This window comes from Pseudomonas sp. WS 5412 (assembly GCF_012985615.1).
Lineage (GTDB): Bacteria > Pseudomonadota > Gammaproteobacteria > Pseudomonadales > Pseudomonadaceae > Aquipseudomonas > Aquipseudomonas shahriarae.
Window position 1 is genome coordinate 169,741 of sequence record NZ_JAARMB010000003.1, and the last position, 230,686, is coordinate 400,426.

General features: G+C 60.7%; 201 protein-coding genes, 2 tRNA genes, 1 other RNA gene and 5 pseudogenes (2 of these 209 running past the window's edge). 114 read left to right on the forward strand and 95 right to left on the reverse strand.

From position 1 onward, the window contains the following. The 6 genes from HBR94_RS05825 to HBR94_RS05850 all read left to right on the forward strand — a co-directional run. On the forward strand, positions 1–793 hold the 3' portion of the coding sequence (locus HBR94_RS05825; protein WP_115128648.1) for an SDR family oxidoreductase. It extends 17 nt beyond the left edge of the window; the window shows 793 of its 810 coding nt (coding positions 18–810); the start codon falls outside the window, past its left edge; its stop codon occupies positions 791–793. Then, on the forward strand, positions 790–1,434 hold the full coding sequence (locus tag HBR94_RS05830) for a tetratricopeptide repeat protein (RefSeq protein ID WP_057438584.1): 645 nt from the start codon (positions 790–792) through the stop codon (positions 1,432–1,434). The genes HBR94_RS05825 and HBR94_RS05830 overlap by 4 nt, the downstream gene beginning before the upstream one ends. 11 nt (positions 1,435–1,445) lie before the next feature. Continuing rightward, a complete protein-coding gene (locus HBR94_RS05835) occupies positions 1,446–2,108 on the forward strand; it encodes a response regulator (protein ID WP_057438583.1) in 663 nt (220 codons plus the stop codon). Continuing rightward, positions 2,105–3,472: an ATP-binding protein gene (locus HBR94_RS05840; RefSeq protein ID WP_057438582.1), complete on the forward strand. Its 1,368-nt coding sequence runs from the start codon at positions 2,105–2,107 to the stop codon at positions 3,470–3,472. The genes HBR94_RS05835 and HBR94_RS05840 overlap by 4 nt, the downstream gene beginning before the upstream one ends. A gap of 92 nt (positions 3,473–3,564) precedes the next feature. Continuing rightward, complete coding sequence (locus HBR94_RS05845) at positions 3,565–3,732, forward strand: DUF2986 domain-containing protein (protein ID WP_169960220.1); 168 nt, start codon at positions 3,565–3,567, stop codon at positions 3,730–3,732. A gap of 68 nt (positions 3,733–3,800) precedes the next feature. After that, positions 3,801–4,427, forward strand: a complete 627-nt coding sequence (locus HBR94_RS05850) for a glutathione S-transferase (RefSeq protein ID WP_057438581.1) — start codon at positions 3,801–3,803, stop codon at positions 4,425–4,427. 259 nt (positions 4,428–4,686) lie between these two features. Here the strand turns inward: HBR94_RS05850 and HBR94_RS05855 are convergent, their stop codons facing one another. After that, on the reverse strand, positions 4,687–5,877 hold the full coding sequence (locus HBR94_RS05855; protein ID WP_170044367.1) for a hypothetical protein: 1,191 nt from the start codon (positions 5,875–5,877) through the stop codon (positions 4,687–4,689). A gap of 37 nt (positions 5,878–5,914) precedes the next feature. Then, entirely contained in the window at positions 5,915–6,562 is a 648-nt protein-coding gene (locus tag HBR94_RS05860; RefSeq protein WP_170044368.1) for a hypothetical protein, read from the reverse strand. A 347-nt stretch (positions 6,563–6,909) separates the two neighbouring features. Between HBR94_RS05860 and HBR94_RS05865 the strand changes: the two genes are divergently transcribed. Continuing rightward, entirely contained in the window at positions 6,910–7,530 is a 621-nt protein-coding gene (locus tag HBR94_RS05865) for a LysE family translocator (protein ID WP_115128650.1), read from the forward strand. A 46-nt stretch (positions 7,531–7,576) separates the two neighbouring features. Here HBR94_RS05865 and HBR94_RS05870 read toward each other — a convergent pair whose 3' ends face one another. Continuing rightward, positions 7,577–7,876, reverse strand: coding sequence for a DUF3144 domain-containing protein (locus HBR94_RS05870; protein ID WP_057438578.1), 300 nt, complete (start codon positions 7,874–7,876; stop codon positions 7,577–7,579). A 57-nt stretch (positions 7,877–7,933) separates the two neighbouring features. Continuing rightward, entirely contained in the window at positions 7,934–8,644 is a 711-nt protein-coding gene (locus HBR94_RS05875; RefSeq protein ID WP_115128651.1) for a tRNA (adenine(22)-N(1))-methyltransferase TrmK, read from the reverse strand. On the opposite strand from HBR94_RS05875, the gene HBR94_RS05880 reads away from it, so the two are divergent. The 5 genes from HBR94_RS05880 to HBR94_RS05900 all read left to right on the forward strand — a co-directional run bounded on the left by HBR94_RS05880 (position 8,636) and on the right by HBR94_RS05900 (position 14,745). Further along, entirely contained in the window at positions 8,636–8,878 is a 243-nt protein-coding gene (locus tag HBR94_RS05880) for a hypothetical protein (RefSeq protein WP_170044369.1), read from the forward strand. The genes HBR94_RS05875 and HBR94_RS05880 overlap by 9 nt on opposite strands. Positions 8,879–8,894: 16 nt before the next feature. Then, positions 8,895–9,389 carry a redox-sensitive transcriptional activator SoxR gene (gene soxR, locus HBR94_RS05885; RefSeq protein ID WP_057960200.1) on the forward strand — a complete coding sequence of 165 codons (495 nt, stop codon included), beginning with the start codon at positions 8,895–8,897 and terminating at the stop codon, positions 9,387–9,389. Positions 9,390–10,506: 1,117 nt separating this feature from the next. After that, entirely contained in the window at positions 10,507–11,805 is a 1,299-nt protein-coding gene (locus tag HBR94_RS05890) for an MFS transporter (protein WP_057438575.1), read from the forward strand. Positions 11,806–11,879: 74 nt separating this feature from the next. Beyond that, positions 11,880–12,773, forward strand: a complete 894-nt coding sequence (locus HBR94_RS05895; protein ID WP_115128652.1) for a bestrophin family ion channel — start codon at positions 11,880–11,882, stop codon at positions 12,771–12,773. Between the two features lie 112 nt (positions 12,774–12,885). Continuing rightward, positions 12,886–14,745 carry a DUF3857 and transglutaminase domain-containing protein gene (locus tag HBR94_RS05900; protein ID WP_170044370.1) on the forward strand — a complete coding sequence of 620 codons (1,860 nt, stop codon included), beginning with the start codon at positions 12,886–12,888 and terminating at the stop codon, positions 14,743–14,745. A gap of 9 nt (positions 14,746–14,754) precedes the next feature. Here HBR94_RS05900 and HBR94_RS05905 read toward each other — a convergent pair whose 3' ends face one another. The 4 genes and pseudogenes from HBR94_RS05905 to HBR94_RS05920 form a co-directional block, all read right to left on the reverse strand. Then, the gene (locus HBR94_RS05905) at positions 14,755–15,861 is read right to left on the reverse strand and encodes an agmatine deiminase family protein (protein ID WP_057438574.1); all 1,107 of its coding nucleotides are present in this window, start codon (positions 15,859–15,861) and stop codon (positions 14,755–14,757) included. A 20-nt stretch (positions 15,862–15,881) separates the two neighbouring features. Next, positions 15,882–16,967, reverse strand: a complete 1,086-nt coding sequence (locus HBR94_RS05910; RefSeq protein ID WP_170044371.1) for an extracellular solute-binding protein — start codon at positions 16,965–16,967, stop codon at positions 15,882–15,884. 1 nt (position 16,968) lies between these two features. Continuing rightward, positions 16,969–17,878 (reverse strand): annotated as a pseudogene (gene aguB, locus HBR94_RS05915) (N-carbamoylputrescine amidase). Between the two features lie 4 nt (positions 17,879–17,882). Continuing rightward, entirely contained in the window at positions 17,883–18,935 is a 1,053-nt protein-coding gene (locus HBR94_RS05920) for an agmatine deiminase family protein (protein ID WP_115128655.1), read from the reverse strand. 135 nt (positions 18,936–19,070) lie between these two features. Between HBR94_RS05920 and HBR94_RS05925 the strand changes: the two genes are divergently transcribed. Further along, complete coding sequence (locus tag HBR94_RS05925) at positions 19,071–19,943, forward strand: LysR substrate-binding domain-containing protein (RefSeq protein WP_057438570.1); 873 nt, start codon at positions 19,071–19,073, stop codon at positions 19,941–19,943. Next, positions 19,936–20,508: a G/U mismatch-specific DNA glycosylase gene (gene mug, locus HBR94_RS05930; protein WP_170044372.1), complete on the forward strand. Its 573-nt coding sequence runs from the start codon at positions 19,936–19,938 to the stop codon at positions 20,506–20,508. The genes HBR94_RS05925 and mug overlap by 8 nt, the downstream gene beginning before the upstream one ends. Here mug and HBR94_RS05935 read toward each other — a convergent pair. Then, positions 20,424–20,918 (reverse strand): hypothetical protein, encoded by a 495-nt coding sequence (locus HBR94_RS05935; protein ID WP_057438569.1) that lies wholly within the window; start codon positions 20,916–20,918, stop codon positions 20,424–20,426. The two genes, mug and HBR94_RS05935, sit on opposite strands and share 85 nt — an antisense overlap. A gap of 133 nt (positions 20,919–21,051) precedes the next feature. On the opposite strand from HBR94_RS05935, the gene HBR94_RS05940 reads away from it, so the two are divergent. The 6 genes from HBR94_RS05940 to HBR94_RS05965 all read left to right on the forward strand — a co-directional run bounded on the left by HBR94_RS05940 (position 21,052) and on the right by HBR94_RS05965 (position 27,183). After that, positions 21,052–21,127 (forward strand) — tRNA-Asn (locus tag HBR94_RS05940). A gap of 408 nt (positions 21,128–21,535) precedes the next feature. Then, positions 21,536–22,033, forward strand: a complete 498-nt coding sequence (locus HBR94_RS05945) for an RNA polymerase sigma factor (protein WP_225923810.1) — start codon at positions 21,536–21,538, stop codon at positions 22,031–22,033. 5 nt (positions 22,034–22,038) lie between these two features. Then, on the forward strand, positions 22,039–22,974 hold the full coding sequence (locus tag HBR94_RS05950; RefSeq protein WP_170044373.1) for a FecR family protein: 936 nt from the start codon (positions 22,039–22,041) through the stop codon (positions 22,972–22,974). A 145-nt stretch (positions 22,975–23,119) separates the two neighbouring features. Next, positions 23,120–25,456, forward strand: coding sequence for a TonB-dependent receptor (locus HBR94_RS05955; protein WP_262383365.1), 2,337 nt, complete (start codon positions 23,120–23,122; stop codon positions 25,454–25,456). A gap of 209 nt (positions 25,457–25,665) precedes the next feature. Continuing rightward, a complete protein-coding gene (locus HBR94_RS05960) occupies positions 25,666–26,289 on the forward strand; it encodes a hypothetical protein (RefSeq protein WP_120733667.1) in 624 nt (207 codons plus the stop codon). Positions 26,290–26,430: 141 nt separating this feature from the next. Beyond that, a complete protein-coding gene (locus HBR94_RS05965; RefSeq protein ID WP_057438562.1) occupies positions 26,431–27,183 on the forward strand; it encodes an alpha/beta fold hydrolase in 753 nt (250 codons plus the stop codon). Between the two features lie 134 nt (positions 27,184–27,317). Here HBR94_RS05965 and HBR94_RS05970 read toward each other — a convergent pair whose 3' ends face one another. Next, positions 27,318–28,829 (reverse strand): nucleobase:cation symporter-2 family protein, encoded by a 1,512-nt coding sequence (locus HBR94_RS05970; protein ID WP_057438561.1) that lies wholly within the window; start codon positions 28,827–28,829, stop codon positions 27,318–27,320. 172 nt (positions 28,830–29,001) lie between these two features. Here HBR94_RS05970 and HBR94_RS05975 point away from each other — a divergent pair, with 172 nt between their 5' ends. Next, a complete protein-coding gene (locus HBR94_RS05975) occupies positions 29,002–29,952 on the forward strand; it encodes a LysR family transcriptional regulator (protein ID WP_170044375.1) in 951 nt (316 codons plus the stop codon). Between the two features lie 143 nt (positions 29,953–30,095). Beyond that, complete coding sequence (locus HBR94_RS05980) at positions 30,096–30,929, forward strand: nucleoside-binding protein (RefSeq protein ID WP_120733672.1); 834 nt, start codon at positions 30,096–30,098, stop codon at positions 30,927–30,929. Between the two features lies 1 nt (position 30,930). Here HBR94_RS05980 and punC read toward each other — a convergent pair whose 3' ends face one another. Beyond that, positions 30,931–32,115 (reverse strand): purine nucleoside transporter PunC, encoded by a 1,185-nt coding sequence (gene punC / locus HBR94_RS05985; protein ID WP_057438558.1) that lies wholly within the window; start codon positions 32,113–32,115, stop codon positions 30,931–30,933. Between the two features lie 122 nt (positions 32,116–32,237). On the opposite strand from punC, the gene punR reads away from it, so the two are divergent. Beyond that, positions 32,238–33,155, forward strand: a complete 918-nt coding sequence (gene punR, locus HBR94_RS05990) for a DNA-binding transcriptional activator PunR (RefSeq protein WP_057438557.1) — start codon at positions 32,238–32,240, stop codon at positions 33,153–33,155. Here the strand turns inward: punR and HBR94_RS05995 are convergent. Continuing rightward, entirely contained in the window at positions 33,147–34,313 is a 1,167-nt protein-coding gene (locus HBR94_RS05995) for an aspartate aminotransferase family protein (RefSeq protein WP_128592933.1), read from the reverse strand. The genes punR and HBR94_RS05995 overlap by 9 nt on opposite strands. A gap of 98 nt (positions 34,314–34,411) precedes the next feature. Between HBR94_RS05995 and HBR94_RS06000 the strand changes: the two genes are divergently transcribed. Next, on the forward strand, positions 34,412–35,317 hold the full coding sequence (locus tag HBR94_RS06000) for a LysR family transcriptional regulator (protein WP_057438556.1): 906 nt from the start codon (positions 34,412–34,414) through the stop codon (positions 35,315–35,317). On the opposite strand, the gene HBR94_RS06005 is transcribed toward HBR94_RS06000, so the two are convergent. Beyond that, complete coding sequence (locus HBR94_RS06005; protein ID WP_169960247.1) at positions 35,314–35,937, reverse strand: HAD family phosphatase; 624 nt, start codon at positions 35,935–35,937, stop codon at positions 35,314–35,316. The genes HBR94_RS06000 and HBR94_RS06005 overlap by 4 nt on opposite strands. A gap of 186 nt (positions 35,938–36,123) precedes the next feature. Then, positions 36,124–37,317 carry an enoyl-ACP reductase FabV gene (gene fabV / locus HBR94_RS06010; RefSeq protein ID WP_169960248.1) on the reverse strand — a complete coding sequence of 398 codons (1,194 nt, stop codon included), beginning with the start codon at positions 37,315–37,317 and terminating at the stop codon, positions 36,124–36,126. A gap of 328 nt (positions 37,318–37,645) precedes the next feature. On the opposite strand from fabV, the gene ppnN reads away from it, so the two are divergent. The 4 genes from ppnN to HBR94_RS06030 all read left to right on the forward strand — a co-directional run bounded on the left by ppnN (position 37,646) and on the right by HBR94_RS06030 (position 40,292). After that, complete coding sequence (gene ppnN, locus HBR94_RS06015) at positions 37,646–39,019, forward strand: nucleotide 5'-monophosphate nucleosidase PpnN (protein WP_169960249.1); 1,374 nt, start codon at positions 37,646–37,648, stop codon at positions 39,017–39,019. 176 nt (positions 39,020–39,195) lie between these two features. Beyond that, positions 39,196–39,453: an AbrB/MazE/SpoVT family DNA-binding domain-containing protein gene (locus HBR94_RS06020; protein WP_057438553.1), complete on the forward strand. Its 258-nt coding sequence runs from the start codon at positions 39,196–39,198 to the stop codon at positions 39,451–39,453. Next, positions 39,450–39,845: a type II toxin-antitoxin system VapC family toxin gene (locus tag HBR94_RS06025; RefSeq protein WP_170044376.1), complete on the forward strand. Its 396-nt coding sequence runs from the start codon at positions 39,450–39,452 to the stop codon at positions 39,843–39,845. Before HBR94_RS06020 ends, HBR94_RS06025 begins: the two co-directional genes overlap by 4 nt. A gap of 72 nt (positions 39,846–39,917) precedes the next feature. Further along, positions 39,918–40,292, forward strand: a complete 375-nt coding sequence (locus HBR94_RS06030; protein ID WP_170044377.1) for a hypothetical protein — start codon at positions 39,918–39,920, stop codon at positions 40,290–40,292. 312 nt (positions 40,293–40,604) lie between these two features. Here HBR94_RS06030 and mqo read toward each other — a convergent pair whose 3' ends face one another. Continuing rightward, positions 40,605–42,251: a malate dehydrogenase (quinone) gene (mqo, locus tag HBR94_RS06035; RefSeq protein WP_170044378.1), complete on the reverse strand. Its 1,647-nt coding sequence runs from the start codon at positions 42,249–42,251 to the stop codon at positions 40,605–40,607. 506 nt (positions 42,252–42,757) lie between these two features. On the opposite strand from mqo, the gene HBR94_RS06040 reads away from it, so the two are divergent. Next, positions 42,758–43,306, forward strand: coding sequence for a cytochrome b (locus HBR94_RS06040; protein ID WP_057438550.1), 549 nt, complete (start codon positions 42,758–42,760; stop codon positions 43,304–43,306). 175 nt (positions 43,307–43,481) lie between these two features. Here the strand turns inward: HBR94_RS06040 and HBR94_RS28935 are convergent. The 6 genes and pseudogenes from HBR94_RS28935 to HBR94_RS28575 all read right to left on the reverse strand — a co-directional run. Then, a pseudogene (locus tag HBR94_RS28935) lies at positions 43,482–43,696 on the reverse strand (IS5/IS1182 family transposase); the annotation flags it as partial. 131 nt (positions 43,697–43,827) lie between these two features. Further along, positions 43,828–44,126, reverse strand: a pseudogene (locus tag HBR94_RS28570) (arginase); the annotation flags it as partial. Positions 44,127–44,185: 59 nt separating this feature from the next. Further along, a complete protein-coding gene (gene gltS, locus HBR94_RS06045; protein WP_170044379.1) occupies positions 44,186–45,394 on the reverse strand; it encodes a sodium/glutamate symporter in 1,209 nt (402 codons plus the stop codon). 58 nt (positions 45,395–45,452) lie between these two features. After that, entirely contained in the window at positions 45,453–46,391 is a 939-nt protein-coding gene (gene hutG / locus HBR94_RS06050) for a formimidoylglutamase (protein ID WP_170044380.1), read from the reverse strand. A 20-nt stretch (positions 46,392–46,411) separates the two neighbouring features. Next, complete coding sequence (locus HBR94_RS06055) at positions 46,412–47,137, reverse strand: IclR family transcriptional regulator (protein ID WP_057438547.1); 726 nt, start codon at positions 47,135–47,137, stop codon at positions 46,412–46,414. A gap of 93 nt (positions 47,138–47,230) precedes the next feature. Continuing rightward, positions 47,231–47,326: pseudogene (locus HBR94_RS28575) on the reverse strand (disulfide bond formation protein DsbA); the annotation flags it as partial. A 118-nt stretch (positions 47,327–47,444) separates the two neighbouring features. On the opposite strand from HBR94_RS28575, the gene dusA reads away from it, so the two are divergent. Further along, the gene (gene dusA / locus HBR94_RS06060; RefSeq protein WP_170044381.1) at positions 47,445–48,440 is read left to right on the forward strand and encodes a tRNA dihydrouridine(20/20a) synthase DusA; all 996 of its coding nucleotides are present in this window, start codon (positions 47,445–47,447) and stop codon (positions 48,438–48,440) included. Positions 48,441–48,669: 229 nt separating this feature from the next. Further along, positions 48,670–49,596: a transaldolase gene (gene tal, locus HBR94_RS06065; RefSeq protein ID WP_057438541.1), complete on the forward strand. Its 927-nt coding sequence runs from the start codon at positions 48,670–48,672 to the stop codon at positions 49,594–49,596. 130 nt (positions 49,597–49,726) lie between these two features. Here tal and rssC read toward each other — a convergent pair whose 3' ends face one another. Both rssC and rssB read right to left on the reverse strand, forming a co-directional pair. Then, the gene (gene rssC, locus HBR94_RS06070; RefSeq protein ID WP_029293846.1) at positions 49,727–50,209 is read right to left on the reverse strand and encodes an anti-sigma factor antagonist RssC; all 483 of its coding nucleotides are present in this window, start codon (positions 50,207–50,209) and stop codon (positions 49,727–49,729) included. Further along, positions 50,209–51,390: a two-component system response regulator RssB gene (gene rssB / locus HBR94_RS06075; RefSeq protein ID WP_032863287.1), complete on the reverse strand. Its 1,182-nt coding sequence runs from the start codon at positions 51,388–51,390 to the stop codon at positions 50,209–50,211. Before rssB ends, rssC begins: the two co-directional genes overlap by 1 nt. 277 nt (positions 51,391–51,667) lie before the next feature. Between rssB and HBR94_RS06080 the strand changes: the two genes are divergently transcribed. Next, positions 51,668–51,964 (forward strand): PilZ domain-containing protein, encoded by a 297-nt coding sequence (locus tag HBR94_RS06080; RefSeq protein ID WP_032863288.1) that lies wholly within the window; start codon positions 51,668–51,670, stop codon positions 51,962–51,964. A gap of 59 nt (positions 51,965–52,023) precedes the next feature. Here the strand turns inward: HBR94_RS06080 and HBR94_RS06085 are convergent, their stop codons facing one another. Next, positions 52,024–52,710, reverse strand: coding sequence for a VacJ family lipoprotein (locus tag HBR94_RS06085; protein ID WP_057438540.1), 687 nt, complete (start codon positions 52,708–52,710; stop codon positions 52,024–52,026). 196 nt (positions 52,711–52,906) lie between these two features. On the opposite strand from HBR94_RS06085, the gene HBR94_RS06090 reads away from it, so the two are divergent. Together HBR94_RS06090 and HBR94_RS06095 are read left to right on the forward strand one after the other, a co-directional pair. Continuing rightward, a complete protein-coding gene (locus HBR94_RS06090) occupies positions 52,907–53,518 on the forward strand; it encodes a hypothetical protein (RefSeq protein ID WP_057438539.1) in 612 nt (203 codons plus the stop codon). Positions 53,519–53,628: 110 nt separating this feature from the next. Further along, positions 53,629–53,895 (forward strand): DUF4404 family protein, encoded by a 267-nt coding sequence (locus HBR94_RS06095; protein WP_057438538.1) that lies wholly within the window; start codon positions 53,629–53,631, stop codon positions 53,893–53,895. A 136-nt stretch (positions 53,896–54,031) separates the two neighbouring features. Here HBR94_RS06095 and queF read toward each other — a convergent pair whose 3' ends face one another. Further along, positions 54,032–54,862: an NADPH-dependent 7-cyano-7-deazaguanine reductase QueF gene (gene queF, locus HBR94_RS06100; RefSeq protein WP_057438537.1), complete on the reverse strand. Its 831-nt coding sequence runs from the start codon at positions 54,860–54,862 to the stop codon at positions 54,032–54,034. A 67-nt stretch (positions 54,863–54,929) separates the two neighbouring features. Beyond that, positions 54,930–55,454, reverse strand: coding sequence for a cupredoxin family protein (locus tag HBR94_RS06105; RefSeq protein ID WP_057438536.1), 525 nt, complete (start codon positions 55,452–55,454; stop codon positions 54,930–54,932). A 156-nt stretch (positions 55,455–55,610) separates the two neighbouring features. Between HBR94_RS06105 and HBR94_RS06110 the strand changes: the two genes are divergently transcribed. Next, on the forward strand, positions 55,611–56,291 hold the full coding sequence (locus HBR94_RS06110) for a heavy metal response regulator transcription factor (protein ID WP_169960497.1): 681 nt from the start codon (positions 55,611–55,613) through the stop codon (positions 56,289–56,291). Beyond that, a complete protein-coding gene (locus HBR94_RS06115; RefSeq protein ID WP_120733791.1) occupies positions 56,288–57,652 on the forward strand; it encodes a heavy metal sensor histidine kinase in 1,365 nt (454 codons plus the stop codon). The genes HBR94_RS06110 and HBR94_RS06115 overlap by 4 nt, the downstream gene beginning before the upstream one ends. 105 nt (positions 57,653–57,757) lie before the next feature. Here HBR94_RS06115 and HBR94_RS06120 read toward each other — a convergent pair whose 3' ends face one another. The 3 genes from HBR94_RS06120 to HBR94_RS06130 are packed head-to-tail and all read right to left on the reverse strand — an operon-like array spanning position 57,758 to position 61,002. Then, positions 57,758–59,002: a lipoprotein-releasing ABC transporter permease subunit gene (locus HBR94_RS06120; protein WP_057438534.1), complete on the reverse strand. Its 1,245-nt coding sequence runs from the start codon at positions 59,000–59,002 to the stop codon at positions 57,758–57,760. Between the two features lie 58 nt (positions 59,003–59,060). After that, positions 59,061–59,744 carry a lipoprotein-releasing ABC transporter ATP-binding protein LolD gene (gene lolD, locus HBR94_RS06125; RefSeq protein WP_019818240.1) on the reverse strand — a complete coding sequence of 228 codons (684 nt, stop codon included), beginning with the start codon at positions 59,742–59,744 and terminating at the stop codon, positions 59,061–59,063. A 7-nt stretch (positions 59,745–59,751) separates the two neighbouring features. Further along, positions 59,752–61,002, reverse strand: coding sequence for a lipoprotein-releasing ABC transporter permease subunit (locus tag HBR94_RS06130; protein ID WP_057438533.1), 1,251 nt, complete (start codon positions 61,000–61,002; stop codon positions 59,752–59,754). A 94-nt stretch (positions 61,003–61,096) separates the two neighbouring features. Here HBR94_RS06130 and HBR94_RS06135 point away from each other — a divergent pair, with 94 nt between their 5' ends. After that, positions 61,097–61,681, forward strand: coding sequence for a PilZ domain-containing protein (locus HBR94_RS06135; protein WP_170044382.1), 585 nt, complete (start codon positions 61,097–61,099; stop codon positions 61,679–61,681). 43 nt (positions 61,682–61,724) lie between these two features. After that, positions 61,725–62,447: a glycerophosphodiester phosphodiesterase gene (locus HBR94_RS06140; RefSeq protein ID WP_170044383.1), complete on the forward strand. Its 723-nt coding sequence runs from the start codon at positions 61,725–61,727 to the stop codon at positions 62,445–62,447. A 42-nt stretch (positions 62,448–62,489) separates the two neighbouring features. Here the strand turns inward: HBR94_RS06140 and sthA are convergent, their stop codons facing one another. Further along, positions 62,490–63,884, reverse strand: coding sequence for a Si-specific NAD(P)(+) transhydrogenase (sthA, locus tag HBR94_RS06145; protein ID WP_057438530.1), 1,395 nt, complete (start codon positions 63,882–63,884; stop codon positions 62,490–62,492). A gap of 190 nt (positions 63,885–64,074) precedes the next feature. Continuing rightward, positions 64,075–65,088, reverse strand: a complete 1,014-nt coding sequence (locus tag HBR94_RS06150; RefSeq protein ID WP_170044384.1) for an FAD:protein FMN transferase — start codon at positions 65,086–65,088, stop codon at positions 64,075–64,077. 263 nt (positions 65,089–65,351) lie between these two features. Between HBR94_RS06150 and HBR94_RS06155 the strand changes: the two genes are divergently transcribed. Then, on the forward strand, positions 65,352–66,650 hold the full coding sequence (locus tag HBR94_RS06155; protein WP_057960295.1) for an MFS transporter: 1,299 nt from the start codon (positions 65,352–65,354) through the stop codon (positions 66,648–66,650). 176 nt (positions 66,651–66,826) lie between these two features. Here HBR94_RS06155 and HBR94_RS06160 read toward each other — a convergent pair whose 3' ends face one another. Next, the gene (locus HBR94_RS06160; protein WP_115128680.1) at positions 66,827–68,290 is read right to left on the reverse strand and encodes a glyceraldehyde-3-phosphate dehydrogenase; all 1,464 of its coding nucleotides are present in this window, start codon (positions 68,288–68,290) and stop codon (positions 66,827–66,829) included. A gap of 338 nt (positions 68,291–68,628) precedes the next feature. On the opposite strand from HBR94_RS06160, the gene mfd reads away from it, so the two are divergent. From mfd to HBR94_RS06175, 3 genes are read left to right on the forward strand one after another with little or no spacing between them, the layout of a single operon-like run. After that, positions 68,629–72,078, forward strand: a complete 3,450-nt coding sequence (mfd, locus tag HBR94_RS06165; protein ID WP_057960297.1) for a transcription-repair coupling factor — start codon at positions 68,629–68,631, stop codon at positions 72,076–72,078. A 10-nt stretch (positions 72,079–72,088) separates the two neighbouring features. Beyond that, positions 72,089–72,658: a CsiV family protein gene (locus HBR94_RS06170; protein WP_057438527.1), complete on the forward strand. Its 570-nt coding sequence runs from the start codon at positions 72,089–72,091 to the stop codon at positions 72,656–72,658. A 9-nt stretch (positions 72,659–72,667) separates the two neighbouring features. After that, positions 72,668–75,361 (forward strand): DEAD/DEAH box helicase, encoded by a 2,694-nt coding sequence (locus tag HBR94_RS06175; RefSeq protein WP_170044385.1) that lies wholly within the window; start codon positions 72,668–72,670, stop codon positions 75,359–75,361. A 528-nt stretch (positions 75,362–75,889) separates the two neighbouring features. On the opposite strand, the gene nagZ is transcribed toward HBR94_RS06175, so the two are convergent. Next, positions 75,890–76,900 carry a beta-N-acetylhexosaminidase gene (gene nagZ / locus HBR94_RS06180; RefSeq protein WP_057438525.1) on the reverse strand — a complete coding sequence of 337 codons (1,011 nt, stop codon included), beginning with the start codon at positions 76,898–76,900 and terminating at the stop codon, positions 75,890–75,892. Between the two features lie 140 nt (positions 76,901–77,040). Then, positions 77,041–77,748, reverse strand: a complete 708-nt coding sequence (locus HBR94_RS06185; RefSeq protein ID WP_057438524.1) for a TetR/AcrR family transcriptional regulator — start codon at positions 77,746–77,748, stop codon at positions 77,041–77,043. 263 nt (positions 77,749–78,011) lie between these two features. Between HBR94_RS06185 and lexA the strand changes: the two genes are divergently transcribed. Both lexA and sulA read left to right on the forward strand, forming a co-directional pair. After that, positions 78,012–78,620 carry a transcriptional repressor LexA gene (gene lexA / locus HBR94_RS06190; RefSeq protein WP_029300096.1) on the forward strand — a complete coding sequence of 203 codons (609 nt, stop codon included), beginning with the start codon at positions 78,012–78,014 and terminating at the stop codon, positions 78,618–78,620. Between the two features lie 10 nt (positions 78,621–78,630). Continuing rightward, positions 78,631–79,110: an SOS-induced cell division inhibitor SulA gene (gene sulA, locus HBR94_RS06195; RefSeq protein WP_057438523.1), complete on the forward strand. Its 480-nt coding sequence runs from the start codon at positions 78,631–78,633 to the stop codon at positions 79,108–79,110. 150 nt (positions 79,111–79,260) lie between these two features. On the opposite strand, the gene HBR94_RS06200 is transcribed toward sulA, so the two are convergent. The 6 genes from HBR94_RS06200 to fadB form a co-directional block, all read right to left on the reverse strand. Continuing rightward, complete coding sequence (locus HBR94_RS06200) at positions 79,261–79,494, reverse strand: hypothetical protein (RefSeq protein WP_026136850.1); 234 nt, start codon at positions 79,492–79,494, stop codon at positions 79,261–79,263. A 122-nt stretch (positions 79,495–79,616) separates the two neighbouring features. Then, complete coding sequence (locus HBR94_RS06205; RefSeq protein WP_170044386.1) at positions 79,617–80,138, reverse strand: DUF6586 family protein; 522 nt, start codon at positions 80,136–80,138, stop codon at positions 79,617–79,619. Between the two features lie 129 nt (positions 80,139–80,267). Next, on the reverse strand, positions 80,268–82,889 hold the full coding sequence (gene topA, locus HBR94_RS06210) for a type I DNA topoisomerase (RefSeq protein WP_057438521.1): 2,622 nt from the start codon (positions 82,887–82,889) through the stop codon (positions 80,268–80,270). A 114-nt stretch (positions 82,890–83,003) separates the two neighbouring features. Then, a complete protein-coding gene (locus HBR94_RS06215) occupies positions 83,004–83,240 on the reverse strand; it encodes a DUF1653 domain-containing protein (protein ID WP_029300088.1) in 237 nt (78 codons plus the stop codon). 95 nt (positions 83,241–83,335) lie between these two features. Then, the gene (gene fadA, locus HBR94_RS06220) at positions 83,336–84,511 is read right to left on the reverse strand and encodes an acetyl-CoA C-acyltransferase FadA (protein WP_005786153.1); all 1,176 of its coding nucleotides are present in this window, start codon (positions 84,509–84,511) and stop codon (positions 83,336–83,338) included. Between the two features lie 29 nt (positions 84,512–84,540). Beyond that, positions 84,541–86,688, reverse strand: coding sequence for a fatty acid oxidation complex subunit alpha FadB (gene fadB, locus HBR94_RS06225; RefSeq protein ID WP_057438519.1), 2,148 nt, complete (start codon positions 86,686–86,688; stop codon positions 84,541–84,543). Positions 86,689–86,705: 17 nt separating this feature from the next. Here fadB and HBR94_RS06230 point away from each other — a divergent pair, with 17 nt between their 5' ends. Beyond that, on the forward strand, positions 86,706–87,047 hold the full coding sequence (locus HBR94_RS06230) for a hypothetical protein (RefSeq protein WP_170044387.1): 342 nt from the start codon (positions 86,706–86,708) through the stop codon (positions 87,045–87,047). 105 nt (positions 87,048–87,152) lie between these two features. Here the strand turns inward: HBR94_RS06230 and HBR94_RS06235 are convergent, their stop codons facing one another. Beyond that, positions 87,153–87,590, reverse strand: a complete 438-nt coding sequence (locus HBR94_RS06235) for a hypothetical protein (protein WP_057438518.1) — start codon at positions 87,588–87,590, stop codon at positions 87,153–87,155. Positions 87,591–87,685: 95 nt separating this feature from the next. Here HBR94_RS06235 and HBR94_RS06240 point away from each other — a divergent pair, with 95 nt between their 5' ends. Next, positions 87,686–88,123, forward strand: coding sequence for a universal stress protein (locus tag HBR94_RS06240; protein WP_057438517.1), 438 nt, complete (start codon positions 87,686–87,688; stop codon positions 88,121–88,123). 178 nt (positions 88,124–88,301) lie between these two features. Here the strand turns inward: HBR94_RS06240 and HBR94_RS06245 are convergent, their stop codons facing one another. Next, a complete protein-coding gene (locus HBR94_RS06245; RefSeq protein ID WP_057960300.1) occupies positions 88,302–90,218 on the reverse strand; it encodes an ATP-binding cassette domain-containing protein in 1,917 nt (638 codons plus the stop codon). A gap of 212 nt (positions 90,219–90,430) precedes the next feature. On the opposite strand from HBR94_RS06245, the gene HBR94_RS06250 reads away from it, so the two are divergent. Then, on the forward strand, positions 90,431–92,359 hold the full coding sequence (locus HBR94_RS06250) for a transglycosylase SLT domain-containing protein (protein WP_170044388.1): 1,929 nt from the start codon (positions 90,431–90,433) through the stop codon (positions 92,357–92,359). Between the two features lie 63 nt (positions 92,360–92,422). Here the strand turns inward: HBR94_RS06250 and HBR94_RS06255 are convergent, their stop codons facing one another. After that, a complete protein-coding gene (locus tag HBR94_RS06255) occupies positions 92,423–94,198 on the reverse strand; it encodes an ABC transporter transmembrane domain-containing protein (RefSeq protein ID WP_164844806.1) in 1,776 nt (591 codons plus the stop codon). Positions 94,199–94,443: 245 nt separating this feature from the next. Between HBR94_RS06255 and HBR94_RS06260 the strand changes: the two genes are divergently transcribed. Continuing rightward, positions 94,444–94,617, forward strand: a complete 174-nt coding sequence (locus tag HBR94_RS06260) for a PA1571 family protein (RefSeq protein WP_032863322.1) — start codon at positions 94,444–94,446, stop codon at positions 94,615–94,617. Between the two features lie 63 nt (positions 94,618–94,680). Here the strand turns inward: HBR94_RS06260 and pdxB are convergent, their stop codons facing one another. Continuing rightward, a complete protein-coding gene (gene pdxB / locus HBR94_RS06265; RefSeq protein ID WP_170044389.1) occupies positions 94,681–95,823 on the reverse strand; it encodes a 4-phosphoerythronate dehydrogenase PdxB in 1,143 nt (380 codons plus the stop codon). 142 nt (positions 95,824–95,965) lie between these two features. On the opposite strand from pdxB, the gene HBR94_RS06270 reads away from it, so the two are divergent. Then, the gene (locus HBR94_RS06270; RefSeq protein WP_057438638.1) at positions 95,966–97,351 is read left to right on the forward strand and encodes an MATE family efflux transporter; all 1,386 of its coding nucleotides are present in this window, start codon (positions 95,966–95,968) and stop codon (positions 97,349–97,351) included. Here HBR94_RS06270 and tusA read toward each other — a convergent pair. Further along, positions 97,348–97,599, reverse strand: coding sequence for a sulfurtransferase TusA (gene tusA, locus HBR94_RS06275; RefSeq protein WP_057438513.1), 252 nt, complete (start codon positions 97,597–97,599; stop codon positions 97,348–97,350). The two genes, HBR94_RS06270 and tusA, sit on opposite strands and share 4 nt — an antisense overlap. A 23-nt stretch (positions 97,600–97,622) precedes the next feature. Further along, a complete protein-coding gene (rlmM, locus tag HBR94_RS06280) occupies positions 97,623–98,696 on the reverse strand; it encodes a 23S rRNA (cytidine(2498)-2'-O)-methyltransferase RlmM (RefSeq protein WP_029300064.1) in 1,074 nt (357 codons plus the stop codon). Between the two features lie 190 nt (positions 98,697–98,886). Between rlmM and acnA the strand changes: the two genes are divergently transcribed. The 9 genes from acnA (at position 98,887) to HBR94_RS06325 (ending at position 113,676) form a co-directional block, all read left to right on the forward strand. Next, complete coding sequence (gene acnA / locus HBR94_RS06285; RefSeq protein ID WP_115128687.1) at positions 98,887–101,628, forward strand: aconitate hydratase AcnA; 2,742 nt, start codon at positions 98,887–98,889, stop codon at positions 101,626–101,628. A gap of 149 nt (positions 101,629–101,777) precedes the next feature. Beyond that, positions 101,778–102,569, forward strand: a complete 792-nt coding sequence (locus tag HBR94_RS06290; RefSeq protein ID WP_115128688.1) for a CPBP family intramembrane glutamic endopeptidase — start codon at positions 101,778–101,780, stop codon at positions 102,567–102,569. 219 nt (positions 102,570–102,788) lie between these two features. Further along, positions 102,789–103,928, forward strand: coding sequence for a UDP-N-acetylglucosamine 2-epimerase (non-hydrolyzing) (wecB, locus tag HBR94_RS06295; RefSeq protein WP_057444914.1), 1,140 nt, complete (start codon positions 102,789–102,791; stop codon positions 103,926–103,928). Beyond that, the gene (gene wecC, locus HBR94_RS06300; RefSeq protein WP_115128689.1) at positions 103,925–105,187 is read left to right on the forward strand and encodes a UDP-N-acetyl-D-mannosamine dehydrogenase; all 1,263 of its coding nucleotides are present in this window, start codon (positions 103,925–103,927) and stop codon (positions 105,185–105,187) included. The genes wecB and wecC overlap by 4 nt, the downstream gene beginning before the upstream one ends. A 22-nt stretch (positions 105,188–105,209) precedes the next feature. Next, positions 105,210–108,881: a glycosyltransferase gene (locus HBR94_RS06305; protein WP_262383366.1), complete on the forward strand. Its 3,672-nt coding sequence runs from the start codon at positions 105,210–105,212 to the stop codon at positions 108,879–108,881. Then, positions 108,805–109,617, forward strand: a complete 813-nt coding sequence (locus HBR94_RS06310; protein ID WP_169960510.1) for a hypothetical protein — start codon at positions 108,805–108,807, stop codon at positions 109,615–109,617. The genes HBR94_RS06305 and HBR94_RS06310 overlap by 77 nt, the downstream gene beginning before the upstream one ends. Before the next feature lie 31 nt (positions 109,618–109,648). After that, on the forward strand, positions 109,649–110,857 hold the full coding sequence (locus HBR94_RS06315) for a glycosyltransferase family 4 protein (protein ID WP_346342837.1): 1,209 nt from the start codon (positions 109,649–109,651) through the stop codon (positions 110,855–110,857). Beyond that, positions 110,854–112,026 carry a glycosyltransferase family 4 protein gene (locus HBR94_RS06320; protein ID WP_170044391.1) on the forward strand — a complete coding sequence of 391 codons (1,173 nt, stop codon included), beginning with the start codon at positions 110,854–110,856 and terminating at the stop codon, positions 112,024–112,026. The genes HBR94_RS06315 and HBR94_RS06320 overlap by 4 nt, the downstream gene beginning before the upstream one ends. 84 nt (positions 112,027–112,110) lie before the next feature. After that, positions 112,111–113,676, forward strand: a complete 1,566-nt coding sequence (locus tag HBR94_RS06325) for a PAS domain-containing methyl-accepting chemotaxis protein (protein WP_057960312.1) — start codon at positions 112,111–112,113, stop codon at positions 113,674–113,676. A 103-nt stretch (positions 113,677–113,779) separates the two neighbouring features. Here HBR94_RS06325 and HBR94_RS06330 read toward each other — a convergent pair whose 3' ends face one another. Then, entirely contained in the window at positions 113,780–114,472 is a 693-nt protein-coding gene (locus HBR94_RS06330; protein ID WP_057439483.1) for an alpha/beta family hydrolase, read from the reverse strand. A 79-nt stretch (positions 114,473–114,551) separates the two neighbouring features. Here HBR94_RS06330 and ccoN (HBR94_RS06335) point away from each other — a divergent pair, with 79 nt between their 5' ends. The 16 genes from ccoN (HBR94_RS06335) to hemN all read left to right on the forward strand — a co-directional run bounded on the left by ccoN (HBR94_RS06335) (position 114,552) and on the right by hemN (position 129,425). Further along, a complete protein-coding gene (gene ccoN / locus HBR94_RS06335) occupies positions 114,552–115,976 on the forward strand; it encodes a cytochrome-c oxidase, cbb3-type subunit I (protein WP_029300057.1) in 1,425 nt (474 codons plus the stop codon). 10 nt (positions 115,977–115,986) lie between these two features. Next, the gene (gene ccoO, locus HBR94_RS06340) at positions 115,987–116,595 is read left to right on the forward strand and encodes a cytochrome-c oxidase, cbb3-type subunit II (RefSeq protein ID WP_029300055.1); all 609 of its coding nucleotides are present in this window, start codon (positions 115,987–115,989) and stop codon (positions 116,593–116,595) included. Positions 116,596–116,598: 3 nt separating this feature from the next. Beyond that, complete coding sequence (locus HBR94_RS06345; protein ID WP_057439484.1) at positions 116,599–116,817, forward strand: cbb3-type cytochrome c oxidase subunit 3; 219 nt, start codon at positions 116,599–116,601, stop codon at positions 116,815–116,817. Further along, entirely contained in the window at positions 116,814–117,737 is a 924-nt protein-coding gene (gene ccoP / locus HBR94_RS06350; RefSeq protein WP_057439485.1) for a cytochrome-c oxidase, cbb3-type subunit III, read from the forward strand. Before HBR94_RS06345 ends, ccoP (HBR94_RS06350) begins: the two co-directional genes overlap by 4 nt. A gap of 523 nt (positions 117,738–118,260) precedes the next feature. Next, a complete protein-coding gene (gene ccoN, locus HBR94_RS06355) occupies positions 118,261–119,703 on the forward strand; it encodes a cytochrome-c oxidase, cbb3-type subunit I (RefSeq protein ID WP_057439486.1) in 1,443 nt (480 codons plus the stop codon). Next, positions 119,703–120,311, forward strand: coding sequence for a cytochrome-c oxidase, cbb3-type subunit II (gene ccoO / locus HBR94_RS06360; protein WP_057439487.1), 609 nt, complete (start codon positions 119,703–119,705; stop codon positions 120,309–120,311). The genes ccoN (HBR94_RS06355) and ccoO (HBR94_RS06360) overlap by 1 nt, the downstream gene beginning before the upstream one ends. Positions 120,312–120,316: 5 nt before the next feature. Next, positions 120,317–120,502 (forward strand): CcoQ/FixQ family Cbb3-type cytochrome c oxidase assembly chaperone, encoded by a 186-nt coding sequence (locus HBR94_RS06365; protein ID WP_003175465.1) that lies wholly within the window; start codon positions 120,317–120,319, stop codon positions 120,500–120,502. After that, positions 120,499–121,482 (forward strand): cytochrome-c oxidase, cbb3-type subunit III, encoded by a 984-nt coding sequence (gene ccoP / locus HBR94_RS06370; protein ID WP_170044392.1) that lies wholly within the window; start codon positions 120,499–120,501, stop codon positions 121,480–121,482. Before HBR94_RS06365 ends, ccoP (HBR94_RS06370) begins: the two co-directional genes overlap by 4 nt. Before the next feature lie 143 nt (positions 121,483–121,625). After that, complete coding sequence (locus HBR94_RS06375) at positions 121,626–121,880, forward strand: type II toxin-antitoxin system Phd/YefM family antitoxin (RefSeq protein ID WP_170044393.1); 255 nt, start codon at positions 121,626–121,628, stop codon at positions 121,878–121,880. Continuing rightward, positions 121,880–122,290, forward strand: a complete 411-nt coding sequence (locus HBR94_RS06380) for a type II toxin-antitoxin system VapC family toxin (protein ID WP_057960316.1) — start codon at positions 121,880–121,882, stop codon at positions 122,288–122,290. Before HBR94_RS06375 ends, HBR94_RS06380 begins: the two co-directional genes overlap by 1 nt. 207 nt (positions 122,291–122,497) lie before the next feature. Then, complete coding sequence (gene ccoG, locus HBR94_RS06385) at positions 122,498–123,913, forward strand: cytochrome c oxidase accessory protein CcoG (RefSeq protein ID WP_170044394.1); 1,416 nt, start codon at positions 122,498–122,500, stop codon at positions 123,911–123,913. A gap of 14 nt (positions 123,914–123,927) precedes the next feature. After that, positions 123,928–124,467, forward strand: a complete 540-nt coding sequence (locus tag HBR94_RS06390) for a FixH family protein (RefSeq protein ID WP_057960318.1) — start codon at positions 123,928–123,930, stop codon at positions 124,465–124,467. A gap of 96 nt (positions 124,468–124,563) precedes the next feature. Continuing rightward, positions 124,564–127,014 carry a heavy metal translocating P-type ATPase gene (locus HBR94_RS06395; protein WP_170044395.1) on the forward strand — a complete coding sequence of 817 codons (2,451 nt, stop codon included), beginning with the start codon at positions 124,564–124,566 and terminating at the stop codon, positions 127,012–127,014. 22 nt (positions 127,015–127,036) lie between these two features. After that, complete coding sequence (gene ccoS, locus HBR94_RS06400; RefSeq protein ID WP_057960320.1) at positions 127,037–127,264, forward strand: cbb3-type cytochrome oxidase assembly protein CcoS; 228 nt, start codon at positions 127,037–127,039, stop codon at positions 127,262–127,264. Then, entirely contained in the window at positions 127,257–127,940 is a 684-nt protein-coding gene (locus HBR94_RS06405) for a sulfite exporter TauE/SafE family protein (RefSeq protein WP_170044396.1), read from the forward strand. The genes ccoS and HBR94_RS06405 overlap by 8 nt, the downstream gene beginning before the upstream one ends. 102 nt (positions 127,941–128,042) lie before the next feature. Further along, positions 128,043–129,425: an oxygen-independent coproporphyrinogen III oxidase gene (hemN, locus tag HBR94_RS06410; RefSeq protein ID WP_170044397.1), complete on the forward strand. Its 1,383-nt coding sequence runs from the start codon at positions 128,043–128,045 to the stop codon at positions 129,423–129,425. A gap of 6 nt (positions 129,426–129,431) precedes the next feature. Here the strand turns inward: hemN and HBR94_RS06415 are convergent, their stop codons facing one another. Further along, entirely contained in the window at positions 129,432–129,902 is a 471-nt protein-coding gene (locus HBR94_RS06415) for a hypothetical protein (protein WP_057439494.1), read from the reverse strand. Positions 129,903–130,056: 154 nt separating this feature from the next. Between HBR94_RS06415 and fnr the strand changes: the two genes are divergently transcribed. Both fnr and HBR94_RS06425 read left to right on the forward strand, forming a co-directional pair. After that, the gene (fnr, locus tag HBR94_RS06420) at positions 130,057–130,791 is read left to right on the forward strand and encodes a fumarate/nitrate reduction transcriptional regulator Fnr (RefSeq protein WP_032863348.1); all 735 of its coding nucleotides are present in this window, start codon (positions 130,057–130,059) and stop codon (positions 130,789–130,791) included. A 90-nt stretch (positions 130,792–130,881) separates the two neighbouring features. Then, entirely contained in the window at positions 130,882–131,430 is a 549-nt protein-coding gene (locus tag HBR94_RS06425; RefSeq protein ID WP_057439496.1) for an adenine phosphoribosyltransferase, read from the forward strand. 82 nt (positions 131,431–131,512) lie between these two features. Here HBR94_RS06425 and HBR94_RS06430 read toward each other — a convergent pair whose 3' ends face one another. From HBR94_RS06430 to dnaX, 5 genes are all read right to left on the reverse strand, one after another. Then, entirely contained in the window at positions 131,513–132,661 is a 1,149-nt protein-coding gene (locus HBR94_RS06430) for an acyl-CoA dehydrogenase family protein (protein WP_057439497.1), read from the reverse strand. Positions 132,662–132,849: 188 nt separating this feature from the next. Next, positions 132,850–133,452: a recombination mediator RecR gene (gene recR / locus HBR94_RS06435; protein WP_057439498.1), complete on the reverse strand. Its 603-nt coding sequence runs from the start codon at positions 133,450–133,452 to the stop codon at positions 132,850–132,852. Positions 133,453–133,510: 58 nt separating this feature from the next. Then, positions 133,511–134,536 (reverse strand): NADP-dependent oxidoreductase, encoded by a 1,026-nt coding sequence (locus tag HBR94_RS06440; protein ID WP_057439499.1) that lies wholly within the window; start codon positions 134,534–134,536, stop codon positions 133,511–133,513. Positions 134,537–134,677: 141 nt separating this feature from the next. Further along, on the reverse strand, positions 134,678–135,016 hold the full coding sequence (locus tag HBR94_RS06445) for a YbaB/EbfC family nucleoid-associated protein (protein ID WP_057439500.1): 339 nt from the start codon (positions 135,014–135,016) through the stop codon (positions 134,678–134,680). A 66-nt stretch (positions 135,017–135,082) separates the two neighbouring features. Then, the gene (gene dnaX, locus HBR94_RS06450; RefSeq protein WP_169960516.1) at positions 135,083–137,134 is read right to left on the reverse strand and encodes a DNA polymerase III subunit gamma/tau; all 2,052 of its coding nucleotides are present in this window, start codon (positions 137,132–137,134) and stop codon (positions 135,083–135,085) included. A 134-nt stretch (positions 137,135–137,268) separates the two neighbouring features. On the opposite strand from dnaX, the gene HBR94_RS06455 reads away from it, so the two are divergent. Then, positions 137,269–138,036 (forward strand): transporter substrate-binding domain-containing protein, encoded by a 768-nt coding sequence (locus tag HBR94_RS06455; RefSeq protein ID WP_170044398.1) that lies wholly within the window; start codon positions 137,269–137,271, stop codon positions 138,034–138,036. Here the strand turns inward: HBR94_RS06455 and HBR94_RS06460 are convergent. Both HBR94_RS06460 and HBR94_RS06465 read right to left on the reverse strand, forming a co-directional pair. Next, complete coding sequence (locus tag HBR94_RS06460; protein ID WP_169960518.1) at positions 138,015–139,706, reverse strand: EAL domain-containing protein; 1,692 nt, start codon at positions 139,704–139,706, stop codon at positions 138,015–138,017. The two genes, HBR94_RS06455 and HBR94_RS06460, sit on opposite strands and share 22 nt — an antisense overlap. Positions 139,707–139,724: 18 nt before the next feature. Next, positions 139,725–141,290 carry a PAS domain-containing methyl-accepting chemotaxis protein gene (locus tag HBR94_RS06465; RefSeq protein WP_169960519.1) on the reverse strand — a complete coding sequence of 522 codons (1,566 nt, stop codon included), beginning with the start codon at positions 141,288–141,290 and terminating at the stop codon, positions 139,725–139,727. Between the two features lie 458 nt (positions 141,291–141,748). Between HBR94_RS06465 and HBR94_RS06470 the strand changes: the two genes are divergently transcribed. Next, entirely contained in the window at positions 141,749–142,063 is a 315-nt protein-coding gene (locus HBR94_RS06470; RefSeq protein ID WP_029298195.1) for a helix-turn-helix transcriptional regulator, read from the forward strand. A 190-nt stretch (positions 142,064–142,253) separates the two neighbouring features. Further along, positions 142,254–143,156 (forward strand): DUF2167 domain-containing protein, encoded by a 903-nt coding sequence (locus HBR94_RS06475; protein WP_170044399.1) that lies wholly within the window; start codon positions 142,254–142,256, stop codon positions 143,154–143,156. A 147-nt stretch (positions 143,157–143,303) separates the two neighbouring features. Here the strand turns inward: HBR94_RS06475 and ffs are convergent. From ffs to HBR94_RS06505, 6 genes are all read right to left on the reverse strand, one after another. Then, an RNA gene (ffs, locus tag HBR94_RS06480) (signal recognition particle sRNA small type) lies at positions 143,304–143,400 on the reverse strand. A gap of 144 nt (positions 143,401–143,544) precedes the next feature. Further along, a complete protein-coding gene (locus tag HBR94_RS06485; protein WP_170044400.1) occupies positions 143,545–144,711 on the reverse strand; it encodes a putative zinc-binding metallopeptidase in 1,167 nt (388 codons plus the stop codon). A 155-nt stretch (positions 144,712–144,866) separates the two neighbouring features. Continuing rightward, positions 144,867–147,224, reverse strand: a complete 2,358-nt coding sequence (ligA, locus tag HBR94_RS06490) for an NAD-dependent DNA ligase LigA (RefSeq protein ID WP_170044401.1) — start codon at positions 147,222–147,224, stop codon at positions 144,867–144,869. A gap of 88 nt (positions 147,225–147,312) precedes the next feature. Further along, on the reverse strand, positions 147,313–148,176 hold the full coding sequence (gene zipA / locus HBR94_RS06495) for a cell division protein ZipA (RefSeq protein ID WP_170044402.1): 864 nt from the start codon (positions 148,174–148,176) through the stop codon (positions 147,313–147,315). A gap of 253 nt (positions 148,177–148,429) precedes the next feature. Continuing rightward, positions 148,430–151,918 (reverse strand): chromosome segregation protein SMC, encoded by a 3,489-nt coding sequence (smc, locus tag HBR94_RS06500; RefSeq protein WP_170044403.1) that lies wholly within the window; start codon positions 151,916–151,918, stop codon positions 148,430–148,432. Between the two features lie 2 nt (positions 151,919–151,920). Further along, complete coding sequence (locus tag HBR94_RS06505; protein WP_057439508.1) at positions 151,921–152,580, reverse strand: GntR family transcriptional regulator; 660 nt, start codon at positions 152,578–152,580, stop codon at positions 151,921–151,923. 267 nt (positions 152,581–152,847) lie between these two features. On the opposite strand from HBR94_RS06505, the gene xdhA reads away from it, so the two are divergent. The 4 genes from xdhA to guaD all read left to right on the forward strand — a co-directional run bounded on the left by xdhA (position 152,848) and on the right by guaD (position 158,958). Then, a complete protein-coding gene (gene xdhA, locus HBR94_RS06510) occupies positions 152,848–154,296 on the forward strand; it encodes a xanthine dehydrogenase small subunit (RefSeq protein ID WP_170044404.1) in 1,449 nt (482 codons plus the stop codon). Continuing rightward, a complete protein-coding gene (gene xdhB / locus HBR94_RS06515; RefSeq protein WP_057439510.1) occupies positions 154,289–156,688 on the forward strand; it encodes a xanthine dehydrogenase molybdopterin binding subunit in 2,400 nt (799 codons plus the stop codon). The genes xdhA and xdhB overlap by 8 nt, the downstream gene beginning before the upstream one ends. Before the next feature lie 115 nt (positions 156,689–156,803). After that, positions 156,804–157,646 (forward strand): xanthine dehydrogenase accessory protein XdhC, encoded by an 843-nt coding sequence (xdhC, locus tag HBR94_RS06520; protein WP_170044405.1) that lies wholly within the window; start codon positions 156,804–156,806, stop codon positions 157,644–157,646. A gap of 7 nt (positions 157,647–157,653) precedes the next feature. Then, positions 157,654–158,958, forward strand: coding sequence for a guanine deaminase (gene guaD, locus HBR94_RS06525; RefSeq protein WP_057439512.1), 1,305 nt, complete (start codon positions 157,654–157,656; stop codon positions 158,956–158,958). A gap of 243 nt (positions 158,959–159,201) precedes the next feature. On the opposite strand, the gene HBR94_RS06530 is transcribed toward guaD, so the two are convergent. Then, on the reverse strand, positions 159,202–159,966 hold the full coding sequence (locus HBR94_RS06530) for a GntR family transcriptional regulator (protein ID WP_057439513.1): 765 nt from the start codon (positions 159,964–159,966) through the stop codon (positions 159,202–159,204). 219 nt (positions 159,967–160,185) lie between these two features. Between HBR94_RS06530 and HBR94_RS06535 the strand changes: the two genes are divergently transcribed. Further along, the gene (locus tag HBR94_RS06535; protein WP_057439514.1) at positions 160,186–161,376 is read left to right on the forward strand and encodes a benzoate/H(+) symporter BenE family transporter; all 1,191 of its coding nucleotides are present in this window, start codon (positions 160,186–160,188) and stop codon (positions 161,374–161,376) included. A gap of 53 nt (positions 161,377–161,429) precedes the next feature. On the opposite strand, the gene HBR94_RS06540 is transcribed toward HBR94_RS06535, so the two are convergent. Beyond that, positions 161,430–161,774, reverse strand: a complete 345-nt coding sequence (locus HBR94_RS06540) for a YggL family protein (protein WP_057444922.1) — start codon at positions 161,772–161,774, stop codon at positions 161,430–161,432. A gap of 237 nt (positions 161,775–162,011) precedes the next feature. On the opposite strand from HBR94_RS06540, the gene dacB reads away from it, so the two are divergent. Next, positions 162,012–163,472 (forward strand): D-alanyl-D-alanine carboxypeptidase/D-alanyl-D-alanine-endopeptidase, encoded by a 1,461-nt coding sequence (gene dacB / locus HBR94_RS06545; RefSeq protein ID WP_115128706.1) that lies wholly within the window; start codon positions 162,012–162,014, stop codon positions 163,470–163,472. Between the two features lie 147 nt (positions 163,473–163,619). On the opposite strand, the gene HBR94_RS06550 is transcribed toward dacB, so the two are convergent. Together HBR94_RS06550 and rlmKL are read right to left on the reverse strand one after the other, a co-directional pair. Beyond that, positions 163,620–166,019 (reverse strand): GGDEF domain-containing protein, encoded by a 2,400-nt coding sequence (locus HBR94_RS06550; RefSeq protein ID WP_170044406.1) that lies wholly within the window; start codon positions 166,017–166,019, stop codon positions 163,620–163,622. Between the two features lie 135 nt (positions 166,020–166,154). Continuing rightward, positions 166,155–168,425, reverse strand: coding sequence for a bifunctional 23S rRNA (guanine(2069)-N(7))-methyltransferase RlmK/23S rRNA (guanine(2445)-N(2))-methyltransferase RlmL (gene rlmKL / locus HBR94_RS06555; RefSeq protein WP_057439518.1), 2,271 nt, complete (start codon positions 168,423–168,425; stop codon positions 166,155–166,157). A 534-nt stretch (positions 168,426–168,959) separates the two neighbouring features. Here rlmKL and HBR94_RS06560 point away from each other — a divergent pair. Then, positions 168,960–169,175, forward strand: a complete 216-nt coding sequence (locus HBR94_RS06560; protein ID WP_002553055.1) for a ribosome modulation factor — start codon at positions 168,960–168,962, stop codon at positions 169,173–169,175. 139 nt (positions 169,176–169,314) lie between these two features. Here HBR94_RS06560 and HBR94_RS06565 read toward each other — a convergent pair whose 3' ends face one another. The 4 genes from HBR94_RS06565 to HBR94_RS28940 all read right to left on the reverse strand — a co-directional run bounded on the left by HBR94_RS06565 (position 169,315) and on the right by HBR94_RS28940 (position 172,402). Then, complete coding sequence (locus HBR94_RS06565; protein WP_057960337.1) at positions 169,315–170,364, reverse strand: quinone-dependent dihydroorotate dehydrogenase; 1,050 nt, start codon at positions 170,362–170,364, stop codon at positions 169,315–169,317. Positions 170,365–170,454: 90 nt separating this feature from the next. Beyond that, positions 170,455–170,919, reverse strand: coding sequence for a transglycosylase SLT domain-containing protein (locus HBR94_RS06570; RefSeq protein WP_170044407.1), 465 nt, complete (start codon positions 170,917–170,919; stop codon positions 170,455–170,457). Then, positions 170,916–171,338, reverse strand: a complete 423-nt coding sequence (locus tag HBR94_RS06575) for a winged helix-turn-helix domain-containing protein (protein WP_170044408.1) — start codon at positions 171,336–171,338, stop codon at positions 170,916–170,918. The genes HBR94_RS06570 and HBR94_RS06575 overlap by 4 nt, the downstream gene beginning before the upstream one ends. 194 nt (positions 171,339–171,532) lie before the next feature. Next, positions 171,533–172,402: a secretin N-terminal domain-containing protein gene (locus tag HBR94_RS28940; RefSeq protein ID WP_262152992.1), complete on the reverse strand. Its 870-nt coding sequence runs from the start codon at positions 172,400–172,402 to the stop codon at positions 171,533–171,535. A 246-nt stretch (positions 172,403–172,648) separates the two neighbouring features. On the opposite strand from HBR94_RS28940, the gene HBR94_RS06585 reads away from it, so the two are divergent. From HBR94_RS06585 to cobA, 8 genes are all read left to right on the forward strand, one after another. Then, positions 172,649–173,875, forward strand: a complete 1,227-nt coding sequence (locus HBR94_RS06585; RefSeq protein WP_170044410.1) for a CmpA/NrtA family ABC transporter substrate-binding protein — start codon at positions 172,649–172,651, stop codon at positions 173,873–173,875. Positions 173,876–173,888: 13 nt separating this feature from the next. Further along, positions 173,889–174,464 carry an ANTAR domain-containing protein gene (locus HBR94_RS06590; RefSeq protein ID WP_170044411.1) on the forward strand — a complete coding sequence of 192 codons (576 nt, stop codon included), beginning with the start codon at positions 173,889–173,891 and terminating at the stop codon, positions 174,462–174,464. 246 nt (positions 174,465–174,710) lie between these two features. Next, positions 174,711–175,922, forward strand: a complete 1,212-nt coding sequence (locus HBR94_RS06595; RefSeq protein WP_057960340.1) for a nitrate/nitrite transporter — start codon at positions 174,711–174,713, stop codon at positions 175,920–175,922. After that, positions 175,922–177,589 (forward strand): bifunctional protein-serine/threonine kinase/phosphatase, encoded by a 1,668-nt coding sequence (locus HBR94_RS06600; RefSeq protein ID WP_170044412.1) that lies wholly within the window; start codon positions 175,922–175,924, stop codon positions 177,587–177,589. The genes HBR94_RS06595 and HBR94_RS06600 overlap by 1 nt, the downstream gene beginning before the upstream one ends. A gap of 272 nt (positions 177,590–177,861) precedes the next feature. Further along, positions 177,862–180,315 carry a nitrite reductase large subunit NirB gene (nirB, locus tag HBR94_RS06605; RefSeq protein ID WP_120733858.1) on the forward strand — a complete coding sequence of 818 codons (2,454 nt, stop codon included), beginning with the start codon at positions 177,862–177,864 and terminating at the stop codon, positions 180,313–180,315. Next, on the forward strand, positions 180,312–180,629 hold the full coding sequence (nirD, locus tag HBR94_RS06610; protein ID WP_057439522.1) for a nitrite reductase small subunit NirD: 318 nt from the start codon (positions 180,312–180,314) through the stop codon (positions 180,627–180,629). The genes nirB and nirD overlap by 4 nt, the downstream gene beginning before the upstream one ends. Then, positions 180,629–183,337, forward strand: coding sequence for a nitrate reductase (locus tag HBR94_RS06615; RefSeq protein WP_170044413.1), 2,709 nt, complete (start codon positions 180,629–180,631; stop codon positions 183,335–183,337). Before nirD ends, HBR94_RS06615 begins: the two co-directional genes overlap by 1 nt. An 11-nt stretch (positions 183,338–183,348) precedes the next feature. Further along, positions 183,349–184,086, forward strand: a complete 738-nt coding sequence (gene cobA, locus HBR94_RS06620) for a uroporphyrinogen-III C-methyltransferase (protein ID WP_170044414.1) — start codon at positions 183,349–183,351, stop codon at positions 184,084–184,086. Between the two features lie 60 nt (positions 184,087–184,146). Here cobA and HBR94_RS06625 read toward each other — a convergent pair whose 3' ends face one another. The 8 genes from HBR94_RS06625 to ppsA all read right to left on the reverse strand — a co-directional run bounded on the left by HBR94_RS06625 (position 184,147) and on the right by ppsA (position 192,274). Continuing rightward, complete coding sequence (locus HBR94_RS06625) at positions 184,147–185,127, reverse strand: OmpA family protein (protein ID WP_057444927.1); 981 nt, start codon at positions 185,125–185,127, stop codon at positions 184,147–184,149. Positions 185,128–185,234: 107 nt separating this feature from the next. Then, on the reverse strand, positions 185,235–185,825 hold the full coding sequence (sigX, locus tag HBR94_RS06630; RefSeq protein WP_057439524.1) for an RNA polymerase sigma factor SigX: 591 nt from the start codon (positions 185,823–185,825) through the stop codon (positions 185,235–185,237). Between the two features lie 86 nt (positions 185,826–185,911). Further along, positions 185,912–186,736 carry a mechanosensitive ion channel domain-containing protein gene (locus HBR94_RS06635; RefSeq protein ID WP_057439525.1) on the reverse strand — a complete coding sequence of 275 codons (825 nt, stop codon included), beginning with the start codon at positions 186,734–186,736 and terminating at the stop codon, positions 185,912–185,914. Between the two features lie 2 nt (positions 186,737–186,738). Further along, complete coding sequence (locus tag HBR94_RS06640; RefSeq protein WP_038442312.1) at positions 186,739–186,984, reverse strand: hypothetical protein; 246 nt, start codon at positions 186,982–186,984, stop codon at positions 186,739–186,741. Positions 186,985–187,069: 85 nt separating this feature from the next. After that, on the reverse strand, positions 187,070–188,065 hold the full coding sequence (locus HBR94_RS06645) for a zinc transporter ZntB (RefSeq protein ID WP_170044415.1): 996 nt from the start codon (positions 188,063–188,065) through the stop codon (positions 187,070–187,072). A gap of 23 nt (positions 188,066–188,088) precedes the next feature. Beyond that, positions 188,089–188,580 (reverse strand): ribonuclease E activity regulator RraA, encoded by a 492-nt coding sequence (gene rraA, locus HBR94_RS06650; protein WP_029298280.1) that lies wholly within the window; start codon positions 188,578–188,580, stop codon positions 188,089–188,091. A 229-nt stretch (positions 188,581–188,809) separates the two neighbouring features. Beyond that, positions 188,810–189,799, reverse strand: a complete 990-nt coding sequence (locus HBR94_RS06655) for an alpha/beta fold hydrolase (protein WP_057960344.1) — start codon at positions 189,797–189,799, stop codon at positions 188,810–188,812. Positions 189,800–189,898: 99 nt separating this feature from the next. After that, on the reverse strand, positions 189,899–192,274 hold the full coding sequence (ppsA, locus tag HBR94_RS06660; RefSeq protein ID WP_029298284.1) for a phosphoenolpyruvate synthase: 2,376 nt from the start codon (positions 192,272–192,274) through the stop codon (positions 189,899–189,901). A 178-nt stretch (positions 192,275–192,452) separates the two neighbouring features. Between ppsA and HBR94_RS06665 the strand changes: the two genes are divergently transcribed. After that, entirely contained in the window at positions 192,453–193,271 is an 819-nt protein-coding gene (locus HBR94_RS06665; RefSeq protein WP_032863389.1) for a pyruvate, water dikinase regulatory protein, read from the forward strand. A gap of 140 nt (positions 193,272–193,411) precedes the next feature. Here the strand turns inward: HBR94_RS06665 and HBR94_RS06670 are convergent, their stop codons facing one another. After that, entirely contained in the window at positions 193,412–194,800 is a 1,389-nt protein-coding gene (locus HBR94_RS06670; protein ID WP_269835577.1) for a PLP-dependent aminotransferase family protein, read from the reverse strand. 196 nt (positions 194,801–194,996) lie between these two features. On the opposite strand from HBR94_RS06670, the gene HBR94_RS06675 reads away from it, so the two are divergent. Genes HBR94_RS06675 through HBR94_RS06695 form a run of 5 tightly spaced genes read left to right on the forward strand, consistent with a single transcriptional unit; the run spans position 194,997 to position 200,466 of the window. Continuing rightward, positions 194,997–195,890: an EamA family transporter gene (locus tag HBR94_RS06675; protein ID WP_162947804.1), complete on the forward strand. Its 894-nt coding sequence runs from the start codon at positions 194,997–194,999 to the stop codon at positions 195,888–195,890. A gap of 26 nt (positions 195,891–195,916) precedes the next feature. Beyond that, complete coding sequence (gene moeB, locus HBR94_RS06680; RefSeq protein ID WP_057439530.1) at positions 195,917–197,779, forward strand: molybdopterin-synthase adenylyltransferase MoeB; 1,863 nt, start codon at positions 195,917–195,919, stop codon at positions 197,777–197,779. Positions 197,780–197,804: 25 nt separating this feature from the next. Further along, a complete protein-coding gene (locus HBR94_RS06685; RefSeq protein ID WP_057439531.1) occupies positions 197,805–198,719 on the forward strand; it encodes a PLP-dependent cysteine synthase family protein in 915 nt (304 codons plus the stop codon). Positions 198,720–198,742: 23 nt separating this feature from the next. Then, complete coding sequence (locus HBR94_RS06690) at positions 198,743–199,735, forward strand: serine O-acetyltransferase (protein WP_057960345.1); 993 nt, start codon at positions 198,743–198,745, stop codon at positions 199,733–199,735. A 2-nt stretch (positions 199,736–199,737) separates the two neighbouring features. Further along, entirely contained in the window at positions 199,738–200,466 is a 729-nt protein-coding gene (locus tag HBR94_RS06695) for an alanyl-tRNA editing protein (RefSeq protein ID WP_170044416.1), read from the forward strand. Positions 200,467–200,519: 53 nt separating this feature from the next. On the opposite strand, the gene HBR94_RS06700 is transcribed toward HBR94_RS06695, so the two are convergent. The 7 genes from HBR94_RS06700 to HBR94_RS06730 form a co-directional block, all read right to left on the reverse strand. Next, positions 200,520–201,437, reverse strand: coding sequence for a hypothetical protein (locus HBR94_RS06700; RefSeq protein ID WP_170044417.1), 918 nt, complete (start codon positions 201,435–201,437; stop codon positions 200,520–200,522). Between the two features lie 170 nt (positions 201,438–201,607). Further along, positions 201,608–203,092, reverse strand: a complete 1,485-nt coding sequence (prpD, locus tag HBR94_RS06705; protein WP_170044418.1) for a 2-methylcitrate dehydratase — start codon at positions 203,090–203,092, stop codon at positions 201,608–201,610. A gap of 236 nt (positions 203,093–203,328) precedes the next feature. Then, entirely contained in the window at positions 203,329–204,519 is a 1,191-nt protein-coding gene (prpF, locus tag HBR94_RS06710) for a 2-methylaconitate cis-trans isomerase PrpF (RefSeq protein WP_170044419.1), read from the reverse strand. 11 nt (positions 204,520–204,530) lie between these two features. After that, complete coding sequence (gene acnD, locus HBR94_RS06715; protein ID WP_057960350.1) at positions 204,531–207,125, reverse strand: Fe/S-dependent 2-methylisocitrate dehydratase AcnD; 2,595 nt, start codon at positions 207,123–207,125, stop codon at positions 204,531–204,533. Positions 207,126–207,327: 202 nt separating this feature from the next. After that, complete coding sequence (prpC, locus tag HBR94_RS06720) at positions 207,328–208,455, reverse strand: 2-methylcitrate synthase (protein WP_057439535.1); 1,128 nt, start codon at positions 208,453–208,455, stop codon at positions 207,328–207,330. A gap of 41 nt (positions 208,456–208,496) precedes the next feature. Next, complete coding sequence (prpB, locus tag HBR94_RS06725; RefSeq protein ID WP_029298299.1) at positions 208,497–209,390, reverse strand: methylisocitrate lyase; 894 nt, start codon at positions 209,388–209,390, stop codon at positions 208,497–208,499. Beyond that, positions 209,387–210,097, reverse strand: a complete 711-nt coding sequence (locus HBR94_RS06730; protein WP_057439536.1) for a GntR family transcriptional regulator — start codon at positions 210,095–210,097, stop codon at positions 209,387–209,389. Before HBR94_RS06730 ends, prpB begins: the two co-directional genes overlap by 4 nt. A gap of 273 nt (positions 210,098–210,370) precedes the next feature. Between HBR94_RS06730 and HBR94_RS06735 the strand changes: the two genes are divergently transcribed. The 6 genes and pseudogenes from HBR94_RS06735 to HBR94_RS06760 all read left to right on the forward strand — a co-directional run bounded on the left by HBR94_RS06735 (position 210,371) and on the right by HBR94_RS06760 (position 215,655). Continuing rightward, entirely contained in the window at positions 210,371–210,907 is a 537-nt protein-coding gene (locus tag HBR94_RS06735) for an ATP-dependent zinc protease (RefSeq protein WP_057960351.1), read from the forward strand. A 5-nt stretch (positions 210,908–210,912) separates the two neighbouring features. After that, a complete protein-coding gene (locus HBR94_RS06740; protein WP_038442341.1) occupies positions 210,913–212,445 on the forward strand; it encodes an inactive transglutaminase family protein in 1,533 nt (510 codons plus the stop codon). Then, positions 212,445–213,431, forward strand: coding sequence for an alpha-L-glutamate ligase-like protein (locus HBR94_RS06745; protein ID WP_057960353.1), 987 nt, complete (start codon positions 212,445–212,447; stop codon positions 213,429–213,431). The genes HBR94_RS06740 and HBR94_RS06745 overlap by 1 nt, the downstream gene beginning before the upstream one ends. A 110-nt stretch (positions 213,432–213,541) precedes the next feature. Beyond that, positions 213,542–214,885 (forward strand): aminodeoxychorismate synthase component I, encoded by a 1,344-nt coding sequence (gene pabB / locus HBR94_RS06750; RefSeq protein ID WP_170044420.1) that lies wholly within the window; start codon positions 213,542–213,544, stop codon positions 214,883–214,885. 251 nt (positions 214,886–215,136) lie between these two features. After that, positions 215,137–215,437 (forward strand): annotated as a pseudogene (locus tag HBR94_RS06755) (type II toxin-antitoxin system HigB family toxin). Then, the gene (locus tag HBR94_RS06760) at positions 215,437–215,655 is read left to right on the forward strand and encodes a hypothetical protein (RefSeq protein ID WP_115128727.1); all 219 of its coding nucleotides are present in this window, start codon (positions 215,437–215,439) and stop codon (positions 215,653–215,655) included. Before HBR94_RS06755 ends, HBR94_RS06760 begins: the two are co-directional and overlap by 1 nt. A gap of 131 nt (positions 215,656–215,786) precedes the next feature. On the opposite strand, the gene thrH is transcribed toward HBR94_RS06760, so the two are convergent. Beyond that, on the reverse strand, positions 215,787–216,404 hold the full coding sequence (gene thrH, locus HBR94_RS06765) for a bifunctional phosphoserine phosphatase/homoserine phosphotransferase ThrH (RefSeq protein ID WP_057439541.1): 618 nt from the start codon (positions 216,402–216,404) through the stop codon (positions 215,787–215,789). Positions 216,405–216,558: 154 nt separating this feature from the next. On the opposite strand from thrH, the gene HBR94_RS06770 reads away from it, so the two are divergent. The 3 genes from HBR94_RS06770 to HBR94_RS06780 all read left to right on the forward strand — a co-directional run bounded on the left by HBR94_RS06770 (position 216,559) and on the right by HBR94_RS06780 (position 220,065). Then, on the forward strand, positions 216,559–217,293 hold the full coding sequence (locus tag HBR94_RS06770; RefSeq protein WP_057960355.1) for a phosphoadenylyl-sulfate reductase: 735 nt from the start codon (positions 216,559–216,561) through the stop codon (positions 217,291–217,293). Between the two features lie 498 nt (positions 217,294–217,791). Further along, positions 217,792–219,321: an NCS1 family nucleobase:cation symporter-1 gene (locus tag HBR94_RS06775; protein WP_170044421.1), complete on the forward strand. Its 1,530-nt coding sequence runs from the start codon at positions 217,792–217,794 to the stop codon at positions 219,319–219,321. 15 nt (positions 219,322–219,336) lie between these two features. Next, positions 219,337–220,065: an aspartate/glutamate racemase family protein gene (locus HBR94_RS06780; RefSeq protein ID WP_057960357.1), complete on the forward strand. Its 729-nt coding sequence runs from the start codon at positions 219,337–219,339 to the stop codon at positions 220,063–220,065. Between the two features lie 14 nt (positions 220,066–220,079). Here HBR94_RS06780 and HBR94_RS06785 read toward each other — a convergent pair whose 3' ends face one another. Both HBR94_RS06785 and HBR94_RS06790 read right to left on the reverse strand, forming a co-directional pair. Beyond that, positions 220,080–220,544, reverse strand: coding sequence for an anti-virulence regulator CigR family protein (locus tag HBR94_RS06785; RefSeq protein WP_057439544.1), 465 nt, complete (start codon positions 220,542–220,544; stop codon positions 220,080–220,082). Between the two features lie 79 nt (positions 220,545–220,623). Next, positions 220,624–221,547, reverse strand: coding sequence for a LysR family transcriptional regulator (locus HBR94_RS06790; protein WP_170044422.1), 924 nt, complete (start codon positions 221,545–221,547; stop codon positions 220,624–220,626). Between the two features lie 127 nt (positions 221,548–221,674). Between HBR94_RS06790 and HBR94_RS06795 the strand changes: the two genes are divergently transcribed. Next, positions 221,675–222,421, forward strand: coding sequence for a 3-oxoacyl-ACP reductase family protein (locus HBR94_RS06795; RefSeq protein ID WP_128592846.1), 747 nt, complete (start codon positions 221,675–221,677; stop codon positions 222,419–222,421). 40 nt (positions 222,422–222,461) lie between these two features. Here the strand turns inward: HBR94_RS06795 and HBR94_RS06800 are convergent, their stop codons facing one another. Next, positions 222,462–223,151: an HAD-IA family hydrolase gene (locus HBR94_RS06800; protein WP_057439545.1), complete on the reverse strand. Its 690-nt coding sequence runs from the start codon at positions 223,149–223,151 to the stop codon at positions 222,462–222,464. 143 nt (positions 223,152–223,294) lie between these two features. On the opposite strand from HBR94_RS06800, the gene HBR94_RS06805 reads away from it, so the two are divergent. Further along, positions 223,295–223,666, forward strand: coding sequence for a DUF2784 domain-containing protein (locus tag HBR94_RS06805; protein WP_057439546.1), 372 nt, complete (start codon positions 223,295–223,297; stop codon positions 223,664–223,666). A 10-nt stretch (positions 223,667–223,676) separates the two neighbouring features. On the opposite strand, the gene HBR94_RS06810 is transcribed toward HBR94_RS06805, so the two are convergent. The 4 genes from HBR94_RS06810 to HBR94_RS06825 all read right to left on the reverse strand — a co-directional run bounded on the left by HBR94_RS06810 (position 223,677) and on the right by HBR94_RS06825 (position 226,280). Then, positions 223,677–224,699, reverse strand: a complete 1,023-nt coding sequence (locus HBR94_RS06810; RefSeq protein ID WP_170044423.1) for an alpha/beta fold hydrolase — start codon at positions 224,697–224,699, stop codon at positions 223,677–223,679. A 393-nt stretch (positions 224,700–225,092) separates the two neighbouring features. Further along, complete coding sequence (locus HBR94_RS06815) at positions 225,093–225,326, reverse strand: hypothetical protein (protein ID WP_170044424.1); 234 nt, start codon at positions 225,324–225,326, stop codon at positions 225,093–225,095. Positions 225,327–225,407: 81 nt separating this feature from the next. Further along, positions 225,408–225,938, reverse strand: coding sequence for a hypothetical protein (locus tag HBR94_RS06820; protein ID WP_170044425.1), 531 nt, complete (start codon positions 225,936–225,938; stop codon positions 225,408–225,410). Positions 225,939–226,190: 252 nt separating this feature from the next. After that, a tRNA-Ser gene (locus tag HBR94_RS06825) sits at positions 226,191–226,280 on the reverse strand. A 333-nt stretch (positions 226,281–226,613) separates the two neighbouring features. On the opposite strand from HBR94_RS06825, the gene HBR94_RS06830 reads away from it, so the two are divergent. The 3 genes from HBR94_RS06830 to HBR94_RS06840 all read left to right on the forward strand — a co-directional run bounded on the left by HBR94_RS06830 (position 226,614) and on the right by HBR94_RS06840 (position 229,412). Next, positions 226,614–227,303: a crotonase/enoyl-CoA hydratase family protein gene (locus HBR94_RS06830; RefSeq protein ID WP_170044426.1), complete on the forward strand. Its 690-nt coding sequence runs from the start codon at positions 226,614–226,616 to the stop codon at positions 227,301–227,303. A 335-nt stretch (positions 227,304–227,638) separates the two neighbouring features. Next, the gene (locus HBR94_RS06835) at positions 227,639–228,361 is read left to right on the forward strand and encodes a 1-acylglycerol-3-phosphate O-acyltransferase (protein WP_170044427.1); all 723 of its coding nucleotides are present in this window, start codon (positions 227,639–227,641) and stop codon (positions 228,359–228,361) included. A 79-nt stretch (positions 228,362–228,440) separates the two neighbouring features. Beyond that, positions 228,441–229,412, forward strand: coding sequence for a magnesium and cobalt transport protein CorA (locus HBR94_RS06840; protein WP_115128735.1), 972 nt, complete (start codon positions 228,441–228,443; stop codon positions 229,410–229,412). Between the two features lie 24 nt (positions 229,413–229,436). Here the strand turns inward: HBR94_RS06840 and HBR94_RS06845 are convergent, their stop codons facing one another. Both HBR94_RS06845 and HBR94_RS06850 read right to left on the reverse strand, forming a co-directional pair. After that, positions 229,437–230,159: an amidotransferase gene (locus HBR94_RS06845; RefSeq protein WP_057439578.1), complete on the reverse strand. Its 723-nt coding sequence runs from the start codon at positions 230,157–230,159 to the stop codon at positions 229,437–229,439. 97 nt (positions 230,160–230,256) lie between these two features. Next, positions 230,257–230,686 carry the final stretch of a 3-hydroxyacyl-CoA dehydrogenase NAD-binding domain-containing protein gene (locus tag HBR94_RS06850; RefSeq protein ID WP_169989626.1) on the reverse strand. The gene runs 1,715 nt beyond the window's last position, so only the last 430 of its 2,145 coding nucleotides appear in the window; its start codon lies beyond the right edge, outside the window — the gene reads right to left on this strand; it ends in the stop codon at positions 230,257–230,259.

The following is a 230,686-nucleotide window of genomic DNA, read 5'->3' on the forward strand; positions in this document are numbered from 1 at the left end:
TCGCGTGGTCTTGACCGGCGCCAGCGGCGGCATTGGCGCGGCGATTGCTGACGCACTGTGCGCCAACGGCGCCCAGGTGCTGGCCGTCGCCCGCCACCGCGAGTCGTTGGCGCCGCTGCTCGAGCGCTATCCACAGCAGGTGTTCTGGATTGGCGCCGACCTGACGTTCCTGGCAGACCGTCGCAAGGTGCTGACCGCTGCGCAGGCAATGGGCGGTATCAACCTGCTGATCAACGCCGCCGGGGTCAATCACTTCGCCATGCTGGAGCAGCTCGAGGACAGCGATATCAACGCCATGCTGGCAGTCAACATCAGCGCGCCTATCTGCCTGACCAAAATCCTGCTGCCACTGCTCAAGCAAGCCAGCAGCGCGATGGTCGTCAACGTTGGCTCCACCTATGGCTCGATTGGCTACCCCGGCTACGCCAGCTACTGCGCAAGCAAATTTGCCTTGCGTGGATTTTCCGAAGCCTTGCGCCGTGAGCTGTCAGACACCCGCGTGGGTGTGTTGTATGTCGCGCCACGCGCCACCAGCACCCCCATGAACAGTCCGGCCGCGCAGGCGCTCAACGACGCCCTCAACGCGAATGTCGACGACCCTCAAACCGTGGCCTCGGCCGTGATCCGCGCCATTGCCGGTGACCATCGCGAGTTGTACCTGGGCTGGCCGGAACGGTTTTTTGTACGCCTCAACAGTCTGCTGCCCAACCTGATTGACCGAAGCTTGCGCAAGCACCTACCCCTGATCCGTCGCCTGAGCCAAAAGACTGACAACGAGGACCTCAATCCATGAAAAACACTCTCTGCTTGCTATTACTCGGCGCGTTGAGCCCAGCCGTCTGGGCCCTGGACGCCGCTGACCAGCAACGCCTCAACGACATCCAGCAGCGCTGGGCGCATATTCAATACGAATTACCCGCCGACCAGCGCGCGGCGAAGTTCGAGCAACTCGCCACCCAAGCCAGCGCGTTTACCCAGGATCGCCAATCCGTCGCCGAGGCCTGGATCTGGTCCGGTATCGTCACCAGCAGTTGGGCTGGCGCCCAGGGTGGGCTCGGCGCGTTGAGCAAGGTCAAGGAGGCGAAGATCGACCTGGAAAAAGCCCTCTCCCTGGACCCCAAAGCCTTGCAAGGCTCGGCCTACACCAGCCTCGCCGCGCTGTATGATCGGGTACCGGGCTGGCCTATTGGTTTTGGCGATTCGGACAAAGCACAACAATTGCTCGAGCAAGCATTGCAACTGAACCCAGACGGCATTGATAGTCTGTACTTCTGGGGCGATCACCTTTACCGTCAAAAACGCTACCCCCAAGCCAGACAGGCGCTACAAAAAGCCCTGCAGGCAGCCCCGAGGCCAGGCCGTGAAACCGCTGACGCCGGGCGCCGCACGGAAATCGAAGCGTTACTGCAGCAAGTGAACCAGAAACTCGACTGACAGGAGTCCGTGTGCGCTTACTACTGATCGAGGATGACATGGGCCTGGGCGAAGGTATTCACCAGGCCCTCACGCGCGAGGGCTACACCGTCGACTGGTTGCAGGACGGCAGCAGCGGCTTGCACGCACTGCTCAGCGAAACGTTTGATCTGGCCGTGCTCGACCTCGGTCTGCCACGAATGGACGGGCTCGACGTCCTGCGTCGCCTGCGTGACAGTGGCTCCAACCTGCCGGTCCTGATCCTCACGGCCCGGGACGCCACCGAGGACCGTATCGCCGGCCTGGATGCCGGAGCGGATGACTACCTGATAAAACCGTTCGCCCTCGCAGAACTCAAAGCCCGGATACGGGCCTTGTTGCGACGCAGCGCTGGCCGGGCCCAGATGGTGATTGAGCACGCGGGCATCAGCCTGAACCCCGGTACCCAGCAAGTCAGCTATCTGGGCGAGCCCGTGGCCTTGACCCCCAAGGAGTATCAGTTACTCCATGAACTGCTTTCCCCTCCTGGCCGGGTCATGACCCGCGATCAACTGATGCAGATACTCTACGGCTGGAGCGAGGAGGCGGAAAGCAACACGCTGGAAGTGCATATCCATCATCTGCGCAAGAAGTTTTCCAGCCAGTTGATCCGAACGATCCGCGGTGTCGGCTATCTGGTGGACGAACGCCCATGACCTCCATTCGCCAGCGCACGCTCACCTTGATTCTTGGCCTGCTGTTCCTCGGTCTACTGATCATGACCGCCGTCAACCTGCATGACAGCAATCATGAAATTGACGAGGTCTACGACGCCCAACTGGCGCAAAACGCGCGTCTGTTGCAAGGCGTGATGCGCATGCCAATGGCCAGTAAGGAGCAAGCAGAGCTGTACCAGGCGTTCAATCAAGCGCTGGGGCTTGCCGTGCCTAAGGTCGATGGCCATCCGTATGAAAGCAAGATCGCGTTCCAGGTCTGGAACTCGGACGGCACGTTGCTGGTTCACACCGCCAGCGCACCCGCGTTTACCTCACCACCGAGCAAGGCCGGTTTCAGCGCCATCACGGACGTCAACAACCGAGCATGGCGCGCGTTTGTCTTGGAGGATGCGCAATATAATTTGAAGATTTGGGTGGGCGAGCGTGACGACGTGCGTGACGATCTGGTGAATCGGATTGTCCGCCATACGGTGTTGCCCAATCTGATTGGCTGCGTGCTGCTTGCCGCAGTGATATGGCTGGCGATTGGCTGGGGTTTGAAACCCCTGGTAAACATGGCGCAGACCCTGCGCGCGCGGCATCCAGGTTCGCTTGAGCCCTTGCACTTGAATCCATTGCCCACTGAACTGGAGCCCATGCAGGCCGCCCTTAACCGCGTGCTCGCACAAATCCAGGAGGTCATGGGACGCGAGCGGCGTTTTATCGCCGACGCCGCCCATGAGATGCGCACACCGTTGGCGGTGCTTAAAGTTCACGCAGAAAACCTGAAGGACGCCGCTAGCGAGGATGATCGACGCGCGTCCCTTGAGCACCTCATGGCAGGTGTCGACCGTACCACCCGACTGGTCAATCAACTGCTGACCATGGCCCGTATTGAACCCCGCACCTCCGCCCTTGAAGCGCCAAAAACAGATCTGGTGGCGACAGTCCGGGACAGTCTGGTGCAGATGACACCCTGGCTCTTGAGCAAGGAACTTGAGCTGGTGTTCGACCCTGTCGACGAAGTCGGCCTGGTCAAAGTCGACACCGGGATCATCCAGATTGCCTTGAACAATTTGGTGAGCAATGCGGCAAACTTTTCCCCGCCTGGAGGGCTCATCACCGTCGGGCTGGCCAAACACCACGATCACTACGAGTTGAGTGTCGAAGACCAGGGGCCGGGCATTGATGAAGCAGAACGTGATCGACTGTTTGAGCGCTTCTACAGCCGTGGCAATGACCACGGCGCAGGCCTGGGCCTGACCATCGTGCAATCCATCGCAAATCGCCTGGGTGGACAGGTCCGCTTGGAAAACCGGCCATCGGGTGGTTTACGGGCAACCTTTGAGTTTGCCCGGCTTTAGGTCGGTGCATGCCCGTAAAAGCATTTGGCCAAGCCCACTCGCCCGACTGCTGAGCTGATATCATCGAAAGATCAACGCGCCGAGTAAACCGCATGAACCGTCGTAAAAAGATCAATCAGTTATTAAAAGCCAACGCCAAAAAGGCCAGTGCCAAACTGGCCCCCAAAAGCAAAGACAAGTACATCAGCAAGGCCGACCGCTTGAAGCTGGAAGCGCAGCCACCTCAGGACCCGACCATTTCCCCTGACACGCCCAACTGATTCAGGGCACTCTACGCCGGCGCAACAGTCTGCTATCAGACACCCACACTCACCCGGCGGAGCTTCCCATGATGATTGTTCACCACCTCAACAACTCACGTTCGCAGCGCATTCTCTGGCTGCTCGAAGAACTCGGCCTGCCCTACGCGCTCAAGCGCTACCAGCGCGACCCAAAAACCAACCTCGCACCACCAGAGCTCAAGGCGATCAACGCGCTGGGCAAATCGCCGGTGCTTGAAGATGGCAGCCGCGTGGTGATCGAGTCCGGCGCCATTGTCGACTACCTGATCCGCCGCCACGGCCAGGGTCGCCTGCAACCCGACCCGGCCACGGCCGCCTACGACACCTACGTGCAATGGCTGCACTTTGCCGAAGGCTCGGCCATGCTGCCGCTGATGCTCAACCTGTACGTCGGTCGCCTGGGTGATGCCGGTGCGCCGTTGCATCCGCGGATCGAGTCGGAACTGGCCAACTACCTGGGTTACCTGAACGACGCCCTGGCGCAGTCACCGTACCTGCTGGGTGAGGAATTGAGCGGTGCGGATATCCAGATGAGCTTCATTGGCGAAATCGCCAAGGCCCAGGGCAAGCTGCCGGCGTACCCAAACCTCGCGGCGTGGGTCCAGCGGTTCCAAGCCCGGCCGGCCTATCGCAAGGCGCTGGAACAGGGTGGGGAATACGCGTTTGCCCAGTAAATCACCGGGCATTTGACTGCCCTTCCAAAGCCGGCATAATTGCCGGCTTTTTTCGGGATGTCCCCATGCCGGCAGGTGGCATACTTTCTAGATGGATTGCCCCGGCCATTGAATGTTCGCCTTGAGTAACGAAGTCTGAACGTAGGACCAGTCGCCTTTCGCTCTCTGAATAAACACCATCCTGCCAGTACTTCCCTCGCAGAGTACACTCCAACATCCCGGCGTAAGTATATGGAAATAGCCTCCTCCAACGAGGCATTTACAATTTCTTAACAACATGAATCTTATTTGGATAGCCTGCAATATCTGAATTTATAATTCCGCCCTCAACAAAAACATTCATATACGGCCCCGTATAGGTGATATTTGTTATCAGGCGACCTTTCGCCCCACCAAAAATCAAATAATTTCCGACAGCGATAGAAACCCTATTACTTACCGTGTTTGCAATGACAAGACCTGAAAAGGCTGTGGATATTCCTTTTTTCCAGTTCGCATCTGAAAGATCGGCTGCCAAAATACTATCCGAAGCAAGCCGCACTTCGGTGCGTTTCCACACGCCTCCTTCCTTATCAAACCTTACGGCATATTCCCCCTCCTTCCAGACTAAAGCACTTAGATACTCAGGGAGATCTACAAATGGCACGCTTGCTGTCAAATGCACACTCGCGCATGAATCTACTGCATCATCCTTAACGACGAGATCAGAGCTAGACTCATAAATACCTCGATGAAACAACAGATTTGCATAAGCTCGGACACGCGTGTTCGACGATAAGACAGCACAATCAATATCGACTTCCTTGAGTACAAGCACTTTAAGATCTTGGTTTTCAGCATCCATTGCAGACCAGGCTGAATAACGCTCGTTGTAAACCTTGTATGAATAAAATCCGTACACTGCTGAAGCCAGGATAAGAGCGAGTAAAACGCTACGCCATTTAGTATCTAGCCAAGCAAAATAAAAGGACAGAATCATCGCTATGGGCAGTAACATCTTTAAACGATCGAAAGAAAACTCCTGTGCATGCTGAAGCATTACCAAATTTTCTATCAGCGGTACGCTGGCCGCCACCAGCAGGCTCCAGAACACTGCGAGGCGCACATCTTTTTTAGCCGAAAAAAACGCAACAACAGGGAAAAACACAGCAACGACAAGTAAAAACAGGCCATATGAAAGCGCGTAACCTTCAAACAGGCTATAGAGGCTACCTGTTGAGGTGTTTCTTGCAAAAAAGCGCGCTATGAATGAATTGATTGACGATTCGAATCCCGTCACTACCCCATAATGCACAATCGTCAATATGCCAGCAAAAAAAGTCGCTATGAAAACCTTGACTGCAAGCGCCTTCGAAAAGGGTACTTTCAATCTATCAAACAGCAGGATGAAAAATATCCCAGCATTAAAAACATAACCTGTCCATTCTGTGGAAGCTCCCCAAAATGCCAAGCCAACTAAAATCCACCCATAAACACGTGACGCTCGTTCATTCTCCGAATGATAGGTACTTAAAAAAAACGAATAACGAAAGTACTAAAATTATCTGATAAAAACTATGAACCCAATAAAGCACGCCATGCGAAAGGAGCGCTTCACGACTAAAGATCGCCACCGCCGCCCCGACCACCCCACCCGAGACAGCAGACCACTTTCTGAACCCGCAAAAAAATAACAACTGACTGAGCCAAGTATAGATAATCAATGCACTCAGAGCACCAATCACAAAATTAAATTTTGCCAAATTCTCCAGAGAAAACTCAATATTCAACGCACTAAATGTAAAATATGGAGCCAAAAATCCGCTCGAGGCAAAGCTCGTATAAACATAGTCTCCTGTACTGGTCGGTATTGTTGCCCCCCAAGGAATATTTTTATCCAGAGTGCCACCCAATGAAACTGTCGGCAAAAACCAATGATTCACAATTGGAGACTCTTTAAGTGCGCTCATGGTCAAAATCACATGATAGCTGGCCTCCATATTCGGTGCGGGCGGAACTTTTTCAAAATCACCAACCCGGATAAAAAATGACACCACCAACATTAACAAAACAACTAGTACGCCAGGAATGTAGCACTCCCGATACAATTTTCTAGACATAATACAAATCCCTAACAACCGCTTAATGATTTCCATATGAAAATCAGCATTGACTTTCTAATAGATAGTTTTTCCCGACTTGGAATCAATGTATAAACATAAAATAACCCTGCGGCCCCCTCCTTGTTAAACAGGTGTCATAATAGCAAGGTGCCACCGATAAAACATGCGTCTATACATGACTTTCAAAATTTTGCTCACTGGGCTGACGCCGGGACCAAACGAGGCATGGCAACTACGGGCATTCATTTGCAAGCTGGTTAAGTGACTACGGTTCGGCGTTATCGAGGCTCTGTGCTCATAGACGGGCGAAAGCGCCCTGCCGGGCATCTAGCTGCGTGATAGCATCTATCCAAACACAACATTGTGTAGGCACTTGCCCCATGTCCATCGCCGATAATCTGCTCGCCTTTACCCTCGCCGCCACCCTCCTGACCCTCACTCCCGGGCTCGACACCGCGCTGGTGTTGCGTACCTCGACGGTGGAAGGCAAGCAGCAGGCATTGCGTGCGGCATTGGGTATCAATGCGGGCTGTTTCTTATGGGGGGCGGCGGTGGCCTTTGGTTTGGGTGCGTTGATCGCGGTGTCGGAGGTGGCCTTCAACCTCTTGAAGTACTGCGGCGCCGCTTATCTGGCCTGGCTGGGCCTGAATATGCTACTGCGCCCACGCACCTCCCTGACGGTCGGTGAGGCTCATGCCCAACCCGGCACCCGCTGGTTCTTGAAAGGCATGCTGGGCAATGTGCTCAATCCCAAGATCGGGATTTTCTATGTGTCGTTCCTGCCGCAGTTCATTCCCCAGGGCCATTCGTTGATCGCCTGGACATTCGGCCTGGTGAGCATCCATGTGGTGCTCGGCATGGCGTGGTCGTTGACCCTGATCGGCGCCACCCAGCCACTGGCCGCAGTGCTGCGCCGGGGCAAGGTGATCACCTGGATGGACCGCAGCACCGGCCTGCTTTTTGTGCTGTTCGCGGCCCGCCTGGCATTGAGCAAACGCTAGTCAGGGCTTCGACGAAGATCAAGGTGGGCGCTGTCGAGTACCCGGATCACTGTGGCTTCGGGGCTGTCATGTACTGGCTGAAGTTGTTGATGTGATCATCCAGATTGTCTTCCAGCATCATCCGGTACTGCTCACAGAAGTACTTCAACATCGCTTCCCGCGCCTCGGCCATTTCCGCGCCGGACTTGAAGTTGCGCGCACTGGCCCAGGCGTTGAAACGGGTGGTGCCGAACATCATCGAGGCACTGACCTGGCCCAGGTTCTCGAGGGTTTTCAATTGCTCGTTCGACAGTTCGATATGCGCGTCGGCGCGGTCGTAGAAGGCTTGGTCGGTAGCGTCTGGCATGGTGGAACACCTGGGTTGGATAAATGAGTCATTGAAACATTTGCGGCAGGCAAGACCCTAGACCGAGTTCGTCGCCTCCAGCAACTGTGTGATCCAGCGCACCTCTTGCGCCAGTTCCTGCACTTTCTGTTCGGGCAACGCTTGTCGGGCCTGGGCCAACTGATCCAGGGTGCGTTGCTTGTAGCGCAGCAGGCGTTGCCATTTGGCCAGGAACGCCGGGCTGCGGGCCTGCATCTGCAGGGGGCCGAAGTACAGCTGCTCGGCGCTGTAGCTCACCGGCCCGCTGCGCTCGGCGACGATGATTTCGTAGTCGAAGCGGTTTTCCCGTAGCAGCTCCTCGCAGAGGATGCGATAGCCGTTGTCCATCAGCCACAGGCGCAGCGGTTGTTCGCCGCCGTTGGGTTGCAGGATCAGGCGTTCCCGGCCGCTCAGATGCGCCTTGCCGCGCTCGAGGATATCGCGGATGGTCTCGCCGCCCATGCCGCAGATGCTGACCGCGTCGAGCAGGTCGGCCGGTTCGATAGCCGCCAGGCCATCGGCCAGGCGCACGTGGATGTGCAGTTCGTGGCTGTTGTCGCACACCGTGCGCTGGGCGGCGCGGAACGGCGTCAACGCCACCTCGCCGGCCACTGCCGCGACAATCGCGCCACGGTTCATCAACGCCACCGGCAGGTAGGCGTGATCCGAGCCGATATCAGCCAGGCGCGCGCCGGCCGGTACCTGGGCCGCCACGCGCTCCAGGCGCTTGGACAATGTGTTGTGGTTCAACTGGTGTTCCTTTTCGCGGCACTTTTGCCCTCAGTGCGGGCGCGCATGATGCGCGGTGCGCGCCGCAGGGTAAAGCGCCGCCGTCGGCGCCCGCCAGGCGAGCGCCTTGTACAGGCCCACGGCATTGCCATAGGACACGGCCTGCGCCTGGGCAATGGCCTGGCGCAGGCTGAGCAGCTCGCGCAGAAAGCGGTTGCAGCAAAGATCGGGCAGGACTATAAAACCTCAACTTAACTTGAGGGCAACCCCCATGGCAGCAGAAAAGAACCCGGACGGTGTGCGCTCCCTCACCATCGGCGAAGTGGCCAAGCGCAGTGGCGTACCCATCTCCACCCTGCACTTCTACGAGTCCAAGGGCTTGATCGCCAGCACCCGCAACGCCGGCAACCAGCGGCGCTTCCCATCGCTGGTGCTGCGCAGCATTGCGATTATCAAAGTGGCGCAACGCACCGGCATTCCGCTGGAAGAGATCAAACGCGCCATGGGCCGCTATCCGCCGAACAGCAAATTGACGGCCGCGCAATGGGGAGAAATGTCCTCGGCCTGGCGCGACAACCTCAACGAACGTATCCGAACCCTGGAAGCCCTGCGCGACAGCCTGGACAACTGCATTGGCTGCGGCTGCCTGTCGCTCAACGACTGCCCGTTGCGCAACCCCGGCGATACCTTGAGCCAGGAAGGACCGGGGCCGAGAATCCTCGAACGCGCCGCTGCCGCATCTGAAATGCAATCCTCCAAACCCTGAAGATCAAGATGGAAACTGTCGCGCCTTGGCGAGGCTGCGATGGCGGCGGTATTGCTGGGGTTGATGTTGGCTGAACTACCGCTATCGCAGGCAAGCCAGCTCCCACCTTGGATCTTCAGCACATTGAGTACCGTATGCATCCTGCGGTGACAGCTGAAATGCAATCCTCCACCCGCTGAAGATCGAGGTGGGAGCTGTCGAGCCCCGGCGAGGCTGCGATGGCGGCGGCATTGCTGGGATTGATGTTGGCTGACCCACCGCTATCGCAGGCAAGCCAGCTCCCACATTGGATCCTCAGTACATTGAGTACCGTATGCATCCTGCGGTGGTAGTGAAATGCAATCTTCCAACCCCTGAAGATCGAGGTGGGAGCTGTCGAGCCCCAGCGAGGCTGCGATGGCGGCGGCATTGCTGGGATTGATGTTGGCTGACCCACCGCTATCGCAGGCAAGCCAGCTCCCACATTGGATCCTCAGTACATTGAGTACCGTATGCATCCTGCGGTGGTAGTGAAATGCAATCTTCCAACCCCTGAAGATCGAGGTGGGAGCTGTCGAGCCCCAGCGAGGCTGCGATGGCGGCGGCATTGCTGGGGTTGATGTTGGCTGAACTACCGCTATCGCAGGCAAGCCAGCTCCCACCTTGGATCTTCAGCACATTGAGCACCGTATGCATCCTGCGGTGGCAGCTGAAATGCAATCTTCCAAACCCTGAAGATCGAGGTGGGAGCTGTCGAGCCCCAGCGAGGCTGCGATGGCGGCGGTATTGCTGGGATTGATGTTGGTTGACCCACCGCTATCGCAGGCAAGCCAACTCCCATCTTGGATCTTCAGCACATTGAGCATCGTATGCATCCTGCGGTGGCAGCTGAAATGCAATCCTCCACCCCTTGAAGATCGAGGTGGGAGCTGTCGAGCCCCAGCGAGGCTGCGATGGCGGCGGCATTGCTGGGATTGATGTCGGCTGACCCGCCGCTATCGCTGGCAAGCCCCCCACATTGGATCTTCATTGCCTTGGCAGGTCGGTGCTGACTACGCCGATGACACTTTTGAAGTAAGCCGCCCCGGGCACTTTCCTGATAATCGAACGATTACTGACGAAATGCCGAGGCCCCGCCATGACGCGTGCATCCACCGAACAGGTCCCGCCGCAAACCCTGAGAAAAGTCATCGTCGCCGCCGGTATCGGCAACTTTGTCGAGTGGTTCGACTTCGCCGTGTATGGCTTTCTCGCCACCACCATCGCCCAGCAGTTTTTCCCCAGTGGCGATGCCAGTGCGGCGTTGCTCAAGACCTTCGCGGTGTTTGCCGTGGCCTTTGCCTTTCGGCCTCTGGGCGGAATTTTCTTTGGCATGCTGGGCGATCGCATCGGCCGCAAGCGCACTCTGGCGATGACGATTTTGCTGATGGCCGGGGCCACGACCCTGATCGGCCTGCTGCCCACGTATGCCGCGATTGGCGTCACGGCGCCGATCCTGTTGTCGCTGATCCGTTGCGCCCAGGGCTTCTCCGCCGGCGGTGAATACGCCGGCGCCTGCGCCTACCTGATGGAGCACGCGCCCAGCGATAAACGGGCGTGGTATGGCAGCTTTATCCCGGTATCGACCTTTGCCGCCTTTGCCTCGGCGGCGGTGGTGGCCTATGCGCTGGAGGCTTCGCTGTCGGCCGAAGCCATGGGCAGCTGGGGCTGGCGCCTGCCATTCCTGATCGCTGCACCGCTGGGCCTGGTGGGCCTGTACCTGCGCTGGCGGCTGGATGAAACCCCGGCGTTCCAGGCGGTCGAGCAGGAGCACGCGGTGGCCCACTCGCCGCTCAAGGAAACCCTGCGCAACCATGGCGCGGCAATCTGCTGCCTGGGCGCTTTTGTGTCGCTGACGGCGCTGTCGTTTTATATGTTCACCACCTACTTTGCCACGTACCTGCAGGTGGCCGGTGGTTTGAGCCGGGCGACGGCGTTGCTGGTGTCGCTGATTGCGCTGATCTTCGCTGCGGCAATATGCCCGCTGGCCGGCTGGTATTCCGACCGGGTCGGGCGGCGCGTCACAGTAATGACCGCCTGCGGGCTGTTGATGGGGGTGGTATACCCCTCGTTCCTGATGGCCAGTTCCGGCTCGTTCGCCGCGTCCATCATCGGCGTGATGCTGCTGGCGGTGGGCGCGGTATTGTGCGGCGTGGTCACGGCCGCCCTGCTCTCGGAGACCTTCCCGACCCGCACGCGCTACACCGCCTCGGCGATCACCTACAACATGGCCTACACGATCTTCGGCGGCACCGCGCCGCTGGTGGCGACCTGGTTGATCAGCACCACCGGTAGCAACCTGTCACCGGCGTTTTACCTGATTGCCGTGGCCTTGCTCGCGCTGGCCGGCGGCCTGGCCTTGCCGGAGACCTCGCGCATTTCCCTGCACGACGCATAAGGCGCGAACCTTTCTTGCGCAAACACCGTCCGAGCTAGGGCATCGATGCTTTTCGCCCGCTCGGAGGTTTGTGTTTGAAAGCTGCCATCGTCAAAAAGTACCGCCTGATTATCAAGACCATGGGCTATGTCGGCTGGGCACTGTTCTGGCTGCTGCTGTGGGATATTGCGGTCACCGTGGACTTCATGCTGTTCCTCAACGCCAAGATCAACCTGCCGCTGATGCCCCTGACGCTGCTCGGTTCGGCGCTGGTGGTGCTGATCAGCTTTCGTAACACCAGCGCCTATAACCGCTGGTGGGAAGCGCGCACGCTGTGGGGCGCGATGGTCAATAACTCACGCAGCTTTGCGCGGCAGGTGCTGACGTTGCTGGATGACCCCGACAACGAGGTCAATCCGATCAAGTCGACCTTGCTGCGCCGCCACGTGGCCTATGTGAATTGCCTGGCGTCGCACCTGCGGGGCGAGCCGTGCCCGGAGGAAGTGCGGGCATTTATTCCTGGGGATGAGTTCGCGCGCAACGGCGCTACCAACAACTTTGCCAACGATATCCTCACCGGCTCCGCGGCCCTGCTGGCCCGCGAATACAAGGCCGGGCGCCTGGACAGCATTCGCCTGGCGCGGCTGGAATCAACCATGGTCGATCTGTCCAACAGCCAGGGCGGCATGGAGCGCATCGCCAACACACCACTGCCCTACCCCTATGTGTATTTCCCCCGGCTGTTTATTTCGCTGTTCTGCCTGATCGTGCCAGTGGGGCTGGTGGAGTCCCTGGGCTGGTTCACCCCACTGGCATCGACGGTGGTGGGTTTTATGCTGCTGGCCATCGAACGCATCGGCACCGACCTGCAAAGCCCGTTTCGCTCCAGCGAGCACCAGATCCAGACAGAGGCCATCTGCGAATCCATCGAGAAAAACCTGCAGTCGATGCAGCGGGATTCGTTGGGGGATGTTCGCAGGGGCCATTAAAAAGCCTGCATTTTTCGAGCGCATAGATAATAATGAGTCGCATTAAACATTTCGTTTATCACAGTGCGCTCTTCCCCGCAGAGTGAGCGTCGCATTAATCAGAAGGATCTCTATGCAAAGCTTTTACCTGCACTCGATGCGCCTGCTGGGCGCACTTTTTTTGCTTGCCTGTACGCTAAGTGCCCAAGCCGCCACCGATGAAACCGACCATTCGGCCACCTTCGAAAAAAACCACCAGTCGTACGTGATCAATGCCGATGGCAGCTTTGTCCAGATGGTTGAGTTGGTCACGCGGATCAATGAAGAGCGAGCGATCAAAGACAACGCACAGCGTTCGCTGAGCTACAACCGCTCCCTGGAAAACCTCGAGGTGCTTGAAGCCTTCACCCAAAAGCCCGACGGCCGCAAGGTGAAGGTGGGCGCCGAGCAGATCAAGGAACAACAGGAGACCGCCTCTTCCGAGGCGCCGATGTTCCAGGACTCGCGGGTCAAAGTGGTGATATTTCCAGAGGTAGCGGTCGGTGACCGGCTGGTCCTGCGCTACCAGCGCCAGCGCACCACTGCCCTGTTCCCGCAGCAGTTCGAAGACTTCTACGTGCCGGACTTCTACGATGCCGAGCAGTTGAGCCTGAGCTACGACTTGCCAGCCGACAAGCCGCTGTTCGTCGATGCCCGGGGCTTCAAGGCCAGCACCCCGGCCGCGGCTGCCGGGCGCAAGGTGTACCGTTGGGACTACGTACCACAGGAAAAGGCGCGCATGGAAACCGGCGCCGTGTCCTACGTCGATTACGGCCAATTCCTCGCGGTCTCGACGTTCGCCAGCTACAAGGACTTTGCCCAGGCCTATGAGACCAGGGCCCAGGTCGAAGTGACGCCGGCCATTGCCGCCTTGGCCAAGCAACTTACGGCCAACCTGAGCACCCCGCGCAGCAAAGCCCTGGCCCTGAGCGACTGGGTGCGTAAGAACATTCGTTATGTAGCGGTGTATGTCGGCGCAGGCGGCGTAGTACCGCACCCGGCCCAGGCCGTGCTGGACAACCGCTATGGCGACTGCAAGGACCATGTGGCCCTGCTGGAAGCCATGCTGCGCGCGGTAGCGATCGAGAGCTCGCCGGTGCTGGTCAACCTGGGTAACAGCTACACCCTGGCCAAAGTGCCCACCCTGGGTGTGCTCAACCACGCGATCACTTATGTGCCGGCCCTGGATCTGTACCTGGACTCCACCGCCACAGCCATTGCCGCGGGCTACCTGCCGATCCCGGTGCTGGGCAAGCCAGTACTGTTGACGCAGTCCGGCGAAATGGCCAAGACCCCGGCCGCGCAAACCGGCAAGGTCACCAACGACCTGCTGTTCAAGGTCGACAGCAACGGCGCGGCGGACTTTGTGCATGCCACCACCGTGGAAGGCTGGGGCTCAGAGTTCAATCGCTACCTGCTCAATGCAATGAAACCGGCTGACCGCGACTCGATGATCCGCAACGTCCTCGGCTGGTACGGGCAAACGGGCCAGGGCACGTTCAAAAGCGACTCCTTGCAGGATGAAGTCAACCCGTTCAAGAACACCCTTGAAGGGCGCACCGACAACCTGGTCAACCTGCCAGGCCCGACCGGCGTGCCGGCGCTCAGCAGCCTGGTCGGCGGCATTGCACAGAACGTGTTTGCCTTCGCCTCGGAAAAAGACCGCACCCAAGAGTTCGGTTGCCTCTCGGGAGAAACCCAGGAGCAGGCCCGTTTCGAGTTCCCCAAGGAAGTCACCGTCCTCGCCGTGCCCAAGCCACAGTCCCTGCAACAGGCCGGTTTTGACTACCAGGCCACCTACGCCAAGGAAGGCAACACGGTGCTGATTACCCGCCACTTCAAGTTCGCCCATGCCAATACCGTGTGCAGCCCCGAGGACTTCAAGGCGATGAAGCCGGTGATCGAAAGCATGGTCAACGACCTGAAGAGCCAGATCATCGTGCAGACGCTGTAACTCCCAAGGTCATGCCGGCTGGTGACTGGTCACGCAGTGAATGCCACCACCGCCGGCTGCAATCGCGTCGATATCCAGTTGCACCACCTTGCGCCCCGGATAGAGCCTGGACAGCAAGTCAAAGGCCTTGCGGTCGGCGACTTTGTCGCCAAACTGCGGCGCAATCACTGCGCCGTTGATCACGAAGTAGTTGATGTAGCCGGCGGCATAGTCCGGGTTATCCCGACTGAACCGGTTGCGACGCGGGTTCAGCGGTGGCGACACGGTGTGTATTTGCAGCGGCCGGCCATCGGCATCGCTAGCCTGCTTGAGCATGTCCAAGTGGGCCAACGTCACCTGGTGGTCGTAGGATTCAGGGTCAGTGTCCAGGTTGGCGATGACCACGCCCGGCGAGACAAAGCGTGCGTAAAAGTCGACATGGGCGTCGGTAATGTCCTTGCCCTTGATACCCGGCAACCAGATGATCTTGCGCAAGCCCAGTCGGCTCTTCAGCTCAGCCTCGACGTCGGCCTTGCTCCAGCCGGGGTTGCGGTTGGCATTGATCCAGCTGCTTTCGGTCATGATCCCGGTGCCATGGCCATCCACTTCGATGGCACCGCCCTCGCCCACCAGTTCGCTGCGGATGTAAGTTGCGCCTGCCAGCTCGGCAACGTGAGCCGCCAGTTCGGCATCGTCGGCGTGCTGCTGCTTGTTACCCCAGCCGTTGAAGTTGAAGTCCACTGCGCCCAACTGGCCATTGTCATCCACGACAAAGTTGGCGCTGGTGTCACGCATCCAGATGTCATCCAGCTCGGCGTGTACGAAGGTGATGTTACGGGTGCCGCATTTTTCTTCGGCCAGCTCACGCTCATCTTCGCGGCAGAACACCGTGACCGGTTCGTACTCGGCAATCGTACGAGCGATACGGCCCAGGGCGTCCTGCACAGCGGGGGTGAAGTCCTGGTGAATCGCCTCCTGGGCGCCAAAGGCGATAAAGGCGCGCTGGTGTTTCTCGCCCTCATCGGGCATGAACCAGCGGCCTTGGACCGCCGCGTAGACGGGCAGCCCCATGGACGCGGCGGCGCCCAGGCCGGCCACCACCGCGGCCTGTTGGATGAATTGGCGACGTGTGCTCATGTGCACCTCTGGGTTGACCGTCATTGACCGATGGCCGTCTTGAACTTAGTCCAAACCCGCATGCGTGCGCGCATATCGGCCTGGGGAATATCCTGCCCGGCCACCAGTCGTTTGAAGGTGGCGTCGTCCGGGTAAATGTCCGGGTTGTTGCCCATGGCCGGATCGACGCTGGCGCGGGCCTTGGCATTGGCCGTGGGGTAGCCGGTGAAATTGCTGATGGCCGCCATGTTCTCTGGGCGCATGACAAAGTTGATAAACGCGTAGGCGTATTCCGGATGCCGTGCATCCACGGGGATGGCCATGGTGTCCATCCACACCGTCGTGCCCTCGCGGGGGATGTGGTATTGGAAGCGCGCCTTTTTACCCGCCGCATCCGCCGCCCGCTGCGCCTGGGTCATGTCGCCGCTGTAGCCCAGGGACAGGCACAGGTTGCCATTGACCAGGTCAGTCACCGGTTGCGACTGAAACTTGCGGATATACGGCCGCAGTTTGAGCAACAGGGCGCTGGCCGCAGCCAGGTCCTCGGGCTTGGCACTGCGCGGTTCGCGCCCCAGGTAGATCAGCGCCACGGCCAGTACTTCGTCGGGCGAGTCGATCAGCGAGATGCCGCAATCGGCAAATTGGCGAGCCAGTTCCGGCTTGAATAACAGGTCCAGGCTATTGACCGGCGCATTCGGCATGCGCTGTAGGATTTGCTCTGCGTTATAGGTCAGGCCAATCGTGCCCCAGGTATAGGGCACTGTGGCCTGATTGGACGCGCGGTAATGGCTGCGCAGTTGTTGCAGGCCCGGCTCGATATCCTCCAGCGCCTCAAGTTTTGCCGGATCCAGTGGCTGCAGGCTGCCGGCGCGCATCAAGCGCTCGCCCACCGTATCGCCCGGGAAGATCAGGTCATAACCACTGCCACCGGCCATCAGCTTGGCCTCCAGCGTTTCGCTGCCATCCATCACGTCATAGATCACCTGGATCCCGGTTTCGGCAGTAAAGCGCGCCAGGGTGTCCTCGGCAAAATAGTCGGCCCAGTTGTACAGGCGCAGGATCTTTTCATCGGCCTGTACCGTCGGGATGACGATGCTCAGGGCCAGGGTGCAGTGGATCAGCTTCATGTCATACCCCTTGGGTCTGCCAGCGTGGATGCAGGTGGCGACCGTCCTGGGTCAGTAAACCGCCATACATGTCAGGGCGGCGGTCGCGGTAGATGCCCCAGGTCAGGCGTTCTTCGGCCATGGCCGCCAGGTCCAGGCACTGGAGCAGCACACCGCTGCTGGCGCGGTCGGCCTCGGCCAGCAACGCGCCTTTGTGGTTGCAGATAAATGACGAGCCGTAGAACTCCATCTGCAAGGTTGAGTCGCTGCTCGCCACTTCCCGACCCACACGATTGGCCGCCACCACCGGCAGCAGATTGGCAGCGGCATGCCCGCGCATGGTCATCTGCCAGTGATCACGGGAGTCCAGGCTGGCACAACCCGGTTCGGAGCCGATGGCAGTGGGAAACAGCAACACCTCGGCGCCCAGCAACGCCAGGCAACGCGCGGTCTCGGGGGAACCACTGGTCCCAGCAGATGCCCACGCCGAGGCGGCCGAACGCGGTGTCCCAGACCTTGAAGCCGGTGTCGCCGGGGCTGAAGTATTCCTTCTCTTGATAGCCAATAGCGTTGGGGATATGGGTCTTGCGATATACCCCCAGCAGTTGCCCGTCGGCATCGGCCACACTCAGTGAATTGAAGTAGGCGTTGCCGGCCTTTTCGAACCAGCTCAGCGGCAGCACTACTCCCAACTCCCTGGCCAGCGCGGCGAAGCGCTTGAGCACCGCGCTGTGGCGGTACTCTTCAGCCAAGGCCAGGTGCTTGTGTTGTTGTTCGATGCAAAAATACGGCGTGGCGAACAGCTCTTGCAGCAGGATGACCTGCGCGCCCTGGGCCGCCGCTTCACGCACCCGTTGTTCGGCCTGATCAAGGTTGTGTTGCAGGTTCCAGGTGCAGGGCATCTGGGTGGTGGCAATGGTCAGCTGGCGCATGGCATCACTCCTTTACCGGCCAGGCTGGCTGCTGCTGGGTGATGCAATGCACACCGCCGCCGCCATGGGCCAGGTGGTTGATGCGCACCGGCACCACCACACGATCCGGAAATACCTGGGCCAGCACATCGGCAGCCACCTGGTCCGCCGCGATGCCATAGGCGGGCATGATGATCGCGCCGTTGGCAATATAGAAGTTGGTGTAGGAGGCGCAAAACACCTCGGCGTCGGCATCCACCGCCTCGCTGGCCTCAAAGAGTTCGATCAACTCGAACCGGCGGCCCTTGGCATCGGTGGCCAATTCCAGGGCGCGGCGGTTTTCCCGTGCGACCTCGGCGTACACCGAACCCTGGTCGTGCGTGGCATCTACCAGCAGCACGCCGGGGCGGGCAAAGGCGCACACGCCATCGACATGGCCATCGGTCACATCCCCGGTGACATGCTGCGGGTCGCCTGGCAACCAGATGGTTTTTGTCACCCCAAGCCAGCGCGCAAAGATCGCCTCCATTTCGGCCTTGCTCATGCCCGGGTTGCGATTGGGGTTGAGCAACACCGACTCGGTGGTGATCAACGTGCCCTCACCGTCCACATGAATCGCCCCGCCTTCATTGCTCAACGGCGTGCCAAAGCACGGCAGGCCCAAGTGGTTGAGGGTGCGCCGAGCGAGGCTTTCATCCAGGTCATAGGCTGACTTGCCGCCCCACGCGTTAAAACGCCAGCTCACACCGGCCAAGCCCAATTGCGGGTGGCCAATAAAGCTGGGGCCGGAGTCGCGGCACCAACTGTCGTTGACCGCCAGCGCGATCAGTTCAATGTTGGGGCCGCACAGGGCTTTGGCCGTGTCGAGTGCAGAAGGGTCAACCACCAGCTTCACCGGCTCAAACCGCGCGATGGCATTGGCGACCCGGGCAAAATCCGCCTGCACCTGGGCCAGCGTTACGCGCCATCCCGACTCCCAGAGCGCCTGGTTATGGGGCCAGACCATCCAGGTCGCAGCATGCCTGGCCCATTCCGCCGGCATCCTCCAGCCGCTGTGTGGCATCTCGTTCTGCAGCATGACAACCCCCTTCTGAGTTAAGCCTTTGTGTTCACCAAAAACGGCGTACACGCTATGGGGATCCATGCTACGTTTGGCCAAACCGCCAAACAAACGATGGATTTTGCAGATAAATGATTAGAAAAACTTATCAGCATGCTTAAACACTGGCCGCCCCTGGGGGCACTGCGCGGCTTTGAAGCGGCGGCGCGGCTGGGCAGTTTTCACAAGGCTGCCAACGAACTGCACCTGACCCAATCGGCCATCAGCCAGCAGATCCGTAGCCTGGAAGCGTACCTGGAACAGCCGCTGTTCTTTCGCAACGGGCGCAGCGTCGCCCTGACCGATGCCGGCCATGATTTCCTCAGCACCACCCAGGCCCTGTTGCAGCAGTTGTCCGTGGGTGTGCGCCGGCTGGGGCAGTACCGCAAGGCCAATCAACTGGTGCTCAACACCACCCCAGCCTTTGCTCGCCACTGGCTGCTGCCGCGCCTGGCCGACTTCCGCCGGCACCACCCGGACGTGGATTTGTGGCTGTTCAGCACCGACGAAGTACCCGACATGGCCACCCAGACCATCGACCTCGCCGTGCGCGATGACATCAGCGCCCAGGCCGAGTGCAGCTTCAAAGTGCTGCATACCGACCGCCTGTATCCCGCCGCCCACCCCAGCGTACTGGCCCTGCCCCGCGAGCAACGCACCACCCTGCATGGCGAGCGGGAAATGGATTGGAGCCATTGGGCGGTGGAAGCCGGGATTGATGTCGGCCAGCAGGACCAGGGGCTGAATTTTTCCGACCCCGGCCTGCTGCTGGACGCGGCCTGCGGTGGCCTGGGGATCGCACTGGTCAGCCAGTTACTGAGCCAGCACGCACGCGAAAATGGCCTGCTGCACCCCTTGGTCGACGCCACCATTCGCGGCCCCAACTGGGCCTTGCTGACCCACCGCGACAGCGAAAGCGACCCACTGGCGCGCAGCTTCAGCCAGTGGTTACTGGACAACCTGGCACAGGGTGCCGCACATGAGTGAAGGACTGGAGGACATCCTGGCCGAGCGCTTGGCGGTGATTTTTTGCGGGATCAATCCGGGCCTGCTGGCGGCCGCTCAGGGCCATCACTTTGCCGGGCGTGGCAACCGCTTCTGGCGCACCTTGCACCTGGCCGGGTTCACTGCGCATCAAGTGCTACCTGAGGATGACCGGACGCTGCTGCAGTACCACTGCGGGCTGACGACCGTCGTGGAACGGCCAACGGCGCGGGCCGATCAATTGTCGCGGGATGAATTCAAGGCGGCGGCCGACGGGTTTGAACTCAAGATCCGCCGTTATGCACCGCGCTATGTGGCGTTCCTGGGCAAGGCGGGTTATTGCGCGCTGTCGGGGCTGCGCGAGGTGGCGTGGGGGCTGCAACCGCAGACACTGGGGGATGCTGCCGTGTGGGTACTGCCCAATCCCAGCGGGCGGAATCTGGCATTTACGTTGGAGCAATTGGTGCAGGCGTATGGGCAGCTCTATTTGGCAGCATTCCCTGGAAGCCGCGCTGCTTGCGCCCGTTCAGATAGCGGCATGCTGGGTGGCAGCAACGACAGCACATAAGCCATGCGCGACGCACTCCCCAGGTTCACGATCAATGTGAACGGCGAGTCGCTGAACTCAAACACCAGATTAAAGGTGCCATAAGCACTGCGCACATCCACCCGCGACACATCGCACAACGGCCGTTGCTTCTGACGTAAAACCCGGTAAATCATCTGCTGGCCATCAAGACGAAATACCGGGTTGAGGCTGTTGGTGGCCAACGCCACCCAAGGCACCCTGCGCAACCCGACAAAACTGGCCAATACCGGAATCGCCTTGCCATCAATGCCAGTACCGGGGGCATAGGCAGGAGCTGCCGACTTGGGTTTGCGCAGCTTCTTGAACAGCCAGTACATGAACCAAAACGACAGCCCCTGACCGATAACCACCACCGCGCCGAAGGCTAAATCCAACCAACTGATATTCATGGTTTTTCCTTAAACGCCCAATATCCATAGCATTTCGGCGAAGAGTAAAACGTTTCCACACCCTGCCACGCACAGGCTGAAAATCATACAAAACGTTTGACTTATCCTTTTCAATCAGTAAGATACGCCGCATTCCGCGATAGCTCAGTTGGTAGAGCAAATGACTGTTAATCATTGGGTCCCTGGTTCGAGTCCAGGTCGTGGAGCCATCTCTCAACCGGGTCACTGAAATCGGTGATGTAGGTATAGCGTAATCAACAGGCCGTCTCTAAATTGCACTTCAGAGACCAGCGCCACGAATATCGCAACAGCACTCTCAACCACAGTCGCAACCAATCTAGGCGCTTTCTGCGCTGAATCCGATCTTCGCCCCCTCGTCATTGATCTTGATCACCAGCCTTCGCTGTCGTCGTTTTATGCCTTAACGCATGAGGCATCTGGCGGCGCTTACGAGCTGATCGCCAACGCAGCCCGATCATCTGCCTCACCTGCATCCCCAAGCCACCACTCTCAGTAGCCGGCCACTCAAATGGCAGCCCCAAAAAAACATTGTTAATACGAAACGTTATCATTAAAGTGCATGACTTTCCGCTGCGTGACCCCTGCCAATGTCGAGCATGACCACCGACGAGCTTGAGCTGGCCTTCCGGGCCCATGCCAGCGAGTTGCGTTCGTTTCTTCATCGCCAGTTGCGAAATCCTGAGGCTGCGGCCGATCTGACTCAGGAAACCTACCTCCGCCTGCTCCGTCAGCCGCCGCGCAAGCCGGTGCTCAATCTTCGCGGTTTTATCTTTAAGATTGCTCGAAACTTGGCCATTGATCATGCACGCAGCAGGCAAACCCGAGAGCACCTCGACGAAGGCATGGGCTATCTTTACGAAGTGACAGGTGAAAGCCCGGCGCTGTTCGATGTCGTGGTTGCACAACAAGATCTCGCGGCAATGGCCCACGCCCTGCACCGTTTACCTGCCCAGTGCCAGCAAATATTTACGTTGTGTCGGCTACAAAACCTGCCCCACAAAGAAGTGGCTTTGCAACTGCAAGTCTCGACCAGTACGGTTGAAAAACAATTAGCCATTGCGCTCGGCTTTCTCAGCCAATGCCTACAACGATAGCCGGTATGCACGATCAACCCGACACCACCCCGTCCGTTACCGAGGTTCAGCGCACTGCCCATGCATGGGTGATTCGCCTCACCTCAGGTTCGGCGCTGCCCTCTGATCGGGCAGAGGCACGGGCGTGGTGCGAACAGGCACCGGAGCATCAGCGGGCTTTTGTCGAGGCGCGGCGGGTGTGGTGTTTAAGTGCGTATCTGGCCGAGCCTCCTGCTGCAGTACGGCCGTCTTCGCGGCGAATATGGGCGATGGGCATCGCGGCGTCGTTGGTGCTCGGTCTTGGCGTGGCGTGGATGCAACGCATGGCATTGGATGCGGACTATTACACCGGCACCGGTGAGCGTCGACAGGTCGTCCTTGCTGATGGTTCGCACATCACCCTGAATGCCAACAGCGCTGTCGATGTGAATCTCACGGGCGATGGGCGGCGCATTACCCTGCGCAAGGGCGAGGCCCTGTTCAATGTAACGCCGGACCCGCAGCGCCCCTTCAGTGTGCAGGCTGGTGCCTTCAACGCAACGGCCCTGGGTACGATCTACGCAGTGCGCCGTGAGGGCGAACACGTTGATGTCACGGTGCGCCGCGGCCGTGTGGCCGTCACCGACGGACCTGACACGCTGACGCTGGGCGTAGGCGAGACCGTTGCCGGACGTGCCGACGGCCTGGGCGCCAAGCAGCGCGTGGATGTCGACAAGAGTCTGGCATGGGAGCAGGGTCGCTTGGTATTTGAGCTGACACCACTGGCGCAGGTGTTGGAGCAGGTCGAACGCTATCGGCCGGGAATTTTCATAATACGAGACCCGCGTCTGGGCGCGCTCAAGGTCAGCGGCACCTTTCAACTCGATCATTTGGACGAGGGCTTGGCCACGTTGGAGAAGGTCTTCCCACTCAAAATCGAGCGCTACACGAACTACCTGCTGGTGGTTTCACCCAAAACTTAACTATTTTTACGGTTATGGGCGTGTCGCCCGTCTTCCCTCCCTATAGCGATAATGATTCGTATTAGGGAGAGCTCCGATGCACCATCCGTTACCTAAAGGTTTGCGAGTCAAATCTTTGTCCGTAACCCCACTGACAATGCTGTGCATGCTGATATCCAGCCTGGCGGTTGCCGACCCCCACTCATTCGATATCGCACCGCAACCCCTGGCAGGCGCACTGAACCGCCTGGCCGCTCAAAGCGGTTTACAGGTGATATTCGATGGCACGTTGGTATTGGGCAAGCACAGCCCTGGGGTCGTCGGTTCCAAAGAACCAGAGGCCGCATTGGCTGAACTGCTGCAAGGCAGCGGCTTGACCTGGCGGGCTACCGGTGGGAATAGCTTGATGCTGGAGAAAGCCTCTGAATCGAGCGGCCCCCTGCAATTGGGGGCAACGGCAATCGTCGGTCAGGAACTGGGCGAAATGACCGAGAACACCGGTTCCTACACCACCGGGGCCATGCAGACTGCCACCAAGCTGCCCTTGACCTTGCGCGAAACACCGCAGTCGGTCAGCGTGGTCACGCGCAAGCGCATGGACGACAAGGCCATGACCAGCATCAGCGATGTCGCCAAAAGTGCGCCGGGGATTTTTCTCAATAACTCCGGCGGGGCTGGCCGGCCGACGTTCAGTGCGCGCGGCTTCGACATCGACAACATCATGTACGACGGTTTTCCCACCAGCTTCCTGACCTACCTGCCCAGCGGGGAAGCCAACCTGGCCATGTATGACCGGGTCGAGATCGTTCGTGGCGCCAGCGGACTGGCCCAGGGCGCGGGCAACCCTGCTGGCGCCATCAACCTGGTGCGCAAGCGCCCGACCCATAAATTCCAGGCCACGCTCACCGGCAGTGCCGGCAGTTGGGATGATTACTCCGGCACCCTGGATGTCGGCGGCCCACTCAATGAAAACGGCACACTGCGCGCCCGTACCGTGGTCTCGCGGCAAGACGCCAAAAGCTTCCGAGACTCGGTGGAGAGTGATGCCGATCTGTTCTATGGCGTGGTCGACGCCGACCTGAGCGATGACTCCACCCTGACACTCGGGGCCTACCGGCAGAAGAACCACACCAACTACATTTGGGGCGGATTGCCCATGGCACGTGGCGGCGGTCATCTGGGGCTGCCACGCGACACCTTCCTGGGGCATGACTGGGAATACTCGGACAATCGCACCACTGGCTATTTCGCGACCCTGGAGCAAGGCTTGGCCAACGATTGGAAGCTGCGCCTGGCAGCCATGCAGTCCAAAACCGACACCGACGTGCTGGCCTCTTCGGTGTGGGATTACAATCGCCACTATCTATGGACAGAAGCCATGGAGCAGAAGGAGACCGGCTACGACCTGGCACTCAGCGGCCCCTTCCAGATGCTCGGCCAAGAGCATGACCTGACGGTCGGCCTCAGTCGGCGCGAGCTGGATTATCGTTCCGGTAAGGCCTGGAGCGCGTTCATCGACAAGGGCAGCAATCCCTTCGAGTGGGACCCTCGGGGTCACGCCAAACCCGATTACGTCAGGGGCGACAACGGCCTGCCAGAGACCACCACTCAAGACAGTTTCTATGCCAGCACCCGCCTGCGTTTGACCGAGCCACTGTCGCTGATTCTCGGCAGCCGCCTGGACTGGTACGCGTTCGAAGACAGCGCCAACAGTGAAGGCAATTACAAGGTTACGCGTAATCTGACCCGCTACGCCGGGCTGCTCTACGATCTGGACGCCAATCACTCGGTCTATGTCAGCTACACCGATATCTTCAAGCCCCAGAGCAACAAAGGCCTCGACCGAAAAGTGATCGCACCGATAGTGGGCGAGAACTACGAAGTGGGCATCAAGGGCGAATATTTTGATGGCGCGCTGAACGCCAGCATGGCGGTTTTCCAGGTCGATCAGAAGAATCGCGCCCAGGACCTGCCCGATTTCAAAGGCTGCGGTTCGGGCCCCGCCAGTGAATGCTCTGAGGCTGCCGGCCTGGTGCGCAGCAAGGGCATTGACCTGGAAATCCAGGGCGCCCTGACCGACGATTTGCAATTGTCCGCCGGTTACACCTACACCCAGACGAAATACGTCAACGACGCCAACGCCGCCCGCGAGGGCGAGGACTTCGACCGCGCTAAACCGCGCCAACTGTTCAAGCTGTCGACAATCTACAGCCTGCCCGGTGAGCTGCAGCGCTGGCGCGTTGGCGGTGATGTCTACCAGCAGAGCCGCATCCGCACCTCGGGCGGTACCGGCGCCACTGCCTGGAAAAACCAGCAGGGCTCGTACACGGTGGTCGGCCTAGTGGCAGGGTACAAGGCCAGCGAGCAACTGGACCTGCAACTCAACCTCAACAACCTGTTTGACCGCACCTACTACAGCAGCGTAGCCAATGGCGGCTATACCCCGTACGACATCTACGGCGACCCCCGTAATGTGAAACTGACCGCCCGCTACAGCTTCTAAACAGCCGTTTGTCGCCAGATCCAGGGAAGGATCCGGCCGTGGCCCGGCCGGTATAAAAACGCTTGTGACCTCATCCTCCGGGGGGGCATCAATGCCCTGTCTGTATATTCGAGTTCAGGTCGTGAGCCCCACGCCAGCAGCAGCCTGCAGACATGCAGGTTTTTTTGCCCGAGATTTATCTTGCAACCCTCCCGACAGGACGTCGCCCCGTGAAAAAGAAGCATGACCATCCCCTTTTCAAACCCCGTCGCCCCACCACTGCCCTGACACCGAAAAAGCCCCGGTTCTCCTCCGGCACAGTCCTCTCGCTGGCGGCCGTGGTGATTTCCATTGCCGCCGCGTCGATTTCCTTCTGGCAGTTGGACTTGATGCGTGAGCACAACCGGCTGTCTGTCAGGCCGTATCTGATGGTCACCCCCCACCTGACCGCAGAAAAAGCAGGCCTGTATCTTTCCAACGAAGGTATCGGGCCCGGCATCATCACCTCATTCAAAATCCGGGTGGGTGGCGAACAATTCGACGGTCTGGGTGACAGCCGTTGGCCAGCCGTGTTGAAAAAAGCCCGGCTAAAACCCGAGTGCTTCTCCAAAGGCTGGCCCACCGAGGGTGCGGCTGTCAGGCCCGGCAATGAGATAGCCATCCTATCGCCGACCAAGAGCACACTATTTGGGGGCTATTGCCTGTTTCAACTCAGTCTTTTCCTGCAAGAGAATGAAGTGTTTGCCGATATGGAATATGAATCGCTCTATAAGGAGCGCTTTACCTTTTCGGCCCCTGTGACGATCAATGAAGCGATGGATATAGGCGCCCTGAGCAAACTGCTGTCCGACTGACAGCACTGTTAGCGGGCCTGTCGATGAACACCCGCCAGGGCCTTGCCGACTCGCCACGAAAACCTAGCCGTTTTGCCAGTTACTTAAACGTTTTGTTCAAACTATCGTGTACCCGACCAATTTTTGATGGCAGGGCCGGAAATGGAATTCATCGAACAGACCCGCCAAGGCTATGCAGCCTTTCGCGGTTACCAGACGTGGTATCGCGTGACCGGCAACCTCGACAGCGGCAAGGCCCCACTGGTCATCCTCCACGGAGGCCCCGGCGGTACCCATGACTATCTGGAAGCCTTCAAGGACGTGGCAGCCAGTGGGCATGCGGTGATTCACTATGACCAACTGGGCAATGGCCACTCCACCCACCTGCCCCACCAGCCCGCAGATTTCTGGACGCTTGAGCTGTTTCTCGAAGAGCTGGACAACCTGCTCGACCATCTGCACATCCACAACCATTACGCGATTCTCGGGCACGCCTGGGGCGGCAGACTCGGCAGTGAACACGCGATTCGCCAACCCCGGGGCCTGTGCGCCTTTATCGCTGCCAACCTGGCGGCCGGCTTCGATGACCAGCCCCTGTGCCGGATCAACCCGTGGCCCGAAGAAGTGGCACGCACCTTCGCGCAGATGGCGGCCGACCCTACGGTGTACAACGCCTTGCATGGCCCCCTCGACATTGGCCGGTTGTCGCAGATCAAGGTGCCGACCCTGGTGATTTCCGGGCGCCACGACCAGGCCGCTTCCTTGGAATTCAAAGCGTTCCTCGATGAAATCGGCGATGTGCGCGGAGCGCTGTTTGAAGACTCCAGCCATATGCCCCATGTGGAGGAGCGCCAGCCGTGCATGGGCACAGTGGTTAAATTTTTGGATGAGGTGTGCTCGCCAACGGTCTTCTAAACACCACAAATCCAATGTGGGAGCGGGCTTGCCCGCGATGGCGGAGTGTCAGTCAAATAGTGATCAACTGACCCACCGCTATCGCGGGCAAGCCCGCTCCCACACAAGCTCGCCACATTCAGTTTTTTGTGGCGTTACACCTCGCTGGTTTCAGCCCGCCCCGCCACCGTCGCTTTCTGCGGTGATGCATCCACCACCGGGATCTCCTTGCCCTCGGCATCAAACAATTTGCCCTTGCTGAAGTAGTCCCCATCCCGCAGTGCCGCCACATCCTGGAAGCACAGGCTGCGCTCGGTGCCGGCGACGAACACCGATTGCTGGTCCGAGTTGCCGGCTGTGAAGTGGTTGAACGCCAGGTTCAACAGGATCGCCATGATCGCCGAGGAGCTGATCCCCGAGTGGAAGATGGTCGCAAACCAGCTGGGGAACTGATCGTAGAAGCTCGGCGCAGCGATGGGGATCATGCCGAAACCGATGGAGGTGGCAACAATGATCAGGTTCATGTTGTTACGGTAATCGACCTTGGACAGCGTGCGGATCCCACTGGCCGCCACGGTGCCGAACAATACGATCCCGGCGCCGCCCAGCACCGAGGTGGGCACTGCCGCAATCACCCGGCCCATAAAGGGCAGCAGGCCAAGGATCACCAGGAACAGACCACCCGTGGCCACCACATAGCGGCTCTTGACCCCGGTCACCGCCACCAGGCCAACGTTCTGTGCGAAGGCGCTTTGGGTGAACGAACCGAAGATCGGCGCAAACATGCTCGACAGCATATCGGCACGCAGGCCGTTGCCCAGGCGCTTGGAGTCAACCTTGGTGTCGATGATCTCGCCCACCGCCAGAATATCCGCCGAGGTTTCCACCAGGGTCACCATGACCACGATGCACATGGACAGGATCGCGGCTACATGGAAGGTCGGCATGCCGAAGTGGAACGGCGTGGGGAAGCCGATCATCGGGCCCTGGGTCACGGTGGAGAAGTCCGCCATGCCGAGGAATACCGCGATCAATGTGCCAAACACCATCGCCAGCAGGATCGACAGGCGCGAGATGGTGGCGCTGCCCACCTTGCTCAGCAACAGCACCAGCACCAGGGTGATGGCCGCCAGGCCGATGTTCGGCATGCTGCCAAAGTCAGCGGCGCGGCTGTTACCGCCCATGGCCCAACGCGCGGCGACCGGCATCAGCGTCAGGCCGATGGTGGTAATCACGATTCCGGTCACCAGCGGCGGGAAGAACTTGGTAATTCGCGAGAATATCGGGGTGATCAGCAACCCGATCAGCGACGCGGCCATCACCGCGCCCAGGATCGCCGGCACACCGCCTGCGCCGTCGCTGCCGACAATCGCCACCATGGTCGCCACACCGGCAAACGACACCCCTTGCACCAAGGGCAACTGACAGCCAAAAAACGGCAGGCCCAGGGTTTGCAACAGCGTGGCCAGGCCACCGGCAAACAGCGACGCGGCGATCAACAGGCCAATATCGGCGGGGGATAACCCGGCTGCCTGGCCGACGATCAACGGCACGGCCACGATGCCGCCATACATGGTCAGTACATGCTGCAGGCCGTAAGCCATGTTGGCAGCGACGCCAAGATTCTCATCTTCTGGCCGTTGCGGTGACGCCTTCGGGATAGTCATGGTGAGGGGTTCTCTGTTTTTGTTGTGCGCTCACTGTATGCAATAGAAAGATTGGATGTCCATAGAGTTGTATACAATCATTTCCACAAGATGCCCGCTATCGACGTTACAAAAATCCATTCAGCCGCCCTGCCCAAAGGCCTGAAGCCGTGCCCACAAGGACCTGAAAAAAATGCTCAACCGCACGCTGCGTATCCACTCTGCGGCCATTTGCTACTTCGATATGGTCCGCCGCTGCCATTCGATCCGCGAAGCCGCGCGCCGGCTAAACGTGGCCTCGTCGGCAGTGAACCGGCAGATTCTCAAACTCGAAGACGAAGTCGGCGCGGTCCTGTTCGAGCGCCTGCCCGGTGGGCTGCGCCTGACTGCGGCCGGGGAAATCCTGACCCTCCATGTGACCCTGGTGTTGCAGGATGTGGAGCGGGTGCGCGGCGAACTGGAAGGCCTGAACCAGGTACAGACCGGGCATGTAGAGATCGCCACGGTGGAAGGCGCGACAGTGGAGTTGCTGCCCGCCGTGCTCAAACGCATGCGCCAGCGCTACCCGGCGGTGACCATCGGTGTGACCGTGCAGGGCTCACAATCCATTCCGGCTGCGGTGATCAATGGCCAGGCAGACCTGGGGCTGGCCTTTGCCCTGCCGCGCAGCGCGGAAACCACGCAACTGTGTGTCGGCCATTTCCGCCTCGGGGCATTGGTAGCGCCGGGGCATCCACTGGCTTCCCATGCCAGCGTCAGCTACACCCTGTGCGCCGAGCACGGGGTGATCCAGGCCAACAGCGAGCTGTCGATCCATCACCTGATCGCCCCGCTGCACAAGCGCTCGTCGGCCGCGCACAAGCCCTTGCTGCAAAGCAATTCCATGGAACTGGCGCGGCAGTTGGCGCGCCAGCAGTTGGGGGTGGCGTTCCAGACGCGCATCGGGATCGAGGCCGATTTGGCCAGGGGTGAGTTGCTGCACATTCCCTTGAGCGACCAGGGCGGGATGTTCAGCGACCTGGGGCTGTATGCGCGCAAAGGCCGGGATTTGCCCACGGCGGTCGAGTCGATGGCCCACCTGATCAGCGAGGAAATCGCTTTGCGTGAACGCGAAGAATTGCCCTGTACACCGCGTATTTCCTGACCTTCAGGCCAGCTTCAGTGCTGCCGATTCGGCAGCAGCCCAGTCGATATTCTGTTCTTTGAGCATCACGGCGGTTGTGTCGATACTGCGCCCGGCGGCCCCTGCACGGCTGCCACGAGCCAAACGCCAAAGGAACTAAAACAATGAAAAAGGCACTGCACGGCGCAACCGTATTACTCACACTCCTCGGCGGCGGGGAGGCTGTCGCGGTGGAATGGATGAACAACAGCGTAGGATTTCGCTACGGACAACAGTTCACCAATCCGAACAACCCCGACGAATTCAGCAAGCGCATCTACAGCTTCACCCATGCCAGTGGTTACCAGTACGGCAGCAACTTCCTCAACCTCGACGTCTTCCTGTCCGACAGCCGTGACCCGCGCAAGGGCACCGATCACGGCGGCAGCGAGGTGTATGCGGTCTACCGCCATCAGTTGTATGCGTCACGGGTCTTCGACAGGCCGCTGGGCACCGGGCTGATCAAGGATTACGCGCTGACCCTGGGGTTCGATGCCAACCGCAACAACAACCTGGCATCCGCGAAAAAACGCGCCCTGGTGATCGGGCCGACCGTGAAGTTCAATACGGTCGGGGTGCTGGACCTGAGCCTGATGTACTACAAGGAAAACAACCATTCCGGCATCCCCGGTGCGAAGGATCCGAACCACACCTTCGACGACACCTACATGCTCAACCTGACCTGGATGCGCCCATTCGAACTCGGCAACCATGGCGCGAAGTTCCAGGGCTTTATCAACCATGTCGGTGACAAAGGCCATGACTACAACAGTCGCGACACCGCCGCAGAAACCCTGATGCGCACCGCGCTGATGGTCGCGGTACGGCCGGGCAAAAGCGTCAAGCCCAACCTGTACCTGGGGGTAGGCTACGAATACTGGCATAACAAGTTCGGGGTCGATGGCGGCCGTGGCAGCCGCACCTCGACACCGACATTGAATATGGAAGTGACCTTCTAGGCTAGGCCGGCGCCATCTGCGACTCATCCGCCTTGGTCCGCGCCAGCCAGTAACCCAGCACCGCCAGCGGCGCGGTCGCCAGCATCACGATCACCGTGACCAGCAACGGCTGCTCCAGCAAGGATGACACCAGCAGGCTGGCGACAAAGCACAAGCCCAGTTGCAGGGTGTTTTGCAGGGCGGCGGCCTTGCCGGAGTTTTCCGAAAACGGCATCAGCGCATTCGCCACCACAATCGGATAGCTGGCGCCGTTGACCAGGGCCATCAGGCAGAACGGAATCAGCAAGGTGGTCAACGTCGGAACCGTCAAGGTCGCGACCAGATACAACGCCACCATGCTCACGCAATAGGCCACCAGCAACCACGGCAACAGGAGTTTGCCCTGGAACCGTTGCAGGGCACTGCGGCAGCTGTAGCCGCCCACCAGAAACGCCAGGGTCGGCAGCACATAACTCAGGCCGATGTCATTGGGGCTGTAGCCCATGCCACCGAGAATAAACGGCGAGGCCGTGAGCCAGGCGAAGAAGCTGGCGGAGCACGCGGCGAATATCATCACATTGCCGGTAAACACCCGCGACTTGAACAATTGCCCGTAACCCAGCCGCGACTGTTCGCCATCAGTGGCCAGGCGCTTGGGCATCGGCTTGAGGAACAGAGTCGGCAACAGCAGTAACAGCGAGACGGCCAGCAACACGGCAAAGATCGCCTGCCAGCCCCAGTGATTCAACACCACCGCCCCCAACAACGGTGCCAGCGCCGGTGACAGGGACATTAGCGGCATGATACTGGCAAACACTCGGTGCGCCTTGTCGGCCGGGTACCGGTCAATCACCAGCGCCTGCCAACTGACTGCGGCGCTGCACACCCCAATCGACTGTACAAAACGCAACGCCAGCAGTTGCGGCGCGGTCTCGACCCAAAACATCCCCAGGCAGCCGAGCACAAACAGGCTCAGGCCGGCCAGCAGGATCGGCTTGCGCCCCAGGCGGTCCGACAGCGGCCCCCAGAGCAGTTGCCCCACGGCAAAACCGGCGAGGAAGATACTCAAGCTGGCCCCCACCGCACCGGGGGAAATTTGCAGGTGTTCGCCCATGGCGCCGAACGCGGGCAAGTACATATCCATGGCCAGATAACCGAGCATGCTCAGCCCCGCCAGGTACCAGGTAAAACCAAAAGAATTTTTCATTGAAGCCTTGTAAGTACTGCCATCAAACAATTTGCTGACTGGCGCCTATTATGAAGCTGGTAGTTGCCCTGTGAAGCGATAATAATTGGACGCTCTTATCAATATTTTTGAAGGCAACCCCCATGTGGTCCGAATACTCCCTGGATGTGGTGGACGCCGTGGCCCGTCACGGTAGCTTCAGCGCTGCCGCCCAGGAACTGCACCGCGTACCCTCGGCCATCAGCTACACCGTGCGGCAAATCGAGGAATGGCTGGCAGTGCCGCTGTTTATCCGCCGCCACCGCGATGTAGAACTGACTCCCGCCGGTCGCCTGTTTATCGACGAAGCCCGTGGCGTGATGAAAACCATGCTCGGTACCCGCCGGCTGTGCCAGCAGGTGGCCAATGGCTGGAGCGGCCAGCTGAAGGTGGCGGTGGACTCCATCGTCAAACAGCAGCGTTGCCGGCAACTGGTGCTGGACTTCTATCGCCAGTTCCCGGAAGTGGAGTTGCTGCTGGAGTACGAGGTGTACAACGGGGTGTGGGACGCCCTGGCGGACGAGCGCACCGATATCGTGATCGGCGCCACCAGCGCGGTGCCGGTGGCCAGCCACTTCACATTTCGTGATATGGGCTTGTTGAACTGGCTGTGCGTGGTCAGCGCCCGGCATCCGTTGGCCCAGCTCGACGGTTTGCTCAGTGACGATCAACTGCGACCCTTTGCGTCGCTGTGCATGACCGACACTTCGCGCAACCTGCCCAAGCGCGACACCTGGACCCTGGATAACCAGCGGCGCCTGGTGGTCCCCAACTGGGCATCGGCCATGGATTGCCTGCAGGACGGGTTGTGCGTCGGCATGGTGCCGGCGCACCTGGTGCAGCCATTGATCGACAGCGGTGAACTGGCGGCCCTGCAACTGTCCCGGCCCTTCCCGGCCAGCCCGTCCTGCGTGGCCTGGGCGCAGAACAAACTGTCACCCGCCATGGCCTGGCTCCTGGACTACCTGGGGGATAGCCAGACGCTGAACCAGGAGTGGCTGAACGGACCCGCTTCACAGTAACCGAGCGATGGCCCGCACAATCATCTCCACTTCCTTGCTGTCCAGGGTCAGGGGCGGCAGCAGGCGAATGACCTTGCCCCGCGTAACGTTGAGCAACAACCCCTGCTCCCGTGCGGCCCGTTCGGCCAGGTCGCGCTGCGGCGTGGCCAGTTCAATGCCGATCATCAGGCCACGACCACGGATCGCCAGCACCTGCGGATGCTCACTCAATTCCACTCGCAGCCGCGCCAGCAGCCGCTCGCCCTGGCGTGCGGCGTTCTCCAGCAAACCTTGTTCCTCGATGATATCCAGCACCGTGCAGCCCACCCGGCACGCCAGCGGGTTACCGCCAAAGGTGCTGCCATGGCTGCCTGGGGTGAAGAGCTTGGCCACCGAGGCACGGGCCAGGCAGGCGCCAATCGGAATGCCGTTGCCCAAGCCTTTGGCCAGGGTCATGACGTCCGGGACAATCCCCTCCTGCTGGAAGGCAAACCAGGTGCCGGTACGGCCAATGCCGGTCTGGATCTCATCGAGCATCAATAACCAACCGTGCTGGCTGCAGTGGGCGCGCAAGGCTTTCAGATAGCCCGGCGGGGCCAGTTGCACGCCACTTTCACCCTGGATCGGCTCCAGCAATACCGCGACTATCCGGGCGCCAAACTCACGGGTCACTGCGTCCAATGCCGTCAGGTCGCCAAAGCCGACCTTGATGAAATCCCCCGGCAAACGCTGGAACCCCAGGCGCACCGATGGCCCGTCACTGGCGGCCATGGTGCCCAGGGTGCGGCCGTGGAAGGCGTTCTCCATGACCACCACCAGCGGCTGCTCGATGCCTTTTTTCCAACCGTGCAGGCGCGCCAGTTTCAACGCGGTTTCATTGGCCTCGGCGCCAGAATTGTTGAAAAACGCCTGATCCAGGCCGGATAGCCGGGCCAAACGTTGGGCCAGCCTTTGCTGCCAGTCGATGCCGTACAAGTTGGAGGTATGCAACAGCAACCCGGCTTGCTCGCTGATTGCCGTCACCAGCCGCGGGTGGGAGTGACCGACATTGGTCACGGCAACCCCGGCCACCGCGTCAAGGTATTCACGGCCTTGCTGGTCCCACAGGCGGGTGCCCAAGCCACGGGCAAAGCTCAGGGCCAGAGGTTGATAGGTGGTCATCAGGCAAGCGGCGGTCATGGCATCGGGCTCCATCAAGGTCATGGCCTTAGTATCGTTAGCCACTCAAGCTGGATAAACTGCGCACACCTGCAATGACTTTAAATCAGGACTTGATAATGGACCTGTTCCAGGCAATGAGCGTCTACGTCAAAGTGGTAGAAACCGGCAGCATGACCGCAGCCGCCCAGGTCTGCGGCCTGTCTACGACCATGGTCGGCAACCACCTGCGCGCCCTGGAACAACGCCTCGGCGTCAGCCTGCTCAAGCGCACGACCCGCAAGCAAAGCCTGACCGAGTTCGGCGGCCTGTATTACCAGCGCTGCCTGGAAGTCCTGGGGCTGGTGGCCAACTCCGAGCAATTGGCGGAACAGGTCCACCGCGAAGCGCCCCAAGGGTTGCTGCGCATCACCGCACCGCCCGCGTTCGGGGCCGAGCGCCTGGCACCGGCGCTCAGTGAGTTTTCCCGCCGCTACCCGCTGATCCAGCTGTACGTGGTGTTGAGCAATCAAACGATGGACCTGATCGACAGTGGCTTCGACGTCGCGATCCGCCTGGGTGAGCTGCAACCTTCGAGCCTGATCGCCCGGCCCTTGCAGGACTACACCATGACCCTGTGCGCATCGCCGGATTATCTGGCGCGCCGGGGTACACCCCAGCAACCCATGGACTTGCAGAACCACGACTGCCTGGCGTTCGCCTACCCATCGACCGATGACTGGCGCAACGCCGACAAGCTCTGGCGCCTACGGGGGGCCGAGGGTGAAGTCGAAGTCGCCGTGTCCGGGCCCATGACCATCAACAGCTCCCAGGCCCTGCAGCGCGCGGCCGTCGAAGGCATGGGCATCGTGATGCTACCCGACGCCCTGGTGGCCGCCGACCTGCTGGCGGGCCGACTGGTGGCGCTACTGCCAGGTTATCAGTCACCTTCGCGCTCCATGCACCTTCTATATGCACAGGACCGCTACCGCCTGCCCAAGCTGCGGGCCTTCGTCGACTTCGTGATCGAACAATGGGCGCGTTAGAAATTCACCCCCAGGGCCTTCAGCTCACCGCGGGTCTGCTCGGGTGATACATGATGAATACCCCGCCAGCCCACAGCACTGGCAGCGTGGGCGTTTTCAGCCACATCGTCGATAAACACCAGTTCTTCGGGGCGGATATCCGGCAAATGGGCGCGCACCTGGTCAAGGCTGGCGCGGTAGATCGCAGGGTCGGGCTTGATCAGCTTTACCTCGCCGGACACCACGATATTGCGAAAGTACTTCAGGAAGGGGTAGTTGGCACGAGCATAGGGGAAGGTTTCAGCGGACCAGTTGGTCAAGCCGAACAGCGGCACTTTAGCCTCATGCAGGTCTTCAAGAATCGCTACGCCGTCGGCGAGCGGGCCGCGCAGCATTTCATGCCAGCGGTCGTAGTAGGCCCGGATCAGGGCCTCATGTTGCGGGTGTTCGGCGATCAGGCTGTGGGTGGCTTCAGCCAGGGTGCGCCCAGCGTCCTGTTCGGTGTTCCAGGCCTGGGTACAGATGTTCTCGAGGAACCATTGGCGCTCCTCGTCACCGGTAATCAGTTTGCGGTACAGATGCTGCGGGCTCCAATCAAACAGAACACCGCCGAAATCAAAAACTACTGCACGAATCGTCATGAAGATCCTCCGTTAGCCGAGTGTGGTCACTGGAACACCCAGCATGAAGCAAATGTGGGAGCTGTCGAGCCCCGGCGAGGCTGCGATAGCGGCGGCACTGCAACATTATGTTGCCTGAACCACCGCTATCGCAGCCTCGCCGGGGCTCGACAGCTCCCACAAGGGTTTCGCTTCGTTTGTTAGAGCTTAAGCCTGAACCAGACCTTCAATCTTCACGGTCGGATTGACGTCCGCGTCGTAATCCACGCCATCAATCTCGAAACCGAACAGGCGCAGGAACTCTGCCTTGTAGCCGGCAAAATCGCTGATTTCGTTGACGTTGTCATCGGTCACCTGGTTCCACAGCGCCGCCACGGAGTCCTGGACTTTCGGTTCCAGCTCCGCCAGGTCGGCACGCAGGCGGCCATCGGCGTCAAGCTTCGGCTCGCTGCCGTACAGGCTGTCCTTGAACAGACCGTAGACCTGCTCGATGCAGCCTTCGTGGGTGCCCTGCTCTTTCATCACCTTGAACAGCAGCGACAGGTACAACGGCATGATCGGGATCGCCGAACTGGCCTGGGTAACCACGGCCTTGAGCACCGAGACGCGGGCATCGCCCTTAAGTGCGGCGAGGTTGTCGCGCAGGGTCAGGACTTTCTTGTCGAGGTCTTTCTTGGCCTCGCCGATGGAGCCGTTCCAGTAAATATCCTGGGTCAGTTTTTCGCCCAGGTAGGTGAACGCGGTGGTCTTGGCGCCTTCGGCCAGCACGTCGGCGTCACGCAGGGCGTCGATCCACAGCTGCCAGTCTTCGCCGCCCATCACTTTGACGGTGCCGTCGATTTCTTCCTGGGTCGCCGGCTCCAGGGTGGTGTCGACCACAACGCCCTTGTCGGTGTTGATCCCGCGCAGGGTCACAGCCTTGCCGATCGGCTTGAGGGTGGAGTTGTGCACCACGCCCTGCGGGTCAGTACGGCGCGGCGCGGCCAGGCTGTAGACCACCAGGTCGATCTTGCCCAGGTCTTTCTTGATGGTTTCGATGGTCAGGCGCTTGATCTCGTCAGAGAACGCATCGCCATTGATGCTCTTGGCGTACAGGCCTTTTTCGGCGGCAAACTTGTGGAAAGCGGCGCTGTTGTACCAGCCGGCAGAGCTGAGCTTGCCTTCTTCGCCTTCTTTTTCAAAAAACACGCCAAGGGTGTCGGCGCCACAACCAAACGCGGCACTGATACGCGCAGCCAGGCCGTAACCGGTGGACGCACCGAGCACCAGGACTTTCTTCGGGCCACCTTCGATGGCACCGTGTTCGGTCACATAGTCGATCTGCTCTTTGACGTTCGCTTCGCAGCCAACAGGGTGGGCGGTCACACAGATAAAGCCACGAACCCGCGGTTTGATGATCATAAAATTTCTGCCTCTTCCAAGGTGCCGATGGCCAATGGTGGCCATTACGGCGTCAATCGTACTGGTCTATGACGTCCGAAAAACCGAAGCGTCACGATAGTCGCAATTCTTCTGTTCGCAAAATCCAATCCACACCGGCCAAAGGCACTATATTTTTCCGACAAGGGCGCGAATTCAGCAAGTTCTGCGGCATGATGAGGTAGGACAGAGTTTGCGTCCTGCCTTTAGGGCAGGGAAAATGCCCGTCCTGTGCGACCGTATTCGGCGCTCGTCATCCTCAAGCCACTGGCTGTCCATCGCCCGGTGGCTGCGCTTTCAGGGAATAAGAATGCCTCAACGCCAAGTCATCAATGCCTCCGTCAGCCCCAAGGGCAGTCTCGAAACGCTGTCACAACGTGAAGTCCAGCAACTGAGCGAAGCCGGCTCCGGCAGCATCTATACGCTTTTCCGCCAGTGCGCCCTGGCCATCCTCAATACCGGCGCCCATATCGACAACGCCAAGACCATCCTCGACGCCTACAAGGACTTCGAAGTCCGCATCCATCAACAGGATCGCGGCGTGCGCCTGGAGCTGTTGAACGCGCCAGCCGACGCGTTCGTAGATGGCGAAATGATCGCCAGCACCCGGGAAATGCTGTTCAGCGCCCTGCGCGACATTGTCTACACCGAAAACGAACTCGATAGCCAACGCATCGACCTGAGCACCTCCCAGGGCATCACCGACTACGTGTTCCACCTGTTGCGCAACGCGCGTACCTTGCGCCCGGGTGTCGAGCCGAAGATCGTGGTGTGCTGGGGCGGGCACTCGATCAATACCGAAGAATACAAATACACCAAGAAAGTCGGGCACGAACTGGGTCTGCGCAGCCTCGACGTGTGCACCGGTTGCGGCCCGGGCGTGATGAAAGGTCCGATGAAGGGCGCGACCATTTCCCACGCCAAGCAACGCATCACCGGCGGGCGCTACCTGGGCCTCACCGAGCCGGGCATCATCGCCGCCGAAGCGCCGAACCCGATCGTCAACGAACTGGTGATCCTGCCGGATATCGAAAAACGCCTGGAAGCCTTCGTGCGTGTCGGGCACGGCATCATCATCTTCCCCGGCGGCGCCGGTACGGCTGAAGAGTTCCTGTACCTGCTGGGCATCCTGATGCACCCGGACAACCGTGACGTGCCCTTCCCGGTCATCCTCACCGGGCCCAAACAGGCGGCGCCGTACCTGCAACAGCTGCATGCGTTTGTCGGCGCGACCCTGGGTGAAGCGGCCCAGGCCCACTACCAGATCATCATTGATGACCCCGCCGAAGTCGCCCGGCAGATGACCGCTGGCCTGAAGGACGTCAAACAGTTCCGCCGCGAGCGCAACGACGCCTTCCACTTCAACTGGCTGCTGAAGATCGACGAAGGCTTCCAGCGTCCGTTCGACCCGACCCATGCCAACATGGCCAGCCTGCAGTTGAACCATGCCCTGCCGCCCCATGAACTGGCGGCCAACCTGCGCCGGGCGTTCTCGGGGATCGTGGCGGGTAACGTCAAGGACAAGGGTATCCGCCTGATCGAACAGAACGGCCCGTACGAGATCCACGGCGACCCGACCATCATGAAACCACTGGATGAGCTGTTGAAGGCGTTTGTGGAGCAGCACCGGATGAAACTGCCTGGCGGCGCGGCGTATGTGCCGTGCTATCGCGTGGTGCAATAAGGCAGATTGCCAGGTCATAGGTTGTATTGCTTTAGAGCCATCTGAGGGGTGTCGAGGGAGCGAAAGCGGACTAGGGTTTTATCTATTCCGACCACCGACACCTACCAGCAGAGCGACCTATGGACCAACGGATCTTGTCCTCCATTATTCCTTACCCTAAGGTAAGGAATATCCCGATGGAGATCTTCATTATGGCCACCGCCACACTCACCTCAAAAGGGCAAATCACCATCCCCGTTCAAGTCCGCAGCGCGTTGGGCCTGGACACCGGAGACCGGGTGGAGTTTGTCGAAATGGAAGATGGCAAGTTTGCCATTATCGCTGCCAACCACAGCGTCCAGGACCTCAAGGGCCTGATCCGCAAGCCCGCCAAGGCCGTCAGCATTGAACAAATGAACCAGGCCATCGCCGCGCAGGGAGCGAAAGCGGGATGATTGGCCTGGATACCAATGTGCTGGTGCGCTATGTCACTCAGGACGATCCGGTTCAATCGGCCACGGCCTCGAACCTGATCGAATCCCTGACCCTTGTTTCACCGGGCTTCGTCAGCCTGGTCTCGGTCGTGGAGCTGGTATGGGTATTACAGAGCTGCTACCAATGCACCAAGACGCAACTGGTGGCGGTTCTGGAAACCCTGCTGCGCACCCGTGAACTGATCATCGAACATGCCGAACTCATCTGGCAGGCCGTGCGCCGATTTACCACGACCAAGGCTGACTTCGCCGACTGTTTGATCGAACGCTGTGCCCACGCTGCCGGGTGCGAATACACCGCCACCTTTGATATCGATGCCGCGAAAGCCGTCGGCATGCGTCGCCTGGGCTGAATCCTGGCGTTGCTGCAACGGACCTGCTTTGGTAAAACCTGTATTCCACTGCCCCTTGAGAGACCGCCCAACGTGCGCACGCTTCTGCTCGCAGCCCTGCTCCTGACACCCACCCTCGCCCTGGCAGAAACCATTGCCTGGCCGGACCTTCCAGAGACCTGTTTCGTCAGCGGCCGGTCGGCCACCAACGACGATGTCGACAATGGCTGTGCGGCGTTTCTGATCAATGTGAAAGGCAAGGCGGCAGGCACGCCCATCAAGCTGGAGATCCCCCAATACGCCATGCACGTCGAAGTGGGCACAGGCAAGGAAACGCCGGTGATCATCATCCAGGCGGAAGAGAACGGTGAGATCAAGGCGGTTGGGTACAAGGAACTGGGAACGGAGCAATTGGGCGCGGCGTTGCTCAAGGAAGTGCGGCTACTGGGAACCAAAAAACCGACCTGAAGAACCCTATCCAAGCGACCTGGGCATGATGTTTACGACGCACGCACCATCGCCTGCCTCTTCAAACCCACCGGGCTGACCAAACTCATCCCCGGAATACAGTTACCTGGGCTGCCGCCGCATCAGCTTTATTTACTTTCTGATAGCGCTAATCATCTGGCATTGCACCTACATGAGCAGATCAAAAAAGGGTTCAGTATTCGGCCCTTTTGAGCAGACCGAATAGCTACAATCAAAAAACCCGCTGACCGTTACCGGTTCAGCGGGTTTTTAACTGTCGATTCAATCCTGTCTCAGGACTGCGTCAACCGCTTACAGCGCAATGTCAGCCGCCGGCTTGCTCGGCTCGGCCGCAGGCTTGGCAGCCTCGGTCGCCTGTGGAGCAGCCATTTGCGGCATGGCTGGCGGAGGCGTCAGTTGCAACACCTTGGCGGTGTAGGCCCATTCTTGCGCAACGCGCTCAGGGCTGCCGTTCAGCTTGGTGCCATAGCTCGGCACGATCTGCTTAAGCTTCTCCTGCCAGGCCGGGGTAGCGACCTTGTCCTTGAACACTTTTTCCAGCACCGTCAGCATGATCGGCGCTGCGGTGGACGCACCTGGCGACGCACCCAACAGGCCGGCGATGGTGTTGTCGGCGGAGCTGACCACTTCGGTACCGAGTTTCAGGACGCCGCCCTGCTCTTCGTCACGCTTGATGATCTGCACACGCTGACCGGCTTGCCACAGGCGCCAGTCTTCTTTCTTGGCGTTCGGGAAGTACTCTTGCAGCGCCTTGAAGCGGTCGTCATCCGACTGCATCAACTGGCCGGCGAGGTACTCGACCAGTGGGTATTCACGAATACCGACTTTGGTCATTGGCCAGATGTTGTGGGTGGTGGTGCTGGTCAGCAGGTCCAGGTACGAGCCTTCTTTGAGGAACTTGGTGGAGAAGGTCGCGAATGGGCCAAACAGGATCACGCGCTTGCCATCCAGCACGCGGGTGTCCAGGTGCGGAACCGACATCGGTGGCGCGCCAACCGATGCCTTGCCGTAGGCCTTGGCCAGGTGTTGCTCGGCAATCGTTGGGTTCTCGGTCACCAGGAACGAACCACCCACCGGGAAGCCGGCGTATTCCTTGGCTTCAGGAATGCCCGACTTTTGCAGCAGGTGCAGGGCACCGCCGCCCGCGCCGATAAACACGAACTTGGCGTCGGTCTCGGTCTTGGTACCGTCTTTCAGGTTTTTGTAGCTGACGCGCCACGAACCGTCGGCGTTCTTGGTGATGTCCTGCACTTCGCTCGACAGTTTCAGGTCGAACTTGGGCGTGGTCTGCAAGTGAGCGACGAACTGGCGGGTAATCTCGCCGAAGTTCACGTCAGTGCCAATCGGAGACCAGGTCGCAGCGATTTTCTGGTTCGGGTCACGCCCTTCCATCATCAGCGGAACCCACTTCTTGATCTGTACCGGATCTTCGGAGTATTCCATGCCAGCAAACAGCGGGCTCGCCTGCAGCGCTTCGTAACGCTTTTTCAGGAACTTGATGTTGTCATCGCCCCACACAAAGCTCATGTGCGGAGTGGAGTTGATGAACGAGCGCGGGTTCTTCAGAACGCCTTGCTGAACCTGCCACGACCAGAACTGGCGGGAGATCTGGAACGCTTCGTTGATCTCGACCGCTTTCGGGATCTCAACGGTGCCGTCCTTGTTTTCCGGGGTGTAGTTCAGCTCAGCCAGGGCCGAGTGACCGGTACCGGCATTGTTCCAACCGTTGGAGCTTTCTTCGGCGACACCGTCCAGGCGCTCAACCATCTCCATCGACCAATCCGGCTGCAGCTCATTGAGCCACACACCCAGGGTCGCGCTCATGATGCCGCCGCCGATCAATAGCACATCAACTTTCTTTGCCTCTTCCGCCTGGACGGAAGTAATCCCTATCGACAAAGCCAGCCCCAGCAGGGCAGTGTTCACTTTTTTAAACATCGTAGCACCTATGATAAAACGCCTTCCGCCCTACCGTCCTTGACCTTCCGGCAACCGTAGTACGCCAAACATCAGGCAATGTCTGGCTGGGTCCCGTACTCGCAAGAACTGCAGGGTGGGCACACAAGGCCGACGTATCGACCTCACTTTTATGTCCCTTCTGCGCTGACTTTTTATCATTATTGGCTTCAGCTACCTCGGCGACAGCTCTCTGCCGGTACGCATTCGGGAGTGCGTACCAGAGAAAGGATAGACCAAGATGGCGCGCAGAATATCATGCTCCGGCGGGATCGGGCGTCTGTTCTGGACTTGGTGGTCGTCTTCGCGACAGGTTCAGCGCCACCGGAGGAATAGGGCATCCTGTGACCCGGCGTTTGTAGTCCCGGCAGGATGGAGAGAAATGCTGAAAATCAGAAAAGCCGATGGGAATCATCGAGTTTTTACGGTTTTCCGCCCTGCCCAATTGTCGATAATCGCGCCTACCCAAAACACAGGCGCGCATCCAGATGACAGAGACAAAAAGCTATACGGCCACCGCAAAATGGCTGCACTGGGGCATGGCACTCATCTGGATTGCCGCCTGGCTGGTGGGAATTGTCGCCGTTCACTGGCGCGATGAATTCAACCCGCAGCATCAACTCACGTTTTTACACAAAGCGATGGCTAGCACCCTGCTATTGCTTATCGTCCTGCGCATCGCCTGGCGCCTGACCCATGCAGCACCGGCGATGCCCGATACGATGACACCACTGCTCAAGCGTGCAGCGTTTATTGGCCACTTGTTGCTGTACATCGTGGCACTGCTCGGATTGCCGATATCCGGCTGGTACTGGAGCTCGGTGGCTGACAAACCCATCCTGGTGGCGGGCCTATTCCTGCTGCCACCGCTGGTGGAGCCGGATAAAAGCCTCTATGACCTGGCAAAAGCGATTCACACCTACAGCGCGTGGTTATGCGGCGCTCTGGTAGGTGGGCATGTGATGGTGGCGCTGAAGCATCATTTTGTTGATAAGGACAAGGTACTGGCGGGGATGTTGCCGGGGCGCGTCGAGTGATGTGGGAAGGCACCGGAACCGTACTCTCCCCAGAAAAAAGCTCCACCAGATTACGTGCCTTGTAGGTAGGTCGATCCAGCTTTCGGGGCGTCAGACGATTCCCTCTTGAGGGGATGACGGCATCAGCCCCATTGCGCTGTATCAACTCCACGAAGGCATCGGAGTCATAACCTTGTAAACCTTCGATCAGCGCGTCGGCTTGGCCATATTCAGAGCCTTGTACGGGCGTCAGCAGCAGGCGTACCGGGTTCCCCAGGGCATTGACGGCAGCATGAATCCTGGTGCTCAGTCCGCCTCTGGACTTGCCCATGGCTTCGGCGTCCTGACATGGTTTTTTGCCGCACCATGCTGATGAACGCGCACTATGCTGTCATCCACCATCAGGTGTTCCAGGGGCACTGTCAGGTTGTTTAGGCCTTACGGATAGCGGCCCGCGTTGATAAACACAGAGTCATGACTTATCCAAAGATTTCCACATCTCTGAAGGGGTTTCGTTATCCCCGCGAACCCCGGGGCGGTTCAATGCGCTTGAGCGCCGGCATGTTCAGCGAGCGATTGACCCACGAACCACAATACCGCTTGGGCGCAAAGCCTACCCAATCGGGGTGGTTATCGAAGTGGATCAAGCTGATGGGCGCTTTCAAGTCGGCAATAAACGCCAGCGTGAGGTGATGATAGTCACCGGAGCCAACGAAGAAAATTTCCGGACGCGCATTGGTTGGCAGGGGCTCGGGTCCTGCATGTCTATGCGCGTGGCCCGGCCGCTGGCCAAACGCCGGGCAATCGGCGCCTGACCGGCAAGTCGGCTCCCACAACACAGAAGCCGCCCTGCCGGCGATGGCTTCGGCGCGCTTTAGCAATGAAGCAACCAGGTGATTCTCAACTGTATGCGTTGATAAACCAGGTGATCATCGGGATAGCCACAATGTCGATCAGCACGGCACCGCACAGCGGCACGATGATGAAGGCTTTGTACGAGAACACCTTGTAATGGTCACAAATGGCGCCCATGTTGGCCACTGCATTGGGCGTCGCGCCCAGCCCATGCCCCATGAAGCCCGCACACAAGACTGCCGCGTCGTAGTTGCGGCCAAACAGGCGGAACAGGACGAACACGCACAGCAAAATCATGATCACCACCTGCACCACCAGAATCACCAGCAGCGGCAAGCCGAGCTTCTCCAGCTCCCAAAACTTCAGACTCATCATTGCCATGGTCAGGAACATGCCCAGGCACACATCGCCGATGGTGCTGACGGCCTGGTCGGGCATCTCGATAACCTGAGCACGGTCATTGAGGTTGCGCAGGATGATCGCGACGAACATGGCGCCCACATAGCTCGGCAGCACGATACCCAGATGCTGTTGCAAGCTGGAGCCCAGCCAGAATCCCAGCACCATGATCACCACAATGCAGGTCAACAAGCGCAACAAGGTGGCAGCATCCAGCGCGGGCGGCGGGGTATGGACCACTTCTTCGAACGCCTTGAGGCTACCAACGGCTTCGGCCTTGACCACGAGTTTGTTGCGCTCGATCAACCAGCGCGCCAGCGGGCTACCCAGCAAGCCGCCTGCCACCATGCCAAAAGTTGCAGCTGCCAGCGCTGCAGTGGTCGCACCGACCGCACCGAGGTTTTCAGCAATCGGCCCGAAAGCTGCCGCCGCACCAAAACCGCCTTCCAGTGACACCGCGCCGGCCATGATGCCCAGCAACGGATCGATGCCCAGCAGCTTGGCGACACTGACACCCACCACGTTTTGCACCAGCGCCAGGCCCCAGCACGCACCCAGGTAGATAAACAGCAATTTGCCCCCCTTGCGCAGCAAACCCAGGCTCCCCCCCAAACCGACAGTGGTGAAAAACGCCACCATCAGCGGGGTTTGCAGGCTGGTGTCGAGGGTCAGGTTGAGCAGCTGTTGATCACGTAACAGCCAGATCACCAAGGCAAAACCAAAACCACCAATCACCGGTGCAGGTACACACAGTTGACGCAGCCAGTAGCTACGTTTTTTCAGTTGGGCACCCAGGCCCAGCAGGAGCAGCGCGAGAGCGAGGGTGCTCAGCGCATCCAGTTCGAATGTCAGCATGGCGAATTTCTCTTTTTCTTATGATTCAACAAGCGGTTTCAGGGATTTACGGAAAAACTTAATCGATCAGGCTGGCAAGCAGACGCGCACCAATGCGGGCGGTTCGATTGTCGATATCCAGGCCGGGGTTGAGTTCGGCGATATCGGCCATGCGCAATTTGCCGCTGGCCTTGGCATGGCGTATCAGATGCTCGACGATCTGCATGTCCACGCCATGGGCAGACGGCGCACTGACACCGGGCGCCTGGCTGGCGGGCAGGACATCAAGGCAGATGGTCAGGTAGAGGTGATCGACGTCTTGCAAGAACTCATCGATCATCGCTTCGCAGGCGGGTATGTCCCAGCTGTTCATTTGCCGGTCGAGGCGGTAACGCACATTCAGTCGCTGCGCCTGCTCAAACAGCGCCTGGGTGTTGTTCAACTGGCTGACACCCAGGCAACAATAGGTGAACGGCATCCGTGCACGCTGGCAGTACTCGGCTATCTGGCGAAAAGGGGTACCCGAACTGCTTTGTTCACCATGGCGCAGATCGAAGTGGGCATCAAAGTTGAGAACGCCGATCCGCGCATGCGGGGTGGCCTGGCGCAGGTGATCGGCCAGGCCGCTAAAGCTGGCAAAGGCGATTTCATGGCCGCCACCCAACCCCAACGGCAAATGCCCCTGGTTGAGCAGATAGCTGACGTGGTGAGCGTAAATCTGCTGCGCGCCTTCGAGGTTGCTGTCGGTGCAACTCACATCGCCCGCGTCATACAGCGGCGCCCGGCCATGCCACGCCAGGTTGGCCAGCGCCTTGCGCAGTGCTGACGGGCCAAGACGGGCGCCGGTGCGTCCTTGATTACGTTTGACTCCTTCATCACAGGCCAGCCCAATCAGTGCTGCACCCGCAGACTGACCCTCGCAGAAGGGCTTGACCCATTGATGCCAGCGCAGCGCAGCCTGCCCTTCGCCAGCGTCGATACGACCTGTCCACAGGGGTATGTCAGAAACAGCAGTCATGCTTGAAACTCCAGTCAAATTCAGTCGAGCCGAGCACTCAGGCGCAGGGCCGCGTCCTGGGTCCAGCGGATCAGGCGTTCACTGCGGGTGTGCGCCCGGGAGGCAGGAGCCATGAGGCTGATGGCGCCTAGCAGGCGATTGCGGCTGTCGAGCAACGGCGCGCTGATACCCCAAATGCCGTCGTCGATTTCACTCACACTCACGGCATAACCGGCAGCGCGGATATCGGCAAAACTGCGCTGGTACGTGGCGACTTCCTCGCTTTCGACGCCTTGCGCCAACAGAGCCGACAGGCTTTGCGCCTCATCCATATAGGCCAACAGCACTCTCGCCGATGCACCGACCAACAGCGGCTGGGCCAGCCCTTTTTGGTAGCAGCAACGCAGCGGTTGTGGGCTATCGACCAGCTCGATGCAAATCGCCTGGCCATTGCTGGGCACCATTAACGCCACGCTTTCCTGGCTTTGCTCGGCCAGGCGCTTGAGTTCCGGCTTGGCGAGGGTCACCAGCACGGCTTCGCGGTCGAATTTCTTGGCCAGTTGCAAACAGGTTGGCCCTGGCAAATAGCGACCCTGACCGTTCTCTTCGGCAAGCCCCCAGCGCAGTAAGGTCTTGAGATGGCGATAAGTGCTGCTGAGCGGCTGTGCCAGTTGCTCGGACAGTTCTTTGGCGGAGATCGCCTCGCTGGATTGCCCCAGAGTGACGAGGATTTGCAGCAAGCGATCAGTGGGCGTGTTGTAGTTCATATCGGCCTCATGCTCTTGCGGGCATGGTGCACCGAGTTTTCCATTAACTGAAACCAGATTCCCACTGAGTGGGAAAAAACCCGCAGATAACGATCAGCGGTCAGCCTTAGTCTCACGGATGATCTGCCGAATCGCGCGAACAAACGCCTCCATCGGCTGCCCACCACTGACTACATACTGATCGTTGAACATGGAAAGGAGACAGATTTATTTAACTCCAACAATCCCTCCCAAAGAGGCTCCCCCATCCCCGCCAACCCATTCCTGTTAAACTGCCTCCCCTTCGCAAAGCTCACCTCAGATCCTCATGCCCCAACACACAGCTCCAACACAAGCTTTCTCCCGTCACTTCTCCGTCGCCCCCATGATGGATTGGACTGACCGTCATTGCAGATACTTCCTACGCCTGCTCTCCAAGCACGCCCTGCTCTACACCGAAATGGTCACCACCGGCGCCATTCTCCACGGCGACCATGAACGCTTCCTGCGTCACAATGAAGCCGAGCATCCTCTCGCCCTCCAACTGGGCGGCAGTGTTCCAGCCGACCTGGCCGCGTGCGCACGCATGGCTGAGGCCGCCGGTTACGACGAAGTGAACCTGAACGTCGGCTGCCCCAGCGACCGGGTGCAGAACAATATGATCGGCGCGTGCCTGATGGGGCACCCTGCCCTGGTGGCGGATTGTGTCAAGGCGATGCGGGATGCGGTGTCGATTCCGGTGACGGTGAAGCATCGCATCGGGATCAATGGCCGGGACAGTTATGCCCAGTTGTGTGATTTCGTCGGGCAGGTGAAGGATGCCGGTTGCACCAGTTTTACCGTGCATGCGCGGATTGCGATTCTGGAGGGGTTGTCGCCCAAGGAGAATCGGGACATTCCGCCGCTGCGTTATGACGTGGCGGCGCAATTGAAGCGCGATTTTGCCGAGCTGGAGATTATTCTCAATGGCGGGATCAAGACCCTGGAGCAATGCGCAGAGCATCTGCAGGTGTTTGATGGCGTGATGCTGGGGCGTGAGGCTTACCACAACCCGTATCTGCTGGCAGAAGTGGATCAGCAGTTGTTTGGCAGTACGGCGCCGGTGATCAGTCGGGCCGAGGCGTTGGCGCAGTTGCGGCCGTATATCGCCGAGCACCTGGCCACCGGTGGCGCGATGCATCACATTACGCGGCATGTGTTGGGGTTGGGCACCGGGTTTCCGGGGGCGCGCAGGTTTCGGCAGTTGTTGTCGGTGGACATTCACAAGGCCGCGGATCCGTTGGCGTTGTTGGATCAGGCCGGAGCGTTGCTTGAAGGCCGTTGACGGAGCGGCGACGGGTCCATCGCTATCGTGGGCAAGCTCGCTCCCACATTCTGATCGCGTTGCTGGTTGAACCTGATAGCGATTTTGCCCTCCTATCTAGCAGCACGGTCGGTCATTCAAACGACTGTTTTCAGGTTATTGCCCTCGCAAACGATCGAACGCGTTTGCGCCCTTGAGCGGCTATCGGCCCTCGGGTAATGTCATCAGACCCATAGGACAGAGCACGCCCATGACTTCCAAACTGGAACAACTCAAGCAATTCACCACCGTAGTTGCCGACACTGGCGATTTTGAAGCTATCGCTCGCGTCAAGCCGCAGGATGCCACCACCAACCCTTCCCTTTTGCTCAAAGCCGCGTCCATTCCGGCTTACGCCAAGCTGCTGGACGCCTGCGTGCAGGATTGCAACGGCGATGTCGGCCTGGCCAGTGACCGCTTTGCGGTGGCTGTGGGCCAGGAGATCCTCAAGGTGGTGCCAGGGCGCATCTCCACCGAGGTGGATGCGCGGCTGTCGTTCGACACGGACGCGGTACTCAAGCGTGCGCATCGCCTGATCGACCTGTACGAAAAGGCAGGTATTGGCCGCGACCGCGTACTGATCAAGATCGCATCCACCTGGGAAGGTATTCGTGCCGCCGAGCAACTGGAGAAAGAAGGCATCCAGACCAACCTGACCCTGTTGTTCTCCTTCGCCCAGGCCGTAGCCTGCGCTGAAGCCGGGGTGTTCCTGATTTCGCCGTTTGTCGGTCGTATCTACGACTGGTACAAAAAGGCCAATGGCAACGACTACACCGGTGCCGATGATCCTGGTGTGCAGTCGGTAACCCGCATCTACAACTACTACAAGGCCAATGACTACAAAACGGTGGTGATGGGCGCGAGCTTCCGCAACCTGAGCCAGATCGAAGAGTTGGCCGGTTGCGACCGCCTGACCATCAGCCCGGACTTGCTGGAGAAGCTGGCGGCCGACAATGGCAAGCTGGAGCGCAAGTTGGCGCCAGGCCATGCCGGTGAACCCCGTGTGCATATGACAGAGGCGCAGTTCCGCTGGGAGTCCAACGAGGACGCGATGGCCACTGAGAAGCTGGCAGAGGGCATTCGTCAGTTTGCTCGGGACCAGGAGAAGCTGGAAGCGTTGTTGAGCGCCAAGCTGTAAAAAGCGAGGGCGGCAAAAAGGGCGGCATCCGTTGGGATGCCGCCCTTTTTTGTAGCTCAATTTGTGTTGGTTGGGCTGGCGCTATCGCAAGCTAGCCAGCTCCCACATGTTGACCGTGCTCACAGCGAGGTCAGTGACGCTCCAGGGCGTTGACCAGGTCGTGAAACGCTTCGCGGTTGGACTCGTTCAGGCCCATCAGGATCTTGTGCGCCTCCAGCACCTTGAGCCGCACCACTTCCTCGGACTGGTCCTGGGAAGGCAAGTCGGTCAGGCATTCCGGGCAGGGGATCGGGCGGTCAACGATGTTGAACACCTGGTCGAAACCCATCGACTGCAAGAGCCGGGTGATGTCTTCGTGGGTGGTGACCACGGTCGGCAGCAGTCCGACCTTCTGCCGCGACAGAATGGACAACTTGGCCAACAGCCCAAGGGTGGTGCTATCGATGCTGCGGGTTTCGGTCAGATCGATCACGATCGCCGAGAAATTCAAGGCTGTGAAAATCCGCTCAATCGTTGCATCCAGCGCCGAACACAGGGTCAGGCGCACTTCACCGACAAACTTCAGGACGAAGGTCCCGTCTTGCTCGGCGAATTGGATTCTTCCGGTACTCATCAAAGATTCCTGCTCAACACCAATAGGGCGATATCATCCGGCATCTCCCCTAGCGTGGCCAATCCAAAAACCTGCCGCAGGCCATCCAGGCTGCCGCCCGCCGACCTGACCCGTTGGGGCAAGGCGGCTTCTTTCTCTTTGAGTGTAGGCTCTGGAAGAAGGTCCAGGATGCCATCAGACATCAGCGTCAGGCTGAAGGCCGGTGGCAGCTCCAGGATGTGGTCTTCATAGGTGGCTTCATTGAACAAGCCAACCGGCAGACCGCGCCCTTCCAGATAACGCACACTGTCTGGAGTGTATAAAACCGGCAATGGCAGGTGACCGCCAATGCTGTAGGTCAACAGACCGGTTTCTTCATCAATCACGCCGCCCACCATCGTCACGTGCTTGCCCAGCTTGCAGCTGATCAGGCCCCGGTTGATGTGGCCCAGCACTTGCGAGGGAGTGAACTCCGGCAAGGTGCCGTTGCGCTTGGATTCGAACAACAGCCGTGTGGTCATGAACTTCAACAACACGGTCACGAATGCAGAGGATGCGCCGTGCCCGGAGACATCGGCCAGGTAGAACGCGACCCGGCGCTCATCCACGCGGAAGTAGTCGACAAAATCCCCCGACAGGTACAGCGACGGGATGATCTGGTGGGCGAACTGGAACTCGTCGATGCTCCAGGGGCTCACCGGCAGCATGTTCATCTGCACCTGGCGACCGGCGTTCTGGTCTTCCTGGAGCAGGTTAAGGCTGGCTTCGAGCTCACGGTTGGCGGTTTCGAGCTTCTCGCGGTAGCGCTGGTTTTCCAGCAGCAGGCGGGCACGATCCAGCGCCCGGCGCACCGAGTGCTCCAGTACGGCCAGATCTTCCAGGGGCTTGATCAGGTAATCGGCAGCGCCCAGGCGCAAGGCTTCCACGGCGTCGTTCATCACCCCGGCACCGGACACGACAATCACCGGCGTCTGCGGAGCAAGCTCGGTTACCTGGCGGATCAGCTCAAGGCCGCCCATCTGGGGCATACGCAGGTCGCAGATCACCAGGTCGGGCTGGTCGCGCTCGAACACCTGGAGACCCTGAAGACCATTGCCGGCCTGCAGGACGCTGAAGCCACTGTCTTCCAAATAGGCCGCGAGGCTCGCGCGCACTACTTCGTCGTCATCGATTATCAGCAGCGTGGCACTGGTTTTTTGCATGTGGGCAAACGGCGCCAGAATTAGGTTGGCGTAGGCAGTCAGGCAATGGCCCGGCTCGCACTACTGGATTCGCTTTCTAGCCTCTCTGTCCTACAAAACATGAGCTTTTGGCTCACGCACAAAGGTAAAGCAGAGGTGCCCTTCTAAGGCGCAGACGGTACTCCCATCCGCCAGGGGTTTCAAGCTCATGCCGATGGTCGCTGGACGTCTTTACATCGCAAATCACCGGGAGTTATAAGAACAGGCAAAACCACAACGCAATGGAAGGATGAAAGCTATGAGCGCAAATGAACGTGACTATGCAGAAAAGCGCGATTTCATCCGCATGCGTGTGGATGCCGGCGTGTCGTTGATCCATGCCGGGCAAGAGATTGCCGGCGTCTGCCTGGACCTCTCCAGCTCTGGCATGCAGGTTCAGGCCCAGCACCCGTTCAACGTGGGCGACCAACTGAAGGTGCGTATTGACTCAGAGCACGCCGCGCTTAAAGGCCTGGAGGCGGACACCGAGGTGGTCTGGGCCAGAAAAGAAGGTGACGACCAACACCTGGGCCTGAAAATCCTCAAGATGTACTGAAATTAATGCACACAAAAAAGGCGGCCTCGAAGGCCGCCTTTTCCATTCAAGGGTTAACCTTAAAAGTCATCCACTACCTTGCCATCTTTGACCTTGAACTCACGGTTCTGCAGGTAGGCATTGCGGATAAAGGTGTATTTGTCGCCATTGATCAGCTTTTCAGCCGACAGCAGACTCGCACGGGTATCGACGATATCCAGGCCCATGGCGCTGTTGCGTGTAGGGATATCGCTCATGTAGCGGTACGGTTCGGTGTAGCTGTCGACGTACTTGGACGGCGCATCACGCAAGGTGCTTGGGCCCAACAGCGGCAGCATCACGTACGGACCGCTCCCCACGCCCCAGTAGCCGAGGGTCTGGCCGAAGTCTTCGTCGCTGCGTTGCAGCCCCATTTTGGTGCCTACGTCGATGACGCCGAGCACGCCAAACGTGGTGTTGACCAGCAAACGCGCGGTATCGACACCCGCCTGATATGGCTTGAGTTGCAGCACATTGTTGGCCAGGTTGCCCACATCACCAATGTTGCGGAAGAAGTTGTGGATACCGTCTTCGACAAATTGCGGGGTAATGAACTGATAGCCTTGGGCCAATGGCTTGAGGGCGTAGGTATCAACGGTGTCGTTGAAGGTGAAAATCGGGCGGTTGATGCTTTCCCATGGATCGTCTTCCGCAGCCTGGGCGGCGAAAGGCACCAGCAACACACTGGCACATACCGATAGTTGAGCAAGACACTGGCTCCAGCGCATAGCTTGAACTCCTTGAATGATCTGTCATGGGCGCTATGCCCTGAATAAGACGGCAGTATATGACGGAAGTGTAAGATTAGGCAGCTTGACGGAATTGTCATTCAGCAAATATACAAAACTCCTACATCCAAGATCAGGTGTCATCTGCTTGTCATGGGCTTCCGATAGCGTCACAGCTATTTTCAGGGACGTCCCAATGCCCCACCCCCAGATCGCTGCAGACAACGCCCCGTCCTTGACCGCCGTACTCTTTGGCCTCAGTGGCTGCCTGGTGGACTTCGGTTCCATGGCCCACGCCGACACCATCCCCACCGGCGAAGCCCTGGCCACCCCTGGCGCCCTGAACATCCTGCAATGGCTCAACAGTCAAGGCACCCCCTGCGCCTGGCTGGATGAGCTGCCCCCCACCGTCACCACGCCGTTGGCCGCAGCCCTGCCGGACTGGATCCAAGGCACCCGCCCTGCGACCGCACCCTGGCCGGCACCCCATGCTTGCTGGCAAGCCTTGATGGACCTGAACATCCAGCACTTGGATGGCTGCGTACTGGTCAGCGGCGAGCCGCGGCTGCTGCAAGCAGGGCTCAACGCTGGGCTCTGGACCATTGGCCTGGCGTCCTGCGGCTCACTGTGCGGGCTGCCCCCCAGCCAATGGCAAGCCCTGAGCGAACAGGCGCGCGAACACAAACGCGCCAAAGCTACCGTCGCGCTGTACGGCCTCGGCGTGCACTCGGTGATTGATCATCTGGGTGAGCTGGGCACCTGCCTGGCGGACATAAGCCTGCGCCGGCTCAAAGGCGAGAAGCCCTGATCAAGATCATGCACAGTCGCCGCCAGTGGATTAATCTACAGGTCATACCGTAGACCTTTCTCGGCGTGCCGCGGTCTATGCCAGTGCCTATTGATAAAAGGAAGAACGCCATGCCTGCCCGCGAAAAACTGCAAGAACAGGTCAACATCCTGCGCGAGCAATTGAACCAGGAGCCGCCTCTGCCGCTGGAAAAACGCGAAGCGCTGGAAGCATTGATTGCCAAATTTGAAGTGCAACTGGAACTGGAACCTGCGACCCAGCCGCCGAGCATCTCCGATGATGTGAACCTGGCAGTCGAACGTTTCGAATTGGACCATCCGGGCATTGCCGGGACATTGCGCAATATTGTAGTGGCCTTGGGCAATATGGGGATTTAATCCCAACCCGAGCCAGGTACAAAACCCAATGTGGGAGCGGGCTTGCTCGCGATAACGGAGTGTCAGTCACCGAAGATATTGACTGAAACACCGCTATCGCGAGCAAGCCCGCTCCCACATTTGCTGGGTGTGAAGCTTACTGTCGGGCCAGGCGCAGGTTCTGGAACTGTACATCCTCAGTGCTGCGATACGGGTTGATATCCAACCCACCCCGTCGCACATACCGCGCATAAACCGTCAACTTCTCAGGCTTGAGCAACCGCTGCAGGTCGAGAAAGATCCGCTCCACGCACTGCTCATGAAAGTCCGAGTGCTGGCGGAAGCTCACCAGGTAGGCCAGCAGGCTCGCATGGTCCAGCGCCGCGCCGCGATATTCCACCGCAACGCTGCCCCAGTCCGGCTGACTGGTCACCGGGCAGTTGGATTTGAGCAGATGGCTGTGCACGCTCTCCTCCACCACACGGGAATCATCACAGCGCAGCAGTTCCGGGCGCGGATGCTCGTAGTTGCTGACACTGATATCCAAGTCATCAATGCACACGCCCGGCAGGCGCACCACGCCTTCGTCTTCCACTTCGGCCAGGCTACGGATGCGCACGCCCACCGGTTTGCCGGCCGCCGCGCTCAGATCGGCACGCAGGGTCGCCTCAAGGCTTGGCCCATCGGCAAACGGCGTCTGGTTCAGCGAGTTGAGGTAGAGCTTGAAGGATTTCGATTCGATGATGTTCGGCGAGTCGGCCGGGATGCTGAACTCACCGATGGCCACCACCGGCTTGCCAGACGGTAGCAGCCAGGACAATTCAAAGCAGTTCCAGAAGTCCACGCCCTTGTAGGGCAGCGTCTCGGCGGTGAGGCCCAGCTCGGCCCATTTGGCGGCGCGAGGAATGGGAAACAGCAATGAAGGGGTGTAAGTGGAGATGTATTCACTGGACTTGCCCAGCGGCGAATGTTCGGCTGCGGGATGCATGGCGGAAACCTGGCTAAATAAACCCCGCCAGTCTACCAGCCTTTGCACCCGCCTTTGAGCCCGAGGTTTACTGGCTGACGTTCAGCTTGCCGACCATCCCCGCCTGGTAATGCCCAGGGAGGTTGCAGGCAAACTCCAGGGCCCCAGCCTTGCTGAAGGTCCAGGTCAATTCGGCGGTCTTGCCCGGCTCCACCAGCACGCTGTTGGGATCGTCATGCTTCATGCTGCCCATGTCACCATGACCCATTGCCGCGTGATCCATCTGGCCCATGCCGGTGGTGGTCAACATGCCGCTGGCCTGCATTTTGAGCATTTCCTTCTGGTGATCGGCATGCATGGCCGCGTCCCCCAGGTTGAACTCATGCAGCAACTGGCCCTTGTTGACCAGCACAAAGCGCACCGTCTCGCCGGCTTTTACATCCAGGGATGTAGGAGCAAAGGAAATATCCTGCAGCAGCACTTCTACAGTCCGCGTGGCCTTGGTCGCCGGGGCAGCCTCGCCAAAGGCGAAAGTGTGCGCACCATCGGCCAGCGCCGCAGCGCTCAGCATCATCAGACAACCCACCAACCACCAGGCTTTGCGCGATAACATGTTCATTCTCCAAAGGTACGGGATCCGCTTGTGGGACACTCTAATAATGCGTCGCTGCCAGCCAGCTGACTGTTAGATTACAACTTTGTCAGGTTGCGCCAGCACCACGGCGCACACGGTATAAAGCCTGCTGCTACCCGTTGCCATGAGTTGCCTATGAAACTGCTGATCGTCGAAGACCAACCCAAAACCGGCCACTACCTGCGCCAGGGCCTGGCCGAAGCCGGGTTCAATACCGAACTGGTGGCCGACGGCACCACCGGCCAGCACCTGGCGCTGACGGGCGACTACGATTTGCTGATCCTCGACGTGATGCTCCCTGGCCGCACCGGCTGGCAGATCCTGCAGGCGGTGCGCAGCGCCGGCCTGGAGATTCCGGTGTTATTCCTGACTGCGCGGGATGCGGTCGAAGATCGGGTCCACGGCCTCGAGCTGGGGGCCGACGACTATCTGGTCAAGCCATTCGCGTTCTCCGAGCTGTTGGCCCGGGTGCGCAGCCTGTTGCGCCGAGGCAGCAGCACCCCCCAGGAAACCGGCCTGCACCTGGCCGACCTGCGCCTGGACCTGATCCGCCGCCGCGTAGATCGCAGCGGCCAGCGCATCGACCTGACCGCCAAGGAGTTCGCCCTGCTGGAGCTGCTCCTGCGCCGCCAGGGCGAAGTGCTGCCCAAGTCGCTGATTGCCTCCCAGGTTTGGGACATGAACTTCGACAGCGACACCAATATCATCGAAGTAGCTATCCGCCGCCTGCGCCTGAAGATAGATGACAGCTTTCCCAACAAGCTGATCCACACAGTGCGCGGCATGGGCTATGTGCTGGAGGAGCGGTTCAGTTGATCAAGCGCCTGTCCCTGGCCAGCCGCCTGGCCCTGTTGTTTGCCGGCTGCACCGCCGTGGTCTCGCTGCTGGCGGGCGTGTTGTTCAACCAGGCCAGCGAGAAACACTTCATCGAGCTGGACCAGCAATTGCTCGACAGCAAGCTGATGACCCTGCGCAGCGCCCTGCAAGGCGCCGACACCCCGGCGCTGTTCGCCCCACGCATCGCCGCATTGAAAGACGAGCTGAGCCATCAACCCGACCTGTCGGTACGCATCAATGCCGCCGACGGCCAGCGCTGGTTTGACAGCGCGCTGCGCATCCCCAATGACCTGCCTACCGCGCCCGGCCTGCACAGCCTGCAAAGCGCCGGCACCAGCTACCGGGTGTACAACGCGCCGTTGAATCCCGAGCAGCCCGGCTCCGCGCAGTTGGTCCTGATGCTGGACATTACCCATCACCAACACTTCCTGCAGCGCATGCAGCACCTGATCTGGCTGACGGTCGGCCTGTCCGCCCTGGCCACCGCGCTTCTCGGCGCCTGGGCCGCACGCAGCGGGTTGCGTCCGTTGCGGCGAATGACTGAAGTGGCCAGCCGCGTGCGCGCCCACTCCCTGACCCAGCGCCTGCCCGAAGAACAGATGCCCGCCGAACTGGCGGAACTGGCCCAGGCCTTCAACGCCATGTTCAGCCGCCTCGACGACGCGTTCCAGCGGCTGTCGGCGTTCTCTGCCGATATCGCCCACGAGCTGCGCACGCCGCTATCCAATCTGCTGACCCAGACCCAGGTGATCCTCACCCAGCCCCGGCCGCTGGAGGACTACCGCGAAGCGCTGCACAGCAATCTGGAAGAGCTGCAATGGATGGCCCAACTGGTCAATGACATGCTGTACCTGGCCAAGGCCGATCACGGCTTGCTGAACCCCAGGCGCGAGCCCCTGGCCCTGGCCGACGAGGTGGATGCCTTGCTGGAGTTCTTCGCGCCGTTGGCCGAGGACGCCCAGGTCAACCTGCTGCGCGACGGCAGCGCCAGTACCGTCGGTGACCGCAGCATGCTGCGCCGTGCTTGTTCCAATCTATTGGACAACGCTGTGCGCTTTACCCCGCCGGGAGGCGAAGTACGGGTGAGGATCAGCGAAAACGCCCAGGCAGTGACGCTGAGCGTGGAAAACACCGGCACCGGGATTCCCCAGGGATTACTGCCCAAGCTGTTTGACCGGTTCTACCGCGTGGATCCGGCACGCCATGAAGGCAGCAGTGAGCATGCTGGGCTAGGGTTGGCGATTACCCAGTCGATTGTGCAGGCACACGGGGGGAGGATTTTCTGTGAGTCACAACCGGGGTGGACGCGGTTTGTGATTGAGCTGCCGCAGGGGGTTTGAGGCAAGCTGGGCGGGCCTCATCGCGGGCAAGCCCGCTCCCACATGTTGATTTGCGAACACCGTCAAATGTGGGAGCTGGCTTGCCTGCGATAGCGATCTCAAGACCTACGAATATCTCAGGGCATGCGCCGGCTCAATCTTCGCCGCCCGATACGCCGGGTAGATCGTCGCCAGAAAGCTCAACACAAACCCCGCGCTGCAAATCAGCAACACATCGCCACCTTGCAGCTCCGAAGGCAGGTTGCTGACAAAGTACACGTCCGAACTGAAGATATGCTGCCCGGTCACGCGCTCCATCCAGCCCACCAGCTCACTGACGTTGAGCGCGGCAATCACTCCCAGCACGCCGCCAATCAGGGTGCCGACGATACCGATCACCGTGCCCTGGACCATGAAGATCGCCATGATCTGCCGTGGCGTGGCGCCGATGGTGCGCAGGATCGCGATGTCCGCGCCCTTGTCGTTCACCACCATGATCAGCGTGGCGATGATATTGAACGCGGCGACGGCGACGATCATCAGCAATAGCAGGCCGATCATGGTCTTTTCCATCTTCATTGCACTGAACAGGCTGCCCTGGGTGTGGGTCCAGTCATCGGCCTTGTAGGCGGCGCCCAGGCTGCCGGCAATGTCCGCCGACACTTTCGGCGCCGCGTACAGATCTTTGACCGCCAGGCGCACGCTTTGCACCTGGTTCGGCTGCCAATGCAGCATTTGCGCGGCATCGGCGACGTGGATCAGCGCCATCGAGCCATCCAGCTCGGCACCCACCTTGAACACCCCCACCACGTTCAAACGCTGCATACGCGGGGTGATGCCGCCGGGCGCAGTGCTGATTTCCGGGACGATCAAGGTCAGCTTGTCCCCCACATTCAAGCGGAAACGGCGCGCAGTGATTTCACCGATCACCACGCCGAACTCACCCGGCTGCAGGTTTTCCAGATTGCCCTGGACGATATGCTGGGTGACGATCGACACCTTGCCTTCCTGGGCCGGGTCGATCCCGCTGATCTGGATCGGCTGCATCGAGCCCTTATAGGACAGCATGCCTTCCATCTCGGTAAACGGCACGGCGGCGGTCACTTCGGGGTTTTTCAGAGCGGCGGCGGCCACGGGCTGCCAGTCGCTGATCGGGTTGACGCCGACGATGGTGGCATGCGGCACCATGCCCAGAATGCGCGAGCTCATTTCCCGCTGGAAGCCATTCATCACCGACAACACCACGATCATCGCCAGCACGCCCAGGGCGAGGCCGATCATCGAGGTCATCGAGATAAACGAGACAAAACGGTTGCGGCGCTTGGCGCGGGTATAGCGCGTGCCGATAAAAATCGATAACGGTCTGAACATTCGCGGGCACCGTTGAAAAAATAGAAAACCCAGACACGAATGCCCGGGCTGAAACAGGTCAGATGGCGACCAGATGACCTTCCTGCAGGTGCAACACACGGTCCATCTGCCGGGCCATGCTCATGTCATGGGTCACCACCAGGAACGCGGTGCGCATCTGGGTGCTCAGCTCCAGCATCAAGTCCTTTATGCCCTGGGCAGTGTGGGAATCGAGGTTGCCGGTCGGCTCATCGAGCATCACCAGGCCTGGGTTGTTCACCAGGGCACGGGCAATCGCCACACGCTGGCGCTCGCCGCCAGACAGCTCTGCCGGCTTATGCTCCAGGCGATGCCCCAGGCCGACGCGCTCCAGCAGCGCCGTAGCACGCTGACGCGCCTCCGGGATCGCGGTCTTGCCGATCAACAGCGGCATGCACACGTTTTCCAGGGCCGTGAACTCTGGCAGCAAGTGGTGGAACTGGTACACAAAGCCCAGGGAGCGGTTGCGCAACTGGCCACGGGCCTTCTCGTTCAACGCCGAGAGTTCTTCACCGGCCAGCCACACGCTGCCCTGGGACGGCGTATCAAGGCCGCCCAACAGGTTGAGCAAGGTACTTTTGCCGGAGCCGGAACTGCCGACGATCGCCACACGCTCGCCCGGATGCAGTTCCAGTTGCAGGTTGGACAGCACCACTACCGATTCCGGGCCTTCCTCGTAGGATTTGCCCAGGTTGCGGCAGCTCAGGATTGCTTTTTCACTCATGCCCGATTCACTCATAGCGTAAAGCCTGCGCCGGCTGGGTACGTGCCGCGCGCCAGGCTGGATATAGGGTGGCAAGGAAACTCAGGACCAACGCGGCGCCGCCGACCATCAACACATCCTGACTCTGCACCTGGGATGGCAAATAGTCGATGAAGTAGACGTCGGCGTTGAGAAACTTGTGGCCGATCAGGGTTTCGACGCCGGCGATGGCAGCACTGACGTTCAGCGCGGCGAAGATCCCCACGGCCGTACCGATCAAGGTACCGACCACGCCGATCACCGTGCCCTGGACCATAAAGATCGCCATGATCTGTCCCGGCGTGGCGCCCAGGGTGCGCAGGATGGCGATGTCGCCCTTCTTGTCGTTCACCACCATCACCAGGGTGGAGATGATGTTGAAGGCGGCCACCGCGACAATCAGCAACAGCAATAGGCCAATCATGGCCTTTTCCATGCGGATCGCCTGGTACAGGTTGCCGTGGGTACGGGTCCAGTCACGGGCGTAGTACTGGCTTTCACCCAGGTGCTGGGCGATTTCCCAGGCCCCGCGTGGCGCCTCGAACAGGTCGTTGAACTTCAGGCGCAAGCCCTGCACCTGGTCCGGCTTCCAGCGATGCAGGCGGGCCAGGTCGGTAAGGTTGGTCAGGCCGAGGAAGCCGTCGATTTCGCCGGCACCGACATGAAAGATGCCAACCACGGTAAAGCGCTTCATGCGCGGGAACATGCCCGCCGGGGTCACGGTGACTTCCGGGGCGACGAAGGTCAGCTTGTCGCCAATGGCCACGCCGAGCTTCGCCGCCGCACGGTCGCCGATCACGATGCCGAAGCTGCCAGGCGACAGGGCATCGAGCTGGCCCTGCTGCATGAACTGATCAATGATCGAGACCTTGCGCTCCTGTGCCGGGTCGATGGCATTGAGCAGGACTTTCTGCACCTTGCCATTGTTGGTCAACAGCCCCTGCATCTGGGTAAATGGCGCGACGGCCAGCACCTTGGGGTTCTGCTTGACCTTGTCGGCCAGGCCTTGCCAGTCGCCCAGGGGCTCGCCGGACTCGATGGTCGCGTGGGGCACCATGCCCAGCACGCGGGTGCGCATCTCATGATCGAAGCCATTCATCACCGATAGCACCACGATCATTACGACGACGCCCAGAGCGAGTCCGATCATGGAGGTCAGGGAAATGAACGACACAAAATGATTGCGACGCTTTGCACGGGTATAACGCGTGCCGATAAATACGAAGAGAGGTCTGAACATGTCGGGGCTTGTTCGGAGGAAAAGAAGACGTCCCGGTGGCGGGGTCTGGTAAGCAGCTTTACACTCAGACCATTACCGTTACCTGGGGTTCGCCATGACGACATTAGATGAAGAAGATCGCCGCGAATACTACCGTATCGACGACACGATCGCACTCCAAATCAAAAGCCTGTCGGCCCCGCAAGCGGCGAGCAAGGAAGTGTTGCTGGATGATTCCCCGCTGTTCAACCTGCTCAGTGAACTGCACCTGAGCGAATTCGAGTCCCAACACCTGCTGCGCCAGCTCGGCGAGCGCGACCGCACCCTCGCCGCCTTCCTCAAAGTGCAGAACAAACGCATGGATTTGCTCAGCCAGGTCATGGCGCAAAGCCTGCTGGGCGAGATCGGCGCGCCGCAGCCGGTGATCATTTCCGAAGGTGGCATCGACTTCCAACACCCCACGGCACTCGCGCCCGGCAGCCACCTGGCGGTCAAGCTGGTGCTGATGCCCCAGGCGCTGGGCCTGCTGCTGCGGGCCAAGGTCACCCATTGCGATCCCAAGGGCGACAGTTTTGACATCGGTACCGAATTCGAATCCATGACTGACGCCCAGCGCCAGTTGCTGGCTCGCTATATTTTGCAAAAACAGGCCCAGGAACGGCGCCTGGCCCGGGAACAAAGCGACGGCCAAGACACCTGATTTCGTATTTATCCAGCCAGACACCTGGCGAAAAGGAGCAACTGTGACCCTGATTTATGGCCACCGCGGCGCTAAAGGCGAAGCACCGGAAAACACCCTGACCAGCTTCCAGCAATGCCTCAAGCACGGCGTGCGCCGTTGCGAACTGGACTTGCACCTGTCCATGGACGGCGAGTTGATGGTGATCCACGACCCGACCTTGAAGCGCACCGCAGACCGACGCGGCAAGGTGGTGGAATACGTCGCCGCCGACCTGGTGAAGATGGACGCACGCAAAGGCGGCCCAGGCTGGGTCACCCCTTGCCCGATCCCGCGCCTGGAAGAACTGTTTGAGCAGTGCGACTTCGACCACTGGCAACTGGAAGTCAAAAGCGCCTCGCGCACCCGCGCCGCGACCACCGTGCTGGCGATCCGGGAAATGGCCCAGCACTTTGGCCTGCTGGACAAGGTCACCGTGACTTCAAGCTCGCGGGAAGTGTTGAAAGCCGCCCTGGAGCTGACGCCGGACCTGTCCCGTGGACTGGTGGCCGAATACGCCTGGCTCGACCCGCTGAAGGTCGCGCAGAACTATGGCTGTGAGTATTTGGCGTTGAACTGGACGTTGTGCACTCCCGAGCGACTGGAAAAAGCCCAGCGCCAGGGCTTGCACGTGTCCGTGTGGACAGTCAACGAACCCGCGCTGATGCGCAGGCTCGCCGACTTCGGCGTAGATAGCCTGATTACAGACTTTCCCGGTTTGGCCACTGCCACTCTCGGGAATTACTGAAATCGGTCTCCCCGGCCGGCTCAGGCCACCGGCCGGAGCCGCTCAAAAAAGCCGGTTGAGGCCGTCGTAGGCCGCTACCCGATAGGCTTCAGCCATGGTCGGGTAGTTGAACGTGGTGTTCACAAAATACTTAAGGGTATTGAGATCACCCGGCTGGCTCATGATCGCCTGGCCGATGTGCACGATCTCCGAGGCCTGGTAGCCGAAGCAATGCACGCCGAGCACTTCCAGGGTCTCGCGGTGGAACAGGATCTTCAGCATGCCTTGCGGCTCGCCGGCGATCTGCGCACGCGCCATGCTCTTGAAGAACGCCTTGCCCACTTCGTAAGGCACCTTGGCCTTGGTCAGCTCGTGCTCGTTCTTGCCGATGGAGCTGATCTCGGGAATGGTGTAGATCCCGGTCGGCACATCGTTGACATAGCGCCAGCTACCGTTGTCGACAATGCTGCCAGCCGCCGAACGGCCCTGGTCGTGGGCGGCACTGGCCAGGCTCGGCCAGCCGATCACATCGCCGGCACCATAGATATTGGTGACGCAGGTGCGGTAGTTCTCATCCACCTCGATCTGGCCACGGCTGTTGACCTTGACCCCGATGTTTTCCATGCCCAGCTTGTCGGTGTTGCCCGTACGGCCGTTGCACCAGAGCAAGGCATCGGCCTTGATCTTCTTGCCGGACTTGAGGTGCAGGATCACACCGTTGTCCAGGCCTTCAACGCGGTCGTATTCCTCGTTGTGGCGCACGGTGATGTTGTTGTTGCTGAAGTGATAGCTCAACGCCTGGGAAATTTCCGAGTCGAGGAAGCTCAGCAACTGGTCACGGTTGTCCACCAGCTCCACCAGCACACCCAGGCCGCTGAAGATCGAGGCGTATTCACAGCCGATCACGCCGGCGCCGTAGATGATCAGTTTGCGCGGGGTGTGGCCCAGGCTGAGGATCGTGTCGCTATCGTAGATACGCGGGTGGTGGAAGTCGATATCGGCCGGGCGATACGGACGCGAACCGGTGGCGATGATGATGTGCTTGGCCACCAGCTTCTCGACCACGCCATTGGCGCAGACCACTTCGACGGTTTGCTCGTCGGCGAAGCTGCCGGTGCCGAAGAACAGGTCGACGCGGTTACGGGCGTAGTAGCCGGTACGCGAGGCGACTTGTTTGGAAATGACTTTCTCGGCGCTTTTCAGTACATCCGGGAACGAGAACCAGCGCGGCTCACCAATGGCCCGGAACATCGGGTTGGTGTTGAACTGCATGATCTGGCGCACCGAGTGACGCAAGGCCTTGGACGGGATGGTGCCCAGGTGGGTGCAGTTACCGCCGACCTGACGACGGCTATCGACCATCGCCACCTTGCGTCCTGCTTTGGCGGCGTTCATCGCCGCACCTTCTCCAGCTGGGCCGGAACCCAGTACCACCACGTCGTAGTTGTAGACAGCCATGCGTACTCCTCAGAACAGGCCAGGACGCACGGTTGGGCGCCTGGCTAAATCATGCCGCGGCCAGCGGTCATGAAGGATCAAATAGGCTCAGGTGTGTGAGCCGGGGCACAGTCTATATAAGGCTCAACGCCGCGCACATTAACCCTTGGTCGCGTCGTAGGCCAGTTTTGCCTTTACTACACAGTATTGATTACGGCTTGACCGTCGTCAGTTGTTCGAACGCTTTGTTGCTGCGTGTGACGAAAGCATCCCCCTCACGCATCACAAAAAATGCCGCGATCCGCTGTTTTTCTGCATAGTCCCAGCCCTCGTCGGGCCCCAGTACCAGGAGCAAGGTCGACAAGCCGTCCGCCATAAGCGCCGAAGGCTCCAGTACCGTGACCGACGCCAGGTGATGGGTGATCGGCGCCCCGCTACGGGCATCGAGGGTGTGGGAATAGCGGCGACCATCCTGCTGGAAATAATTGCGATAGTCACCTGAAGTAGACACGCCGAAGCCGTCCACCACGATCACGCGCTCAGCCACCTGCTGGTCATCGCGGGGCTCCTCCAGGGCCACACGCCAGGGCGTGCCATCGGGTTTGCGCCCGGCAGCCTTGAGCTCGCCAGTCACTTCGACCAGGTACCGGTGAATGCCCAACTGCCCTAGCCGCTCGGCGATCCGGTCCACCGTGTAGCCAGCGGCAATGCTGTTGAAGTCCACTTGCACCGCCGCGTCCTTGCACAGCTGGTGACCGTCGATGCGCAAGTGCTGATGACCGACGCGCTGGCGCGCCAAGGCCAGCGTCATGGGATCCGGGACTTTTACCTGTCGCGCCTGGGGCCCGAAGCCCCACAGGTTGAGCAGTGGCTCGACGGTCAGGTCAAAAGCGCCGCCACTGGCCTGGGACAGCTGCTCGCCCGTGCGTACCAACTGCAGGATCGACTCGGGCATCGGCTGGCAGCGGTTGGCCGGCAAGTCATTGAAGCGCTCGATATCGGAATCGCTGCGATAGGTCGACAGCTGTCGGTCGACCTCGGCAAGGATGCGCTCGACCTGCGGCTGCACATCATTGGCCGCCGGCGTCCCGGGGGTACGGACATATTTGATTGAATAAGTGCTGCCCATGGTCGGGCCGCCAAACGCCTCCAGGGCCTCATCGCCGCCGCAGCCCGTCAAGATCGCCAACACAGCGCCCACCATCGCGCATCGCAAACCGCCCATAAGCCACACAACCTTATCGCTGCTGAAAACCCAATGAAGCCGCACTCAAGCACATTTTCGGGGCTGGCCATTATGCGGCATGTCGTCGCCTGACGCGGGTTGCTTCATGACAAATAGCCAGCTTGCTAACGGTTTTTGTTGCTCGCCCACACGGATACACATATGGTTACAAAACTCTTGGGCACCAGCCAGCGCCCAGACCTTGCAGCAAGGAAGAACGACGACCAGGGATTTCCAACAAGATAGCCAGTTGAGTAAATGACATGTCCAACACCACGGGCAAAGGCAAGGCGATCTTTCGCGTTGTCAGCGGTAACTTTCTCGAAATGTTCGACTTCATGGTCTACGGCTTCTACGCCACAGCCATTGCCAAGACCTTCTTCCCTGCCGACAGCGCCTTCGCGTCCCTGATGTTGTCCCTGGCGACCTTCGGTGCCGGGTTCCTGATGCGTCCGTTGGGGGCAATTTTCCTCGGTGCCTACATCGACCGCCATGGCCGTAAAAAAGGCCTGGTGATCACCCTGGCCATGATGGCCGCCGGCACCGTGCTGATCGCCTGCGTGCCCGGCTACGCCACCCTCGGGGTGGCCGCGCCGCTGATCGTGCTGTTTGGCCGATTGCTGCAAGGCTTCTCGGCAGGTGTCGAACTGGGCGGGGTCTCGGTGTACCTGGCGGAGATCGCCACGCCGGGACGTAAAGGTTTCTTCGTCAGTTGGCAGTCCGCCAGCCAACAAGCCGCCGTGGTCTTCGCCGGCCTGCTGGGCGTGGGCCTGAACCACTGGCTGAGCCCCGAGGAGATGGGTGAGTGGGGCTGGCGCGTGCCGTTCCTGATCGGCTGCCTGATCGTGCCGGTGATCTTCGTGATTCGCCGCTCCCTGGAGGAAACCCCGGAATTCCAGGCACGTAAACATCGCCCTACCCTGCAGGAAATCATCCGCTCCATCGGCCAGAATTTCGGCATCGTCCTGGCAGGCATGGCGCTGGTGGTGATGACGACCGTGTCGTTCTACCTGATCACCGCCTACACACCGACCTTCGGCAAGGCCGAACTGCACCTGTCGGACCTGGATGCGTTGCTGGTCACCGTGTGCATCGGCCTGTCGAACTTCTTTTGGTTGCCCGTGATGGGCGCGGTATCCGACAAGGTGGGTCGCAAACCCTTGCTGCTGGGGGCGACTATTCTGGCAATCCTCACGGCATACCCGGCCCTGTCATGGCTGGTGGCCAATCCGAGCTTCAGCCACCTGCTGCTCGTCGAGTTATGGCTGTCGTTCCTGTATGGCTCGTACAACGGCGCCATGGTCGTCGCGCTGACCGAAATCATGCCAGTGGAAGTACGCACCACAGGCTTTTCATTGGCCTACAGCCTGGCGACCGCAACCTTTGGCGGCTTTACCCCGGCCGCCTGTACTTACCTGATCCATGTACTGGATAACAAGGCTGCGCCGGGGATCTGGCTCAGTGGCGCGGCGGTGCTGGGGCTGGTGGCGACCCTGGTGCTGTTCAAGGGAAATCGGCACGAACTGCGCACTGCGCAGGCTTCGGTAGTCGGTGGGGCCTGATAGATCGCTATCGCGGCGATGCGGCGGCCCGACAAGCCCGCCCACACATTTGAATGTATTCGCAAATCAAACTGTGGGAGCGGGCTTGCCCGCGATGAGGCCTTCACACCCAACACAAACCCCCAGCCACAAAAAAGCCCCGAACCAGTCGGGGCTTTTTCATTTACCGCTAATGCTTAGCGCGGAAACGCCGGCGGGTTGACCCCAGCCATGTCTTCCATCACGCGCACCACCTGGCAGCTGTAACCGAACTCGTTGTCGTACCAGACGTACAGTACAACGCGGTTATCCTGGGTGATGGTCGCTTCAGCATCGACCACACCGGCGTGGCGCGAGCCAACGAAGTCGGTGGACACCACTTCCTGGGAATTGACGAAGTCGATTTGCTTATGCAGATCGGAGTGCAGCGCCATGTAGCGCAGGTACTCGTTCATCTCTTCGCGGGTGGCGGCTTTCTCAAGGTTGAGGTTGAGAATGGCCATCGACACGTTCGGCGTGGGTACACGGATCGCGTTACCGGTCAGCTTGCCGGCCAGCTCAGGCAGGGCCTTGGCAGCAGCGGTGGCAGCACCGGTCTCGGTGATCACCATGTTCAGCGCGGCGCTACGGCCACGGCGATCGCCCTTGTGGAAGTTGTCGATCAGGTTCTGGTCGTTGGTGTACGAGTGAACGGTTTCGACGTGACCGTTGATGATGCCGAACTTGTCATTCACAGCCTTGAGCACCGGCACGATGGCGTTGGTGGTGCAGGAAGCGGCGGACACGATCTTGTCGTCAGCGGTGATTTCGTTGTGGTTGATGCCGTGAACGATGTTCTTCAGCTTGCCCTTGCCAGGCGCAGTCAGCACAACGCGGTCGATACCCGGGCAGGCCAGGTGCTGGCCCAGGCCGTCGGCATCACGCCATACGCCGGTGTTGTCCACCAGCAAGGCGTTCTGGATGCCGTACTGGGTGTAATCCACCTCGGTCGGGTTCTTCGCGTAGATCACCTGGATCAGGTTACCGTTGGCGGTGATGGTGTTGTTTTCTTCGTCGATGGTGATGGTGCCATTGAACGAACCGTGTACCGAGTCGCGACGCAAGAGGCTGGCGCGCTTGGTCAGGTCATTTTCGGCGCCTTTGCGCACGACAATGGCCCGCAGGCGCAGGCCGTCGCCACCGCCGGTTTTTTCGATCAGGATGCGTGCCAGCAGACGGCCGATACGACCGAAGCCGTACAGCACCACGTCAGTGCCTTTACGGGATGCGGCGTTTTGCTGGCCAACCACGTCGGCCAGTTCTTCACGCACGAACTGCTCGGCGCTGCGGCCATTGCCTTGAGCGCGGAATTTGAACGCCAACTTGCCCAGGTCCACCGAAGCCGCGCCGAGCTTGAGCTCGCTCATGGCTTTAAGCAGAGGGAATGTTTCGTGGACGGAGAGTTCGCTATCGTCCGAAGAACGATGGCGAGCAAAGCGATGAGCCTTGAGAATCGCGATGACTGATTGGTTGATCAGGCTGCGGCCATAGATCGAGCTCACCACATTGTTATTGCGGTACAGCTGACCGATAAGCGGGATCATCGCTTCTGCGAGTGCTTCACGGTCGATCCATTCACCAAGACACTGGTCGGGCTTCTGAGTCACGGGAACCTTCCACATGTAGGGGCTGAAAAAAGGGGCTACATTATGCCGCCCGACCGCCCCCGGAGCAATGCGCGCCACGCAACAAAAGCCCTTGCACATAATTTTCGCCGCGCTACAGGCCAGTAAATACGCGGCTTCCAGCGCACCCCCTGGTGAAAGCCTCGGGCCACTTGTCCGTAACCCTCCGAAACATACGTGCATTTTGGCACTACATTTTGAGTCAAAACCGCGCATTGTTTGTCTTAGCCACTACATTTCCTACAAACCGTAATAGGCACAGTCAGCAACTGACAGGCGGCACTCCGGGCCGTTACAATTACCGACTTTGTCGCAACGCTGGAGCTCAAACGTCCGTGCCCGTCCTGCGTCTACCGCTACTCCCTGCCGAGGCAGGTAAACAGCATTGGGGCAATCTGCCCGGTGCCGCCCTGAGCCTGGCCATTGCCGAGGCTGCCAGTGCAGCCAAGCGCTTTACCCTGCTATTGACCGCCGACAGCCAAAGCGCCGAACGGTTGGAGCAGGAGCTGAGTTTCTTTGCCCCCGATTTGCCGGTGCTGCATTTCCCGGACTGGGAAACCCTGCCCTACGACTTGTTCTCGCCGCACCAGGACATCATCTCCCAGCGCATCGCCAGCCTGTACCGCTTGCCGGAACTGGCCCACGGCGTACTCGTGGTGCCGATCACCACGGCCCTGCACCGCCTGGCGCCGACCAAGTTCCTGCTGGGCAGCAGTCTGGTGCTGGATATTGGCCAGAAACTCGACGTGGAGCAGATGCGCACGCGCCTGGAAGCCAGCGGCTACCGCTGCGTCGATACGGTGTACGAGCATGGCGAGTTCGCCGTGCGTGGCGCGCTGATCGACCTGTTCCCGATGGGCAGCAAACTGCCCTACCGCATCGACCTGTTCGACGACGAAATCGAGACCCTGCGCACCTTCGACCCGGAAAACCAGCGCTCCATCGACAAAGTACAGTCGATCAAGCTGCTGCCGGCCAGGGAATTCCCCCTGCAAAAAGACGCCGTCACGCGCTTCAAGGCGCGCTTTCGCGAACGCTTTGACGTGGATTTCCGCCGTTGCCCGATCTTCCAGGACTTGAGCAGCGGGATTACCCCCGCCGGTATCGAGTACTACCTACCGCTGTTCTTCGACGAAACCTCGACCCTGTTCGATTACCTGCCCCAGGACACTCAGGTGTTCTCGCTGCCGGGCATCGAACAGGCGGCGGAAAACTTCTGGAACGACGTGCGCAACCGTTATGAAGAACGCCGCGTCGATCCATCCCGGCCTTTATTGCCGCCTGCCGAGCTGTTCCTGCCGGTAGAGGACTGCTTCGCCCGCCTGAAGAACTGGCCACGGGTGGTCGCCAGCCAACAGGATGTGGAAGCCGGCGTCGGCCGCGAACGCTTCCCGGCCCAAACCCTGCCCAACCTGGCCATCGAGGCCAAGGCCAGCCAGCCGCTGCAAGCGTTGTCCGACTTCCTCGGCGATTTCCCCGGCCGCGTGCTGTTTACCGCCGAATCCGCCGGGCGCCGCGAAGTGCTGCTGGAGTTGCTCGAACGTCTGAAGCTGCGACCAAAAACCGTCGACAGCTGGCCGGACTTTGTCGCCGGCAAGGACCGCCTGGCGATCACGATTGCGCCGCTGAACGAAGGCCTGCAACTGGATGATCCGGCCCTGGCGCTGATTGCCGAGAGCCCGCTGTTCGGCCAACGCGTGATGCAGCGCCGGCGCCGGGAAAAACGTGCCGACGCCAACAACGACGCGGTGATCAAGAACCTCACCGAACTGCGCGAAGGCGCGCCGGTGGTGCATATCGACCACGGCGTGGGGCGCTACCTGGGCCTGCAGACCCTGGAGATCGACAACCAGGCCGCCGAATTCCTCACCATGGAATACGCCGAGGGCGCCAAGCTCTATGTGCCGGTGGCCAACCTGCACCTGATCGCGCGCTACACCGGCAGCGACGACGCCCTGGCGCCGTTGCACCGCCTGGGTTCCGAGACCTGGCAGAAGGCCAAGCGCAAGGCCGCCGAGCAGGTGCGCGACGTAGCCGCCGAACTGCTGGACATCTATGCTCGCCGCGCGGCCCGCGAAGGCTATGCGTTCGCCGACCCGAAGGCCGACTACGCCACGTTCAGCGCCGGCTTCGCCTTCGAAGAAACCCCGGACCAGCAAACCACCATCGACGCCGTGCGCGCCGATATGCTCGCGCCCAAGCCCATGGACCGCCTGGTCTGCGGTGACGTGGGCTTTGGCAAGACCGAAGTGGCGATGCGCGCCGCGTTTATCGCGGTGCATGGCGGCCGCCAGGTGGCAATCCTGGTGCCGACCACCCTGCTCGCCCAGCAGCACTACAACAGTTTCCGCGACCGCTTTGCCGATTGGCCGGTGACCGTGGAGGTGATGAGCCGCTTCAAGTCCGCCAAGGAAGTCAACGCAGCCGTGGCCGACCTGGCCGAAGGCAAGATCGACATCGTGATCGGTACCCACAAGCTGCTGTCGGACGATGTGAAGATCAAGAACCTGGGCCTGGTGATCATCGACGAAGAGCACCGCTTTGGCGTACGCCAGAAGGAGCAGCTCAAGGCCCTGCGCAGCGAGGTCGATATCCTGACCCTGACCGCCACACCGATCCCGCGCACGCTGAACATGGCGGTGTCGGGCATGCGCGACCTGTCGATCATCGCCACGCCGCCGGCACGACGCCTGTCGGTGCGCACCTTCGTCATGGAGCAGAACAACAGCACGATCAAGGAAGCTCTGCTGCGCGAGTTGCTGCGCGGCGGCCAGGTCTACTACCTGCACAACGATGTGAAAACCATCGAGAAATGCGCCGCCGACCTCGCCGAACTGGTGCCGGAAGCGCGGATCGGCATCGGCCACGGGCAGATGCGCGAACGCGAACTCGAACAGGTGATGAGCGACTTCTACCACAAGCGCTTCAACGTGCTGATCGCCTCGACCATTATCGAGACCGGCATCGACGTGCCGAGCGCCAACACCATTATCATCGAGCGCGCCGACAAGTTCGGCCTGGCGCAGTTGCACCAGTTGCGTGGCCGGGTCGGCCGCAGTCACCACCAGGCCTACGCCTACCTGCTGACGCCACCGCGCCAGCAAATTACCGGCGATGCGGAAAAGCGCCTGGAAGCCATCGCCAACACCCAGGACCTGGGCGCGGGCTTTGTGCTGGCCACCAACGACCTGGAAATCCGTGGCGCCGGCGAACTGCTGGGCGACGGCCAGAGCGGGCAGATCCAGGCCGTGGGCTTTACCCTCTATATGGAAATGCTTGAGCGCGCGGTGAAGGCCATCCGCAAAGGCGAACAACCGAACCTCGACCAACCCCTGGGCGGCGGGCCGGAAATCAACCTGCGTCTGCCGGCATTGATTCCCGAAGACTACCTGCCGGATGTGCATGCACGCCTGATCCTGTACAAGCGCATCGCCTCGGCCACTGACGAAGAAGGTCTCAAGGACCTGCAAGTGGAGATGATCGACCGCTTCGGCCTGTTGCCGGAGCCGACCAAGAACCTGGTGCGCCTGACCCTGCTCAAATTGCAGGCCGAGCAACTGGGGATCAAGAAGGTCGACGCCGGGCCGCAGGGCGGGCGTATCGAGTTCGAAGCGCAGACGCCGGTAGACCCGCTGGTACTGATCAAGTTGATCCAGGGCCAGCCCAACCGCTACAAATTCGAAGGCGCTACGCTGTTCAAGTTCATGGTGCCGATGGAACGTGCAGAAGAGCGCTTTAATACATTGGAGGCGCTGTTTGAGCGCCTCATCCCGAAACCTGCTTGAAGGACGCCCCATGCGCCTGCTTCGTATCCTGAGCCTGTTGTTGGTGGTAGTCGCACCTTCGGCGTTTGCCGACAGCCTCTACCAGGTGGAAATGATCCTGATCCGCCAGAATGCAGAGCCGCTGATCAATAGTCGGCCGGCCCCGGAAGACTGGGCCGCCGGGGCGCCGCGCCAAGGGATCGAGAAAATCAGCCCGCCGCGCCTGAACAATATCGTCGAGAAACTCCAGGCCAATGGCGACTACACCGTGCTGCTGCACAAAGCCTGGGAGCAGAACCTGGGCGAGCAGCCGGTAAAGGTGAAAATCACCGACGGCCAGGAACAGTTTGGCCAATACCCCATCCAGGGCACACTGGACCTGCAATTGGGGCGTTTTACCCGTATTGACGCCAGCTTCTGGCTCAACCAGTTCGACAACAACGGCAGCGTGATTGCCAGCGAACACTTGAGCCAACCGGACGTGCGCACCAAGAACAACCAGCTCAATTACCTGGACGCTGGCCACCTGGCCCTGCTGATCAAGATCACCTCCCTTACCGCCAAGCCACCGAGCGCGCCGCCGCCCGGCCTGGCGGACTGATCCAGCGCCATGCCCCTGACGTCGTCGCTGACCAAACCCCTGGCTCCGTCCTGGGCCAACCGCTTCAAGGAACAAAGCCTGGAGCGCGGCCGGCGCTACGCCCTGGAAAACCGCGTAAGGATTGTCGAGTCCGGCGACAGCACCATCATCGCCAGTTGCGAAGGCTCGGGCGGCAATGTGTATCGCCAGACCATCTCCCTGCGCGAATCGGCCAAAGGCACCCTGATCCTGGTGGACAGCCGTTGCACCTGCCCCGTGCACACCAATTGCAAACACATCGCGGCCGTGCTGCTGCAGGTCCAGGAAACCCTGGCCTACCCGGCGGCGGCCAAGGATGCCGAGCTGCTGGAGAAACTGCAGGCCGTGCTGGATAACCGCGTGGTCCTGCCGCAAGTGGTGCTCGAGGATGTGCAGCCGATTCCCCGGCTGTGGCTGGCCAGCATCGAGTTCAGCGCCTTTGAGCCGCGCAACGGCAAGATGCAGCGCTATATCCAGCACCGCGCAGCGCTGTCGTTCAATTACCAGGGTAACTATGTCAGCGGCCAGAAAAACGCCGACATCGTTGTCCGCCAGGAAACCCAGAGCCTGCGGATCAAGCGCCATCCCGAGGTGGAGCAAGGCTTTCGCGAGCACCTGCGCCTGCTGGGCTTCAAGATCGCCACCCGCCAGAGCAAGGCCCTGCCGGAAAGCGCCGGCGAGCTGTTTGAGATGGTCAATGACAGCGCCTGGCTGAACTTCACCCTCAACGCCTCCCCAAGCCTGCGGGCTGCCGGTTGGGAACTGCAGATCGACGAGGATTTCGGCTTCGACCTGAGCCCGGTCGAGGACTGGTACGCCAGCGTCGATGAAGTGCCGGAGCGCGACTGGTTCGACCTGGAGTTGGGGATTATCGTCAATGGCGAACGGCTGAGCCTGCTGCCGATCCTGCTGAACCTGATGCGCTCCCACACCGAAATCCTCAACCCGGAAAAGCTCGCGCGCCGCCGCGACGACGAACTGATCCTGGTGAACATCCCCGGCCTGCCCAACGGTGGCCACGGCCCGCTGCAAGTCGCCCTGCCCTACGGCCGGCTCAAACCGGTGCTGGCGACCCTCGGTGAGTTCTACCTGCAGGAGCCTGGCACCACCGCCTTGCGCCTGGCCAAGGCCGACGCGATTCGCCTCAACCCGCTGGAAGACCTACCGCTGCAATGGGAAGGTGGCGAGCAGATCCGCAACTTTGCCCAGCGCCTGCGCGACATCAAGGACTTCACCTGCGCCGCCCCCGAGGGCCTCAACGCCACGTTGCGCCCCTACCAGCTCGAAGGCCTGAGCTGGATGCAGTCCCTGCGCCAACTGGAAGTGGGCGGGATTCTCGCGGATGACATGGGCCTGGGCAAAACCCTGCAGACCCTGGCGCATATTCTCAGCGAAAAAATCGCCGGGCGCCTGGACCGGCCGTGCATGGTGGTGATGCCTACCAGCCTGATCCCCAACTGGCTCGACGAAGCGGCGCACTTCACCCCGCAGCTCAAGGTACTGGCACTGTACGGTGCCGGGCGCAAGAAATACTTCGCCCAGTTGCAGGACTACGACCTGCTGCTGACCACCTACGCCCTGCTGCCCAAAGACATCGAACAACTGGCCGTGCAGCCACTGCATGTGCTGATCCTCGACGAAGCCCAGTACATCAAGAACCCCACCAGCAAGGCCGCCCAGGCCGCCCGCGAGCTGAATGCACGCCAGCGCCTGTGCCTGAGCGGCACGCCCCTGGAAAACCACCTGGGCGAGCTGTGGTCGCTGTTCCACTTCCTGCTGCCGGGTTGGTTGGGCGATGTAAAAAGCTTCAACCGTGACTACCGCGTGCCCATCGAAAAACGCGGCAGCGACGTGCGATTGCAACACCTCAACGGTCGGATCAAGCCGTTCCTGTTGCGCCGTACCAAGGAACAGGTGGCTACTGAATTGCCGCCCAAGACCGAGATCATTCACTGGGTCGATCTCAATGAAGCCCAGCGCGATGTATACGAAACCATGCGCCTGGCCATGGACAAGAAGGTGCGCGACGAGATCACCCGCAAGGGCGTGGCCCGCAGCCAGATCATCATTCTGGAAGCGCTGCTCAAGCTGCGCCAGGTCTGTTGCGATCTGCGCCTGGTAAACGACGCCACCCTGCCCGCACGCGGCAGCAGTTCCGGCAAGCTCGACAGCCTGATGGAGATGCTCGAGGAGCTGTTTGCCGAAGGGCGCAGGATCCTGCTGTTCTCGCAGTTCACCTCGATGCTCAGCCTGATTGAGCTCGAGCTGAAAAAACGCGGGGTCGCCTACGCCTTGCTGACCGGCCAGACCCGCGACCGGCGCACGCCGGTCAAGGACTTCCAGAGTGGCAAGCTGCAGATCTTCCTGATCAGCCTCAAGGCGGGCGGCGTGGGACTTAACCTGACCGAAGCCGATACCGTGATCCACTACGACCCCTGGTGGAACCCGGCCACGGAAAACCAGGCGACTGACCGTGCGTATCGCATCGGCCAGGAAAAGCCAGTGTTTGTGTACAAGATGATTGCCCGGGGCACTGTGGAAGAGAAGATCCAGGCGCTGCAGCAAGAAAAGTCAGACCTGGCAGCGGGGGTGCTGGATGGCCGCACCACGGGCGACTGGAAGCTGGGCAACGAGGATATCGAGGCGCTGTTTGCGCCGTTACCCCAAAAGCTAGAGAAGCGTTGATAGTTAGATAGCTATCGCGGGCAAGCCCGCTCCCACAGGGGGCTCACTGGGGCAGAGATTTTTGGTACCGCCACAAATCAAATGTGGGAGCTGGCTTGCCTGCGATAGCGGTGGGTCAGCCGCCAGAAAGAGTGACTGGGCTGCCGCCATCGCGGGCAAGCCCGCTCCCACAGGGGGCTCACTGGGGCAGAGATTTTTGGTACCGCCACAAATCAAATGTGGAAGCTGGCTTGCCTGCGATAGCGGTGGGTCAGCCGCCAGAAAGAGTGACTGGGTTGCCGCGATCGCGGGCAAGCCCACTCCCACAGGGGATCTCACTGGGGCAGAGATTTTTGGTACCGCCACAAATCAAATGTGGGAGCTGGCTTGCCTGCGATAGCGGTGGGTCAGCCGCCAGAAAGAGTGACTGGGTTACCGCGATCGCGGGCAAGCCCGCTCCCACAGGGGATCTCACTGGGGCAGAGATTTTTGGTACCGCCACAAATCAAATGTGGGAGCTGGCTTGCCTGCGATGGGCGCACCTCAATCTCATTCGATCAACTGTGCATCCCGAAGCGCGCCAAGCGCCGCCAACCAACGCGGATCCTGCTTATAGTCAGTCGACGCAATCGCCTGCCCACGCATACGGGCAATACGTGCCGATGGCGTGACCTTCATGCGTTGGGCCGCACTCAGGGCCAGTTCGGCCGCTGCGCGGTCATTGCACACCAGGCCCATGTCGCAGCCAGCACTTAAAGCAGCCTCGATCCGGCTCGCCGCATCCCCCACCACGTGGGCACCGGCCATGGACAGGTCATCACTGAAAATCACCCCGTCGAACTGCAATTCGCCGCGCAGGATGTCCTGCAACCAGCGACGCGAGAAGCCGGCCGGCTGGTTATCCACCTGTGGGTAAATAACGTGGGCCGGCATGACCGCGGCCAATTGCTTGCTCAGGCGCGCGAACGGCACCAGGTCATGGGTGCGCAGTTGTTCCAGGCTGCGCTCATCAACGGGAATGGCGACGTGGGAATCTGCCTCGGCCCAGCCATGACCCGGGAAGTGCTTGCCGGTGGCGGCCATGCCAGCGCTGTTCATGCCTCGGATAAAGGCGCCGGCCAGCAACGCGGCACGCTCGGGATCACCTTCGAACGAGCGCGTGCCTACAACGGCGCTGCGCTGGTAGTCGAGGTCCAGCACGGGGGCGAAGCTCAGGTCCAGGCCGACGGCCAGTACTTCCGTGGCCATGACCCAACCGCACTGCTCGGCCAGGTATTCGGCATTGGCATTGTCCGCCAACGCCCGCATGGCCGGCAGGCGCACAAACCCCTGGCGCAGGCGCTGGACCCGACCGCCTTCCTGATCCACAGCCAGCAACAGGTCCGGGCGCACTGCGCGAATGGCGGCGCTCAACTCCCGCACCTGGCGCGGATGCTCGATGTTGCGCGCAAAAATGATCAGGCCGCCCACTTCAGGCTGGCGCAACAAGTGGCGATCTTCAGCCGTCAGCCAGGTGCCGGCGACGTCCACCATCAAAGAGCCTTGCAGGGCAGCAGTCATAAATTTTCCTTGAATGACGCGCGCACTTCACCGCCTAGCCAGGTCAAGCCAGGCAAGGCGGTGAAGTGCGGATAAATAGTTGAAATCGGCATGGGCGGCTAGCTTAGCGGATGCACGCGGTTGCGCCCAGACGCCAGTGGCTAAACCTTGGCCGCCACCGGGACGGACTTGCTACGCGGGCGCAGTTGAGCGGCGGCCATGGCCGGGTCGGTGACGCCGCTTTCCGCGCGCATGCCAGCGGCCAGGAACGGCACCATCAGGCGCATCACCTGCTCGATGGAGGTGTTGACGCCGAAATCGGTCTCGGCGATGGCGCGCAAGGCTTTGATCCCGGACATGCTGAACGCAGCAGCACCGAGCATGAAGTGCACGCGCCAGAACAATTCGATAGGGGGAATACGCGGGGCCGCCTCGTTCACCAGCAACATGTAGCGACGGAATACTTTGCCGTACATATCTTCGAGGTAACGTCGCAAGTGGCCCTGGCTCTGACTGAACGCCAGGCCCAGCAGGCGCATGAAGATCGACAGATCGTTGCCGCTGCGCGGCTGTACCACCAGGGCTTGCTCGACGAGGATTTCCAGCAGGTCTTCCAGGCTCGGCTTATTCTCAGGCTTGGCCTGGCGCCGCTCCAACTCACGGTCGAGGCTGATGCAGAATGGCCCCAGGAAGCGCGAGAACACCGCCTGAATCAGGGCTTTTTTCGAGCCGAAATGATAGTTCACTGCTGCCAGGTTGACCCCGGCCTTGCTGGTGATAAGCCGCAATGAAGTTTCAGCAAATCCTTTTTCCGCGAACAACTGCTCGGCAGCATCGAGAATGCGTTCAACGGTTTCCGACTGGGCCATGGCTACTCCGCCTGACAAACACTTGTTTGAAACATACGTTTCACCTTGTGCAATGTCAAGCCTGCAGGTCCGTTTTCCGGCCGGTCAGTCACCCGATTCGCACCTATTTAATCACATCTTCCATCGCCTGTAGGCAGCGCTGTCTCCAGGCTTTGCAGGGCCCGACGGATGACCGTCCGGCGGAGTCGGCAAAAACGATGATTGCCAAACGCAGTTCACTGTATATAATCCCAGTCACTGTATAAAAAGACAGAGCGATCAACATGCTAAAACTGACGCCACGCCAAGCTGAGATTCTCGCTTTTATCAAGCGCTGCCTCGACGACAACGGCTATCCGCCGACCCGGGCAGAAATCGCCCTGGAGCTGGGGTTCAAATCCCCCAATGCTGCCGAAGAACACCTGAAGGCCCTTGCCCGCAAGGGTGCGATCGAAATGACCCCGGGTGCGTCCCGCGGTATTCGTATCCCTGGCTTCGAAGCCAAGGCTGACGAATCGACACTGCCGATCATCGGCCGGGTCGCTGCCGGTGCGCCGATTCTGGCACAACAGCACGTCGAAGAGTCCTGCAACATCAACCCGACCTTCTTCCATCCTCGCGCCGACTATCTGTTGCGGGTCCATGGCATGAGCATGAAGGACGTGGGCATCTTCGACGGCGACCTGCTGGCCGTGCACACCACCCGCGAAGCGCGTAACGGCCAGATCGTCGTGGCCCGCATTGGCGATGAAGTAACGGTCAAGCGCTTCAAGCGCGAAGGCAGCAAAGTCTGGCTGCTGGCAGAAAACCCTGAGTTTTCGCCGATTGAAGTCAACCTGAAGGATCAGGACCTGGTGATCGAAGGCTTGAGTGTCGGCGTAATTCGCCGCTAACGGAGGCATCATGCAGTTCCCACACGCGCAACAACATACACAACTGCCGCTGTTTGAGGCCTTTCTGGCCCAGCCACTTGCACCTATCCTCAGCGAGGCGGTGGAGTCCCCATGGACCGCCCCCGCCGAACCGGAGGTCTTCAGTGAATTGTCGTTGCGCGGCGCTGCCGGGAACTGCCTGAGCTTGCTGGCGCCGATCCTGCGTGAACTGAGCGAGGAACAGGACGCCCGCTGGCTGACCCTGATCGCCCCACCCTCCAGCCTGACCCAGGCCTGGCTGCGGGATGCAGGCCTGAACCGCGAGCGCATCCTGCTGCTGCAACCACGCGGTGCCCAGAGCGCCCAGCAACTGACCTGCGAGGCATTGCGCCTGGGGCGTAGCCACACCGTCGTCAGCTGGCTGAACCCGCTGGGCGCTTCGGCCAAGCAGCAGTTGATCAGCGCAGCGCGCACAGGCGATGCACAGAGTTTGAATATTCGATTGGGATAAACCCGAGACTGGCGCGCAACGCGTTCTCGGGAGTGGCACAGGTCGTCCGATTACAGCCTGACGTCAGGTCAGTGCCTGCGATGGACGCAAGGCTTCTACAGAATTGAGAAGCCGATTGAACATTTGAATCTTAAAAAACGCCAAACGGACTCAGTGAAGAACCCGTGGACCGTCGTCTTTTTCAGGTTCGCCTTCAGCCAGGCGCCCCGCCATCTGCACACCCACGCTCAACATGGCTTTTGCCACTTCCACATGCTGGCCTTGTAGGAACGCCTTGGCGTCCTCGGAAAAATCCAAAGTCACCAGAGAACCCTCGTCCTCAGCCCTGCGCAGCTCAATTCGGCCGTCGGGCAATTCAACAATTTCCAGAAAGGACGTTGGCATAAAAATCTGTTCTCCAGGATAGCCCGGCATTATATCAGGCATGAGGGCTGCATCGCTCGGTATCTGAGGCAGCTTGCCGTGCGGCTTGATGAATGGTCAAAGGCCTGCCGAGTACACCTGACTCAGCACTCGTTCAATCCATCCCGAAAGCGGATCGCCAGCTTCTTCAGCTCCTGGCGCCAACTCTCCAGTTCGGCCCGGCTCAGTGGCTCCGGCCCTTCTTCTTCCAGGCTGACCGCAACGATCAGCGGCTGGGTCACATCGCCCTTGGGCATGTGCGGCACACGCGGCGGCTGGAACATCGCCGAATGCGCAGCCAACAAGCGTGCCAGCCAACTGTCGGGGCTCCGGGCCATTTCCACCAATTCAGCCAACTCAGGAATAGCCAGCGACTCCTGCACCTCACGGGTCAGGATATCCTCGGCCCGTGGCGCATTCGCCTGGGGCAAACGATAGAAGCCGGCAATTTCATGACACAGGCCCAGCAAGGCCCCGTACAGGTGAAACAACGCCGACTCTCGCCCCGCCTGGACCAGCGCGATAGCGTTCATCTCCTTTCCTTCCTCGGCGCGGCCAAGGGCTTCCAGGGACAAACCCGCGAAGTAAATTTTCTGGTTGGTACGGGTATAGAGTTCGTTGGCCATGACGGCAGTCTCCACAACGACATAGATGTGATGCTGGCTGAACAGTGTCAAGGATGAGACAAGTCCACTGCAAGCGCAAACCAAAAGGCCGCCTGTGAAGGCGGCCTTTACTTCAACGCAGGTGCTGGATCAAGCGCCCTGGCGCTTATCCTCGACCTTCCACTTGCCACCATCGTAGAAGGCTTTCCAGCCCGTAGGCTTGCCGTCCACTTCGGTCTGCACGTACTGCTCCTTGGTCTTGCGGCTGTAGCGGATCACGGCCGGGCGACCGTCGGGATCCTTCTTCGGCGCTTCACACAAGAAGTGGTACTTCGGATCGATTTCATCCTTGTGCGGCACGATCTCCAGCACCAGCGGCGCACGGGTCTCGCGGTTTTTCGGGAACTGGCTGGCGGCCAGGAACAAGCCCGAAGCGCCGTCACGCAGGATATAGGTGTCGTTGACCTTCTCGCACTTGAGCTCGGGCATCTTCACCGGGTCCATCTTCGGCGGCGCCGCGTCACCGCTTTTCAGCAGTTTGCGGGTGTTCTTGCAGGTCGGGTTGGTGCAACCGAAGAACTTGCCGAAACGACCGGTCTTGAGCTGCATCTCGCTGCCGCACTTGTCGCATTCCAGACTCGGGCCTTCATAGCCCTTGATGCGATAGGTGCCTTCTTCGATCTCGTAGCCGTTGCAATCGGGGTTGTTACCGCAGATGTGCAGCTTGTGCTTCTCGTCCAGCAGGTAGGCGTCCATGGCCGTGCTGCAGATCGGGCAACGGTGCTTGCCACGCAGTACCAGCGACTCGGATTCACCCTCGTCATCGGCAGCGATTTCATCACCCGGCACCAGGTTGACGGTGGCCTTGCAGCGCTCTTTGGGCGGCAGGCTGTAGCCCGAGCAACCCAGGAACACACCGGTCGACGCGGTACGGATCTGCATTGGACGACCGCAGGTGGTGCACGGAATATCCGTCATCACCGGCTGGTTGGCACGCATGCCGTTTTCCGGGCTCTCGGCTACTTCGAGTTTTTTCTTGAAGTCGCCATAGAACTCGTCGAGTACGTTTTTCCAGTCGCGCTCGCCCTGGGCCACGTCATCGAGATTCTCTTCCATACCGGCAGTAAAGCCGTAGTCCATCAGGTTGGAGAAGCTCTCGGACAGACGCTCGGTGACGATATCGCCCATCTTTTCCGAATAGAAACGGCGGTTGTGCAAGGCAACGTAGCCACGGTCCTGGATCGTGGAAATGATCGCCGCATAGGTCGAAGGACGACCGATACCGCGTTTTTCCATTTCCTTGACCAGGCTGGCTTCCGAATAACGGGGTGGTGGCTTGGTGAAGTGCTGGCTCGGATCGAGTTTGATCAGCTTCAGCGCATCGCCCTGAGCCATGTCTGGCAGCACATCGTCATCACCCGGCTTGGCGATTTGCGGCATCACGCGGGTATAGCCGTCGAACTTGAGGATCCGGCCCTTGGCACGCAGCTCGAAGTCCCCGGCACCCACTGTGACGGTGGTGGACAGATATTGCGCCGGCAGCATCTGGCACGCCAGGAACTGGCGCCAGATCAGCTCGTAGAGGCGCTCAGCGTCGCGTTCCATGCCGGTCAGCTTGCTTGGCTCGGTATTGGCGTCGGACGGACGAATCGCTTCGTGAGCCTCTTGTGCGCCTTCCTTGCTGCTGTAGACGTTTGGCTTCTCCGGCAGGTACTTCTTGCCGAACTCGCTTTCAATATAAGTACGCGCCATCGCCACCGCGTCCACCGACAGGTTGGTGGAGTCAGTACGCATATAAGTGATGTAGCCCGCTTCGTACAGACGCTGGGCCATCATCATCGTCTTCTTCACGCCAAAGCCCAGGCGGTTGCTCGCGGCCTGTTGCAGGGTGGAGGTGATGAACGGCGCCGACGGCTTGCTGCTGGTGGGCTTGTCTTCACGCTTGACGATGCTGTAGCTGGAAGCCTTGAGCTTGTCCAGCGCGGCCATGGCCTGGGCTTCGTTGAGCGGCTTGAAGGCCTCGCCTTTCTCGCGGGCCACTTCAAAGCGCACGTTGTTGCCCTTGGCGGTACCGAGGTCCGCGTGGACTTCCCAGTACTCTTCAGGGTTGAACGCACGAATCTCGCGCTCACGCTCCACCACCAGCTTGACCGCTACCGATTGCACACGGCCAGCGGACAGGCCACGGGCGATCTTCGCCCACAGCAGTGGCGAGACCATGTAGCCGACGACGCGGTCGAGGAAGCGCCGCGCCTGTTGGGCATTGACGCGGTCAATGTCCAGCTCGCCCGGCTTGGAGAAGGCTTCCTGGATCGCCTTCTTGGTGATTTCGTTGAACACCACGCGTTTATAGCGGCTGTCATCCCCACCGATGGCTTCGCGCAGGTGCCAGGCAATAGCTTCCCCTTCGCGGTCCAAGTCCGTCGCGAGATAGATGGTGTCAGCATCCTTGGCGAGCCGGCGCAGCTCCTCGATCACCTTTTCCTTGCCCGGAAGGATTTCGTACTTGGCCTTCCAGCCATGATCCGGGTCCACACCCATGCGCGAGACCAGCTGCTTGCGCGCCTTCTCTTTAGGCGAGAGCACCGGACCTTCGCCCGCAGCCGCCTTGCCGCGCTTGGCAGCAGGCTCCTTGCTGGCGCTAGCCGAACCGCTGGTGGGCAGGTCTCGGATATGGCCGATACTCGACTTCACCACGTACTCGTTACCCAAGTACTTGTTGATGGTCTTGGCCTTAGCCGGGGATTCCACAATGACCAGCGATTTGCCCATGGATCGGAAAATTCCTGAATTCGAGAAGAGAAAGGCGGTTGGCGCCTGACGCGGCAACGCTATATATAGTGGCAACACAGTGAGGTCAAGCGCAGCATTGCGCGCAACCTGCCGTTATTGCCCTGAAAAAAGACTGGGTTCGACCTGCACCAAAGCAAAGCGCGGGACCTGCTTGCCGTCAACCTCGACGGTCTCCAGGAACATGCTCAAGGGACGCACCCAAAAGCCGTAATCGCCATACAGTGCTTGGTAGAACACCACTTCTTCCTCGGTCTCGGAGTGCCGTGCCACATTAAAAACGCGGTACTTGGGACCTTTATAATGCTGGTAGAGCCCTGGTTCGACTTTCATGCTCTGACCCTCTTACAAAATTTATTAAAAAAAAATTAAAAATTCCAAAAAACAAAAACCGGGGCACTGGGCCCCGGCTTCCGTCAACCCAACGCTTAGACGCGTTCGAAGACGGTGGAAATGCCTTGGCCGAGACCAATGCACATGGTTGCAACCCCCAGGTTGCCGCCATTTTGCTTCATCACGTTAAGCAAGGTGCCGGAGATACGTGCACCGGAGCAACCGAATGGGTGGCCCAGGGCAATCGCACCGCCGTGCAGGTTAACCTTCTCGTTCATCTTGTCGAGTACTTTCAAATCTTTCAGCACTGGCAGGGCCTGTGCGGCGAAAGCTTCGTTGAGCTCGAAGAAGTCGATGTCGGAGATGCTCAGACCTGCGCGCTTCAAGGCTTTTTGTGTGGCCGGTACTGGACCATAGCCCATGATCGCCGGGTCCACACCCGCTACGGCCATGGAACGGATCACCGCCAGAGGCTGGATCCCCAGGTCCTGGGCACGCTGGGCCGACATCACGATCATGCACGAAGCACCATCAGTGATCTGCGACGACGTACCGGCTGTCACGGTGCCACCCTTTGGATTGAACGCCGGCTTCAAGGCCGCCAGGCTTTCCAGGGTGGTGTCCGGACGAATGGTTTCGTCGTAGTCGAACAGTTTCAGGAAACCGTTCTCGTCGTAGCCGTTCATCGGGATGATTTCATCCTTGAACTTGCCTTCCACAGTCGCCTTGTGGGCCAACTGGTGGGAGCGCAAGCCAAAGGCGTCCTGGGCTTCACGGGTGATGCCATGCATCTTGCCGAGCATTTCCGCAGTCAGGCCCATCATGCCCGAGGCTTTCGCCGCGTACAGCGACATGTGCGGGTTAGGATCGACACCGTGCATCATGCTGACGTGCCCCATGTGCTCCACGCCACCGACCACGAATACATCACCGTTGCCGGTCATGATCGCCTGGGCAGCCGTGTGCAGCGCGCTCATCGACGAGCCACACAGGCGGCTGACGGTCTGGCCGGCCGCAGTGTGCGGGATCTGCGTCATCAAGGAGGCCATGCGCGCGATGTTCCAGCCCTGCTCCAGGGTCTGGTTGACGCAGCCCCAGATCACGTCCTCGACCTCGTTCGGGTCGACCTTGACGTTACGCTCCAGCAACTTGCTGATCAGGTGCGCCGACATATCTTCGGCACGGGTGTTGCGGTGCATGCCGCCCTTGGAGCGGCCCATCGGAGTACGACCGAAGTCGACAATCACGACGTCTCTTGGATTCAAGCTCATAAATATTCTCGCTCTAGTCGTCTGGGCACTTAACCGAAGAAGCTCTGGCCATTCTTGGCCATCTCGCGCAGCTTCGCAGTCGGGTGGTACAGCGGGCCCAGATCAGCGTACTGATCAGCCAGGGCAACGAACTCGGCCACACCGATCGAGTCGATGTAACGCAGCGCACCGCCACGGAATGGAGGGAAACCAATACCGTACACCAGGCCCATATCGGCTTCGGCGGCGGTTTCGACGATGCCGTCTTCCAGGCAACGTACGGTTTCCAGACACAGGGCGATCATCATCCAGTTGATGATGTCTTCGTCAGACACTTCACGCTGCTCGTAGACGATGGGTGCCAGCACTTCGTGAACCGATGGGTCGGCAACTTTCTTCTGCTTGCCCTTCTTGTCGGTCTCATAGGCGTAGAAGCCCTTGCCATTCTTCTGGCCCAGGCGCTTGGCTTCGTAGAGTGCATCGACAGCCGAACGACGGTCGTCCTTCATGCGGTCCGGGAAGCCTTCAGCCATGACGTCGCGACCGTGGTGGCCGGTGTCGATGCCGACCACGTCCATCAGGTACGCCGGGCCCATGGGCCAGCCGAATTTTTCCATGACCTTGTCGATACGCACAAAGTCCACGCCAGCGCTGACCAGCTTGGCGAAACCGCCGAAGTACGGGAACAGCACGCGGTTGACCAAGAAGCCCGGGCAGTCGTTGACCACGATCGGGTTCTTGCCCATTTTCTTGGCGTAGGCAACGGTGGTGGCAACAGCCAGCTCGCTGGACTTCTCGCCACGGATCACTTCTACCAGCGGCATCATGTGCACCGGGTTGAAGAAGTGCATGCCGACGAAGTTTTCCGGACGCTTGAGGGCCTTGGCCAGCAAGGTGATGGAAATGGTCGAGGTGTTGGACGCCAGGATCGTGTCTTCTTTGACCTGGGCTTCGACTTCAGCCAGTACCGCCTGCTTGACCTTCGGGTTCTCGACAACCGCTTCGACCACTAGGTCGACGTGGCCGAAATCACCGTAGGACAGCGTAGGACGAATGCCGTTAAGCACTTCAGCCATTTTCGCAGCGGTCATGCGACCTTTATCAACGCGGCCGACCAGCAGCTTGGCGGCTTCCGCCAGGCCTTGCTCGATACCGTGCTCGTTGATGTCTTTCATCAGGATCGGCGTGCCTTTGGACGCCGACTGATAGGCAATACCACCGCCCATGATCCCGGCGCCGAGTACGGCAGCCTGTTTCACGTCTTTGGCGATTTCGTCGTAGGCCTTGGCTTTTTTCTTCAGTTCCTGATCGTTCAGGAACAGGCCGATCAAGCTCTGCGCAGCAGAAGTCTTGGCCAGCTTGACGAAGCCGGCAGCTTCGATTTCCAGGGCCTTGTCGCGACCGAAGTTCGCGGCTTTCTGGATGGTCTTGATCGCTTCGACCGGCGCCGGGTAGTTAGGGCCCGCTTGACCGGCCACGAAACCCTTGGCGGTTTCGAACGACATCATTTGTTCGATGGCGTTGAGCTTGAGTTTTTCCAGCTTAGGCTGACGCTTGGCCTTGTAGTCAAATTCGCCGCTGATGGCGCCCTTGATCAGGTTCAGTGCAGCTTCTGCGAGTTTTTCCGGAGCAACCACAGCATCGACGGCGCCAACTTTCAGCGCGTCTTCAGCACGGTTTTCCTTGCCGGCGGCGATCCACTCGATGGCGTTGTCGGCACCGATGATACGCGGCAGGCGCACGGTACCGCCGAAGCCCGGGTAGATACCCAGCTTGACTTCCGGCAGGCCGATTTTCGCGCTGGAAGCCATGACGCGGAAGTCCGCAGCCAGGCACATTTCCAGACCGCCGCCCAGAGCGATGCCATTGATCGCGGCAACGGTCGGCACGTTGAGGTCTTCGAAATCGCTGAAAATCTTGTTGGCTTCGAGGTTGCCAGCCACAAGCTCGGCATCGGGCAGCTTGAAGTTGTCGACGAATTCGGTGATGTCAGCGCCGACGATAAACACGTCCTTGCCGCTGGAGACGATCACACCTTTGATCGATGCATCAGCCTTGATGGTGTCTACGGCCTGACGCAGTTCGTTCAGGGTTAGACGGTTGAACTTGTTGACGGACTCACCCTTGAGGTCGAATTTCAATTCGACGATGCCACTTTCAAGAGCCTTAACCGTGATGGCTTTACCTTCGTAAATCATCAACTGATCTCCACGATATGGAAGCTGAACAGTACACATCGGACGCTGGCCCCTGGTCGGGCATTGATCATTTCGTCAATGCTCACGCCAACGCGCCAGGCACACCCGCCAATGCGATAGTCGGGATTATGTATGAGATGCCTGACAGACGAACACTCAATTCATACGCCCGTTTGATTTGGGTACGCCACCTTCAGCCAAATTCCGACAATTGTCAATCGCCCGAAAGCGCCGTAAAAACGCGACTTTTCAGTCATTTCATAACCGCCAAGGCGAATCAATGCGCAGGTATTCACCTGATCAATAATCCAAAAGAGCCAGCAAAGGCCTGTACAGCGGCGGATATCCGGCTAGGCTAGCCGCATGTGGGAACGCCGGCGCGAATGCGCGGCGCGATGAAACGCAGAATGACCGGCCTGCCTGGCCAACTCCAGCCCGATGATGATGTCGGGCTTTTTATTGCCTCAGGCCAGGGCCTTGAGTAACGCACTGATGGCCTGCAAGTCGCTGGACTCGCCCTTCTCGCCCCAGTACAGGGCGATCATCTGCTTGTCCGCCTCCACTTTGAAGACATTGGCCGGCAGCGTTGCAAAATGCGGCAACAACTTCTCGTCCACGCAGATTTCCTGCCATTGGTTGACCCACACACCCGGCTCCTGCTGCCAGTAAACCCACAGCGCGGGTTTGCTGCCGCGCCGTGGCCGACAGTACTGCGCACAGGGGCTGGGCGGCTCCTGCTTGAGCCAGTGCGGCCATTCCTGGGGCGACAGTTGCATCGCCAGGCCGATGCGTCGCGCCTCCATGCGCAGGGCCATGCGCCCGCTCTGGTGGCGCGAGGGCCGCAGCCATGCCAGAGGGCTCAAGACCACTAGAAGGATTGACACCACTATCCAGACCGTCATATGTGTACTCCCGAATTTCTAGATGAGCGGATTTGACCCCATCCGCTTGAAAGCAGCCATACTGAACTTATTGCAGTCCCCTGGAGGAACGCCTCATGACTTACCAACATATTCTGGTCGCCGTGGATCTGACCGAAGAGTGCGATCCGGTGATCAAGCGCGCCGTGGCCATTGCCGGTGATACCGTGAAGCTGTCCCTGGTGCATATCGTCGAACCCATGGCCATGGCCTTTGGCGGCGACGTACCGATGGACCTTTCGCAACTGCAACAGCAGCAATTCGACCAGGCCAAGGAGCGCCTGGACCGACTGATTGCCAAGTATCCCGCACTGAAAAAAGACCAAAGCCACCTGACTTACGGCCAGCCACGCCAGGAAATCCATCATCTGGCCAAGGAACAGAACTGCGACCTGATCGTGGTCGGCAGCCATGGTCGCCACGGCTTGGCGTTGCTGCTGGGTTCGACCGCCAACGACGTATTGCACGGCGCACCGTGCGACGTACTGGCAGTGAAGCTGGTAAAAAGCTCGTAAGAGCACTGCACATCAAATGTAGGAGCTGGCTTACCTGCGATAGCAGCCTGTCAGCTGATACAGCTGGTGGCTGGCAGACCGCTATCGCCGGCAAGCCAGCTCCTAACTGTTGAAGTGCATTTCATATAAAAAAACCGGTACTCGTAAGAGCACCGGTTTTTTATTGCCGCTGAATCAATCAGGCATCCAGCTCGGCCCAACGCTCAACCAAGACTTCCAGCTCCTGGTTCAGCTTCTCCAGGGACTCGATGACCTTGGCCGTTTCTGCCGCCGGACGCAGGTAGAAGCCCGCGTCAGCCATGTCGGCCTCCACTGCAGCAATCTGCTTTTCCTTGGCTTCGATTTCACCCGGCAGGGCTTCGAGCTCACGCTGCAGCTTGTAGCTGAGCTTCTTCTTGGCAGCCGGCGCGGCTTCCTGAACCGGCGCAACAGCAGCCGGTGCAACCACAGCAGAGTTCAAGTCGGCCTTGCCAGACTTGCTCTCGGTCACGCCCAGCAGGCGCGGCGAGCCGCCCTGGCGCAGCCAGTCCTGGTAACCACCGACGTATTCGCGCACCTTGCCTTCACCTTCGAAGACCAGGGTGCTGGTGACCACGTTGTCGAGGAATGCCCGGTCGTGGCTGACCATCAGTACGGTGCCGTTGAAGGTCAGCAGGACCTCTTCCAGCAACTCCAGCGTTTCCACGTCGAGGTCGTTGGTCGGTTCGTCGAGCACCAGCAGGTTGGCCGGTTTGCTGAACAACTTGGCCAGCAGCAGGCGCGCACGCTCGCCGCCAGACAACGCCTTGACCGGCGTGCGCGCACGTTGCGGGCTGAACAGGAAGTCGCCCAGGTAGCTCAACACGTGGCGGCTCTGGCCGTCGATGTCGATAAAGTCGCGGCCTTCGGCGACGTTGTCGATCACGGTCTTTTCCAGGTCCAACTGGTGGCGCAACTGGTCGAAGTAGGCCACGTCGATGCGCGTCCCCTCTTCCACAGTGCCGCTGGTCGGTTGCAGACCGCTGAGCATCAGCTTGAGCAGGGTGGTCTTGCCGGTACCGTTGGCACCCAGCAGGCCGATGCGGTCGCCGCGCTGCAGGACCATGGAGAAGTCTTTGATCAGGAACGGGCCATCCGGGTGATGGAAGCTGACGTTCTCCAGGACCATCACCTGCTTGCCCGACTTGTCGGCGGTATCGAGCTGGATATTGGCCTTGCCGGTGCGCTCGCGACGTTCGCTGCGCTCCACACGCAAGGCTTTCAGGGCCCGTACACGGCCTTCGTTACGGGTGCGGCGGGCCTTGATGCCCTGGCGGATCCACACTTCTTCCTGGGCCAGCTTCTTGTCGAACAGCGCGTTGGCGGTTTCTTCAGCGGCCAGGGTGGCTTCTTTGTGCACCAGGAAGCTGGCGTAGTCGCCGTTCCAGTCGATCAGGCCGCCGCGATCCAGCTCGAGGATGCGCGTGGCGAGGTTCTGCAGGAAAGAACGGTCGTGCGTGATGAACAGCACGGCGCCCTGGAAGTCTTTGAGGGCTTCTTCAAGCCAGGCAATCGCGCCGATGTCCAGGTGGTTGGTTGGTTCGTCGAGCAGCAGCAGGTCCGGCTCGGAAACCAGAGCCTGGGCCAGCAGCACACGGCGACGCCAGCCGCCGGACAATTCGGCGAGGGTCTTGTCGGCCGGCAGTTGCAGGCGGCTCAGGGTGCTGTCGACCAATTGCTGCAAGCGCCAGCCATCACGGGCTTCGAGGTCTTGCTGGACGTGCATCAGTTTGTCCAGGTCGGCATCGGTGACGCAGTTCTGCGCCAGGTGATGGTATTCGGCAAGCAATGCGCCCACACCGTCGAGGCCTTCGGCAACCACGTCGAACACGGTCCGTTCGTCGGCCACCGGCAATTCTTGCGGCAATTCGCCGATCTTCAGGCCCGGGGCGCGCCACACGGAGCCGTCATCGGGCTTCTGGTCGCCTTTTACCAGCTTCATCATGCTGGACTTGCCGGTGCCGTTGCGGCCGATGATGCACACCCGCTCACCACGGGCGATCTGCCAGGACACCTTGTCCAACAACGGCATAGCGCCGAAAGCAAGGGACACATCGCTGAATTTGAGCAGGGTCATACGCTTCTCCAAAAACTGGGCGCGCATTCTACCTGAATTGGGGGGTGAAGCGGCCGGCATTTTCGTGCCCGACACGTTCTGTAGGACATTTCTTGAGAACTTCAGCGAAGCAGCCAGCAAAGCTTTCACCGGCTGTAGGCAAAAGGCTAAGCTAGGGGTAATCAGTGTCGGCGGCGCCGGCACTAGTCCTGATTTCTTTGCACGGACGTCTCATGCGCAGTCGCCTTTTCAGCTTTTTATCTTGCCTGCTTCTTTCCTCCACCGCCGTCCAGACCGCCCAGGCCGTGGACCTGACCACCCAACGCCAATATTACGACCAAGCCAAGCGCGCCCTGGCCAAAGGTGACACCGGGCCGTACATGCAATACAGCCAGGCCCTGGCCGACTATCCGCTGACGCCTTACCTGGCCTATGACGAACTGACCGCCCGCCTGAAGTCCGCGAGCAACCAGGAAATCGAACAGTTCCTGGCCAAACATGGCGACCTGCCCCAGGCCAACTGGATGAAACTGCGCTGGTTGCGCTGGCTGGCCGAGCGTGGCGATTGGCAGACCTTTGAAAAGTACTACGACGCCAAGCTCAATTTCACCGAACTGGACTGCCTCCACGGCCAATACCAGTTGAGCCACAACCTCAAGGCCGAAGGCTACAAGACCGCCGAAGCCCTGTGGATGACCGGTAAATCCCAACCCGCCGCCTGCGATGCCACCTTTGGCCAATGGGCCGCCGCCGGGCAATTGACCGAACAGAAAATCTGGGACCGCACCAAGCTGGCCGCCGAAGCCCGTAACTATGCGCTGGCCAACAGCCTGGTGAAAACCTTGCCCACCCTGGGCGCACAGGGCCGCTTGATGGTGGATGTGGCGCAAAAGCCCGCCATGCTCAGCGACCCATCACGCTTCCTGCCGGCCACCGAGGCCATGTCCGACGCCGTCGGCCTGGGCTTGCGCCGCCTGGCGCGCCAGGACCCGGAACAAGCCATGGCCCTGCTGGATGGGTATGCCAGCAGCATGCACTTCTCCCGTGACGAAAAAGTCTCCATCGCCCGGGAAATCGGCCTGACCCTGGCGCGCCGCTACGACCCGCGCGCCCTGGATGTGATGACCAAATACGACCCGGAACTGCGTGACAACACCGTCTCCGAATGGCGCCTGCGCCTGCTGCTGCGCCTGGCCCGCTGGGAAGATGCCTACCAGTTGACCCGCAAGCTGCCCCAGGACCTGGCCACCACCAACCGCTGGCGCTACTGGCAGGCCCGCGCCCTGGAACTGGCCGAGCCGAAAAACCCCCATGCACTGGTGCTGTACAAGGGCCTGGCAAAGGAGCGGGATTTTTATGGCTTCCTTGCCGCGGATCGCTCCCAGGCCCCGTATCAACTCAATAATCAGCCGCTGGTCATGAGCCAGGCGCTGGTCAACAAGGTGCGCAATACCCCCGGTGTACGCCGCGCCCTGGAATTTTATGCCCGTGGCCAGATCGTCGACGGCCGCCGCGAGTGGTATCACGTCAGCCGCCACTTCAACCGTGACGAAATGGTTGCCCAGGCCAAGCTTGCCTACGACATGAAGTGGTACTTCCCAGCGATTCGCACCATCAGCCAGGCCAAGTACTGGGACGACCTGGATATCCGTTTCCCCATGGCCCACCGCGACACTCTGGTGCGTGAAGCCAAGGTCCGTGGCCTGCATTCGAGCTGGGTGTTTGCCATTACCCGTCAGGAAAGCGCGTTTATGGATGACGCCCGCTCCGGCGTCGGCGCCAGCGGCCTGATGCAACTGATGCCCGCCACCGCCAAGGAAACCGCGCGCAAGTTCAGCATCCCGCTGGCGTCACCGCAGCAGGTGCTGGATCCGGACAAGAATATCCAACTCGGCGCCGCCTACCTGAGCCAGGTGCACAGCCAGTTCAACGGCAACCGCGTGCTCGCCTCCGCGGCCTACAACGCCGGCCCTGGCCGCGTACGCCAATGGCTGCGCGGCGCCGACCACCTGAGTTTCGACGTGTGGGTGGAGAGCATCCCGTTCGACGAAACCCGCCAGTATGTGCAGAACGTGCTGTCTTATTCGGTGATCTACGGGCAGAAGCTCAACTCGCCACAGCCGCTGGTGGACTGGCACGAACGTTATTTTGATGACCAGTAACAGCCGGTAGATGCTGCCCGCTTGAAGCTGCAAGTGCCCGCGTTGTGAGACGCGGGCATTTTTTTAGGGTTCGTCGTGGCCATCGCTGAATTGCAGGGCCGCCAGCCGCGCATACAGCGGGTTGCTGGCAATCAGCTGCTGATGGGTGCCCACTGCGACCAATTTCCCTTGATCCATCACCGCAATCCGGTCGGCGTTTTTTACCGTGGCCAGGCGGTGGGCGATCACCAGGGTGGTGCGCCCCTGCATCAGTTGCGGCAACGCCTGCTGGATCAAATGCTCGCTCTGCGCGTCCAAGGCACTGGTGGCCTCGTCCAGCAACAGAATGGGCGCATCCACCAGCAAGGCCCGGGCAATGGCCAGACGTTGGCGCTGACCGCCGGAAAGGCCCAGGCCGCCATCCCCCAGATGGGTCTGGTATCCGTCAGGCATTTGCAGGATGAAATCGTGGGCATGGGCAATGCGCGCCGCTTCTTCGACCTGGGCAAAACTGGCCTGCGGGTTGCCGTAGCGGATGTTGTCTTCGACGCTGCCAAAAAACAGCGCCGGGCTCTGGGACACCAAGGCAAAGCAGCGACGCAGATCCAGCGGGTCGAGATCGGTCAGCGGCTGGCCTTCGAGCAGCACCTGCCCCTGCTGCGGGTCATAGAAACGCAACAGCAAGTCGAACAGGGTGGACTTGCCCGCCCCGGACGGGCCGACCAGGGCCAGGGTTTCGCCAGCCTTGACGCTCAGGTTCAGGCCCTCGATGGCATAGCGGTCGGGACGCGAGGGGTAGGAGAAATACAGGTCTTGCAGCTCCAGACGGCCACTGACCCGTTGCGGCAACTTGATCGCGCCAGTCGCCGGCGCCTGGATGTCATTGCTCGACTGCAACAGCTCGGCAATCCGCTCCGCCGCGCCGGCTGCCCGTTGCAACTCGCCGATCACTTCGCTCAAGGTGCCAAAGGCGCTGCCGACGATCAGGCTGTAGAACACAAAGGCCGCCAGCTCACCGCCGGAGATGCGCCCGGCAATCACATCCATGCCGCCCACCCACAGCATCACGCCGACGGCACCCAGCACCAGCACAATCACCAGGGTGATCAGCCAGGCACGCTGGACGATGCGTTTGCGCGCCGTGGTGAACGCCTCCTCCACCGTCCGCGCGAAGCGCTGCTCATCCTGCACCTGATGGTTGTAGGCCTGCACGGTCTTGATCTGGCCCAGGGTCTCGGACACGTAGCTGCCGACGTCGGCAATCCGGTCCTGGCTCTGGCGCGACAAGCTGCGCACGCGGCGACCGAAGATCAGAATCGGCGCCAGCACCAGCGGCAGCGCCACCACCACAATGCTGGTGAGCTTGGGGTTGGTGATAAACAGCAACACAATCCCGCCGATCACCATCAACGCGTTGCGCAGGAACAGCGACAAGGACGAGCCGATCACCGATTGCAGCAATGTGGTGTCGGCGGTCAAGCGCGACTGGATTTCCGAGCTGCGGTTGTGCTCGTAGAACCCCGGATGCAGGTAGATCAGGTGGTTGAACACCAACCGACGAATGTCCGCCACCACCCGCTCGCCGATCCACGACACCAGGTAAAAGCGCGCAAACGTGCCCACCGCCAGGCCCAGCACGAGGATCATGAACAGGCCGATGGACTGGTTGAGCAGGTGCGGCGATTGGGTCATAAAGCCCTGGTCCACCAACAGCCGAATACCCTGGCCCATGGACAAGGTAATGCCTGCGGTGACGATCAGCGCGAGCAAGGCGCCGACGGCCTGCCAGCGATAGGGGGCAATAAAGCGGGTGGCCAGGCGAATGGCGCGGCGTTGACGGGCTGAAAGCATGGAAAGCATCACCTGAGGAAGACAACCCCAAGCCTACACTGCAATCGGATTGAACTTGGGCAAATCACAATGAGTCAGGTTAATTATGCCCGGCAAGACTAGGCCCTAGAGGCTATCGGTCTAAACTCCGGCTGGAAATCCAGCGTGATTTCTGCTGGAGTGGGCATTCGATCCGTCGACGGGCCATGGAGTTGTAACAGCTCGGTCACGCGGGGGAATTAGAGTAGGTACACAACCTGATGAGGAGACAGGCCATGTCCTTGCAAACCAGCAGCACTGACAAAGTTGAAGTAATCCGCCAGCCACAGCAGTTGCCTTGCTCGTACATCGATGCACAGGGCCGTGAAGTGCAGATTACCGAAGAGATGATCCAGGGCGCCTGCGCCGAACTGGAGCAGAAACTGGTCAAGCCTGCCCAGCAAGGCTGATACGCCCCAGCTCTTTCAGACCCGGCCCAGGTGGCCGGGTTTTTTATGCCTGCGCTATGTCGATCAGCAAAGGCCCGCGCCCAAGCTGGTGACGAGGGTCTGCAAGGCTGCCGACTCGCCGCTGATCCGCACCTTCAAGCCGTCAATCTCGCGGCGGTCCGGGTAGTGCTTGCGCAGCAGGTCGAACGCCTTGCGCTGCTCCTCCACAGTGCCCACGAGGCTGCGGCGGAAATCCGCATCATCGCGCCGCGGGTCGTAGACGCTGCGGCACAGCGTCGCCAGGGCCCAGGCCGGGTCGGTGCTGGCATTGAGGTTAACCTCGGCCAGCCAAGGCTCAGGCAGCAAGTCACTCAACTGAATGCTCGCCGGCTGCCCAAGGTGCGCGCACAGCGCCTGGTAGATCTGCGCCGTGCCGCGCTGCTTGCCGTCCAGGCTGTAGCCGGCGATATGCGGGGTCGCCAGCACGCACAACTCGGCCAGCTCGACATCCACTTCGGGCTCGCCTTCCCACACATCCAGCACCGCCTGCAGGTCTTCGCGGTCCAGCAACACCTCGCGCAGCGCCGCGTTATCCACCACCGGGCCGCGGCTGGCGTTGATCAGCCAGGTACCCGGCTGCAACTGCTCCAGGCGCTGGCGATCCAGCAGGTGCCAGGTCGAGCCATTGCCGGATTTTTTCAGCGGGGTATGCAGGCTGATCACATCACATTGCTCGATGATCTGTTCCAGGCTGACGTAATCACCGTCTTCGGCGACCTGGCGTGGCGGATCGCAGACCAGCACTTTCCAACCCAGGCCCTTGAGCACCTTGACCAGGCGCCCGCCCACTTCACCGGCACCGACGATGCCATACGTCCGCTGGTTCAGGTCTGCGCCCTCGATTTCAGCCAGGGTCAACAGGCTCCCCAGCACATAATCCACCACCCCCCGGGCGTTGCAACCCGGCGCGCTGGACCATTGGATACCGGCCCGCTGAAAGTAATCGAGGTCCAGGTGATCGGTGCCGATGGTGCAGGTGCCGACGAACCGTACCGGCGTGCCTTCCAGCAGCGCGCGGTTGACGTTGGTCACCGAGCGCACCAGCAGCACATCGGCCTGTTCAATGGCGGCGCGGTCAATGGCCCGACCGGGCACGCGGCGGATCTCGCCAAACCCTTCGAAGAACGCATCGAGCAGCGGGATATTTTCGTCGGCAACAATCAGCATGGCAGGCTCCTTTGGCGGACCCGCAGTGTACAGGCACCAGCCTGCGGCGCGTTTACAAATCCGCTACACAGGTATTTTCCTGACCCATCCGTCAAGGCGTAGAATGCGCCGTCCTGAGTTCTCCCTTATCGGACATCTGTACGTGAACACTGCCACCACAACCCTCTCCCGCCCTGCCCGCGTTCGCCGGGAAGTCCACAGCCTGCTGGCGCTGGCCCTGCCGATCATGATCGGGCAACTGGCCACCACCGCCATGGGTTTTGTCGATGCGGTGATGGCCGGGCGCGTCAGTGCGCGAGACCTGGCGGCGGTGGCCCTGGGTAACTCCATCTGGATTCCGGTGTATCTGTTGATGACCGGCACCTTGCTGGCCACCACCCCCAAAGTCGCGCAGCGCTTTGGCGCCGGCAGCCACGCCGAGATCGGCCCGCTGGTGCGCCAGGCGTTGTGGTTGGCGCTGGTGGTGGGAGGCACCGCGTCATTACTGCTGATCAGTGCCGAACCGATCCTGCATGCGATGAACGTTGATCCCGAGCTGATCGCCCCCTGCATGGGCTACCTGCACGGGATCGCGGCGGGCATGCCGGCGGTGGCGCTGTACTACGTGCTGCGCTGCTTCAGTGACGGCCTGGGCCGCACGCGCCCAAGCATGCTCCTTGGCCTGGGCGGGCTGGCGTTGAATATTCCGTTGAACTACGTGTTCATCTACGGCCATTTCGGTGTGCCGGCCATGGGCGGCGTGGGCTGCGGCTGGGCCACCGGGATTGTGATGTGGGCAATGATGCTGGGCTTCGTCGGGTGGACCCGCTGGGCCCCGGCCTATCACGCCAGCGAGCTGTTCAAACGCTTCGACTGGCCGAAATGGTCGGTGATCAAGCGCATCCTGAGCATCGGCCTGCCGATTGGCATCGCCGTATTTGCCGAGTCGAGCATCTTTGCGGTGATCGCCCTGCTGATCGGCAGCCTGGGCGCAACCGTGGTCGCCGGGCATCAGATCGCCCTGAACTTCAGTTCCCTGGTGTTCATGATCCCCTACTCCCTGAGCATGGCCGTGACCGTGCGGGTCGGCCAGGCCCTGGGCCGTGGCGAACCCCGTGAAGCGCGCTTCGCCGCTGGCGTGGGGATGGGCACCGCACTGGCCTATGCCTGCCTATCATGCAGCCTGATGCTGTTGTTTCGCGAGCAGATCGCCACGATCTACACCGCCGACCCGCAGGTGGTCCAGGTGGCGGCGATGCTGATTGTGTTTGCGGCGCTGTTCCAGTTCTCGGATGCGATCCAGGTGACGGCCGCCGGCGCGTTGCGTGGCTACCAGGACACCCGGGTGACCATGGTCCTGACCCTGTTCGCCTATTGGGGCTTGGGCCTGCCGGTGGGTTACTTGCTGGGGCTGACCGACTGGCTGGGCCAGCCCAGCGGCCCGAGCGGCTTGTGGCAGGGCCTGATCGTCGGCCTCAGTTGCGCGGCGGCGATGCTGGTGGTGCGCCTGGCACGCAGTGCGCGCAAGCGCATCCGCACGGCGGTTTAAGCGAGCTTCTTGCGGATCCAGTAGAGGTAAGTCCCCGCCTCTTCGCGCTGCTCCACCAGTTCATGGTCCAGGAACACGCAGAACTTGGGGATATCGCGGCGGGTCGAGGGATCGGTCGCGATCACCTTGAGCAGGCCGCCGGGCGCCAGGTCACGGATGTGCTGGTGCAGCATCATTACCGGCTCCGGGCAGTTGAGGCCGGTGGCGTCGAGGGTGCCGTCGACGGCAGGGTCAAAAATGTCGCTCATCACTCACTCCTACAAGGTCGTCTTTAGCGGGCCTTGGGTTTCTTTACGTCCAGGCGGCGCAGGTGGCAGGTCACTTCCTCACGGTCGTGGTACAGCTGCTTGCAACCGATTTCTACCCGGATGCCCCGCGCCTTGAAGCCTTCTTCGATGCGCTCCAGCAGGCGTTTTACTTCGGCGTAGCGCTGTTTCATCGGCAACTTGAGGTTGACCACCGCTTCGCGGCAATGCCCCTCGCCAATCCAGGTTTCCAGCAGTGCCGCGTTACGCGCCGGTTTCTCGACGATATCGCAGACCATCCAGTCCACCGGCTGCTTGGGGGTGAAGGTAAAACCATCCGCCATCAAGTGTTGCACCAGGCCGGTGTCCATCAGACTTTCGGCCATGGGGCCGTTATCAATCGCCGTCACCAGCATGCCGCGATTGACCAACTGCCAGGTCCAGCCGCCTGGCGCTGCGCCGAGGTCTACCCCGGTCATGTCGCCGTGCAGGCGCTCGTCCCACTGGTCGCGGGGGATAAAGTGGTGCCAGGCCTCTTCCAGCTTCAAGGTCGAGCGGCTGGGCGCGTCACGGGGGAATTTCAGGCGCGGGATGCCCATCGGCCACATCGCCGAGTTGTTTGACTCGGCCAGGCCCATAAACACTTCGCGACCGCTCTTGAAGGTCAGCAGCAGGCGCGGCTTGCTCGGGTCTTCGACCAGTTTGCCGGCGGCCAGCAGGGCCTTGCGCAGATGCACTTCGAATTTCTTGCAGAAGTTCGACAGTTCCTTGCCGTCGTTGGTATCGACCATCTCCAGCCACAGGCTGCCGCACACCGGGAAATCCCGCAGGTGCGCAAGGATCACGCTGATGCGGTCGGTTTCCGGCAAGTCGATGAACACCCCGCGCGCCCACTGCCTTGGGAAGATCAGCTCGGCAAAGCGTTGGCCGCGCATCAGGCGCTGGGCGCCGTCTTCTTCGGTGCAGACAAATTCGGCGCAGGCGCTGCCGGTCTTGGCCTTGGCATAGCCGGAAACGTTCAGGCGCGCGGCGTGTTCCGCGATCTCGGAACAGACTTCGCCTTCAAAACCCGGGCGGCAGTGCATAAAAAGGGTGTTCATTGAATCTCCTGGCAACTGGCTTGCTCTATCGCAATGCCTGTCATGAAAACGCGCGCATGATAGCTGAGTTCGGAACCTTGGACTTGCCCATAGAGTCCAGTAATTAGCCTGCTACTGAAAACCGGGCTAGCTTATAAGCTCTGTTCGTCCCGTCAGGTCCGTAGCCGTGCGGACCATAAGGAGTCATGTAATGTCATCCGTTGATAGCCTGAGAACCCTTAAGACCCTGCAAATCGACAGCAAGACCTACCACTACTTCAGCCTGCCCGAAGCCGCCAAGAGCCTGGGAGACCTGGACAAGTTGCCGATGTCCCTCAAGGTGCTGCTGGAAAACCTGCTGCGCTGGGAGGACGACAAAACCGTCACCGGCGCCGACCTCAAGGCCCTTGCCGCCTGGCTCAAGGAGCGCCGCTCCGATCGCGAAATCCAGTACCGCCCGGCCCGGGTATTGATGCAGGACTTTACCGGCGTACCCGCCGTGGTCGACCTGGCCGCCATGCGCGCCGCCGTGGCCAAGGCCGGTGGCGATCCGCAGCGCATCAACCCGCTGTCGCCGGTGGACCTGGTGATTGACCACTCGGTGATGGTCGACAAGTTCGGCAATGCCGACGCCTTCGAACAAAACGTCGATATCGAAATGCAGCGCAACGGCGAACGTTATGCGTTCCTGCGCTGGGGCCAGAGCGCCTTTGATAATTTCAGCGTCGTGCCGCCGGGTACCGGCATCTGTCACCAGGTCAACCTGGAATACCTGGGCCGCACCGTGTGGACCAAGGACGAAGATGGCCGCACCTACGCCTTCCCCGACACCCTGGTGGGCACCGACTCCCACACCACCATGATCAACGGCCTCGGCGTGCTGGGCTGGGGCGTGGGCGGTATCGAGGCAGAAGCGGCGATGCTCGGCCAGCCGGTGTCTATGCTGATCCCGGAAGTGATCGGCTTCAAGCTCACCGGCAAATTGAAAGAAGGCATCACCGCCACCGACCTGGTACTGACGGTCACGCAGATGCTGCGTAAAAAAGGCGTAGTGGGCAAGTTCGTCGAGTTCTATGGCGACGGCCTCGCCGACCTGCCCCTGGCCGACCGCGCCACCATCGCCAACATGGCCCCGGAATACGGCGCCACCTGCGGCTTTTTCCCAGTGGATGACGTGACCCTGGACTACCTGCGCCTGTCGGGCCGGCCTACCGCCACCGTCAAGCTGGTCGAGGCCTATACCAAGGCCCAAGGCCTGTGGCGCAACGCCGGTGAAGAACCAGTGTTCACCGACAGCCTGGCCCTCGACATGGGCACTGTCGAGGCCAGCCTGGCCGGGCCGAAACGCCCACAGGACCGGGTCTCGCTGCCGGATGTGAGCCAGGCCTTCAGCGACTTCCTCGACTTGCAGTTCAAGCCTGCCAGCAAGGAAGAAGGTCGCCTGGAAAGTGAAGGCGGTGGCGGTGTTGCGGTGGGCAATGCCGACCTGGTGGGTGAAGCCGACTACGACTTCGAAGGCCAGACCTATCGCCTGAAAAACGGCGCGGTGGTGATTGCGGCGATTACTTCGTGCACCAACACCTCCAACCCGAGCGTGATGATGGCCGCCGGCCTGGTCGCGAAAAAAGCCGTGGAAAAGGGCCTGAGCCGCAAGCCCTGGGTAAAGAGCTCGCTGGCGCCCGGCTCCAAGGTGGTCACCGACTACTACAACGCCGCCGGCCTGACCCCCTACCTGGACCAACTGGGCTTCGACCTGGTGGGCTATGGCTGCACTACCTGCATCGGCAACTCCGGGCCGCTGCCTGAGCCTATCGAGAAAGCCATTCAGCAAGCCGACCTGACGGTAGCGTCGGTGCTGTCCGGCAACCGAAACTTCGAAGGCCGCGTGCACCCGCTGGTGAAAACCAACTGGCTGGCCTCGCCACCGCTGGTGGTGGCCTATGCCCTGGCCGGGACCGTGCGCATTGATATCAGCAGCGAACCCCTGGGCACCGGCAAGGATGGCCAGCCGGTCTACCTGCGCGATATCTGGCCCAGCAGCCAGGAGATCGCCGACGCGGTGGCCCAGGTCAGCACCAGCATGTTCCACAAGGAATACGCCGAGGTGTTTGCCGGTGACGCACAGTGGCAAGCCATTGAAGTGCCGCAGGCCGCGACTTATGTGTGGCAGGAAGACTCCACCTATATCCAGCACCCGCCGTTCTTCGATGACATCGCCGGGCCGCTGCCGGTGATCAAGGATGTGCAGGGCGCCAATATCCTGGCCCTGCTTGGCGACTCGGTGACCACCGACCACATCTCCCCTGCCGGCAATATCAAGGCCGACAGCCCTGCCGGACGCTACCTGCGCGAACAGGGTGTGGAACCGCGGGACTTCAACTCCTACGGCTCGCGCCGCGGCAACCATGAAGTGATGATGCGCGGCACCTTCGCCAACATCCGCATCCGCAACGAAATGCTCGGCGGCGAAGAAGGGGGCAACACCCTCTACATTCCTACCGGCGAGAAGATGCCGATCTACGATGCGGCCATGAAATACCAGGCATCCGGCACGCCATTGGTGGTGATCGCCGGCCAGGAATACGGCACCGGCTCCAGCCGCGACTGGGCCGCCAAGGGCACCAACTTGCTGGGGGTCAAGGCGGTGATCGCCGAGAGCTTCGAGCGCATCCACCGCTCCAACCTGGTGGGCATGGGCGTGCTGCCGTTGCAGTTCAAGCTGGACCAGAACCGCAAGGCCCTGCAACTGACCGGCAAGGAGAAGATCGACATCCTCGGCCTGACCCATGCCGAGATCGAGCCACGCATGAACCTGACGCTGGTGATTACCCGCGAAGATGGCCGTAGCGAGAAGGTCGAGGTGCTATGCCGGATCGACACCCTCAATGAAGTTGAATACTTCAAGGCAGGCGGGATTCTGCACTATGTATTGCGTCAGCTGATCGCTTCATAACGCGTCAAGCCATACAAAACACCGCCTTCGGGCGGTGTTTTCATTTTTGCCTCCAGGTACCGCCGCTATAATACGCACCCGTTGCAAGAACCGGCTTGCCGGTTCCTGCAAAAGCAATTGCGTCATTTTTAACGTCACAAGGATTTTCAATGCCCGCTTTACCCTGGCTGTACCTGGCACTTCTATCCATCGGCTATGCACTGGCCCTGGCCTACGGGCAACTGGGTTTACTGGCCCTGGTGTCCATCGGCCTATTGCTGGTGGCAGGTTACGCCGTGCGCCAACAACACATCCCATGGGCGCGCTACCTTGGCCATGGCTTGTTTATCGTGCTGGCCCTGGGCCTGGCGATGCACTGGCTGCCCGGTTTCTACAACGGTCGCGGGATCGACCCGCAGCGCTTCAGCGCTGATGCCGTGCCCTTCTCGATGTACCTGAACCAGGACAAACCGTTGATTGGTTTCTGGCTGCTGCTGGTCTGCCCGTGGATCGTCGCTCGCCGCCCGTTGCGCCTGTCGATCTATGCCACGGCCCTGGCCTTGACCCTGACCACCATCGCCGCCCTCGGCGGGGCGGTGCTTCTGGGCATTATCAGTTGGGCGCCCAAATGGCCGGACCAGGCCTGGCTCTGGGTGTTGAACAACCTGTTACTGGTGACCCTGGTTGAGGAAGCACTGTTTCGCGGCTATATCCAGGGCGGCCTGAGCCGGCGCTTCAAGCAACTGCCTTATGGCGAAAACCTCGCCTTGCTGCTGGCCTCGCTGCTGTTTGGCCTGGTGCATGTGGGCGCGGGTTGGCAATGGGTGCTGCTGGCCAGTATCGCCGGCGCGGGGTATGGCCTGGCCTACCGCTTCGGCGGCCTGGGCGCAGCGATTGCCACACACTTTGGCTTGAACCTGCTGCATTTCGGGTTGTTTACCTACCCGATGCTGGCGGGCTGAGCCGCCACTCTGCACTGAACACAAAGCCGCCTTCGGGCGGCTTTTGTGTGTTCGGGGTTCGATAAAACCTAGCCGTACGGTCAGTGGTCGCACCTACCCCCGTTCGGCAGAATGCCTAGGAGCTTTCGTACTCACCCAACCAGCAGAGCTTTCAATTGCCGGGACTGCGATGAGGGAACCCACGCCTGTGTGTCAGGTACCCAATAAGAACCCACGCCCATGACTCTCAAGACCCTGTCCATCTTCGGTACTCGTCCGGAGGCCATAAAAATGGCGCCGCTGGCGATCCAACTGGCAGCTGATGCCGATTTCGACGCAAGAATCTGTGTCACCGCGCAGCATCGCGAGATGCTGGACCAAGTGCTTGAGCTGTTTGAGCTGGTACCTGATTACGACCTGAACATCATGAAGGCAGGCCAAAACCTGACGGATGTGACCACGGCCATCATCCAGGGGCTGCAGGCGGTGCTGGATGACTTCAAACCGGATGTGATCCTGGTTCACGGCGACACCGCCACCACTTTCGCCGCCAGCCTGGCGGCCTATTACCGGCAGATCCCGATTGCCCACATTGAAGCCGGGCTGCGCACCAACGACCTGTATTCGCCCTGGCCGGAAGAAGGCAATCGACGCCTGACCGGCAGCCTGGCGACGATCCACTTTGCGCCCACGCAAACATCCCGGCAAAACCTGCTCAATGAAGGCGTAGCCCCGGACAGCATCCATGTCACGGGCAACACCGTGATTGATGCGCTGCTCAGTACGGTGGAGAAACTGGTGCCGATCCGCGCCAGGCTTGATCGGCAGTTTGCCTTCCTGCCCCTGGGGCAACGCATGGTGCTGGTGACGGGTCATCGCCGCGAGAACTTTGGCGAAGGTCTGGAGCGTATCTGCCAGGCCCTGGCTCACAGCGCCCGGTGCTTTCCGGACGTGGCCTTTGTTTACCCCGTGCACCTGAACCCCAACGTACAGCAGCCGGTGAAACGTCTGCTGGCGGGGATCGACAACGTGTACCTGATCGCCCCCCAGGATTACTTGCCCTTCGTGTACCTGATGACCCGCGCCCACCTGATCCTGACCGATTCGGGCGGCATCCAGGAAGAAGCACCCGCCCTGGGCAAGCCGGTGCTGGTGATGCGCGAGACCACAGAGCGCCCCGAAGCGGTCGCGGCAGGCACCGTCAGGCTGGTAGGCACCGACATCGGTTGCATCACCCATCACCTCAACCAATTGCTGGAGAACGAGGCCGAGTATCGGCAAATGAGCATCGCCCATAACCCTTATGGCGACGGTAACGCTTGCCTGCGTATTCGGGCAGCGCTACTGGACCTTCCACAAAAAAACGAGGCCGCCGCATGAGTGTCGAGAAGATTTGCGTCATCGGCCTGGGCTACATCGGCCTGCCAACCGCAGCCATTTTTGCCTCGCGCAAAAAACAGGTGGTCGGCGTGGATATCAACCCGCGCACCGTGGACATCATCAATCGCGGGGCCGTGCATATTGTCGAGCCCGGGCTGGAGCTGCTGGTTCACGCGGTGATCACCCAAGGCTACCTGCGGGCAACCACCACGGTGGAACCTGCGCAGGCGTTCCTGATCGCCGTCCCCACGCCATTCAAGGACAACCATGAGCCCGACCTGAGCTATATCCGGGCAGCGGTCGAAGCCCTGGCCCCGGCGCTGAAAAAACGCGACCTGGTCATCCTCGAGTCCACTTCCCCGGTGGGCACCACCGAGCGCATGGCCCAGTGGCTTGCCCGGGCGCGCCCCGATCTGACCTTCCCGGCAACCCACGGCGAAGCCAGCGATATCCGCATCGCCCACTGCCCGGAGCGTGTGTTGCCGGGCCATGTACTACGCGAACTGGTGAGCAATGATCGGATCATCGGCGGCCTGACGCCGGCCTGTTCGGCCGCTGCTGCCCAGTTGTACCAGACGTTCGTCGAAGGCCAGTGCCTTGTGACCGACGCGCGTACGGCAGAAATGTGCAAGCTCACGGAAAACAGCTTTCGCGACGTCAATATTGCCTTCGCCAATGAGCTGTCAATGATCTGCGCACAGTTGAGGATCAACCCTTGGGAGCTGATTCGCCTGGCCAACCATCACCCGCGGGTGAACATCCTCCAGCCAGGTCCGGGCGTGGGCGGGCACTGCATTGCCGTCGATCCGTGGTTCATCGTCAGCCAGACCCCGGAACTGGCGCGCTTGATCCGTACGGCCCGCGAGGTCAATGAGTATAAGCCGCAGTGGGTGATCCAACAGGTCAAGCTGGCGTTGGCCACGCTGCTGCTCAAGCGTACCGACCTGCAGGCAGGCAGCGTACGGATCGCCTGCTATGGCCTGGCGTTCAAGGCCGATATCGACGACCTGCGTGAAAGCCCTGCCCTGGGTATCGCCCGGCAACTGGGCAAGGAGCTGGGGGTAAAACTGCTGCTGGTAGAACCGAACATCGAGGGGCTGCCCGCCGACATGGCGATGCACGCGCTGACCGATACCACCGACGCCCTCGAGCGGGCGCAGATTCATGTCGTGCTGGTCAGGCATCGCGAATTCATGTCGATGCCCGCCCTGCGCGATGGCCTTCTGGTGATTGATGCTGCCGGCGTGCTGGCGGCTTGAGAACGAATCAAGGATGAATGCGATGGAACGCGCCTTACACAAGCAACTGCGCCAGGACCTTGAGGAGCAACGCGCGAACAGCGAACAATTGCAGGCGGCCCTCACCCGCGCTCTTGAGCAGATCGCCACGCTTGACGACAGCCTGAACAGTGCCAATGCCAAGCGCCACCTGGCAGAACAGCGGCTGATCAAGACTCGCGCCAGCCTCACCTATCAATTGGGCTACCAGTTGAAGACCGGCACCCGCTCGCTGGGCGCATTGCTGCGCCTGCCGGCGATCTTGTTCAGGCTGTACCGGCAAGCCCGCAGGAACCGCCCGATTTGCACCCCCACAAAGGTTGAGCATGTACGGCAGTCGCTGCCTGCCACCGCGCCGGTTATCGCGCCCCCCGCGCCCCGCCCGCTGGCAGAGGCCGAGCATGTCCACCGCCATCTGCTGCCAGGCGCCCAGGAGAATACCAAGCCATTAAGAATAGCCTGCGTGATGGACGCATTTACCTACGATGCCTACCGCCATGAATGCCAGTTGCTGCAACTGACCCCGACCCGCTACCTGGCGGAACTCGAAGCGTTCCAACCCGAATTGCTGTTTATCGAGTCGGCATGGCGCGGCCAGGATGACGTGTGGCGCAACAAGGTGGGGCACAATTGCGAAGAGCTGCGGGGCGTCGTGCAGTGGTGCAGGGAACACCACGTGCCTACGGTGTTCTGGAACAAGGAAGACCCCGTGCACTACGACACCTTCCTGAATACGGCCAAGCAATTCGACTTTGTATTCACCACCGATATCGACTGCATTCACCGCTATAAAGGCGCACTGGGACACGACCGCGTCTACCTGCTGCCCTTTGCCTGCCAGCCGGCGGTGCACAACCCGATTGAGCTGTATGAACGCAAGGACGGGTTCTGCTTTGCCGGTTCCTACTACGTCCGTTATCCCGATCGGATCCGCGACCTCGTCAACCTCATCAGTGAACTGTCACCTTTGCGCCCCTTGGAGATCTACGACCGCAACCTCGGCAAACAAGACTCCAACTATCAGTTCCCTGTGGAGTATCAACCTTACATCGTAGGGACCTTGAGAGCCGATCAAATGGCCCTGGCCTACAAAGGCTATCGCTACGGGATCAATCTCAACTCGGTCAAGCAATCCCAGTCGATGTTTGCGCGACGCGTCTTCGAGCTGCTGGGCTCCAACACCCTGACTGTCAGCAATTTCTCCCGCGGCCTGCGCGTGCTGTTGGGGGATCTGGTTATCGCCACCGACAACAGCTCACACATGCTCAACCAGCTCAAGACACTGGCGGACAACCCGCAATACAGCGCCAAACTGCGCCTGGCCGGCTTGCGCAAGGTGATGCAGGAACACACCTACGCTCATCGCTTGCGGTATGTCATGGCCAAAGTCACCGGCACGCCTCAAGACGATCCCTTGCCCACGATCTGCATCATCGCCAACGCGGTCAACAACGCCGAGCTGCTGGCACTGACCCGGCACCTGCAGCGCCAGCGCTACAGCAATATCCTCATGACGGTAGTGGTGCACTCGGGGGCAACCGCTACGGACCCACGCTTGCGCCTGATCAGCCGCAAGCAATTGAATGCCATTACCGTGGCTGAACTGGCCAACGGCGCAGCCTGGGTGGGCGGGATGCTCGCCGAGGACTATTACGGGCCCCACTACTTGCTCGACCTGGCCCTGGCCACGCGCTACAGCCAGACCAGCGTGATCGGCAAGGTGGCGCACTACGCAGCCGACGAGCATGGCATCCATCTACAGAACGCAGGGCAAGACTACCGTTGCAGCAGTGCCATCGCCGCCCGTTGCGCACTGATCAAACCCTCGTCGCTGGCCGGGCAAACTGCCTGCGCCTGGCTCCACGCCCTGCCCTCCCTCGAGTACCGAAACCCTCTGGCCCTGGCAACCGATGCCTTCAACTACTGCAAAAATGCGGCTGGCGCCAACCCACAGCACGTCAGCGCCGTGGTGGATGATGTTGAGGTGGCTAGCGGTATCACCCTCGACACACTGCAACGTCACGCAGAAACCATCCCCCCGCTGCAAGTGAGTGTCAGCACGCCGTACATCAGCGGCGAAGCCTTGGCAAAGCTGTTTGCCCCACTAGGCAGTAGGTTGCTGCAAGCCGAGGTCGACGCAGGTACCTGGCACATCAGTTCAACCCTCGCGGACGGTCGGCACGAATACCACTATGCCCGGCAGGAACTGCCCGTGGACCAACTGGCTAGCAGCGCTCCCCTGAAGCTGTTCCTCGATGCCACCCCAGGCCTGAATATTCAGTTGGTCATCCTGTTTCTAGATGCGCAGAAACAACGCATCAGCCATCAGCTGCACACGGCTAATTGCAACCTGAGCTGTGATGTCCCCCCCGAAACGGCCTGCGTGCGCCTGGGGATCCGCGCTTACGCAAGTGGCAGCACAACAATCAAGGCGCTGGTCCTGGGCCATCGCGATACGCAGCCATCGACCCTGCTCGGCAAAGCCGGGCACTTGCTGCTGAGCAACCATTACCCGGCCTATGACGACCTGTACCGGAACGGCTTTTTGCATACCCGTGTGAGCGCGTATCAAGCGCAAGGGCTAGCGGTGGATGTGTTCCGCCTGCGGCCAAATGAGCCGGTCAGTTACCAAGAGTTTGAAAACGTCGATGTCATCACCGGCTCCCAGGCAGCCCTGGCAAACATGCTCGGGTCGGGGTCATACCAATCGGTGCTGGTGCACTTCCTGGATCCGCAGATGTGGGAGGTGTTGCGCAAGCACGCCCTCCCCACAATTGTCTGGGTCCATGGCTCCGAAATCCAGCCATGGTGGCGGCGGGCTCACAACTACCTCAGCGCAGAACAACAGCAACTGGGCACACTTGAAAGCGAGCGGCGCTTGGGTTTCTGGCGCAACCTGTTGAACCCCATGCCGGCCCATTTGCAACTGGTGTTCGTCTCCCATCACTTTGCCGAGGAAGTCATGGAAGACCTGGGTTTTCGCTTACCCAAAAACCAGTACCGGATCATTCACAACCCGATTAATACCCAGTTGTTTTCCTATCAGGAAAAACCGCCTGAACAACGCAAGAAAATCCTCTCGATCCGCCCCTATGTATCGCGCACTTATGCCAATGACCTGAGTGTCAAGGCCATCCAGTTGCTGGCGCAAAAACCCTGGTTCAGTGAACTGCAATTTCGCCTGATCGGGGACGGGCCTTTATTTGAGGAAACATTGGCCCCCCTGCGCCAATACGCGAATGTGCGGATTGACAAGGGTTACTTGAAACAATCCGAAATCGCCGAACTACATAAAGACTATGGGGTGTTCCTGTGCCCCAGTCGCATGGACACCCAGGGTGTTTCTCGCGACGAGGCAATGGCCTCGGGCTTAGTGCCGATTACTAATCGAGTCGGCGCAATACCGGAGTTTGTCGATGATGAATGTGGTTTTCTCGCGGCCCCAGAGAGCTTCATCGAGCTGAGCGACGCCATTGAAACCCTGTTCCTGAACCCCCGCACGTTCCAGGAAAAGTCCCTGCGCGCCAGACAACGGGTGGTTATGCAAAGCGACACGCTGCAGATATCACAGGCTGAACTCAACCTCATACGAGACTCAAATGACCATCGAGAAAGCGTCGACATTACAGATCACCCTGCTATCGACTCTGGGCTGGTGCATGTCATTGGCTCGTAAATTCATGCGGGTTACTCCGACCGCCACCTTCACCGCCCATACCGCCCACTTCTGCGCGCAAGGCCTATTGATCGTGACCTTCCTGTTGCCGATCAAAATACTCATCCTGTTGGGCTCCGAGTCGATACCCGAGTATTTACCCCCGGCCCTCAAGTCATTCAGCAAGCCCTGGCTGATTATCGGCCTTAGTTTATTGACCGCTCTGTTTTATGGCTTGTACTTACTGTCCGAGCTGATTGCGTCGCGCTATTCCAGAACAGGCGCCTACCAACTGATGAAGCACAACCAAAAGTCCCACAGCTTGAGTCATCAGCGACCGTTGGCGGTACTGGCGTTTTCCAGGTTCACCCGAGGTTTGTCAGCGGCCAGCTTCGTGACAATTACCCTCAGCGCACTCCTTTACATCTACCCCGCGTTACTGACCATTGCCCTTACTTACATTGCGGTCGTCACGACACTGATCATCGTTTTATACAACCGCAAAGACCGCATCCGTTCAATTGTGCAGCGCCACCATCATGCGCTGCTCAATGCCCTGTCCTCCCTGGGTTTCCTGGGAACATTTGCCTTTATGGTCATGGACTTTCTTTACATGACCCCTACCCCCATCTATATCGCCCTTATCTCGTTGATTCTGGTCCGGCAAAGTCTCGCCCGGCTCAAGTCGATGATTGAGGACGCTATTTATCTGAAAAACCATCAGCAGAAAATCAATGCCCTGTTCTTCGCCCATTGATTCTCAACTAGCCGAACAGGAGAGGGTTCCCGTGACTCGTATTGCCATGCTCGTATGGAACGAATTCCGCAATGACGCCCGGGTATTGAAACAAGCCCAGACCCTTCAGTCGGCTGGTTATCTAGTCACGGTATTCGCGCTGCATACTCCCGGCGTGACCCGTAGTAAGGAAACCCTCATGGATGGCACCCGGGTAGTTCGAGTCGCACGACGTCCGTTATGGCGATGGCGCCGTGTCAAAGCGCAACAATCGCCGAGCGCGTCGGCTGCTGGCAACCCAATGACCGTCCTGCGCGTAGTTGCCCGGCTGTGGATCCATATCGGCCTGATAGCGCGCATTGCCGGGCACCGCGCCACGGTGATCCATGCCCATGACGTCAATACCCTGCCCAGCGCCTGGCTCGCCGCCCGGCTCAGTGGCGCCAAGCTGGTGTACGACGCCCATGAGCTCAGCACCAGCCGCGAAGGTTACGGGCGCTACCGCAAGTGGGTAGCGCTGATCGAGCGCACGCTGATGCCCAGGACTGACGGCAACATCACCACCACCGAGACGCGGGCGAAGTTCTTTGCCCGGGCATACGCGATTGCCCGCCCGCAGGTGCTGCAGAATCGCCCCCGGTTCAGCAACAGCCCGCCGACGCAACGGATCCGCAACGAACTGGGGCTGTTGCAGCCCTGGCCGATCATCGTTTATCAGGGAGGATTGCAGCAGGGACGCGGGCTGGAACGGCTGTTGCGGGTAGCGGCAAGGGTACCGGATGCCTATTTCGTGCTGATCGGCGGCGGCAAGCTCTGCGTGCCGTTAATGACGTTATGCAATGAACTGGGCCTGGCCGAACGGGTGCATTTTATCCCGGTGGTGCCCCTGGCGGATTTGCCCAGCTACACCGCGTCGGCCGACATTGGTGTGCAACCCATCGAAAACACCTGCCTGAACCACTTCACCACCGACTCCAACAAATTGTTCGAGTACGTGATCGCCGGGCTGCCGGTGATCGCCACGGACTTCCCGGAAATTCGCCGGATTGTCAGAGCCCATGACATCGGGCTGCTGGTACCGGCGGGTGACGACGTGCAACTGCAAACAGCCCTCACCCGCCTGCTGGGTGATCCCGCGTTACGCCGCAGGTATGCCGGCAATACCCTGATTGCCGCCAGATATTTGAACTGGGAACAGCAAGAAGCCGAACTGGTGGGGCTGTACCACCGGTTGGCAGGCAAGGACCAGGGCCATCCATGACCATACGAATTCTGCTACTGAGCTTCTATTACCCGCCTGACCTGGCGGCATTCCGAGTCGAAGCGATGGTCGAGGCCCTGCTGGCGCACCCGGGCGACGAGGTGCAGATCGACTTGCTCACCACTCATCCCAACCGCTATGCCACCTCTTGCACGGTAGACAGCGATGCCCAACAGCGGCCAGGGCTTTGTATTACGCGCATAGCCCTGCCCAAGCACCCCAGGAACTTCCGCGATCAGGCCTGGGGGTTTGTTGCCTATGCCCATGGGGTGCGCAAAGCGATAAAGGGCAAAGAGTACGACTTGATCCTCGCCTCCTCCTCGCGGCTGATGACCGCCGCCCTGGCGGCGTCTATCGCCAGCGCACGCAAGACGCCGCTCTATCTGGATATCCGCGATATTTTCGTCGATGTATTGCCCGACCTGTTCCCCGGCGTTATGGGCAAGTGCCTGGCCCGGCTGTTTTGCGTGGTCGAACAGCTTACGATAAACCAGGCATCGCGGATCAACCTGGTGTCACCGGGATTTCTCAGTTACTTCGTCGAGCGCTACCCGCATAAGACGTTTTCCACCTTCACCAATGGCATTGACGCCCTCTTCTGCCAGCCAGCACTCCAACAGGACACCCCCTGCGCACCTGCCGATCGCCTGAAAATTGTCTATGCCGGCAATATCGGCGCAGGCCAGGGCCTGGAAAAAATCATCCCGCAGTTGGCTGAACGCTTGGCTGACAGGGCGCGCTTCTTCGTGATCGGCCATGGCGGCACGCTACAAAAGTTGCGGGATGAACTGCAAAGCCGGCAGATCACGAATGTCGAACTGATTGCACCGACACCCCGCGCCCAGCTCATCACTCACTATGACCAGGCTGATGTGCTTTTTTTGCACCTCAATACATTCAAGGCGTTCCTCAAGGTCATTCCTTCCAAGTTGTTCGAATACGCCGCCACCGGCAAGCCGATCCTGGCAGGCCTGGAAGGCTACTCAAAACACTTCGCCACTACCCATATCGCCAACGCTTCGGTGTTTGCCCCGGCAGATGTGGAGTCCGCCATCGCCGCACTGGCTCGACTCAAGCTCGAGCCCACCGACCGCTCGGCATTCGTTCGCGATTACGCACGGACCACCATCCACCAGCGCATGGCGATGGACATCCTGGGCACCCGATAGAAACCCGCTGATTATTGCAAAAATAAGTTAAATAAAAGCCCGCCGGGGCCGACAACCTGTCAAAGCCTTGCGGATTGATCAATCATGCGTAATAACCAACCCGTTACCCAGCGCGAACGCACCTTCCCCGCTCAACAACGGTTGATCTCCACGACCGATGCCAAAGGCGTGATCACTTACTGCAACGATGCGTTTGTCGAGATCAGTGGGTTTTCCCGGGATGAACTGATGCGCGCCCCGCACAACCTGGTTCGCCACCCGGATGTGCCGGCGGCCGTGTTCGCGCATATGTGGACGACGCTCAAACAAGGCTTGCCATGGATGGGCATCGTTAAGAACCGCTGCAAGACCGGCGATCACTACTGGGTCAACGCCTACGTGACCCCGGTGTTCGACGGCGAACAGGTGATCGGCTACGAATCGGTGCGGGTCAAGCCGACCGCCGAGCAGATCCGCCGTGCCGAAGCGCTGTACCAACGAATCAACCAGGGCAAGTCGGCCATCCCGCGCAGCGATAAATGGTTGCCGGTACTGCAGGACTGGCTGCCGTTTATCCTGGTCAGCCAATTGAGCTTCCTGATCGGCGTCTGGTTCGACTCCCACTGGGGTTTTGCCCTGGCCGCCGCCTTGTCGGTGCCCCTGGGCCTGCTCGGCCTGAGCTGGCAGCAGCGCGGCCTCAAGCGCCTGCTGCGCCTGGCCGAACAGACCACCTCCGACCCGCTGATTGCTCAGATGTACACCGACAGCCGTGGCGCGCAGGCGCGACTGGAGATGTCGATCCTCAGCCAGGAAGCCCGCCTGAAGACCTGCCTGACCCGTTTGCAGGACACCGCCGAACACCTCAACGACCAAGCGCGCCAGTCCAACACCCTGGCCCACAACAGCTCAACCGGCCTGGAACGCCAGCGCGTCGAGACCGAGCAGGTGGCCACCGCCGTCAATCAGATGGCTGCTACCACCCAGGAAGTCGCCAGCCATGTACAGCGCACGGCCGATGCGACCCAGGAAGCCAATCGCCTGACCAGCCGTGGCCGGGACATTGCCGGGGAAACCCGCGAAGCCATCCAGCGCCTGTCGGTGGTGGTTGGAGAGACCGGGACAACCGTGACCCAACTGGCCAAGGACAGCGACGAAATCGGCGGCGTGGTGGATGTGATCAAAGGCATTGCCGACCAGACCAACCTGCTGGCCCTCAACGCCGCCATCGAAGCGGCGCGTGCCGGTGAGATGGGCCGTGGGTTTGCGGTGGTGGCCGATGAAGTGCGGCAGCTGGCGCAACGCACCAGCGAATCCACCGGGCAGATCCATGCCCTGATCGCCAAGCTGCAACAGACCGCCAGCACCGCCGTGCAGACCATGGATGCCGGGCATCGCCAGGCTGAAGAAGGCGTGGCACGGGTGATGGAGGCTGATGCGGCGCTGGTGGGGATCAGTGAGGCGGTGGCGCATATTACCGACATGACCACCCAGATCGCCGCCGCGACCGAGGAGCAAAGCTCGGTGGCCGAAGAGATCAGCCGCAATATCAGCACCATTGCGCTGTTGGCGGACCAGACTTCGGAGCAGGCGTTGAACTCGGCGCAGTTGAGTGAAGAGCTGACGCATACGGCGAATACGCAGTATTCGCTGGTGGAGCGGTTTAACCGCTAGGGATTGACTGCCTGATCTAGCCCTATCGCGAGCAAGCTCGCTCCCACACTTTGATTTGTGAATCCATTCAAAATGTGGGAGCGAGCTTGCTCGCGATGAGGCCCTAACAGGCGCCGAGAAACCCTGCCACCTTCCCCGCCGCAGCCTCCAAATGCTGCGCATGACTAAACCCCGAAGCCTTCAACGGCTTCAAATCATGATCCCCCGCCACCAGCCACATCACCTCGATGCTCGGCGACAGCACATACCCCTCCACCGCCGCCCGATTGCCCAGCGCATCGCGTTCGCCCTGCACAATCAAGGTCGGGGTCTTCAGCCCGGCCAGATGCTCGACCCGTGGCTTCTCTGGCTTGCCCACCGCGTAGAACGGATACCCCAGACACACCAGTGCATCAGCCGCCAATTCATCGGCCAATAAACTGGCCATCCGCCCGCCCATGGACTTGCCGCCAATAGCCAAAGGCCCAGCGACATGACGTCGCACCTGGGCATATACCTCGCGCCAGCATTCCAGCAGCTTTGGAGCCGGATTCGGTGGGCGCCTGCCCCCGTCCACGCGGCGCTGGGCCATGTAGGGAAACTCGAAGCGCAATACGTTCACGCCATGCCCGGCAAGGCGTGCAGCCATGTCGTCCATAAAGCCGGAGTCCATCGGCGCGCCAGCACCGTGGGCCAGGATCAGCGTGGGTGATGGGCCAGCGCCCTCGCGCGTGGCTGCATTCCACAACCAACCGTATTCACCCACACACTGCGCCCATTGATCCCCGTCAATACTGGCCTTGTGCTCTTTGCCCATGCTTGCCTCGCTTTTTAGTCTGCCTATAACTCCAGCCCAAGTGCTGCATCTGCTTGGGTTGAACCGTGGATGGGGAACCATGAACACTACTTTAAGTACCGCCTATAACTACAAGGTGGTCCGCCAATTCGCCATTATGACGGTGGTGTGGGGCATCGTCGGCATGGGGCTCGGGGTTTTTCTCGCCGCCCAGTTGGTATGGCCCGAACTCAACTTCAACCTGCCTTGGACCAGTTTCGGTCGATTGCGCCCACTGCACACCAACGCGGTGATTTTCGCGTTTGGTGGCTGCGCGCTGTTTGCCAGCTCCTTCTACGCGGTGCAACGCACCTGCCAGACCCAGCTGTTCGCGCCGAAAGTCGCCGCGTTCTGCTTCTGGGGCTGGCAATTGGTGATCCTGCTGGCGGCAATCAGCTTGCCACTGGGCTATACCAGTTCCAAGGAATACGCCGAGCTGGAATGGCCGATCGACATCCTGATCACCATTGTCTGGGTCGCCTATGCCATCGTGTTCTTCGGCACCGTGGCCAAGCGCAACACCAAGCACATCTACGTCGGTAACTGGTTCTTCGGTGCGTTCATCATCACCGTAGCGATCCTGCATATCGTCAACAACCTGGAAATCCCGGTCAGCCTGACCAAGTCCTACTCGCTGTACGGCGGTGCGACGGATGCCATGGTGCAGTGGTGGTACGGCCATAACGCCGTAGGTTTCTTCCTCACCGCAGGCTTCCTGGGGATGATGTACTACTTCGTGCCGAAACAGGCCGAGCGTCCGGTTTACTCCTATCGCTTGTCCATCGTGCACTTCTGGGCACTGATCACCCTGTACATCTGGGCCGGTCCTCACCACTTGCACTACACCGCGCTGCCGGACTGGGCACAGTCCCTGGGCATGGTGATGTCGCTGGTTCTGCTGGCGCCAAGCTGGGGCGGCATGATCAACGGCATGATGACCCTCTCGGGCGCCTGGCATAAGCTGCGCAGCGACCCGATCCTGCGCTTCCTCGTTGTATCGCTGGCGTTCTACGGCATGTCGACCTTTGAAGGTCCGATGATGGCGATCAAGACGGTCAACGCCCTGTCCCACTACACCGACTGGACCATCGGCCACGTACACGCCGGCGCTCTGGGTTGGGTGGCGATGATTTCCATCGGCGCGCTGTACCACATGATCCCGAAAGTCTTCGGTCGCGAGCAGATGTATAGCCTCGGCCTGATCAACGCGCACTTCTGGCTGGCCACTATCGGCACCGTGCTCTACATCGCTTCGATGTGGGTCAACGGCATTGCCCAGGGCCTGATGTGGCGTGCAGTCAACGAAGACGGCACCTTGACCTACTCCTTCGTCGAAACCCTGGTGGCCAGCCACCCAGGCTTCATCGTGCGTTTGGTGGGTGGTGCGATCTTCCTCAGCGGCATGTTCCTGATGGCTTACAACACTTGGCGCACCGTGCGTTCGGCACAACCTGCCGAAGTAGCCGCTGCGGCGCAGATGGCCTGAGGAGTCGATGATGAAACACGAAACGATTGAAAAGAACGTCGGCCTGCTGATGCTGCTGATGGTGCTTGCCGTGAGTATCGGTGGCCTGACGCAGATCGTCCCGCTGTTCTTCCAGGACGTCACCAACAAGCCGGTCGAAGGCATGAAGCCCTACACCGCGCTGCAACTGGAAGGCCGTGACATCTACATCCGCGAAGGCTGCGTACAGTGCCACTCGCAAATGATCCGGCCGTTCCGCGCCGAGACCGAACGCTACGGCCACTACTCGGTCGCCGGCGAAAGCGTGTGGGACCACCCGTTCCTGTGGGGCTCCAAGCGTACCGGTCCGGACCTGGCCCGGGTAGGTGCACGCTACTCCGACGACTGGCACCGCGCGCACTTGTACAACCCGCGCAACGTCGTGCCTGAGTCGAAGATGCCGGCCTATCCATGGCTGGTCACCGCCCAGGTCGACAGCAGCCACACCGAAACCAAGCTCAAGGTCATGCGCACCCTCGGCGTGCCGTACACCGACGCGGACATCACCGCCGCCGTGGACAGCCTCAAGGGCAAGACCGAAATGGACGCTCTGGTCTCCTACCTGCAAGTGCTCGGCACTGCAATCAAGAGCAAGAGGTGAACCATGGGTTTTGAACTGGATACCGGAATGATCCGCGGCCTCGGCACGCTGGTGGTGGCAATTGCCTTCATCGGCCTGTCGCTGTGGGTGTTCAACTCCAAGCGCAACCCGGAGTTCGCCGAGGCCTGCCTGCTGCCATTTGCCGATGAGCCTAAGCCTGACGCCACCGGCACCCCATCCGACGCTCAAGAAGAGCCTGTAACAAGGAGCATTCGGCCATGACTACCTTTTGGAGTACATGGATCTGTGTACTGACCCTCGGCAGCCTGATCGGCCTGACCTGGCTGTTGTTCGGCACCCGCAAGGGCGAGACCAAGGGCAGCGTCGACCAGACCATGGGCCACGCCTTCGACGGGATTGAGGAGTACGACAACCCTCTGCCCCAATGGTGGTTCCTGTTGTTCGCCGGCACCCTGGTATTTGCCGTCGGCTACCTGATCCTCTATCCGGGCCTGGGCAACTGGAAAGGCGTCTTGCCGGGCTATGAAGACGGCTGGACCCAGACCAAGGAATGGGACAAGGAAATGGCCAAGGCCGACGCCAAGTTCGGGCCGATCTTCGCCAAATTCGCAGCCATGCCCGTGGAAGAGGTCGCCAAAGACCCACAAGCGCTGAAAATGGGCGGTCGCCTGTTTGCCTCCAACTGCGCGGTGTGCCACGGTTCCGATGCCAAGGGCGCCTACGGCTTCCCGAACCTGGCGGACGACAACTGGCGCTGGGGTGGTTCGGCGGATGCAATCAAGCTGACCATCATGAACGGTCGCCACGCTGCAATGCCGGCCTGGGGTGAAGTGCTGGGCGAAGACGGTGTGAAAAACGTCGCTGCCTATGTACGCCACGACCTGGCCAAGTTGCCACTGCCGGCTGACAGCAAGGTTGACCTGGCCGCCGGCCAGCAAGCGTTCAGCACCACTTGCGTGGCCTGCCACGGCCCAGAGGGCCACGGCGTAGAAGCCATGGGCGCGCCGAACCTGACGCAACCTGCCGGCTTCATCTACGGCACCAGCCTGGCGCAGTTGCAACAGACCATCCGTCACGGTCGCCAAGGCCAGATGCCGGCACAGGAAGCACTGCAAGGCAACGACAAGGTCCACCTGCTGGCGGCCTACGTCTACAGCCTGTCGCAGAAAGAGCAGAAGTAAGCTGCACGCTACAAGCTGCAAGAGAAGAGCTCTCAACTCGGCTCTTGCAGCCCTCCCCCTCTCCCGCTCCAGACTTGCCACTCACCGCTGCCCCCTGCGCCCCATTGTCGCACCCTTCTAAAGCACACCTTTCCCCTCCCGCCATTCGGGTCTACGCTTGTTCCGACAGTAGACCGGTGTTGAGCGGTCGCAGACCGACTTGCACGCGATGAGTCTGACATTCAAGCAAGGTGACAGGCGCAAAGGCTGACAGTTACCGGCTGTCACGCCATTGACCATTCGTCACTGCGTCAGCTTGTTTGCTCAGACCTGCGCGCAAGTGCCTGCACCCCTGCAAAATTCCTGTCCGACCCGTCAGCTTTTCATTTTTGATTTTGTCCTTACGCCAAACATGGAAAGGGCGCAGAATCTGGTTTGTAAAGCATTGACGCAGGTCAGCGTTACGTTGCAATGGCACCCCGCTTTCTCCATACTTGCGACCGATTTTTATCCTAATAAAACACCTAAACCGTGGAACCTTAGAATGAGCACAGCAATCAGTCCGACTGCTTATAACTATAAGGTAGTCCGCCAGTTCGCCATCATGACGGTGGTCTGGGGGATCCTTGGCATGGGGCTCGGTGTCTTCATCGCCTCGCAACTGGTCTGGCCGGAGTTGAACTTCGACCTGCCATGGACGACGTTTGGACGCCTACGCCCGCTGCACACCAACCTGGTGATCTTCGCCTTCGGCGGATGTGCACTGTTTGCCACTTCCTACTATGTCGTGCAGCGAACCTGCCAGACGCGACTGATTTCCGACGGTCTCGCCGCCTTCACCTTCTGGGGCTGGCAAGCGGTTATCGTGGGCGCCATCATCACCCTGCCAATGGGCTTCACCACCACCAAGGAATACGCGGAATTGGAATGGCCCCTTGCCATCCTTCTGGCGATCGTCTGGGTGACCTATGGCATCGTGTTCTTTGGCACCATCGTCAAGCGCAAGACCAAGCACATCTACGTTGGCAACTGGTTCTACGGCGCATTCATCGTCGTGACGGCGATGCTGCACATCGTCAACCACGCCTCGTTGCCGGTGAGTTTCTTCAAGTCCTACTCGGCCTACGCCGGTGCGACCGATGCGATGATCCAGTGGTGGTACGGCCACAACGCCGTAGGGTTCTTCCTGACCACGGGCTTTCTGGGGATGATGTACTACTTCGTGCCGAAACAGGCCGAGCGTCCGATCTACTCCTATCGCCTGTCCATCGTGCACTTCTGGGCACTGATCACCCTGTATATCTGGGCCGGTCCGCACCACCTGCACTACACCGCACTGCCAGATTGGGCACAGTCCCTGGGCATGGCCATGTCGATCATCCTGCTGGCTCCGAGCTGGGGCGGCATGATCAACGGCATGATGACCCTGTCGGGCGCCTGGCATAAGCTGCGCACCGACCCGATCCTGCGCTTTCTGGTGGTGTCGCTGGCGTTCTACGGCATGTCGACCTTCGAAGGCCCGATGATGGCCATCAAGACCGTCAACTCGCTGTCCCACTACACCGACTGGACCATCGGCCACGTACACGCCGGCGCTCTCGGCTGGGTAGCGATGATTTCCATCGGCGCGCTGTACCACATGATTCCCAAGCTGTATGGCCGGGCGCAGATGCACAGCACCAGCCTGATCAACACCCACTTCTGGCTGGCCACTATCGGCACCGTGCTCTACATCGCCTCGATGTGGGTCAACGGCATCACCCAGGGCCTGATGTGGCGTGCGATCAACGACGACGGCACCCTCACCTATTCCTTCGTCGAAGCGCTGCAAGCCAGCCATCCTGGTTTCATCGTCCGCGCCCTCGGTGGTGCGTTCTTTGCCAGCGGCATGCTGTTCATGGCCTACAACGTATGGCGCACCGTGCGTGCTTCCAACCCTGTAGAGGCTGAAGCCGCCACCAAGATCGCCGTCGTGGGAGCTCACTGATGAAGCACGAAGTAGTCGAGAAGAATATCGGCCTGCTGGCCTTCTTCATGGTCATCGCCGTGAGTATCGGCGGCCTGACCCAGATCGTTCCGCTGTTTTTCCAGGACGTGACCAACAAGCCGGTCGAAGGCATGAAGCCGCGTACCGCCCTTGAACTGGAAGGCCGCGATATCTACATCGCCAACGGCTGCGTCGGCTGCCACTCGCAGATGATCCGCCCGTTCCGTGCCGAAACCGAACGCTACGGCCACTACTCGGTCGCCGGTGAAAGCGTATGGGACCACCCGTTCCTGTGGGGTTCCAAGCGTACCGGTCCGGACCTGGCCCGTGTTGGCGGTCGTTACTCCGATGACTGGCAGCGTGCGCACTTGTACAACCCGCGCAACGTAGTGCCCGAGTCGAAAATGCCGGCGTACCCGTTCCTCGTGGAAAACAAGCTCGACGGCAAAGACACCGCCAAGAAAATGGAAGTCTTGCGCACCCTCGGCGTGCCTTACACCGACGAAGACATCGCCGGTGCCGAGGCAGCCGTCAAGGGCAAGACCGAAATGGACGCGCTGGTGGCCTACCTGCAAGGCCTGGGCACCATCATCAAAAGCAAACGGTGATCTGAATGGATATCGGGATGATTCGAGGCCTGGGCACCGTTGTCGTGATGGTGGCCTTTATCGGCCTGGCGTTGTGGGTATTCAGCCCCAAGCGCAAGTCAGAGTTTGAAGACGCGACCTTGCTGCCTTTTGCGGATGATCCCGAAGCCATCAAGCACGTCGAGCAAGCTTCTAGGAGTAACAAAGAATGACTACGTTCTGGAGTCTGTACGTCACAGTCCTCAGTCTGGGTACCATTTTTGCCCTGACCTGGCTGCTGCTGTCGACCCGCAAGGGCCAGCGCGCCGAGCAAACGGACGAGACAGTTGGCCACTCGTTCGATGGCATCGAGGAATACGACAACCCACTGCCAAAGTGGTGGTTCATGCTGTTCGTCGGCACCATCGTGTTTGCCCTGGGTTACCTGGTGCTATACCCGGGCCTGGGCAACTGGAAAGGCCTGCTGCCGGGCTATGCCTACCTGGATAACGACAAGCAAACCCCATTCGCCAACGGCCAGAGCGGCTGGACCGGCGTGCACGAGTGGGAAAAGGAAATGGCACGCTCGGACGCCAAGTTTGGGCCGATCTTCGCCAAATTTGCAGCCATGCCCATTGAGGAAGTAGCCAAGGACCCGCAAGCCCTGAAGATGGGTGGCCGCCTGTTCGCCTCCAACTGCTCGGTCTGCCACGGCTCCGACGCCAAGGGCGCCTACGGCTTTCCCAACCTGACCGACGCCGACTGGCGCTGGGGCGGCGAGCCGGAGACCATCAAGGCCACCATCATGGCCGGTCGCCATGCGGTGATGCCGGGCTGGTCTGAAGTCATCGGCGAACAAGGCGTGGCCGACGTGGCCGGCTTTGTGCTGACCAACCTCGATGGCCGCAAGCTGCCGGAAGGCGCCAAGGCCGACGTGGCTAACGGCGAGAAACTCTTCGCCGCCAACTGCGTGGCCTGCCACGGCCCGGCCGGTAAAGGTACGCCAGCGATGGGCGCACCTGACCTGACCCACCCGGGCGCGTTCATCTACGGTTCCAGCTTCGCCCAACTGCAGCAGACCATCCGTTACGGCCGCCAGGGCCAGATGCCTGCGCAGGAGCAACTGCAAGGTAACGACAAGGTGCACTTGCTGGCGGCGTATGTTTACAGCCTGTCGCACAAAGAGCAGCAAGAGCAGCAAGAACAGAAGTAAGCTGCAAGCCGCAAGAGAAAGCCCCGTATAGCGCATGCTGACGGGGCTTTTTTTGTTTCCAGTGAAGCGCATCGACTGCTTGTAGCTTGCAACTGCGCCGTAGTAACGTAACTACATTCCCCCATCCCGCTGGGAGGCGCCCCATGACTATCACGACAATCTCCAGCCGCAAATTCAACCAAGACACAAGCGGTGCCAAAAAAGCCGCGCGCCAAGGACCGGTTTTTATTACCGACCGAGGCAAGCCTGCTCATGTGCTGCTAAGTATTGAGGACTACCAAAAATTGACAGGCATCAACGCCGATATTGTTGACCTGTTGGTGATGCCCGAAGCGGCGGATATCGAGTTTGAAACCGAACGTGCCGTCATTATCCATCGACCCGTGGACCTCTCTTGATGTATCTGCTCGATACCAATGTCATTTCCGAGTTACGCAAACCCCAAGCCGACAAAAATGTGGTGGCGTGGGCCAAAACCGTCGCTGCGCCACGCCTGTATATTTCGGCGATTACCTTGAAGGAACTGGAGACTGGGGTGCTGCGAATGGAACGCCGTGACCCCGCGCAGGGCAAGGTCTTGCGCACCTGGCTCAAACGCCATGTCATGCCGGCCTTCGATGCCAGGATCCTGCCAATTGACGCTGCCGTGGCCTTGCGCTGCGCCAGCCTGCATGTGCCAGATCGCGCTAACGAAGGTGATGCGCTGATCGCCGCAACCGCTCTGGTTCATGGCCTGACCGTGGTCACCCGCAATGTCGCCGACTTCCAAAGCAGCGGCGTGAAACTGATCAACCCGTGGGACGAATGACCTTCGAGCCCTGAAAAACCGTCCATACTCCTCCTGTCAATTGATTCAAGTCACGTACACCATCAATTGATTTCCCCCAACGCGACCAAAGGTCGCACCCGTTCACCCGTACTACAGGCGTATCATTGCGCCACTGCTAGACCCCTATTTTGACCCCGGTTGGCACGTACTGGCCGAGGCAAATCTCCACTGCCGTGGGATGCAATGATGAGCGATCAGATTCCGGTACACGACGTTACCCCGCCTGCCAAAAAAACCAGCAACACTGTCGATCTCTACGCCTCGCGGGAGAAAATCTACACTCGAGCCTTCACCGGGATGTTCCGCAATCTGCGGATGCTCGGCGGTGCTGGCCTGTTCCTGCTGTACTTCGGTACGGTATGGCTGAACTGGGGCGGACACCAGGCCGTCTGGTGGAACCTGCCAGAGCGCAAATTCTTCATTTTCGGTGCGACATTCTGGCCCCAGGACTTCATCCTGCTGTCGGGCATCCTGATAATCTCGGCGTTCGGCCTGTTCTTTATCACCGTGTACGCTGGGCGTATCTGGTGCGGCTACACCTGCCCGCAAAGCGTGTGGACCTGGATCTACATGTGGTGCGAAAAGGTCACCGAAGGCGATCGCAACCAGCGGATCAAGCTGGACAAGGCGCCGATGAGCGCCAACAAGCTCCTGCGTAAACTCAGCAAGCACACGCTGTGGCTGCTGATCGGTTTTGTCACCGGCATGACCTTTGTCGGCTACTTCTCGCCGATTCGCGAACTGGTCTTCGAGTTCTTCACCGGCCAGGCCGATGGCTGGTCGTACTTCTGGGTTGGCTTCTTCACCCTTGCCACTTACGGCAACGCCGGCTGGCTGCGTGAGCAAGTGTGCATCTACATGTGTCCGTATGCGCGCTTCCAGAGCGTGATGTTCGACAAAGACACCCTGATCGTTTCCTACGATCCGCGTCGCGGCGAAGTACGTGGCCCACGCAAGAAAGGCGTGGACTACAAGGCCCTGGGCCTGGGGGATTGCATCGACTGCACCATGTGCGTACAGGTCTGCCCCACCGGGATCGACATCCGTGACGGCCTGCAGATTGAGTGCATTGGCTGCGCGGCCTGTATCGACGCTTGCGACACGATCATGGACAAGATGGACTACCCTCGTGGGTTGATCAGCTACACCACCGAACATAACCTGTCGGGGCAAAAGACCCACAAGTTGCGTCCGCGCCTGATCGGCTATGCGCTGGTGCTGCTGGCGATGATCACCCTGCTGGCCACGGCGTTCTTCATGCGTTCGCTGGTGGGTTTCGACGTCAGCAAGGACCGCGTGCTGTACCGCGAAAACGCCGAAGGGCGGATCGAGAACGTCTACAGCCTGAAAATCATGAACAAGGACCAGCGCGATCACACCTACGTGCTGGACGCCAGCGGCCTGCCGGACCTCAAGCTACAAGGCAAGCGCGAAATCAAGGTCCCCGCCGGGGAAATCTTCACCATGCCGGTGGAGCTGTCGAGCGCGCCGGAACAAATGCCATCGAGCACCAACGAGGTGAAATTCATCCTCAAGGATGCTGACGATGAAAGCGTCCACGTTGAAGCCAAGAGCCGATTCATCGGCCCACAAATTCGTTAAAAGAGAGCAGAACAATGCCCGTAGCAACTGCCGCAAGCCCCTGGTACAAGCACCTCTGGCCCTGGATCATCATTGCCATCCTGGCCTGCTCGGTGACGTTGACCTTGTCCATGGTGACCATCGCGGTGAACAACCCGGACAACCTGGTCAACGACAACTACTACGAGGCCGGCAAAGGCATCAACCGCTCCCTGGACCGCGAATTGCTGGCCCAGACCCTGCAAATGCGCGCCACCCTGCACCTGGATGAACTGACCGGGGAAGTGGAGCTGTTTCTCACGGGCAACAGCGGGCCGACCACTCTGGAACTGAACCTGATTTCGCCGACCCAGCCGGAGAAAGACCGCAAGGTCGTGCTCACCCGCAGCCAGAGCGAGCCGGGGCGTTATATCGGCCAGGTGACTGACAAGGTCGAAGGCCGCCGCTTCGTCGAACTGCTGGGGGTCGAAGGCGACCGTACCTGGCGTATGTTTGAAGAGGAAGAAGTCAGCCATGGCACCGACTTGAAGTTGGGTGACGAGCCGTTGCAGGGTGCTGAAGACCTGAAGAACTGAAAGCCTGCTCTTCGCGCATCGCGGACAAGCCTGCTCCTACAGATAGAGCGGGCTTGCCCGCGATGAGGCCCTCCCTGCCCACACAGATCCAAAGCCATGACCACCCCAACCCCCTGCTACCACTGCGCCCTCCCCGTCCCGCCCGGCAGCCGCTTCACCGCGGTGATCCTCGGCGAGCCCCGCGAGCTCTGCTGCCCGGGTTGCCAGGCGGTGGCCGAGGCAATTGTCGCGGGCGGCCTGGAAAGCTACTACCAGCACCGCAGTGAAGCCTCGGCCAACCCCGAAGCCTTGCCGGTGCAACTGGTCGACGAATTGGCGCTGTACGACCGCGCCGATGTGCAAAAGCCCTTCGTGCGCCACGACGGCGACCTGGCCGAAGCCACCCTGTTGATGGAAGGCATCAGTTGCGCCGCCTGTGGCTGGTTGATCGAAAAACACCTGCGCAGCCTGCCCGCCGTGGCCGAGGCGCGGCTGAACCTGTCCAACCATCGCTTGCATGTGCGCTGGGCCGACGCGCAATTGCCGTTGAGCCAGGTGCTCAGCGAACTGCGCCAGATTGGCTACGCCGCTCACCCGTATCAGGCCGACCGCGCCGCCGAACAACTGGCCAGCGAAAACCGCCTGGCCCTGCGCCAACTGGGGGTCGCCGGCTTGCTGTGGTTCCAGGCGATGATGGCCACCATGGCCACCTGGCCGGAATTCAATATCGACCTGAGCCCCGAGCTGCACGTGATCCTGCGCTGGGTCGCGCTGTTTCTGACCACCCCCATTGTGTTCTACAGCTGCGCGCCGTTTTTCAAGGGCGCCATGCGCGACTTGCGCACCCGCCACCTGACCATGGATGTCTCGGTGTCATTGGCCATTGGCGGCGCTTACCTGGCGGGCATCTGGACCGCCATCACGGGGGTGGGCGAGTTGTATTTCGATGCCGTAGGCATGTTCGCCCTGTTCCTGCTGGCCGGGCGCTACCTGGAGCGCCGCGCCCGAGAACGCACCGCCGCCGCCACTGCCCAACTGGTCAACCTGCTGCCGGCCTCGTGCCTGCGCCTCAAAGGCGATGGCCAGAGCGAACGCATCCTGCTCACCGAATTGGCCCTGGGCGACCGGGTGCTGGTGCATCCGGGTGCGATCCTGACGGCTGACGGGGTGATCCTGGATGGCCAGTCGAGCATTGATGAATCCCTGCTCACCGGCGAATACCTGCCACAACCGCGACAAGCCGGCGATAGCGTCACCGCCGGCACTCTCAACGTCGAAGGCGCGCTGACCGTGGAAGTGCGCGCCCTGGGCCATGACACCCGCCTGTCGGCCATCGTGCGCCTGCTGGAGCGGGCCCAGGCCGAAAAGCCACGCCTGGCCGAGATCGCCGACCGCGCCGCGCAATGGTTCCTGCTTTGCTCGCTGATCGCCGCCGCCGTGATTGGCCTGCTGTGGTGGGAACTGGACCCCTCGCGGGCGTTCTGGATTGTCCTGGCAATGCTGGTGGCGACTTGCCCATGCGCCTTGTCCCTGGCAACCCCCACCGCCTTGACTGCCGCCACCGGCACCCTGCACAAACTCGGCCTGTTGCTGACCCGAGGCCATGTGCTGGAAGGCTTGAACCAGATCGACACAGTGATTTTCGACAAGACAGGCACCCTCACCGAAGGCCGCCTGGCCCTGCGTGCCATCCGGCCACTGGGCAGCATGAGCAGCGACTTGGCCCTGGCCCTGGCCGCCGCCCTCGAAAACCGCTCCGAACACCCGATTGCCCGGGCTTTCGGCCGCGCCCCGCTGGCGGCTGATGAAGTGCTCAGCACCCCCGGCCTGGGGCTCGAAGGTCGGGTCGGTGAACGCCTGCTGCGGATCGGCCAGCCCGGTTTCGTCTGTGAATTAAGCGGCTGCGCGATTCCCGATTCGCCGCAAGACGCTGGCCAATGGCTGCTGCTGGGCGATACTGGCGGCGCCCTGGCCTGGTTTGTCCTGGATGATCGCCTGCGCAGCGATGCGCCGGCACTGCTGGCCGCGTGCAAGGCGCGGGGCTGGCGCACCTTGCTGCTATCGGGCGACAGCTCGCCGATGGTCGCCAGCGTTGCCGCCGAATTGGGGATTGATGAAGCCCGTGGCGGCCTGCGCCCGGATGACAAGCTGCAAGTGCTGCAACAGTTGCACAAGGAAGGCCGCAAGGTGTTGATGCTTGGTGACGGCGTGAATGACGTGCCGGTATTGGCCGCGGCGGATATCAGCGTGGCCATGGGCTCGGCCACTGACCTGGCAAAAACCAGCGCCGATGCGGTGCTGCTGTCCAACCGCCTGGATGCCCTGGTGCAAGCGTTCAGCCTGGCGCGGCGTACGCGCCGGGTAATCATTGAAAACCTGCTGTGGGCCGGGCTGTACAATGGCCTGATGTTGCCGTTCGCCGCCCTCGGTTGGATCACGCCGATCTGGGCCGCGATCGGCATGTCCCTCAGTTCGTTGACCGTGGTGCTCAACGCCCTGCGCCTGACGCGCCTGCCGCGCGCCAGTGCCGCGAGCACCACCCCACAGCCCCGCCCGCTGCCGGCTTGAGCCGCGCGGGCATGGAGTAGCGATGCCAGCTCTTTACGTAATGATTCCCGCGGCGCTGCTGATCGTCGCCATCGCCATCTACATCTTCTTCTGGGCGGTGGACAGCGGCCAGTATGACGACCTCGACGGGCCGGCCCACAGCGTGCTGTTCGACGACCAGGATCCCAAGCACCTGGCCGCTGTCGACGAGGCCAGCAGCCACCCGCAGCCACCGGCCAAGCCTGACGAGCCGGCGCCGCCCCATGCTTGACCTCGCGCCGCTGCTGGTTTCCGCGCTGATCCTTGGTCTGCTGGGCGGCGGCCATTGCCTGGGGATGTGCGGTGGCCTGATGGGCGCATTGACCCTGGCCATCCCCCCGGAACAGCGCAGCCGGCGGTTTCGCCTGCTGCTGGCGTACAACCTGGGACGCATCCTCAGCTATGCCGCCGCCGGCGTATTGATCGGCCTGGCCGGCTGGGCCGTGGCCAACAGCCCGGCGGCGATGTTCATGCGCATCCTGGCCGGCCTGCTACTGATCAGCATGGGCTTGTACCTGGCCGGCTGGTGGAGCGGCCTGACCCGTATCGAAAGCCTCGGGCGCGGCCTGTGGCGGCATATCCAGCCGTTTGCCAACCGTTTGCTACCGGTGTCCAGCCTGCCCCGCGCCCTGCTGCTGGGCGCGCTGTGGGGCTGGTTGCCGTGCGGCCTGGTCTACAGCACCTTGTTGTGGGCGGCCAGCCAGGGCAACGCCGTGGACAGCGGGTTGCTGATGCTCGCTTTTGGCCTCGGCACCTGGCCGGTACTGCTCGCCACCGGGCTGGCGGCGGAGCGCGTCACCGCGCTGTTACGCAAGCGCAGTGTGCGCATGGCCGGCGGCCTGCTGGTGATTATGTTCGGTATCTGGACCCTACCCGGGCCCCATCAGCACTGGCTGATGGGCCACTAAAAGGCCATGTGGCATAGCGCCGCTCCCCGTTGATACAAATCAAGATGACCGCCCAGCCATGCCCCTAGACTCGGCCCACTAGCCAATCCGGGGAACGCCCGCATGCTCGACGCCATTCGTTGGGACACTGATCTGATTCATCGCTACGACCTGGCAGGACCGCGCTACACCTCCTACCCCACCGCCGTACAATTCACCAGCCAGGTCGGCACCTTCGACCTGCTGCACGCCCTGCGCGACAGCCGCAAGGCCGTGCGCCCGCTGTCGCTGTATGTGCACGTGCCGTTCTGCGCGAACATCTGCTACTACTGCGCCTGCAACAAAGTCATCACCAAGGACCGCGGTCGCGCCCAGGCCTACCTGCAGCGCCTGGAGCAGGAGATTCAACTGGTGGCCTGCCACCTGGACCCCCACCAACAGGTGCAGCAGCTGCATTTTGGCGGCGGCACCCCGACCTTTCTCAGCCACGACGAATTGCGCCAACTGATGGCGCAACTGCGCCAACACTTCAACCTGCTGGATGACGATTCCGGCGACTACGGCATTGAGATCGACCCACGGGAAGCCGACTGGGCCACCATGGGCCTGTTGCGTGAACTGGGCTTTAACCGTGTGAGCATCGGCGTGCAGGACCTGGACCCCGAGGTGCAACGGGCGGTCAATCGCCTGCAAAGCCTGGAAGAGACCCGCGCGGTGATTGATGCCGCGCGCACCCTGCAGTTTCGCTCGATCAACATTGACCTGATCTACGGCCTGCCCAAGCAGACCCCCGAGCATTTCGCCCGCACGGTGGCCGAAGTCATCAGCCTGCAACCCGACCGCCTGTCCGTATTCAACTATGCCCACCTGCCGGAACGCTTCCTGCCCCAGCGGCGGATCAACAGCGAAGACCTGCCGGCCCCCGCCGTCAAGTTGCAGATGCTGCAGGAAACCATCGAACAGTTGACGGCCGCCGGCTACACCTACATCGGTATGGACCACTTCGCCCTGCCCGACGACGAACTGGCCATCGCCCAGGAAGAGGGCACCCTGCAACGCAATTTCCAGGGCTACACCACCCACGGTCACTGCGATTTGATCGGGCTCGGCGTTTCGGCCATCAGTCAGATTGGTGACTTGTACTGCCAGAACAGCAGCGACCTGAGTCATTACCAGAATGCCCTGGCCGGCGCGCAACTGGCCACCAGTCGCGGCCTGCTGTGCAAGGCGGACGATCGTTTACGAGGGGCGGTGATCCAACAGCTGATCTGTCACTTCAGCCTGGACTTCGACAGCATCGAGCAGGCCTTCACCGTGGATTTTCGCGGTTATTTCGCCGAGCTCTGGCCGCAACTCGAAGTAATGGCCAGTGACGGCCTGATCGAACTCGACGCCAAGGGAATCCGGGTGCTGCCAGCCGGGCGCCTGTTGGTGCGCTCGGTGTGCATGGTGTTCGATGCCTATCTGGAGCAACAGAATAGGCAGCGCTTTTCACGGGTGATCTGAGCCGGGTTACTTGGCCATCAACGAGGCGGCCTTCACCGCGTCTTCGGCGCTCAGGTTCTTCATCGCTTCGCTCAACGACGCATAGGCGCCGGTCAGCGAGGCTTGCAAGCCGCCCAGCGCCGATTGCACGCCGCTCAGTTTCGCCAGGACCTGCTCCGGGCTGAGGCGCTTGTCGGACATGATCGCCGACATCTCTGCCATCTTTTCCGCGATCTGCTGCTTCAACTGGCGAATCATTTTCAGCAGTTTCTGCACGTTCTCGTCCAGCCCGCTTTCTTCGATATCATCGTTGGCCGTCTTCTCGGCGCTGGCGGCCTTCAGCGACGCACCGGAGAAGGTCACGCTCACGCCTTCGGCAGGCTGGGTTTCACCCAGCGCCGTTGATTCGGTACCGGCGCCCACGGTGCTGGTTTTTTTCGATTCAAGCAGCGTCGGCACAGTGGTGCGGGACGGAAGATTGCCGTCGATGGAAAGCATATCGTGAGCCTCCAAGCTCATTGTCGTTAGCAGTTCATCGGCCACCGGGTAAAAACCTTTATACCTCTGCCGGTTTTTTGTACAGGCTGGCTTGATAGTCCCTCAGTGCGGTACCCTTACGTCTTATGTGTGTTTTCCCACAAGGATTTAAGAAATGTCCGAGCCAGTTAAACTGCGCGCTCATAGCCAGGCTCACTGCAAGGATTGCAGCCTGGCTCCCCTCTGCTTGCCACTTTCGCTGAATCTGGAAGACATGGATGCGCTGGACGAAATCGTTAAACGTGGTCGCCCACTGAAGAAAGGCGAGTTTCTGTTTCGCCAGGGTGACAAGTTCGATTCCGTCTATGCAGTACGCTCGGGCGCCTTGAAGACGTTCAGCCTGAGCGATAGCGGCGAAGAGCAGATCACCGGTTTCCACCTGCCCAGCGAGCTGGTTGGCCTGTCGGGCATGGACACCGAGATCCACCCGGTGTCGGCCCAGGCTCTGGAAACCACGTCGGTGTGCGAGATTCCCTTCGAACGCCTGGATGAACTGGCCCTGCAATTGCCGCAGTTGCGCCGCCAGTTGATGCGTGTGATGAGCCGGGAAATTCGGGACGACCAGCAAATGATGCTGTTGCTGTCGAAGAAAACCGCCGACGAACGGATTGCCACCTTCCTGGTCAACCTGTCGGCGCGCTTCCGCGCCCGTGGTTTCTCGGCCAATCAGTTCCGCCTGAGCATGTCGCGCAACGAAATCGGCAATTACCTGGGCCTGGCGGTAGAAACCGTGTCCCGGGTGTTCACGCGCTTCCAGCAGAACGAACTGATTGCCGCCGAGGGCAAGGAAGTGCACATCCTCGACCCGATCCAGCTCTGCGCACTGGCCGGCGGCTCCCTCGACGGCTGATCGGCGCACGAGGGGCGCGACACTTGTGGCCAAGCCAACCGGCGAGGCCGCAGGTATACTGCTGGGTCTTTGCGCCCAGGACTCCCGACGATGACTTTCGACGCCTTCGACATCAAATCCCTGATTCGCCCCGTCATCGACTTCCCCAAGCCTGGGGTGATCTTTCGTGATATCACGCCGCTGTTCCAGTCGCCCAAGGCCATGCGCCTGGTGGCCGACACCTTTATCCACCGCTACGTCGAAGCCGAGTTCAGCCATATCGGCGCGATGGACGCCCGAGGCTTTTTGATCGGTTCGGTGATTGCCTACCAACTGAACAAGCCGCTGATCCTGTTCCGCAAGCAAGGCAAGCTGCCAGCGGACGTGCTGTCCGAGGGCTATCAGACCGAATATGGCGAAGCCTTCCTCGAAGTACACGCCGACAGCCTGTGTGAAGGAGACTCGGTGTTGATGTTCGATGACTTGATCGCCACCGGTGGCACCTTGATTGCTGCAGCGAACCTGACACGGCGCATGGGCGCGCGGATTTTTGAGGCGGCGGCGATTATTGACCTGCCGGAGTTGGGCGGCTCGCAGCGTCTGGAGGATATGGGGATCCCTACGTTCTGTTTGACGCAGTTTGGGTTGACTGAGCGGTAATTTGCGCGGGTCTTGTGGGCTTCATCGCGGGCAAGCCCACATTTTGATTTGTGAACCCATTCAAAGGTGGGAGCCCCCTCAATCACAACCCCATCTGCTTACTGATGATTTCATTCATCACCTCCCGGGTCCCGCCGCCAATCGACAAAATCCGATTGTCGCGGTATAGCCGCTCCACCAGGCTGCCGCGCATATAACCCAGGCCACCCAGGATCTGCACCGCGTCATACGTCACGCGGTCGGCGGTGTCGGTGGCCAGGTTCTTGGCCATGGAGATCTCCTTGATCACGCTCTTGCCCGCCGCCATCTTCGCCGCCTGGCGGTAAGTGAACTCGCGGGAAACCTCGACCGCCGTGGCCATCTCCGCCAGGCGGTGCTTGAGCACCTGGAACTTGCCAATCGGCTTGCCAAAGGCCTGCCGCTGCGCAGCCCACTTCAGGCTCTCTTCCAGGGCCATCTGCGCGGTCATATTGGCCATTAATGCCAGGGCCAGGCGCTCGCTCTGGAAGTTGCCCATGATGCAGGCAAAGCCCATGTTTTCGCCGCCGATCAGATTACCCACCGGCACCTGACAATCATCGAAGAACAGCTCGGCAGTGTCCGACGCCCACCAGCCCATCTTCTTCAGCGGCTGGCCGACGGTGAAGCCAGGCGTGTCCTTCTCGATCAATAACAGGCTGATGCCGGCAAAGCCAGGCCCGCCGGTACGCACGGCGACGGTGTAGTAGTCGGCGCGTGCGCCACTGGTGATAAAAGTCTTGCTGCCACTGACCCGATAACAATCGCCATCGCGCACCGCACGGGTTTGCAGGCTGGCCACGTCGGAGCCGCCACCGGGCTCGGTGACGGCCAGGGCCATGATCTTCTCACCGGACAGCACCTGCGGGGCCACGCGCTCGCGCACTGCGGGGCGCGCCCATTTGACGACGGGCGGCAGGCCGATATCCAGCGAGCCCAGCCCCGCCACTACACCACCGGAGCCACAACGCATCAGCTCTTCGCTGGCGGCGACCTTGGCGAACAGGTCGCCCTCATGGCTGCCGCCCAGGGCTTCAGGGTAGCCAATGCCGAGAATCCCCGCCGCGCCGGCCTTGAGGTACAGCTCGCGGGGGAAGTGTTCGGCCTCCTCCCATTGCTCGATGCCCGGCAGAATCTCGCGCTCGACAAAACGGCGCACGCTGTCGCGGACCAATTGGTGACTGGGGTCGAAATATTCCTGGTAGGCAGACATCGGCAAGCTCCATGCAGAGATGGAGCGAACTTACCAAGCGCTTGCTTGGTTATCAAGCCGAACGCAGAACCCATGGAGGAGTTGGCTTGCCTGCGATGCAGGCAGTGCGGTGTATCAGGAGGACCGAGGCGATGCCATCGCAGGCAAGCCAGCTCCCACACAAGCCGGCGTGCCAGAGGATATTGGGCTTAGAGCGCGATAGGTTTACGCCCGGCAAACGAGTGCGCCAGGGTGCCGCCGTCCACCAGTTCCAGCTCGCCACCCAATGGCACGCCATGGGCGATGCGCGAGGTGATCAAGCCTTTGTTGGTCAGCAGTTGCGCGATGTAATGCGCCGTGGCTTCCCCTTCCACCGTCGGGTTGGTGGCCAGAATCACCTCGGTAAAGGTACCCTGCCCTTCAATGCGCGCCACCAACTGCGGGATACCAATGGCCTCCGGCCCCAGGCCGTCGAGCGGCGACAGGTGGCCCTTGAGCACGAAGTAGCGCCCGCGATAGCCGGTCTGCTCCACCGCGTAGACGTCCATCGGCCCTTCGACCACGCACAGCAGCGTGTCGTCGCGACGGGGGTCGGCGCATTGCGGGCACAGTTCTTCTTCGGTGAGGGTGCGGCACTGGCGGCAATGGCCCACACCGTCCATGGCCTGGCTCAAGGCCTGGGCCAGTCGCGAGCCACCGCTGCGGTCACGCTCCAGCAGTTGCAGCGCCATGCGCTGGGCGGTTTTCTGGCCCACGCCCGGCAAGGTGCGCAAGGCGTCGATCAGTTGACGAATCAGAGGGCTGAAGCTCATGGGGCAAAGGTCCGACAAAACAACGAGACGCGGTTTATACCCGCGCCTCGGATAAGCGTCAAATACGCACGACCAACTTGCCGAAGTTGCGCCCTTCCAACAGGCCGATAAAGGCCTCGGGAGCCTGCTCCAGACCATCGACCACGTCTTCGCGGAACTTGACCTTGCCGTCCCGCACCCAGGGCGCCATGGCGCTGATAAATTCCGGGTGGCGGTCGCCATAGTCGTCGAACACGATAAACCCCTGGATACGCACGCGCTTGGTCAACAGGGTGCGTTGCAGCGCTGGCAGGCGATCAGGGCCGGTGGGCGCCTCATGGGCGTTGTAGCCGGCAATCAGGCCACACAGGGGGATCCGTGCCTTGGGATTGAGCAAGGGCAGCACAGCGTCGAAGACCTTGCCGCCGACGTTTTCATAATAGATATCCACCCCTTTGTCGCAGGCCTGGGCCAGCTCTTCGGCAAAGTCCGCGCTCTTGTGGTCGATGCACGCGTCAAACCCCAGCTCCTCCACCACATAACGGCACTTGTCCGCACCGCCGGCCACGCCCACCACCCGCAGGCCCTTGAGCTTGGCCACCTGGCCGACCACCGAGCCCACCGCACCGGAGGCCGCCGCCACCACCAGGGTTTCCCCGGCCTTGGGTTGGCCGATATCCATCAGGCCCATGTAGGCCGTCATGCCGGGCATGCCCAGCACACCCAGGGCCATGGACGGGCTCGGCAGGCCCTTGGGCACCGGCATCAGGTTGCGTCCGTCACTGATGCTATGGCTTTGCCAGCCGGTGGCGCCGACCACCAGGTCGCCCACCTCGAACTTGGGGTTGCGCGACTGTTCGATGCGGCTCACAGCACCGCCGGTCATCACCTCGCCGATTTCTACCGGCGCGGCGTAGGACGGCGCGTCACTCATGCGCCCACGCATATAGGGGTCAAGGGACAGGAACAGGGTCTTGAGCAGAACCTGGCCGTCTGCGAGGTCTGGCAGCGCTACGCGCTCCAGACGGAAGTTTTCCGGCACGGGCGCACCCTGCGGGCGGGATACCAGGACGATGCGCTGGTTAAGGGTCATAGCTTCGGTCATCAGCGGGGCTCCTTTATATCGGTGATTGAATTCAGCGGTATAGAGTGCAGACAGCCATTGCAAGGCTGACGTTCGATTGTGCCCGACACAAACAAAAATGCCAGGCACGATGCCTGGCATTTTTGCAGTCGCGCGAGTCGATCAGAACGGCAGCTTCATGCCCGGCGGCAGTTGCATGCCCGCGGTCACGCCGGACATTTTGTCCTGGCTGTTGGCTTCGATCTTGCGCACGGCGTCGTTGACGGCCGCAGCGAACAAGGCTTCGAGCATTTCCAGGTCGTCTTCGCCAATGCCCGGCAATACGCTTGGGTCGATGCTCACACGCTTGATGTCGTGACGACCGGTCATCACTACGCTGACCATATCGCCACCGGCTTTACCGGTGACTTCGGCGTTGGCCAGTTCTTCCTGCATCTTGGCCATTTTTTCCTGCATCTGCTGCGCCTGCTTCATCAGGCCGGCCATGCCACCTTTCATCATGGGAATCACCTCAAAAGTACGTGGATCAATACGGCGCCGAGCCTCAAGGCCCGGTGCCTGCAATTATCAGCCCGCTGCAGCCTGGGCTTCGACAGGTTCAATAGTATCGTGTCGCACCACCGCGCCAAACTGCTCCATCATCTGCTGGATCAGCGGATCGGCCTGGATCGACTCCTCGGCCTCGCGCTGGCGGTTGAGCCGGCGACGGGTGGCGGCCTGGGCCGGGGTTTCCTGCTCGGGCTTGATCAGCTCGATGGTCACCGTCAGGGTGCGTTCGTGGAACTGATTCAGGGCATCGTTGAGGCGGCGCTGCTGGGTCGCGTTGAACAGGGCACTGTGGGCCGGGTCCAGGTGCAACAGCCAGTGATCGCCATCGACGGCAATCAGCGTGCAGTTGGCGGCGATGCTCCCGGTCATGCCGGAGATCGGCAATTTCGGGAACAGCTCCAGCCATTGCAGGGCGAGGCCGGTGGCCGGCATCGCGGCAGGTTCTGCCTCGGGCTCCGGCGCGGGCTCGGCGGTGTGTTCGCTGGCCAGGTCGTCCAGGTAGCTGTAGGCCGAATCCATGTCCGGCTCGATGTAATCTTCGTCCAGCGGCGGTTCGTCATCCAGGTCGATGCCGGGGGTAGCGGCGTCCACTTCGGCGATGGTCGGCTCGGGCACGGGGGCGGCGACCCATTCCGGCGCGTCCGGCACTACGCTGTCGGGGGTCGGCGTGGGCATGGGCGTGAGCTCGGGCTGCTCGCTGGTGGTTTCCAGCACGGCCTCGACTGCAGGCTCCTGCTCGGCCACGGCCTCTACCGGGTCGTTCCAGGGCAGATCGACCACAGGCGCGGGCTCAGGCTCGGCAACCGGCTCCGGCACCGCTACAGGCGCCACCGGCTCAACCGCGACCGGGGCGGCAGTGACTGCCACAGGTTCCGGCGCGATCACTGGCGCGACGACCGCCGCGCCAGCCACTGGTTTGGCGGAATCAACTGTGGCCTGGCTGATCCCCACTGGCTTTAGCGGCTGTCTCGGCGCATCGGCGGTGTCCGCCGGGCGGAACGCCAGCATGCGCAGCATGACCATTTCAAAGCCGCCACGCGGGTCCGGGGCCAAGGGCAGGTCTCGGCGCCCGATCAGGCCCATCTGGTAGTAGAACTGCACATCTTCGGCCGGCAACGCCTGGGCCAGGGCCAACACGCGGTCGCGGTCGCCGTGGCCGTTATCGACCCCTTCAGGCAGCGCCTGGGCGATAGCGACGCGGTGCAGCACGTTGAGAATTTCCGAGAGCACGCCATTCCAGTCCGGGCCTTGCTCCGACAAATGGCGCACGGCTTCGAGCAGCGCCTTGGCATCGCCTTCGATCAACGCATGCAGCACGTCAAACACTTGCCCGTGATCGAGGGTGCCGAGCATGGCGCGCACATCGGCGGCCATCACTTTGCCTTCACCGAAGGCAATGGCCTGGTCGGTCAGGCTCATGGCGTCGCGCATCGAACCATCGGCGGCGCGGCCCAGCAGCCACAGTGCGTCGTCTTCGAACGGCACGTTCTCCACACCCAGCACGTGGGTCAAATGCTCGACCACCCGCTCGGGGGTCATGTTCTTCAGGGAGAACTGCAGGCACCGCGACAAAATCGTTGCAGGAAGTTTCTGCGGGTCGGTGGTGGCCAGGATGAATTTAACGTAGGGCGGCGGCTCCTCCAGGGTCTTCAACAGGGCGTTGAAGGAGTGGCTGGAAAGCATGTGCACTTCGTCGATCAGGTAGACCTTGAAGCGGCCACGGCTGGGGGCGTACTGCACGTTGTCGAGCAGTTCGCGGGTGTCCTCGACCTTGGTGCGGCTCGCGGCGTCGATCTCGATCAGGTCGACAAAGCGCCCCTCGTCGATCTCCCGGCACACCGAGCAGGTGCCGCAAGGTGTGGAGGTGATGCCTGTCTCACAGTTCAGGCACTTGGCAATGATCCGCGCAATGGTGGTCTTGCCCACCCCGCGAGTGCCGGTGAACAGGTAGGCGTGGTGCAGCCGCTGGCTGTCCAAGGCATTGATCAGAGCCTTGAGCACATGGGTCTGGCCGACCATTTCGCGGAACGAGCGCGGACGCCATTTACGTGCAAGAACCTGATAACTCATCGAAAACCGTCGCAACTGGGAAGCGGAAGCCGGTAATGCTAGCGGAGCAGGGGCGAAATTGCATCCGGCACGCTCGCCTAATCTGACTAAGCTGGTAGTGGCCTCCCCTCCCAAGGGCTGATCTCGGAGAGTTTATGCGCGTAGTCCTGGGCGCTTTATGGATGATCACCACACTGACCCTGGCGGCACCCGCCCCGTTGCGCTTCGCCATTTCCGACAGCTGGGCCATGCCCCTGGTGCAGATCGAGGCCGGCCAGCCGACCCAGGGCATTTTGTATGACCTGATGTTGAGCCTGGCCACCCAGGTTGGCCATCCGGCGCAGTTCCAGGTACTGGCCCGAGCCCGCATCGCCCCAGCCATGGAGCATGGCGAGGTTGATGTGCGCTGCTACGTCGCACAGGCGTGGCTGGGTAACCTGTCCGGCGATTATGTCTGGAGCATCCCCTTGCTGGTGCAGCGTAATGTGCTGGTCAGCGCCCACGTCCCGCCGCTGTCGGTGAATGTGGCGAAGCTGGCTGCGCAGAATATCGGCACCGTGCTCAACTACAGCTACCCGACCCTCGAGCCGCTGTTCGCCAACGGCCAACTGCAGCGCGACGACGCCCGCAGCGAAGAGCAAGTGCTGCACAAGCTGGTGGCGGGACGCTTCAAGTATGCCGTCACCAACGAATGGGCCCTGGAGCGCTTCAATCAGCGGCTACCCGTGGGCCGCAGGCTGCACGTAGTGGCCGTGATCGATGAGCAGAGCCTGGGCTGCTACGTGCGTAACGACCCAGCCCTGCCCGTGCAGCAAATTTTGCGCACATTGCTGCGCATGAAGATGTCGGGGGAGATTGACGACATCATCAGGCTCTACACCGGCGACCGCGAGCGCCCGCCTCAATCGTCGCCCGCACCGTAGTTGAGCAGGTCAAACCCGGCGGCCCAGGCCGGCACCTCGTCAGCCGGCATGGGCTGGGCGAAGTAATAACCCTGGGCCACTTCGCAGCCCATGCGCAGCAGCAACTGGCCATGCTCAAGGGTTTCCAGGCCCTCGGCGATGACTTCGCGGCCAAATGCCCGGGCCAGGCCGATCACCGCCTGGGTCAAGGCCAGGTCGTCCTTGTCGTGCAGGATGTCACGCACAAACGACTTGTCGATCTTGATGGTCTGGGTCGGCAGGCGCTTGAGGTAGCTGAGGGAGGAATAGCCGGTGCCGAAATCATCCAGGGAAAACCGCACCCCCAGCGCCTGACACGCCGCCAGGTGCTCGGTGACCCGCTGGATATGGTCGATGGCCACCGATTCGGCAATTTCCAGATCAAGCATGTGTGGCGCGACATCGGGATGCTGGGCCAGCAGTTGCTGCAGGCGCTCGACAAAATCCGCACGCTGGAAATGCCGGGCCGCGATGTTCACGCTGACCGGCCAGCAGTGCCCAGCCTCCTGCCACTGGCGCATCTGCGCCAGCACCTGATCCATCACCCACTCGCCGACATCCACGATCAGGTCGGTCTGCTCGATCAACGACAGGAAATCCTTGGGCGCCACCAACCCGCGCATCGGATGCTGCCAGCGCAGCAACGCTTCAAACCCCACCACCTGGCCTTGGCGCAGGTTGATCTTGGGGTGGAAGTGCAGGCACAACTCCCCCGCCGCCAGGGCCTGGCGAATCTGCTGGACCGTCTGGTGGGTGGCCTTGACCTCCTGCTCCAGGGACACGTCAAATAGCTGGTAGCGGTTGCGGCCACTTTGCTTGGCCACATACATGGCCTGGTCGGCATGGCGCAGCAACGTATCGGCGTCCTCATCGTCCAGGGGGAACAAGGTCACACCGATACTGGCAAACACGTTGATCTGCGCGCCCTGGATCGAATACGGCTCGGAGATGGCCGTGAGGATCCGCCGCAGCGCGCCGTTAAGCTCATCGGCATCGCGCACGTAGCGCAGGATCAGTACAAACTCGTCACCGGCCAGCCTGGCGACCACATCTTCGCCACGAATGATCTCACGCAGGCGACGCGCAACCTCCACCAGCAACAAGTCGCCACTGGCATGCCCATAGCCGTCGTTGACGGCCTTGAAGCCATCCAGGTCGAGCATGCACACCGCCAGGGGGATTTGCTCGTTGCGGGAAAACTCCAGGGACTGCACGAGCAATTCGGAGAGGTAAGCGCGATTGGGCAGCCCGGTCAGCACATCGTGACCGACCCGCCATTGCAGGGTCTGCAGCAACTGACGCTTTTCGCTGACGTCAAAACGAATCGACACGTACTTCTGCACCTTCCCGGTACGCTGATCGACCAGCGGCACCATGGTGCTATCGACCCAATACAACGAGCCATCCTTGGCGCGGTTACAGATTTCCCCGCGCCAGACCCGGCCTTCGGTGATGGTGCGCCACATGCCCTGGAAAAACCCGGCAGGGTGCAATCCGGAGCTGAGGATCCGGTGGTTACGCCCCAGCAACTCGTCGCGGCTGTAGCCGGACATGCCGCAGAATTGGTCGTTGACGTAGGTGATGCGGCCGGTGAGGTCTGTCTCGGAGAAAATGGCGGCGGCATCCACGGCCCTGCGGTATTTCTCATCCATGAATGTGGCTCTAGGTGGCTAGCGGTTAAACCGCTCGACCAGGGCACGCAACCCGGAAGAGATGCTTTCAAGTTCCCGGCCCCGGGTGACTGCAGCGTTGGCGTTGCCCGCTGTCTTTTGTACCGTGGCCGCGACGTTATTGATCTGTTGTGAAACATCCTCTGCGACGTGGGATTGTTCCTGTGAGGCTGCAGCCATTTGCTGACTCATGCCGGTAATGCGTTCCACCGCCTGGCGGATGCCCAGCAGTGCCTGTTGCGCTTGCAGTACCTGCTGCACGCCTTGCTCGGCCTCTTGAATACCGGTGCTGGCAATGTCCACCGCCTGATCGGCCCCGGCACGCAAACTCTGGATGATGCCCTGGATCTGCTCGGTCGACTGTCGGGTCTTGCCCGCCAGCGCCCGCACTTCATCGGCCACCACGGCAAAACCACGGCCTTGCTCGCCGGCCCGCGCCGCTTCGATAGCAGCATTCAGGGCCAGCAGGTTGGTCTGGTCGGCGATGGCCTGGATCATGCTCGCGGCCACACGGATTTCCTGGGTCTGGTCGGCCAGATGGCCCACCGCCTGATTGATCTGGGTGACAGTGCTAGCCAGCAGTTGAATCGCCTCGCGTGTGGTGCCGACAACATGGCTGCCCTGCTCAGCCAGGTCATTGGCGGTGCGGGCTTCGCTGGCGGTCTGCTGGACATGGGTTGCCACTTCGGCGATGGACGCGGCCATTTCGGTCATGGCGGCGGCGGTCATATCGGTTTCCGCGCGTTGCTCCAGCAGCGCCGACTCGGTGGTGCCCGATAACATGCTGGAATGAGCAGCAGCCTCGGCCATCTGGGTGGCCAGGTCGCTCAGACGCGTGAGCGCGGTTTTCAAGCGCGCCTCTTCGCTGATCAGGATCATTTCCAGTTGCGCAGCCGGACCCAGCGCATCGCTGTAGGTCATGGCGCTGATAGGGTCGGAAAAGGTATTGGGCGTGTGCTCGACAATCTGCTTGAGCTGCCTCCCCAGACGCAGGTGCGCCCAGGCGCCGAGGCCGAGAAACAGCAGCGCGACAGAGGCCTGCGCCCACCCGCCCGGCAACCATTGCATCGCCCCGCCAGCGAGCACTGCCGCCAAGGCGGGAACGGCCAGGGCATTGCCGACCTGGCCCAGGCGCTGCAACGGCGAAACCGCCGAACGCCCGGCACGCAAGCGTGCGTAGAGCGCTTCGGCACGCCGCACCTGCTCGCGCGTCGGCTTGACCCGCACCGACTCATAACCTACCAGGCGACCGTCTTCGAGGATCGGCGTCACATAGGCGCTGACCCAATAGAAGTTGCCGTTTTTGCAGCGGTTCTTGACCACGCCCATCCAGCTCTGGCCGGCCTTGAGGTAGCGCCACATCAGCTCAAAGACCGCGGGCGGCATGTCCGGGTGGCGCACTAGATTGTGGGTACTGCCTATCAGTTCAGCCTGGGTGAAGCCGCTCATGGCGGCAAACTCGGCGTTGCAGTAAGTAATGTGGCTATTGATGTCAGTTGCGGAAATGAGCCGTTGCTGCTCCCCGAAAGTCTGTTCAACTGTGGTGACCGGCAAATTGACGCGCACTTTAAAGCTCCATGGACAGCATTCGATCCACCTGCTCAGGATCGGATAGATCCTGCAGATGGAGGGGTATTTCCAGACGGGTAAACCGTCAATCGGCTGGCTGGCGCCATTGGGCGACCAAACCAGGTTTTGCCCAGCACCTGACCTTCGGTTTAGCGAAGATCAACTAGGCTTTAATTCGAGCGTCTGGTGTGAAAGGCGGGGGTTGCGTGGGCGCGCAAGAGCGAGCCTGGCGCTGCGGCCAAGCAACTGTTTTGCAACTACCTTTATGAAAGTGAGGAGAAAGCAATGATTTCCTGTTTCATAAAGGTGCCCTGTGAAACGACACCGCCAAATACTTGTCCTAAACGCCGATTCTACGAATTACATCACATTTTGCAAGAAAAGGTGATGGTGCGTGCCGTTGTCTAATGCCAATATTTATCGTTAAGTTCTTGATTCTAAATGGGAATTGAGCGATGCAAATTTCAAGTTTGGGTCCAGCCATCAGACGCTACCGAAAGGTAGCGGGGCTTACTCAGGCTGAACTAGGTGAGAAAACCGGTTTTGACCCTAAAACCATTAGCCGCTTCGAAACCGGCACCTATACACCCAGCGTTGACGCTCTGTTCTTGTTTGCGGAGGCCTTGGGAGTGAAGCTGAAAGTCTTTTTTGCCGATCTGGGCGATGAGGAAGAACAGCGCGCTTATCTGTTCGGTGTCATTCATAAAGCCACCCCGAAGGATCTGGGAAAGCTGATAGCGGCGGTAGACCAGGCCTTGTCCAAGCCTTAGAGCTCGTACGACAAAAAAAAGAGCAGGCCACTGACGTCGCCTGTTCTTTGCTCTTTGCCTACTGACATGATCCGACCGGACAGCCCCTCTCCTGGCAGGCGCTGGGCCACGCCTTTTGCCAGCATACTCGCGCGGCCCAGGCAGATTCGGTATCCTCTCGCGAAGTTATTTCAAAATGTAAGGGACTACCATGAACTACCTCCGCCTGCTGGTGGCGGCAGCCGCCTTGAGCCTGCCTGCCGCACCGGTCTATGCCACCGCAGCCCCGGCGCCTGTCGAAGCCAGCGCGCCCGCCGAAACCGCCGAGCACTTCCTCGCCTCCCTCAAGCAGCAAACCGGCACCGTCACCCTGCCCGGCGGCATCGCTACGCTCAAGCTCAACGACGAGTTCTATTATCTGGACCCCAACGACACCGAACGTCTGCTCACCGACGGCTGGGGCAACCCGCCGGGCTTCAACACCCTGGGCATGATCGTGCCCAAGGCCGTCAGCCCACTGTCGGCACGCGGCTGGGGTGTGATTGTCAGCTACAAGGACGACGGGCATATTTCCGACGAAGATGCGGCAAAAATCGACTACACCGAACTGCTCAAGCAAATGCAGGAAGACGATGCCGAGGACAATAAGGAACGCCAGAAGCAAGGCTATGCCGGCCTGCACCTGCTGGGCTGGGCCGAACCGCCGCACTACGATCAACCATCCCACAAGATGTACTGGGCCCGGGAACTGAAAGCCGACGACGCCGAGCAGAACACCCTCAACTACAGCATCCGCGTGCTGGGCCGCGAGGGCGTGCTGGAACTCAACGCCGTCGCCGCCATGGCCGACCTGCCCACCATCAAGCAGGAACTGCCCAAGGTCCTGGCCTTCACCAACTTCACCGACGGCAACCTCTACACCGACTACAACCCAAGCACCGACAAGCTGGCCTCTTATGGCCTGGCCGCGCTGGTCGCTGGCGGGATTGCCGGCAAGGCCGGGCTGTTTGCCAAGATCAGCATCTTCCTGCTGGCCGCCAAGAAGTTTCTGGTGATTGGCGTGGTGGCATTGCTGGCAGGCGCACGCAAGTTCTTCAACCGCAACAAAGGCTAAGCGCCACACACGAAAACGCCGCGAGCAATCGCGGCGTACAAATAGCTTGGCCTCGGGCGCAATCAGGCCTGGGCAAGTGAAAAATTCTGATGAATTGGATAGCGGAATAAACAAGAGGGTTGTTGCGAGGGGGCGTTATGGAGGCAACCCCACCAGCCACACCCCGGCACACAATGTTCCCGCTGTGGCTGCTTCCTTCCGGATCTGACCAGGTTCACGGGTAATCGTTGCGGGGGGACCGATGGGGTCACCATAACGACGCTGGCCTCTCGGCAAGCGGGGCCATTGTACCGATCTCATCGGAAGTTACAACCGTTGGCGCAGGATTAAAAAGCCAAGAGGTTCAAGTACTTGCCATAGCCCTCAAGAACACCCTCGCACCTTTTGATCATTGGGCTTTCAATACCTCATCCGCACGGCCGCCCTCTTCCTGGATCACCAAGTGGATGAAGTGCAACTTGGCAATCACCGCCGGCGGTAGCACGAAGGGATAGAAATCCGGCTGCCCCATGCTGCGGGACAGTTCGTTGAGCATGCCGGCCAGCTCGATCCAGGCGTTGACGAACGACAGGAACGCCGCGCCGCCAGGGTGCTGCGGGTCATAGAGGGTGGTGAGGGGAAATGGCTGGTAGTCCAGATCCATCTCCCGTGCGCTCATGCCAAACCCCAGAGCGGTGTCGACCGCGTCCATCATGTGCAGGTAATGGGCCCAGGTTTCTGCCCAGTCCTCCCAGGGGTGCATGGTGGCGTAAGCGCTGACGCAGGTTTGCTGCCAGTCCGGGCGCGGGCCGTTCTGGTAGTGCTGGTCGAGGGCGTCGGTATAACTGGCGCGTTCGTCGCCGAACAGGCTGCGAAACGGCTGCAACCAATGACTGCCGGCGATCAGGCGATCCCAATAGTAGTGGCCGACCTCATGGCGGAAGTGACCGAGCAAGGTGCGGTACGGCTCGCGCATCTGCACGCGGATTTTCTCGCGGTGCTCGTCGTCGGCCTCCTTGATATCCAGGGTGATCAAGCCATTGGCATGGCCCGTGGTGGGGGCCTTGCCTGCCAGGTCGATACCCACGAAGTCAAAAGCCAGGCCATTGGTCTCGTCGACTGTTTTGGGGATCACCTGCAACCCCAGGCTGATCAATTGCGCCACCAGCCGGCGTTTGGCGGTTTCCACCTTGCGCCAGCGCTCGGGGTTTTCCGGAATCGACAGGTCGGGAATGGTGCGATTAAGGCTGCACGCCACACACAGCGGCGCGGTGCTGTAGGCCGGGATCAGCCAGTTGCAGGCGGCAGGGGTATCGAGGTTGGCGCAGCGGCGCCAGGCGCCGGCGTCGAGGTTGTCGTCCTGCAGCCAGGTATCGACCACTGGCCCCGGTTGCAGGGACGCCAGCCGGCTTTGCTCGGGCAGGTAACCCAACAGCGCCGAACAGGCCAGGCATTGGCTGTTGCGAAAAAACAGGGATTGCCCGCAACGGCACTGCCAGACCTTGCTGTTGCGCGAAGCCCCGCCCATGAATGGCGCGGCGATGCGCGAACTGAGCTGTTCGAAGAAGCGGTACATGGCGATCTCTCCAGGGGCGTGCCCAAGACTAGATCATTTACCGCGCAAGATCGTTCCCACGTTCTGCCTGACAATGACGCCATGAGCTTCTGCGTCCGCTGTTGGGACGCGGAGCGTGCTGGGATGCATTCCCACGCAGAGCGTGGGAACGATCATCAGAGGGGAATGTTGTGGCTGGCCAGGAAGGCGACAAAAGCCTCTTCGTCCAGGACCTTCAGCCCCAGCTCGCTGGCCTTGGCCAGTTTCGAGCCGGCACCCGGCCCGGCGACCACGCAATGGGTCTTCGCCGAGACCGAACCCGCCACCTTGGCCCCCAGGCTTTCGAGCTTTGCCTTGGCCACGTCGCGACTCATCAATTCCAGCGAGCCGGTCAGCACCCAGGTATGTCCCGCCTCGGGCAAGCCTTCAACCACCTTCTTCTCGCTCTGCCAGTGCATGCCGAAGTCCTTGAGCTGCTGCTCGATGGCCAGCGCACGATGGGCATTGTCCGGGTTATCGAAGAACTCACGCACGGCCTTGGCCTGCTTCTCCGGCAACGCTTGGCGCATGTCCAGCCAATCGGCCTGGATAATACCCTCCAGGGAGCCAAACTTGTCCGCCAGCTTCTGCGCGGCTCCCGGCCCCACGGAAGGTACATGCAACTTGTCGAGCAGGCCGCCCAGGGAGGTACTGGCAGCGAACTCGGCACTCAGCTCACCCTGGTCCTGCAAGACCAGCGCGCACTCGTCCGGCGACAGCAGCGCGCCGATCACCTGCTGGTTGTGCCCGTCTTCAAAGAAGCTGTGGATCTCGTGCGCCACTTCCAGACCCACATCCGGCAAGTACGTCAGCACTTCCGGCAACGCCCGCTGCACGCGCTCCAGGGACGCCAGGGAACGCGCCAGGACCTTGGCGGTTTCCTCGCCCACATCGGGAATACCCAGGGCGTAGATGAACCGCGCCAGGGTTGGGGTCTTGCTGTTTTCGATGGCGGCGATCAGTTTCTTGCTGGAAACATCGGCGAAGCCTTCCAGGTCGATGATCTGTTCGTACTTGAGCTTGTACAGGTCCGCCGGCGAGCCGATGAGTTTCTCATCGACCAACTGCTCGATGGTCTTGTCGCCCAGGCCGTCGATATCCATGGCCCGCCGCGAGACAAAATGGATAATCGCCTGCTTGAGCTGCGCACCACAGGCCAGGCGCCCGACACAGCGATACACCGCACCTTCGCTGACGGTTTCCTTGCCCTTGCTGCGCTTGACCAGTTGCGTGCGCTCCACATGGGAACCGCACACCGGGCAGCTTTCCGGGATCTGCACGGCGCGGGCATTTTCCGGGCGACGCTCGGCAACCACCGACACGACCTGTGGGATCACATCACCGGCACGGCGGATGATCACGGTGTCACCGATCATCAAGCCCAGGCGCGCCACTTCGTCCATATTGTGCAATGTCGCATTGGATACGGTGACGCCGGCCACCTTGACCGGCTTCAAGCGCGCCACCGGCGTCACCGCGCCGGTGCGGCCGACCTGGAATTCAACGTCGAGCAATTCAGTCAGTTCTTCCATCGCCGGAAACTTATGGGCGATGGCCCAGCGCGGCTCGCGGGCGCGAAAGCCCAATTCGCGCTGGTAGGCGATGCTGTTGACCTTGAACACCACACCGTCGATTTCATAGGGCAGGCTGTTACGCCGCTCACCGATGTCGCGGTAGTACGCCAGGCAATCCTCAATCCCCTTGGCCAGCTTCAACTCGTGGCTGATGGGCATACCCCACTTCTGCAACTGCTGGAGGTTGCCGATATGGGTGTCGCTGATGTCAGTGGTCACGCCGTAGCAGCAGAACTCCAGGGGGCGACTGGCGGTGATCTTCGAGTCGAGTTGGCGCAGGCTGCCCGCCGCCGCGTTACGCGGGTTGGCGAAGGTCTTGCCGCCGACTTCCAGTTGCGTGGCGTTCAAACGCTCGAAACCGGCCTTGGACATGAACACTTCACCGCGCACTTCCAGCGTTGCCGGCCAGCCCGTGCCCTGCAGTTTCAGCGGGATATTGCGCACGGTGCGCACATTCACGCTGATATCTTCGCCGGTGGTGCCGTCGCCACGGGTCGCGCCGCGTACCAACTCGCCATCCTGATACAGCAGGCTGACCGCCAGGCCATCGAGCTTGGGTTCACAGCTGTACTCCACCGCCGCACCACCGCCAAACAGATCGCCCACCGGCAGGTCGAGGCCCTCGGTAACGCGGCGATCAAACTCCAGCATGGTGGTTTCATCAAAGGCGTTGCCCAGGCTGAGCATCGGGATCTCGTGACGCACCTGGGTAAAGGCCGACAGCGCCGCACTGCCAACCCGCTGCGTCGGTGAGTCGCGAGTCACCAGGTCCGGGTGCTCGGCTTCCAGCGCCTTGAGTTCGTGGAACAGCCGGTCGTATTCGGCGTCCGGAATGCTCGGCTCGTCGAGTACGTGGTAACGGTAGTTGTGCTGATCCAGTTCAGCGCGCAGCTCGAGAATGCGGGTGTGGGCGGCGGTCATGGGTGTTCTCTCATAAAGCAAAAGAGCAGCCGAAGCTGCTCAATATGTTAGTGCGCTTAATTCTACTGACAACGCTGAAGACCCGTCCTCAGCGTTTCTGTGTCAGGGCGCGACGCTCGAACTCGACGATGCGCTGACGGTAGTGTTCGATGGTCTGGGCGGTCAGCACGCTGCGCTGGTCGTCCTTGAGCTCGCCATTGAGTTCCTGGGACAGCTTGCGGGCTGCGGCCACCATGACGTCGAACGCCTGTTTCGGGTGACGCGGGCCTGGCAGGCCGAGGAAGAAGCTCACGGCCGGGGTGCTGAACAGGTCGATATCGTCCAGATCGAAGGTGCCCGGCTTGACCGCGTTGGCCATGGAGAACAGTACTTCACCGTTGCCGGCCATGCTTTCGTGACGGTGGAAAATATCCATCTCGCCAAAACGCAGGCCGCTTTCCAGGATGTTCTGCAACAGCGCCGGGCCCTTGAAACCGGCCGCATCGCGGCAGATCACGCTGATCACCAGCACTTCTTCAGCTGCCGGTTGGTCCTTGGTGGACTCACGTGGCGCGCTCTTGGCCGGGCTTTCATCCGGGAAATCACCATCGCGACTGCTGAAGCTCGGGCCTTCGTCCACGTCGAGGTTCAGGTCGCCCTGATGCGGCTCGGCCACAGCAGCGCTGCCGCGCTTGCCACGTTTGGACGACGGTTCGCGGGCTTCACGCACCGGGGCGCTCATCGACGGCAGGTCGTGCTCGTCCAGCTGCGGCTCTTTATGGGTGTCCAGGACACGGGGCGACCCCAGCAGCTCGGCAGCGCCGTCGTCGTCGGGCAAATTGGACAGGTTACGGTCCAGACGGAATTTCAGCTTGCCCTTGCCGCCGCGCATACGGCGCCAGCCATCAAAAAGAATACCGGCTATTACAATAATGCCGATGACGATCAGCCACTCGCGCAGACCGATTTCCATGTAATCCCTTGCCTCTATAAAAAATGCTGAAAAATAAGGGGTTTAGCACCGTGCAAACCGCTTTAAAACGTGGCGCCAACTCTATGTTCTGACTGACGTTTTGCCCACGCATACGAAAAATTGACATTAAACTAGCACGACCAAAGATAACTTTACACAGTTGGCGCAAAATGTGTCGGCTGACGCAGGAATTAAGCTACAAATCATAAGCTTCAAGCCGACACTCATGCCCCTTGAAGCTAGCAACTTGGCGCTAACTTTCCACCATTGCCATCGCCTCTTCCACATCCACCGCCACCAGTCGCGAACAGCCCGGTTCATGCATGGTCACCCCCATCAATTGATCCGCCATTTCCATGGCGATCTTGTTGTGGGTGATATAGATGAACTGCACCGTCTGGGACATCTCTTTAACCAGGCGGGCATAGCGTCCAACGTTAGCGTCATCCAGCGGCGCGTCAACTTCATCGAGCATGCAGAACGGCGCCGGGTTCAACTTGAAGATGGCAAACACCAGGGCCAATGCGGTCAGGGCCTTCTCGCCGCCGGACAACAAATGGATGGTGCTGTTCTTCTTGCCCGGAGGCCGCGCCATGATCGTTACCCCTGTATCGAGTAGATCTTCGCCCGTCAGTTCCAAGTAAGCGCTGCCACCGCCGAAAACTTTTGGGAATAAGGCCTGTAAACCGCCATTAATCTGATCAAAGGTATCTTTGAAGCGGTTACGGGTTTCCTTGTCGATCTTGCGAATGACGTTTTCCAGGGTGTCCAGGGCTTCCACCAGATCGGCGTTCTGGGCATCCAGGTAACGTTTACGCTCGGACTGCTGCTGGTATTCGTCGATGGCGGCGAGGTTGATCGCGCCGAGTCGCTGAATGCGCGCGGCAATGCGCTCAAGTTCTTCTTCGGCTTCTTTCTCGTTGGCTTCGGCGGTCAAGGTATTGAGCACGCCGTGCAGGTCGTAGCCATCTTCCAGCAACTGATCCTGCAAGGTTTTGCGGCGCACCGTCAGGGCCTGCCATTCCATGCGCTGCTGTTCGAGCTGGCTGCGGATCAATTGTGATTGCTGCTCGGCCTGAGTCCGGCGCTTTTCTGCGTCGCGCAGTTCGCGGTCGGCGTCTTCCAGAGCGATCTGCGCGGTCTTGAGTTCTTCGTCGACGCTCATGCGTTTATCGAGCAACTCTTCGAGCTTCAAGCGCAGCTCTTCCAGGGGCGCCTCGCCCTCCTCCAGGTTGAGACTCAGTTGCTCGCGCTTTTCCGTCAGGCGCTCGGACTGCATCTCCAAGCGCTCCAGGGCTTGGCGCGTGGAATCGTGCTGAGCGCGCAACGAGCCCAGGCGCACCGCCAACTGGTGGGCGTGATCCTTGTGCTGGCGCGCTTCCTGGCGTACCCGATCGAGGCGTTCGCGCAGGCTGTCACGCTGGGCCAGCAGCAGTTCACGCTGCTCGGTGTCGAGGGCCATGCTGTCGAGGGCGTCCTGCAACTGCAGGCGCGCTTCGCCGACTTGTTCATGTTCGAGGGCGCGCTGTTCGCCCATCTCGGCCACTTCTTCATCGAGACGGGTACGGCGCAGGGTCAACTGCTCGGCCTTGGCCTTGCTGGCCGAGAGCTGGGCTTTCAGTTCGCCCTGCTGGCGCGCTTCGTCCTGCAACAGGCGGCGCAAATGTTCGCGGCCGGTCTCTTGCTGGCGCTGGGTGGCGCGCAGGGTTTGCAGTTGGGTTTCCAGGGACTCCAGGGTCGCCTCGCGCTCTTCGCGCTCGGCACTCAGGTTGACGATTTCCTGGCCACGGGCCAATACGCCGCTTTCGGCTTCACTGGCGCGGCGCACCCGCAAAAAGTGCCGGCCGACCCAGTAGCCGTCGCGGCTGATCAGGCTTTCGCCAGAGGCCAATTGGCCACGCAACGCCAGGGCCTGTTCCAGGGAGTCCACCGGCTTGACCTGGCCCAGCCAGGGCGACAGATCAATCGGCGCCTCGACTTTATCCAACAGGCTGCCCGGCACGCGGGTGCCATCGGCTGCCGGGCTGAGCAGACGCAAGTCGCCCTGGGTGAAACCGGCCAAATCAAACCCGCCAAAGTCATCCACCAGCACCGCCTGCAGATCCGCGCCAAGCACGGTCTCCACGGCCAGTTCCCAACCGGCTTCGACCTTCAAGCCTTCGGCCAGGCGCGGACGCTCGGCCAGGTGCTGGTCACGCAGCCATTCTGCGGTGCCTGTGCCGGGATCCAGTGCCGCCTGCTGCAAGGCTTCAAGGGAGGCCAGGCGCCCGTTGAGGCGCTGCAAATCGCCCTGGGCCTGCTGCTGCGCCTGGGTCGCCTGCTGCAGTTCCTGGCGCAATTGCTCCAGGCGCTCCACTTGCTGTTCTTCGCTGGCTTCCAGCTCTTCGAGCGTCATTTCGCTTTCGGCCAGCTGCTCGCTCAGCGCCATGATCGCCGCGTCTTCCGGGGCAGCGGCCAGCAAGGCGCGCTCCTCCAGGACCCGGCGCTGGCGCTCGGCCAGGCGTTCCATGCTGGTTTCCAGTTGCTGGATGCGCGACTGCTGCACCTCAGCCTGGCGCCGCGGCTCGGCGGAGCGCAGGTTGAACGCATCCCACTGTTCCTGCCAACCGTGCATGGTGGTTTCGGATTCTTCCAGGGCGGCGGCGGCCTCTTCGGCGGCGGCGCTGGTGATTTCCTGCTCGGGGGTGAGCATGTCCAGCTCTTCGCCGAGGGTCAGCAGCAAGGTGCGGTCGTGGCCCAGGTGCGACTCGGTTTCCAGGCGCGCGCGCTCCGCTTCCTTCAGGTCATCCTGCAACTGGCGCAAACGCTGCTGGCCGTGCTGGATGCTCTGCTCGACCCGCGCAATATCGCCGCCCACCGAATAGAAGCGGCCCTGCACCAGGTTGAAGCGCTCGGACAAGTCATGGTGACCGTCACGCAGGCGTTCGATGCTGGCGTCGGCATTGCGCTGCTCGGCCACCAGGGCTTCGAAGCTGATTTCCTGGGTGCCGATAATCGCTTCGCGCTGGCCCACCTGGTCATTCAAGGCCTGCCAGCGCAGCGCCGAGAGTTGCGCCTTGAGCTGGCGTTCTTCGCCTTTGTATTCCTGGTATTTCTCGGCGGCCTGGGCCTGGCGGTGCAGGCGCTCCAGCTGGCGCTCCAGCTCTTCACGCAGGTCGGTCAGGCGCGCGAGGTTTTCGTGGGTGCGGCGGATGCGGTTTTCGGTCTCGCGGCGGCGCTCCTTGTACTTGGAGATGCCGGCCGCTTCCTCGATAAAGTTGCGCAGGTCCTCGGGCTTGGCTTCGATCAGCTTGGAGATCATGCCCTGCTCGATAATCGAGTAGCTGCGCGGGCCCAGGCCGGTGCCGAGGAAGATGTCGGTAATGTCGCGGCGCCGGCACTTGGTGCCGTTGAGGAAGTAACTGTTCTGGCTGTCGCGCGTCACTTTGCGGCGGATGGAGATTTCCGCGTAGGCGGCGTATTCACCCACCAGGGTACCGTCGGAGTTGTCGAACACCAGTTCGATGCTGGCCTGGCTGACCGGCTTGCGGCTGGTGGAGCCATTGAAGATGACGTCGGTCATCGACTCGCCACGCAGGTTTTTCGCCGAGCTCTCGCCCATCACCCAGCGCACGGCGTCGATGATGTTCGACTTGCCGCAGCCATTGGGCCCGACCACTGCCGCCATGTTACTGGGGAAGTTCACCGTGGTCGGGTCGACGAAGGATTTGAACCCCGCCAGTTTGATGCACTTGAGCCGCACGCTTAGGCGTCCGCCAGGGCTGCGATAACCAGTGAACAACTGCGCTGGCCATAGGCCGAGAGCACTTGGCGGATCTGCGGCAGATCACGGGCCAGTACAGCGGCGAGCAGTTGCTCGAACAGCGCCAGGTACTCGCTCATCGACGCCTTGCGTTGATCCAGGGCCAGGTAATAGGCGCGGTTCATCGCCGGCTGCAGGTTTTCGACGGTTTCCTGCAGGTACGGGTTATTGGCAAAGGGGTACGCGGCGCGCATGACATTGAAGCATTCTTCGACAAAAGCGCGGATGTCCTGGCGCTCGAAATTGCTCACCAGCCGTTGCTGGATCTGCACGAAGGGCGCCATGTCGGCCTGGGTCTGCCAGCCTTCGGCGACCGCATTGCCCAGCAGGATGTACAGCTCGCTCATCAGCGTGCACAGGCTCTGCACCTTGTGCGCGGTGAGCTCGGTGACGTGGGCGCCACGGCGCGGCAGGATGGCGATCAGGTGCCGTCGCTCGAGGATCAGCAAGGCTTCGCGCACGGAGCCACGGCTGACATTGAGCGCCAGCGTGACTTTCTGTTCCTGGATCCGCTCCCCAGGCTTGAGATCGCCGCGAATAATGCGTTCGGCGAGGTGGTGAGCGATTTGCTCGGCAAGACTATCCGGCGCCTTGAACGTCATGTTTTCCCTTCAAAATCTGCTATCGGTACAAGGGCGGCAGTGTAGCGCAATCACTGAGCCAGCAACGCCGAATTTGGCATGAAATAAGCAGACGATAAAGCCCAGGCGCCCCTGAAAACGGCGGTTACAGGGATCTGAACCATAATCAAAGGTGTTGCAATCGCATTTTCTTGACCTTCTGGTCAGAAAATCGTTGACCGAAAAGTCAGACATGACTAGATTCGGCGCAAAGCGGTTAACAACAATAATGAGTCTGCGAGGCCTTCCGTGATCCAGTTTTTAATAAACCAGGAGCTCCGTAGCGAGCATGACCTGGACCCGAACCTGACTGTGCTCAACTACCTGCGTGAGCACCTGGGCAAATCCGGAACCAAGGAAGGCTGCGCCAGCGGCGACTGTGGTGCCTGCACCGTGGTAGTCGGCGAGCTGCATACCGACGAGCAAGGTGCCGAGCAGATTCGCTATCGCAGCCTCAATTCGTGCCTGACGTTTGTCTCATCCCTGCACGGCAAACAACTGATCACCGTGGAAGACCTCAAGCACCAGGGCCAACTGCACAGCGTGCAACAGGCCATGGTCGAGTGCCATGGTTCCCAATGCGGTTTCTGTACCCCCGGCTTTGTGATGTCGCTGTTCGCCCTGCAAAAAAACAGCGACGCCCCCGACAGCGCCAAGGCCCACGAAGCCCTGGCCGGCAACCTGTGCCGCTGCACCGGCTACCGGCCGATCCTGGCCGCCGCCGAGCAAGCCTGCTGCAACAAGCCCCAGGACCAGTTCGACAGCCGCGAGGCGCAGACCATCGCCCGCCTCAAGGCCATCGCGCCGACGCAAACCGGCGAACTGAACAGCGGCGACAAACGCTGCCTGGTGCCCCTGACCGTCGCCGACCTGGCCGACCTCTACGACGCCTACCCCCAAGCCCGGCTGCTGGCCGGCGGTACTGACCTGGCGCTGGAGGTCACCCAGTTCCACCGCGTGCTGCCGGTGATGATCTACGTCGGCAACATTGAAGCCATGAAGCGCATCGAGACCTTTGTCGACCGCCTGGAAATCGGCGCCGCCACCGCCCTCTCCGACTGCTACAGCGCGCTGCACCACGAATACCCGGACTTTGGCGACCTGCTGCACCGCTTCGCCTCCTTGCAAATCCGCAACCAGGGCACCCTCGGCGGCAATATCGGCAACGCCTCGCCCATCGGTGACTCACCGCCGCTGCTGATCGCCCTCGGCGCGCAGATCGTGCTGTGCAAGGGCAACGTGCGCCGCACCCTGGCCCTGGAAGACTACTTTATCGACTACCGCGTCACTGCCCGTCAGGACAGTGAGTTCATCGAGAAGATCATCGTGCCCAAGGGCCACGCGCTGTTTCGCGCCTACAAGGTTTCCAAGCGCCTGGACGATGACATCTCGGCAGTCTGCGCAGCCTTCAATCTGAAGATCGACAACGGAGTGATCAGCGATGCCCGCGTCGCCTTCGGCGGCATGGCCGCCACCCCCAAACGCGCACAACACTGCGAGGCCCTGCTGATCGGCGCCACCTGGAACAGCGCCACCGTGGAGAAAGCCTGCGCGGCCCTGGCCGAGGATTTCACCCCGCTGTCGGACTTCCGTGCGAGCAAGGAATACCGCCTGCTCAGCGCCCAGAACCTGCTGCGCAAATACTTCATCGAACTGCAAACGCCGCACATCGAGACTCGGGTGACCGCTTATGTCTAACCATCACGCCGTGGTAAAAACCCAAGCCGAAATGGCCGCGCTGTTTGCCCAGGACCTGACGTCCGGGGTCGGGCGTAGCGTCAAGCATGACAGCGCCGCCAAGCATGTGTCGGGCGAAGCGCAGTACATTGATGATCGCCTGGAATTCCCCAACCAGTTGCACCTGTATGCGCGCATGTCCGACCGCGCCCACGCCCGGATCCTCAGTATCGACACCGCGCCCTGCTACGCCTTTGACGGTGTGCGCATTGTCATCACCCACGAGGATGTGCCGGGCCTGAAAGACATCGGCCCGCTGATGCCCGGCGACCCGTTGCTGGCCATCGACACCGTGCAGTTCGTCGGCCAGGTAGTCCTGGCCGTCGCCGCCCGCGACCTGGAAACCGCACGCAAGGCGGCCATGGCCGCGGTGATCGAATACGAAGACCTGGAGCCGGTGCTGGATGTGGTCGAGGCCTTCCGCAATAAACATTTCGTGCTGGACAGCCACACCCATCAGCGCGGTGATTCGGCGAGCGCCCTGGCGAGCGCGAAAAACCGTATCCAGGGCACCCTGCATATCGGCGGCCAGGAACACTTCTACCTGGAGACCCAGATCTCCTCGGTGATGCCCACCGAAGACGGCGGCATGATCGTCTACTGCTCCACCCAGAACCCCACCGAAGTGCAGAAACTGGTGGCCGAAGTACTGGACGTGTCGATGAACAAAATCGTGGTGGATATGCGCCGCATGGGCGGTGGTTTTGGCGGCAAGGAAACCCAGGCCGCCAGCCCGGCATGCCTGTGCGCAGTGGTGGCGCGCCTGACTGGCCAGCCGACCAAGATGCGCCTGCCACGGGTCGAAGACATGCTGATGACCGGCAAGCGCCACCCGTTCTACATCGAATACGACGTGGGCTTCGACGACAACGGCCGCCTGCATGGGATCAATCTGGACCTGGCGGGTAACTGCGGCTGCTCGCCGGACCTGTCGAACTCGATTGTCGACCGGGCGATGTTCCACTCCGACAACGCTTATTACCTGGGCGATGCCACCGTCAACGGTCATCGCTGCAAGACCAACACCGCCTCCAACACCGCCTACCGTGGTTTCGGCGGCCCGCAAGGCATGGTCGCCATCGAGGAAGTGATGGACGCCATCGCCCGCCATCTGGCCCTGGACCCGCTGGCCGTGCGCAAGGCCAACTACTATGGCAAGACCGAGCGCAACGTCACCCACTACTACCAGACCGTCGAGCACAACATGCTCGAAGAAATGACCGCCGAGCTTGAGGCCAGCAGCCAGTACGCCGAACGCCGCGAAGCGATCCGCCTGTACAACGCCCACAGCCCGATCCTGAAAAAGGGCCTGGCGCTGACGCCGGTGAAGTTCGGTATTTCGTTTACCGCCAGCTTCCTCAACCAGGCCGGCGCGTTGATCCATATCTACACCGACGGCAGCATCCACTTGAACCATGGCGGCACCGAGATGGGCCAGGGCCTGAACATCAAGGTCGCGCAAGTGGTGGCCGAGATCTTTCAGGTGGAAATCGACCGGGTGCAGATCACCGCGACCAACACCGACAAGGTGCCCAACACCTCGCCGACCGCCGCCTCCAGCGGCGCCGACCTGAACGGAAAGGCCGCGCAGAACGCCGCCGAAACCATCAAGCAACGCCTGGTGGAGTTCGCTGCGCGCAAGTACGACGTCAGCGAGGCGGATGTGGAATTCCACAACGGCCATGTGCGGGTACGTGAGCTGATCCTGACGTTCGAGGAGCTGATCCAGCAGGCGTATTTCGCCCAGGTGTCGCTGTCGAGTACCGGCTTCTACAAGACCCCGAAAATTTTCTACGACCGCAGCCAGGCGCGGGGCCGGCCGTTCTACTACTTCGCCTTCGGCGCAGCCTGCTGCGAAGTGATCGTCGACACCCTGACCGGCGAGTACAAGATGCTGCGCACCGACATCCTCCACGACGTGGGCGCCTCGCTGAACCCGGCCATCGACATTGGCCAGGTCGAAGGCGGCTTTATCCAGGGCATGGGCTGGCTGACCATGGAAGAGTTGGTGTGGAACAACAAGGGCAAGCTGATGACCAATGGCCCGGCCAGCTACAAGATTCCGGCCGTGGCGGACATGCCCCTGGATTTGCGGGTCAAACTGGTAGAAAACCGCAAGAACCCGGAGGACACGGTGTTCCATTCCAAGGCCGTGGGCGAACCGCCATTTATGCTCGGGATTGCTTCGTGGTGCGCGATCAAGGATGCGGTGGCGAGCCTGGGTGACTATCGCCATCAACCAAAAATTGATGCGCCGGCGACCCCGGAGCGGGTGTTGTGGGGCTGTGAGCAAATGCGTCAATTGCAGGCGGCGACGGTGGTTGAGGCTGAGACCGAGATGGCTTCGCTCTAGACCGAGGTGCTGCCATCGCGGGCAAGCCCGCTCCCACATTTGGAATGCATTCCCTTGTGGGAGCGGGCTTGCCCGCGATGACGGCCTGACTGACAACAGCAATGTTGAGGTAGACATGAACAACTGGATCAGCGCCCTCGCCGACCTGCAACACCAGGGTGAACCCTGCGTGCTGGTGACCATTATCGAAGAGCTCGGCTCCACGCCGCGCAATGCCGGTTCGAAGATGGTAGTCAGCGCCGCGCAAACCTTCGACACCATCGGCGGCGGCCACCTGGAATACAAGGCCATGCAGATCGCCCGCGACATGCTCGCCAGCGGTCAACACAATACCCATCTGGAGCGCTTCAGCCTCGGTGCCAGCCTCGGCCAGTGCTGTGGCGGCGTCACCGTGCTGCTGTTCGAACCCATGGGCCAGGTGCAGGCGCAGATTGCCGTGTTCGGCGCCGGCCATGTCGGTCGCGCCCTGGTGCCGCTGCTGGCCAGCCTGCCGTGCCGGGTGCGCTGGATCGACTCGCGGGAACAGGAATTCCCGGAGCATATCCCCCAGGGCGTGCGTAAAATCGTCAGCGAAGAGCCGGTCGATGAAATTGCCGACCTGCCAGCGGGCAGTTACTGCATCGTCATGACCCATAATCACCAACTGGACCTGGAACTGACCGCCGCCCTGCTCAAGCGCAATGACTTTGCCTACTTCGGCCTGATCGGCTCGCAGACCAAACGCGTCAAGTTTGAACACCGCCTGCGTGAGCGCGGCTTCGAGGCTGCGCAGTTGCAACGCATGCGCTGCCCCATGGGCCTCACCGAGGTGAAGGGCAAATTGCCGGTGGAAATCGCCATCTCCATCGTCGGCGAGATCATCGCCACCTATAACGCCAACTTCGGCCAGCACACCGCGAGCGCCGAACCCATTGCCAAACTGCTGCCGGTATCTCGCCGCAGCCAAGCTATGAATTGAGACGACCATGCCTTTGACTCGTAAAGCCTACCGTGCCGCCATCCTGCACAGCCTCGCCGACCCCGCCATCGTCGGGATTGACGCCTCCTATGAGTATTTCGAGGACGGCCTGCTGGTGATCGACAACGGCCAGATCAGCGCCCTCGGGCATGCCAGCGAATTGCTGCCGACGCTGGCGGCCGATATCGAAATCACCCATTACCAGGATGCGCTGATCACCCCCGGCCTGATCGACACCCATATCCACCTGCCGCAAACCGGCATGGTCGGGGCCTACGGCGAACAACTGCTGGATTGGCTCAACACCTACACCTTCCCTTGTGAAAGCCAGTTCGCCGACAAGGCCCACGCCGAAGAAGTGGCGGATATTTTTATCAAGGAACTGCTGCGCAATGGCACCACCACCGCCCTGGTGTTCGGCAGCGTGCACCCGCAATCGGTTAACTCATTTTTTGAGGCCGCCGAGAAGCTCGACCTGCGCATGATCGCCGGCAAGGTGATGATGGACCGCAATGCGCCGGACTACCTGACCGATACCGCCGAATCCGGCTACCAGGAGAGCAAGGCGCTGATCGAACGCTGGCACGGCAAAGGCCGTTTGCACTACGCCGTTACGCCGCGCTTCGCGCCTACCAGCACACCGGAACAGTTGACCCTCGCAGGGCAGTTGCTGGGGGAATACCCGGACCTGTACATGCAGACGCACATCAGTGAAAACCTGCAGGAAGTGCAATGGGTCAAGGAGCTGTTCCCGGAGCGCAGCGGCTACCTGGACGTGTACGACCACTACAAGCTGCTGGGGGAACGTTCGGTATTCGCCCATGGCGTACACCTGTGCGACGACGAATGCGCGCGCCTGGCCGAAGCCGGTTCAGCGGTCGCGTTCTGCCCGACATCGAACTTCTTCCTCGGCAGCGGCTTGTTCAACCTGCCGATGGCCGAGAAGCACCAGCTCAATGTGGGCCTGGGCACGGATGTGGGGGGCGGTACCAGTTTCTCCCTGCTGCAGACGCTGAACGAGGCCTACAAGGTCATGCAATTGCAGGGCGCACGCCTGAGCCCGTTCAAATCGCTGTACCTGGCGACCCTGGGCGGCGCCAAAGCGCTGCGCCTGGAAGACAAGATCGGCACCCTGCAGCCGGGCACCGATGCCGACTTCCTGGTACTGGATTACAACGCCACGCCACTGCTCAGCTATCGCTTGAAGCAGGCCAAGGACATTGCCGAGACGTTGTTTGTGTTGATGACGCTGGGGGATGATCGGGCGGTGATGCAGACGTATGCAGCGGGCCAACTGGTGCATCAACGCTGATTTTGAAGGGCACCACAAACCAATGTGGGAGCAGGCAAGCCATAATGCCGATCAGTTAAGCGAACGCAATACTCAAAGCAGTGAAAATCAAATGTGGGAGCGGGCTTGCTCGCGAAGACGTCGGCCCAGCCAACATTGATGTTGACTGACCCACTGCTTTCGCGAGCAAGCCCGCTCCCACAGGGGATCTGCGCTTGACTGACTGGCATTAAGGCAAGCCAGCTCCCACAGTTTGATCGGGGCTTACAGTTTTATAGAGGAGCGACCCGGCTTCTTGGTCTGCAGCAAATGTGAGAACACCGCATGCAGATCATCCGACGCACTTTCCTCATCGAGGTTGAGCTTGCTGTCGATGTGATCCATGTGGTGCATCATCAGGTTCACCGCCAACCCCACATCCCGGGCTTCGATGGCATCGATCAACTGGGTGTGCTCGTCATAGGAACAGTGTGAGCGGTTGCCGCTTTCATACTGGGCGATGATCAGCGAGGTCTGGGACACCAGGCTGCGCTGGAAGCTGATCAGCGGGGCATTTTTTGCCGCTTCGGCCAGTTTCAGGTGGAACTCGCCAGAGAGCCGGATACCCGCGCCGCGATCGCCACGGGAGAAGCTGTCGCGCTCGTCATTGACCATCTGCCGCAGTTCGGCCAACTCTTCGGTCGAGGCATGCTGCACCGCCAATTCGGTGATCGCCCGTTCGACCAGGCGCCGGGCCAGGAACACCTGGCGGGCTTCCTCGACACTTGGGCTGGCCACCACCGCACCCCGATTGGGGCGCAACAACACCACGCCTTCATGGGCCAGGCGCGACAGTGCGCGACGGATGATGGTGCGGCTGACGCCAAAGATCTCGCCCAGTGCTTCTTCACTCAATTTGGTACCGGGCGCCAGGCGTTGCTCGAGGATGGCCTCGAAGATATGCGCGTAGACGATATCGTCCTGGGTTCCACTGCGACCGGCCTTACCGGCTCGCGGCTGTTTCTTGAGGGGCTGCAACTGTTCGTTCATGGGCACTCGGGTCGGGAGAACGGCGGCGAATTGACGTTGACTGTAATAAGAGTACAGCGGTCGCTGGCAAGTATCGCGTAAAAACAGCGCACATTGTACACAACCCGTTGCGCCAACACACTGTACGGCTGTTTGCGCCACCGGCTGTATTGCAACAGTCAGTTACGTTTGAGTTTAGGCTTGATTCCACGATTTCCCAGGTACAAGGAACACCGCCCCATGACCGACGCGACCCAGGCGCCGCTGCGCCCACTGGCCGACACTTCGCCTTCGGCCATTGTCGCCGGCTTTATCGCCATGATGACCGGTTACACCAGCTCCCTGGTGCTGATGTTCCAGGCCGGCCAGGCTGCCGGCCTGACCACCGGGCAAATTTCATCGTGGATCTGGGCGATTTCCATCGGCATGGCGGTGTGCAGCATCGGCCTGTCCCTGCGCTACCGCACGCCCATCACCATTGCCTGGTCGACCCCCGGCGCGGCGCTGTTGATTACCAGCCTGGGCGGGGTCAGCTATGGCGAGGCCATTGGCGCCTACATCACCTGCGCGGTACTGGTGACGATCTGTGGCCTCACCGGCAGCTTTGAAAAACTGGTGAAGAAGATCCCTGCCTCACTGGCCGCCGCGCTGCTGGCCGGGATCCTGTTCAAGATCGGCAGCGAGATTTTCGTCGCCGCGCAGCACCGTACTGCCCTGGTATTGGGCATGTTCTTTACCTACCTGATCATCAAGCGCCTGTCGCCTCGATATGCCGTACTGGCGGCGCTGCTGATCGGTACTGCCTTGTCCGGGTTGATGGGGCTCCTGGACTTCAGCGGGTTCAGCCTGGAAGTGGCGACGCCGGTGTGGACCACGCCGCACTTTTCCCTGGCGGCGACCATCAGCATCGGCATTCCGTTGTTTGTGGTGGCGATGACCTCGCAGAACATGCCCGGGGTCGCGGTATTGCGCGCCGATGGCTACGACGTGCCCGCCTCACCGCTGATCACCGCCACCGGCCTGGCCTCACTGGTGCTCGCGCCGTTTGGCTCCCACGGCATCAACCTGGCCGCCATCAGCGCGGCCATCTGCACCGGCCCCCATGCCCATGAGGACCGCAACAAGCGCTACACCGCCGCCGTGTGGTGCGGGATTTTCTACGGGGTTGCCGGGGTATTTGGCGCGACCTTGGCGGCGTTGTTCGCCGCATTGCCCAAGGAATTGGTGCTGTCGATTGCCGCATTGGCGTTGTTCGGCTCGATCATCAATGGCCTGAGCATTGCCATGAATGAGCCCAAGGAGCGGGAAGCAGCACTGATCACCTTTATGGTCACGGCGTCGGGGTTGACGCTGTTTTCCATCGGTTCGGCATTCTGGGGAATTGTTGCGGGGGTGTTGACGCTGGTGATTCTGAACTGGCGCAAGGCCTGAATTTAATACCTTGAAACGAAAAAGCGACCCGGGCGGGTCGCTTTTTCATGACATCAGACAGCCGGGTTAACCGGTGTCTCTGGATGCCAGGCGTCCAGCAGTTCGCTGACTTCAACGCGGGTCAGCTCTGGGCGAGCCTTGAGCCACGCTTCAACCGCTGCACGCTGTTCTTCGTTGACCGAACCACGGGTGGCTTTGCAGACCAGACCGAAGTCATCGCCGCCCACGTAGTCCAGGCCATTGCCGTCCATCGCTTCAGTCAGGAATGCTTCGAGGAAAGCGTCAACCGCCTCATCGTCCAAACCTTCTTTGAAGTCCAGGTTCAGTTCGAAACCCAGCTCTTGAAATTCATCAACGCACAGTTTTTTGCGCAGACGCCGGGAACGGTTAGTCGCCATTGGAACAATCCTCTTAAGTATTAACGGCCGGCACTCTACCAGTTTAAGGCGCGAATTGCCCGGCAATCCAAGACGGGTGGCACGATAGCGCGAAAAAAATCCATCATTTGCAGCTATGGTTGAGGCACAAGTAGCCCCACCTTGGGGCATAATGCCGACACTTTCATGACCACTGGGGGATTTTCTTACATAGCCCCCGCTATATTCACCCTCCTCTGCAGTAGGGTCTTACTTCTTATGATCAAATCCTTGCGTCCATTATTACTCGCCAGTTTCCTTTTGCCCCTGGCGCTCTCAGTCACCGCCGCCCCGATCAATACCACCCTGCCACCCAAAGTCCAGGAAGCCCTGAAGAAAGCCAAACTGCAGAACGATGCCCTGTCCCTGGTAATGATTCCGCTCAATGGCCCCGGCAGCGCCACGGTGTTCAACGCTGACGTGTCGGTCAACCCGGCGTCGACCATGAAACTGGTCACCACCTACGCAGCCCTGGAAATGCTCGGCCCCAACCATCAGTGGAAAACCGAGTTCTACACCGACGGCACCCTCAGTGGCGGCGTCCTGCGGGGCAACCTGTACCTCAAGGGCGGCGGCGATCCCAAGCTGAACATGGAAAAGCTCTGGCTGCTGATGCGCGACCTGCGCGCCAATGGCGTACAGCAAGTCACCGGCGACCTGGTGCTGGACCGCGGCTTCTTTATCCAGCCCCAACTGCCGGAGTTCAACGACGACGGCAACGATGCCAACAAGCCGTTCCTGGTCAAGCCGGACGCCCTGCTGGTCAACCTCAAGGCCCTGCGCTTTGTGACCCGCAATGATTCGGGAAAGGTGTTGGTCTCGGTGGAACCGCCGATTGCCAGCATCCAGATCGACAATCAGGTCAAGGCCAGCAACGCCAAGCAGTGCACCGGTGATGTGCGCTACAACCCGGTCACCGCCGCCGACGGCAGTGTCACCGTGACCGTCAGCGGCCAGTTGGGCGATGGCTGCAGCTCGCAGACGTATCTGTCGCTGCTCGACCATGCCACCTACACCGCCGGCGCCGTGCGCGCGATCTGGAAAGAGTTGGGCGGCACGATCCAGGGCCGCGACGTACTGGCCCCGGTGCCGAAAACCGCCAAGGTCCTGGCCCGGGCGTTCTCCCCGGACCTGGCCGAGATCATCCGCGACATCAATAAATACAGTAACAACACCATGGCCCAGCAGCTGTTCCTCAGCCTCGGCGCGCAATACCGCACTGATGCCGACGGCGATGACGCCAGGGCAGCACAGCGCGTGGTCCGCCAGTGGCTGGCGAAAAAAGGCATCACGGCTCCGCACCTGGTGATGGAAAACGGTTCCGGCCTGTCCCGTGCCGAACGGGTTAGCGCCCGAGAAATGGCGACCATGCTGCAGGCCGCCTGGAGAAGCCCGTATGCGGCCGAGTTCATCAGCTCGATGCCGATTGCCGGCAGTGACGGCACCATGCGCAAGCGCCTGAAAACCACAGCCCTGCGCGGCGAAGCCCACGTCAAGACCGGCACCCTGAACACAGTACGTGCGATTGCCGGCTTCAGCCGTGACAACAATGGCAATACCTGGGCGGTGGTGGCGATTCTCAACGATCCAAAGCCGTGGGGTGCATCGTCGGTGCTGGACCAGGTGCTGCTGGATCTGTATCGCCAGCCGAAGCTGGCGGCGGCTGCGCCGGGCCTATAGAGCGGTTGGCTTACCAACCTTTTGCAACCACCGCGAACTAAATGTGGGAGCGGGCTTGCTCGCGATGACGGTGTGTCAGTCAATACATCTGGCGACTGATACACCGTCATCGCGAGCAAGCCCGCTCCCTCATTAGGGATACGGTGCTCAGACAGGCAACCGCTGCGCCTCGACCCGATCCCTGCCCGCCTGCTTGGCCGCATACACCGCCGAATCCGCGCGCAGCAACAAGCCATCCACGCCCTCATCGACCCGCCAACTGGCTACGCCAAAACTCGCCGTCACCGTGCCGACGCCGTCCATTGGCGTACTGCGCAGCACTTCCCACAACTCAACGGCCAGGCTGTAGGCCTGGACACCATCGGTATTGGGACACAGCACCATGAACTCCTCGCCGCCGAGGCGGCAGAACACATCGCTGCGGCGCAGGCGCAGGCTGATACGCCGGCACAACTCCTGCAGCACACCATCCCCCGCCGCGTGCCCATGCTGGTCATTGATGCGCTTGAAGTGATCAATATCCAGCATGATCACCGCCAGCGACCCCGACGTACGCCGCACCCGACTCATCTCGGCCCTCAGCCGATCCTGGAAGTAGCGACGGTTATGGATACCCGTCAACGAGTCGGTGATGGACAGCGCCCGCAACTCTTCTTCCACCCGCTTGAGATCGGAGATATCCGACACATAGCCATGCCATAGCGTACCGCCACCGGGTAATTCTTCCGGCGTCGCCTCGCCACGAATCCAACGCAGGCCCCGGCCCGGCAGTTGCACCCGATATTCCTCGCGCCATTGACTCAACTGCAGCGCGGACAGGCGGATAGAGGCGCGGATGCGCTCTGCGTCCTGGGGATGAATACGCTCGAAGACTTGCTTGGCATCCTGTTGCAGCAACCCCGGGTCGATTTCGTAGATATCGCGAATACCATCGCTGGCGTAGATAAACCGCCAGTTGTCATTGGGTTCGAGGGTGAACTGGAAGATCCCGCCCGGCACATGGGCACTGAGTTTTTTCAGCAACCGATCCCGCGCCGCCAGGGCCTCATACGCGCGTTTCTGCTCGGTGACATCCAGGCAGATCGCCAGGTGCCCGATCCACAAGCCATGCTCGTCAAGCAATGCCGTGGCCAGCATATTCACGGTCAACTGGCTGCCGTCCTGGCGCACCAACGTCCACTCCCGGGCCTCATGCAGGCTGTCACTGCCCTCCACCAGCATCGCCTGGCCGGGCATGATCCGTTTGCCCAGCGCCAGGCTCAACTGCACCGCACGGGCTTCCAGTTCGGGCGCCAGGTGCAGGCTTTCGAGGGTCATGTGACCGAGCACCTGGTCGGCCTGATAACCCAGCATCTTCTCGGCGCCGGCATTGAACGTGCTGATCACGCCCCGCAAGTCCGTAGCAATGATCGCCACCTGGGTCGCGGCGTTGAGCACGCTGCGCAACTGGCCATGGGCACCACGCAACTCATACTCGCGCTGGTGCAATTGCCCCGTACGCTGCTGCACCAGCCTCAGCGCCCGCTGCCGCTGGCTGACCAGCACGTAGAGCAAGGCACTGAGCAATAGGCTGAGCAAGCTGCCCATGGCCAGGATACTGCTCGTCGAAGAGTGATTGGCCTGCACAAACACCTGGCTGGGACGCAGGCTCAAGGCGTAGACATGATCGCCCAGGGTCAGCCGGCGGATCGACTCCAGGCTGCTATCGCCCACGGGATTGTCCGATTCATACAGCAGCTGCTGTTGAGTATCGGAGGTGTCGACAATCTGCATCACCAGGTTATCCCGCGCGGGCTTGGGCAAACCGTCGGCTACCAATTGGCGCATGCTGATCACCGCCATGACGAAACCGTAGGGTTCGTTGTAGGGCATTTGCGCGGTGGGCGGCCGAGTGACCGGTGCTACCAGCAACACGCCCATGGTATACGCCGACTCCACCCCCACCAGCGACATCGGTTGGGATACGGCAATGGTTGCGGAACGGTACGCCCGCTCGATCGTCGAACGGCGCAACGGCTGGGCCAGCAGGTCAAACCCCAAGGGCGAGCCGAGGATGCTCTGGGTCTGGCTGTACAACACCGGCACGTACTCGTCACGCTCCTGCGCCGGTACCAGCGCCCCGGCTTCATTCAACTCACGAATGGAGAAAGGCGCGCCACGCTGGCGTGATACCTGTTGTTCGAACGCCCGGCGCTCATCACGCGCTACCCGAGGCGCCCAGGCATAGGCACGGGCGCGCAACAGCAACGGCTGGGCGAACCCATCGAAATCTTCGCGGGAAACATCATGGGAGTTGACGAAAAAACGCTGCAGGCTGCCCAGGCGCTGCTCCTGGTCTTCGAAACGCTCTTCCAGGCGGCTATAGCGCTCGTTGACCAATAACTGGAAACGCTGGCGGACCTGCTGGTGATGCCGATCGGCCGTGGTCAGCGCCAGCACAGCGGTGAGCGCCACCCCCACCAGCAAGACCACCAATGCCACCAGCCAAGCGGATGCCTGCTCGCTGATAAATCCCAGTATTTTCGGGCGGACGGCTTGCAACGGCATAGGCAAAACTCGAAACACCAGCGTGCAGGAGCGCTACTTCGGCTAAGAGGTTAGTTATAGCCATCGAGCCCTCTTTTGACCAGCGTAAAAAAGCCGCGAGCCCGGAAAAATCCAGGCTTGCGGCTTCAAGGTCGATCAGCGTGCGGTGATTTTCCAGGCACGATGGATTTTCGGGTTACGGGCAAAATCCGGATCAATGGTTTTATCGCTGATTTCCTCGACGGCATAGCGCTCGCCCAGGTTGTCTTCCAACTGGAACTTGCGGAAGTTGTTGGAGAAATACAGCACCCCGCCCGGCGCCAGGCGGGCCATGGCCAGGTCGAGCAATTGCACGTGGTCACGCTGGACGTCGAACACACCTTCCATGCGCTTTGAGTTGGAGAAGGTCGGCGGGTCGATGAAGATCAGGTCGAACTCATCACGGCTGGCTTCCAGCCACGCCATCACATCGCCCTGCTCCAGGCGGTTCTTGTCGGAGAAGCCATTGAGGGACAGGTTGCGGCGCGCCCAGTCCAGATAGGTTTTCGACAGGTCGACGCTGGTGGTGCTGCGCGCGCCGCCCTTGGCCGCGTGCACGCTGGCGGTGGCGGTGTAGCAATACAGGTTGAGGAAGCGCTTGCCGGCAGCTTCCTTCTGGATGCGCATGCGCATCGGGCGGTGGTCGAGAAACAGACCGGTGTCCAGGTAGTCAGTGAGGTTGACCAGCAGCTTCACCCCGCCTTCGCTGACTTCGGTGAACTTGCCCTGGGCGCTCTGGCGCTCGTACTGCTTGGTGCCGCTCTGACGCTCGCGGCGCTTGACCACCACACGGCTCTTGTCGATGTTCAGCGCCTGGGGAATCGCGGCCAGGGCATCGAACATGCGCGCCGAGGCTTTTTCCGGGTCGATGGACTTCGGTGCCACGTATTCCTGGACGTGCACCCAATCGTGGTACAGGTCGATGGCCATGGAGTATTCCGGCATATCGGCATCGTACACGCGGTAGCAATCGACACCCTCGCGCTTGGCCCACTTGCCCAGCAGCTTGAGGTTCTTTTGCAGGCGGTTGGCAAACATCTGCCCGCCTTCGCTCAAGCGCGCCTGCTCAACCACTGGCGCCGGTGCAGGCGCAGGTTTGATCGGGTTACCGTTCTTGTTGTACTGGCGCTCTTGCGGCTCGGTCGGGGCCTGGTCGTAGGCGGCCTGCTCACGTTCGGCCTGGCGCTGCTCCGGGGTGCGGCGCTCGCCGGTGACGAACTGGTCCGGGTTGACCTTGATCAGCAGCAGCTTGCACGGCAACGCGCCGTTCCAGAACGAATACTGCTTGTGGCTACGAATGCCCATGCGCTTGCCCAGGTCCGGGGCACCGGTGAACACCGCCGCCTCCCAGCCCATACACGCCTGGCGCAGACGCTCACCGAGATTCTGGTAGAGGTACAACAGGCTGGCTTCGTCACCCAGGCGCTCGCCATACGGCGGGTTGCAGATCACCAGGCCTTTCTGGTTCTGGTCCGGACGCGGCTCGAAGGTGCCAACTTCGCCTTGGTAAATCTTGATCCAGTGGCTCAGGCCGGCCCGCTCGATGTTGTTGCGCGCAGGCTGGATCAGACGCGGATCGGCTTCGTAACCGCGGATCCACAGTGGCGGCTTGTTCATACCGATGGCTGCACGCTCGCTGGCCTCGGTGTGGAGTTTTTTCCACAGGGCCGGCACGTGGCCGAGCCAGGCGGTGAAGCCCCACTGCTCGCGATTAAGGTTGGGGGCCATGTCGGCGGCGATCATCGCGCCTTCCACCAGGAAGGTACCGACGCCGCACATCGGGTCAGTCAACGCGCCGTTTTCAGCAGCAATGCGCGGCCAGCCGGCACGAATCAAAATTGCCGCCGCGAGGTTTTCCTTCAACGGTGCCGCGCCCTGCTGCAGGCGGTAACCGCGCTGGTGCAGGCTGTGGCCGGACAAGTCGAGGGAGAGGATCGCTTCGCCACGGTCCAGGCGCAGGTGAATGCGCAGGTCGGGGTTGATCTTGTCGATGGACGGGCGTTCGCCGGTCGGGGTGCGCAGCTTGTCGACAATCGCATCCTTGACCTTCAGCGCGCCGAAGTGGGTGTTGTCGATGCCCGAACCGTGGCCGCTGAACTCCACCGCCAGGGTGCCGTCTGGGACCATATGGTCTTGCCATTCGATATCCAGCACCCCGTGGTACAGGTCTTCGGCATCCTTCATCGGGAAGCGCTTGAGCACCAGCAGTACACGGTTGGCCAGACGCGACCAGAGGCACAGGCGGTAGGCGGTTTCCATGTCGGCCATGCCGCGCACAGCCGAGGTGTGCTCGCGGGCGTCTTCAAGGCCAAGCCCGACGGCTTCCTCGATCAGCAGGCCTTCGAGGCCCTTGGGGCAAGTGAGGAAGAGTTCGTAACGGTCCGACATGGGGATTCCAGGCTTTTCAGCAATAAGTGAACGGGCGACGCATCGCGCGTTCGGTTTTCAATCAAGCGCTTTTCTTGAAGAGCGCTCGCGTGGCACGAATGTGTGCCGTTCCACCCCGGTGTCCAGACCTGCAGGGCCTTGATTGCCGGGGCAGAGAGATAATTTGTGCAACAAAAGGAAATATTCTGACCCTTCGTCGAATAATAACCGACTGCAAGCGGCGGGTATTCTCACTAAAGGATTAAACCCATCCTCTATACAGGGCACATCATAGCTGGCTTTGCCCAATAAATGGGGCGAAAAGCCATCCCAGCTTATGGCTATAGCATCGTTATCGTTACGTGCTTATGACAAAACGATCATTGAAACCATGTGACCTATTGGTTAGAACTCAACACAGGTTAGCGCCACAACGACGCTGACACAGAGGCTCGCCACGCCGGCAGCGAGCCACACCAACGGCAGAAAAACTCTGCCCGGCCTCGGACGAGGCCGAAGGATATCAAGACAGTCAACAAGTGAGGGAAACACCCTATGAGAAGACTTAAGCGTGATCCGTTGGAAAGAGCATTTTTACGCGGATATCAGTATGGCGTTCATGGCAAATCCCGTGAGCTTTGCCCATTTACTCTACCGTCAGTACGCCAAGCCTGGATTAACGGCTGGCGCGAAGGACGCGGCGACAACTGGGACGGTATGACCGGCACTGCGGGGATCCACAGACTCAACGAACTTCACGCCGTCGGCTAATCAGGGCACTTAATTCCGACAACCACCTTGAAGAATGTAACAACTTAACCACGCACGCCCCATCCGGGCGGCGGGCTTCGGCCCAGGGGCTCCTTCGAGGAGCCCTTTTTTATGGGCTTGAAACCCCTGCGCAGCAGCTTCAGGGCTGCTTTGCAGTCCCACGTGGGGCAAGCCCGCTCGCCGCAATGGCGTCCACCGATTGGCGAATCAACGCTGGGCCCTTGTAGATAAACCCGGAATACAACTGCACCAGGCTGGCACCCGCGGCGATTTTCTCGGCGGCGTGCTTGCCTTCGGTGATACCGCCCACGGCGATGATCGGCAAACGCCCGGCCAACTCGGCCGCCAGCACCTTGACGATATGGGTGCTCTGGTCACGCACCGGCGCGCCGGAAAGCCCACCCGCCTCGTCACCGAAAGCCAGGCCTTCAACGCCGGCACGGCTGAGGGTGGTGTTGGTGGCAATCACCGCATCCATCCCCGCATCCACCAGGGCCTGGGCCACCAGCACGGTTTCTTCGTCGTTCATGTCCGGGGCGATCTTGATCGCCAAGGGCACGCGCTTGCCATGGCGTACCGCCAGGTCTTCCTGGCGCTGGCGCAGGGCTTCGAGCAGTTGCTTGAGCGAGTCGCCAAACTGCAGGCTGCGCAGGCCCGGGGTGTTGGGCGAGCTGACGTTGACGGTCACATAGCTGGCATGGGCGTAGACCTTGTCCAGGCAGAGCAGGTAGTCATCTACCGCACGTTCCACCGGGGTGTCGAAGTTCTTGCCGATATTGATCCCGAGAATGCCCTTGTACTTGGCGGCCTGGACCCGCGCTAGCAGGTGATCGACGCCCAGGTTGTTGAAACCCATGCGATTGATGATCGCCTCGGCCTCCGGCAGGCGGAAAATGCGCGGCTTGGGATTGCCCGGCTGCGGGCGCGGCGTGACGGTGCCGATCTCGACAAAACCGAAACCCAACTGCGCAAAGCCGTCGATGGCAGCGCCGTTCTTGTCCAGGCCAGCTGCCAGGCCCACCGGGTTGGGGAAATCGAGCCCCATCACCGAGACCGGCATCTTTGCCGGCGCCTTGCACACCAGGCCATTGAGCCCCAGGCGGCCACCCGCGCCGATCAGGTCCAGGGACAGATCGTGGGAAGTTTCCGGGGAGAGTTTGAACAACAGCTGGCGGGCCAGGGTATACATGGGCGGGCTTGACTCGGATGGCGGCGAAAGGTGGCGGCGATTATAGCCGGGGTGGCGGGTACGTGCGAGGCATGGCACACCGCCGGTCGATCATCCGCTTCGATGCTGCATCAACTCTTCGTAGCGCGCCCAGATCTTCTGCGCATAACGCAGGCGCAGCGCATCACGCTCGCCCCCTGCCCCTGGCCCGACGTTGTAGGCGCCCACGGCGGTCCAGTTGTAACCAAACTGCTTGATGAAGTCGGCCAGAATCGACGCCCCCACCTCCACCGACAGGCACGGCTCATCCAACAGACGCTGCTCGGTAATCCCCTGCTTGAGCAGGCGCGGCAGATGAATGCTGTTGATCTGCATCAGGCCGATGTCACGGCTGCCATTGTTATTGCTGTAGTTCATGGCCTCGGCGCGATAGCCCGACTCCACGGCGGCAATGGCTTGCAGTAACTCCGGCTCGATATCGTATTGGCGGGCGGCCTCGGCCCAACAATAAGCCCCGGCCTCACTCGCCTTGCCCAGGATAAGTAACAGCAGCCCCAGCCTGCAGGCTCGTTTCATGCCTGCTCGACAGCCGCTTCGGCGCACCAGCCACAGGCCGGGCAAGCACGCCGTGGAGCACCCGCACCTTGCGCTGCCTGGCCATGCCGCTCGAGCACCCTTACCCGGCCATTGAAGCGATAACCGCGGCCATACACTGTCGCGATCAACCGCCTATCGCCCTCCAATTGCTTGCGCAATGAGTAGATACAACGGGTCAGGGACTCTTCGGCGATGTCGATATGGGGCCAGACCTGCTCCAGCAGGTAGTCCTTGGTCACCAATACGCCGGGCGTGGCCAGCAACAAGCGCAACACATGACATTCCTTGGGGGGTAACTGAATGTCGCGACCTTCGGCGGTCAGCCGGCCATCACCCTGCAACTTCCAATGACCAAAGGCGAGGGAGCCCCTGACCAAGCCCTCAACTGCAGCAACCATGCAAACCTCTGTTCCTGTCTGACATACGCGGCGCCTTGAATATTGATATCGCACCGCCTGGAGATATCGCGACTATAGAAACCCGCAGCCAATTGCACGTTAGGAAAAAACCCTGTGCTTCGAAGTTTTCCGGGAGTGTTTCGTAGGAACTTTCGAGGTCAACAGCCCCCGTTCGTCATGGGTAATGCCTGCTTTCATTGCTCGGCGATACGAGCAAATGCACGCCGGACGCGCTCGTATTGATCAGAGCTCAGGGGGGTCGAAACAGAACCCATCACGGGAGCCGTGGGTATATCCAATTCAGCCACCAGTTCTTTGATAAACCGCAACTGCTGCGCGCTTCCCTTGATCAACAGGCTGTTGACCTGTGGGTAGGCGATTACCGCTGCGCCAGTGCCGGCCTTGCGCCCAAGCTCGGCAAGCCGACGCTCGACCAGCGTTGCCATGCCGGGCACGGTGATTTTTTGCAGCCCCATGTCGTACTGGTGGTCTGCCACGTCATGATTCAGCACCTGCACGACACCGACTTCCGGCAACGCCTGGCGCCGTGCCGGGCGTTGGCGGTCCATCAGTTGGGCCAGGCGCAATACGTGATCGACATAATTGGCGGGCCCGGACACATAAAACAATCGCGCACCGGCCTTGCGCAGCGGGTAGCGCGCCTCGTCGAGCCCCGCGCGCCGCATGACCACACGCAATCTGTCGACGCTCATGTGCCGCAGAATCACCCCGGAACTCTTGGCCTCGCTGGCGTCGTAGAGATGTAGCACCTGGCCGTCGCTGTACCAGATCAATTCGTGCTGCAACGCCACCGTCTCGAGGACCGCTTGCGCGTCGGCAAAATCAAATTGCCCGGTGATGCGCTTGCCCGCCGCCCGCTTGCTGACCACGATGGGCTGCCCCAAGGGCACCGCAAGCCGGGTGAAGAAGCCCGAAAGGCTTTCATCCAACGCCAGGTAGGTCGCGCCCATGGCTGGCAGGGCAGCGAGCATCAACAGCCCGCCCAGCAGCCAGCGCTGCAAAAAGGCAGTGCAGGTCGCTGCGATAGATTGATCAAGAAGCACGCGGGGTTTCCTGAAGGGTGTTGCCCGAAGGAGCGCCATAGTGAAAGGCCCGCGCAATGCAATCTTGATGAAAACCTGATCAACCACGGCTCGCCCTGCGCCGTGGCATGTGCCTTGCTTTGTCTTGTGTATCGCGGCCCGCGCCAACGACGGAACGGGCTCAAGGACAAAGGCGTCGTTACCTGCAGGAGGCTTGCAAGCCGCCCTACGGAACGACGCCTTTTTTCACACAGAAGGTAGGTGTTGATGAGTGATCAGGTGGGCAACAGCCAGGCCAATAACCCCCTGGCCTGGGTCAACGGCAGCGATGCCCCGGAAAAGAGCAGCCTCGACCTGGGCTTCATGGCCTTGAGCGATTGCGCCTCGCTGGTGGTCGCGGCGACCCAGGGGTTTGCCCAGCCGTACGGGCTGACGCTGAACCTCAAGCGCCAGTCATCCTGGGCCGGCCTGCGCGACAAGCTGGTCAGCGGCGAACTGGACGCCGCCCACAGCCTGTATGGCTTGATTTATGCGGTGCACCTGGGCATCGGCGGCGTGGCGCCAACCGACATGGCGGTGCTGATGGGCCTGAACCAGAACGGCCAGGGCATCAACTTGTCCCAGGGCCTGCAGCACCAGGGCGTGACCAGTCCTGAGGCACTGGCGCGCAAGGTGCACCAAAGCCGGACAAAACTCACCTTCGCCCAGACGTTTCCCACCGGCACCCACGCCATGTGGTTGTATTACTGGCTGGCCAGCCAAGGCATTCATCCGCTGCGCGATGTCGAGAGTGTGGTGGTGCCGCCGCCGCAGATGGTCGCGCACTTGCAGGCCGGGCGGATTGACGGCCTGTGTGTGGGCGAACCCTGGTGCGCCAGCGCGGTGCAGCAGAACCAGGGCTTTACCCTGGCCACCAGCCAGGCGATCTGGCCGGATCACCCGGAAAAAGTCCTGGGCTGCACCCAGGCGTTTGTCGAGCAATACCCCAACACCGCCCGCGTGCTGGTAATGGCGATCCTGGAGGCCAGCCGTTTTATCGACGACAGCCTGGAGAACCGCCGCTCCACCGCGCAACTGCTCAGCGCCAGGGAATATCTGGACGCCCCACTCGACTGCATCGAACCGCGCCTGCTCGGGGCTTATGACGATGGCCTGGGCAACCACTGGCAAGACGTGCACGCGCTGCGCTTCCATGGCGGTGGCGAGGTCAACCTGCCGTACCTGTCCGACGGCATGTGGTTCATGACCCAGTTCCGCCGCTGGGGCCTGCTGCGTGACGACCCTGACTACCTCGCCGTTGCCCGGCAGGTGCAGCAACTGGACCTTTATCGCCAGGCCGCAACGGCAGTGGGTGTGGCAGCCTGGGGCGCGGACATGCGCAGCAGCCAATTGATCGACGGCAAGGTCTGGGATGGCTCGGATCCGGCTGCCTACGCCCGTAGCTTCCGCCTGCATGCCCGGGCCGACGATGTCGTCCGCCACGCCTTGCGCTGATGGGAGGCCACCCGTGTTGCGAATCCTGCTGATCAATGACACCCCACGCAAAGTCGGGCGCCTTAAAAGTGCACTGACCGAGGCCGGTTTTGAGGTGATCGACGAGTCCGGCCTGACCATCGACCTGCCGGCGCGCGTCGAAACGGTGCGCCCGGATGTGATTCTGATCGATACCGAGTCACCCGGCCGCGATGTGATGGAGCAAGTGGTGCTGGTCAGCCGTGACCAGCCCCGCCCCATCGTGATGTTTACCGACGAACATGACCCCGACGTGATGCGCCAGGCAATCAAGTCCGGGGTCAGTGCCTACATCGTCGAAGGCATCCAGGCCCAGCGCCTGCAGCCGATCCTCGATGTGGCCATGGCACGCTTCGAGAGCGATCAGGCCCTGCGTGCGCAGCTGCAGGCCCGCGACCAGCAACTGGCGGAACGCAAGCGCATCGAGCTGGCCAAGGGTTTGCTGATGAAAATGAAGGACTGCAATGAAGAACAGGCCTACACCCTGATGCGCCGCCAAGCCATGAGCCGCCAGCAGAAGTTGATCCAGGTGGCCGAGCAGATTATTGCCATGAGTGAATTGTTAGGCTGAGACACACAACTACCCTCGCCCACTGTGGAAACGGGCTTGCCGCGATGGCAGTGTCCCGATTGGCGCAAGACTTGCAAACCAAACATCCCAGGTAACCAACGGCGGTTGCCCCTCCACGACAAAGACGTCGCACATCCGGTTTGCCCAGGCGAACCCGGTGGCGGCGTTTTTTCGTTTGGGTGGGGCGGCCTTCGCTGGCCGTTCCATCACCAGGCCTTCTACAAGATCCCCAATCTGAGGTGCGTGATGAAATCAAGCTTCTGGAAATCCGGGCACACCCCGACCTTGTTTGCCGCGTTCCTGTATTTCGACCTGAGTTTCATGGTCTGGTATCTATTGGGCCCGCTGGCGGTGCAGATCGCCGCCGACCTGCAACTGACCACCCAGCAACGCGGGCTGATGGTTGCCACACCGATCCTGGCGGGCGCGATCCTGCGCTTCTTGATGGGCATGCTGGCAGACAAGTTGTCGCCCAAGACCGCCGGCCTGATCGGCCAGGTGATCGTGATTGTGGCACTGTTCTGTGCCTGGAAACTGGGGATCCATAGCTATGAACAGGCGCTGCTGCTGGGGCTGTTTCTCGGCATGGCCGGGGCCTCGTTTGCCGTGGCCCTGCCGTTGGCCTCCCAGTGGTACCCCGCCGAACACCAGGGCAAGGCCATGGGCATCGCCGGGGCGGGCAATTCCGGCACGGTGTTCGCCGCACTGCTGGCGCCGCTGATCGCCGCCGCCTTTGGTTGGAGCAACGTGTTTGGCTTTGCCTTGATCCCGCTGGTCCTGACCTTGATCGTGTTCGCCTGGCTGGCGCGTAATGCCCCTGAGCGACCGAAAGCCAAATCCATGGCCGACTACTTCAAGGCCCTGGGCGACCGCGACAGTTGGTGGTTCATGTTCTTCTACAGCGTGACCTTCGGTGGCTTTATCGGCCTGGCCAGCGCCCTGCCCGGCTACTTCAACGACCAATATGGCTTGAGCCCGGTCACTGCCGGCTACTACACCGCCGCCTGTGTGTTCGGCGGCAGCCTGATGCGGCCCCTGGGCGGTGCCCTGGCCGACCGGTTCGGTGGGATCCGCACCCTGCTGGGTATGTACGGCGTAGCGGTGGTGTGCATCGCGGCAGTGGGCTTCAACCTACCGAGCTCCTACGCTGCACTGGCCCTATTCGTATGCACCATGCTTGGCCTGGGGGCCGGTAACGGTGCGGTCTTCCAGTTGGTGCCCCAGCGCTTTCGCCGGGAGATCGGCGTGATGACCGGGTTGATCGGCATGGCCGGCGGTATCGGCGGTTTCGCCCTGGCGGCGGGTATGGGCGCAATCAAGCAAAGCACCGGCAGCTATCAGTTGGCGTTGTGGCTGTTCGCCAGCCTGGGCGTGCTGGCGTGGTTCGGCCTGTATGGCGTGAAGCGGCGTTGGAGGACCACCTGGGGTTCGGCTGCCGTCACCGCAGCGCGGGTCTGATGAGCCTGCAACTGAGCGTGGCCCAGGCCAGCGCCATTGGGCCGCGCGCGGAAAACCAGGACGCCCTGCGCCTGGTCACCCCGGCCCCGGAGCTGGCCGCGAGCAAGGGCTATCTGTGTGCCATCGCCGATGGTGTCAGTCAATGCGCCGATGGCGGCCTGGCCGCGCGCTCGACCTTGCAGGCCCTGGCCCTGGACTACTACGCCACGCCGCAAACCTGGGGCGTGGCCCAGGCCCTGGATCGCCTGTTGCTCGCGCAAAATCGCTGGCTGCAGGCCAATGGCGGCGGCCAGCCGTTGCTGACCACCCTCAGCGCCCTGGTGTTTCGCGGCCAGCGTTTTACCTTGGCCCATGTCGGTGACTGCCGGGTGTATCGCTGGTTCGCGGGCGAGTTGCAGCGCATCACTGAAGAACATGTCTGGGAGCAACCGGGCATGCAACATGTGCTCAAGCGCGCCCTGGGCCTGGACCAGCATCTGGTGGTGGATTTTCTCGACGGTGAACTGCGCCAGGGCGAGTGCTTCCTGCTGCTCAGCGATGGGGTATGGGCGACCCTGGCCGATCACAGCATCCGCGCGATCCTGCGCGAACAGGCCGACCTGGATCTGGCCGTGAACACCCTGGTCAATGCGGCGCACCTGGCGGGTAGCCAGGACAATGCCAGCGCCCTGCTGGTGCGCATCGACCAGCTTGGCGCCGCGACCCTGGGTGATGCGCTGGTGCAGTTGCAGCAGTGGCCACTGCCGCCGCCGTTGAAGGCCGGGCAAGCCTTTGAAGGCTGGCAGGTGGAGTGCGTGCTGGCGCACAGTCGGCAGTCGTTGCTGTATCGGGTACGTGATACCCAGCAGCAAGCCTGGCTGCTGAAAACCCTGGCCCCGGGTCGCGACGATGACAACGATGCGGCCCAGGCCCTGCTCGCGGAAGAATGGTTTTTGCGCCGGGTGGCGGGACGGGCATTTCCTGAAGTCCATCCGGGCAGCGGGCGTCAGCATTTGTACTATGTGATGCGTGAATACAGCGGGCAGACCCTGGCCGAACTGTTCCAGCAGCAAGGCCCCTTGCCGCTGGCGCAATGGCAGTCCATCGCCGAGCGCTTGCTGCGGGCGGTGGGCATGCTGCATCGCCGGCAAATCCTGCACCGTGACATCAAGCCGGAAAACCTGCTGCTGGGGGAGGACGGCGAGCTGCGGGTGCTGGATTTTGGCCTGGCCTATTGCCCCGGGTTATCCGAAGACCGCGCTCACCTGTTGCCGGGCACCCCCAGCTTTATCGCGCCCGAAGCCTTCAGCGGCGAACGTCCGACACCGCAGCAGGATTTGTACAGCGTCGGCGTGAGCCTGTATTACCTGCTGACCGGGCATTATCCCTACGGTGAAATCGAAGCGTTCCAGCGCCCCCGCTTCAACACACCAGTCAGTGCCAGCCGTTATCGACCCGACCTGCCCGACTGGTTGCAGCAGAGCCTGGAACGCTCGGTGGCGGCACAAGCGGCCCAACGTTACGAAACCGCCGAGGAATGGCTGCTGGTGCTGGAACAGGCCGACCGCCGCGAACTGAGCCTGCGCCCGCGACCACTGCTGGAGCGCGAGCCGCTGAAGGTCTGGCAAACCCTGGCGTTGGTGTCGTTGCTGATCAATCTGCTGTTGCTGTATCTGTTATCCCTATAGGAGGCAGGTGCGCCAGTTGTGGGCATCCCGCCTTCAAATGGTGCGTAAAGACCTTGCAGCATCCACTAAAACCCCAGTAAACCCGGCGTTGCACGACTTGGCACAACCACTGCATTAGCTTCTGCAACACCCCCACATACAGCCCACCCTTCAACGACGAAGGTGGGGCTTTCCCGAGAGAACGGGACCAGGACAAAGGCGTCCTCGCTAGGCAACTAGCGGGACGCCTTTTTTGTTTGCGCGTGATTTGTCGAGCCACTGCGGAGAACGACATGAAGAAACTCAAACTGGTGATGATCGGCAACGGCATGGCCGGGGTTCGCACCCTTGAAGAACTGCTGAAGCTGAGCACCGAGCTGTATGACATTACGGTCTTTGGCGCCGAGCCCCATACCAACTACAACCGCATCCTGCTGTCGCCGGTGCTGGCCGGTGAGCAGACGTTCGAAGAGATCGTGCTCAACGACCTGGACTGGTACCTGCAAAACAACATCAAGCTGCTGCTCAACCGCAAGGTGGTGCAGATCGACCGGGTCAAGCGCAAAGTCATCGCCGAAGACGGCACGGAAGCCGAATACGATCGCCTGCTGATCGCCACCGGCTCGACCCCGTTTATCCTGCCGATCCCCGGCAATACCTTGCAGGGTGTAATTGGCTACCGCGATATCGCCGACACCCAGGCCATGATCGACACCGCCCGCACCCACAAGCACGCGGTGGTCATCGGTGGCGGCTTGCTGGGCCTGGAAGCGGCCAATGGCCTGATGTTGCGCGGCATGCACGTGACCGTGGTGCATATCGGCGAATGGCTGCTGGAACGCCAGTTGGACAAGACCAGCGGCCAGTTGCTGCAAACCGAACTGGAAAGCCGGGGCCTGGTGTTTCGCCTGTGCGAGCAGACCCAGGCCCTGCATGACGCCGGCAATGGTCGCGTGGGCTCGGTGCAGTTCAAAAATGGCGAGGTGATTCCGGCTGACCTGGTGGTGATGGCTGCCGGTATCCGCCCCAACACCGAGCTGGCGGAACAGTCCGGCATCCCGTGCAACCGTGGGATTCTGGTCAACGACACGATGCAAACCTACGACCCGCGCATCTATGCCATCGGCGAGTGCGCCAGCCATCGTGGGATTGCCTACGGCCTGGTGGCGCCGCTGTTCGAGCAGGCCAAGGTGTGTGCCAACCACCTGGCGCAGTTGGGCTTCGCCACTTACAAAGGCTCGGTGACCTCGACCAAGCTGAAAGTCACCGGCATCGACCTTTTTTCTGCTGGCGACTTCATGGGCGGCGAAGGCACCGAGACCATCACCCTTTCCGACCCTATCGGCGGCGTCTATAAGAAGCTGGTGATCAAGGACGACATACTGGTCGGCGCCTGCCTGTACGGCGATACCGCCGACGGCGGTTGGTATTTCCGGCAGATCCGTGAGAACCATGGCATTAGTGAGATCCGCGATCACCTGATGTTCGGCGAAAACGCCCTGGGCGATGTAGGCCACCAAGGTCAGGACAAAGCCATGAGCATGGCCGACAACGCCGAAGTCTGCGGCTGCAACGGGGTGTGCAAGGGCACCATCGTCAAGGCGATCCAGGAACAGGGCCTGTTCAGTGTCGATGAGGTGAAAAAACACACCAAGGCCGCCAGCTCCTGCGGCTCCTGTGCCGGGCTGGTGGAGCAGATCCTGATCAACACCGTGGGCGGCGCCGCCGACGTCAAACCCAAAAGCGAAAAAGCCATCTGCGGCTGCAGCGACCTCAATCACGGGCAAATCCGCCAGGCCATTCGCGACCAGCACTTGCTGACCATCGCCGACACCATGAGCTACCTGAACTGGCGTACGCCCAACGGTTGCGCCACCTGCCGCCCGGCACTCAACTACTACCTGATTTCCACCTGGCCGGGCGAAGCCAAGGACGACCCGCAATCGCGCCTGATCAACGAACGGGCCCACGCCAATATTCAGAAAGACGGCACCTACTCGGTAGTACCACGGATGTGGGGCGGTGTGACCAATCCTTCCGAGCTGCGCCGGATTGCCGATGTGGCCGACAAGTACAACGTGCCGATGGTCAAGGTCACCGGCGGCCAGCGCATCGACTTGCTGGGCATCAGGAAACAGGACCTGCCCGGGGTGTGGAAAGACCTCGATATGCCGTCCGGGCATGCCTACGGCAAATCCATCCGCACCGTGAAGACCTGTGTTGGCAGCGAGTTCTGCCGGTTTGGCACGCAGAACTCCACGCAACTGGGCATTGAGCTGGAACATGACCTGTTCAATATGTGGTCGCCCCACAAGGTCAAGCTGGCGGTGTCCGGGTGCCCGCGCAATTGCTCGGAAGCAGGGATCAAGGATGTGGGCATTATCGGCGTCGACTCGGGCTGGGAGATGTACATCGGCGGCAATGGCGGGATCAAGACTGAGGTCGCGGAGTTTTTCGTCAAGCTCAAGACCGCCGAAGAAGTACGTGAGTACAACGGCGCTTTCCTACAGCTGTACCGCGAAGAAGCCTTCTACCTGGAGCGCACCGTGCACTACCTGCAACGGGTGGGCATGGACCACATCAAGAAGGCCGTGCTGGAAGACCCGGCGCGGCGCCAGGCCCTCAATGAGCGCCTGCAATTCTCCCTGTCGTTTGAACAAGACCCGTGGAAAGAGCGCCTGGAGCAGCCGCTGCTGAAGAAGGAATTCGACACCATCGCCGTCAAACAGCTGGAGGTAGTGCTATGAACTGGCTGGATATCTGCGCCCTCGAAGAAATCAACTCCCTGGGCTCGCGCATTGTCAGTGGCCCGAAAGGGGAAATCGCGATTTTCCGTACCAGTGACGATGAAGTGTTCGCCCTCGATGACCGCTGCCCGCACAAGGGCGGGCCGCTGTCCCAGGGGCTGATCTATGGCAAACGCGTGGCCTGCCCGCTGCACAACTGGCAGATCGACCTGGCGTCCGGCGAAGCCCAGGCCCCGGATATCGGCTGCGCCCACCATCACCACGCCCGGGTGGAAAACGGCCGGGTGATGCTGGCCCTGCGGGACGCCGGTTGATGAAGCGCCAGGTCACGGCATCGACCTGCTGCTACTGCGGGGTCGGCTGCGGCGTGCTGATCGAGCACGATGGCACGCAGATCTTCGGGGTCAGCGGCGATCCGGCACACCCGGCCAACTTCGGCAAGTTGTGCAGCAAGGGTTCCAGCCTGCACCTGACCGGCGATCTGACGGCGCGGGCGTTGTACCCGCAGCTGCGCCTGGGCAAAGAGCTGGCCCGCGGCCGCACCGACTGGGACACGGCCCTGGAACACGCGGCCAATGTATTCGCCGACACCATCGCCGAGCATGGCCCCGACAGCGTCGCGTTCTATATCTCCGGGCAACTGTTGACCGAGGACTACTACAGTTTCAACAAACTCGCGCGGGCCCTGGTGGGCACCAACAATATCGACAGCAATTCCCGGCTGTGCATGTCTTCGGCAGTGGTCGGCTATAAGCGCAGCCTGGGCGCCGATGCGCCGCCGTGCAGCTACGAGGACCTAGAGTCCAGCGATTGCGTGATGATCGTCGGCAGCAACATGGCCTACGCCCACCCCGTACTGTTTCGCCGACTGGAAGAGGCCAAGGCACGCCGACCCGAGATGAAAGTGCTGGTCATCGACCCCCGGCGCACCGACACCTGCGACTTGGCGGATATGCACCTGGCGATCCTGCCCGGTACTGATGTGGCGTTGTTCCATGGGATTTTGCATCTGTTGCTGTGGGAAGACTGGATCGACCGCGACTTTATCCAGGCCCATACCGAGGGCTTGGTCGAGTTGAAGCGGCTGGTCCACGACTACACGCCACAGATGGTCACGCAATTGTGTGGGATCAGTGTCGAACAACTGCGCCAGTGCGCGCAGTGGGTGGGCACCTCGCCCAGCTTCCTGTCGCTGTGGTGCATGGGGTTGAACCAGTCCACCGCTGGCAGCGCTAAAAACAGTGCGCTGATCAACCTGCACCTGGCCACCGGCACCATTGGCCGCCCGGGTTGCGGGCCCTTTTCCCTGACCGGCCAGCCCAACGCCATGGGCGGCCGGGAGACCGGCAGCCTGTCGAACCTGCTGCCTGGCCATCGCGACGCCGGCAACGCCGAGCATCGCGCCGAAGTGGCCACCTACTGGGGGGTTGAACAACTGCCCTGCAGCACCGGCTTGACCGCCATTGAACTGTTCGAGCAGGTACAGGCCGGCAAGATCAAAGCGTTGTGGATCGCTTGCACCAACCCCGCGCAATCGTTGCCAGACCAGAACAACGTGCGCCAGGCTCTGGCCGCGTGCCCGTTCGTGGTGTTGCAGGAGGCCTTCCGCACCACAGAAACCGCCGCCTTTGCCGACCTGTTGTTGCCCGCCGCCAGTTGGGGCGAGAAAGAAGGCACCGTGACCAACTCCGAACGGCGCGTTTCCCACGTGCGCCAGGCCATCGCCCCACCGGGTGAAGCGCGACCAGACTGGGCGATTACCGTGGATTTCGCACAGCGCCTGGAGCGCCGCTTGCGTCCTCAAAAAACCGGTCTGTTTGCCTTTGAAACGCCCGCGCAGGTGTTTGATGAATACAAACAGCTGACCCGTGGTCAGGACCTGGACCTGTCGGGACTCAGCCACGCCCTGCTCGACCGCATCGGCCCGCAGCAATGGCCGTTTCCCGCAAAGGCCCAGGCCGGCACGCCACGGCTGTACACCGATGGCGTCTTCCCGACCGCCAGTGGTCGTGCGCAGTTTGTCGCTGATCCTTATCGCGCCGCCAAAGAGCAGCGGGACGCGCGCTTTCCACTGACCCTGATCACCGGCCGCCTGCGTGACCAATGGCACGGCATGAGCCGTACTGGCACGGCGGCGCAACTCTTTGGCCATGTCAGCGAAGCATCGCTCAGCCTGCACCCGGACGAATTGCGCCGGCACCGTTTCAAGGAAGGCGACCTGGTCAACCTCAAAAGCCGTCGCGGCAAGGTGGTTGTGGCGGTGACCAGTGATGACAGCGTGCGACCCGGCCAGGCGTTCCTGCCGATGCATTGGGGCGATCGCTTCCTTAAGGGTGGCGTCAATACGCTGACCCAGCCGGCGTTCGACCCACTGTCGAAACAGCCGGAACTCAAACACAGCGGCGTACGCCTGGAAGCCGTGCAATTGCCCTGGCACTTGTTCGCGCTGATCGAGGGCGATGTGCAGCAACACTTCGAAGCCTTGCGCCCCCTTTGTGAGCAGTTTGCGTACGTCAGCCTGAGCCTGACCGGGCGTGAGCGGCCGGCCCTGCTGGTGCGGGCTGCCCATACCGAAGCACCGGACCTGCAACTGCTCAACAGCATCGACCGATTGCTGGGCCTCAATGACGGCCCGGTCATGGCCTATGACGACCCGCGACGTTCCATCGGTAAACGGGTAAGGATCGAGAAAGGCCGGATCACCGCGATCCGCCTGGCCGGCGAAACCCTCGCCCGCTACTGGCTGCAAAGCCTGTGGCTGGAAGGCCGCGCCGACGAACAGTTACGCCGCTGGCTGCTGGCACCGCTAAGCGCGCCGCCCGGTGGTGGAACGACCAGCAATAGAATTCTCTGCAACTGCAAAAACGTCAGTGAAAGCGCGATATGCGCCGGCATCGGCCGCGGCCTGAACCTGGACGGGCTGAAACAAGTATTGGGCTGCGGCACGCAATGTGGCTCCTGCGTCCCCGAAATCAAACGGCTATTGGCAAGCACCTCGCAGCCAATCGCTATCAGTGTGTGAGGGCAATACCTATGAATGCAAAAGTCTGGCTGGTGGGCGCAGGCCCAGGTGATCCGGAGTTGTTGACCCTCAAGGCAGTACGGGCCCTGCACGAGGCCGATGTGGTGCTGATTGATGATCTGGTCAACCCGGCGGTACTTGAGCATTGCCCCGGTACGCAGGTGATTACCGTCGGCAAGCGCGGGGGGTGCCGTTCCACACCCCAGGATTTCATTCATCGCTTGATGCTGCGTTATGCGCGCCAGGGTAAATGCGTGGTGCGCCTGAAGGGCGGCGATCCGTGCATTTTCGGACGCGGCGGCGAAGAGGCCAGTTGGCTGAAGGAGCGAGGGGTCAGCGTGGAGTTGGTCAATGGCATCACGGCCGGGCTGGCGGGTGCAACAAACTGCGACATACCGCTGACACTGCGGGGAATCAGTCGTGGCGTGACGCTTGTCACCGCCCATACCCAGGACGACAGCAGCCTTAATTGGCGGGCACTGGCCGAGGGTGGCACGACACTGGTGGTCTACATGGGTGTGGCGAAGCTTGCAGAGATTGCCCAGCAGTTACTGGAAGGAGGCATGGCCGCAGATATGCCGGTGGCCATGATCGAGAACGCCTCGATGCCCCAGCAGCGCGAATGCCGCAGTTCCCTGGCGCGCATGCAGGAGGATGCCCAGGGGTTTGCCTTGAAGAGCCCAGCCATCCTGGTGATCGGCGCGGTAGCAGCCACAGCCGTGGAAGCCGCCTTGCTGGCAAGCGCCTGAGGCAAATGGCAGGCGAAAAAAAGCCCGGCCTAAGCCGGGCTTTTTTCTAGCACTCAGTAATTACTGAGCTTGAGCTTCAACCGACGCTTCTACACGACGGTTAACAGCGCGACCAGCTTCAGTTGCGTTGTCAGCAACTGGGCGGGATTCGCCGTAACCAACCGAAGTGATACGGCTAGGAGCTACGCCATCTTTAACCAGGACTTGCTTAACAGCGTCAGCACGACGCTGGGACAGCTTCTGGTTGTAGGCGTCTGGACCGACGGAGTCAGTGTGACCAGCAACTTCTACGTTGGTAGCTGGGTACTGAGCCATGAAGTCGGCCAGGTTTTTCACGTCGCCGTAGCTGTTAGGCTTAACAACGGCCTTGTCGAAGTCGAACTTCACGTCCAGCTCAACACGAACAACCTGAGCAACCGGAGCTTCTGGCTCTGGAACTGGCTCTGGAGCTGGTGCTGGGGTAGGAGCTGGAGCAGCTGCGCCAGCGTTACCGCCGAAGTTTACGCCCAGGCCGACCAGTGCGGAGTAGTCCCACTTGCCGTTGTCCAGACCGTAGTCAGCTTCAACACCGGCACGAGCGTACAGGTTGTTGGTGAAGTAGTACTTAACGCCGGTACCAACGGTAGCGAAAGTAGTCTGATCGCGACCGGTGTGGCCGTCAGCACGTACGTTGCCACGGCTCTGGTGACCGAAACCACCTTCTACGTATGGACGCAGGGAGTCGACGCCAGCTTGACCGAAGTGGTACTGAGCAACGAGGCTGCCGGTATCACCTTTGATCTTCTGGTTGCCAGTACCGTCAGTCGAACGGGTGTGGTTGGTCTTGTCGTAGGACAAGTTCAAGGACAGGTCGTCGGTCAGGAAGTAACCGATGCGAGCGCCAGGATTGAAGCCGTCTTCGATGTGCTTGACGCTATCGTTGTACTGCTTCTTGTAGAACAGCTCGCCTTCAACTGCGCCTTGGCCTTGTGCCAGAACGCCGAAAGAAGTAGCGGCAATAAGAGAACCAATGGCCAAGCCCAAGGTGTTTTTCAGTTTCATCCGTTAAATCCCCATCTGGTGATTGTAAAGCAGTCCCACATACCGGGGGACAACTCGGCGACAAGTCTAACAGAACTTGCCTACACGTAAGAGATATTTGCACCGAACTAAGTTTCAGTACTGTCCGCAAATTTCTCACGTAATTTATCAAGAGCACGTTTGTAACGCATTTTTGTAGCACTCAAACCCATATGCATAATGTCAGCAATTTCCTGAAATTCCAGTTCCGCGACAAATCGTAGCACCAGAATTTCCCGGTCAATTGGGTTCACATGCACCAACCAGCGATCAAGCCCGCCCTTCTCCTCGGGTGCCGGCGTCTTTTCTTCAGACGCCTCCTCAAGGGGGTCAAGGCTCAACGCGTCCATCAAGCGACGCTTTCGCCGTTCCTTACGATACTGCGTGATGCACTCGTTGTACGTGATGCTGTAGAGCCAGGTTTTGAACTTCGATTTACCCTCGAAGTTCTTCAGGCCATACAACACCTTGAGCATCACTTCCTGACAGACATCATCCGCATCACGATCGTTCCCTAAATACCTTGAACAAACGTTGAACAGAGTGCGTTGATACCTGCGCATCAATTCTTCGTACGCGCGTGTTACGTGAAACAGCTCCGTGTGCGCGCGCGCGACCAACTCCTCATCAGAGAGCTCACGGGGGTCATAGCGCGTGGACAGCGTTTGGGCTTTATTCAAAACAAGTCGTGCCGACAGTCAGGTCAATGTCCGCCACAGCCTGGATACCCAGGTTTGCGGCGGCGTACATTAGCAGGGTTACCGGGTTAGCGGCTATTGACCTGCTGTTCCAGCAGAACCCGATTGGACAGCGACACTAGTTCGCCATCATCGGTCAGCACCGTGGTTTTCACCGTACCGATCTCTTCAATCTGCCCTTCGACCTCGCCAACACGCACGTGTTGCCCCACCTGATACAACTCACGCACATAAATTCCCGCAAGAATCTGCCCGGCAATTCCCCGGCTTCCCAACCCCATGGCCAGCGCAACGGCCAGACCAACGGTAATCAAAACGATCACAATCACATGGTTAAGCAGGTCAGTCTTGACCTCCAGCTGGCTGATCGCCACCGAAATACTGATGATGATCACCAGGCCCTGGGCAATTCGCCCCAGGCCGCCGGCATAGTCCAGGCCTACACCCTCGGCAGCGCCGCGCACCAGCCCATTGGCCAGTTGCGCCAGCAACACACCCACCAGCAACACCAGCGCGCCGCCGAATACTTTCGGCAAATACAGCGCAAGCATGTCGAGCGTAGCTGAAACTCGCTCAAGTCCAAGTGATTGCGCCGCAGAAACCAGAAAAATCAGCAAAACAAACCAATAGACGATCTTGCCGATCAGCGTCGAGATCGGCACTTGCAGCCCGGCGCGCCCCAGCAGCTTGGTCAACCCGGTGCCAGCCATCAGGCGATCGAGGCCCAGCTTGGCGAGTAATTTGGAGAGCAGGGTGTCGAGCAGCTTGGCCACGACAAAACCCAGCAATACCAGCACCAGCGCACCAAACAGGTTGGGAATGAAATTCGCCACCTTGGTCCACAACGCAGTCATTGCAGTGACCAGACTCTGTGTCCAGAGATCAAGTTCCATATTCAATCAGCCTTATCAGCAGTGCGAGCAATAGGTTTACGACGAGAAACAGGTGATACATGGGCCGAACCATTGTTCAGCGCCATCATCAGTGCCGGCACCCAGCGGCCGAGCAGACCAAACAGGTCGCCCGCGCCTACCTGGCGATTGGCGGTTTTCAGTACGCGGCCCAGGCAAGCATCGTCGTCACGGTTGGACGGCGAAGCGTTAAGCATGTCACGCAAAGACTGTTCAAACGGATCGTGCATAGGGACCTCTCGCAAGTGAATTAAAAGACGAGGGCAAAATTCGTCGGGTCACATGACCTCTCCCAGCGTTCAGGTCACGTTCAGGTCAAACCCAGCGTAAACGTCGAAACAACCACCACTGTCCAAGGGCCACCGACACCATCAACAGGCAGGCCACCACGAATCCATAAGGACTCTCGGAGAACGGAATCCCCCCGACGTTGATCCCCAGCAAACCGGTCAGGAAACTCATCGGCAAAAAGATCCCGGTGATGATCCCGAAGCGGTACATGGTGCGGTTCATACGCACGCTCAAACGCCGATCCTCGGCCTCCAGCACCAGCCCCACGCGCTCCCGGCTCAGTTCCAGCTCTTCCAGGTAACGGGTCAGGCTGTTATTCAATTCATTCCAATAGTCGGCATCGTCATCGACAAACCAGGGCAATTTTATGCGTGTCAGTTGCGCAAAAATATCCCGCTGCGGAGCCAGAAAACGCTTGAGCGCAGCAGCACGCCGACGGATCTGCAGGACGTTGCCATGTTCCGGTGTATACCGTTCGTCGGCATCCAGTTTTTCTTCTTCAATATCGACGATTTCAGACAGGTCGCTGACCAGATCCTGCACTTTATGAGTCAGGTACTGCGCCATGTACAAGATCAGCTCGGAAGCGCTCTTGGGGCCTTTTCCATCTGCCAACTGCACCAGCAACTCGTCGGTGGCGCGCAAGGGTCGCAGACGCAAGGAGATGACCCGATCAGCCGCGGCAAAGATACGCACCGACACCATGTCTTCCGGCTCAGCCCCCGGATTGAGGTTGATCCCGCGCAGAAACAGCAGCAACTCGTCGTCTGGCAACGGCAACAGCCGCGGGCGGGTGTTCTCCTCCAGCAGCAGGTCACAGGCGAATTCACTCAGGCCACTGGATTTGCGCAACCAGGTCTGGGTCTGGGGGTGACTGCGGTCCCAATGCAGCCACAGGCTTTCCTGGGGCTGCAGTTGCAGGTCGTCAAGCTCGGTCCGGGCAATCGAACGCGCACCACCTTTACCGTCCAGCACCAGGGCATGCACCAGCCCCCACTGCGCGTTTTCTTCCTCGAACATCCTCACCCCATCGACTACTGCGGTTATTCCGGCATTTTCAGCGGGCTGGGCGAAACAATCACGCCGTTATTGTCGGCGTAGACATATTCGCCCGGACGGAATGTCACGCCAGCAAAAGTCACGGCCCCGCCCAGGTCGCCCACACCCTGGCGATGACTCTTTTTCGGGTGGCTGGCCAGGGCCTGCACGCCCAGGTCGGTCTGCGCCAACACGTCAACGTCACGCACACAACCGTAGATCACCAAGCCTTCCCAGCCATTTTTCGCCGCTCGATCAGCAATCATGTCGCCCAGCAAGGCGCAGCGCAGCGAACCACCACCGTCGACCACCAGCACTTTGCCGGTGCCGTCCAGCTCAGCCTGTTCCTTGACCCGGGAGTTGTCTTCAAAACACTTGACGGTCACGATCTGGCCGCCGAAGGAGTCCCGGCCACCAAAGTTGGCGAACATCGGCTCCAGCACCTGCACCAGGTCCGGGTAGGCGTCACACAGGTCGGGGGTAACGTAATGGTTCATCGAGAAGCTCCTGTCGGTGAAAGAAGGTGTCGAACATCCACAGCTACATCAGGAAAACGCATCGCAAGGGGCATTCTTTAAGCCCTGCCACTGCGCGGGCGACCATGATCAGACCCACCAGACCGTAACGCAATAGCCACTGCGCGACTGAATATGACCAAAACATCCCGAAGCGTCATATCTTAGCCGCAAGCCACCGCGAGTGAAACGCCCTTGGCAGAGCCTTTTCTCAGACGCTCTCGAGCACAGGCGCCTGCGAGCCGACCAAAGGTGTCAGTGGATCATTCAACCAACGCTGCACCAGTGGCCATACTTCGGCCTGGGCGGCTTTGCTGACCAGCATTTCGACATGCCCGAAATCACCGCTGAACCCCTGCTTGCGCCCCAGGCACAGGTATTGGCGGTGCTCGCTGCCGACCTGGTCAAACAGCTTGCGGCAGGCCCAGTCCGGGTCTTGATGATCGCCTGCGGCACTCACGGCCAGCAGCGGCACATCGACCTCAGCCAGGCCTTTCCACCAGTCGCGCTCGGCATCGCCAAAACGCCCGAACAAACCGTGCCAGCGCATGCTTTCCAAGGCCAGGCCGATGGGCTCATCTTCCGGCCCGCGCTTGAGCCGCGAACCGGAGAGTTGGGCAAAACGCTTCAGAATCAAGCGCCCGCCCCACTCCACCGGCGGAATTTTCAACGGCCAGTAAGTACGACTGACCTGGCAGCCAAACAGCGCCACCGACGCGACAGCCGGCGCGCCCAGATACTGGCCACCCAAGGCTGCCGCCAAGGTCGTACCACCCAGCGAGTGGCCGATCCAGTGCGGAATCTGCGCGCTTTGCTCACGCACAAAAGCGGCGATGGCTGGCAAGTCGTAACGAGCATAGTCGGCGACGCGATTCTTGGCGTAGTCGTGGTTGCGTCGGGAAAGCCCGTGGCCGCGCATCTCCGGGATCCACACATCAAAGCCCTGGCGCGCCAGGTACGCCCCCAGGCCAATACCTTTGGGCGAATACCAGAACCGCCGATTGGAAAAGCTGCCATGCACCAACACCACCGGTATGCCACGGCTTTGCGCGACATCGGCCAGGCCCAGGCGTGTCACCGCCAGTTCTACGGTGCCATCCGGGCTGTTGCCAGGCTTGAGGCGATAGACATCTTCACTCAGGTCGCCACGACGCTCAGCGCTGATCAAGGCGACGGGAAACAGGTTGCTGCTGCTTTGCATAATGTTCTTGCACAAAAAAGGGCGGCGTCCGGTAGGAGTTCCGCCCTGTACAGAATGAGAAATGCCGGCCTGCCACACTGGCTGGCCGGCAAATGGCAATTACGCCGAGGCTTGACCTTCAGCCAGGAAGAACCAGGTTTCCAGCACGGAATCGGGGTTCAGCGAGACGCTTTCGATGCCCTGTTCCATCAGCCATTTGGCCAGGTCCGGGTGATCGGAAGGGCCTTGGCCGCAGATCCCGATGTACTTGCCGGCCTTGTTACAGGCCTGGATGGCGTTGGCCAGCAGCTTCTTGACCGCAGGGTTACGCTCGTCAAACAGGTGCGCGATGATCCCGGAGTCGCGATCCAGGCCCAGGGTCAACTGGGTCAGGTCGTTGGAGCCGATGGAGAAACCGTCGAAGAACTCCAGGAACTCTTCGGCGAGGATGGCGTTGGATGGCAGCTCGCACATCATGATCACGCGCAGGCCGTTTTCACCACGGGTCAGACCGTTCTCGGCCAGCAGGTCAACGACCTGGCTCGCTTCGCCCAGGGTGCGCACAAAGGGCACCATGATCTCGACGTTGGTCAGGCCCATCTCGTTGCGCACACGCTTGAGGGCGCGGCACTCAAGCTCGAAGCAATCGCGGAATGCTTCGCTGATATAACGCGAGGCGCCACGGAAGCCCAGCATCGGGTTCTCTTCTTCCGGCTCGTAAAGCTTGCCGCCGATCAGGTTCGCGTATTCGTTGGACTTGAAGTCCGACAGGCGCACGATGACTTTCTTCGGCCAGAACGCCGCCGCCAGGGTGCTGATGCCTTCCACCAGCTTCTCGACGTAGAAACCTACCGGATCGTTGTAGCCGGCAATGCGCTTGTCGACGCTGTCCTTGATTTCCACCGGCAGGCCGTCGTAGTTCAACAGGGCCTTGGGGTGCACGCCGATCATGCGGTTGATGATGAATTCCAGGCGGGCCAGGCCCACACCGGCGTTCGGCAACTGCGCAAAATCAAAGGCGCGGTCGGGGTTGCCGACGTTCATCATGATCTTGAACGGCAGGTCGGGCATGGCGTCGATGGAGTTTTGCTTGATATCGAAGCCCAGCTCACCTTCAAAGATGAAGCCGGTATCGCCTTCGGCGCAGGAAACGGTAACGCCCTGGCCGTCCTTGAGCAATTGGGTGGCGTTGCCACAACCGACAACCGCTGGGATCCCCAGTTCACGGGCGATGATCGCCGCGTGGCAGGTACGCCCGCCACGGTTGGTGACGATGGCGCTGGCGCGCTTCATCACCGGCTCCCAGTCCGGGTCGGTCATGTCGGAGACCAGCACGTCACCTGGCTGGACCTTGTCCATCTCGGACACGTCCTTGATGATCCGCACCTTGCCCGCGCCGATGCGCTGGCCGATGGCACGGCCTTCCACCAGCACAGTGCCGGTTTCTTTCAACAGGTAGCGTTCCATGACATTGGCCGAAGTACGGCTTTTCACGGTTTCCGGGCGGGCCTGGACGATGTACAGCTTGCCGTCGTCGCCATCCTTGGCCCATTCGATGTCCATCGGGCACTTGTAGTGCTTCTCGATGATCATCGCCTGCTTGGCCAATTCGCTGACTTCGGCATCGCTGAGGCAGAAACGCGCGCGCTCGGCCTTGTCGACATCAACGGTTTTCACCGAGCGACCGGCCTTGGCCTCGTCGCCGTAGATCATCTTGATAGCCTTGCTGCCCAGGTTGCGGCGCAGGATCGCCGGGCGGCCGGCTTCAAGGGTGTGCTTGTGCACGTAGAACTCGTCCGGGTTGACCGCGCCTTGTACGACGGTTTCGCCCAGGCCGTAGGCGCCGGTAATAAATACCACGTCACGGAAGCCCGATTCGGTGTCCAGGGTGAACATCACGCCGGCAGTCCCGGTTTCCGAACGCACCATGCGCTGCACGCCGGCAGACAGGGCCACCAGTTTGTGGTCGAAACCCTGGTGCACACGGTAGGAAATGGCGCGGTCGTTGAACAGCGAGGCAAATACTTCCTTGGCTGCACGGATGACGTTTTCCACGCCACGGATATTCAGGAAGGTTTCCTGCTGGCCGGCGAAGGAGGCGTCGGGCAAGTCTTCGGCGGTGGCCGAGGAGCGCACGGCGACAGCCATGTCCGGGTTGCCGGCCGACAGGGTGGCGAAGGCGGTGCGAATTTCTGCGTTGAGCTTCTCGGGGAACTCGGCTTCCATGATCCACTGACGGATCTGTGCGCCGGTCTTGGCCAGGGCGTTGACGTCATCGACGTCGAGCGCGTCCAGGGCAGCGTGGATCTGGTCGTTGAGGCCGCTCAGTTCGAGGAAATCGCGGTATGCCTGGGCGGTGGTGGCGAAACCACCGGGCACCGAAACACCAGCGCCCGCAAGATTACTGATCATCTCGCCGAGGGATGCGTTCTTGCCCCCCACATGCTCTACATCATGGACGCCGAGCTTATCGAGGGAAACTACGTACTCTACCAAGGTGATCTCTCCACTAACTGTGTTGGAAAAGCTCAGGGCGCCGGTGGCTCAGTAGGAGCATTTACCGGCGTTTGTGGCCTGGACCTGGAAAATAAGTGAGAATGCAGCCCACTGTGGGGCGGCAAAACCGCGCCTATCATATCCAAGATTCGTCATCAGCTTAAGGCCCAAGGCTCAAATGAAACGATCTGCTTTCTTTATCTCCGACGGCACCGGCATTACCGCCGAAACCCTGGGTCAAAGCCTGCTCGCGCAGTTCGAAAGCATCACCTTCGCCAAATTCACCCGGCCTTATATCGATAACGTGGATAAAGCGCGAGCCATGGTACAACAAATCAATCTGGCCGCCGAAAAAGACGGTATGCGCCCGATCATTTTCGACACCATCGTCAATCAGGACATCCGTGAGATCCTCGCGACCTCCAATGGTTTCATGATCGACATCTTCTCGACCTTCCTCGCGCCCCTGGAACAGGAGCTGAGTGAACATTCCTCATACTCCGTGGGCAAGTCCCATTCCATTGGCCATAACTCCAACTACATGGAGCGGATCGAGGCGGTCAACTTCGCCCTGGACAACGACGACGGCGCCCGCACCCACTACTACGACAAGGCCGACCTGATCCTGGTCGGCGTGTCGCGCTGCGGCAAGACCCCGACCTGCCTGTACATGGCCATGCAATTCGGCATCCGTGCGGCCAACTACCCGCTGACCGAAGACGATATGGAGCGCCTGCAACTGCCGGCGGTGCTGCGCACCCATCAGCACAAGCTGTTTGGCCTGACCATCGACCCGGACCGGCTGACGGCGATCCGTAACGAACGCAAGCCCAACAGCCGTTATTCGAGCTATGCCCAGTGCGAGTTCGAGGTGCGGGAAGTGGAAAATCTGTTCCGCCGGGAAAACATTGCGCACATCAATTCCACGCACTTTTCGGTGGAAGAGATTTCGGCGAAGATCCTTGTGGAAAAAGGTGTTGAGCGGCGCTTCAAATAACCTTTGGCGAGCGGGCTTGCCCGCGTTGGGCTGCGAAGCAGCCCTAAATAAAGAAGAACACGGTACACCAGACACTCATCGGGGCCTGGTTTTGGGGCTGCTGCGCAGCCCAACGCGGGCAAGCCCGCTCGCCACAACATTTACAGGTGGAACCGGTCCCCCCCCTGCCCCAGCGCCGTAGCCAGCGCATCAAATCCGGCCCTCAGCAACTGATCATCCTCAGACGTATTGCAGATACTCGCCCGAATAAACTGCGGCACCGCCGTCTGCCCTACGGCAAACGCTTCTGCTGTGGCGATCAGGTAATTGTTCTGCTTGAGTTCAGCCTCGATTTCCGACGCCCGCCAAGGCTCCGGGACTTCAATCCAGAAGTGCGGGCTGTTGAGATGAGTCCGGTACTCCAGGCCACTCAGCAGGTCTTCGACCAACGCCTTGCGGCGGCTGATTTCACTGACCTGTTGACGCAGCAGATGCTCTGCCGTGCCGTTTTCAATCCACTGCGTGGCCAGCTCCAGGGTCACCGGCGTGGCCATCCAGCAGGTTGAACGCAGGGCCGCAGAAATGCGACTGACCAGCGCCGGTGGCGCATGCACATACCCCACCCGCAAGCCGGCCGACACGGCCTTGCTCAGGCTGCTGATCAGAATCGTGCGCTCCGGGGCAAAGTGACTCAGGGGTGGCGGGCGATCTTGCACCAGCACACCGTGGGCCTCGTCTTCGAGGATCAGCAGGTTGTGCTCGCGACACACCCTGACCAGTGCCTCACGGCGGGCGACCGACAACACCGCCGTCGTCGGGTTCTGGATGGTCGGCGTGCAGTACAGGGCGGCCACCCGGTGATTGCGACAGACTTCCTCCAGGGCTGCTGGCAACACGCCTTCCTCATCCATTTCCAGGCCGATCAGGCGAATGCCCAGCATCCGCGCGGCGGTGATCAGGCCGGGGTAGGTCAACTGCTCGGTCACCACCGTGTCGCCCGCGCGCACCAACGCCATCAAGGCGCACAGCAACCCATGCTGGCCTCCATTGACACAGATGACCTGCTCGGGAATCGGGTGAAAGTCGCGCTGCACCAACCATTGCGCACCTGCCGCGCGGTAGCGAGGCAAGCCGGCGTCCGGAGTGTAGGCGCTGATGTCCTGCAGGAACTTGGCATTGGTGGCCAGGGTTTCAAAGCTCTGGGCCAGGAACGTGGTCTCCTGCCCAGGGATATGCATATTGCGGCTCATATCGAAGTACTGCCGCGGCTCCTCGCTGACGTTGCGAAAGCCTTCGTCACGCTGGCGCTCCATCCCACGCTTGCGCACGAATGTTCCGTCGCCCACCCGTGCCACCACCAGACCCAGGCGTTCCAGTTCACCGTAGGCACGGCTGATGGTCCCGATGGTCACCCCCAGATTGTCGGAAAGCACCCGATGAGGGGGCAGTTTGCGCCCCGGTTCGATCAAGCCTTCGAGGATGCCCCGCTCCATGACATCTGACAGGCGCTTGTACTTCACACCCTGCCCATTGGACAGTCCCTCTCGCATGATTGACACCATGTCAATATTTGTTTTGACAGCCATCATTCGCCCTAATAGTGTGCTTTTACGGGTTCATTCACCGGGTGAAACCTCTAATTACAAGTTCAATATAGAGTTCAATTCCGGCTCAGGGAAGCAATAAACAATGCCAATGTCCGCCGTCATCGAAAATGCCGAAAAAACCAAAAACCACAAACAATGGCTGGCTGGCCTGATCACCAGTGTGATGTTTCTGATTGTCTGCCTGAGCTGGGGCACCACCTGGCTGGGGATCAAGATCGCGGTGGAAAGCGTGCCGCCACTGACCTCGGCGGGCCTGCGCTTCCTCATCGCCTTTCCGCTGTTCCTGTGTTTTGCCCTGGTGCGGCGCGAACCAATCCTGTTTCCACGGGAGAGCCGCTGGTTCTTTGTGTTCGTGACCCTGTGCTATTTCAGCGTGCCGTACTACCTGCTCAACTACGGCGAGATGCACGTCTCGTCCGGCCTGACCGCCCTGCTGTTCAGCTGCATGCCAGTGTTTATCCTGATCTTCTCGGCACTGTTCCTGCGCGAGCGCATCTACTTTTCCCAGGTCATCGGGATCGGCATCGGTTTCGGCAGCCTGTACATGATCCTCAAGAGCCAGGGACTGCACCTTGACCATGCCGAGTTCTTCGGCGTACTGGCGATTCTGACCGCCGCGATCATGCATGCCTTGTGCTATGTCATTACCAAGCAAAAAGGCAGCGCCATCAGCGTGATCACCTACAACACCCTGCCCATCGGGATTGCCGGGCTGATGCTGTTCGTCGCCGGCCTCTGGTTTGAATCGCCGACCTTCGAGGCCATCACCCTGCGGTCCTGGAGCGCCCTGTTCTACCTGGGCCTGGTAGCGTCGGTGGGCGGTTTTATCGTGTACTTCATGCTGCTCAAGCGCCTGAGCCCGATCATCCTGTCGTTCGTCTTCATTATTTTCCCGGTGTTCGCCGTGATCATCGGTGCCTGGTACGAAGGCCTGGAACTGTCCCGGGACCTGATGCTGTATTCGGCGATCCTGCTGGCCGGCTTTGCAATCACCAAGCTGCCGATCGAAAAGCTGCTGGCAAAACCCAATTGACCCTTTACCCACCACGCGAGAGAAACATGGAAGTCCTCCGCCAAACCGCCCTGGAGCAGATCTACGCCCACGCCAGCAGCACCTATCCCGAAGAGTGCTGCGGCTTTGTCTTTGCCGACGGCAGCGTGTACCTGGGCAGCAATATCCAGAACGAGTTGCACCGCAAGAACCCCGAGGCCTACCCCCGCAGCGCGGCCAACGGCTACACCTTCTCGGTGACCGACACGCTGCTGATGAACAAGGCCTTTCGCACGGACAACCCGGTGGTGGTGATTTACCACTCCCACCCGGATGTCGGTGCCTACTTCAGCGACGAGGATCAGGACAAGGCCCTCTACATGGGGGAACCGATCTACCCCGTCAGTTACCTGGTGGTGGATGTCCGCCAGGGCAAGGCCCTTGGGTCGAAGCTGTTTGCCTGGGATGGCACGCACTTCGCCCTCAACCCCTTCAACGACCTGCAAACGGAGTTGTACATGAACGCTGTCTCTTTCCCCGACATCCTGGCCCGTGTGGCCAAGTTGCCAGAATCGACCCTCGAGGGTGCCGGATCGACATTGCGCGAAGTCATTGAAGGCCTCTGTGCCCGCTACCCGCAGCTGCGGGCGCACCTGTTCCACGAGAACAACGGCCGGCTCAAGGAACACTTCCTGTTCACGGCCGGGGAAGAACTGATCGGCCCCGATGAGCCGCTGCCCGAAAAAGCAAAAATCGAAGTGCTGCTCGCCACCTCCGGCGGCATGGACATCGAGTCCTTGAGCAACGAGGAAGTGCAGCGCTATGTGCGCCATATCACCCTGCCCGGTGTCGGCCGCGAAGGGCAGCTGAGCCTGAAGAAAGCCAGGGTGCTGATCATCGGCACCGGCGGCCTGGGCTCACCCATCAGCCTGTACCTGGCCGCTGCCGGCATCGGCACCCTGGGGCTGGTGGACTTCGATGTGGTGGAAAGCAGCAACCTGCAACGCCAGGTGGTGCATGGCAACAGCACCCTGGGCCTGCCCAAGGTCGAATCCGCCAAGCGCCGGCTGCAGGACCTCAACGCGCACATCCGGATCAACACCTACGACACCGCGCTGAACGCCGACAATGCCCTGGAACTGGTCGGCGCCTACGATCTGGTGATCGACGGCACGGACAACTTCGAGACCCGCTACCGGGTCAATGATGCCTGCGTACAATTGGGCAAGCCGCTGGTGTATGGCGCGATCTACCGTTTCGACGGCCAGATCAGCGTGTTCAATTACCAGGGCGGGCCCTGCTACCGCTGCCTGTACCCCCACGCCCCGCCGGCGGAACTGGCGCCCAATTGCAGTGCTGGCGGGGTCATCGGTGTACTGCCCGGCGTGGTCGGGATGATCCAGGCCACCGAGGCGATCAAGCTGTTGATTGGCCTAGGCGAGTCCTTGTCCGGTCGATTGATGCGCTTTGATGCCCTGGCCATGAAATTCAGTGAAATCCGTTTCAAGCGCCGCGCCGACTGCCCGTGCTGCTCCGACCTGCGTGAAGAACATCAGCCCGCAGCCACCGTCTGTGCCGATGCCATCCGCAGCGCTCCAAGCCTGGCGGCAGAGCACTACATCAAGCCCCAGGTGCTCAAGCAGTTGCTGGAACAGCGCAGCAGCGCCGACATCCTGCTGGATGTGCGCGATGCCAGCGAGCTGGAGGTATGCCAGCTGCCCGGCGTGGTGCACATCCCCCTGGCCCAGCTCGACGAGCACCTCGACACGCTCAGCCGTGACAACACCCATTACCTGATCTGCTACGCCGGCATCCGCGCCGAGCAGGCCGCCAGCACCTTGCTGGCCGCTGGCTTTGCCAACACCCGGGTGCTTGAAGGCGGCATGAAACATTGGGTGCGCGACGTCGAACCCGACATGCCTTTGTACTGATCACAGGCCTGGGGGTACTTATCTGATGCTGCACAACTCCATACTCGACGCCATCGGCCAAACGCCCATCGTGCGCCTGGAACAATTCTCCGAAGACCTCGGCATCGAGGTCTTCGCCAAGCTTGAATCCCTGAACCCGGGCGGTAGCCACAAGGCACGGATTGCCCTGGGCATGATCCTCGACGCCGAGCGCCGGGGCATCCTGATTCGTAACTCAGGGCAAACCATCATCGAACCCAGCGGGGGCAACACTGGCATCGGCCTGGTGATGGCCGGCAATGTGCTGGGCTACAAAGTGGTGCTGGTGATTCCCGACAACTACAGCCCCGAAAAGCAAAAGCTGCTGCGCCTGTATGGGGCCAAGGTGGTGCTGTCGGACAGCCGCCTGGGCAATAACTCCCATGGCGAAAAGTGCATGGAGCTGCAGCTGGAAAACCCCAGCTTCGTCATGCTCAACCAGCAACGCAACGGCGCCAACCCCCAGACCCATCGCGACACCACCGCCCCGGAAATCATCCGCGCCTTTGGCGAGCGCCAGGTCGACTACTTCGTCAGCGGTATCGGCACCGGGGGCCATATCACCGGGATCGGTGAAACCCTCAAGGCCGCCTGGCCGCAGATCCGCGTGATGGGTGTAGAACCCGAGGAGTGCGACCTGCTCAGCGACCGCCATGCGCCGCACCATATCCAGGGCCTGTCCATCGGCTTGATCCCGAGCATTCTCAACCTGAATGTGCTGGACGGCATGCTCAAGGTCTCGCGCCTCGACTGCCTGGAAATGATGAAGCGCATCATGCGTACCGACGCCATCAGCCTGGGACTGTCGTCGGCCGCCAATATGGTGGCCATCGCCAAGCTCGCCCCGGAACTGCCCACCGACACCGTCGTCCTGACCATGGTGTACGACAGCGCCGACAGTTATCTGCCCTGTTTCGAATAACGACAATTACGGGGGTGCCTTCCATGGGAGGCTTTATCGACATGCAACAGCTGCACGATGAGTTGCTGACCCACCTCATCACCACCCTGTCGCCAGCGCAGATGGCACAGTTGCAGCCACACCTGGCGGAGTTGATCCAGCCAGCGGCGCAGGAAGTGGCCGAGGACCTGATCGCCTACGCCTGGCGCGATCCCGCGTCCCGCGGCCGGGGTGAACTGATCCTGGAGTCCTACGCCTCGTTCAAGGCCGTGCTGTATTACCGGCTGGCGCATTGTGTCTGGAACCTTCCCGACCCGGCCCACGGCCAGTTCTGCGCCATTGCGCTGACTTTGAGCAACCAGGGCAAGCTCCTGTCCGGCGCCGAAATCCACCCGGCCGCCCGCATTGGCCGGCGCTTTGTGCTGGATCATGGCTTTGGCACGGTAATCGGCGAAACCTGCGAGATCGGCAATGACTGCTACATCCTGTGTGGCGTGACCCTGGGCGCCCGGGGCATCGCCAACAACCCGGACGGCAAGCGTCACCCGCGCCTGGGCAATAACGTGGAAGTCGGCGCAGGCGCCAGGGTGCTCGGGTATGTGCTGATCGGCGACAACGTGTTTATCAGCCCCTCCTGTGTCATCACCCAGGACGTGCCCGCAGGCACCAAGGTCAAGGTGGTCAACCAGATCCAGTTGCAGAAAAACGACGAATCGGACGCCAGCAACTACCTCGGAGCCTTTGCCCTCGACGAGCGCCTGCATGTGGTCGGTGAAGTCGACATCAGCCACCGGGTCACGCTGCTGGATGCCGACTTCCATCCATTGTCCGGCGTGGTGCTGGAGCCCACGGTCAAGGAGCGTCATCACTTGCAGTTTCGCCTGCGCACGCTGCAGGCCCCCACCTATCCCCCGCGCCTGCCCCTGAACCTGAAGGTGTGCGGGGCGAAGTTCGAAGTCACCCTGCTCTCCCCACCCGGGTTGAGCGCAATGGTGCGGCGCCTGCTGCAAACCAGCCCACTGATCGTTGGAGGATGAACATGTCCGTACACACTATGGAAACCCTGGCGCTGTTTGACAGCGCGCCTTACCAGAACGCCTTCAGCGCCCGCGTGATTGCCGTCAGCGAACAGGGCGTGGCCCTGGAGCACACCCTGTTCTACCCCACCGGGGGTGGCCAGCCCGGAGACACCGGTTACTTCACTCTGGCGGACGGCAGCCGAGTCAACGTGACCGGGACTGCGCGCGACCCGGTACTGCGCTCGATCATCTGGCATCAAGTGGAACACTGCCCCGAGTCATTGCGCGCAGGCGCGCAGGTAGACGCCGGCCTGGACTGGGAACGGCGCTACCAGCACATGAAGATGCACACCTGCCTGCATCTGCTGTGCTCGATCATCGACGCGCCGGTGACCGGTTGCAGCATCAGCGCCGACAAGGGCCGCCTGGATTTCGACCTACCGGAAATGACCCTGGACAAGGAGAGCATCACCCGCGACCTCAATGCCTTGATCGAGCAGGCCCATGAGGTCAAGTCGCTGTCGATGCCGGCGTCCGAATACTCCACCCTGTTGCAGATCACCCGCACCCAGGCGGTTGCGCCCCCGGTGATCCAGGGCGCGGTGCGGGTGATTGAAATTGCCGGCATTGATATCCAGCCGTGTGGCGGCACCCATGTGGTCAACACCGAAGAAATCGGCCGGGTGTTCTGCGAGAAAATCGAGAAAAAAAGCAAGCACAACCGGCGGGTGATCCTGCGGTTCGAGTGAAGCATCAAGCTGCCAACGGGAGGGGGTAAACGCCCCTATTGGCACGCTTGCCTTTACTTCGCCTGGGCTTTGATCTGGGCACTCAATTGCTGGACTTGCTGTTGCAGCTGGGTAATCACCTGGGTGAACTCAGTCATCATTTGATCTATACGTGCGCGCAGTTGCTGGTTGTCGCGCATGAGATCGTCGGCGCTGCGGTTCGCCGGTGGCGTTGGCTCATGGGTCTGAGCCGCTGCTGGAGCGTCCTTGGCACCGGGCGCTTGCTCAGCCGATGTGGGGGCCGACGGGGCATTGCTGTCAGTCTTCGGACCTGCGGCAGGGGCTTCATTTGCGGAGGCATCTGCCCCCCCCATTTTCTGGGTCAACGCCTGGATCTGCTTTTGCAGCTTAGTCACCACCGCCGTGAACTGGGTTTGCAGGCGCTCAATCGTCTCGCGCAGTTGGTCATTTTCAGCAGTCAGCTGCTCGAGGCTACGAGGGGCCTCCGACCCCGACACCGGCGTGTTGTTGTCTGCGCGAGCACTGGCTTCAGGCGGCACTTTGCCCTGCCCTGCTTCTGCGCGGCCACTGGCATCTTGTTTCGATGGGGCGCCCCCTTTTGCAGGGCTCTCCATCATGCCGGCTTGCTGCCCCAGGTTTGCTATCTGCTGTTCAAGCTCAGTGATTATCGGCGTGAAGTGGGCAACCAACTGGTTAAGACTGTCACGCAGCTGGTTGTTTTCCTGGGAGAGCTGCGCCAGTTGAGGCGAGTTAGTACTGGCATTGGATGACGGTGCATTGACCAGGCCTTTATGTGCCGCAAACTGCCCACGCTGCTGCGCAGTCATCGGTGGGCGGGGTGGAGTTGAATCTGCTTGCGCGCCGGGCGGGGCATCCGTTTCAGCACGGCCTTCGTTCTGCACGGACGCTGGTTTGGGAGGCATTTCATAGGGCTGGCTGGGTGCGTACTGCGAATGACTTACGCTCGTCATAGTGGCCCTCTCAGATTCAGGTAGTTGATTCACGGGCATTGCATCCCGGATGCCCCGGCAAAAACAGGTCATCTGGCTATCTGATTGGTCAGTATCGGAATAAGGTTCCGGCGATGTCGGGCGTACGAATAGCAAAGTATGTCCACTTCACAACTCGCCGCCCGACGCCCTCATATCACCCACAAATCCACAAACCGGTTCACCGGCGTCGCTTCAAACCGTGCCTGATCCTTGCACAGTGCAAAAATCTCGGCGCTGCGCTGCGCGGTGAAGCGTGTCCCCAGGTTGGCCTTGAACTTGTCTTCCAGCAAAGGAATGCCATCCGCCCGGCGCCGACGATGGCCAATCGGGTATTCCACCGCGACCTGCTCGGTGCTCGAGCCATCGGTGAAGAACACCTGCACCGCGTTGGCAATGGAACGCTTGTCCGCTTCCAGGTACTCGCGGCTGTAGCGTGGGTCTTCGACGATTTCCATTTTGCCGCGCAACTCATCAATGATCGGGTGCGCCGTATGGAACTCATCTTCGTACTGCTCGGCGACCAGGGTGCCAAACGCCAGGGGCACGGCTGTCATGTATTGCAGGCAATGGTCGCGGTCGGCCGCATTGGCCAGTGGGCCGACCTTGGAAATGATGCGAATGGCCGACTCGTGGGTGGTGATCACGATGCGCTCGATCTCGTGCAAGCGGTGCTTGACCTGCGGGTGCAAGGTGACAGCAGCTTCACAGGCGGTCTGGGCGTGGAACTCTGCAGGAAAGCTGATCTTGAACAGCACGTTTTCCATCACATAAGTGCCATAGGGCTGGGGCAAACTGAATGCGCGCTTGTCCTCAGGCTTGAGGGCCAGGTCCTTGTTGGTGTGACTGAACAACACGTCGTAAAAGCCCCACTGCGGTGCGCTCAGCACGCCGGGGATGCCCATCTCGCCACGCAGAGCGATATCCGCCAGACGTACACCACGACTGGATGCATCCCCCGCCGCCCAGGATTTGCGTGACCCGGCGTTTGGCGCATGCCGGTAGGTCCGCAAGGCCTGACCATCGACAAAGGCATGAGACAGTGCCGACAGCATCTGTTCGCGGTTGGCCCCCATCAACTTGGCACAGACCGCAGTGGAGGCCACTTTCACCAACAGCACATGGTCAAGGCCGACGCGGTTGAAGGAGTTTTCCAGGGCAATCACACCCTGGATTTCATGGGCCATGATCATCGCTTCCAGCACCGCACGCACGGTCAACGGCGCCTCGCCATGGGCCACGCGTTTTTGCGACAGGTGATCAGCGACGGCGAGAATGCCACCGAGGTTATCCGAAGGATGGCCCCATTCGGCGGCGAGCCAGGTGTCGTTGTAATCGAGCCAACGCACGATGCAGCCGATGTCCCACGCGGCCTTGACCGGGTCCAGGCGATAGGACGTACCCGGCACCCGCGCACCGAACGGCACCACTGTGCCTTCGACAATCGGTCCCAAATGCTTGGTGCACTCGGGAAAACGCAGGGCCAGCAGGCCACAACCGAGGGTGTCCATCAGGCAGTTGCGGGCGGTGTCCAGGGCATCCGGGGAGTCGATGCGGTAGTTGAGGACGTAGTCGGCAATGTCCTGCAAAACCGGGTCGTAGTCGGGGCGGTTGTTCTGGTCGACGTTGGCGCTCATGGCAGTACTCCAAAATGGGTTGGGTGTGTTCCTTCCTCAGGCTCAGGGTGGGTGGTTTGTGGCAGGTCTGAATGCCTGCTCTCGTACATAAATCCAGAGGCAGCCGCCCCCTTGTGGGAGCGGGCTTGCCCGCGATAGCGCTGGATCAGTTGGTATCTGCGTGACTGACACGCCGCTCTCGCGGGCAAGCCCGCTCCCACACAAGCCCACTCACATATCGGGGCCGGCGCAGGGCTTTAGAATGCGTCGCCGGGCACGCGCACGTAGCCTTCCATCAAGACCCGCGCACTGCGGCTCATGATGGCTTTCTTTACCACCCATTCGCCGTTGACCTGGCTGGCTTCGGCGCCCACGCGCAAGGTGCCGGACGGATGCCCGAAGCGCACGGCGTTGCGTTCCACACCGCCCGCCGCGAGGTTGACCAGGGTTCCGGAAATCGCCGCCGCCGTGCCAATCGCCACCGCCGCCGTCCCCATCATCGCGTGGTGCAACTTGCCCATGGACAGCGCGCGCACCAGCAGATCCACATCACCGGCCTTGATCGCCTTGCCACTGGAGGCCAGGTAATCCGCAGGCTTGGCCACAAACGCCACCTTCGGTGTGTGCTGGCGCTGGGCCGCTTCGTCCAGGTGCTTGATCAGGCCCATGCGCAATGCACCATAGGCCCGTACCTGCTCGAACATGGCCAGGGCTTTGGGATCGCTATTGATCGCGCCTTGCAGCTCGGTGCCGGTGTAGCCGAGGTCTTCGGCGTTGATAAAAATCGTCGGGATCCCGGCGTTGATCAGCGTCGCCTTGAAGGTGCCGACACCCGGCACTTCCAAGTCGTCGATCAGGTTGCCGGTGGGGAACATCGAACCGCCGCCGCCCTCTTCTTCCCCTGCCGGGTCCATGAACTCCAGTTGCACTTCCGCGGCGGGGAAGGTCACACCATCCAGCTCGAAGTCGCCGGTTTCCTGCACCGCGCCGTTGGTGATGGGCACATGGGCGATGATGGTCTTGCCGATATTCGCCTGCCAGACACGCACCACGGCCACGCCGTTGTGGGGAATGCGGGCCGCATCCACCAGACCGCTGCTGATGGCAAACGAGCCGACCGCCGCTGACAGGTTGCCGCAGTTGCCGCTCCAGTCTACGAACGGCTTGTCGATGGAGACCTGGCCAAACAGGTAGTCCACGTCATGCTCGGCGCGGGTGCTCTTGGCGAGGATCACGGTTTTGCTGGTGCTGGAGGTGGCACCGCCCATGCCGTCGATCTGTTTGTCATAGGGATCGGGGCTGCCGATCACCCGTAGCAGCAAGGCATCGCGCGCCGCACCCGGGACCTGGGCCGATTCGGGCAGGTCCTTGAGGTTGAAAAACACGCCCTTGCTGGTGCCGCCACGCATGTAGGTGGCGGCGATCTTGATTTGCGCTACGTGTGTCATGGTTATCCTCTTCAGGCGGTCGCCGCCGATTCCAGGAAGTCCTGGGCAAAACGCTGCAACACGCCGCCCGCCTCGTAGATCGACACTTCTTCAGCGGTGTCCAGGCGGCAGGTCACCGGCACTTCGACACGCTCGCCATTCTTGCGGTTGATCACCAGGGTCAACTGCGCACGCGGGGTGCGCTCGCCAATCACGTCATAGGTTTCGCTGCCATCAATCTGCAGGGTCTTGCGGTCGGTACCCGGTAAAAATTCCAGGGGCAGCACGCCCATGCCCACCAGGTTGGTGCGGTGGATGCGTTCGAAGCCTTCGGCGGCAATCGCTTCCACACCCGCCAGGCGCACGCCCTTGGCCGCCCAGTCGCGGGACGAACCCTGGCCGTAGTCGGCGCCGGCAATGATGATCAGCGGCTGCTTGCGCTCCATGTAGGTTTCGATGGCTTCCCACATCCGTGTGACCTTGCCTTCCGGCTCGATGCGCGCCAGGGAACCCTGCTTGACCTTGCCGTTTTCCTGGACCATTTCATTGAACAGCTTGGGGTTGGCAAAGGTCGCGCGCTGGGCGGTCAGGTGGTCGCCGCGGTGCGTTGCATACGAGTTGAAGTCGACTTCCGGCAGGCCCATTTTCGCCAGGTATTCGCCGGCGGCGCTGTCGAGCATGATCGCGTTGGACGGCGACAGGTGGTCAGTGGTGATGTTGTCCGGCAGCACCGCCAGCGGGCGCATGCCCTTGAGCGGACGCGCACCGGCCAGGGCGCCTTCCCAGTACGGCGGGCGGCGGATGTAGGTGCTCTGCGGGCGCCAGTCGTACAGCGGCGTGACTTTCGGGCCGGTGTCCTCGTGGATCGCAAACATCGGGATGTAGACCTGGCGGAACTGCTCCGGCTTGACCGAGGCCTTGACCACTGCGTCGATTTCTTCATCGCTCGGCCAGATGTCCTGCAGGCGGATTTCCTTGCCGGTGGCGTCCAGGCCCAGCACGTCTTTTTCGATATCGAAACGGATGGTGCCGGCAATCGCATAGGCCACCACCAGCGGTGGCGAAGCCAGGAATGCCTGCTTGGCGTACGGGTGGATGCGCCCGTCGAAGTTGCGGTTACCCGAGAGCACGGCGGTGGCGTACAGGTCGCGGTCGATGATTTCTTGCTGGATCACCGGATCGAGTGCACCGGACATGCCGTTGCAAGTGGTGCAAGCGAAGGCCACGACGCCAAAACCCAGCTGCTCCAGCTCGCTGGTCAGCCCGGCTTCGTCGAGGTACATGGCCACGGTTTTCGAACCCGGCGCCAGGGACGACTTGACCCACGGCTTGCGGGCCAACCCAAGCTTGTTGGCATTGCGCGCCAGCAGGCCGGCGGCGATCACGTTGCGTGGGTTGCTGGTATTGGTGCAACTGGTGATGGCGGCGATGATCACCGCGCCGTCGGGCATTTGCCCCGGCACGTCATCCCATTGCCCCGAAATGCCCTTGGCCGCCAAGTCGCTGGTGGCCACGCGGGCGTGCGGGTTGCTCGGGCCGGCCATATTGCGCACGACGCTGGACAGGTCGAAGCTCAGGCCACGCTCATATTGCGCGCCCTTGAGGTCATCGGCCCACAGGCCGGTATGCCGCGCATACTGCTCGACCAGGGCGACTTGTTCGTCTTCACGCCCGGTGAGTTTGAGGTAAGCGATGGTCTGCGCGTCGATGTAGAACATCGCCGCCGTGGCGCCGTATTCCGGAGCCATGTTGGAGATGGTGGCGCGGTCGCCCAGGGTCAGGGCCGAGGCGCCTTCGCCGAAGAACTCCAGCCAGGCACCGACAACTTTCTGCTGGCGCAGGAACTCGGTCAGGGCCAGCACCATGTCGGTGGCGGTGATGCCCGGTTGCAGCTTGCCCGTCAGTTCGACGCCAACGCTTTCCGGCAGGCGCATCCACGACGCACGGCCAAGCATCACGCTCTCGGCTTCCAGGCCGCCAACGCCGATGGCGATCACGCCCAGGGCGTCGACGTGGGGGGTGTGGCTGTCGGTGCCGACGCAGGTATCCGGGAAGGCCACGCCGTCACGCACCTGGATCACCGGGGACATTTTCTCCAGGTTGATCTGGTGCATGATGCCGTTGCCTGGCGGGATCACATCGACGTTTTTGAAAGCCTTTTTGGTCCACTCGATAAAGTGGAAACGGTCTTCGTTGCGGCGGTCTTCAATGGCGCGGTTTTTCTCGAAGGCCTGCGGGTCGAAACCACCGGCCTCGACGGCCAGGGAGTGGTCGACGATCAGCTGGGTCGGCACCACCGGATTGACCTGGGCTGGGTCGCCGCCTTGCAGGGCAATGGCGTCACGCAGGCCGGCGAGGTCTACCAGGGCGGTCTGGCCGAGGATGTCATGGCACACCACCCGGGCCGGGAACCAGGGGAAGTCGAGGTCGCGCTTGCGCTCGATCAATTGGCTCAGGGAAGCGTTAAGGGTCGCCGGGTCGCAGCGACGCACCAGGTTTTCGGCGAGCACGCGGGAGGTGTAAGGCAGCGTGGCGTAGGCACCGGGGGTGATGGCCTCGACAGCCGCACGGGCGTCGAAGTAATCCAGGCGGCTGCCGGGGAGCGGTTTGCGAAATTCAGTGTTCATCGTCAGGACTCGGTCACGGTAGTTACAAAAGGAAGACCTGTGCCGCCCCAGAATTGGAATGAGGTCAAAATGTGGGAGCGGGCTTGCTCGCGAATGTGGTGTGTCATTCAACACATTCAGTGACTGTTACCCCGTATTCGCGAGCAAGCCCGCTCCCACGCTTTTGATTCGGTTACCAATTCCGGATTGTCGGTCTCCCCACTCAGCGACGTTCGATTGGCACGAACTTGCGCTGCTCGACGCCGATGTACTCGGCGCTTGGACGGATGATGCGGTTGTTGGCGCGCTGCTCAAACACATGCGCCGCCCAGCCGGTCAGGCGTGAGCAGACGAAGATCGGGGTGAACAGCTTGGTCGGGATGCCCATGAAGTGGTACGCCGAGGCATGGTAGAAGTCGGCGTTGGGGAACAGTTTCTTCTGTTCCCACATGGTCTTGTCGATGGCTTCGGAGACCGGGAACAGCACCTTGTCGCCCACTTCATCGGCGAGTTTTTTCGACCAGCCCTTGATCACCTCATTGCGCGGGTCGTTGTCTTTATAGATCGCGTGGCCAAAGCCCATGATCTTGTCCTTGCGTTCCAGCATGCCGAGGGTGCCTTTCACGGCGTCTTCGGCCGAGGAGAAACGCTCGATCATTTCCATCGCCGCTTCGTTGGCACCGCCATGCAGCGGGCCGCGCAGGGAACCGATGGCGGCGGTGACGCAGGAATACAGGTCGGACAGGGTCGAGGCACACACACGAGCGGTGAAGGTCGAGGCGTTGAATTCGTGCTCGGCGTAGAGGATCAGCGACACGTTCATGACTTTTTCATGCAGCTCGCTCGGCTTCTTGCCATGCAGCAGGTGCAGGAAATGCCCGCCGATGCTCGGCTCGTCGGTCACGCAGTCGATGCGCTTGCCGTCGTGGCTGAAGCGGTACCAGTAGCACATGATCGCCGGGAACGCGGCCAGCAGGCGGTCAGTGACATCGCGCTGCACGCTGAAGTCTTTTTCCGGTTCGATATTGCCGAGGAACGAGCAACCGGTGCGCATCACGTCCATCGGGTGGGCGTCGGCAGGGATGCGTTCCAGCACTTCCTTGAGCGCCTGGGGCAGGTCACGCAGCTTGCTCAGCTTGGCGCTGTAGGCCGCCAGCTCGGCCTTGCTCGGCAATTCGCCGTACAACAGCAGGTAGGCGACTTCTTCAAACTGCGCGTCGGCGGCCAGTTCACGCACGTCGTAGCCGCGATAGGTCAGGCCGGCACCGGCCTGGCCCACGGTGGACAGTGCCGTCTGCCCGGCCACCTGGCCACGCAGGCCGGCGCCACTCAGTACTTTTGCTTCAGCCATGGTTCTTCTCCAATTTTGTAGTTATCTGGGAGGCGCTGCGCTTACTTCTTGGCGGCGAACAGCGCGTCGAGCTTCTGCTCGAAGGTGTGGTAGTCGATGCGATCGTAAAGCTCCATGCGGGTTTGCATGGTGTCGATCACGTTCTGTTGGGTGCCGTCGCGACGGATCGCGGTGTAGACGTTCTCGGCGGCCTTGTTCATGGCGCGGAAAGCCGACAGCGGGTACAGCACGATAGAAACATCGGCAGATTTCAACTGTTCGGTGGTGTACAGCGGGGTCGCGCCGAATTCCGTGATGTTGGCCAGGATCGGGGCTTTGACCCGTGAAGCGAACAGCTTGTACATCTCAAGCTCGGTGATGGCTTCCGGGAACACCATGTCGGCGCCTGCCTCGATGCACGCGGCGGCACGTTCCAGGGCGGACTCCAGGCCTTCCACGGCCAGGGCGTCGGTGCGCGCCATGATCACGAAGCTGTCATCGGTCCGGGCATCCACGGCGGCCTTGATACGGTCGACCATTTCCTGCTGGGACACGATCTCTTTGTTCGGGCGATGGCCGCAACGCTTGGCCCCCACCTGGTCCTCGATATGGATCGCGGCGGCGCCGAACTTGATCATCGACTTGACGGTGCGCGCCACGTTGAACGCCGAGGAGCCGAAACCGGTGTCCACGTCGACCAGCAGCGGCAGGTCGCAGACATCGGTGATACGGCGCACATCGGTCAGCACATCATCCAGGCCGGTGATGCCCAGGTCCGGCACGCCCAGGGAGCCCGCGGCGACCCCGCCACCGGACAGGTAAATGGCCTTGAAACCGGCGCGCTTGGCCAGCAGCGCGTGGTTGGCATTGATCGCGCCCACCACTTGCAGGGGGTGTTCGCTGGCGACCGCATCACGGAAACGCTGGCCGGGGGTGCTGTTTTTATAGGAACTCATGACTCACCTCTCGAGGGGGCGCCGTCGGGGAAGTGACGGGCGATATTGCGTTTGGAGGCGCCGATATGGCGGCGCATCAACAACTCGGCCAGTTCACCGTCGCGATCGGCAATCGCGTCAAGAATGCGGTGATGCTCGGCAAATGCCTGGCGTGGACGATTGGGGGTGGCGGAGAACTGGATGCGGTACATGCGCACCAGTTGATACAGCTCGCCGCACAACATTTGGGTCAGGGTGCGGTTGCGCGCGCCTTGAATGATCCGGTAATGAAAGTCGAAGTCGCCTTCCTGCTGGTAGTAGCCCACACCGGCCTGGAATGCGGCATCGCGCTCGTGGGTATGCAGGACTTGGCGCAGCTCCTCGATTTCTTCGTCGGTCATGCGCTCGGCGGCCAGGCGGCAAGCCATGCCTTCGAGGGATTCGCGGATTTCGTAGAGTTCCACCAGCTCGGCCTCGCTCAGGGACACCACCCGCGCGCCGACATGGGGCACGCGCACCAGCAGGCGCTGGCCCTCCAGGCGGTGGATCGCCTCGCGCAGCGGGCCACGGCTGATGCCGTAGGTGCGCGCCAGCTCAGGCTCGGAGATCTTGCTGCCGGGGGCAATTTCGCCCTTGACGATGGCGGCCTGGATGCGACGGAAGACGTTCTCAGACATCGTTTGGGAATCGTCCTGCCCTACTACCGGAATTTCCAGCTGATCCAGCATGATTGTCGACACCTTTAAAAGCAATGTCGCAAAAACTAGCCAATCAGCCCCTAATAGTCAAAGAATAAATGCACATTGTCGACAATCGTCTAATAACCCGCCTTGCACCCTATAAGGGCATGGCCGGCTGCCAGCGCTGGCGCCAGAAAACCTTCATGTTAGAATGCCCGCCGCATTTGCCTGACATCCCCGGATGAAAAGGCGCACGAGGGAGCTTGCGCAGCAATGCCAGTCGCCTTGAATCAAACATCGCACTGCACCGCCTCAGGATCTATGAGACTCAAGCCCTTCCCCCTATTGTTTTGCCTATTGATGTTTCCGGGCCTTGGCATCGCCGCCGAGAAGACCGTCTATGGCCTCAATGAATACGCCAAGCTGGCGGGCATTGACCTGGAAGTCGCCGCCAAGCTCGACACCGGCGCCAAGACTGCGTCGTTGAGTGCCCGGGATATCAAGCGCTTCAAGCGCAACGGTGAGTCCTGGGTCCGCTTCTACCTGGCCATCGACACCGCCCATTCGCACCCCATCGAGCGCCCCCTGGCCCGCGTCAGCAAGATCAAGCGCCGCGCCGGCGACTACGACCCCGATGAGGACAAGAACTACACCGCCCGTCCGGTGATTGCCCTGGATATCTGCATGGGCACCGCTTTACGCAGCATCGAAGTGAACTTGACTGACCGCAGCGCCTTCCAATACCCGCTGCTGATCGGCTCCGAAGCCTTGAAACGCTTTGATGCGCTGGTCGACCCCAGTCTTAAATACGCAGCAGGCAAACCTGCCTGCGCCGCCGACGCTCATACCGCCGAGTAATTCCAATGCGCTCTCTTACTATGCACCTGAAGATTCTGATCGCCGTCCTGGTGGTACTGGGCATTTCGGTCACGGCCTATCAGATCCTGGTCCTCGGCATCCCGGTGACCGAGGACGCCACTGACGACCTGTGGAACATCGACGCCAAGGTCGAGTTCGTGGCCAACGCCAAGGATCCGGTCAAGGTCCAGATGTTCGTGCCGCCCCTGAGCCGCGACTTCGTCAGCCTCAATGAGAGCTTCATCTCCAACAACTATGGGGTGAGCGTCAACCGCATCGACGGCAACCGCAAGGTCACCTGGTCGGCCCGGCGCGCCAAGGGCAACCAGACCCTCTACTACCGCCTGGTGCTGACCAAGCGCTACAGCGGCGAAAAGGTCAAGGTCAAGGGCCCGACCTTCCGCGACAGCATCGCCGTGGAAGGCCCGGAAAAAATCGCCGCCGAGGCCCTGCTGGCACCGATCCGCCAGCACTCGGCCGATGTCGAGACCTTTATCAGCGAAGCCATCAAGCGCACCAACAACCTCAACGACGACAACGTCAAGCTACTGCTGGCGGGCGATCCGTCGACGCCGCACAAGGCCAAGATCGTCGAGTTGCTGCTGTCCATCGCCCACGTGCCGGTGGAAAAGGTCCACACCATCCGCCTGGTAGCCGACCAACCGCAAACCCCGGAACTGTGGCTGCGCAGCTTCAATGGCAACGACTGGCTGTACTTCAACCCGGAAACCGGCGAACAGGGCCTGCCCTCCGACCGCCTGCTGTGGTGGACCGGCGATGAAAACCTGATCACCGTCGACGGCGGCAAGAAAGCCGCCGTGACCTTCAGCCTGAACAACAGCGAGATGAACGCGATCCGCCTGGCCAAGCTGACGGACGAGAACACCGACGCCAACTTCCTCGAATACTCGCTCTACGGCCTGCCGCTGCAAACCCAGCAGACCTTCATGATCATGGTGATGATCCCGATTGGCGTGCTGGTGATCCTGATCCTGCGTAACCTGATCGGCCTGCAGACCCTGGGTACCTTCACCCCGGTGCTGATCGCCCTGGCGTTCCGCGAGACCCAGTTGGGCTTTGGCATCGTGCTGTTTACGGTGATTACGGCGCTGGGGCTGTCCCTGCGGTCGTACCTAGAGCATTTGAAGCTGCAGATGCTGCCGAGGCTCTCGGTGGTACTGACCTTTGTCGTGGTGTTGATTGCGGCCATCAGCCTGTTCAGCCACAAGCTGGGCCTGGAGCGCGGCCTGTCGGTGGCGCTGTTCCCGATGGTGATCCTGACCATGACCATCGAACGCCTGTCCATTACCTGGGAAGAGCGCGGCGGCGGCCATGCGATGAAAGTCGCGATTGGCACCCTGTTCGCTGCCTCCCTGGCCCACCTGATCATGAGCGTGCCGGAGTTGATCTACTTCGTGTTCACCTTCCCGGCGATCCTGTTGATCCTGGTGGGCTTCATGCTGGCCATGGGTCGCTACCGTGGCTACCGCCTGACCGAGCTGGTGCGTTTCAAAGCCTTCCTCAAGGCTGATTCGTAATGTTCGGGTTCTGGAAGACCTGGAAGGCCCTGGAAGCGCGGGGCATCATGGGCATCAACCGGCGTAATGCCGACTACGTGCTCAAGTACAACAAGCGCAGCCTGTATCCGATTGTCGATGACAAAATCATCACCAAGGAACGGGCGATCCAGGCCGGCATCCATGTGCCGGAGATGTACGGGATCATTTCCACCGAGAAAGAAATCGACAAGCTCGACGAAATCATCGGTGGCCGTAGCGACTTCGTGATCAAGCCGGCCCAGGGCGCCGGCGGCGACGGCATCCTGGTGATCGCCGACCGTTTTGAAGGACGCTATCGCACGGTGTCCGGCAAGATCATCAGCCACGAGGAAATCGAGCACCAGATTTCCAGCATCCTCACCGGCCTGTATTCCCTGGGCGGTCACCGTGACCGCGCATTGATCGAATACCGGGTGGTGCCCGACCAGATCTTCAAGAGCATCAGCTACGAAGGCGTGCCGGATATCCGCATCATCGTGTTGATGGGCTACCCGGTGATGGCCATGCTGCGCTTGCCGACCCGTCAGTCCGGCGGCAAGGCCAACCTGCACCAGGGCGCGATTGGCGTGGGCGTGGACCTGGCCACCGGCCTGACCCTGCGTGGCACCTGGCTGAACAACATCATTACCAAGCACCCCGACACCACCAACGCGGTGGACGGTGTGCAACTGCCCAACTGGGACGGGTTCATGAAACTCGCCGCCGGCTGCTACGAGCTGTGCGGGCTGGGTTACATCGGTGTAGACATGGTGCTGGACCAGGAAAAAGGCCCGCTGATCCTCGAACTCAATGCGCGCCCCGGGTTGAATATCCAGATTGCCAACGATTGCGGCCTGACCTTGCGTACCCATGCCGTAGAAGCTCGACTGGAAGAGCTGAAGGCGGCGGGCGTGACAGAAACGGCGGAAGAACGGGTGAAGTTTGCCCAGGAAATGTTTGGGCATATTCCACCCGTAGAAGGCTGACAGCGCCCCGCGGCTGCGCCCTCTATCCAACCATCCCCGACATCCCCTCTAGGAGCAAATCCTACAGGGGACTACAATCCCCTCCCCGCCCCATGGCTGATTCACCCCGCATGTCGACCTGCTCTGTACATCCCCTGCCCTATCGGGCAAACCCCGCCGAGTATTTTGCGGCGATCCGCCATGCACCCGGCGCCGTGCTGCTGGACAGCGGCCGACCGGCAGCCGAGCGTGGTCGCTATGACTTGCTCAGCGCCTGGCCGGAAGCAACCCTGGCGGTATGGCCGGACGAAAGCGGTAGCGATTTCTTACAACGGCTGCGGGAAAATCTGACGATGCTGGGTAAGGCCAGCCTGCCCGCGCCCTATGAACTGCCGTTCGCCGGCGGCTTGATCGGCTACCTGAGCTACGATTTTGGCCGCCACCTGGAGCAACTGCCGCATCAGGCTATCGACGATATCGGCCTGCCCGATGCCCGCTTTGGCCTGTACGCCTGGGCGTTGGTCAGCGACCATCAGGCGCGCACCAGCCAATTGGTGTTCCACCCCAAACTTCCGGAAAGCGAACGCCTGCGCCTGCTGGCCCTGTTCAGCCAACCGGCCGCCGACACCCCGGCCAGCTTCAAGCTGCATACCCGGATGACTCCAGACCTGAGCGCCGCAGCCTACGAACAGGCCCTGGCGCGGATCCAGGATTACATCCAGGCCGGCGACTGCTACCAGGTCAACTTCGCCCAACGCTTTCGCGCGGCCTGCAACGGCGATCCATGGGTCGCCTACTGCGCTTTGCGCGCCGCCTGCCCGACGCCGTTCTCGGGCTTTCAGAGCCTGCCGGATGATGGCGCGGTAGTCAGCCTGTCACCGGAGCGTTTCGTGCGGGTCAACCAGCGCCAGGTGGAAACCCGTCCGATCAAGGGCACCCGCCCCCGCGGGCTGACTCCGCAAGAGGATGCGGCCAACGCCGCCGAACTCCTGGCCAGCCCCAAGGATCGTGCAGAGAACCTGATGATCGTCGATCTGCTGCGCAATGACCTGGGCCGCACCTGCCGCACCGGCTCGGTCAAGGTCCCGGAGCTGTTCAGCCTGGAAAGCTACCCCAACGTGCATCATCTGGTCAGCAGTGTCACCGGCGAACTGGCCGACGACAAAGACGCCCTGGACCTGATCGCCGGCAGCTTCCCCGGCGGCTCGATCACCGGCGCCCCGAAGATCCGTGCGATGCAGATCATCGACGAACTGGAACCGACCCGGCGCGGCTTGTACTGCGGTTCATTGTTGTACATGGACGTGCGTGGCGAGATGGACAGCTCCATCGCCATTCGCAGCCTGCTGGTCAAGGATGGCCAGGTCTGTTGCTGGGGCGGCGGCGGGATCGTCGCCGATTCCGAGTGGCAGGCGGAGTACCAGGAGTCGATGACCAAGGTGCGGGTGTTGCTGGAAACACTGGAAGGGCTGTAAGCCAACCTCCCAGGGAAAGAGCCTGAATCAGAACCACCGTGGACAGTATCAGGGCGCAGGGATAGCGTCTGACTCTGGCATTCCACCTGGCCGTCTGTGAGGGATCACATGGGTCGACTGCTTATTGCTTCTGTCGCTTTATCGTTTGCACCGTTAAAACAAAGCCCTTTTCCTACACATCGCGCTCCCTGTGAAGAGTTACAAATCCAGGAAGCGACACCTAATTTCTCCCAAATTGGAAGGCTTGATTTATGCGACTAATCGCAAGAGCCGCCTTAAGGGAGTTCTGGGAATCATCCGGCTTACACCGACTCCCAAACACCCCTGGTTGAAGGGTATCGCCTTAGGGAGAAGTCCACCTTTTACACGCCGCAAGACCTGAAGGCGGAGCTTCGCACCGCGAGTATCCTCAAAGGTGCAAGGGTGGTGTTCAACATCGGTGGCAATAAATATCGAGTGATCATGGCGATCGACTACCCGCGGCAACTGGGTTTCATACGATTTGTAGGCACCCACGCCCAGTACGACCAGATCAACGCGGAGACTGTGTGATGAACATCAAACCTATTCGTACCCCCGAAGACCTGGCCGCTGCGCTGGCGCGCGTGGACCAACTGGGCCTGACGGCCCGTGACCTGGAACCCTTTATCGGCTCCAGCGGACGCGTGTCGGAAGTGCTGAACCACAAACGCAAATTGAGCCTGGCCATGATCAAGCGCCTGCACGAGGGTTTGCGCATTCCTTATGAGCAGTTGCTTGCGGGAGTTTGATCTTTGGCGTTTTCGAGGGCCTCATCGCAAACAAGCCCGCTCCCTCATTCGACCGTGCTCCCAAAGGATAAACGCGGTCGAATGTGGGAGCGGGCTTGCTCGCGATGAGGCAACCAGCCTCGCTCAATAACTTACAGGCTCAACGAACGGTTCGACGCCTTGATGAACTCTTTCTTCAAGTCCTCAAAAGTATGCACCGCCGGGAATTGCGGGAACTCGCGAATCACATTTTCCGGTGCATGGAACAGAATCCCACGATCCGCCTCACCCAACATGGTGGTGTCGTTGTAGGAATCGCCTGCAGCGATTACCCGGTAGTACAGGGTCTTGAAGGCCAGCACCGACTGACGCTTAGGATCTTTCTGGCGCAGTTGATAGCTCACCACCCGGTCATTTTCATCGGTGATCAAGCGGTGGCAAAGCAGGGTCGGGAAGCCCAGTTGACGCATCAACGGCTGGGAAAATTCATAGAAGGTGTCCGACAGGATCACCACCTGGAAGCGCTCGCGCAGCCAGTCGACGAACTCGATCGCACCTTCCAGCGGTTTGAGGGTGGCAATCACTTCCTGGATGTCCGACAGCTTCAAGCCGTGCTCGTCGAGAATGCGCAGGCGTTGCTTCATCAGGACGTCGTAGTCGGGAATGTCCCGGGTGGTGGCCCGCAAGGATTCAATACCGGTTTTTTCAGCGAAGGCGATCCAGATTTCCGGAACCAGCACCCCTTCCAGGTCGAGACAGGCAATTTCCACAAGACACTCCCATTTGGATTTTTTTTCAGTTGAGCGAGCAAAAGGACTGCCGAACTCTAGCGATTCGCGCTGGCCACCGCAACGCAGAGCGGATTTTGTTAACATCCCACTCCTATAGAGCGCTCAGCGCCACTGACCTGTAGGAACCGTCCTGATGAACCAAGCCTTCGACGTCGCTGAACTCGCCGCGACCTATGCCAACAAGTCCGCCCAGGACATCCTCAAGCTGGCGTTCAGCCAGTTCGGCGATGACCTGTGGATTTCCTTCAGCGGTGCCGAGGATGTGGTGCTGGTGGATATGGCCTGGAAGCTGAACAAAAACGTCAAGGTCTTCAGCCTCGACACCGGCCGCCTGCACCCGGAGACCTACCGGTTTATCGAGCAGGTGCGGGACTTCTACAAGATCGATATCGAATTGATCTCGCCGGACCAGAGCAAGCTGGAACCCTTCGTCAAGGAAAAGGGCCTGTTCAGCTTCTACAAGGACGGCCATGGCGAATGCTGCGGCGTGCGCAAGATCGAACCGCTGCGCCGCAAACTCTCCGGCGTACGTGCCTGGGCCACCGGCCAGCGCCGCGACCAGAGCCCCGGCACCCGTAGCCAGGTGGCGGCCCTGGAAGTCGATAGCGCCTTCTCCACCCCCGAGCGCACCCTCTACAAGTTCAACCCGCTGGCGCAAATGACCAGTGAAGAGATCTGGGGTTATATCCGCATGCTCGAGTTGCCGTACAACAGCCTGCATGAGCGCGGTTTTATCAGCATCGGCTGCGAACCCTGCACCCGTCCGGTATTGCCGAACCAGCACGAGCGTGAAGGCCGCTGGTGGTGGGAAGAAGCAACCCAGAAGGAATGTGGGCTGCACGCGGGAAATATCATCAGCAAGGCCTGAAAAGCCTCGCCTGCGAAAAATCTCGCCACAAGCGCGTGTGGGAGCTGGCTGGCTTGCAATGGCATCACCTCGGTGTAATTGAATACCGGGCGCCATTGCAGGCCAGCCAGCTCCCACATTTGTTTCCAGCGACCATTAAACCTGTACACACAAACGTAACCAACAGTGCCATTTTTGTGTGCACTTTAATCATTACGCACCGAAACGTTACACCCCATTTCTGCTAACTTCCTACATTCTTGATTCCCATATCCCCGCCAAAAAATAAATTCCTGTTCAATCGGTCAATTTATATTTCTTCAAATTCAGCCGGTTACTCAATCGACCTATAAAAACGAAATTAGTGACAGTTTTGTTAGATATAAACCTGGCACACAAGTGGCTTATGGAGTTGGAGTTTTTGTATACAACTTAAACAACAACCCACATACACTTCGTGTCCGCACGCTAGCCGCGCCTAACCCTCGCGCTCGCTGCAGATGCCAGGAGCCTGCCGGCATGCCTACAAGTCTCTCCAATAACCTTGCACTGGATCTGCCCTCCTCCACAGCCAACCCCACGGCGGCAAACTCCGGCCCGCTGGTGCTGAGCCCACGCCTGCACAACAAGGACCTGGCGCCCACCAAAGTCGAAGGTCGACGCTGGGGTGGCTACAGCATCTTCGCCCTGTGGACCAACGATGTGCACAACATCGCCAACTACTCCTTTGCCATCGGCTTGTATGCCCTGGGCCTCGGTGCCTGGCAGATTCTGTTGTCGCTGGGGATCGGCGCGGCGTTGGTGTATTTCTTTATGAACCTGTCCGGCTACATGGGCCAGAAAACCGGTGTGCCGTTTCCGGTGATCAGCCGGATAAGTTTCGGTATACATGGCGCGCAAATTCCTGCGTTGATCCGCGCCGTGATTGCCATCGCCTGGTTCGGGATTCAAACCTACCTCGCATCCGTCGTCTTTCGCGTACTGCTGGTGGCGATTAATCCAGGATTTGCCGACTACGACCACAACACGATCCTCGGCCTGTCCACCTTGGGCTGGGCATGTTTTGTGATGATCTGGTTTGTGCAACTGGTGATTCTGGCCTACGGCATGGAAATGGTCCGACGCTACGAAGGCTTTGCCGGCCCCGTTATCCTGCTGACCGTCGCGGCGCTGGCCGGCTGGATGTACTTCCAGGCCGACGGCCAAATCGCCTGGTCGATCCGCGAGCCCCTGAGCGGTGGCGAGATGTGGCGCAATATCTTTGCCGGCGGCGCCTTGTGGCTGGCGATCTACGGCACCCTGATCCTCAACTTCTGCGACTTCGCCCGCTCATCGCCTTGCCGCAAGACCATCAAGGTCGGCAATTTCTGGGGCCTGCCGGTGAACATCCTGGTGTTCGCAATCATCACCGTGCTGCTGTGCGGCGGGCAGTTCCAACTCAATGGCCAGGTAATCGAAAGCCCCACGCAGATCATCGCGGCCATTCCCAATACCTTGTTCCTGGTGCTGGGTTGCCTGGCATTCCTGATCGTCACCGTGGCGGTGAACATCATGGCCAACTTCGTTGCCCCGGCCTTTGTGCTGAGCAACCTGGCGCCCAAGTACCTGAACTTCCGGCGCGCCGGGCTGATCAGCGCATTCCTCGCTGTGCTCATCCTGCCGTGGAACCTCTACAACAGCCCGCTGGTGATTGTGTATTTCCTCTCCGGCCTGGGCGCGCTGCTGGGCCCACTGTATGGCGTGATCATGGTGGACTACTGGCTGATCCGTAAGGGCCGGATCGACGTACCGCAGTTGTATAGCGAAGACCCCAGCGGCGCTTACTACTACAGCCACGGGGTGAACCTGCGGGCGGTGGCGGCGTTTGTCCCGGCTGCGGTGATTGCCATTGTCCTGGCGCTGTTGCCGGGGTTTGCCAGCGTCTCGCCGTTCTCCTGGCTGTTTGGCGCTGGCATTGCCGGGGTGCTGTATCTGCTGATCGCCAAGCGTCAGCCGTTTTATGCCGATATCAGCGGCGAGAGCATCGCTGTCGACAACGTCAGTCATTGATCAGGAGGTCATCCCATGCGCATTCTCGTCGTCAACGTCAACACCACCGAATCCATTACCCAAGCCATTGCCCAACAGGCTCGCAGCGTGGCAGCAGCGGGCACCGAAATTGTCGGGCTGACGCCGTTTTTTGGTGCCGAATCAGTGGAAGGCAATTTCGAAAGCTATCTGGCGGCCATTGCGGTGATGGACCGAGTAATGGCCTACGATCAGCCGTTCGATGCGGTGATCCAGGCCGGTTATGGCGAGCATGGCCGCGAAGGCCTGCAGGAGTTGCTGGACGTGCCAGTGGTGGATATCACCGATGCCGCGGCCAGCACCGCGATGTTCCTCGGCCATGCTTACTCAGTGGTCACCACCCTCGATCGCACGGTGCCGCTGATCGAAGACCGGCTCAAGCTCTCCGGGCTGTATGAACGCTGTGCCTCCGTACGGGCCAGCGGCATGGCGGTACTGGAGCTGGAGGAGCACCCGCTGCGGGCCATGGAAGCGATTGTGCGCCAAGCCGAACTGGCCATTAGCGAAGACAAGGCTGAAGTGATCTGCCTGGGTTGCGGCGGCATGGCCGGGCTGGATGAACAGATCCGCCAACGCACCGGCGTGCCGGTGGTGGATGGCGTGACTGCAGCGGTAACCCTGGCCGAATCCTTGGTGAGGCTGGGGTTGTCGACGTCGAAGGTGCGCACCTATGGGACACCCCGGCCAAAGAACATCATCGGTTGGCCGGGCAGGTTCGCACGCTGAATCGCCGATCTCGATCAGTTCAAGACGTCATTGAGCACTTCATAAATGATCCCGGTGGCAATCGTCACCAGGATCAGGTCGGTGCCAGCCTGTTGCCATTCGTAGCCGTCGTAATGGGGCAGCCGCCCCAACAGGCGCCCATCAAGTTTCTTGGCGATTCCCGGTGGCAGGGGTTTGCCACGGGCCAGGTTTTTCTGGATGCCCGGCGGCAGGGACGAACCACCGCGCCAGTAGTCGCGGTTGTCACCAAGGATTACCCGCACACCCCCGATATCAATTTGCGGGCCGCTGTAATGGGCGCCTGCACCCTTCTTGCCACCACCCTGGCCCTGATTACCCTGGCCACCACCCTTATTGCCATGGGCACTGCCTTTGTCCTTGCCGTTGCCGTTGCCGTTGCCGGGATCGGCCAGCAGCGCCGGGGAGCCTGCAATCAACGCCAGGCTGGTAAACACGAGTAAAGCGCGTGATATGGACATGATCGGTCTCGACAGTCGCAAGCCCCATTGGCCCGTATCAGCTTAGAACACTGGCGGGCAGCAAGTTCAGCAGTGAGTGCTATACCGCGCTGAACCGCTGCGCCAGGCGCTGCTCGGCAAACTGCTCAAGGATGAAGTCGACAAATACCCGGGTCTTGCCCGGCAGCAACTTGTGTTCGGCGTAATACAGGGAGATGTTGCCATCATCGACGTACCAGTCCGGCAGCACCCGCACCACCGCGCCACTGTCGAGGAACGGCACGGCCATCGGCATGCTGACCAGGGCAATACCCAAACCTTGGGTGCAGGCGCAGCACGCGGCTTCGGAGTCGCCCATGGTCATGCGCGGCTTGAGCATCAACGGCCGCTGTTCGCGGGCGCGGTTGGTCAGTTGCCAGGTGCGCACGCGGCCGGTTTGCGGCGAGCGGATCAGGATCCCATTGCACAGCCCCAAATCTTCGGGGACGTGCACGGGCAGGCGCTTGGCCAGGTAATCGGGCGAGGCCACCAGAATCCGGTGGGCCGGGGTCAACTTGCGGGCGACCACCCCCTGGGGCAGCTCGAACCCGCCGCCAATGGCTGCGTCAAAGCCCTGGCCGATCAGGTCGACTTGGCGATTATCAAAATGCCAATCCGGACTGATATCGGGAAAGCGCCGCAGAAACTCCGCCAGCAACGGCACCACATAACGGTTGCCGAACACCGTGCCCATACTCACCTTGAGCGTGCCCACCGGCCGGCCTTCGGCACTGGCCAGGTTGGCCACGGCATTCTGGATGGTGGTGAGGCTGGCGCTGACCTGCTCCAGAAACAGCTTGCCGGCTTCGGTCAATGTGAGGCGCCGGGTGCTGCGCTGGAACAGCCGCACCCCCAGGCGCGCTTCAAGCTTGGCCACGCTTTTGCCGACGGCGGCCGGCGTCAGGCTCAGGTGCCGGGCCGCTTCGGCAAAGCTGCCGCCTTCGGCACTGCGCACGAAGCATTCGATACTGCCGAAGCTTTCCATATCGCATCACTCTAAACTTTTGGTTTACACAGACTATAGCAATCACGGTCTACCGAGGGATGCCCGCGAGGGCGATACTCGGCGCCAACAACAAGGCACCTGCGCCTTGCATCATTGGGAGATCGACATGACCACGCAAAACCTCAGCGGCAAAGTTGCCTTGATCCAGGGCGGTTCCCGCGGCATCGGCGCCGCCATCGTCAAGCGCCTGGCCGCGCAAGGTGCAGCTGTTGCCTTTACCTACGTCAGCTCTGCGGCCAAGGCCGAGGCCCTGCAGAACAGCGTGATCAGCGACGGCGGCAAGGCCCTGGCGATTCACGCCGACAGCGCCGATGCCGTGGCCATTCGCAATGCGGTCAACGCCACTGTCGACGCGTTCGGGCGCCTGGATATCCTGGTGAACAACGCCGGGGTGCTGGCGGTCGGCCCGCTGGAGGATTTCAAACTGGAAGACTTTGACCAGACCCTGGCCATCAACGTGCGCAGTGTGTTTATTGCCACCCAGGAAGCTGCCCGGCACATGGGCGAAGGTGGTCGCATCATCAATATCGGCAGCACCAACGCCGAGCGCATGCCTTTCGCCGGTGGCGGCCCCTATGCAATGAGCAAAGCCGCGCTGGTGGGTTTGACCAAAGGCCTGGCGCGCGACCTGGGGCCACGGGGGATTACCATCAACAACGTACAACCGGGCCCGGTGGACACCGATATGAACCCGGCCGACAGTGAATTTGCCGAGAGCCTGATTGGCTTTATGGCGGTGGGTCGTTATGGGCGCGTCGAGGAAGTGGCCAGCTTTGTCGCCTATCTGGTAGGGCCGGAAGCCGGTTACATCACCGGCGCCAGCCTGACCATTGATGGTGGTTTCAGCGCCTGAGCACCCTATAAGAGCCGGCTTGCCGGCTCTTATAGGGTGCTCAGCGCATCGGCGGCAGGCCATACGCAGCCAGATCGAACTCCGCGAGTTTGCGGATGATCTGGTCAGCGTGAGCGTACTTGCTGTCGGCCATGGCTTCGTCGGGCACCGCAATGGCAGTCATGTTCGCGGCCTTGGCAGCGGTCACGCCAAACGGTGAGTCTTCAAACACCAGGCAATCCTCGGGCGCAACGCCCAGGCGGCGGGCAGCGGTAAGGAAGATGTCCGGCGCAGGCTTGGCTGCGCCGACTTCCGGGTCGTCGGCGGTGACAATCGTACCGAACAAGCCAAACCATTCGCGGTGCAACGTGGTCTTGTGCCCAAACGAATTACGCGACGAACTGGTGCCCACGGCTATCGGGATATTGTGCGCACTTAAATGCCGCACCAACGCCTCGGCGCCCGGCATGCCCAACGCCTTGGGAAAACGCTCGCTCATCAAGGGCTCACGGATACGCAGGAACTCCTCAGGCGTGATCGGCAAGTCCAGCGCCTTGACCACGTACTCGGCCAGGTCCTGGGCGCCACGGCCAATGATGTGCTGCTTGATGCCCCAGTCGTAGGTACGGCCATAGCGCTCGGCGATGATCTGCGTGACTTCGGTGTAGATACCCTCGGTATCCAGCAACAACCCGTCCATATCGAAAATCACGGCCTTGATCGGGCCAACAGCAGTACGCGGTGCGTTCATCACAACAGATCCGTGGCAGATGACTAAAAGGATTCAGCACAATAACGGGGCCTCGGGCCTACAAGCAACCGCAACCGCCCGCCTCTGGTTTCAAGCGGCTCTATCCAGCACACTTGGCAGCCTCACCTGACGCGACCCCTTCTATGCTCTTGCGACTTGCTGCCGACTCCCTGGTGTTGTTTCACCTTGGCTTCATCCTGTTCGTGTTGTTCGGCGGCCTGCTTGCCCTCAAGTGGCGACCGGTCATGTGGCTGCACCTGCCCGCTGCGGCCTGGGGCGTTGCCGTAGAAGTCTTCCATCTGCCCTGCCCCCTTACCCGCTGGGAAAACCTGCTGCGCCACCTCGCCGGGCAAGAGGGTTATGGCGCAGGGTTTATCGAGCACTACATCATTGCCCTGATCTACCCCGCGGGGCTGACGCCACAGATCCAACTGGGCCTGGGCGCCCTGGTCTTGCTGATTAATATTGCGGTGTACGCACGCCTGATCAGGCGAGGGCCACGGGCGGGGAACTGAACGTGTTGGCCTAGCCTTTTGGCTGCGCCAGAAACTCAACAATCAATGAAGTGACCTGCTGCTGAATCACCTCACGCGGGCGGGCACCTTCGCCATCACGGCAGATCATGCCATCGCCCGGCGAACTCTCTTCAATCAACGCCTCCCCGCCCGGCTTGCACACGGCCATAAAGCTGAAGTGAGTGGCGTCGCTGATTTCGACATAGCGCATCGCTGCCGCTGGCAGGCGTTTGGCCAAGTCAGCGGATTCCAACTCGGCGGGAAGCTCCGTTGAGGGCACGCCCGCAGCAATCACCAACGTCGGCACCGGCAACGCCGCCAGGCTTTGATCGGTAAAGCCACGGGACAGACCCAGGTCCAGTGAAACAATGGCAGTCACACGCTTGTCACTCAAATCCGCTGCCAACGGCGCCTGCACTGGGTTCATCTGCTGGTAGACCGCGCAAGGGGCCAACTGCAGGTGAACCTTGCAGTCCTGGGCAAAACGCACGGGGTCGAAACGGGCACCGGCAACTTCCAGCGCCGTCCAACCGCCCAGCGAATGACCCACCACTGCAATTCGATCGGGCTGTGCCTTGCCAAATTGCTTTGGCTGCGCCAGCACCGCGTCGATAGCGCGACGAATATCCACCGGCCGCTGCCATAACTGCGCGGCGGCTTGAGCACTGCGGTCCTTACTGGTAGTGCCAGGATGATTGACCGCCGCCACGATAAACCCCCGCTGGGCCATCGCACTGGCCAACCACACCTGGTTGCCCCAACTGCCGCCGAAACCATGGGAAAGCACCACCAACGGGTACTCACCCACCGCCGCAGGCGCATCACGCACGGCCAGGGCACTGAAAAACACCGGGTTGTCGTCGATCACTTTTGGCGTGGCAGTGGTGGAGCTGGGGTACCAGACCACCATCTCCAGCGGGCGTTCTTTGTTTGGGTCTGCCAGGGTCGAGGTTTGGAAGCCGACAGGGTTGTTAGTGGCAAGGGCCGTGGTGGTGGCGCAGGCGAGGAGCAGAGCGACTAGGGCTGCTTTCAATGGGATCTTCCTTGAGGGGAGCGAGTACACGCAGGGGCTCTACGTGTTTCCACATTATTCCCATATTGCTGTTTTCCATGCAGCAGAAATCACAGCCCCCCGTTTTTCTCTAGGAAAACTGAGGGGTTGTGGCTTCAGAATGTGGCGGTGAAGAAGAGATTCGAAACTACCCGTTCGTCGTCTTCGCCCACAACTGCACATCCACGATAAAGCGGGGCCGGAAGTCGTCGCAGATCCCGGCCCCGGCAGGCGCGTCAGCGACACCAATATCTTTGGCGAGGGGACTGATATACCAGTCCTACGGGGCCTGGTTTCCATGCCCACACAAAAAGGCCCCCAGACCTGGCTTAGGTATGGGGGCCTTTTTGACATAAGCGGCGTTACTCATAACGCTTACGCCTTGCGCACCAACTGGCACTGGGTCAGCTTGCCCGGAGGATCATTGCGCGTCAGGGTCAGGCCGTCCAGCGTACCGGCCGCCTCACCGTTGTAATTGAATACGTCGCCTTCGATTGCTCCCGCTTCCCATTCGCCCTCGAAATATATGCCTTGGCGAATCTCCCCTAACTTGATGCTTTCGGGGTCATAGAGGTCATACTGGCTTTGAAGGTCGTATTGCTCACTCATAGGTAACGCTCCTTGTTATGGTGGCTCATTGTAAGCACAGCGGCCGGCGCGGCGAGGGTTCCTTTCTGTTCGTTAAGCGCCTTATTGAAAGGCTTGCCACAGTTGATAGCAGAAAATCCACATTAACAGAGAGCCCGCAGCCAAACCGCTTAGCACTGAAGGGACCAAAAAAAGCCACCATACCCTTTGTGACCGAACTTGGAATAACTGACTTGATGCGATGAACCGCTGGATAAGCTCTGGCCCACTCATGTTTTGTATCATCGCGCTCGTTCGAGACATATGGATGTTGCTCCATATCATCTTGATGACCTCCCAAGCTATAAATAACACCAGAGAAAGCACAGCAAGAAGCCCACAGAGCGCATACAAACGGGGCGGTAGCTTTGGGGAAAGCGTGGACCAAAGCCCAAAAAAACCTGCATATCCTGCTACTAAGATGAGGTTGATATAGGTTCCGGCACTAGCCATCTGCCTTTCGTGCACCTGCATCAGTGCATTAGCGCCCTTATCTCCTTCCAGATGACGCTGAAACTCTTTGAGTTCATCAATAGCTTCCGAATGCGTATTCACCACGGTTTCCACCTGCTCATTCCATCGCTGCTGATTCATCTCGTTCCGCTCCATTAGAGAGTTATTACAGCTGGGGCTCGCGGACACACATGCCGACCGGCGTCGAACCCAATATGCGCCAGATGATTTGGCGTGAAAACCACCCTAAGCTTCGGGCTCTGCACGCTCAGTTTTTCGCACCAATGAAGAGCGCCAGTCCCATGGTGGTCCCATGGGGCTATTTTTTGGACGCCAAAAACCACAAACCCCCGACTTTCTCTAGGAAAACCGGGGGTTTGTGTTTACTTAATGTGGCGGTGAAGGAGAGATTCGAACTCTCGATACAGTTTCCTGTATACACACTTTCCAGGCGTGCTCCTTAAGCCACTCGGACACTTCACCGTATCTCGTCAAACTGATTCAGTCTGTCGAGGCGCGCTAATGTAGTCGAAAGCTTTTCCGATGGCAAAGGTTTTTTTCAGAATTTTCATGCGCTTAGACGGTTATCTCGGCTCCCTTCTCTGCGGCGCGGGGTGAAGGGTGGCGATTGTGCCATTTTCAAGGCTTGTCGGCAGGCGTGCGCAGGGGCTGGCGAGCGCTGTCGTAGGCTGCTGCAGGCCCGGTGGCTGGGGAAAGTCTGACTGGCCAGTCAGTCATGGCGCTTTACCGGGGCGGTCATGCTGGGTAACGTCTGCGGCCTGCCCTTCTATTAAACGTATTACAAGGAATCGCGTCATGAGTGAGTTGATTGCCTACCACCTCGAAGACGGTATCGCGACCCTGACCTTGAGCAACGGTAAGGTCAATGCCATTTCCCCTGCCGTGGTCAGTGCGTTTAATGAAGCGCTGGACCAGGCCGAGAAGGATCGTGCGGTGGTGATTATCACCGGTACGCCGGGGATTCTGTCGGGTGGTTATGATTTGAAAGTGATGACGGCTGGCCCCAAAGAGGCGGTCAGCCTGGTGACGTCGGGTTCGACCCTGGCGCGCCGACTGTTGTCGCACCCGTTCCCGGTGATTGTGGCGTGCCCTGGGCATGCGGTGGCCAAGGGGGCGTTCCTGTTGTTGTCGGCCGATTACCGGATTGGTGTCGAGGGGTCCTTTAGCATTGGCCTGAATGAAGTGATGATCGGCATGACCATGCACCATGCCGGGATTGAACTGGCGCGGGATCGCTTGCGCAAGTCGGCGTTTCATCGTTCGGTGATCAATGCCGAGATGTTCACCCCGCAGGACGCGTTGAGTGCCGGTTTCCTCGATAAGGTGGTGGCACCCGAAGAGCTGCAAGCCGCGGCCCTGGAAGCGGCGCGGCAGTTGAAGAAGATCAATATGAATGCCCACAAGCACACCAAGCTGAAGGTGCGGAAGGCCCTGCTGGAGTTGCTGGATAACGCGATCATCCAGGACCAGGAACATCTGGGCTAATCACCCACACCGGCCTCAATCAAAGCCCGTGGCGAGCGGGCTTGCCCGCGTAGGGCTGCAGAGCAGCCCCCTTTAAAGCCACGGCAATTATCCAGTCAGCTCCCACAGGTAGTTTTGGGGCTGCTTCGCAGCCCTACGCGGGCAAGCCCGCTCGCCACAGGGATTCTTCTTACGGCCTAGTGTTAATCGCCTTGCAGCCGCTCTAGATGGCATCTGTCTCCATCTGCTGAAACATGTCCTTAAACATCGCCCATCTCCTACCTCTACTGGGGTAATTGCCGAATACAGTGCACGTCCGTACACTGCGCCACCTTTTGTCCCGATGGGCCGTGTCGATGCTTTATTGTTTACGCATGTTATTGATGGGCCTGCATTTTCTGATCGCCGGTGTGCTCGGAGTATTGCTGGGTGTGTGCCGGCCGCTCAACCCGGATAACAGTCGCCTGTGCGCACGCCTGTATGCCCTGCCCGCCATGTGGATCCTACGCCTGCAGGTCAAGGCACAAGTGGACTCGCTGCGCGACAAGCCGAACAGTTGCGTGATTATTGCCAATCACCAGTCCAACTATGATTTGTTCGTATTCGGCAACGTAGTGCCCTATCGCACCGTATGTATCGGTAAGAAAAGCCTGAAGTGGGTGCCGCTGTTCGGCCAGTTGTTCTGGCTGGCGGGCAATGTGCTGATTGACCGAGGCAATGCGCAGAAGGCGCGGCGGTCGATGTTGACCACCACCCATACCCTGCAACACGAAGAAACTTCGATCTGGGTGTTTCCGGAAGGCACGCGCAACCTGGGCGAATCGTTGTTGCCGTTCAAGAAGGGCGCGTTCCAGATGGCGATTGCCGCCGGGGTGCCGATTGTGCCGGTGTGCGTCAGTACCTATGTGACCCATATGAAGCTCAATCGCTGGAACAGTGGCGATATTTTGATCCGGTCATTAGCGCCAATTCCTACAGCAGGATTGACGATGGATGACATGCCCGAGTTGATGGAGAAATGCCGGGGGCAGATGGTCGAGTGTATTGAAGCCATGGATCAAGCACTGCAACAACCCTGAAGGCCAGCCGGCTCCTACAAGATGGCGTTTCAGGCTAAGCTGGCCGGTTACTGCCACTTGTAAAGAAGCGATCAGCATTATGGGTAGAGTTGTTGCGGCGGCCGTCTATAGCGCCGGGAAAAAAATCCAGAATATCACCCTCGATGAAGGCGCCGCCTGGGCGGCCAAGCCCGGTCACTTTGTGTGGATCGGCCTGGAAGAGCCCGACGCCCAGGAGCTGGCCAACCTGCAACGCCAGTTCAACCTGCATGAACTGGCCATCGAAGACGCCCTGGAAAAACACAGCCGCCCCAAGCTGGAAACCTTTGGCGACGCACTGTTTATCGTGACCTACTCGCCGGTGCGCCATGAGGGCAAGCTGGAGTTTATCGAGACCCATATCTTCGCCGGCAAAGGCTATATCATCACCGCGCGCAACGGCCACTCGGCGTCCTACGGCTATGTGCGCCAGCGCTGTGAGGCGCGGCCGCTGTTGCTGGAGCACGGGGAGGATTTCGTACTCTATGCGCTGCTGGATTTTGTCACCGAAAACTACCAGCCGGTGAGCGAGGCGATTCATGCCGAGATCGACGCGCTGGAGCACAACGTATTGTGCAACTCCCTGAATGAGCGCGATATCCAGAACCTGCATGGCCTGCGCCGCGACGTACTGCGGCTGCGCCGGCATGTAGCGCCGATGGTGGAAATCAGCGAGGAACTGCAGAAGCTGGACTTCCCGTTTATCGACAAGAACATGCGCCCGTACTTCCGCGATGTGGAGATCCACGTCACGCGGCAGATGGAAGACCTTTCGACCCTGCGCGACATCGCCAGCCAGACCATCGAGATCGGTGTACTGCTGGAAGCCTCGCGCCAGAGCGTGGTGCAGCGCAAGTTTGCAGCCTGGGCGGCGATCCTCGCCTTCCCCACAGCGGTGGCCGGGATCTACGGGATGAACTTCCAGAATATGCCGGAGCTGCAATGGCACTACGGCTATTTTGCGGTGCTGGGGTTTATCGCGACGGGGTGCACGGGGTTGTGGGCCAGCTTCAAGCGCTCGGGGTGGCTGTAACCTGCCCACCCCGACCGCTCACAGTCAGGCGACCTGCGGCTTGTGGGCCACAAAACGCATCATCCATTCCGCCACGGTCACGCCGTGGTGGTCGCGTGCAAGGCTGGCGACACCTTGCTGATAGATCTGCTCGCCCAGGTTGAGCTGGCGGATATCGAGCAAGGCCCGGGAGTAGTCGTGGATAAATTCCGGGTGGCCCTGGAAGCACAGCACCTGGTCATTGATGTGGTAGGCAGCAAACGGGCAAAAGTCGCTGGAGGCGATCACCGTGGCATTTTCCGGCAATGCCGTGACCTGATCCTGATGGCTGATCAACAGGGTCAGTTCTTCCACCACCGGGCTCATCCACGGTGCCTTGGCGGCCAATTGATAGTTGTGGGTGCCCACGCCCCAGCCCTGGCTCGCACGCTCGCTCTTGCCGCCCAGCAGCAGCGCCAGCAGTTGATGGCCGAAACAGATGCCAAGCAGCTTGTCGCCCCGCTCATAGCGGTTCAACAGGTAGGCCTTGAGGGTTTCGATCCACGGGTCGGTCGCGAAGGAGTCCGCTTTGCTACCCGTGACCAGGTAGGCGTCGAACACTTCGCTGTCCGCCGGATAGTGACCTTCCATGACGTTGTAGACGACGAATTCGGCGGCAATCGGCTGCTGCGAAAACAGGCGCTGGAACATCTGCCCGTAACCTTGATATTGATCGACCAGTTCCGGACGCAGGATATCGGTTTCCAGAATGCAGACGCGTAGCGACATAAAAAATACCTGACACGGTGATGGGAATAACGCACACCCACCAGCCTGCCTTGAAATACCCTTTCAAGGCAAGCCCCACCCATGCCCGGTCGGGAGGTTAGAACGTCGTGCCCTGGGCGGCTTTTTCCAGCAACAGCGCTGGCGGGCTGAAGCGCTCGCCATACTGCTCGGCCAGGTAACGCGCCCGGGCCACAAAGTCGTTCAGCCCATACTGGTTGATAAACTGCAGCGCCCCGCCGGTCCAGGCCGCAAAGCCGATGCCGAAGATCGAGCCGATATTGGCATCGGCAGTGGACATCAGCACGCCCTCCTCCACACACCGCACCGTTTCGATGGCCTGGATAAACAGCAGGCGGTCGCGCACGTCCTGGGCGCAAATCTGTTGGCCCGGCTTTTCAAAGCGCACCTTGAGTTCTGGCCACAGGTATTTCTGGCCACCATTGGGGTACTCGTAGAAACCACCGCCCGCCGCCTTGCCTGGGCGCTTGTACTCATTGAGCAGCAGGTCAATCACTGCAAACGCCGGA

Bases quoted from the DNA above. Each gene is read 5' to 3' on its own strand.
- HBR94_RS05830 (WP_057438584.1), top strand. From the start codon at position 790: ATGAAAAACACTCTCTGCTTGCTATTACTCGGCGCGTTGAGCCCAGCC.
- HBR94_RS05840 (WP_057438582.1), top strand. From the start codon at position 2,105: ATGACCTCCATTCGCCAGCGCACGCTCACCTTGATTCTTGGCCTGCTG.
- HBR94_RS05845 (WP_169960220.1), top strand. From the start codon at position 3,565: ATGAACCGTCGTAAAAAGATCAATCAGTTATTAAAAGCCAACGCCAAA.
- HBR94_RS05850 (WP_057438581.1), top strand. From the start codon at position 3,801: ATGATGATTGTTCACCACCTCAACAACTCACGTTCGCAGCGCATTCTC.
- HBR94_RS05860 (WP_170044368.1), bottom strand. From the start codon at position 6,562: ATGGAAATCATTAAGCGGTTGTTAGGGATTTGTATTATGTCTAGAAAA.
- HBR94_RS05865 (WP_115128650.1), top strand. From the start codon at position 6,910: ATGTCCATCGCCGATAATCTGCTCGCCTTTACCCTCGCCGCCACCCTC.
- HBR94_RS05870 (WP_057438578.1), bottom strand. From the start codon at position 7,876: ATGCCAGACGCTACCGACCAAGCCTTCTACGACCGCGCCGACGCGCAT.
- soxR (WP_057960200.1), top strand. From the start codon at position 8,895: ATGGCAGCAGAAAAGAACCCGGACGGTGTGCGCTCCCTCACCATCGGC.
- HBR94_RS05890 (WP_057438575.1), top strand. From the start codon at position 10,507: ATGACGCGTGCATCCACCGAACAGGTCCCGCCGCAAACCCTGAGAAAA.
- HBR94_RS05900 (WP_170044370.1), top strand. From the start codon at position 12,886: ATGCAAAGCTTTTACCTGCACTCGATGCGCCTGCTGGGCGCACTTTTT.
- HBR94_RS05905 (WP_057438574.1), bottom strand. From the start codon at position 15,861: ATGAGCACACGTCGCCAATTCATCCAACAGGCCGCGGTGGTGGCCGGC.
- HBR94_RS05910 (WP_170044371.1), bottom strand. From the start codon at position 16,967: ATGAAGCTGATCCACTGCACCCTGGCCCTGAGCATCGTCATCCCGACG.
- HBR94_RS05920 (WP_115128655.1), bottom strand. From the start codon at position 18,935: ATGCTGCAGAACGAGATGCCACACAGCGGCTGGAGGATGCCGGCGGAA.
- HBR94_RS05925 (WP_057438570.1), top strand. From the start codon at position 19,071: ATGCTTAAACACTGGCCGCCCCTGGGGGCACTGCGCGGCTTTGAAGCG.
- mug (WP_170044372.1), top strand. From the start codon at position 19,936: ATGAGTGAAGGACTGGAGGACATCCTGGCCGAGCGCTTGGCGGTGATT.
- HBR94_RS05935 (WP_057438569.1), bottom strand. From the start codon at position 20,918: ATGAATATCAGTTGGTTGGATTTAGCCTTCGGCGCGGTGGTGGTTATC.
- HBR94_RS05945 (WP_225923810.1), top strand. From the start codon at position 21,536: ATGACCACCGACGAGCTTGAGCTGGCCTTCCGGGCCCATGCCAGCGAG.
- HBR94_RS05950 (WP_170044373.1), top strand. From the start codon at position 22,039: ATGCACGATCAACCCGACACCACCCCGTCCGTTACCGAGGTTCAGCGC.
- HBR94_RS05955 (WP_262383365.1), top strand. From the start codon at position 23,120: ATGCTGATATCCAGCCTGGCGGTTGCCGACCCCCACTCATTCGATATC.
- HBR94_RS05965 (WP_057438562.1), top strand. From the start codon at position 26,431: ATGGAATTCATCGAACAGACCCGCCAAGGCTATGCAGCCTTTCGCGGT.
- HBR94_RS05970 (WP_057438561.1), bottom strand. From the start codon at position 28,829: ATGACTATCCCGAAGGCGTCACCGCAACGGCCAGAAGATGAGAATCTT.
- HBR94_RS05975 (WP_170044375.1), top strand. From the start codon at position 29,002: ATGCTCAACCGCACGCTGCGTATCCACTCTGCGGCCATTTGCTACTTC.
- HBR94_RS05980 (WP_120733672.1), top strand. From the start codon at position 30,096: ATGAAAAAGGCACTGCACGGCGCAACCGTATTACTCACACTCCTCGGC.
- punC (WP_057438558.1), bottom strand. From the start codon at position 32,115: ATGAAAAATTCTTTTGGTTTTACCTGGTACCTGGCGGGGCTGAGCATG.
- punR (WP_057438557.1), top strand. From the start codon at position 32,238: ATGTGGTCCGAATACTCCCTGGATGTGGTGGACGCCGTGGCCCGTCAC.
- HBR94_RS05995 (WP_128592933.1), bottom strand. From the start codon at position 34,313: ATGACCGCCGCTTGCCTGATGACCACCTATCAACCTCTGGCCCTGAGC.
- HBR94_RS06000 (WP_057438556.1), top strand. From the start codon at position 34,412: ATGGACCTGTTCCAGGCAATGAGCGTCTACGTCAAAGTGGTAGAAACC.
- HBR94_RS06005 (WP_169960247.1), bottom strand. From the start codon at position 35,937: ATGACGATTCGTGCAGTAGTTTTTGATTTCGGCGGTGTTCTGTTTGAT.
- fabV (WP_169960248.1), bottom strand. From the start codon at position 37,317: ATGATCATCAAACCGCGGGTTCGTGGCTTTATCTGTGTGACCGCCCAC.
- ppnN (WP_169960249.1), top strand. From the start codon at position 37,646: ATGCCTCAACGCCAAGTCATCAATGCCTCCGTCAGCCCCAAGGGCAGT.
- HBR94_RS06020 (WP_057438553.1), top strand. From the start codon at position 39,196: ATGGAGATCTTCATTATGGCCACCGCCACACTCACCTCAAAAGGGCAA.
- HBR94_RS06025 (WP_170044376.1), top strand. From the start codon at position 39,450: ATGATTGGCCTGGATACCAATGTGCTGGTGCGCTATGTCACTCAGGAC.
- mqo (WP_170044378.1), bottom strand. From the start codon at position 42,251: ATGTTTAAAAAAGTGAACACTGCCCTGCTGGGGCTGGCTTTGTCGATA.
- HBR94_RS06040 (WP_057438550.1), top strand. From the start codon at position 42,758: ATGACAGAGACAAAAAGCTATACGGCCACCGCAAAATGGCTGCACTGG.
- gltS (WP_170044379.1), bottom strand. From the start codon at position 45,394: ATGCTGACATTCGAACTGGATGCGCTGAGCACCCTCGCTCTCGCGCTG.
- hutG (WP_170044380.1), bottom strand. From the start codon at position 46,391: ATGACTGCTGTTTCTGACATACCCCTGTGGACAGGTCGTATCGACGCT.
- HBR94_RS06055 (WP_057438547.1), bottom strand. From the start codon at position 47,137: ATGAACTACAACACGCCCACTGATCGCTTGCTGCAAATCCTCGTCACT.
- dusA (WP_170044381.1), top strand. From the start codon at position 47,445: ATGCCCCAACACACAGCTCCAACACAAGCTTTCTCCCGTCACTTCTCC.
- tal (WP_057438541.1), top strand. From the start codon at position 48,670: ATGACTTCCAAACTGGAACAACTCAAGCAATTCACCACCGTAGTTGCC.
- rssC (WP_029293846.1), bottom strand. From the start codon at position 50,209: ATGAGTACCGGAAGAATCCAATTCGCCGAGCAAGACGGGACCTTCGTC.
- rssB (WP_032863287.1), bottom strand. From the start codon at position 51,390: ATGCAAAAAACCAGTGCCACGCTGCTGATAATCGATGACGACGAAGTA.
- HBR94_RS06080 (WP_032863288.1), top strand. From the start codon at position 51,668: ATGAGCGCAAATGAACGTGACTATGCAGAAAAGCGCGATTTCATCCGC.
- HBR94_RS06085 (WP_057438540.1), bottom strand. From the start codon at position 52,710: ATGCGCTGGAGCCAGTGTCTTGCTCAACTATCGGTATGTGCCAGTGTG.
- HBR94_RS06090 (WP_057438539.1), top strand. From the start codon at position 52,907: ATGCCCCACCCCCAGATCGCTGCAGACAACGCCCCGTCCTTGACCGCC.
- HBR94_RS06095 (WP_057438538.1), top strand. From the start codon at position 53,629: ATGCCTGCCCGCGAAAAACTGCAAGAACAGGTCAACATCCTGCGCGAG.
- queF (WP_057438537.1), bottom strand. From the start codon at position 54,862: ATGCATCCCGCAGCCGAACATTCGCCGCTGGGCAAGTCCAGTGAATAC.
- HBR94_RS06105 (WP_057438536.1), bottom strand. From the start codon at position 55,454: ATGTTATCGCGCAAAGCCTGGTGGTTGGTGGGTTGTCTGATGATGCTG.
- HBR94_RS06110 (WP_169960497.1), top strand. From the start codon at position 55,611: ATGAAACTGCTGATCGTCGAAGACCAACCCAAAACCGGCCACTACCTG.
- HBR94_RS06120 (WP_057438534.1), bottom strand. From the start codon at position 59,002: ATGTTCAGACCGTTATCGATTTTTATCGGCACGCGCTATACCCGCGCC.
- lolD (WP_019818240.1), bottom strand. From the start codon at position 59,744: ATGAGTGAAAAAGCAATCCTGAGCTGCCGCAACCTGGGCAAATCCTAC.
- HBR94_RS06130 (WP_057438533.1), bottom strand. From the start codon at position 61,002: ATGTTCAGACCTCTCTTCGTATTTATCGGCACGCGTTATACCCGTGCA.
- HBR94_RS06135 (WP_170044382.1), top strand. From the start codon at position 61,097: ATGACGACATTAGATGAAGAAGATCGCCGCGAATACTACCGTATCGAC.
- sthA (WP_057438530.1), bottom strand. From the start codon at position 63,884: ATGGCTGTCTACAACTACGACGTGGTGGTACTGGGTTCCGGCCCAGCT.
- HBR94_RS06150 (WP_170044384.1), bottom strand. From the start codon at position 65,088: ATGGGCGGTTTGCGATGCGCGATGGTGGGCGCTGTGTTGGCGATCTTG.
- HBR94_RS06155 (WP_057960295.1), top strand. From the start codon at position 65,352: ATGTCCAACACCACGGGCAAAGGCAAGGCGATCTTTCGCGTTGTCAGC.
- HBR94_RS06160 (WP_115128680.1), bottom strand. From the start codon at position 68,290: ATGTGGAAGGTTCCCGTGACTCAGAAGCCCGACCAGTGTCTTGGTGAA.
- HBR94_RS06170 (WP_057438527.1), top strand. From the start codon at position 72,089: ATGCGCCTGCTTCGTATCCTGAGCCTGTTGTTGGTGGTAGTCGCACCT.
- HBR94_RS06175 (WP_170044385.1), top strand. From the start codon at position 72,668: ATGCCCCTGACGTCGTCGCTGACCAAACCCCTGGCTCCGTCCTGGGCC.
- nagZ (WP_057438525.1), bottom strand. From the start codon at position 76,900: ATGACTGCTGCCCTGCAAGGCTCTTTGATGGTGGACGTCGCCGGCACC.
- HBR94_RS06185 (WP_057438524.1), bottom strand. From the start codon at position 77,748: ATGGCCCAGTCGGAAACCGTTGAACGCATTCTCGATGCTGCCGAGCAG.
- lexA (WP_029300096.1), top strand. From the start codon at position 78,012: ATGCTAAAACTGACGCCACGCCAAGCTGAGATTCTCGCTTTTATCAAG.
- sulA (WP_057438523.1), top strand. From the start codon at position 78,631: ATGCAGTTCCCACACGCGCAACAACATACACAACTGCCGCTGTTTGAG.
- HBR94_RS06200 (WP_026136850.1), bottom strand. From the start codon at position 79,494: ATGCCAACGTCCTTTCTGGAAATTGTTGAATTGCCCGACGGCCGAATT.
- HBR94_RS06205 (WP_170044386.1), bottom strand. From the start codon at position 80,138: ATGGCCAACGAACTCTATACCCGTACCAACCAGAAAATTTACTTCGCG.
- topA (WP_057438521.1), bottom strand. From the start codon at position 82,889: ATGGGCAAATCGCTGGTCATTGTGGAATCCCCGGCTAAGGCCAAGACC.
- HBR94_RS06215 (WP_029300088.1), bottom strand. From the start codon at position 83,240: ATGAAAGTCGAACCAGGGCTCTACCAGCATTATAAAGGTCCCAAGTAC.
- fadA (WP_005786153.1), bottom strand. From the start codon at position 84,511: ATGAGCTTGAATCCAAGAGACGTCGTGATTGTCGACTTCGGTCGTACT.
- fadB (WP_057438519.1), bottom strand. From the start codon at position 86,688: ATGATTTACGAAGGTAAAGCCATCACGGTTAAGGCTCTTGAAAGTGGC.
- HBR94_RS06230 (WP_170044387.1), top strand. From the start codon at position 86,706: ATGGAAGCTGAACAGTACACATCGGACGCTGGCCCCTGGTCGGGCATT.
- HBR94_RS06235 (WP_057438518.1), bottom strand. From the start codon at position 87,590: ATGACGGTCTGGATAGTGGTGTCAATCCTTCTAGTGGTCTTGAGCCCT.
- HBR94_RS06240 (WP_057438517.1), top strand. From the start codon at position 87,686: ATGACTTACCAACATATTCTGGTCGCCGTGGATCTGACCGAAGAGTGC.
- HBR94_RS06245 (WP_057960300.1), bottom strand. From the start codon at position 90,218: ATGACCCTGCTCAAATTCAGCGATGTGTCCCTTGCTTTCGGCGCTATG.
- HBR94_RS06250 (WP_170044388.1), top strand. From the start codon at position 90,431: ATGCGCAGTCGCCTTTTCAGCTTTTTATCTTGCCTGCTTCTTTCCTCC.
- HBR94_RS06255 (WP_164844806.1), bottom strand. From the start codon at position 94,198: ATGCTTTCCATGCTTTCAGCCCGTCAACGCCGCGCCATTCGCCTGGCC.
- HBR94_RS06260 (WP_032863322.1), top strand. From the start codon at position 94,444: ATGTCCTTGCAAACCAGCAGCACTGACAAAGTTGAAGTAATCCGCCAG.
- pdxB (WP_170044389.1), bottom strand. From the start codon at position 95,823: ATGCTGATTGTTGCCGACGAAAATATCCCGCTGCTCGATGCGTTCTTC.
- tusA (WP_057438513.1), bottom strand. From the start codon at position 97,599: ATGAGCGACATTTTTGACCCTGCCGTCGACGGCACCCTCGACGCCACC.
- rlmM (WP_029300064.1), bottom strand. From the start codon at position 98,696: ATGAACACCCTTTTTATGCACTGCCGCCCGGGTTTTGAAGGCGAAGTC.
- acnA (WP_115128687.1), top strand. From the start codon at position 98,887: ATGTCATCCGTTGATAGCCTGAGAACCCTTAAGACCCTGCAAATCGAC.
- HBR94_RS06290 (WP_115128688.1), top strand. From the start codon at position 101,778: ATGCCCGCTTTACCCTGGCTGTACCTGGCACTTCTATCCATCGGCTAT.
- wecB (WP_057444914.1), top strand. From the start codon at position 102,789: ATGACTCTCAAGACCCTGTCCATCTTCGGTACTCGTCCGGAGGCCATA.
- wecC (WP_115128689.1), top strand. From the start codon at position 103,925: ATGAGTGTCGAGAAGATTTGCGTCATCGGCCTGGGCTACATCGGCCTG.
- HBR94_RS06305 (WP_262383366.1), top strand. From the start codon at position 105,210: ATGGAACGCGCCTTACACAAGCAACTGCGCCAGGACCTTGAGGAGCAA.
- HBR94_RS06310 (WP_169960510.1), top strand. From the start codon at position 108,805: ATGACCATCGAGAAAGCGTCGACATTACAGATCACCCTGCTATCGACT.
- HBR94_RS06320 (WP_170044391.1), top strand. From the start codon at position 110,854: ATGACCATACGAATTCTGCTACTGAGCTTCTATTACCCGCCTGACCTG.
- HBR94_RS06325 (WP_057960312.1), top strand. From the start codon at position 112,111: ATGCGTAATAACCAACCCGTTACCCAGCGCGAACGCACCTTCCCCGCT.
- HBR94_RS06330 (WP_057439483.1), bottom strand. From the start codon at position 114,472: ATGGGCAAAGAGCACAAGGCCAGTATTGACGGGGATCAATGGGCGCAG.
- ccoN (WP_029300057.1), top strand. From the start codon at position 114,552: ATGAACACTACTTTAAGTACCGCCTATAACTACAAGGTGGTCCGCCAA.
- ccoO (WP_029300055.1), top strand. From the start codon at position 115,987: ATGAAACACGAAACGATTGAAAAGAACGTCGGCCTGCTGATGCTGCTG.
- HBR94_RS06345 (WP_057439484.1), top strand. From the start codon at position 116,599: ATGGGTTTTGAACTGGATACCGGAATGATCCGCGGCCTCGGCACGCTG.
- ccoP (WP_057439485.1), top strand. From the start codon at position 116,814: ATGACTACCTTTTGGAGTACATGGATCTGTGTACTGACCCTCGGCAGC.
- ccoN (WP_057439486.1), top strand. From the start codon at position 118,261: ATGAGCACAGCAATCAGTCCGACTGCTTATAACTATAAGGTAGTCCGC.
- ccoO (WP_057439487.1), top strand. From the start codon at position 119,703: ATGAAGCACGAAGTAGTCGAGAAGAATATCGGCCTGCTGGCCTTCTTC.
- HBR94_RS06365 (WP_003175465.1), top strand. From the start codon at position 120,317: ATGGATATCGGGATGATTCGAGGCCTGGGCACCGTTGTCGTGATGGTG.
- ccoP (WP_170044392.1), top strand. From the start codon at position 120,499: ATGACTACGTTCTGGAGTCTGTACGTCACAGTCCTCAGTCTGGGTACC.
- HBR94_RS06375 (WP_170044393.1), top strand. From the start codon at position 121,626: ATGACTATCACGACAATCTCCAGCCGCAAATTCAACCAAGACACAAGC.
- HBR94_RS06380 (WP_057960316.1), top strand. From the start codon at position 121,880: ATGTATCTGCTCGATACCAATGTCATTTCCGAGTTACGCAAACCCCAA.
- ccoG (WP_170044394.1), top strand. From the start codon at position 122,498: ATGAGCGATCAGATTCCGGTACACGACGTTACCCCGCCTGCCAAAAAA.
- HBR94_RS06390 (WP_057960318.1), top strand. From the start codon at position 123,928: ATGCCCGTAGCAACTGCCGCAAGCCCCTGGTACAAGCACCTCTGGCCC.
- HBR94_RS06395 (WP_170044395.1), top strand. From the start codon at position 124,564: ATGACCACCCCAACCCCCTGCTACCACTGCGCCCTCCCCGTCCCGCCC.
- ccoS (WP_057960320.1), top strand. From the start codon at position 127,037: ATGCCAGCTCTTTACGTAATGATTCCCGCGGCGCTGCTGATCGTCGCC.
- HBR94_RS06405 (WP_170044396.1), top strand. From the start codon at position 127,257: ATGCTTGACCTCGCGCCGCTGCTGGTTTCCGCGCTGATCCTTGGTCTG.
- hemN (WP_170044397.1), top strand. From the start codon at position 128,043: ATGCTCGACGCCATTCGTTGGGACACTGATCTGATTCATCGCTACGAC.
- HBR94_RS06415 (WP_057439494.1), bottom strand. From the start codon at position 129,902: ATGCTTTCCATCGACGGCAATCTTCCGTCCCGCACCACTGTGCCGACG.
- fnr (WP_032863348.1), top strand. From the start codon at position 130,057: ATGTCCGAGCCAGTTAAACTGCGCGCTCATAGCCAGGCTCACTGCAAG.
- HBR94_RS06425 (WP_057439496.1), top strand. From the start codon at position 130,882: ATGACTTTCGACGCCTTCGACATCAAATCCCTGATTCGCCCCGTCATC.
- HBR94_RS06430 (WP_057439497.1), bottom strand. From the start codon at position 132,661: ATGTCTGCCTACCAGGAATATTTCGACCCCAGTCACCAATTGGTCCGC.
- recR (WP_057439498.1), bottom strand. From the start codon at position 133,452: ATGAGCTTCAGCCCTCTGATTCGTCAACTGATCGACGCCTTGCGCACC.
- HBR94_RS06440 (WP_057439499.1), bottom strand. From the start codon at position 134,536: ATGACCGAAGCTATGACCCTTAACCAGCGCATCGTCCTGGTATCCCGC.
- HBR94_RS06445 (WP_057439500.1), bottom strand. From the start codon at position 135,016: ATGATGAAAGGTGGCATGGCCGGCCTGATGAAGCAGGCGCAGCAGATG.
- dnaX (WP_169960516.1), bottom strand. From the start codon at position 137,134: ATGAGTTATCAGGTTCTTGCACGTAAATGGCGTCCGCGCTCGTTCCGC.
- HBR94_RS06455 (WP_170044398.1), top strand. From the start codon at position 137,269: ATGCGCGTAGTCCTGGGCGCTTTATGGATGATCACCACACTGACCCTG.
- HBR94_RS06460 (WP_169960518.1), bottom strand. From the start codon at position 139,706: ATGGATGAGAAATACCGCAGGGCCGTGGATGCCGCCGCCATTTTCTCC.
- HBR94_RS06470 (WP_029298195.1), top strand. From the start codon at position 141,749: ATGCAAATTTCAAGTTTGGGTCCAGCCATCAGACGCTACCGAAAGGTA.
- HBR94_RS06475 (WP_170044399.1), top strand. From the start codon at position 142,254: ATGAACTACCTCCGCCTGCTGGTGGCGGCAGCCGCCTTGAGCCTGCCT.
- HBR94_RS06485 (WP_170044400.1), bottom strand. From the start codon at position 144,711: ATGTACCGCTTCTTCGAACAGCTCAGTTCGCGCATCGCCGCGCCATTC.
- ligA (WP_170044401.1), bottom strand. From the start codon at position 147,224: ATGACCGCCGCCCACACCCGCATTCTCGAGCTGCGCGCTGAACTGGAT.
- zipA (WP_170044402.1), bottom strand. From the start codon at position 148,176: ATGGAAATCGGTCTGCGCGAGTGGCTGATCGTCATCGGCATTATTGTA.
- HBR94_RS06505 (WP_057439508.1), bottom strand. From the start codon at position 152,580: ATGACGTTCAAGGCGCCGGATAGTCTTGCCGAGCAAATCGCTCACCAC.
- xdhB (WP_057439510.1), top strand. From the start codon at position 154,289: ATGTCTAACCATCACGCCGTGGTAAAAACCCAAGCCGAAATGGCCGCG.
- xdhC (WP_170044405.1), top strand. From the start codon at position 156,804: ATGAACAACTGGATCAGCGCCCTCGCCGACCTGCAACACCAGGGTGAA.
- guaD (WP_057439512.1), top strand. From the start codon at position 157,654: ATGCCTTTGACTCGTAAAGCCTACCGTGCCGCCATCCTGCACAGCCTC.
- HBR94_RS06530 (WP_057439513.1), bottom strand. From the start codon at position 159,966: ATGAACGAACAGTTGCAGCCCCTCAAGAAACAGCCGCGAGCCGGTAAG.
- HBR94_RS06535 (WP_057439514.1), top strand. From the start codon at position 160,186: ATGACCGACGCGACCCAGGCGCCGCTGCGCCCACTGGCCGACACTTCG.
- HBR94_RS06540 (WP_057444922.1), bottom strand. From the start codon at position 161,774: ATGGCGACTAACCGTTCCCGGCGTCTGCGCAAAAAACTGTGCGTTGAT.
- dacB (WP_115128706.1), top strand. From the start codon at position 162,012: ATGATCAAATCCTTGCGTCCATTATTACTCGCCAGTTTCCTTTTGCCC.
- HBR94_RS06550 (WP_170044406.1), bottom strand. From the start codon at position 166,019: ATGCCGTTGCAAGCCGTCCGCCCGAAAATACTGGGATTTATCAGCGAG.
- rlmKL (WP_057439518.1), bottom strand. From the start codon at position 168,425: ATGTCGGACCGTTACGAACTCTTCCTCACTTGCCCCAAGGGCCTCGAA.
- HBR94_RS06560 (WP_002553055.1), top strand. From the start codon at position 168,960: ATGAGAAGACTTAAGCGTGATCCGTTGGAAAGAGCATTTTTACGCGGA.
- HBR94_RS06565 (WP_057960337.1), bottom strand. From the start codon at position 170,364: ATGTATACCCTGGCCCGCCAGCTGTTGTTCAAACTCTCCCCGGAAACT.
- HBR94_RS06570 (WP_170044407.1), bottom strand. From the start codon at position 170,919: ATGAAACGAGCCTGCAGGCTGGGGCTGCTGTTACTTATCCTGGGCAAG.
- HBR94_RS06575 (WP_170044408.1), bottom strand. From the start codon at position 171,338: ATGGTTGCTGCAGTTGAGGGCTTGGTCAGGGGCTCCCTCGCCTTTGGT.
- HBR94_RS06585 (WP_170044410.1), top strand. From the start codon at position 172,649: ATGAGTGATCAGGTGGGCAACAGCCAGGCCAATAACCCCCTGGCCTGG.
- HBR94_RS06595 (WP_057960340.1), top strand. From the start codon at position 174,711: ATGAAATCAAGCTTCTGGAAATCCGGGCACACCCCGACCTTGTTTGCC.
- HBR94_RS06600 (WP_170044412.1), top strand. From the start codon at position 175,922: ATGAGCCTGCAACTGAGCGTGGCCCAGGCCAGCGCCATTGGGCCGCGC.
- nirB (WP_120733858.1), top strand. From the start codon at position 177,862: ATGAAGAAACTCAAACTGGTGATGATCGGCAACGGCATGGCCGGGGTT.
- nirD (WP_057439522.1), top strand. From the start codon at position 180,312: ATGAACTGGCTGGATATCTGCGCCCTCGAAGAAATCAACTCCCTGGGC.
- HBR94_RS06615 (WP_170044413.1), top strand. From the start codon at position 180,629: ATGAAGCGCCAGGTCACGGCATCGACCTGCTGCTACTGCGGGGTCGGC.
- cobA (WP_170044414.1), top strand. From the start codon at position 183,349: ATGAATGCAAAAGTCTGGCTGGTGGGCGCAGGCCCAGGTGATCCGGAG.
- HBR94_RS06625 (WP_057444927.1), bottom strand. From the start codon at position 185,127: ATGAAACTGAAAAACACCTTGGGCTTGGCCATTGGTTCTCTTATTGCC.
- HBR94_RS06635 (WP_057439525.1), bottom strand. From the start codon at position 186,736: ATGGAACTTGATCTCTGGACACAGAGTCTGGTCACTGCAATGACTGCG.
- HBR94_RS06640 (WP_038442312.1), bottom strand. From the start codon at position 186,984: ATGCACGATCCGTTTGAACAGTCTTTGCGTGACATGCTTAACGCTTCG.
- HBR94_RS06645 (WP_170044415.1), bottom strand. From the start codon at position 188,065: ATGTTCGAGGAAGAAAACGCGCAGTGGGGGCTGGTGCATGCCCTGGTG.
- rraA (WP_029298280.1), bottom strand. From the start codon at position 188,580: ATGAACCATTACGTTACCCCCGACCTGTGTGACGCCTACCCGGACCTG.
- HBR94_RS06655 (WP_057960344.1), bottom strand. From the start codon at position 189,799: ATGCAAAGCAGCAGCAACCTGTTTCCCGTCGCCTTGATCAGCGCTGAG.
- HBR94_RS06665 (WP_032863389.1), top strand. From the start codon at position 192,453: ATGAAACGATCTGCTTTCTTTATCTCCGACGGCACCGGCATTACCGCC.
- HBR94_RS06670 (WP_269835577.1), bottom strand. From the start codon at position 194,800: ATGCGAGAGGGACTGTCCAATGGGCAGGGTGTGAAGTACAAGCGCCTG.
- moeB (WP_057439530.1), top strand. From the start codon at position 195,917: ATGGAAGTCCTCCGCCAAACCGCCCTGGAGCAGATCTACGCCCACGCC.
- HBR94_RS06685 (WP_057439531.1), top strand. From the start codon at position 197,805: ATGCTGCACAACTCCATACTCGACGCCATCGGCCAAACGCCCATCGTG.
- HBR94_RS06690 (WP_057960345.1), top strand. From the start codon at position 198,743: ATGGGAGGCTTTATCGACATGCAACAGCTGCACGATGAGTTGCTGACC.
- HBR94_RS06695 (WP_170044416.1), top strand. From the start codon at position 199,738: ATGTCCGTACACACTATGGAAACCCTGGCGCTGTTTGACAGCGCGCCT.
- HBR94_RS06700 (WP_170044417.1), bottom strand. From the start codon at position 201,437: ATGACGAGCGTAAGTCATTCGCAGTACGCACCCAGCCAGCCCTATGAA.
- prpD (WP_170044418.1), bottom strand. From the start codon at position 203,092: ATGAGCGCCAACGTCGACCAGAACAACCGCCCCGACTACGACCCGGTT.
- prpF (WP_170044419.1), bottom strand. From the start codon at position 204,519: ATGACACACGTAGCGCAAATCAAGATCGCCGCCACCTACATGCGTGGC.
- acnD (WP_057960350.1), bottom strand. From the start codon at position 207,125: ATGAACACTGAATTTCGCAAACCGCTCCCCGGCAGCCGCCTGGATTAC.
- prpC (WP_057439535.1), bottom strand. From the start codon at position 208,455: ATGGCTGAAGCAAAAGTACTGAGTGGCGCCGGCCTGCGTGGCCAGGTG.
- prpB (WP_029298299.1), bottom strand. From the start codon at position 209,390: ATGAGTTCCTATAAAAACAGCACCCCCGGCCAGCGTTTCCGTGATGCG.
- HBR94_RS06730 (WP_057439536.1), bottom strand. From the start codon at position 210,097: ATGCTGGATCAGCTGGAAATTCCGGTAGTAGGGCAGGACGATTCCCAA.
- HBR94_RS06735 (WP_057960351.1), top strand. From the start codon at position 210,371: ATGAGACTCAAGCCCTTCCCCCTATTGTTTTGCCTATTGATGTTTCCG.
- HBR94_RS06740 (WP_038442341.1), top strand. From the start codon at position 210,913: ATGCGCTCTCTTACTATGCACCTGAAGATTCTGATCGCCGTCCTGGTG.
- HBR94_RS06745 (WP_057960353.1), top strand. From the start codon at position 212,445: ATGTTCGGGTTCTGGAAGACCTGGAAGGCCCTGGAAGCGCGGGGCATC.
- pabB (WP_170044420.1), top strand. From the start codon at position 213,542: ATGTCGACCTGCTCTGTACATCCCCTGCCCTATCGGGCAAACCCCGCC.
- HBR94_RS06760 (WP_115128727.1), top strand. From the start codon at position 215,437: ATGAACATCAAACCTATTCGTACCCCCGAAGACCTGGCCGCTGCGCTG.
- HBR94_RS06770 (WP_057960355.1), top strand. From the start codon at position 216,559: ATGAACCAAGCCTTCGACGTCGCTGAACTCGCCGCGACCTATGCCAAC.
- HBR94_RS06775 (WP_170044421.1), top strand. From the start codon at position 217,792: ATGCCTACAAGTCTCTCCAATAACCTTGCACTGGATCTGCCCTCCTCC.
- HBR94_RS06780 (WP_057960357.1), top strand. From the start codon at position 219,337: ATGCGCATTCTCGTCGTCAACGTCAACACCACCGAATCCATTACCCAA.
- HBR94_RS06785 (WP_057439544.1), bottom strand. From the start codon at position 220,544: ATGTCCATATCACGCGCTTTACTCGTGTTTACCAGCCTGGCGTTGATT.
- HBR94_RS06790 (WP_170044422.1), bottom strand. From the start codon at position 221,547: ATGGAAAGCTTCGGCAGTATCGAATGCTTCGTGCGCAGTGCCGAAGGC.
- HBR94_RS06795 (WP_128592846.1), top strand. From the start codon at position 221,675: ATGACCACGCAAAACCTCAGCGGCAAAGTTGCCTTGATCCAGGGCGGT.
- HBR94_RS06800 (WP_057439545.1), bottom strand. From the start codon at position 223,151: ATGAACGCACCGCGTACTGCTGTTGGCCCGATCAAGGCCGTGATTTTC.
- HBR94_RS06805 (WP_057439546.1), top strand. From the start codon at position 223,295: ATGCTCTTGCGACTTGCTGCCGACTCCCTGGTGTTGTTTCACCTTGGC.
- HBR94_RS06815 (WP_170044424.1), bottom strand. From the start codon at position 225,326: ATGAGTGAGCAATACGACCTTCAAAGCCAGTATGACCTCTATGACCCC.
- HBR94_RS06820 (WP_170044425.1), bottom strand. From the start codon at position 225,938: ATGAATCAGCAGCGATGGAATGAGCAGGTGGAAACCGTGGTGAATACG.
- HBR94_RS06830 (WP_170044426.1), top strand. From the start codon at position 226,614: ATGAGTGAGTTGATTGCCTACCACCTCGAAGACGGTATCGCGACCCTG.
- HBR94_RS06835 (WP_170044427.1), top strand. From the start codon at position 227,639: ATGCTTTATTGTTTACGCATGTTATTGATGGGCCTGCATTTTCTGATC.
- HBR94_RS06840 (WP_115128735.1), top strand. From the start codon at position 228,441: ATGGGTAGAGTTGTTGCGGCGGCCGTCTATAGCGCCGGGAAAAAAATC.
- HBR94_RS06845 (WP_057439578.1), bottom strand. From the start codon at position 230,159: ATGTCGCTACGCGTCTGCATTCTGGAAACCGATATCCTGCGTCCGGAA.